This window comes from Pseudomonas sp. SZ57, from assembly GCF_009495975.1.
Lineage (GTDB): Bacteria > Pseudomonadota > Gammaproteobacteria > Pseudomonadales > Pseudomonadaceae > Aquipseudomonas > Aquipseudomonas syringae.
The window spans coordinates 57,672-288,357 of sequence record NZ_WIBD01000007.1; the positions used below are offsets into that span (position 1 = coordinate 57,672).

The following is a 230,686-nucleotide window of genomic DNA, read 5'->3' on the forward strand; positions in this document are numbered from 1 at the left end:
GGCCGAAGGTGTGCTGAATTGGCCGCTGTGGGTCATCATCCCGCTGGCGGCGGTGGTTGCCGCCATCTGTGGGGTGCTGATCGGCGCGCCGGTGCTCAAGCTGCGGGGCGACTACCTGGCCATTGTCACCCTGGGTTTTGGCGAGATCATCCGCATCTTCATGAACAACCTCGACCAGCCGGTCAATCTTACCAATGGCCCGCAGGGCATTGCCGGCATCGCGCCGCTGCACATCGATGGCGGGCCATGGTCATACGCAGCCGGGCAGGCACCCGAGGCCCTCGTCTCGCTGCAGAGCAAATGGAGCCTGTTCGGCCTGCAGGTATCCCCGGTGATCAGCTATTACCTGTTCTTTCTGGCTGTGGTGATTTTCTCGATAATTCTCTCCAAGCGTCTTGAAGTCTCACGCATCGGCCGCGCGTGGATGGCATTGCGCGAGGACGAGGTGGCTGCCGAGGCTATGGGGCTGAACAAGCGCAACCTGAAGCTGCTGGCCTTTGCCATGGGCGCGACTTTTGGTGGCGTATCCGGGGCACTGTTTTCTGCCTATCAAGGCTTTGTCAGTCCCGAGTCTTTCACGCTCATGGAGTCGATCATGGTGCTGGCGATGGTTGTGCTCGGCGGCATGGGTTCGATCCGCGGCGTGGTGCTGGGCGCGTTGATCCTGTCCATCATGCCCGAGGTGTTTCGCGACCTGGTCAATTGGGTCCAGCCGTTCGTGCTGGACAACGTCACCTTTGTCAGTCGTGAGGTCCTGCGCAATGTTCTCGACGCCTCGACGCTGCGCATGCTGGTGTTTGGCCTGGCGTTGATACTGGTCATGCGCTTTCGCCCCGAGGGCCTGTGGCCGTCGAGTCGCCGGCGCGCAGAGCTGCACGACGACGACAGCGCGCCAGATGCACCGGCCCCCACTCTGGACAGCACGCTCGGACACCCGAGCGGGGCAGGCGCGCAACCCGCCGTGCCGCGCAACACCGCTGGACACGAGTTCAACCTCCAGGAGGTCAACAAGGCATGAGCGACGTACTGCTGCAATTGCACTCGGTGAGCAAGTTCTTTGGTGGGCTTCAGGCGCTGCACGGCATCGACCTGACTATCCACCGTGGTGAGATTCGTGGTTTGCTGGGGCCGAACGGCGCGGGCAAGACCACGCTGTTCAACGTGCTCACCGGGCTCTATCGCGCCGAGGAAGGCAAGGTCGATTTCAATGGCAAGCCGTTGCGCATCCGCCAGCCGCACAAGGTGGTCGAGGCAGGTATCTCACGGACGTTCCAGAACATCCGCCTGTTCCACAACATGACCGCGCTGGAGAACGTCATGATCGGTCGCCACGTGCGTACGCGCTCGGGTGTATTCGCAGCGATCCTGCGCACCCCCCGCTGCGTTCAGGAGGAGCGCGAGATCCATGAGGCGGCGCAATACTGGCTCGACTACGTGGGTATTGGTCGTTTTGCTGGCGAGTTGGCGAAAAACCTTTCCTACGGTCACCAGCGTCGTCTCGAAATCGCTCGTGCCCTGGCCACTGAGCCCTTGCTGGTGGCGCTCGACGAGCCGGCAGCTGGCATGAACGCTGCAGAAACGGAAGGGCTGCGCCAATTGATGTGCAAGATGAAGAGCGACGGCAAGACCGTGCTGTTGATCGAGCACGACGTAAAGCTGGTCATGGGGTTGTGCGACCACGTCACGGTGCTGGAGTTCGGCCGCAAGATCGCCGACGGCCTGCCAGCCGATGTGCAAAGGGATCCGCGTGTGATCGAAGCTTATCTGGGTACGGAGACAGTGGCATGAGTGCGAGCAACATTCTTGAGGTTCGGGACCTGCAGGTTTCGTATGGCGCGATCCGTGCCATCAGGGGGCTGGACTTTCATGTCGCCGAGGGCGAAATGGTCGCACTGATCGGCGCCAACGGCGCCGGCAAGACCACGACCCTGAAAACCCTTGCTGGCATGCTCACCCCCACGGCGGGGCAGATCACCTTCGACGGCAAGGCGCACGCCTCGATCAAAAGCTACGACCTGATCCGTGAAGGCCTGGCGCTGGTGCCCGAGGGGCGCGGTATTTTCCCCAAGCTGACGGCCTACGAGAACCTGGAGATGGGAGCCTTCTCGCGTACCGACGGCAAGAGCGCCATCGAGGCCGATATCGAGCGCATGTTCGGGATTTTTCCGCGGCTCAAAGAGCGCGCTTCTCAATTGGCGGGGACCATGTCGGGTGGTGAACAACAGATGCTGGCAATCTCCCGTGCCCTGATGGGCAAACCCAAGTTGCTGCTACTGGATGAGCCGTCCATGGGCCTGGCGCCGATCATCGTACAGAAGATTTTCGAAACCATTCGCGAGGTGGTGAAGGGCGGGGTGACGCTGCTGCTGGTCGAGCAAAATGCCCGGTTGGCGCTGCAAACCTGCCAGCGTGCCTATGTCATCGACGGGGGGCGTATTGCCCTGGAGGGGCAGGCGGACGAGTTGCTGCACAACGAGCAGGTACAACGTGCCTACCTAGGGGAGTAACCCGCAGCCTGGGCTCTATCGATGCAAATACAACAATAACCACACGGTCCGTATGACGGGCCGCTTCGGGGCGCACTCTACCACGCAGCTCCCTTTGCCGAACACTGCCTTCCGATCAGGGATTATCCGAGGGGTCCTCATGAGCAACGCAGTCGAGCAAGTCCGTACTACCCATAATGACAACCTTCACGTCGTCGCAGCGCAACACTCCGAGGATGCGATGAAACGCATTGTCTGGGCCGCCATGGTCGGCAGTGTCATCGAATGGTTCGATTTTTCCGTCTACGGCTATCTGGCGGCGGTCATGGGCAAGGTTTTCTTCGCCTCCAGCACGCCCACGGTACAGATCATTGCGTCATTGGCCACCTTTGCCATCGCGTTCCTGGCGCGGCCTTTTGGCGGGGTCATCTGTGGCGCTCTGGGAGATCGCCATGGCCGCAAGCAGGTGCTGAACATGACCCTGTTCGTCATGGCCGGCGCAACGTTCTGCATTGGCCTGATTCCCAGTCAGGCGTCCATAGGCATCGCCGCGCCGCTGCTGCTGATTCTCATGCGTCTGCTGCAGGGGCTTTCGGCGGGGGGCGAGATCAGCGCGGCGGCTATCTATGTAGCGGAGCACTGCGAAGATCGCCACCGCACCATCAAGACTGCCTGGGTCGAGGTGGGGTGTATCTCGGGTTTCGTCCTGGGAGCGTCTACCAGCTTTGCTCTGCATGAGATATTCACCGACACGCAGTTGGTCGAATGGGCGTGGCGCATACCGTTCTTTTTCGCGGCGCCCATGGCGCTCGTCGGCCTGTACATCCGCGCCAAACTCGAAGAATCACCGCTGTTCGTTGGAGCGAGGCGCAGCGGCGAGTTAGGTAGGGTTTCGGTAGGCATGCAGTTCAAGCAATTGCGTGACCATGGCTCGGTGATGTTGCAGTCCGCCGGAATGATCATTGTCACCAACATCACCTTGTTCACCGTGTTGAGCTACATCCCTACCTATTTGAATCAGACGTTGCACCTGCCCGGTCACTTGAGCCTGGCGCTGAATCTTGCGCCCATGATGGGGCTGGTCGTGCTGATTCCGGTATTTGCCAGGGTGGCTGAGCGGCTTGGGCGAAAACCAATGATGATCACCGCCAGTGTGGGGATTTTGCTGCTGGCACAGCCTTGCTTCAAGATGCTGGGCAGCGGTGAAATGTGGCAGCAGTTGCTGGCCCTGATGATCCTCAATACGGCCTTGGCAATGTTGATCTCGTCGATCCTGGCGCAGATCCCTTCGCTCTTTCCCCTAAAGGTGCGATTCATGGCAATGGCGCTGAGCTACAACGTCAGCGTGGCGCTGTTTGCCGGCACCGCGCCACTGATCAACGCCTGGCTGATCGATGTGACCGGCAACCCGCTGATGCCGGCGTATTACCTTATGTTTGGAAGTCTCCTGGGGCTCGCGGCGCTGATCGCATCAACGGATAGAACCGGGCGCCCGATGAGTGGCTGAGTGCAGAGAAGCCTGGATCCATCCATTAGAAGATCCGAAGTCAGAGTGGGCCAGGCGATGTCTATCGAACGCTGGGCACGACTACCGCTGTAGTGGGATAACGACACTAGACGCCTATTTAGGCGATCGTGTCCCTGGAAGTGGTGTAACTGACCCAACCGAAGCCGCCCTGCGGGCGAAAGAGGATGGTCATCGTGGTTCTTGGCTAACGTTGAGTTTGCGAAGACCTAACGAGCACCAGGAGACCCACGATGACCAAGCCCACTATCGCATTGACCGAGTTGGTTGAGAAAGGGGCAGACGTTGATCTGCTCAAGCAAATGATCCAGTTCGTTGCCCAGCGCATGATGGATTTCGACGTTGAAAGCCTGTGCGGCGCCGGCTTCGACGTCAAAAGTCCTGATCGCACCAACAGCCGCAACGGTTACCGCGACCGCCTGTGGCAGACCCGTGCCGGTGACGTTGATCTAAAGATCCCAAAGCTGCGTCAAGGCAGCTACTTTCCGGGCTTCCTTGAACCTCGCAGAACCGCTGAGAAAGCGATGGCGGCAGTCATTCAGGAAGCCTACATCCAAGGCGTTTCCACGCGCTCAGTCGACGAGCTGGTCAAGGCCATGGGCATGACCGGCATCTCGAAAAGCCAGGTATCCAGGCTCGCGGGCGAGATCGATGAACGCGTCAATGCGTTCCTGGATAGACCCCTTGAGGGCGACTGGCCGTACCTCTGGATCGACGCCACCTACGTCAAAGTGCGGGAGGCAGGCCGTATCGTTTCGGTCGCGGTAATAATCGCCGTGGCCGTGAGCACCAATGGCGGACGGGAAATTCTGGGAATGCGGGTGGGCCCTTCCGAGGCTGAGCCGTTCTGGACGGACTTCCTGCGCAGTCTGATGCGTCGTGGTTTGCGCGGGGTAAAGCTGGTGATCTCCGACGCTCACGAAGGTCTCAAGGCGGCGGTCGCCAAAATCTTCCATGCGACTTGGCAGCGCTGCCGCGTGCACTTTATGCGTAACGCCATGGCTCATGTCGGCAAGGGGCAGCGCAGCATGGTGGCGGCGTTGCTGCGCACGGTCTTTGCTCAGGACAGCCGCGCTGAATGCCATCAACAATGGCGTCTGGTGGCCGACCAACTGCGAGAGAAGTATCCAAAGATCGCCGTATTGATGGACGGCTGCGAGGATGAAGTACTGGCCCACATGGCCTTCCCCAAAGCCCATCGTCAGCAGCTACACAGCACCAACCCGCTTGAGCGGCTGAACGCGGAAATCAAACGACGAACCGATGTCGTGGGTATCTTTCCTAACGATCCGGCGATCACCAGGCTGGTCGGAGCGATGTTGCTGGAACAGAACGACGAATGGTGCCTGCAAAGGCGCTACATGCAGTTGGAGGCCTTCGAGGCGGTCAGCGATAATCCGCAGGCCAAGCTGTCGGCCGTGATCAACTAAACGGCAAACTCAGTGGCCAGAGCCGTGATGAGTTACACCACTTCCTGGGACACGATCATTTAGGCGAGAATGCTCGCCACGGAAAGGTGTTTGATGACTAAGCAACGTCGTACCTTTACCTCTGAGTTCAAGTGCGAGGCTGCGTGCCTGGTGCTAGACGAATGCTACAGCCACACTGATGCTGCCAAGTCGCTCGGTCTGGTTGAATCGGTACCCGCCGGTGGGTCAACCAGCTCCGCAGGAACGAGGCGGTGTCAGGCCGACCAGCAAAGCGCTGACACCCGAGCAGCAGAAAATCCGGGAACTGGAAGCCCGAATCAACCGCCTGGAACGAGAGAAATCGATTTCAAAAAGGCTCGCGCTCTTGATGGCCGAGGAACATGAGCGTTTGCTTTAGTCGATCAATTCCCCACACAGGAGCCGGTTGATTTGTTGTGCTCATGCTACTACGCGTACTGTCGCAGACGTTGAACTACAGACGCTGGACGGGTGCTTTTGCGCAGCCGTGTGAATGAGTTATTCACGCAAAGCCGAAGTGCTTCAGGTAGCCGCAGCATCATGCTGATGATGAAAGAGGACGGCCTGCAAATCTAGCGGTTTAAGGTACGCATGTTGATGCGACAGATGAACTTGATTAGCAAGCAACCGGGCTCCCATGCATACAAAAAGGCCACAGTAGAGCGACCTGATATCCCGAACGTGCTGAATCGTGAGTTTGCCGTCGCATCCCCCAATCAGGTTTGGTGCGGTGATACTAAGTACATCTGGGCCGGGGGCCGCTGGCACTATCTGGCAGCCGTTATCGACCTATGTGCGCGCCGAGTGGTGGGCTGGGCGTTCTCACCCAACCCTGACGTTGACTTGCTAATCAGGCGTTGGACATGGCTTACAGACAACGGGGCCGGCCGCAGAGCGTGTTATTTAACAGTGATCAGCGCAGCCAATACGGGAGCAGAGCTTGCAGCCTGAGGCTGTGGCGATATCGCCTTAGACAACGCATGAGCAGGCGTGGTAACTGCCAAGACAATGCACCGGTGGAGCGGCTATTTGTAGCTTGAAAACTGAATGGATACCGTCGGTGGACTATGGTTGGTCATCGCAGTTCTTGCCGGCCGCATCGTGTAGGTCGCCCTCATGATCGCCGTGGCCGTGAAGTACCGGGCATGAGGGTTGGGCCTTCGGAAGTCGGGCCGTTCTGGACTGACTTCCTGCGGATCCCGATGCGGCGCGGGTTTCCTGATTCGCCAGGGCCATACCGAGAAAGCCCGGCACTTGCTGCGCCGCCTGGCACCGGATACAGGTATTGGTGCGCACGATGTGGTCGAGGTCAACGAGACTAAGGCTTGTGGTGGCTCGGTCGCCGAGTTGTTCCGCCACGGGCTGGCGGTGCGCACCCTGGCCATCTGGGTTGTCTTTTTCTGCTGCCTGCTGATGGTCTATGCGCTGGGCTCCTGGCTGCCCAAGCTCATGGGGGGCGCCGGATACAGCCTGGGCTCGAGCCTGTCTTTCCTGCTTGCGCTGAACTTGGACGGCGTCGTCGGTGCGATACAGTGAGGCGACGGCTGGCCGCACTTGAGGCTCAACTCAATGTCCGCCTGGTTGATCGACTACCGCGGGAGTCGCGTCTGACCGCTATTGGCCAGCAGATCATGCAGGACGTTTTGGACATTGAAGAAAAGACTTTCGCCGTAGGGCGCAAATGCTTATCGTCCAGGGCGGCCACGAGGGCGAAGGTACCCATCACTGCGCCTCCAGTTCTTGCAAGGCATTTTCTGGCCCCAAACCTGGCTGATCTGGCCAGAGTGTCTCCGATGGTGCAGCTTTCAATTCCGAGTGAACCTCACTTCTTGTCTTTGTCACGTCTGGAAGCAGACTTTGCATTGCGTCTTTCGCCGCCGATTGAAGATACGGATATCGTCAGAAAGGTGGGCAAGATGCAGTCCGCTCTATACGCGCAACGAGACTATGCGAATGCACAGGATGAACAAAAATGGGAGTTCGTTGGCTACCCCGATCGACAAGGCGACTTCGCGCACAAACGTTGGCTTTACGAAGTCATTGGCTCATGCCGGGTTGCTTGCGAGGTCACTGATTTGAGTCACCAATACGAGGCAGCCTCTACCGGAATTGGTGTCGCAGGGCTGCCTTGTTTCATCGGTGATCGTGACAGTCGCCTGATCAAGCTCGACAACAATCTTTCTATGCTCAGCCCCGAAATTTGGGTCGCCATGCACCCTGATCGTCGTAACGACAAAGTGGTGCGCAAAACTGCCGATGAAATATTGCAGTTACTCGAGCCACTTGGCTTGAGGCTGCCCTCAACTGCCAGGTGGGCCTCGGTTGGCGCGAGCGCTAAAGTGCCTAAGTGCGGACATGTCGCAATATCCGATTGCCTACCCGACATGATGCTCCCCAAGCGGTGACGGGAACATCAGTGCGGCCTTACTTTTTCCAACGGGTTTGCGCAGATCAGTTCAATCAGCGGCTGAAACCATCGAATGGCGTCATGCACCAGCACCGAACGGATCAAGACGCTTACGGATCTTGGCATCAGGCGTGCCGTATACGACCAGGCTGGTGATGGTGCACAACTCGAGGAAGCGCTTGCCGAACGGTTTCGTCTACGTGGCTGACCACGGATTCAACGTTATAGCGCTCAGAATATGCGAAACGGTTTGGTCTTCGTTGACGCTGTACTCGTAAACAATAGTGCCGGACTCAAGCTTGGTCGCCGGAACGATCTGGGCAATCAGCGCTTTGAACTCTGGAAAGTCACCAGATTTGATCGCAAGGGAGGACAGGCAGAAAATATGGGGATGCATGGGATTTCTTCCATCGTTGGCATCATAGGACGTCAAGAAGGATGCATCGCTGACAAAGCCGATGCATTCTATGCGGGATTTAAGGCTCAGGATTGTATCCGTCTGGGCATTCCACCTTGCGCGACCTCAGAGGATCAGGGGCAGCCGATACCTCACCTCTACCAGTGCTGCGCCTCCCCTTTCGAGATTGCGCTCACTCCCCGTTTCCTCAATACATCCTAAGCTGCGATAAAATCGGATAGCTCGCTCATTTCCGGCCAAGACCCAAAGGGTTAAACGCTGATAACCTTGCTCTATCAAGTGCTGCAACCCGGCCTGCCACAAAGCAAAGCCGACTCCAGTTTTCCATTGTTCAGCAAGAACGTAGAGAGCCATGACCTTAGCTAAATTTTCTGAGGCTAGCGGTGATGCTGCGACCATGTTCGAGATAGTACCCGACAGCCTTTTCCCTTTGGGCCAGTGAGTACTTCGACCTCGAGGTCTTGTAGCCACGCGCCAGGTCGAGGCATCGCTCATACTCTGCATGCCAGCTCTTCAAAGAGTTCTTCGTCGGGTAGCCCAGCTGACGAATCGTTACCCCTATGCGTTTCCCCACTTTTATGTAGAGCTCGACCGCTCGGGTATGGTCTTCGTATGAATACATGAACTACCTCCAGGTAGCCCAAGATTTCCGCCGCATCCCCAACAGCCTCTACTGGGTCAGTTTTCGGTCAGCGGCAACACGCTCGCAACAGCAAAAAACATGAAGTAGTCGGCAGATTTCCCCGATTTTTAGCGGCTGCCGTTTTTGAAACCGCCGATGGCTCAGCAGTCGAAAAATACCGGCCTACTTCAGACCATCCTAAGAGATCTTACACTTTAAAATTATTTGTCATTTCTTGCAGCTGAGCACTGACCCGGGCTAGCTCAATACTTGAGGTAGCAGTTTCTTCGCTAGCGGCTGCAGTTTGATCCGAGATTTCTCGGACGTTAATAATGCCCCTGCTTATTTCTTCACCTACACTGCTCTGTTCCTCGGTGGCAACGGCAATCTGCTCGTTCATTGCTTCAATTTCTTGAACAGATGCATTTACGGTAAGGAGCATCTGGCTTGCATTTCTTGAAAGTTCTGCACTTTTATGGCTTTGGTGTAAATTATGCTCAAGTACTTGAGTCATTTTATCGGTACTTTCCTGTAGTTGACTGATGAGAAGCGCTATGTCATCGGTCGAGGTACGAGTACGCACCGCAAGTCCTCTCACTTCATCAGCAACTACCGCAAAACCGCGTCCAGCTTCACCTGCTCGTGCAGCCTCAATCGCAGCATTCAGTGCTAATAGATTGGTCTGGTCTGCGACTGTCTTAATAACATCCAGAACGCTACCAATACTCTGAGTATTGGCCCTCAGCTCCTCCATGCTTTTTTTAGTAGTATCCATATCGTAGGCAAGCGACTCTATCTGAGATCGCGTTTCATCGACAATTTGTCCTCCTTGGATAGCCAAGCGACTAGCATTCTGCGCGTTGCTAACGGCACGAGCTGCATTTTGAGCTACATCCTGGGTGGTAGCGGTCATTTCCTGCATTGCAGTCGCAATATGGTCTGTTTCTAACTTTTGAGAATGTACGCCCACGCTCGTTTGCTCCGTTACCGCCGAAAGCTCCTCAGCAGCGCTTGCTACTTGAACCACGCCGTCTTTGATCGCTCCAATCAGAGTCCGGAGACTAGAGGCCATCTGAACCATGCCGCCCTGCAAAATACCCAGTTCATCCCTGCGCACAACCGTTGTTTGATAGGTGAAATCGCCCGCAGCTATCTGCTCCACAATCAGTACTGTTTGTTTTAGAGGCTGGACAATTAAATGAGTGATAAACCATGCCGATAGTATGCCTGCTAGAATAGAAATAAAAAGCCATAGCGCGATTTTTTTCTGAGCATCTCGCGCATCTAAAGTTCGTAGGTTATTTTGGATTGTGTCCATTTGATCCGTTATATTTAGAAGTGCTGCTATACTTGCAGTAATACCCGCCTGTGCTTCATCCACACGCGTTTGAGCGCCAACGATTGATTCTAACCGCTGCTTGTAATCTGAAAATGTAGCAATTAAATTTCGAGTATCATTTTCCGGAACATTTGTGGTTTTAAATGAATTAGCTTGTTCAATAACCACCCCCACAGCTTGTCGAACAGCTTCTTCTGTGTCCTTCCCTGGGGATGCGAAATATACCCGGAAGCTGACACGCATTTTCTGCACTCCAAGGAAAAGAGACGTGACTTTTTTGCGCACTTCTAAACTTCCGCCGTCGGAATTAGCGGCATCCGCAACTTTCGATATTGTTTCATTCGCGGCCTCTGCTAAGGATGCAGCATTCCGAATCTGCGCTTCGCGGTCTTTTGTAGCGGCTACCGTTTGATCGTAATAAGCTCGATATCGCCCCATGACGGCTTCAGCATCATTGAGAAATGCAAGGTTGGGTGGGCTATCAAAATTGGACTTGATAGATTTCAATTGTAACTCAGTATGCTCAAGGGCGGTTAGCCACTTCCTAGCTTGAACCTCGTCTGGCTTGATAGCATAATTCAAACGCTCAATGCGCATATTACGGGCATCTGTGCTAAGTTTTGATACATCTCGATTCCTCTCGCTTCGCTCTTCGAGAATCTGAGTGGACTGCCATCCTGTGTAAGCCATTAATATGATCATGCCTATAAGTGATGAGAACCCTAATAGCAGTTTGTTTTTGACCTTGAGATTGCTCAGGAAAGCCGATACAATATTTGACATAATTTAGCCTATCCGATTTTAGTGAAAAGTGGGTTGCCTGAAGTTAAGCTGCAGACTTCTATGCAACGCAAACGAATTCCACTATTCTGCTTGATCTACTAGCAGAATAGTAGTTGATTTCAATGTTTAAAAAAATACTCAAATATAGCTATTTTGCCACTTGCTCCTGCGACATCCCACAGCCCCACAGCCCCACAGCCCCACAGCCCCACAGCGCGTATACTGTATGCCTATTAAGGCATTCCAATACGCACGTAAAAAAACCTATTGCACAGTCACGCATAGTACGCGCTAGGTTTGGATAGTCCTTGCCAAATGTATTTGTGGTGACTTTTATTTTGATGCTTTTGTCAAGAGTTGCCAAATGCTCCATAGACTCTTCGAAGCATAATCATTTCAGCTTAGTTATAGCGTTTATTTTCTGGTAGCTGGTATCGAATTGTATATCCCAATGTCATTTTTCGTTACTATGAAAACTAATCATTGGTAATGGCTTTTATGTCAAGAGTCGACGTAATTCCACCCGTTACCATTTTTACATAGTTCTCCACTATTTGATGTCTAGTTTTATCGGGATTTCTCAACCACCATTGCCCTATTTGTTCACCAACACCTGAAATTGCATATGCAACCATCGTGATTGAGCTTCTGTCATGGCGTCCGGAAAGATGTGCAGACATCATTCTAGCTATTATTTCAATTGTACTTGCTCGGAGTTCATTTAGCCCCGCTGATAAATAGGTGTTGGTGATAAGGCTGGACCCGAAAAGCATCATCCACCGTTTGGGGTTTGTTTCAAGCATTCGAAAAAAAACGTCCGCTGCAGCATATATAATTTCCTCAAAAGCAGCATTTTTTGCATTGGATATAGCTTCAGATAGCTCTCTGTCGAAATGATTTCTAGCACGCTTGGCGCACTCCAGAAAAAGCTCTTCTTTTCGCTGAAAATGCTCATAAACAACTGGTCTTGTTACTTCACAAGCCTCAGCTATTTTTTTAAATGTTGTCTCAGCATAGCCCTGTTGCAAGAAAAGCTTTTCGCCAGCATCAAGTATATTGTTAAAGCGTTCGTCCCTCTGCATTCTAGATTTCATCTGTATTTCCATGGAATTTATCATTGATTTCAGCTTCAGAACGAATAAAACTAAAGCGAATCAGCGTATTAAGTTTTGCAAATAACACATTTAGCGTCGTCATGTATTTATTGCATCAACTAACTCCAATAACGTATTCTAGCGATTTTCTAAATAAGAACATTCAATTTATTAATTTAAAGTCTATTTTCTTAAAGTGCGGATGCGAATATTCCTATTTCCGTTCATTATGAATTTACCGCATTAAGGTATGCTGATTTCGTAAGTATACACAATGTATAGCAGCGACTGTCCAGAGATTTTTTTTGAATCCGACGAGAGGCTATTCATGCAGTTTTGTCAATTGAAGAGCTAGAGAATCTGCTGTTGGCTTACCCGTCACCAATCACTCAGTTACGTGTGGCGCATGCCATTGGAGTCTGGTTTGGGGCAGAACCGGGCGTAAAAACGAGAGCCTCTCGATCAGTAATTTTCAGTGGAGTGACGAAGCGCGGGAATATCGTTGCCCCACGGGGCACGCCCTGCGCAGCGAGTGGCGGGCTTTTAAGAAGCAGCGCTCACATGTCACGAAAGCCGACACCATCATCTTTCGATCCCGGCAAACAGACTGCTCTAAATGCTCAATGAAAGAGCGCTGCTGCCCAAACACCTCGCTCCGAGAAATCCCCCGTAGCGTCCATGGGGGGCACGCAGTGTTGCTCGGCGAATTGCCGCAACACCGCAATACGTGTGCCCTCGCCATGAGCGCAAAAAGGTCGAAATGTTGTTCCGTCTAGCTGTTATAAGCATTTAGTGCGAATTTGCGTGGACCTGACCACCCATTTGCATTGCCACTGACCAGTGAATTACATCGGTGCTGACCAACGCAATCACGTCGTACTGGCGATCGGCAGAGAACAGTCGATTCTGTTGAAAACAGTCGATTTTCAGTCACCTGAACCTAATAAACCTATGGCTACAATGAAACCCACCGACGCCAACTGCCGGAGCAGCTGTATCCGAGCTGCTTCACAGATACCGAGTGGGCACTGGTCGCCGACCTATTTGAAAGCCAGGGCGGACGAGGAGCGGAGCCGCGTCCCTCTCGGCGCACATTGCTGGAAGCCTGTTGCTATGTCGTAGGCACGGGTTGCTCATGGCGAATGCTACCTGTGACCCTAGAAGGGCCTGACGTTACGTCTCTTTACTGTCTTGTCCATGTAATCGGTTCGGGTGGATTGGTTTGTGATTCCAAAGTTGGAGCACCCAGCCATGAGTGATATTGAGACCGAAGGCGTTCGGAAGTGTGTTGTAGGCGGTGTGGATACCCACAAAGACCTACATGTAGCTGCAGTTGTAGACGACCTTGATCGTGTTCTAGCCAGCGCTTGCTTTGCGACGACACGGCATGGCTACAAACAAATGCTGGCGTGGATGCGCTCATTCGGCGAGCTCACACGGGTGGGCATTGAATGCACTGGAACATATGGGGCTGGGCTGCTGCGTTACCTGGAGCACGCCAAGATATCTGTTCTTGAAGTGACAGCCCCCGATAGAAGCGATAGGCGCAAACGCGGCAAGGACGACACACTGGATGCCTGTAATGCAGCCCATGCGGCCTTCGCAGGTATTCGACAGTCACACCCAAGAAGCGAGACGGGATGGTCGAGTCGCTGCGCGTCCTCAAAGTTTGCCGCAAAACAGCGATCCAGGCTCGTCGCGTCACATTGCAACTTATCCAGAACACCATCGTCAGCGCACCAGATGAGCTTCGTGAGCATTTGCGCAGTCTGACGCCAATGCAGTTGATTCGGATGCTGGCCGCGTGGCGTCCAGATCTGTCTGATTACCGTCAGTTGGCTTCTGCTTACCGCATAGCTCTAAAAACACTGGGCAAGCGTTGTCTGGAGCTGCACGATGAGATAGCAGATCTGGATGTGATGATCGCAGGCTTGGTTGACGAGCTTGCGCCAGAACTGGTTTCACGCAATGCGAGCGGCTACGAGACAGCCGCCCAGCTTCTACTGACAGCTGGAGACAACAGTGATCGCTTTCGCTCGGAATCTAGCTTCGCCGCCCTTTGTGGCGTCAGCCCCGTCCAGGCATCCTCACGAAAGGTCAGCCGCCATCGCCTAAATCGAGGTGGTGATCGTGCTGCCAATAGCGCATTGCACATCATCGCAATCGGACGCCTGAGGACAGACGTTCGAACCCAGACTTATGTTGCCAAGCGTATCGCTGAGGGCCATTCAAAGCTTGAGGCGATTCGCTGTCTTAAGCGTTATATCGCGCGCGAGGTTTACGGCATCATCCGAAGTCGAAACCTGACCATCAATCAAAGCACGATCTCCACTTGACGCTTAGAAGGGCGTCCAGGGCAGCCAGTACAGCAGCTCCGATCGGCGCTGTTTTTTGAAGGCAAACAATTTGGTTGCCAGCATGAGCCGCCGAGGCAATTGTCATGACAACGCCGTGGCTGAGAGCTTTTTCCAGCTTCTGAAACGGGAACGAATCAAGCGGAAAATCTACACCTCACGGCAAGATGCTCGTAGTGATGTGTTCGATTACATCGAGATGTTCTACAACCCAAAACGCCGCCATGGTTTCAACAATCAGCTGTCACCGGTAGAATTTGAAAAACGTTACGCAATGAGCTTGCAAGGTGTCTAGAGAATCCGGGGCGATTCAGATATTACCATTAATATCAAACTCGATGACCGCCATGGCGCGATCCAGCGCAGAAAGCTTGCTGCTAGCTTCGGCCTCCTTGATGACGTTCTCAGTTACATTCAAAGCATATTTGACGACCTTGCTGATCTTCCCCTCCTGATCCCTTATCGGGTTGTAGCTGGCCTCAAGCCATACCGTCTTCCCCTTTGCGTCGACACGTTGAAACGTTCCCGATACAAATTCACCTGAGCACAGCTGGCTCCAGAGCTCCCCATATTTCGAGCTACGGACGAGCACCGGTGTGCAGAAATCTCGGTGTGACTTCTCTTTTATCTGATCCGCACTGTAACTCATGACTGAAAGGAAATTATCGTTCGCGCGAATCACCTTTCCATCGAGACCGAGCTCGACAATAGCCATCGAACGATCCAGCGCGGCAATTAGCCCTTTGTATTCAGTTACTTCTAGCGACTTTGATGCTAGCTCTTTTTTGAACTTGGAATTAAACATGGCGTATTCTCTTTTTGGTATTCCCGTTACCTGATATCGGCAGGGAACAGTAACCCTTGATGGTTGGCTATAGCTGGTAAAGCATAAGTGCCCAGTGAGCGCACCTTGTACAGACAGACACTTGAACAGGCATCCGCTGTTGGCAACGACGTGCGCACCGTGCGGCTTCTCCGCACCCGATACAACGACCACTAGTTCTAGTGCCGTTGCGGTGCCGGCGCGCATGTTCATGGGGCCGGTGGCGAGCCAAATAGCATCGGCGCGAATCATTGGGCTACGAGCGAAACGCGCACAGCCATGTCCGCGACATTGGCCGCAGTGACCACCACGCTGTGCACCAGCCCCGATTCATCGTCGACCCCAATGTGCGCTTTGGCACCAAAGTAATACTGTTGCCCTTCTTTGTCTGGTGCATTTCCGGGTCGCGCTTGCCTTCCTTGTTCTTGGTCGAACTGGGCGCATGAATCAGCGTTGCATCGACGATGGTGCCTTGTCGCAGCGACAAGCCACGGTCGCCTAGATAGCCATAGATCACGCCGAGAATACCAGCGGCCAACTCGTGTTTTTCCAGCAGACGACGGAAGTTGAGGAGGGTGGTTTCATCCGGAATCCGCTCCAGACTCAGGCCGGAAAACTGGCGCAAGATCGTACGTCTCGTACAGCGCCTCTTCCATCGCCGGATCGCTGTAAACAAATCAGTTCTGCATGAGGTGAACCCGCAGCATCGCCATCAACGGATAGGCCGGACGGCCGCCTTCGCCCTTCGGATAATGGGGTTGGATCAGGGTAATCAAACCCTTCCAGGGTAAGAGCCGATCCATCTCTATCAGGAACAGTTCTTTGCGGGTCTGCTTGCGCTTACCGGCGTACTCGGCATCGGCGAAGGTCATTTGCTTCATCATCGAAAAGCTCGGCGATTGGGGTCCGGGGATTTTGCCAAATGAGCAAGTCTTTTTCAGGATTCCCAAGTGTGATGAAATACGCCTGACCACCTGATCCGAGCCGCCCATGAGCCAGATGAGCTTTTCCGATTTCGAATATGCCGGCAAGCGCAAGCATACACGCCGCGAACGCTTCCTCGCCGAGATGGATCAGGTCGTGCCCTGGGCAGGTCTGCTGGGCCTGATCGAACCGTTCTACCCCAAGGCCGGCGGTGGCAGAAAGCCCTATCCTCTGGAAACCGTGCTGTGCATTCACCTGCTGCAGAACTGGTTCTCCCTGAGCGACCCGGCCGTAGAAGAAGCGCTCTACGAAATCACGCCCATGCGCCAGTTTGCACGCCTGACCTTGAGTGCCCCGATACCTGAAGACACCACGATCATGAACTTCCGGCACCTGCTGAAAAAGCGTCAACTGGCCCCTGCGATTCTCGCGATCATCAACGGTTATCTGCAAGAAAAAGGCCTGTCCCTGCGCCAGGGCACCATCGTCGATGCCACCATCATTCATGCCCCCAGCTCCACCAAGAACGAGGAAGGAAAGCGCGATCCCGAGATGCATCAGACGAAGAAAGGTAACCAATACTTCTTCGGGATGAAGGCGCATATCGGCGCCGATGCCGAGTCGGGACTGGTTCATCATGTTCATGGCACTGCGGCCAATGTGGTTGATGTCACGCAGGTCGCCGAGCTGTTGCACGGCGAAGAAAACGCGGTTTATGCAGACGCTGGGTACACAAGTGTCGAGAAGCGTGAAGAGCATGAAAATCGTAACGTCATCTGGCAAATCGCGGCGCGGCGCAGCACGTATTCCAGGCTGAATAAACGCAGCGTGCTCTACAAGGCCAAGCGCAAGATCGAGTACTGCAAAGCTCAGACACGGGTAAAGGTCGACCCTCCGTTTCGGGTAATCAAGCGTCAGTTTGGCTACGTAAAAGTGCGCTTTCGTGGGCTGATGATAAATACAGCTCAGTTGACCACGCTGTTCGCCCTGTCAAATCTGTGGATGGCTCGAAAACAGCTGATGGGTATGGGTGAGTTGCGCTCTTAACACTGGAGGGCTGGCGAAAACGCCCTCCCTGTATGAGGTATCGTTCGATTTTCAGCGGATAACGCCGTTTGCCGGGTGAATTTTCGACTTGCCGCTGACGTGAGGCAAGTTGATCGGAGCATCGTTAGCAATTGCTGCTAATGGATCTTTGGGACAAGACTTCCAATATAATTGCCAAAATGAGCCGGGTAATGTCAAAATTCCGGAAGGCCGCCTGGGAGATGCCCTTAAGAAGCTACCTCTAACTACTCGCTGCCCTATCTCCGGTAGCAATCAAGATCGCGGCAAGCGTTCGAAGCTCTTTGTCGGCATGATGATGCCCGAGCAAGCATTCCAAGCCATGCTTGATGGTACTGGGCTGGAAGGCAACCCGATCAGGGGGGATTGGAAATTACCCTCCCTTCCGCAATGAGCTCAATATAATTTCGGTAGGAGATGAACAGTCAAATGTTACACATTCCATCATTTCAACGTGAAATGTATCGAAAAGCCAACTCAGCATCTTTTATGCAGAAGCAAGCTCAGGGCAATTTTTCAAGAAATTGGGCGGTGCTCTTCAATGCGGTGGTGAAGGTAGTCAGTCCTTGTGAACCGATCTCTCGAAGAGGCATCAAAAAATATGGGATTGCTCTTGGACTTGCCGCCCCGCTGTTTTCAGGCTGCGTTTCGACGCATACACCACACAATCTGAAGAGCGCGGAGGCTCTTTATGCTGACTCGGCGCGTTGGCTTTGTTTGCCTGGGCGGGAAGATGCTTGTACATCTCAACGTATCATTTTTGAACGTGTCGTCGGTGAGCAGCCCCGCTCTATCGCGGACGCCGCATCTATTAGCGATCCGGGTATAGACTGCTTTTATGTCTATCCAACCGTGAGTATGTCGCCAATTCCGCGCAACGCTGACAATTTCAACGATAATCGCGAGAATATCGAGACGGTTGCAAAGGTTCAGGCGGCATCATTCCGCAGCGCATGTCGGATGTTCGCACCCTATTATCGGCAAGCGAGCATTGCTACGTACATCCTGCCCGAGCGCATCCGTCAGAGCTATGTCAGGGTGGCGCTGAATGACGTGGAGGCGGCATTCGACCACTACATGACTCACAACAACGGTGGTCGCAAGATTGTTTTAATTGGTCATTCGCAAGGCGCTGAAATTGTTAAGAGGCTGCTACAGGAGCGTTTTGACACCTCCCCGACAATGCGTGGCAAGTTAGCGCTGGCAATTATCGCCGGTGCGCCAGTTTACGTGCCGACTGGTGGTACCAAAGGGGGCACATTTGCAAATATACCGACTTGTAGCAGTCCAGGAGAGATGGGCTGTTATGTTACTTACAAGAGCTACATCGAGGGGACCCATCCCGAGCCTGAGAGGAGAATGGTCGGTAGGCCTGGTGAGGAAGAAGCTTGCGTCAACCCCGCAACCCTGGACATTCCCGGTCTCTCGCCGGAAGGGCGGAGCAATGGGCGTAGGAACCTTGGCGGTACTCTGCTTCCCCCGCCGGCGTGGTCTTTAGGCGGTGTCAAGGGCGACAAAAAGATGCGAAGCTTTGAGCGCGTGCACGACGGCTATAGCGCGGCCTGCTACTCGGAGCCGGGTACCACGCTGCGGTACTTATCAATTCGGGAAGAGTTGGCGGATGGCGATCAACGTCGTGCGCGCGTGCCTTTCGATTCTAGGGAGCTACGAAATGGTCTCGGGCTTCATGTGCTTGATATGCAGTTCCCAAGCGAGGAGCTTGTCTCTCTGGTAAGAGCGCGGCAGCCTTGGTAAAGAGATATAGACCTACGCGAGGTCTATATCACTTGCGAATGGAGAAGGCTGCTATTTTTCCACAGTCAGAGATGCGTTCAGCTCATTGCAGTATACAGCCAGTGCAGCGTGGCTTGCTCTAGGCGAGGTCAAGAAACAAATCCTGAGCGCGCGGGATCTCGTAGAGTTCCGAACGGTCGCATTCGGATTTTAGGATCTTGCGCTGCTTCTGGCGATTTTCAGGAGGAAGTCTGTGGATCATAGACGCACTATCCCTGACCCATTGCAGGCGCGTCAGGCTTGTATCAAATGCAGTTTTTAAAGCGCCGAGGCCAACGTTGACCTGACATCGATTTGGACGACAAAGAAGCCTAGGGGAACGCTGAAAAAGACTTCCAAATTTATCAGAATACCTTATCTCAACCGCCTAAACGCCTGATGAAGCAGATGACCTTCGCTAACGCCGAGTACGCTGGCAAACGCAAGCAAACCCGTAAAGAGCGCTTCCTAATCGAGATGGATCAGCTCGTGCCTTGGAAGGGATGTAACCGTGCGGCCAAGTCACCTACCGAACTCCGGCATTAAGGGCGATGGTGTCCGCGTATTTTGATCTGACCCCGAAATGTTGGACGCCTTCTATGCCCGCCGTGCTTGAGTCCTGTATTCCACAGGGCTTAGGCCACTCAGCTTCAGCCTGATTCGCGAATGATTGTAGTAGTGTATGTACCCCTCTATCCCTGCTTCAAGCTCATCAAGACTGCTGAATTTGTTCAGGTAAAAGAACTCCGACTTCAAGGTGCCGAAAAAGCTTTCCATAGCCGCATTATCATAGCAATTTCCTTTGCGAGACATGCTCGGCTTCACTGCTCGCTCGCTCAGGACGCGACGGTAAATAGGCATTCGATATTGCCATCCTTGGTCAGAATGCAAGATTGGTTCATCGCGTGGCCGTAGCCGTTCAAAGGCTTGTAGTAGCATTCCGCCGACCATATCGAACAGCGGGCGCCTGGCTGTCTTGAAAGCGATGATTTCGCCTTTGTAGAGGTCAAGTATCGGTGAGAGGTAAAGCTTCTGCCCGCCGACCCGAAACTCCGTCACATCCGTAACCCATTTCTGATTTGGTCTTTTGGCATTGAACTTCCGCTTCAGCAGGTTCGGCGCAACCTGACCTTCTTCGCCTCTGTAGGCCCGGTATTTCTTTGTGCGCACACGGCTTTTCAACTGAAGCTCGCCCATGAGGCGCTGAACAGTCTTGTGGTTCACGAGGTGTCCAGCTCGCCGAACGGCAGCAGTGATGCGGCGATAGCCATATCGGCCTTTGTGCTCGTCGAAGATCGAGCAAATTCTGGTCTTCAATACCGCGTATTTATCAACGGCTTGCTGCACCTTTTGTTGATAGTAAAACGTGCTACGGGCCAAGCCCGCCACTCTCAGAAGGCCTTCCAGAGGGTACTCTTGCCTCAGTTCAATCACGATTTGCGCTTTTTCCGCTGCGCTGCTCGTTCCTTCGCTTGAACCAAGGCATCGAGCTTTTTTAAATAAGCGATCTCCATCCGCAACTGGCTCAATTCGGCCAGCAAATCATCATGCGTACGAGCTTCGTCGTCCGAAGATTCAAGCTGAATGGGCGGGATAGGGTTTGTCATTTTCTGGTGACGTCCGCTTCCTGGCTGCCGGGACAAGGCCTCCAAACCGCCTTCATCATACCTGCGCTCCCATTCGCCAATGATGTCGGATTTCCGGATATCAAACAGCGCAGCGACTTGGCGATAGGACAGCTCTTCCTTTCGCATGCGCTGCAATACAGCCAGCTTGAACTCAGGGCTGTAGTTCTTCTTTCTCTTACTTTTGAGGCCTGCGGCACCAAGCGCCTGATAGGCCGCAATCCATTTTCGAAGCGAAGAAGAATTGACTCCGTGGCGATGCGCTACCTCTCGGTGACCTGCGCTCCCCGAACAGTAATCTTCAACAACCGACAATTTCGCCTGCTCTGTGTACTTTTTCATGAGCCCCCTGGATGTTGATGTCCAACATTTCGGGGTCAGATCATTTTAAGCGGACGCGACCGCCCTTATCGCAAGGATTTCCATGCGCCAACGAAGCTCTTATCCCAAACCATTCAAAGCCCAGGTCGTCAAGGAATGCCTGCAACCCGGAGCGACGATTTCCAGCGTAGCCATCCATCACGGCATCAATGCCAACGTGATCCGCAAGTGGCTACCTGCTTACCGGGATCAATCGCCTGCAACCTTGGCGGCTTTCGTTCCGGTAAAAACGGTACCAAGGCGAGCATCAGAAGAGATGGTGATCATCTCGCTGCCTCTGGGCGATAAATCCATCACCGTAAAGTGGCCAGCCTCGGATCCGGACGGCTGCGCGCGTTTCATTCGTGGCCTGGCCCAATGATTCGCGTCGATGCCATCTGGCTCGCCACCGAGCCTATGGACATGCGCGCCTGCACTGAGACTGCGTTGGCCCGAGTGGTCGCGGTGTTCGGTGCGGCGAAGCCGCACTGCGCTTACCTCTTTGCCAACCGCCGGGCGAACCGCATGAAAGTCCTGGTGCACGACGGCGTCGGTATCTGGCTGGCGGCACGGCGCTTGAACCAAGGTAAGTTTCATTGGCCAGGCCTCCATCGTGGGACGGAGGTCGAACTCGACCCCGAACAACTTGAGGCGCTGGTACTTGGATTGCCCTGGCAACGTGTCGGTGCGGGCGGCGCAATTACATTGCTTTAAATGTTGCTTTTTAGCTGAAGCAGCAAGGCTGCTTTGGTAAAATCCACCCCATGACTTCCTTGCGCGATCTCGACCAAATGAACCCCGAACAACTGCGCACACTGGCTGCGCAGTTGTTGTCCAAGGTCGACACCCAAAGCAGAAAGATCCATCGTGACGAAGCTATCATCGAGCAGCTCACTCACGAGATCGCACTCCTTAAACGCCACAAGTTCGCCAAGCGCAGCGAGCAGATCAGCCCGGCGCAAGGCAGCTTGCTCGACGACCTGCTCAATACCGACCTCGAAGCTATCGAGGCGGAGTTAAAAGCCCTTCATCCAGCACCCGCACAGACAGAACCACGCCAGCAACCCAAGCGTGCGCCGCTGCCGCCAGAGTTTCCACGGACTGTGATCCATCACGAACCGGACGACACTCAGTGTGCTTGCGGCTGTCAGCTTCAGCGCATTGGTGAAGACGTCAGCGAAAAGCTGGACTACACACCGGGCGTGTTCACTGTAGAGCAGCACGTTCGTGGGAAATGGGCATGCCGGCAGTGCGAAACGCTGATCCAGGCGCCGGTGCCGCCGCAAGTGATCGACAAGGGCATCCCCACTGCCGGCCTGCTGGCCCACGTGATGGTGGCCAAGTTCGCCGACCACTTGCCGCTCTATCGACAAGAAAAGATCTTCGGCCGTGCCGGCCTGGTCATCCCGCGCTCGACACTGGCGCAGTGGGTGGGCCAAACCGGCGTGCAGCTCCAGCCCCTGGTCGATGCGCTGCGCGAAGTGGTGCTGGCCCAGCGCGTGGTTCACGCCGATGAAACGCCGGTACAAATGCTGGCGCCCGGCGAGAAGAAAACCCACCGCGCTTATGTCTGGGCCTACAGCACTACGCCGTACTCGGCCTTAAAGGCCGTGGTCTACGACTTCAGCCCCAGCCGTGCTGGCGAACATGCGCGTAACTTCTTGGGCACCTGGAACGGCAAGCTCGTCTGTGATGACTTTGCCGGCTACAAAGCCAGCTTTGAACTGGGTATCACCGAGATCGGCTGCATGGCCCATGCACGCCGTAAGTTCTTTGACTTACATGTAGCCAATAAAAGCCAATTGGCGGAGCAGGCGCTTCACTCGATTGGCGGGCTTTACGAAGTCGAGCGACACGCCAAGGAAATGAGCGACGAAGACCGTTGGCGATTACGCCAGGAAACAGCCGTGCCCATCGCTGAAAAGCTGCATGAGTGGATGCTGGCCCAGCGTGAACTTGTGCCCGAGGGCTCGGCCACGGCCAAAGCTCTGGATTACAGCCTTAAACGCTGGGTAGCGCTGACGCGCTACCTGCAAGATGGTGCTGTGCCCATCGACAACAACCAGATCGAGAACTTGATCCGGCCGTGGGCGCTCGGGCGCTCGAACTGGTTATTTGCCGGGTCGCTGCGCAGCGGTAAACGCGCGGCGGCAATCATGAGCCTGATCCAGTCGGCGCGCATCAACGGGCATGATCCGTATGCTTACCTCAAGGATGTGCTGATGCGGTTGCCGACGCAGCGGGCCAGCGAGATCGGGCAACTGCTCCCGCACAAGTGGACGCCCGTTTAATTACGCAAGGCGTGTTTGCCGTAGCTTGAGTTTTCTCGACCGTTGGATGGAGTTGGAGCGACAGAGCCATCCAAGCTCGCTTTCGCTCTTGTCGGAAAGGGCAAAAAACTTATCCCGAAAGAATAACTAAATGCATAGTTCCCGAGCCCAAAGCTTAAGGTACTTTCGGACTCGGGATAGGCGATATCCAGTCGGTCAGCCAAGAGGGTACTCAGCACCTATCACTTCGGGATCAAACGGCTTGCGAGAAAATATTTTCCTGACCATTGGTGCGAAGTGCTCCAGATCTGGGGTTGGGAACGCTGGGTCAAAAGAGGCCTGATCCCAACGCTCGCAAAAATCTGCGCATAGCTGGAAGCATGGATGCTCTCTGTAGCGATCTCTCTCGTTACGATCCCCGCCAAAGTAATGGGCATAGTAGAAGTTCTGGAACAGTCCATGATGATGCAGCACCCAGGCAACCTCGCCACGTACATAAGGTCGTATAATCGATGCCGCGTACTGAGAGTGGTTATACGGCGCGAGATCGTCACCGATGTCATGGATCAAGGCGCCTACGATCATCTCTTCATCTGCACCGTCTGCCTCAGCGCGAGCAGCCGTTTGTAAGGAATGCTCAAGACGGTTGATTTTGTAACCGCTTAGCGTAGTGGCCAACCCTTGCAGTGCATTCAGAATTCGATCAGCCAACCCTTTGTTGAACTCACTCTCCAGATGCTCAAGGAAATGGTATTCCTCGGACGTTCCATCTTTCATGCGGATGAACTCGACCTGCTCCATATCACGCGGCCTCTTCGGTTTGTTTGGATCCTTTGATAATTTCGCTCAAACGCTCACGCGGCCCGTCTAAGTCTATGTAGCATCCTTGCAGATGCCTTGCCCCTTCGGACGGGTTGAAGCTTGTGCGGCCATGAAGGACTCGGCTGTTGTCGAAAAACATCAGCTCTCCGGCGGCTAACCGGAACCTCACCTCATAGTCTGGATGATTGAACAATTCGGCCAAGCGCTTACGTGCTTTATGGAATGCCCGTATTTCGTCGGCCCTCAGCAGCGGCAAGCTGTCCAGCCGTGGACTGTAGTGCACGCCAAGGGTATGCCCAGTCTCATCGGTCTTGATCATCGGACGCCGGGTGGTCAGCTCTACACCTTTATCTGCGAACCGAAAGCGAACCGGAGTGTTTTTGAGGAGCATGTAGCCTGCAAGGTCTTCCTGCATAAGCGCATCCACCACCTTGACGCTATCCACCATCGTGGAGAGCCCACCGGAGGTTTCGTTGACCAAGCAGTGCAAGAGCTGGATGCCCGGCACTGGGTCTCGGTAGGGATTATCGGTATGTGGGCCCAAGGCCACGGTGCTATAAGCTAAGTCGTTCGCCTTCGGTTTTGAACGAACTTCGAAATAAGTGCCAAAATTGGTTTCCTTGACGTACCCGAATTTTCGACCTACTTCGAGCACCTGCTCTGGAGTATTTGGGACGTTCGCAAGGACGATGTAGCCATATTGCAGGTAGGCCATAAGAGCCGCTTCAAATGCTTTGCTATCGCTCAGCGCTCGCCAGTCATGACGAATCAACCGCTGATCTAAACTGCTGTCCCACGCAATGGCTGCTGGGGTGTGATCGGCGTCAACAATCTCGGCCAGCAGATACTCTGTTGTGTAGTGGGCACTATGGCCGTCACTGAAAGCAATGCGCACCCGCCCTTGTGGAAGGGGCTCTACCTCTGTTAATTGAACGTCCGGATCGATGAGATGGGAATCGAACAGGCGCTGCTGGGTATTCGTGTCCGTTGACTCCGGATCCTGGGTCTTCTCCCGGAGCCACAACGCAGGAATGTCGTACTCATCCTGACCGGTGGAAAATTTGAGCGCAGGAGGATTCTGTTGAATTTTCAGTTCGGTGACTCGCATTTTTTGCAGATCCTGAGAGTGGAGGTAAACCCATTCTTTAGAGAAGTGTGCTTTATGAAAACGGGGAAAATCAGCATCTTTGCCATGCATTTTTCTAATACTTAACGTTAGATGCCGAAGTAGGCGCGGGAAGCGCTCATGGCATCTTTCCCATCAAACGTTGTAACGCCTCCGAGCCATTTTTCCAGCCAGGCGGGATTCTTCTTGATCCATTCTTTCGCGAGCATGACGGGGTCTTTTTTGTTCAGGACACCTACCATGATTTCGCTTTCCATGTCGGTGTCGAAGCGCATATTGCTGATCAGCTTCGCAGCATTCGGGCAACGCGTGGCGTAATCGGGCGCCGTAACGGTGTAGACAGTGGCGGCACCATAATCGGGGCCAAATACCTCGTCTCCACCTGAAAGGTAGGTCATTTTGAATTCTAGGTTCATCGGATGAGGCGCCCAGCCAAGGAATACGATTGGCTTCCTGCGTGCGATGGCGCGCGAAACCTCCATCCGCATTGCGGCTTCGCTCGACTCAACCAGAGTGAAGCTACCCAAACCATAGAGATTCTTTTCGATCATCTTCTTCAGGGATGAGTTACCACCGCTTCCAGGCTCAATCCCATAGATTTTCCCTCCCAGCTGGTCTTTGAATTTTGCAAGATCCTGGAAAGAATGCAGACCCTGATCCGCAAGATATGTGGGCACCGCCAAGGTGTACTTGGCGCCAGTCATGTTCGGGGGCTGTTGCTTGAGCAGCTTGCCTGCGTTGACCAATGGCATGACGGTGGGATCGAGAGAAGGCGACCAATAGTCGAGAAACGCGTCCAGTTTGCCCGCTTGGATCGACCCGAGAGCAATAGGCACTGCGACCAGCGTTTTGCTTGCGGCGTAGCCTAAGGACTCAGCCACGGCCATCGTTACTCCATTGTTGGCAGCATTGTCCGCCCAGCCAAGATCGGCCAATCGGATGGACTTACACTGTTCAGTATCGCCTGCTGCGAACGTGCTTAAAGAGGTGAACGCCAGTCCAGAAAAAGCTAAATACAACAAGGCCTTGCGCATGAGTCGTCTCCGCGTACCAGTTAGGTCAACTAGGGTTAGTAGGTCTTGGCAGAGAGCAAATTTGTGTGTGAGGATGACCGAGCTTTTTTGTTTTAGATTTCGGTTCAAGCCCAAGACTACTCAGTCCCCAGCGGCCGAGATACACGCTTAAACCTTATACGGGGCATGCATAAATCTTATGGGCGGTCAGAGAAAAACTTTCCCTGCCATGAAGGCGCTGGTGGCGTTTGAGGCCGCAGTCAGACTCGGGTCAATGACCGCAGCAGCCAGGGAAATAGGCACTACTCAGCCTGCTATCTCACAGCAAATCAGAAGCCTTGAGGAAACGGTGGGAGGAGCCTTGCTTGATCGCTCGGGCAATCACTTGCGGCCAACGGCCAGTGGAAAGCGCTTCTACGAAGACCTATCGCCCCTGCTTTCCAACTTAGACTCTGCGTTGGAAAGAGTCCAAGCAGGCCTTTCTAACCATGTCCCATTGATTACCATTTCTGCGAATTTTGGTTTTTCCCATCTTTGGCTATTACCTAGGCTGCATCTTCTACAGCTCGAATTTCCTGGTTTACGATTTCAAATTCTTCCTATGGACTCGCACAACACATCCAATTTGCATGACGTAGATTTGGCCATCAGCTTCGATCAACGCGATGTCAAAATGGAAAGCGAAATCATGCTCGCGCCGGAGAAGGTTTTTCCAGTATGCAGCCCGGGTTTTGCACAGCAGCAGGGTTTGTTGACTGACGTAACACTGAGCGACTTGAAGTCGCTGGCGTTGCTTCACATGGATGAACGCAATCCAAAGTGGCTGGATTGGGCGAGATGGTCTGCCCTTGCTGGGTTTGGTTCAATTGATGAAAAAACCAGTTTCACTTTTAACAATTATCCATTGCTCTTGAACGCTGCCATTCAGGGAAAAGGCCTCACGCTCGCTTGGGGGGCACTTGTGGATCAGGCGATCCAGGATGGTCTATTGGTGCGGTTAGGGCCTACAGTAATTCGCGATGACCACGGTTACCTACTGCGCACTCGGCATCGTAACAACTCACTGATTACCCCCGTAATTGAGTGGTTTAGGTCGTCTATGGCTCATGCGAACTCCTGATTTTTATGGGTTTCGTGCTTACAGATACCTAAACGCGCGCAGTGCTATACGTACGCAAGGTGCGTTAGCCGGACGCTTAGTGCGCCAGTTAAAGCTGGCCGAGGATAGTCGATGAAAGTTCGATACTGGTAAGAAATGGCGAATCAACCAGGCCCCGAGTCATGCATGTTGCACCGTGAGGTGCAGGGTGAAGCGTTGGCAGGGGAAACCGATGGGCCAGCCATTGAGCCGCGTAATCAGGAATTCGGGATGCCGATGCTGTTAAGCGAAGCAGAAGGCAATACGGAGCATGGCGTTATACGCCAGTCATGCTCTGATCCCGCGCGGTCGGAGACCCTGTGCACGTCGGGAAGTCCTTCGCACGGAAACTGGGAGATCTCAGCGGCGCCCGGTGCGCAAGCACCGGGCGGAGTAGGAAAGGCCAAAAGCCGTAACCCTGCTGCCTACGTCGCTGAGAAGTCGGATACGTCCGTAGTACCTGAGAAGCCATCGAACAAGGGGCCAAGCCCTGCGGAGATGGTGGAGGAAAGGGACGTAGCCAAGGGAAACACCGACACGCCCCCCGCGCCCCGGACACAGAGCCGGATCAGTTGCGCGTCGATGGGGCTTGAAGGTGTACGTGAAGCAGCCCGAAGGAACAAGGGCATGCAGTTCACGGCTTTGCTGCACCACATCACACCGCAGTTATTGGCGCAGAGTTTCTATGCCCTGCGCCGCGATGCAGCGGTAGGCGTGGACGGCATGTCGTGGTGGGAATACGAGGAAGGTCTTCTCCAGCGGGTAACCGATTTGCACGCAAGGCTCCACGGTGGAGCCTATCGAGCAACGCCATCGCGGCGGGTCTACATTCCCAAAGCCGATGGCAGGCAACGCCCGTTGGGCATTGCCTCTCTGGAGGACAAGATCGTACAGCAGGCAGTCGTTACTGTTCTGAATGCGATCTATGAAGAGGACTTTCTGGGATTCTCGTATGGGTTTCGGCCGGGACGTAGCCAGCACGATGCGCTGGATGCGTTGACGGTCGCTCTGAAGGGCCAGAAGGTGAACTGGATATTGGATGCGGATATCACGTCGTTCTTTGATGAGATCGACCATGAATGGATGCTGATGTTTCTGGGACACCGAATTGCAGACCGGCGCCTGCTCGGGCTTATCTGCAAATGGCTTCAGGCGGGTGTTATGGAAGATGGCCGTAGGGTGGCTGCGACCAAGGGGACTCCCCAAGGTGCAGTGATATCGCCGTTGCTGGCAAATATCTATCTTCACTACGTGCTGGATCTGTGGGCAGGGCAGTGGCGTGAGCGCCACGCCCGTGGTGATGTGATTGTTGTGCGTTACGCGGACGACAGTGTGGTGGGTTTCAGGTTGAAGTCGCAGGCCCAGAGATTCTTGGAGCAATTACGAGAACGACTGGCCCGGTTCGGTCTATCGCTCAATGCTTCTAAGACACGGCTGATTGAGTTTGGTCGTTTCGCTGCGAGAAATCGTAGAGATCGAGGCTTGGGTAGGCCGGAGACGTTTGATTTCCTGGGCTTCACACACTGTTGTAGTTCCAACAGAAACGGTGGGTTTCAAATACTGCGTCTGACGGTCAAGAAGCGAATGCGTGCAACGCTGCTGGCTATTCGGGATGAGCTGAAGCGCCGACGTCATGAACCCATCCGGGTTCAAGGGCAATGGCTGACTCGGGTGGTGAGTGGTTACTTCAATTACCACGCGGTGCCAGGAAATCTGATACGTCTGGGTGGTTTTCGTTCGGCGGTATGTCGTCTATGGCGGCAAGCCCTCAAACGTCGCAGCCAGCGTAACCGGCTTCAGTGGTCACGCTACGGACGTCTTGCCGACCTCTACATACCTAGACCCAGAAATGCACATCCGTACCCTGAGGATCGCTTCGCGTCACCTACCCGAGGCAGGAGCCGTATGCGGTAGTTCCGCACGTACGGATCTGTGCGGGGGGTGGCAGGTAACTGCCATCCCTACCGCGACCCAATTACATTGCTTTAAATGCGGCCTTTTAGCTGAAGCAGTCGGGCTGCTTTGGTAAAATCCACTTCCATGACTTCCTTGCCCGATCTCGACCAAATGACCCCCGAACAACTGCGCACACTGGCTGCGCAGTTGATGTCCAAGGTCGACACCCAGAGCCGAAAGATCGTAACCGTCCGGCGAAGTCACCTACCCGATCCCTGCAATAGATGACTTGGGCGGACGCGTACGAGCGCTCGCTGCCCTGCATAAGTGCATGTGTCGGGCGCGGGCTTCACCAAATGGCTCTAAGTTACACACTTGGCCATCGTAGCGACCAAGGTCGGCATATCGAAGGGTTTTACCAGCACCAATGTATCGGGCGGTAGACGTTTCTCTAGGTCGTCTCCGGCATAGCCTGTGATAAGCAACACGGGTAAATCGCCGTACAGTCCCCGGCACTGATAGGCCAACTCGCAGCCATCCGTTGGACCGGTTAAGCCGATATCACTGATCATCAAATCGAACGGTTTAACAGCTTCGCGCAAATGCTCTAGCGCACCGGAAGCATCGCTGGTGACAGTGACCTCATGTCCTAACTGCTGCAGCCGGGTCGCTAGCGTTTCACGCACCTCGAACTCATCATCTACCAACAGTATGCGGCGCGTTGGCTTATCGATTACTAATGATTGCTCATGGCTAGAGGACGGCGTTTCGACGACGGCGTTTGTTGATGAGTCAGAAGTTTCCAAGGGTAACCACATACGAACCCGGGTACCGACTCTAAGCACGCTATCCAAGTCCACTTTGCCCCCCGACTGATTAGCGAAACCGTAAACCTGGGACAGGCCTAGTCCCGTTCCGGACCCAATCGGTTTGGTGGTGAAGAATGGTTCAAATACTTGATCAAGCTGCTCTGGCGGGATGCCACCACCTTGATCCGTGACCTCGATGACTGCATAGCGCTGGTACGTTTTATCGTCATCCAGAGCAAGCGACATGTCCTGCGCATGTTGCGCCGTCACTTCGATGTTCCCACCTCGTGGGCTTGCATCTCGCGCATTGACCAGCAGATTCAGAATCGCTGCCTCGAATTGAGCACTGTCAACGTGAATAGCTGGAAGATTGGGAGACACTCGTACCGTCACATTGACTTGGTGGTTAGCAGTAGGACGCAGCAGGCTTATGATATCAGGCAGACGGCTCGCAAGATCGAGTGCGCATGGGGTAAGGGGCGATCTCCGAGAAAAAGCCAGCAGTCGGTGTGTGATCATTGCAGCCCGCTGAACCAGCTGTTGTCCGCGCTTAGCTCGCTCAGGCACTGCCGAGAAGCGTCCAGATATGGCGAGGTTAGCAATGAGCTCGAAAGAGACGCCGAGACCTTGAAGGATATTATTGAAGTCGTGGGCAATGCCTGCGGTGAGTTCGCCGATCGCAGCCATTTTGTTTCGTTGCAACGATTCGGCTTCCATTTGCTTACGGACTGTAATATCTGCGACCACGCCAGATACACGTAGTGGGGTGCCGTCTTCAGAAAACTCGGTCCGCCCGAGCGGTGAAACCCAATGAATAGAACCGTCCGGCCAGCGCACGCGAAATTCGCAACTCAGTGAGCCGACCGTTCTTGCACGCTCGAAGGCATCCGTGAGGATATGGCGATCCGCCTCAAGGATATGTGTCAGAGCAATCTCCAGTCCCCAATGGGGCTGGAGGGTTTCGTAGCCAAAAATCTGATCGTGGCGAAGAGATCTCAGGACTTCTTGGTCGAGCTCCAGATCGAGCATCCAGACCCCCAGGTCGGCACTCTGTAGCGCGAGCTGAAGTAGTTGGGTAGGTAACGCATCCATGAAGATATCTCATCGCAAAGTAATAACTGAAAATTCCTGGCCAGAATGAAAAAAATCACAATGGAAAACGAGTGGAGGCTGATAGCTTCCTCTTAACAAATGACGCATTCACGAGGCGAGTCGTGTTTATCTGGTTGTGAGTCAATATGGACCAGCTAAAATTGCTTAGTTTCCCCCGGTTGCAGGTGGCACTCAACATTGATTAGACCTGGTAACGGACGCGGGTATTCATACCGGTCGTTGTTGAACCCGACCTACCGCGTCGCTTCCCAGCCCTGCAGCTAGCTGCTCGTGCACTCGCTTGCGCAGCTCTAGATCCGTAGGCCGGCCCTTGTAAACACCAGTCGACGTCGCCCTGGCGATGACTTGAGCTTGGCGCAACCTCTTGCCCCGCTCATCGGACTGATTGCTTTAATATGAGCTTGGCGTGTCCAGTCAGTTACATGCACGTAAACTCAGACATCGCTCGAGTAGGTCTTATCGTCACGACGGGAATTATCTCATGAGGACCATCATTCTTGTCGAGGATGAGCTAGACATAATGACCATCATGGTCGAAATTCTGGAAATGGTAGGCCATAGAGTCAGAGCATTCTGCGAGGCAGATTAAGCTTGGAGTCACATTCAGCACAACTGGGTCGATGCAGATCTGCTGATCACTGACCTAAGAATGCCTGGCAGCATCGACGGCCTTGAGCTGGTCCAAAGGCTGCACGATTTGCTAGCGCAGGTGCCGATAGTCGTCGCCTCAGGTTTCCATGCAGCGGCAAACACGTTGGACTATGATCATGTGCATTGGTTGAGCAAGCCATTCACCTTGACTCAGTTGCAAGCCATCTGACAAAGACTGACCGCGCACTGATCAACCGGATTTGCTCTGAACTTGGGGAATTTCCTTCATATACCGCGGCAAGTAAATGCACACTGTCGTTCCTTCACCCACGCTCGATCAGACATGCACCTGACCGTCCGATTGCTAGACAAAGCCATCAAGCTCGAGATATCCCTGCGGGCAGGGATTACCAAAGGGGGGGCGCTATCTATTCTTGCAGACGCTTGTGCATGCCAATTTCATTTGCATCCTCGCAACTCCAATCGTCGCTTTGTAGTGGTCTAATGAAACCGGACACATATTTAGGCGAGAATGCTCGCCAGATCGAGGTGTCAGATGACCAAACAACGCCGTTCTGTTGGCGCTGATTGAAAACTGACCCAGGACGGATTGCTGATTTCTGTCCCAGCAATTGTGGATAAGCTTAGCAGCAGTGTTCCGATTCAAGACGCATTAAGCCCCACCGCATGTATGCATGCAGCAGGGTATTTATGGTGCGGATCAAAATGGCTCATCGTCCTCGATATCATCTCCGTCCTTGCGCTTTCGTTCCCGTGACTTGATCTTTGTCTGGGCGGCCAAGGTGCTGTGTTGCAGGCGATAAGACTCGTTGCCCGTTTCGACGATGTGGCAGTGATGTGTCAGCCGATCCAACAACGCTGCGGTCACCGCCGGGATCGGCCAGCTGCCACTTCACGATGAGGTTTTGATGGCCGAACGGAACGTCGATACTGACGGACATTTGCAGATTGGCCTGGGGTGGAGATGGTAGTTTTATCGGAACAAAAGCGGGCAACGCTGTCGCCTCACAATCACGATAAAGAGGTATCCATTTGCGAACCAAATTCGCGTTGATGCGGTGGCGCAGGGCTACGCTGGCCATCGACATGCCAGGTTGCAGGCATTCCTGGACGATCTGCGCTTTAAAGGGCTTGGGGTAAGAAGTTCTCTGGCGCATGGCAATCCTGATGATAAGGGCGATGGTGCGCTACATCCAGTTGCTTTACGAAATCGAGAGCGAAGTCCGCGACCTGGATCGGGTTTTACGCCGTCGAATACGGCGAGAAAAAGCCGTACCGGTGGTGGAGATGCTGCATGCCTGGATGATCGCCCAGCGCGATCTCGTGCCCGAAGGTTCGGCTATCAGCAGAGCACTGGATTACAGCCTAAAACGCTGGGCAGCGCTGTCGCGCTACCTCGACGACGGGGCCGTACCTATTGATAACAACTTGTGTGAGGTGCGACACGAAGTCGCTTACAGAAGTTGTTCCCCTTTGAGGGAACCACCCGTGTCACCGGGTGAATCTAGAAGGCTGAATCAAGAGCGCTTTCGACAATGTGACGAGGCACCACAAGGTGCGGGTACTAATCGTGAGAGGCGTACCCTTCTGGCAGCCATGGCCAGACAAGGGCTAGATAGTCGGTATGGTGAACACATGTGAACCTGCGTAAAGGTCGTTAAGTTGAACGAGCGGAAATGGCTTGTACGCTCGAACCAAAAGGTAGCGGAGGTGGGAACAGCGCTTTTCTGCACGCGCGTTCGTGACCCACATGCCTCCCGGTCGATAGCAGGCACCTAACCCGACGTACTTCAGTAAGCGGAACGTGGATATCCCGTATCGCCCCCGTGAGGGAAAGCCGTTTGTAAGAACTGCCCATGGCGGTGCGGGCGAAGGAACGAGGAAAAAGCGAACGCCATCCTGTAACGGGGTGGATAGAAGTTGAAACATCACTTCACGCGAAAGCGGGCAGACGTCCTCATGGTCTCTCTTCACAAGAGAGTAGGTAGAACCCTTTCAACGGAAGGAGAGCAAATGAACGCAGTAGCATTGGCGTGTGCACCTTCCGGCACGTCGTGGGACGGCATCAACTGGGCCGACGCTCAACGTCGAGTAAGAGGGCTGCAAGCGCGTATTGTGAAGGCTGTACAAGACGGCAGGCATAACAAGGCGAAAGCTCTGCAATGGCTGCTGACTCACTCGTTTAGCGGCAAGGCATTGGCCGTGAAACGCGTGTCTGAAAACAAAGGCAAGAACACCCCCGGTGTGGATAAGGTCACTTGGAATACACCAGGAGCCAAGATCGGTGCGATAGCGTCATTGAGGCGGCGAGGCTACTCGCCGCTTCCGCTTCGGAGAGTGCTTATTCCGAAGAAAAACGGCAAGACGAGACCTCTCGGAATTCCCGCGATGAAATGCCGGGGCATGCAGGCGCTCCATTTGCTGGCTCTGGAACCGATAGCAGAAACCACTGCCGATCCGAACTCTTATGGGTTCAGGCCGGAACGCTCAACTGCGGATGCCGCCGCACAGTGCTTTGGTGTGCTGTCACGAAAAGCAAACGCGGAGTGGGTGTTAGAGGGCGACGTTCAAGGCTGTTTCGACAATATCAGCCATGACTGGTTGATCGCCAACATCCCCATGGATAAAGCGATTTTGCAGAAATGGCTCAAAGCCGGTTACGTCTACCAGAATGAGCTATTCCCTAGTCACACCGGAACCCCGCAGGGAGGCATCATTTCTCCGGTGTTGGCCAACATGACGCTGGATGGTTTGGAAGCGATGCTGGCAAAGAAATTTCCCAATGCAAAGTGGACAGGCCGAAAGATGCGTGTGGTGCGTTATGCAGATGACTTCATCATCACTGGCTGTTCGAAAGATTGGCTTGAGAATGAAGTCAGGCCCGCCGTGGTTGAATTTCTGGCAGAACGTGGACTTGTCCTCTCTCCGGAAAAAACCAAAATAACGCACATAGGGGACGGGTTCGACTTCCTCGGGTGGAACTTGCGCAAGTACAACGGCAAGCTCCTGATCAAGCCATCGAAAGCGAACATCAGGGCTCACCTTGCCAAGCTCCGGGAAGTGATCAAGACCAACAAGGCGATCAAGCAGGTCAATTTGATCGGGCTGCTTAACCCAATTTTACGGGGATGGGCGAACTATCATAGCCACGTGGTCGCCAAGAAAGTCTTCAATCAGGTAGACAGCGAAGTTTGGACAATGCTTTGGCGCTGGGCGGTGAGACGACATCCGCGCAAAGGAACCCGGTGGGTCAAGGACAGGTATTTCAAAGTCCGAGGATCGCGCCGGTGGGTGTTCACCACCGCTGAAAAGTACGCAGACGGGAAGGTAAGGGAATACACCTTACTGAAGGAATCGGACACGCCGATAGTGCGGCACATCAAGATCAAGGCTGCTGCCAACCCGCATGACCCAAATTGGGATGAGTATTTCGAGTTCCGATGGGGCAAGAAAATGCTCAAATCAACGGAGGGACGAGCGAAGCTGTATCGCGTTTGGCGACAGCAAGGGGGCCTATGTTCTGTTTGTCATAAGCCCGTCACCAAAGATACGCCGTGGCATAGTCGCCACATCGTAAAGCTGGGCGACGGCGGGACGGACGCCGCAGTCAATCTTGAGATCTACCATCTGCGTTGCCCCAGAGATCAGCAGTACGCCAATGTCAAAGAGGTATAGCCGGGTACTTAAAAGTGCCTTTGTAGCGGCTTGAGCCGTGTGCTGGGAAACTCGCATGCAAGGTTCTTAGGGGGTTGGACGCGGGTAACCGCGTCTGACTACCCGACAACCAGATCCGCCCCTGGGCTCTTGGACGTAAAAATTGGCTCTTCGCAGGATCGCTACGCAGCGGAAAACGGGCAGCTGCGATCATGAGTTTGATCCAGTCGGCGCGGCTGAATGGGCATGATCCGTATGGCTATTTGAAGGACATACTCACGCGTCTGCCGACGCAGCGGGCGAGTGAAATAGACCAGTTGCTGCCGCATAACTGGCAGCCCGCCTGAGTTAAACAAGACACGATATCCGTAAACTTACACTACCCCATCTGCCAAAAGCACTCACTCTAGGATCTTGGCTTGTCAGCTCGCTGTGATATTGCTAGTGTCGATTCATGACTATCTATTGCCTCACCTCGACTACCACCAACACGACCGCTGAAAGCGGAGCGTGCGAGGTTTCGTGAGCCGATAGCAGACGAACTTCAAAGGCCCGCCAGCGATGGACAGGGCCTTTTTTATGCCCTTGTGTCGCTGGCACAAACGCAAGGAGATGCACCCATGTACGCCCTGTTGATACTCGATATCCAAGTCGGGCTTGTTCACGGCCCGGAAAAACTATGGCGCTGCGAAGAGTTGTTGAATACCCTGATGGACAAGGCACGCAGCGCAGGCGCTCCGATTTTTCTCGCGCGCCACATCGGGCCCGCTGGATCTCCAATCGAACCAGGCAGCCCGCGTACGATGGTTGCACAGGAACTGAAGTTGCTGGGTGGAGAAGTGGTGTTCGAAAAACGGCGGCCCAACGCCTTTGAAATGACCGACCTAGCTGACAATTTACGCTCTTGCGGCGCTACAGGTGTGGTAGTCACTGGGATGAAAACTCAATACTGCGTCGACAGCACCTGCCGTGCTGCTCGTGATCTAGGCTTCGATGCGGTACTCATCGCCGAAAGCCATACCTGTTCGGACACGCCAGTGATGAAAGCTGAGAACATCGTCGCTCATCACAATGCAACTCTTGATGGGCAGTTCTGCCAGCTAGTTCGGGCTGAGGAGTGGAGCTTCTAGCAGAGCCCGAAAGTGCGGGAGTGCGCATGCTTGCCGTAGGCACGGGCATAAGCTACCAGCATGCTAATGCTGAGTACAGTTGTCTCTGATGACAGTGCTCAGTACTGCTCCTAGATTTTTGGAAGGTGTGTTCTCGGAACGCTTACTGAATAAAGCCCGCCGGAGCGGCATAGTCTATGGGGCCGACTGAATTTGAAACTAATTATTCGGGGTCGCAGATCACTCGTTATGACCGGTTGGGGCCAATGCCCAAAACGCGCAGGTATGGCATGAGAGCGATGGGAGGTAGGTACTGGCTTTTGCGGCCAAAACTCTTAACTCTAGATCCATTGTTGGCCAGTAGCCGTTTCCGATGTCGCACCGTATTCGGTCAGATCATCACACGTCTTGATCAAAAAAAAGCAACCTAGGGCCCGGAGGCCCCAGATCGGTTTTCACCTAGTACCGCAGGCGTATTGAGCCCAATCATCCATCATTGCTCGTCGCTTCTCGAACAAATCACCTCGAAAGTACGCAGCCTCGGCCTTGTCCTGCCGTATGTGAGCCAACGCCTGCTCACACACCTCCCGAGGATAATGCGTCGATTCCGCCGCCCAATCTCGAAACGTTGAGCGAAAGCCATGCACAGTCAGATCAGTACGATTCATCCGACGCAGTGCCATCAACATCGATGTATTCGAAAGGTGGCTACCACTCTTAGCCCCGGGAAAGAGGTAGGCGCTTCCTGCGAGTTGTTTCAAGTCGCGAATAAGCTCACATGCCACCTCGCTTAAAGGGACCCGATGGTCCTTGCCTGCCTTCATCCGCGCGGCCGGAATTTTCCAGACTTTGTTCTTAAGGTCTACCTCGGCCCAGGTAGCGCCAAGCACCTCACTAGTCCTGCAAGCCGTTAATATCGTCAAAACGATCGCGCGGCTCGACAGTTCCTCCCTGAGCATGAGCATTTTCATGAACTCTGGCATTTGAGCCCATGGTAGGGCAGGGTGATGAACCACGGTCTGGACCTTGCCTCTGGGTGGAAGCAGCTTGTCGAGGTGTCCTCGCCACCGGGCGGGATTTTCGCCGTCTCTTAAACCGCGGGCCTTTGCCGCGTCGAGTACCATCTCGATACGGTTCCGGACGCGAGATGCGGTCTCCGCCTTGGCCTCCCAGATTGGCCTCAGCACCTGCAGCATATGCTCAGTGGTGATTTCCTCGGCCGGAAGGTCTCCAATGAACGGGTATGCATAGGTGATCAGCGTGTTTTCCCATTGTTGGCCATGCTTGGCATTTTTCCATCCTGCGCGATGCGTTTCGATGTACTCCAGTGCGAGCGCCTTGAAGGTCACCGAGCGCGCGAGTTTTTGTTGTGTCTCGCGTTTCTTAGCTAAGGCTTCTTCATCTCGACGGGCAAGCGGATCTATTCCTTTGGTGAGCAGCTGGCGTTTCTCATAGGCAGCGTCTCGCGCCTCCTTCAGTGATACGAGGGGAAACGCACCAAGCCCCATCTCACGTCGTTTACCTTCTAGCTGGTAACGTAGAACCCAGTACTTCTTACCGCTGGCCTTGACCACAAAGCGGAGCCCTTGACCATCTTCGTACGTACCGGATTCGGCAAGGTTTTTGACCTGTGCAGGATTTAGCTTACCCATGATCACTACTCTCTACGGACGACCCATGTTCCCCCATTCGTTACCACATTTCCACTCGGACGCAGTGAGATCTGATGGGACTACGTTGGACGATTTAGATCGTAAGGCCCTTTTATTACAGCGGGTTACGGTATGGGGTTGGATGCCGTTGAATGGCACTCAGTAGGACTATCTCTCCGCCATACAAATAAAAACCCGTAGCTGATTCAGCTACGGGTTTTTTTGTGGCCAAAATAACCATCATTCCAGGGCTTCTGGAAATTGGTCCCACATCCCTGCCTCATTCGGTCGGATTAGGCTGGCGAGGGTTATCAAGTCGTTCATGCGGCCTTTGGCGCGGTGGTACGGGCATAAACGCAGCTGATGGGGGATGTAAATGGCAGGGCTATAGGCTCGGGGCCTAGCGGAATTGATCCGGGATGTTTGCAGTGTTCAGGCGCTCGTTCCGCTCGTGCAGTACGCGAACAATGAATACGACCCGGGTGCGAACCACATAGCTCACTACGAAGGGATAGCGGGTAAGCACCAGCTCGCGCACGTCCGGGGTTTGGGAAGGGCGTCCCATCCCCGTAAACGTCGCGAGCTGCTCAATGGATTCCAGAATGGTATTTATGACTTCGTCAGCTCTCTGGTGGCCCATCAGCCCCGCGTAATGCTCATGAATCGCTTCCAGATCGCTATCGGCTTTTTCACTTAACTCGATTTGCGGCACGTGCCACCCACTTGGCTTTAACGGTTTCCAGATCGATCGTCTTCCCTGCATCGATGTCGGCCAAGCCTTCATCAATGGCTTTCAAATGCCACGCTTCTGCTTCAACGTAGCGAGACAGAGCACGTTTCAGGTGGTACTGACGATCACGGTCCGTGGCAAGGGCAAGCTGGTCGAGCATTTCGACCAAGCCTTCTTCTACTCGGAATGACAGAACAGGCGATGCCATATTGGCCTCCACGGCTGCTAGCTGTAAACAATGTATACAATAAATGAATCGGTATACTCAGTGTACTTGCTAGCGCACCGGGTGTGTCAACGTTCAGTCAAAACAGATTTTACCGAGAGTTTACGTTTATCGGCTTCTCATCCGTCTAGCGGTTCAGTCAGATGCCGTACAAGCCTATCCCTGAGGACTTCCAGCTCGTCGTCATTCAGACCCAACTGCTTACGGCAAGGATATGGCTGCGCTGACACAGTTGCCGGTGCCCTGCTGAAAGGCAGCTTTCACCGTGAACCCAGCCGAGACACCGCTCGAACGCAGCGCCCCGGCCGTTAGATCAAGCGCGGTAAGGCGCGTAGTCGATGTAGCCGTGCGCATCGCCACCGTAGTAGGTGTCACGGTCCGGGGTCGTCAGGGGCCAGCCGTTTTTCAGCCGGGCGACCAGGTCGGGGTTGCCGATGAAGGGCTGGCCAAACGCAGCCAGGTCGATCAGGTTTTCTTCCAGCAGCGCATCAGCGCGTTCGCGTGTCATGTCGCCGGCGAGGATCAGCGCGGTGTTGCCCAGTTCGGCCTTGCAGTGCTTGAGCAGTTTGCGTAATGCCTGCTCCTGCGCGGCGGAGCTTTCGCCGGCCATGAAGAAGTGGGTCTGGTCCATGACGTGTACATAGGCGATGCCGCGTTCGCGCATGCCTGCACACAGCGCCGAGTAGGTTTCGTCGATCTCCGGGTAGAGCGGCATCTCGAACAACTGGCCATAGGGCGAGATGCGAATACCAACGCGGTCGGCACCGATTCTGGCGCAGGCGGCATCGACCACTTCGAAGACGAAGCGCAGGCGATCTTGCAGGTTGCTCGCGCCGTACTGATCGGTGCGGTCGTTGACCAGTGGGTTGAGGAACTGCTCCAGCAGGTAACCATTGGCGCCGTGAATTTCCACGCCGTCGAAACCGGCATCGATCGCGTTCTGCGCGGCTTGGGCGAAATCCTCGACGACTCGCGCCACTTCTTCGGTGGTGAGCGGGCGCGGCACGGAGGTGGGCACGAAGCCGGGTTCGCCGTCTTCGCCATAGGCGAATGCGACTGCGCCCTGTGCTTGTTTGGTGGTGGCGCTGACCGGTGCTTGGCCGTCGATCTGGATCGAGGTGTGGGACACGCGGCCAACATGCCAGAGCTGCGCGAACATGTGACCACCGACGCTGTGGACCGAGTCGGTCACCAGCTTCCAACCCTCTATCTGCTCCGGTGTATAGATGCCTGGATTGAACAGGTAGCCCTGGCCTTCGCGAGAGATCGGCGTACCTTCCGAAACGATCAGGCCGGCGGTGGCGCGCTGGGTGTAGTGCAGCGCGATCTGTTCGGTGGCGATATCCTCGGGGGCGCGCGAGCGGGTCATTGGCGCCATGACGACGCGGTTGCTGAGGGTCGTGTTGCCGAGTTTGAATTCGTTGAACAGAGTCAAGGCAGTCTCTCCTGTGGAGGGGGAATCAAAAGGACAATGACGGCAGCAGCCTTGGGGGAGGCGGCTGTCAGGGGATGACTGACGACGCGTCAGCAGCAGCGCAACGATCACTCCGAAGCCCATTAGCTACCCGCCAATTTGCCCAGCAGGGATGTTGCGAACGCCATCATCAGGGCTGATAGTCCGAGCGCGAGGTGTTGTCCGGGGCCAGTTCAGCGCTGTATGAGGCTTCAATCCGAACAGGTTTTGACATAGTCTATTGGAGAAATGGCGTTTGATTTTTGCTGGTTTCTATCAAGTGAGTGGAATGGAATTCAATAATCGGAGCGTCTATGTTTTCGTCTGAGCGACTCAAGGGTATCGATGTGTTCGTCATCGTCGCCGACATGGGCAGCTTCACGGCCGCAGCTGAACGGTTGAACCTGACCAACTCGGCGATCAGCAAGAGCATTGCGCGATTGGAAGGGCGTCTGCGCACCCGGTTGTTTCAGCGCACTACGCGTCGGCTGTCGCTCACCGAGGCAGGGGAAACCTTCTACCGTACCTGCACAACGGTCCTTTCGGATCTGGAGGAAGTCGAGATTGCGCTGACTTCGACCCAGACCGAGCCACAGGGCAAGGTGCGTATTGATTTGCCAGCTTCGTATGGGCGTTTACATGTCCTGCCGTTGATTCTTGATTTCATGAAGCAGCACCCCAGGTTGCAGCCTCATGTGTCTTTTTCCGATCGGTACGTCGACCCGGTGCATGAGGGCATCGATATCGTCGTCAGGATTGGTGGTTCAGATGCCTGGCCAGCCGCCATGGCTCACCAGTTTTTTGGGACGCAGAAACTGATTTTTTGCGCTTCGCCCGAGTATGTAAATCAATATGGGCAGCCCAAAACGGTGTCGGACCTCGATGACCACCAGTGCATCGGCTACGGGCAAAATGACGGTATGGCGATCCCCTGGTACTTCAAGGGTCGTCAGCCGGGGGATATGGAGCGCAGGATCATGCATCCTCACATTGCCGTGGGAGACGGAGAGGGTGAGGTGATGGCGGTGTTGGCGGGGCTTGGCATCGCTCAGCTACCGACCTGGCTGGTCCAGGTGCATCTGAACAGCGGCAGACTGGTGGAGGTGCTGCCGGATCTTGCTACCGAAGGCCTTCCAATGAATCTTGTCTGGCTTCGAAGTCGCGAGGCGCTGCCAAAAGTCAGCGCTTTGGTCGCCTACCTGGGAGCCAATCTCACGCCTGCCGGGCGTGTTGAGCGGGCTTGAACAATCATTGAATCGGGGATGATCGCAAAGCCGCTGACAACACAGAAGCGCGAAGCCGTCCCTGTCTCCTCAGCCTGACGTGATGGAAAACTCGGGGAGGATGTGCTCCTGAAGTTCATCGATCACCTCCACAGAGGGGCGCCGCGTGGGCTTGAGGTTCAATGCGACATGATTGATCCCGGCTTCGCGTTGCCGCGAGAAGAAGTCTTTCAGCGCCTTTCGACCGCCCCGCAGCATCCGCCCCGTTTGTAGCGGCGCGTCAGGATTGGTGTCGAGGTCGAACATCGCGCCGTAGCCGAAAGGGACGAATCCCCTGGAAGCGGTTGCCTCACGCCAATGCGGCACAGCCTCCGGCATGCGCAGCGCGTCGCCATGCCAGATCCAGGCATCTACATTGGCCGCAAGCCATTCCAGGCTCTGTCCAGCACGACCGATAGCAATGATAGGGACCCGTTGGGCTGCGGGTTTGGGTATCAGATCGATATCGCCCCGCAACTGGCCGAAATGCTGTGTCTTCAGGCGCGGAAACGACTCTGAAATCAGCGTTTTGATCAGCGTTAGCGCTTCCCGATAGCGTTCCGCTCGGCTGGCAAAGTCGACCCCGAAAGCCGGGTACTCTGTTGCCCGGTCACCCGAAGCCATGCCAGCGAGAAAGCGGCCTCCCAGGAGTTGGTCCGCCGTAGCGATCTGCTTGGCGGTGATGACCGGCTCTCGCAACGGGCTGACGATGCCGGCAGTGCCGATGGCGATTCTATGAGTGAGCGCTGCCAGCCAGCCCGCGTACACCAGCGGATCGAGGACCTGGCCGGTATCGCCAAATGACGGATCGTAAAACGGCACATCGCGCAGCCACAGTGCCGCAGCATCGCTCTGATCGAGGCGCTGGACGATCTCGGCCTGGTCCTCCAGGCTGGGAAAAGGGCCGTCAGGATAGCCCCGCGCGGGCGAGATGAATCCGATGGTCAACTGATCGGGCTGGAATGTACCGCTGAACACCGTATGGTTCTCCAGGCTGAGCGATTGATTGTTCTGAGTCATCGTTTTACTCCGTTTCGGAAATCGATCATTCGATTCTATAGATGACCTGTAGGCGGATCTCCGATCTTTTGGATCAGTCATTGTGAAAAAAAATCACCAATATTCGGTCTGCAACACTTAACCGAACCACTGGCAACCTGTGCAGAGTAGAAACACTGTCATCATCTTCCTGCGAAATCGCCTAGTCTCACTCGTCCCCTTCTGCCATTCGCAAACTAATCCTGCCTCCCGGTTTCGCTTTCGCTCGATCTGATCTATACCTTGGGTTCAACGTTTTGTGAGGCGAGGAGCTTTCAGATGTCAGACGTAGATCAGGTACAAAAGTCGCAACCTTCTCCCAGCCAGAGCCACGATGACGTGATTGCTCAGTTCAAGTGGCAGGGCAAGCAGATCGACTGGTTGCTGCAATGGCTGGTCAAGTTTGTTGCCAACACCAAGGTTGAGATGGGCGTGACGTTGTCGGTGGGCGGGAATCTGGTTTCCGGGCATCTGATTTCTCACGATGCGTATTTCGAGCAGTTGGCCGACGATATCTCGGCACCGTTCAGTTCGTTCGCCAACGGTACTGACGCGACCATGAAAGAGATGATCCTGTCCTTCAAGCCCGGTGAGTCGTCTGAAGACACCCCGGCCTTCCATTTCATTCACTTGAAGGACTGCCGCACCTATTCCACTGACGGCAACCCGATTTGTGATGCCGGTGTGCTGTGGCGGGGCCGAATCTCGGCAGTCGATGGGTTCACCATCGGGCTTATCGCCGAAAAGCCTGACGTAGCCTGACCCCATGGAGCCCCGACGTCCGTCGGGGCTTTTTCAACCCGAGACCATGATGGCCTCCAGCGTGCTGAATGCACTGGCTGGTCATGGGAAGCTGTGTCTGCAATAGCGTCACTTAGCCACTCTTTGCGCGACAAAATGTCGCAAGCCGCTGTCAGGCGAGTAATATGTTCGCCCTGACCTTATCTGCCGAATGGTTTTCGGCATGACCTGATAGAGAGCTGGCGACAAGAAAAAACAACAAGAACTGAGCCAGGCTGCCCGCCCCGGTCGACGTAAAGAATTAATGAGTAGACGAAAAAGGCGATTAGAGAAAATGACCAAAACTTCCCGACCTTTGTACATTTCCTACGCAGGACCCTCACTGCTGGAAATGCCCCTGCTGAACAAAGGCAGTGCCTTCACCCCGCAAGAGCGGGTCGAATTCAATCTGATCGGGCTCCTGCCGCAGAACGTAGAGACGATCGAAGAGCAAGTCACCCGGGTCTACAGCCAGTACAAACAGTGTGCCAGCGACCTGGACAAGCATATCTACCTGCGCTCGATCCAGGACAACAACGAAACCCTGTTTTTCCGTCTGCTCGACTCCCACCTGGACGAGATGCTGCCGATCATCTACACGCCGACGGTGGGGCAGGCTTGTCAGGAATTCTCCAAGATCTACCGCACGCATCGCGGCCTGTTCATTTCCTACCCTGAGCGCGACCGCATCGATGACATTTTGCGCAGCGCGACCAAGGACCGGATCAAGATCATTGTCGTGACCGACAGCGAACGAATTCTCGGTCTGGGCGACCAGGGCATCGGCGGCATGGGCATTCCGATTGGCAAATTGTCGTTGTACACCGCGTGTGGCGGGATCAGCCCGGCGTACACGCTGCCGATCGTGCTGGATGTCGGCACCAACAACCGTGAGCTGCTGGACGACCCGATGTATATGGGCTGGCGTCACGAGCGGGTATCGGGCAAGGCATACGAAGACTTCATCGCGCTGTTCATCGACGCGGTGCAGCGTCGCTGGCCTGACGTGTTGCTGCAGTTCGAAGATTTCGCCCAGTCCAACGCCATGCCGTTGCTCGAAAAGTATCGGGACGAGCTGTGCTGCTTCAACGATGACATCCAGGGCACAGCTTCGGTCGCCGTGGGTACGTTGCTGGCGGCCTGCAAGGCCAAGAATGAAACCCTCGGTCAGCAGAAAGTGGTGTTTGTCGGTGCCGGTTCGGCAGGCTGCGGGATCGCCGAGCACATCATCGCAGCGATGCGCATCGAAGGCCTGAGCGAAAGCGAAGCGCGCAAACGCATCTTCATGGTTGATCGTTTCGGCCTGTTGACCGAAAGCATGGACAATCTGCTCGACTTCCAGAAACGACTGGCGCAAAAGACTGCCGACGTGTCTGGCTGGACTGCCGGCTCGGAAGCCTTTCCGCAGTTGCTCGATGTAGTCACTCACGCCGGGGCCACCGTAATGATCGGTGTGTCCGGGCAGCGCGGTCTGTTCACCGAACAAGTGATTCGCGAGCTGCACAAGCATTGCGCCAAACCCCTGGTAATGCCGCTGTCCAATCCGACGTCCAAAGTGGAAGCCACTCCGGAAGAAATCCTGCGCTGGACCGACGGCAATGCACTGGTAGCCACCGGTAGTCCGTTTGCGCCAGTGGAGATCAACGGTCGCACGGTGCACATTGCGCAGTGCAACAACTCCTACATCTTTCCGGGCATCGGCCTCGGCGTGGTGGCCTGCAAGGCATCGCGTATCACCGACCGGATGCTCATGGCGGCGTCCAATGCACTGGCGGAATGCTCGCCGATGGTGACAGGGAAGGGTGATGCGGTGTTGCCGCCGCTCAAGGAAATCCAGCAGGTCAGCCGAAAGATCGCCCTGGCTGTGGCCAGGGAAGCGCAAGCCGAAGGGCTGGCACTGGAAACCACCGAAGAGGCGCTGCTTGAGGCCATCGAGCGCAATTTCTGGTTGCCGGGCTACCGGGCCTACCGCCGTCGCTCGGTCTGATCAGGCGCGTTTGAACGGCTGATGTCTCCGCAAGCTTGCTTGCGGAGACACGCTGCTCGCAAATGCGTTAATGCTGCAACGCATTTCTTTACAGTGAAATAAGCTTCATTCAACCCAATACTCTCATCGTTTTCACATAAAATTGATGATGCGCTGCCTACAGTGCGCGCCATCGGAGCATTAACTGGCTCCCGAACGCCTGATGCATATTAATTCGATAAGCAGACCACGATGCCGACACCCAGAACTGTTCGTCCAGAGGTTGTAACCCTACTTGCCAGTGCGTTTCTGTTACTGGGTTTCAATCTCAATCTCTGGCAGCATCTTTTCTCGATTACCAGCGCCGATAGCAAAGGGTTGGCCATGCGCTTTGCGTTTGGCTTGATGATTTTCTGCGTGTTCAATATTGTGTTGACGCTGTTGGCATTCCGTCGTGTGTTTAAACCGGTGTTGATCAGTCTGTTTATGATCAGCGCGGGGGTGGTTTATTTCATGACCGAATACGGGGTCATGATCGACGCCGGCATGTTTCGAAACTTCGCCGAAACCAACGTGACGGAAGTGCAGGGGCTGCTGTCTTTAAAACTGGCCTTGTATATCCTTCTGCTGGGCGTAGTGCCCTCGTTGATACTCTGGAAACTGCCGATCAGCTACCGTCGCTGGCACCTTGAACTGTTCAGCAAACTGCTGGTGACGGTGGCGTGCTGTGTGGCAATCGGCGGCGTTGCACTGGCCAATTACCAGGGCTTGTCGTCATTGTTTCGCAATCACCATGAATTGCGCCTGATGGTGGTGCCGAGCAATTACATTGGTGCGTCGCTGGGCTACCTGAGTGAACAGGTGATCTCCGCAAGACGGCCGTTCGTCAAGATCGGCGAGGACGCCAAACGTTCTGCGGACTGGGCCACGCATGCCCGCAAATCCTTGACCGTGCTGGTGGTCGGCGAAAGTGCCCGGGCCGAGAACTTCGGAATCCTTGGCTACGGTCGTAACACCACGCCCAACCTGAACAAGGAAAGCGGGCTGGTGGCGTTTACCGATGTGTATTCCTGCGGCACCGAAACCGCCGTGTCGGTGCCTTGCATGTTCTCCAACATGGGACGCAAGAATTACAACGCTACCCAGGCGCGCAATCAGGAAGGCTTGCTGGATGTACTGAAGCGCGCGGGTATAGACGTGATATGGCGTGACAATCAGGCTGGCTGCAAAGGCACCTGTGATCGAGTGACCTTTCAGGACGTGAGCAATCTCAAGGATCCGCTGTTGTGCAACAACCACGAATGCCGGGACGAGATACTCTTGCAAAACCTGCAGACCTTTATCGACAGCCTCGACAAGGACACGGTGCTTGTTCTGCATCAGATGGGCAGCCACGGGCCTGAATACTACAAACGTTACCCAAAAGAGTTTGAAAAGTTTACCCCGGTGTGTGAAAGCAATGCGCTGAACAATTGCAGCCGGGACAGCATCGTCAATGCGTACGACAATACGTTGTTGTACACCGACCATGTACTGTCCACGCTGATTGATCTTTTACGCGCCAATCAAAACAAGGTCGATACCGCCATGGTGTATCTGTCGGACCATGGCGAGTCGCTGGGCGAATACAACCTGTTCCTGCACGGCACGCCTTATGTGCTGGCGCCTGATCAGCAAAAGCATGTGCCGATGATGGTCTGGTTGTCCGATAACTATCAGAAGTCATTCGCCGTCACGCCGGAGTGCCTGGCCAAACAGCGTAACGCACCGTTGAGTCAGGACAATCTTTTCCATTCCATGCTCGGCCTGTTGAAAGTCGACACCAAGGTTTATGACCCCAGTCTCGATATGTTTGCCGGATGCCGCAGCGAGTTGGCAGCCACCGACAAGTAACCACGTGCGCGGCGTGTCGGGTATTGATCGTCCTCTCACGTTATGGGGACGATCATCGGCAGCGCGTCCGCCCGGCAATAGCTCCTCCTGTCCGTCATTTGCATGAAGATGCGCCAGACCCGGACGACAGACGCGCGATAATCTCCCATGACGATATATACTGCGCGCCATTGTTGAAGGGAGAGCCGTGTGGCCATCGATATTCACTGGATTCGCGACGACGACAGCCTCGCCCGGCATTGCGCACAATGGCAGTCACTGCCTTTCGTGGCGCTCGACACCGAGTTCATGCGGGTCGACACTTTTTATCCGATCGCTGCGTTGCTGCAGATCGGCGACGGGCAGAGCGCCTGGCTGATTGATCCGTTGCTGATCAACGACTGGCGGCCGCTGTCTGCGTTGCTCGAAAACCCCGACGTCATCAAAGTGGTGCACGCGTGCAGCGAAGACCTCGAGGTGTTGCTGCGCCTGACCGGCAGCCTGCCGGTCCCGCTGTTCGATACCCAGTTGGCGGCTGCCTACCTGAACCTCGGTTTTTCCATGGGCTACTCGCGTCTGGTGCAGGAGGTCCTCGACATCGACCTGCCCAAGGGCGAAACCCGCTCCGATTGGCTGCAGCGTCCGCTGTCGGAAACGCAGATCAGCTACGCGGCCGAAGATGCCGTGCATCTGGCCGAGCTGTTCACCATCCTGCGCCCGCGCTTGTCCGACGACAAATACGCCTGGCTGCTGGATGACGGCGCGGAACTGGTCGCCAATCTGCGCCGTGAGGTGGACCCGTACGAGGTATATCGCGACGCCAAGCTGGCCTGGAAGTTGTCCCGCGCCCAGCTGGCGGTGCTGCGCGAGCTGTGTGCCTGGCGTGAGCGCGAGGCGCGTGCCCGCAACCTGCCGCGCAACCGCATCGTGCGTGAGCATTCGCTCTGGCCATTGGCCAAGACCCAGCCGGACAACCTCGGCGCGCTGGCGCGGATCGAAGACATGCACCCGCGTACGGTCCGCCATGACGGCGAGTTTCTGCTCGAACTGATCAAGACCGCGAGCGTGTTGCCTCCGGAAGAATGGCCACCTGCGTTGCCCGAGCCGTTGCCCATCGATGCGGCCGGGTCGATCAAGCGTCTGCGGGCCATCGGTCAGCAGTACGCCGAGCGACTGGACATGGCCCCAGAGCTGATGCTGCGCAAGAAGACCCTCGAAGCCCTGCTCAAGAGCGGCTACCCCGACGGTCCTTACCAATTACCCGACTCGCTGCGTGGCTGGCGTCGCGAGTTGATGGGTCAGGCGCTGCTGGACAGCCTGGCCACCTCCGGAGAACCGTCTTGAAGCGCATCTGCTCGATTTATCGCAGCCCGAAAAGAAACGAGATGTACCTTTACGTTCTGAAAAGTGACGTCCTCAAGCGTGTGCCGCCCGAGCTGATGGTGGCCTTCGGCAAGCCGGTTCATGCGTTCGATCTGGTACTGAGCCCCGAACGGGCGCTGTCGCGCGAAGATATCAATGTGGTGCTGGAGAACCTCGACAGCCAGGGCTATCACTTGCAGATGCCGCCGGCTGAAGACGATTACATCGAGCACTTGCCCGAAGAGCTGCTGCGCCGCAACGATCCCATGTAATCGTTGCTCACGTTGTAAAGCGGCCCACATCGACGTGGGTTGCCTGTCCTGTTTTTAAGGTTTTTGAAACATGCGCGTTCTGATTGCCGAGCACGATTACCACGTTTACACCCAATTGTTGCGCAAGGCTGCGCCTGATCTGGAAGTTTTCAGCACTGGCGATTCTGCCGAGTTGTCGCGCATGGCCAGCGACTGCCCGGTCTGGCTGGGACAGCCCGACCTGATGGCCAATCTGCTGCGGCAGGGGCACGCGCCGCAATGGCTGCAATCCACCTGGGCGGGCATCACACCGCTGCTGGCTGACAGCCTGTCGCGGGACTATCGCCTGACCCGTGCAGTCGGGATTTTCGGTCAGGTCATGGCTGAATTCGTTTTGACCTACATGCTCGGCCATGAGCGTGAGGTGCTGGCGCGCCTGATGAGTCAGGTCGAGCGCAAGTGGGACAACCGCACCGGGCAGAGCCTGGCGGGCCGCAAGGCATTGATCGTCGGTGCCGGTGATATCGGTCAGCGCGTTGCCGAGTTCCTCCTGCCGTTCGGCGTGCAGGTGTACGGTGTGGCCTCCAGTGCGCGCACTCAGGAGCCGTTCATTGAAGTGACGGCGTTGTCAGACATGACGCGTCTGCTCGGCGAGATGGATTACGTCATCAACCTGCTGCCCAACACGCCCGAGACGCACGACCTGTACGACGCCAGGTTGTTCGCCAGCTTCAAGCCCACGGCGCTGTTCATGAATGTCGGACGCGGGGTCGCGGTCGTCGATGCGGATCTGGTCGAGGCGTTGAAGGAAGGGCATCTGGCTGGCGCGGTGATTGACGTCTGCCGTCAGGAGCCTTTGCCGCAGCGGCATCCGTTCTGGACTGCCTACGGTCTGCTGTTGACCGGTCACAGCTCGGCGCCTACCTCGCCAGTGGCCATGACCGAGCTTTTCGTGCATAACCTGAACGCTTTTCAGGCGGGAGAAGCGCTGCGCGGAGAGGTCGATTTTTCGCGAGGTTACTGACGCCCTTGCCAACGAGCCGACGTGTCAGGCGTCGGCTCGCAGGCATCGATTACTGCAACCAGTCGGTTTACAGCGAAAAATCACCTTCGGCGGCCAGTTCTGCCAGCGGCTTGCGCGGGCTTGGCACTTCGCGGCCTTGCAGGTAGTCCGGCAAGGTCGATTTGTCCCCCAGCTTGCCAATCGCGATGGCCGCATGCACTGCGTAGCCTTCAGGAATATTCAGTTCCTTGCGGGTCAGATCCTGATCGAAACCGGCCATGCCGTGGGTGTGCCAGCCGCTCAGGCTGGCCTGCAGTGCCAGGTAACCCCATGCCGAACCCGTGTCGAAGGTGTGCCATAGAGCCGGGCTCTCTTCGCTTGCGCCTGGGGCGACGAAGGTGGTCTTGGAAATGACGATCACCAAGGCTGCCGCGTGTTGCGCCCAACTGCGGTTGAACTCGTTCAGCAAGCCCAGATAACGCTCCCAGTTCGGCGTATCGCGACGTGCATAGAGAAAGCGCCAGGGCTGCGAGTTATACGCCGAGGGCGCCCAGCGTGCGGCTTCGAAAAAGCTCAGCAGGGTTTCCTGGTCGATGCTTTCGCCGCTGAAGGCACGTGGCGACCAGCGCTCGGTGAATTGCGGGTCGATAGGGTGATCGGCGATGCGAGGGTTCGTGCTCATGAGAGTCCTTGATAGCGAAGGTTGAAAACGAGCGTGGCTTGATGGGCCGTGGTCGGCAGGCATCGCTTGAACGCACTGAAAACCCGTTAACGCTACTGTTTTGCCCCGTCGCTGACAAGTCCCGGCTACCGGCAGTCGCAAGTGCTTGGCCCGCACCCCGTGTACCTCTAGACTGGCGGCCTTTTCATTATCGATACCGTTATCCGAACCATGGCCGCTAAAGTTGAACCCTTCTGGATTCGCAAGACCCTTGACCAGCTCGACACCCAAGAGTGGGAGTCGTTGTGCGATGGCTGTGGCCTGTGCTGCCTGCAGAAGCTTGAGGATGAGGAAGACAACGCGGTTTATTACACGCGAATTGCCTGCAAGCTGCTGGATCTGAAAAACTGCCAGTGTTCCGACTACGCAAACCGTCGTGCTTCGGTGCCCGATTGCATTCAGCTGACGCCCGGTCAGGCAGATGAATTCAAATGGCTGCCGCCAACCTGCGGCTATCGTCTGGTCAGCGAGGGCAAGGATTTGCCGCTCTGGCACCATCTGGTGTGCGGTGATCGCACGGCCGTGCATCACGAACGCATCTCCCAGTCAGGCCGCATGCTCAGCGAGAACAATGTGGCCGAGGACGACTGGGAGGATTACCTGATTTTTCGCGCGGGTTGAACGCTTAAATGACCGGCTTTGGCTCGGTCAGCGCTTCCACGCCTTTGGCAGCCGCCGTCTTCACGGCATCTTCAGCGTCGTCCTTGAGGTTATTCAGTTGCGCACCGGCACGTTCGATGGTCGAGCGTGCGCTTTGCAGATCGCTGCGGCCTTTTTCCATCAGGCTCTTGGCCGAGCAGTGGCCACTGATGCCGCGCGCCAGGGCCGCGCCGCCGATTGCCAATTGGATCAGGCCCAGAAAGCCGCCACGACGGACGCCTTTACCCATCAGCAGTACGCCGCCAGCCAGCGAGCCGATACGCTCCCAGCCGTTTACGTTCTGCTCGGGGGTGCGTTGAAGCAGTTCAGGTGTGTCGATGCGTTCGATGATTGGTGTGTCGCGCATGATGGCTCTCCATGAGGTAGTAGGTCGGAGTTGGCAGATTGGAAGCAGTTGCTCGATTCAGAGAAACTGACTGCCCGTCCGCGACACTGGTTCAATGCTTTTCCGTCAGCGGTCGCTGGCCGGATCAATTTTCTCGCGACCGAACTGCGGGCCCGAACGGGTATTGATACCTTTGGCCATGCGGTCATAGAGGACCACATTGACGGTCGCCGCCAGATTCATGCAGCCCTCGGTCGGGATATAGACCACGTCTTCACACCAGTCGCGAATCTGCTGATCCAGCGAGCCATCTTCCGGGCCGAAGATATACAGTGCGCGATCAGGGTGCGTGTATTCGGGCAGCGCACGGGCGCCGTCGACCAGTTCGACAGCCACCGGAATGCAACCCAGCGGCAGAATGCTTTTGAGGTCTTCGATGCCGATCAGCGGGATGTCCTGATGGATTTTCTTGGTGTCGGTGATGAAGTCCCGCGCGCGCTCATAGCGTTTACCGGTATAGAACACCGACGCCACGCCGTAACAGCCGGCGGCACGCATGACGGAGCCGACGTTTTCCGGGGACTTGGGGTTGTAAAGACCGATGCAGGCGTACCGTTTGTTGGCCACGGGGAGGGTGCTCTGAAGAAAACCGGGGATTATACGGCAGCCTCAGAGCAATGCCATTGACTGTGTTCAGAACCACATGCGCACGCCGACCACCAGTCGCGCGTCCTGGGTGTCCTCGTCGTCCTCGCGCGCGTAATCGGCGGTCTTGCCGTAGGAGCGGTCCCAGCTCACGCCGATGTAAGGTGCGAATTGCGGGATGATTTCGTAGCGCAGCCTGAGGCCGAACTCGCTGGTCGACAGGCCCGAACCATTGCCGCGTTGCGGGTCGTTCTTGCCGTAGAAGTTCAGCTCAGCGGTGGGTTGCAGCACCACATTGCTGGTCAGCTGGAGGTCGTAGTCGGCTTCCAGGCGAGCGGCGGTCTGCCCGGCTTCGCCGATGAACGCGGTGGCCTCGATATCCAGATCCGAAATGGCTTGGCCCTGCAGGCCGAAGGCGGCCCAGGTTTGCGGTGCGCCCGGCTTGAAATCCTGACGTGCTCCGGCGACCACGTCCCACCAAGGGCTGATCGAGTGGCCCCACAACGCCTGGATTTCCGCTTCTTCGGTCTTGCCGTTGGTTCGCTCACCTTCGGAGCGCAGCAGCAGGCGGTCGATATCACCGCCAATCCAGCCGGACAGGTCCCAGGCCAGCGCGCTGCCGTCGTTGGCGTCCTGCCATTCCAGCTTGTCAGCCAGGAAGTAACTGTTGATGGCGCTGTCATGGACCTGATGGCCGGCGTGGCTGGTGTACACCGCAGCCCGGTCCGCATCAGTGATCGGCGGGATCGGGGTTCGGCTCTGGGCGGGCGCAACCTGTGTCGAGGGCGCGTCCTCGCTGTCGCTGGCGTCCATGTGCATTTCGTGGCTGCCGTGGTCCATGCCTTCCATTCCGGCGGCCATGCTCGAGGTCCACGGTGCAGCGGTCAGCCCGGCGGCCAGCAGCAGCATCGGCAGGCGGGGCGAATTCAGCGTTCTGCTCAACATCAAGGTCCTCATTCTTCCACCCGCACTTCGCGGAACATGCCCATTTCCATGTGGTACAGCATGTGGCAGTGATAAGCCCAACGGCCCAGCGCATCGGCGGTCACGCGGTAGCTGCGGCGTGACCCCGGTGGCATGTCGATGGTGTGTTTGCGCACCATGAACCGGCCGTTTTCATCTTCGAGGTCGCTCCACATGCCATGCAGATGGATGGGGTGGGTCATCATCGTGTCGTTGACCAGCACGACACGCACCCGCTCGCCGTATTTGAGCATCAACGGTTTGGCGTCCGAGAACTTCACACCGTCGAATGACCAGGCGTATTTTTCCATGTGCCCGGTCAGGTGCAGTTCGATCGTGCGGCTCGGCTCACGGCCGTCCGGGTCTTCGAAGGTGCTGCGCAGGTCAGCGTAGGTCAGGACTCTGCGGCCATTGCCCCGGAGGCCGATGCCCGGATCGTCGAGCTTGGGCGAGGTGCTCATGGCTTGCATGTCGACCAGTGGGTTGTTGTTTTCGCTTTCTGGGTGCGATTGCGGGGTCGGCGTTTTGTTGGCCGGCATCTGCGCGTGGTCCATTGCGGGCATCGCGTCGTGGCCCATCTTGCTGTGGTCCATGCCTGACATGTCGTGCGTTGCCGGGGCTGCGGGGTGGTTCATGCTGCCATGCTCCATGCCCGCCATACCCATATCGTCCATGCTCAACAGCGGGCGTGGATCGAGGGGCGGAACGGCAGCCTGCAGGCCGGGCCTGCTGGCCAGGGTGCCGCGGGCGTAACCGGTGCGGTCCATCGACTGGGCGAACAGGGTATAGGCACCTTCCGCCGGTTCGACAATCACGTCGAAGGTTTCCGCCACTGCGATGCGCAACTCGTCGACGGTCACCGGCTTGACGTGCTGGCCGTCGCTGGCCACCACGGTCATCTTCAGGCCCGGAATGCGCACGTCGAAGTACGTCATTGCCGAGCCGTTGATCAGCCGCAGTCGGATCCGCTCGCCAGGCTTGAACAGCCCGGTCCAGTTCATGTTCGGCGCCTGACCGTTCATCAGGTAGGTGTAGGTCGCACCGCTGACATCCGCCAGATCGGTCGGGTCCATTCTCATCTTCGCCCACATCCAGCGATCCCTGGTGGTCTCGCTCCAGCCTTTTTCACCCACGTCGTTGATGAAGTCGCCGACGGTGCGCTGGTTATTGTTGTAGTAATCGGACTGTTTCTTGAGCGTTTTCATCAGTTGGACCGGCTCTTCGTCGGTCCAGTCGCTGAGCATGATCACGTGTTCGCGGTCGTATTCGAACGGCTCCGGCTCTTTCGCGTCGATCACCAGCGGCCCGTAGACCCCCGACTGTTCCTGGAAGCCGGAGTGGCTGTGATACCAGTAGGTGCCGTGCTGCCTGACCTTGAAGCGGTAGACATACAGGCCATCCGGCGCAATGCCGTCAAAACTCAACCCCGGCACGCCGTCCATGTTGGCCGGCAGGATGATGCCGTGCCAATGGATGGATGTGGCTTCGTCTAGCCGGTTCTTGACCCTCAGGGTCACTGTGTCGCCTTCGCGCCAGCGCAGCAGCGGGCCAGGGATGCCGCCGTTGATGGTCTGCGCGGTCCTGGCACTGCCGGTGATGTTGACCTGAGTTTCGCCGATATACAGATCGAACTCGGTGCCGGACAACCCGTTGGGCTGCCCCGGATTGGCCACTGCCCACGCCGGGCTGCGCCACAGCCCAAGGCCGCCGAGCAGGCCACTGGCGGCCAGCCCTTTTACAAAGGTTCGTCTTGAGGTTCGGGTGGGCATGACAAAGTATCCGGTCGGTCGGGTGGTCGCAGGCCAGGGGAAGTGCGGGTCGGGCGGGGGAGCGTGGCTGGTCGGTGGTGCCGAGGTCACTCGTCCTTTTTCATCAGCCCGGCCAGTGCGGCGAACGGGTTGTGAGTGGCCTTGGCGGTTTTCGGACTGCCCAGAGAGCCATCGGCGAAGTACTGCTGGTCGGTGTAGCGCGAGTGCTCGTTATCGTGGCAATACAGGCACAGCAGCTCCCAGTTGGAGCCGTCCTGCGGGTTGTTGTCATGGTTGTGGTCGCGGTGGTGTACGGTCAGTTCGCTGAGGCGTTTGCCTGCGAACTCGCGCGCGCAGCGGCCGCAAACATGCGGGTACATGCGCAGCGCCTTGTCGCGGTAGCCCATCTCGCGATCGCGCTGGGCGTCGGCCAGGATGCGGTCCAGCTTGGCAGTATGGGAAGGGGGATTGGCCGTGCTCATGGTGTCACCTGTGCGTGTGCGCATTGAAAGCGGAATATCGGCAAGTTTAGCGCCAGATGGGCAAACTCACACCTGCTGGGAGAGTAATTGACCATCGACCATGCGCAGGCGCTTGGACAACGAGATGGCCAGGGCGCGAATGATCTTGGCGGCGATTTTTGGCGCGTCCTCGAGCATCTTGTCCAGTGAATCACGGCCCAGGTTCAATAGCTGGCAACTGGTGGCTGCAACACAACTGGCCGAGCGGCGCTCGCCATCCAGCACCGCCATTTCCCCAAAGGCGCGTCCGCGCCGCAGAACGGCGATTTCCACCTGTTGGCCGTCTGCAGCAAGCTTCTGCACAGACACGGTGCCCTGATGGATGATGCACATGAAGGTTCCGGCATCGCCCTCGGCGAAAATAGTCTCGCCCTTATCGATATCGGTAATGCTGAAATAGCCGGCTACGGTAAAGAAATCGCCCGGCAGCAGCGTGTCGAACAGGCCGCAATCCAGCAGCATGTCGCGTATGGCGTTGTTCAGGTTGGACAGTGGTTCTGACATGTGAGGTCTGGTAATCCTGACAAAGGGGCAACTCCGCTGCCCCCGATCCTAGTAAGACAGGTGTTTCACACCAAGTTCATTCAGCGATCTGCAATACCTTGAAGATAAACGCGTACTCCAGCGCCACGTCACGCAAGCCCTGATAGCGACCGCTCATGCCACCGTGCCCGGCACCCAGTTCGGTCTTGAGCAGCAGCGGATTGTCGTCGGTCTTGGTGGCGCGCAATTTCGCGACCCATTTGGCGGCTTCCCAATACTGCACGCGGCTGTCGTTGTAACCGGCGATGACCAGCATGGCCGGGTAGGCCTGAGCCGTGACGTTTTCGTAGGGCGCGTAGGCCTTGATGCGCGCGTAGACCTCGGGCTCCTGCGGGTTGCCCCATTCGTCGTATTCGGTGACGGTCAGCGGCAGGTCCGGGTCGAGCATGGTGTTCAGCACATCGACGAACGGCACTTCTGCTATCGCTGCCTTGAACAGCTCGGGCCGCTGGTTGAGCACCGCACCGATCAGCAGGCCGCCGGCGCTGCCACCGCTGATCACCAGTTGTTCAGCGCTGGTCAGACCCTGAGCGACAAGGTGTTCGGCGCAGGCAATGAAATCGCCGAAGGTGTTCTGTTTGTGTTCCTGCTTGCCGTTGCGATACCAGGCCTCGCCCAGCTCGCCGCCGCCGCGCACATGGGCAATGGCGAACGCCACGCCACGGTCGAGCAGGCTCAGACGGGCGTGGGAAAACCACGGGTCGAGGCTCTCGCCATAGGCGCCGTAGCCGTACAGATACAGCGGGGTGGCCTGTCCGGCCAGTTCGCGCTTGACCACCAGGCTGATCGGCACCTGGGCGCCATCGCTGGCCGTGGCCCACAAACGCTGGCTGACGTAGGCATCGGCGTCGAAGGTGCCCAGTACCGGGGTTTCCTTGAGTACCACTTGCTCGCCGCTGGCCAGGGTCAGTTGACGGACCTGGGCCGGACGGTTCAGCGACTGGTAGCGCAAGCGAATTTTGTCGCTGTCGAATTCCAGCGTGTCCTGCACATACAGGCTGTACGCGGCGTCAGGCAGCTGCACGCGATAGGTCGGCAGCGCCTGCGGACGTACTTCGATGATCGGCAGGCCGCCCTCGCGCAGGCTCAGGCTGATGCCTTTGGCGTTGAGGCTGACGCCTTCGAGCATGACCTTGTCGTCGTGCGCGACCAGCGTCTGCCAGTCCTCGCGCACCGGTACGCCACTGGCTTGTTGCGCTGCGTGATACAGCGCGAAGTTGATGCCGCTCTGATTGCTGCGGATGAACCAGGTCCAGACGCCATCGAGCAACCCGTGGTCTGGATAGTATTCGTGACCTTCGCTGCGCGGTGCGAGACAGGTGAAAGCCTGCTGCGGATGATCGGCGTCGAGCACCCAGGCTTCGCTGGTGGTTTTGCTGTTGAGCAGAATGATCAGTTGGCGCTCGGAGCTGCTGCGGAAACAGTGCAGGAAGAAGCGGCCGTCCGGCTCGTCGAACACCAGCTCGGCTGATGCCGTGCCCAGGGTATGGCGATGCAGCTTGCCCGGGCGATGGGTTTCGTCCAGCTCGCCGAAAAACAGGGTCTGGCTGTCGTTGGCCCAGGTCATGCTGCCGTCGCAGTTTTCGAAGGGCAGGCTGCTGATCTGACCGGTGCTCAGTTCCTTGACGTAAAGCTCGTACACCTCGTCGCCACTGGTGTCCAGGCTGTAGGCCAGACGCTGGTGGTCAGGGCTGATGCTGAACGCGCCCAGCGAGAAAAAGCCGCCATCGGCCATCTCGTTAGGGTCGAGCAACAATTCCTCGGCGCTTTCATCCACCGTGTTGCTGTCGTCGGCCGGGCGCGGGCAGCGGTAGTGCCGGGCGTATTCGTCGCCTTGTGTGGTGCGGGTGTAATAAAGGTACGCGCCCCAGGGGGAGGGCAGCGACAGGTCGGTTTCGAGGATGCGGCCCTTGATTTCCTCGAACAGGCTTTCGCGCAACCCGGTCTGCTCTGCCAGTTGCTGCTCCTGCCAGGCGTTTTCGGCCTTGAGGTAGTCGAGCACTTCGTCGGTGTCGCGGTTCTGCAGCCAGGCATAAGGGTCGGGACCGTCGGCCTTGCGAGCGATCGGGGCGCTGGAGGTTGCATTCGAGAAGGACATGCTGGGCTCTCTGTTAAGGCATCAATCAGGAAAATATCGGTACACGCTGAACCGAATACTGAAGCGAGGCAAGCCGCGTCAGGCAAAAGCCGTTATCATAAGCGCCTCTTTACCTGGCTTACCACGGACGTCATGACCGAAAACGACTATCTGATCGCCTGGAGCGTCTACGCCTTCGCCGCGTTGGGTTGCCTGCTGGTATGGTTTCTGATGACCCGCTGGATGTGGCGGTATCTCAAGGAGCCGTTGCTGGTGGCGGTCGCGGTGCTGCTGTTTACGCCGACCATGGTTGACCCTGCCAAGGACGCGATGGCGCCAGCCGTGGCGATCACAGCGCTCGACCTGATGTTCAAGGTCGGCAGCAATATCTGGACCGCCGTGTCGGACCTGGCCATGTACGGCATGTTCGCCTTCGCCGCGTACCTGCTGTTCGTGCTGATCCGCTGGCCGATCGAACGCAGCCGCAAGGCCCGCCAGCCCAAGCCTGCCGCTCAGCCTGTCGAAACAGACCCTGCTGACGAACCTTTCGCCGAAGACGATCACTACGCTCGCAAGAACGCTGCGCCTCTTGCGCCGACCAGGGCTGCGCGGGTCGAGCCGCGGCTGTAGCTCCCGCTTCGTTGGCAAGCGCCGCTACTTGCGGCGCATGACCTGCTGCAAAACGTCTTGAAGCGAGAACCTGAGCATGTGTGAACTACTGGGCATGAGCGCCAATGTCCCGACCGACATAGTCTTCAGCTTTACCGGGCTGATGCAGCGGGGCGGCCGCACCGGTCCGCATCGCGATGGCTGGGGCATTGCCTTCTACGAGGGCCGTGGCCTGCGTCTGTTTCAGGACCCGGCAGCCAGCAGTGAATCGGAAGTCGCACAGCTGGTGCAGCGTTATCCCATCAAGAGCGAAGTCGTGATTGGCCATATTCGTCAGGCCAACGTCGGCAAGGTCTGCCTGTCCAATACCCATCCTTTCGTGCGCGAACTCTGGGGCCGTAACTGGTGCTTTGCGCATAACGGTCAGCTGGCGGATTTCACCCCGGGCGTTACCTTTTATCGGCCGGTGGGCGATACCGACAGCGAAGCGGCATTCTGCGACCTGCTCAATCGCGTCCGCGAAGCCTTTCCCGAGCCCGTCGACGTCGAGGAATTGCTGCCTACGCTGATCCAGGCGTGTGCCGAATATCGCAGCAAAGGCGTGTTCAACTGCCTGTTGAGCGACGGTGACTGGCTGTTTTGCTTTTGCAGTACCAAACTGGTTCAGATCACCCGCCGAGCTCCGTTTGGTCCGGCAAGGTTGAAAGATGTCGACGTGATTGTCGATTTTCAGGCTGAAACCACACCGCATGACGTGGTCACGGTCATCGCGACCGAACCCTTGACCGAGAACGAAAACTGGAACCGCTATGAACCGGGCCAGTGGAGCCTGTGGCGCAAGGGCGAGAGCGTGGCGCAAGGTTCGGTCGACACCGCGACCGAGACGGCCAGGCCGTAAGACACCATCACATCGGCTTAATGGATAAAAAAGAAGAGGGATATTGATGCTGCGAAGTTATCTGCGATTGGTCCTGTTCACCATGGGCCTGCTGTTCGGGGTACAGATTCCCGGTTTCATCAGTGATTACAGCAAGCGTGTCGAAGCGCATCTGATCGAGGCGCAACAAGCCGTCAAGGGCTATACCGCCACTGCGCAGCAGTTCTTCAAGGGCGATATCCAGGCGCTGATCCAGCACTATCGCAGCAGTGAAGACCCGGTCTTCCGCAGCGATGCGGACACCATCGACACCCTGATGAACCGCACGCACATTCTTGAGCGTCAGTGGCTCGGGCTTCAGGGGCCTTGGTATTCCAAAGCCATCTTCGTGGCTACCTCTTCCGATCCGGATATCCGTCGCGAAACCTTCAATGGTTATACGTGGCAAGTTCTGCTGGCCCCCGAAGTCATTGCCTGGGGCATCATCAGTGCATTGCTGCTGGCGCTGGTGATCGAAAGCTTCGTGCTGTTGCTTGGCTGGGTCGTCCACGGCGGACGACGTAAGCCTCAGCTCGAACGCGACTGGAATTGACTGTGGGGCGGGGCGTAGCGAAACATCGGCGGGCAGTTCATATGACTGCCCGTGTTTCATTACGTAGATAGGCGAGTACTGTTTCAGGTGCGTTCCACATCAGCACGTCGATGATTGAAAGGTTTTCGACGAAATTCAGAGGTCCCGTGGAATAACTGAATGAAGCGGGCTCGAGAAACCTCAGTTCTATGCCTCGTTCCTGCCATTCGCCGGGTATGAAAATTTCGCGTCCACCTGTTGCGTTGATGTACTGACGCGCACCCAGCACCGTGCTTATTTCCAGCGCCCATTGGCCTGCATGTTCAATGGGCGGCAGATCAAGGTTCATCGCTGCACAGCTTTCCCAGTCAAAGCTCATGCCTAAATACTCGCAGACCACTTTCAGCGCGCGTGTATTGAGTTCACACAGGTGGGTGGCAGGCGTGCCGAATGTCTGCTCGACCACCTGCAAGGTTTCCCGGAAGTAGGGTGCCTTGCTTCGATAGTGTTCAAGCTGATTCGTGATTCGTCGGTGGGCACAGGCAAGGTCGATGATGGTCGCGTCCTTGATCAGTGCGCCCTCGCTGACACAGACCGGAACATTGATGTATTGCCAGTCGCCTTTGCTACCCAGTACCCGATTGCGGTTCATCCAGCTTTTGCGTTTGTATTTGACGATGTCAAAGACCAGCCCGCGCTGGACCGCCGCAATGAGCTGGAAGTAACCGATGTAGGGGAAAAAGTAAGGCTGCATGATCCCGAGCGTTTCGTTCATAAGTAACCCGCGACGTCGCGACGGCTGCTCAGGCAAAACGATGGAGTAACTGCAAAACGACCTACTCAATCAGCGCTTTTCCGTCTGATTGGTTGTGTGGAACTGTCAGCGTAGTTCGGGTGTTCAAAATGATCATGCTGCTGGTCGGGTGGTACCGGCCGGTTGATGACCGGCTTGTACAGCATTGGCAGCAGCCTTATTTCATTTCGCCAGGTAACGCATGCCTTCTTCCAGACCGCTAAGGGTTAGCGGATACATCTGCCCCTCGATCAAATCACGCACGATATGCGTCGAGGTGGTGTAGTCCCAGGCATCTTTCGGGTAGGGATTGATCCAGATGATCTTCTTGAATTTGCCCATGAAGCGCTGCATCCATACATAGCCCGCCTCTTCATTCCAGTGTTCGACGCTGCCGCCGGGCTGGGTGATTTCATAGCGCGCCATCGAGGCGTCGCCGATGAAAATCACTTTGTAGTCCTCGCCATACTTGTGCAGCAGGTCCTGGGTGGCGGTCCGCTCCGAGCTTCTGCGCTGGTTGTTCTTCCACACCGATTCATAGATGAAGTTATGGAAGTAGAAATACTCCATATGCTTGAACTCGGTCTTGCACGCGGAGAACAGCTCTTCACAGACCTTGACGTGCGAATCCATCGAGCCACCGATGTCGAACAACAGCAATAACTTGATGGTGTTGCGCCGCTCCGGACGCATCTGAATGTTCAGCAGGCCCGCATCGCGTGCGGTGTGATCGATGGTGCTGTCGATGTCCAGTTCATCCGCGGCACCCTGACGAGCGAACTTGCGCAGGCGACGCAGGGCCACCTTGATATTGCGCGTCCCCAGCTCAACCTGATCATCCAGATTCTTGTACTCGCGCTGGTCCCAGACTTTGACGGCCTTGCCTTTGCGCTCGCCTGCATCGCCGACTCGGATGCCCTCCGGGTTATAGCCACCCGAACCGAACGGGCTGGTGCCACCGGTGCCGATCCATTTGTTACCACCGGCATGGCGTTCCTTCTGTTCTTCCAGGCGTTTCTTGAACTCCTCGATCAGTTTGTCGAGGCCGCCCAGCGACTGGATCTGCGCGCGTTCCTCGTCCGTCAGCGAACGCTCGAACTCTTTGCGCAGCCAGTCTTCCGGGATCAGCGCCTGCAAATGCTCGTCGAGATTTTCCAGGCCATTGAAATATGCGCCGAAGGCCCGGTCGAACTTGTCGAAATGGCGCTCGTCCTTGACCAGAATCGTGCGCGCCAGGAAGTAGAACTCATCGATGTCGGCGAACACGACCCGCTGTTTCAGCGCATTGATCAGGTCCAGCAGTTCACGCAGAGACACCGGCACTTTGGCTGCGCGCATTTCGTTGAACAGGTTGAGCAGCATGGCTGTCGCCCTTTTACATGGCAGGTTGGATAGACACGATCAGCGGTTGCCGCGACGGCTCATGAACGCCAGACGTTCCAGTAAGTGCACGTCCTGCTCGTTCTTGACCAGCGCGCCGGCCAGTGGCGGAATCGCCTTGGTCGGGTCGCGTTCGCGCAGCACGGCTTCACCGATGTTGTCGGCCATCAGCAGCTTCAGCCAGTCGACCAGCTCGGAAGTGGAGGGCTTCTTCTTCAGCCCAGGTACTTTGCGCACGTCGAAGAATACGTCCAGCGCTTCGCTCACCAGGTCTTTCTTGATGTCCGGGTAATGCACATCGACGATGCGTTGCAGCGTGGCCCGATCCGGAAAGGCGATGTAGTGAAAGAAGCAGCGACGCAGAAAGGCATCCGGCAGCTCTTTCTCGTTGTTGGAGGTAATGATGATGATCGGTCGCTTTTTGGCCTTGATGGTTTCATCGATCTCGTAAACGTAGAACTCCATCTTGTCGAGTTCCTGCAACAGGTCGTTGGGGAACTCGATATCGGCCTTGTCGATTTCGTCGATCAGCAGAATCACACGCTCCTCGGACTCGAAGGCTTCCCAGAGCTTGCCCTTTTTCAGGTAGTTGCGTACGTCGTTGACCTTGTCGACGCCCAGTTGCGAGTCGCGCAGACGACTCACCGCATCGTACTCGTACAGACCCTGATGGGCCTTGGTCGTGGACTTGATATGCCAGGTAATCAGTTTCGCGCCGAAGGACTCGGCCAGTTGCTCGGCGAGCATGGTCTTGCCGGTGCCGGGCTCGCCCTTGACCAGCAATGGACGCTCCAGCGTGATGGCCGCGTTGACCGCCAGCTTGAGATCGTCAGTGGCAACGTAGGCCGGCGTACCTTCGAACTTCATTGATCCATCCTTTTCGCGTGGGCGCGCGTAACCGGTCGGCACGCACGCCGTAAGAGGGGCAAGCAATGCCCTGACTATAACGTGGCGGCCCGATGGCTGTGAACGAAGACGCCTCATTCAGTTCTTGAATGGCGCGTCACGCTGTGACCGGGTCTAAATTGTAACGCTGCTTCTGGTATGGCTAATTTGGCGATACTGTGCGTGCCATGCCGACCAAATACAGATTCGGGGATAAATACAGGATTCAGCGGAGAGAAAAAGACCACCTGCCGCCGAATGTTCACCTGACCGGTGGAGGGCTGGACGTGCTGATTTGCCTTGAGCTTGTAGAGCCCACGCGCGGAACCGCACCGGCTGTTGTGTTAAGGGAAGCTCTTGAATGGATACGAACTCACCGCAACGAACTGATGGAGGAATGGAAACGATGGCATCCATGAAACGCCCACGGCTCAAGGAGGTTCAGGCCCAGTCTGGTTATCGACTGGCCTTGACGTTCATCGACGATCAGCAATTCGTGCTCGACATGAGCGCGGATGTGCAGACTTTTCCTGGGTTACGGCCTTTGATCGCTGCCGATGCCTTTGCCCAGGCCCAGGTGGGCGATGATGGCTGGACGGTTGAATGGCCGGAGCCGGATATCCAGATCGGTGCCGATACCTTGTACCTTGACGCTCAGGCTCAAGCGGCCACCGATGAAAACACGCGTATTTTCATCGGGTGGCGTGCCCGCACGGGTTTGCCCCTGGCTCAAGCCGCACAAGCATTGGGTGTCAGCCCGCGCAGCATCACCCGCTACAGCAACTCCCGCGAGCCGACACCACGCACCCTGGCGCTGGCTTGCCTTGGCTGGGATGCATTGCAGCAACAGGCACAGGCCGCCGAAGAGCGGGGTGTATACGGCACAGACAAAAAAACACGCTAGGAACCCTTGCTGCTCTCATAGCGCGCATTGAATGCCTGCACGAACGCATTGCGCAGGATCTGCAGAAACGCCTGGAAGCCGCTGATGTCCTGCTGATGGACACTGCCGCTGAGGTCGACGCGTGTGGCGAACTGGTTTTCCCGCTGGTTTTTCAATACGGTTTCGCTGGTGCCGACCAGCGCTTCCCAGATCGATCGGAAAACACCCTTGTCCTTGTTTTCCACATCCTGCTGCCAGTTGAACACGTCCACGTTGCGCAGCAGCGGCTTTATATAGCCCTTGAGCTGGCCCTTATCGGCCTGCGCTTCAATCACCACGTCGCCATCGCCAGCGTTGAAATCGAACTTACCGTAGGCCGACGAGAAGTCGTTGAGTTTCTTGAGCTGGATGCCGGTGGCGCGCAGTTTGAAGTCAAAGTTTTCAAAGTTGCTGAACGGGTCGAATCTGGCTGAGCTTTCCAGATCGGCGTGGCCCAGCAGACGCGCCTTGCCCTTGAACTCGGCGTCGCGATTGCCTTCCACGTCGACCACATTGGTCAGGTTGTAGATGCTGGCATTGACCTGATCCGCCTCGATTTTTACCTTGGGCGTGGAGTTGAAGTTATTGAACGTGATGCGCCCGTCGTCGATGCGCAACTCGTTGAGGGTGATAGGCAGCAGCTTGTTCATCTGGGTACGCCAGTCGGTGCCCTGACCGGTCTGCGAGTCCTGCTTGCTGCCGCCGTCCACGAAGTTGATCTGCGGGCCGGTGAACAGGGCTTTTGCGACCACTGCATGGTCATACCAGAGTGAATGCCAGCTGACTGCCAGTTCGATCATCGGCGCGTCGAAGAAGGGCACCGGAACCTTGCCATCGGTCTTGACGATCTTCAGCCCCTTGATCCGGTACGCCCCTCGCCACAGTGCCAGGTCCACGTCGGTGATCTCGCCTCGGTAGTCACCCATGTCGGCCAGTTTGTCGTTCAGATAGTCACGCACCAAGTATGGCAGGGCGATATTGACAGCGACCAGCAGGACTATCAGAGCGGCCAGGGTCCATAGCGGCCAGCTGTAGCGACGTTTCATGACATGAGTCTCCTGTTTCAATGATGGATTGACTGCTCGCGCCGTCATCCGTTCGGTCAGACTGGACGCCCCACAGTTGGCGGCATAGGCTTTGGGTCTTTAACCGATGTGCACAAGGACACCCTCATGAGCCGTATCTACGCTGATAACGCCCATTCCATCGGTAATACGCCGCTGGTGCAGATCAATCGTATCGCGCCACGCGGTGTCACCATTCTGGCCAAGATCGAAGGGCGTAATCCGGGTTATTCCGTCAAATGCCGTATCGGCGCCAACATGATCTGGGACGCCGAAAGCAGCGGCAAGCTCAAGCCGGGGATGACCATCGTCGAGCCAACCTCGGGCAACACCGGCATCGGTCTGGCCTTCGTTGCCGCTGCCCGTGGCTACAAACTGATGCTCACCATGCCTGCTTCCATGAGCATAGAACGTCGCAAGGTACTCAAGGCACTGGGCGCAGAACTGGTGCTGACCGAAGCGGCCAAGGGGATGAAAGGCGCGATTGCCAAGGCCAAAGAACTGCTGGCAGGCGACCCCGAGCACTATTTCATGCCGGCGCAATTCGAGAACCCGGCCAACCCGGCCATCCATGAAAAAACCACTGGCCCGGAGATCTGGGCAGACACCGACGGTGCCATCGACGTCCTGGTGGCAGGCGTAGGAACTGGCGGGACTATCACCGGTATCTCCCGGTATATCAAGCACACCGAAGGCAAACCGATCCTGTCGGTCGCGGTCGAGCCGGACGGTTCGCCGATCATCACCCAGGCGATGGCCGGTGAAACGATCACCCCCAGCCCACACAAGATTCAGGGCATCGGCGCCGGCTTCATCCCGAAAAACCTCGACCTGTCGATTGTCGACCGGGTAGAGCGTGTCACCGATGAAGAGTCCAAGGCCATGGCGCGGCGTCTGATGCAGGAGGAGGGCATTCTGTGCGGTATTTCCTGCGGCGCGGCAATGGCGGCGGCCGTCCGTCTGGCTGAAAAGCCGGAGATGCAAGGCAAGACGATCGTGGTGGTGCTGCCGGACTCCGGCGAACGTTACCTGTCGAGCATGCTGTTCAGCGATCTGTTTACCGATCAGGAGCTTTCCCAGTAACACATCTTCGCAAGTGCGCACTTCATGCGGGCAACGCAAGGGTTTATGATGGCCAGCTTACGACTCGCCGGACGATCAGCGCTGTCCGCCCGGCGCTCCAGTCATTATTCAGAATCATGCATCAGCACTGCCCGCGTGACGTTTGGCGTTATCTGCCCGCTTCAAGGAGAGCTTCATGACCCTTTCATTTGTTGCCAAGGCATCGATCCTGATGCTGTTTCTGGGCAGCACGCTGTACGTTCATTTGCGCGGTCGTGCCCGATTGCCTCTGTTGCGGCAGTTCGTCAACCATTCGGCATTGTTCGCACCGTACAACGCACTGATGTATCTGTTTTCCCGCGTGCCGTCCGAGCCGTATCTGGACCGCAGCAAATTCCCTGAACTGGACGTCCTCAAGGACAACTGGGAAACCATTCGCGACGAAGCCATGCACCTGTTCGACGAAGGCTATATTCGTGCGGCGGAGAAGAACAACGACGCCGGTTTTGGCTCGTTCTTCAAGAAGGGCTGGAAGCGCTTTTACCTGAAGTGGTACGACAAGGCCTTGCCGTCTGCCGAGGCGCTGTGCCCGAAAACCGTCGAACTGGTCAACAGCATTCCCAACGTCAAGGGCGCGATGTTCGCGCTGTTGCCGGGTGGCAGTCACCTCAATCCGCACCGCGATCCGTTTGCCGGCTCGCTGCGTTATCACCTGGGCCTGTCCACGCCCAACTCCGATGACTGCCGGATCTTCGTCGATGGCAAGGAGTACGCCTGGCGTGACGGTCAGGACGTCATGTTCGATGAGACCTACGTTCACTGGGTCAAGAACGAGACCGACCAGACCCGTGTGATTTTATTCTGTGACATCGAGCGTCCACTGACCAACCGCTTCATGACCCGTATCAACCGCAGCGTCAGCGCGTTTTTGGGCCGCGCCACCGCCCCGCAGAATCTCGACGACGAGCGCGTCGGCGGAATCAACCAGGCGTATGCGTTCAGCAAGCGTTTCAGTGATGGCTTCAGTGGCAAGGTCAAGCAGTTCAAGCGCGCCAACCCCAAGGCTTATCGCATATTGCGCCCTGTTCTGGCAGTGGCGGTACTGACGCTGCTGGGCTACTGGTTGTTTGGTTAAGCGACAGTGTTTCCGGTTTTCCCCTGATCCGGTTGATCGTGGCCTCTGCGAACAACCGGCATTCCGTTACCCGTCCAGACTCACATGCCGGCTCAACAGTGCGCGAAGCGCTGCAGGCTTGACCGGCTTGGGCAGGTAATCGAGCCCTGCCGCGTGCACCTGAGCGATCAACTCCGCACGCCCATCGGCACTGATAAGCACGCCCGGCACCGGTTGACCCAGTCGGGTACGCAGCCAGGCCATGAGTTCAGTACCGGTTTCGCCTTCATCAAGATGGTAATCCACCAGGGCAATCTGCGGCCGGACGCCATTGTTCAGCAGCGCTTCGCATTCCTGGCGATTGCGCGCGGTCCAGACCTGACAGCCCCAGCGTGACAGCAGACTGTGCATACCGATCAGGATGCTGTCTTCGTTGTCGACACACAGCACCTGCGTACCGTTCAGTGCGGGGCGGCTGACCTCAGGCAGTGTCGCGGGGACTGTCGCCTGGGGCGCGGCCAGCGGAACCCGTACGCTGAACACGCTGCCTTTGCCGGTCCAGGAGCGCACCTGCAAAGGATGCTCGAGAATGCGGCACAAACCATCGGCAATCGCCAGCCCCAGACCCAGCCCCTTGGCCGCGTGAGTCTTGTGGCTGTCGAGGCGTTTGAATTCTTCGAAGATCACCTTGCGCTTGTCTTCGGGAATGCCCGGACCGCGGTCCCAGACTTCCAGGCTCAGGCTGTCACCGTAGCGCCTGACACCCAGCAGAATAGGGCCTTTGGCATAGCGGAAAGCGTTGGTCAAAAAGTTCTGCAGCACCCGGCGCAACAGCTTGATATCGCTGTCGACGCGCAGTGAACTGCCCCTCACACGAAAACTCAGACCCTGCTCCTGGGCCAGCGCCTTGAATTCGGCACCCAGGGTGTCAAACAGCGCGCTGAGCGGGAACGGCTGACGGTCCGGGGTGATCTTGCCGTTTTCGATGCGGGAAATGTCCAGCAGATCGCTGATCAGGTCTTCGGCAGAGCGCAGCGAGCTGTCCAGGTGCCGAACCAGTTGCTGGGCGTCGCTGGAAATCCCTTCCTGCTGATGTGACAGCGCAGCGGAGAACAGCCGTGCAGCGTTCAAAGGCTGCATCAGGTCATGACTCACCGCGGCCAGGAAACGGGTTTTCGATTCGTTGGCGGCTTCAGCGGTGCCCTTGGCTTCGGTCAGCGCCTGGTTGAGCTGGGACAATTCGTGGGTACGTGCGGCTACCCGCTGCTCAAGGCTTTCATTGACGCCTTTGAGGGCGTGTTCGGCAGCGCGGAACTCGGTGATGTCGGTGAAACTCATGACGAACCCGCCGCCCGGCATCGGGTTGCCAATCAGCTCGATCACCTGCCCATTGGGAAACAACCGCTCCGAGGTGTGAGCGCGGCCCTGGCGCATCCAGTGCAGACGCCGCGCAACGTGAACCTCTGCCTCGCCCGGCCCGCAGAGTCCGCGCTCGGCGTTGTAACGGATAATGTCGGCAATCGGCCGGCCAACGCCGATCAGGCCTTCAGGGTAATTGAACAGCTCAAGGTAGCGACGATTCCAGGCCACCAGCCGCAAGGACTGGTCGACCACGCTGATGCCCTGGGTAATGTTTTCGATGGCCCCCTGCAGCAGCGCACGGTTGAACTGCAGGACTTCGGAGGCTTCGTCGGCGATGCGTACGACGTCTTCCAGCTGCATGTCGCGACCTTCGATAGCAGCCTTGACCACCGCGCGGGTCGAAGAGGTGCCGAGCACGCCGGCCAGCAGTCGCTCGGTATGCGCGATCCATTCACCGTCGGCATTCAGGCTGGGGTTGAAACCCTTGCCCTGCCGTTGGGCGAAGCGGATGAAACTCTGCCGCGCGCGGTCCTCACCGACGAAGCGTGCCGACAGGCTGAGCAGGTCCTCGATCTGTACCGCAAGCAGCGGGCGGCTGAAGTCGCGTCCCTGGGTTTCCTGGCCGATGAAACGACCCGCCTGCCAGTGCTCGGCCACTCGCGTGCGCGACAGCATCGACACCCAGGCGAACAACGTGCAGTTGCCGGCCATCGACAGCACCACGCCCTGGGTCATCGGCGAGATAGGCAGGTCGAACGGGTTGCTGTGCAGCCAGGAGAGCAGTGGGAAAGTGCTCAAAGACCAGCCCATGCCATGCGCCGCCACCGGCAGCACGAGGGTGTAGAACCAAATGAAGATACCGGCCGCCAGGCCTGCAAATACACCACGCCGATTGGCCTGCTTCCAGTACAGCGCACCGAACATCGCGGGAGCCAGCTGGGTGATCGCGGCAAAGGCGATCTGGCCGATGGTCGCCAGACTGGCCGTCGACCCGAGCATCCGGTAGCTGACGTAGGCCAGCAGGAGAATCATCACAATGCTGATGCGCCTGACAGAAAGCATCCAGTGGCGGAACGCTTCGAACGGCCGCTCGGTGTTTTTGCGTCTTAACAGCCATGGCAGCAGCATATCGTTGGAAATCATCGTCGACAGCGCCACGCAGGCGACGATCACCATGCCGGTTGCCGCCGATGCTCCGCCGATGAAGGCCAGCAGCGCGAGTGACGGGTGAGCGTGCGCCAGCGGCAGGCTGATCACGAACGAGTCGGGCAGCATGGAGCCGGGCAGGAGCATTTGTCCGGCCAGTGCAATCGGCACCACGAACAGCGCAGCCAGCGCCAGATAGGCCGGGAACACCCATTTGGCGAGATTCAGGTCCTGAGGCTCGATGTTCTCGACCACCGTCACGTGGAACTGGCGGGGCAGGCAGACAATCGCCATCATCGCCACGCCGGTCTGCACGAACATCGACGGCCAGTTGATCGTGTCTTTCCAGTATTCCTCGAGGCGTGGCGCGAGTTTGGCCTGATTGAACAGGTCGTCGAATCCGTCATACAGGCCGAACGTGACGAATACGCCTACCGCCATGAACGCAAACAGCTTGACCAGCGCCTCGAAAGCAATGGCCAGCACCATGCCGCGATGGTGTTCGGTGACATCCAGATTGCGTGCGCCGAAGACGATGGTGAACAGCGCGAGAATCAGCGACACCACCAGCGCGGTGTCCTGCGCGCGGGTGCCGGTGGAGTCAGCCACGGCACCGATCAGGATATTCACCCCCAGCACGATGCCTTTGAGCTGCAACGCGATGTACGGCAGCATGCCGATCAGGCAGATCAGCGCCACCATCACCGCCAGGGACTGGGACTTGCCATATCGAGCCGCGATGAAGTCGGCAATTGAAGTGATATTTTCCTGCTTGCTGATCAGCACCATTTTTTGCAGTACCCAGGGCGCCAGTACCATCAGCACGATGGGCCCCAGATAAATCGGCAGAAACGACCATAACTGCTCGGCGGCCTGACCCACTGCGCCGAAAAACGTCCAGCTGGTGCAGTACACCGCCAGCGACAGGCTGTAGACCCAGGCGCGCATGGTCGGGCGCAGCGACGCACTGTATCGGTCGCCGTAGAAGGCGATGGCGAACATGATGGCCATATAGGTAAGAGCAACGGCCGCAATCAGCCCGCTGGACAGCGACATATCAAATTCCACACCGTATCGATAACGCGCAGTCTCGCACGATGGCCGCGCTTCGTCTTTGTCGACCAAGGTCGAGCGTGGCGCGGTGTCGCAGCTGCCCCGACAAAGCCCGAAGTGATAAAAATAGCGACACAGGTTTTGTAAAAGAAAATGTCCTATCGACATTCGGCGGCGTTACGTCTTCAATGTGCCTCGGATTGGCCGCTGCGTCAGTTCTCCCCAGCCTCTCAGGACCACGGACGATGAGCCAACAGTCACAATTCAGCCTGCTCGGGAAACGCCGTTTCCTGCCGTTTTTCATCACGCAGTCCCTCGGGGTATTCAATGACAACATCTTCAAGCAGTCATTGATCCTTGCCATCCTTTACAAGCTGAGCATCGACGGGGATCGCTCGATCTACGTCAACCTGTGCGCCTTGCTGTTCATCCTGCCGTTCTTTCTGTTCTCGGCGCTGGCCGGGCAGTTCGGTGAGAAGTACCCCAAGGACAAGTTGATCCGGATCATCAAGTTCGGCGAGATCGTCATCATGGTGGTCGGCGCCGCAGGCTTTCTGTTCAATCATCTGGAGTTGATGCTGGCCGCGCTGTTCGCCATGGGTACGCACTCGGCGCTGTTCGGGCCGGTCAAATATTCGATCCTGCCCCAGCACCTGCGCGAGAGCGAATTGGTCGGCGGCAACGCGCTGGTCGAGATGGGCACCTTTCTGGCGATTCTGGCCGGCACCATCAGCGCGGGTGTGATGATGTCTTCTTCGCACTATGCCTGGGTGGTGGCGGCTGCCATCGTGCTGGTCGCCTGCCTGGGGTTCCTGGCCAGCTTCGGTATCCCGCGCGCCGATGCTGCCTCGCCGGAGATGAAGCTCAACTGGAACATCTTTACCCAGTCATGGGCCACCTTGCGCATGGGGCTTGGGCAGACGCCCGCGGTTTCGCGCTCGATTGTCGGTAACTCGTGGTTCTGGTTCGTGGGCGCTATCTACCTGACGCAGATCCCGGCCTATGCCAAGGAATGGATGTACGGCGATGAAACGGTCGTTACGCTGATTCTGGCCGTATTCTCGATTGGCATCGCGCTGGGCTCGTTACTCTGCGAGCGCTTGTCCGGGCATAAGGTCGAGATCGGGCTGGTGCCGTTCGGCTCGATGGGCCTGACGATTTTTGGCCTGCTGCTGTGGTGGCATTCGGGCGGTTTCCCGCAGAACGTGCAGGCCAACGACTGGCTGGCGGTGCTGTCCTCAGGGCAGGGCTGGCTGGTGCTGTTCGATATTCTGGGTATCGGCGTATTCGGTGGCTTTTACATCGTGCCGCTGTACGCCTTGATCCAGTCGCGCACGCCGCTGAAAGAGCGCTCGCGCGTCATCGCCGCCAACAACATTCTCAACGCGCTGTTCATGGTGGTCTCGGCGATTGTTTCGATCCTGCTGCTGAGCGTTGCCAAACTGTCGATTCCGCAGCTGTTTCTGGCCGTGTCGGTGATGAACATCGCGGTCAACATCTACATCTTCAAGATCGTCCCCGAGTTCACCATGCGCTTCATGATCTGGCTGCTTGGCCATTCCATGTACCGCGTCGAACACCGCAATCTGGATCGGATCCCGGACGAAGGCGCGGCGCTGCTGGTCTGCAACCATGTGTCCTTTGTCGATGCATTGCTGATTGCCGGTGCTGTGAGGCGCCCGATCCGCTTTGTCATGTACTACAAGATCTACCAGCTGCCCGTGCTCAACTTCATCTTTCGCACAGCCGGGACCATCCCCATTGCCGGGCGTAACGAAGACATGGACATCTACGAAAAGTCGTTCAAGCGCATCGCCCAGTACCTCGCGGAAGGCGAACTGGTGTGCATCTTCCCGGAAGGCAAACTGACCACCGACGGCGAAATCAACGGCTTCAAGAACGGCATGAGCCGCATCATCCAGGAAACCCCGGTACCGGTCATTCCACTGGCACTGCAAGGCCTGTGGGGCAGCTTCTTCAGCCGCGACCCGAGCAAGACCCTGTTTCGCCGCCTCTGGTCTCGCGTCGTACTGGTGGCCGGTTCACCCATTGCCGCTGACGTGGCAACCCCCGTGGACGTGCGCGAAGAAGTCAAAGCGCTGAGAGGGAAAGTGCAGTAGCGTCTGCGCTCCGTACGACTGACGTGCCAATCACTTCGGATTGGCACGATAGCCAAAGGTGACCTGAGCTGGAACCCACATCCACCTGACATCGCAGAACCGCCGTGTGACGCGGAGCGTCACGAACTGCATTCCCACGCGGAGCATGGGAACGATAGTCAACCGTCCAACTTTTTGGGGTCAGTTCACTGGGGCGTGGGAACGACAGTCAACTGGCATCAACGGACGGACGTATTCTCTTCCTCCGGCATCTTCCTGAAATACGTCGACAGCAACGCCCCGGAAATATTGTGCCAGACACTGAACAGCGCGCTCGGCACCGCCGCCAGCGGCGAGAAATGCGCACTGGCCAGCGCAGCGCCCAGCCCCGAGTTCTGCATACCGACCTCCAGCGCCAGCGACTTGCGTTGCGCCAATGGCAGCTTGAAAACCTTGCCAGTGAAATACCCCAACAGAAAACCGAACGTGTTGTGCAGAATCACCACCGCCATGATCAGCAGGCCGGATTCAGCGATTTTCGCCTGACTGGCGGCGACCACCGCACAGACGATCATCACAATACTGACCACCGACACCAGCGGCAGCACGTCTACCGCATAGCTGACCCGCGCGCCTAACAGACGCTGGGCAACCACACCCAACACAATCGGCAGCATGACCAGTTGCAGGATCGACCAGAACATATCGAGGAAAGACACCGGCAGCCACGCCGAAGCGAGGAACCAGATCAGGGTCGGGGTCAGCAGCGGGGCGAGCAGGGTAGTGACCGCAGCGATCGCCACCGCCAGCGCCAGATCACCCTTTGCCAGCCAGGCCATGACGTTGGATGAAGTGCCGCTCGGACAGCAGCCGACCAGAATCACGCCCACGGCGATCTCCGGCGGCAGTTGAAACACCTGGCACAGCAACCAGGCCACACCGGGCATGATCACGAAGTGCGCAATCACACCCAGCGCCACTCGCCACGGGTTACGCGCCACTTCGGAAAAGTCGTCGAGTTTCAGGGTCAGGCCCATGCCGAACATGACCAGCCCGAGTAGCGGCACGATCCAGCTCTTAAGGCCAATGAATGCCTGCGGAAAAAGGAACGCCAGAATGGCGAACAACAACACCCAGTAGGCAAACGTGTTGCCGACAAAACGACTCAAGGCTGCCAACGCACGCATGGCCTGTTCCTTCTTGTTGAATAACCAGGATGAAATGAATGCGCCGTCTGACGAGACGGCGCGGTGTTTCGAGCGGCAGTGCTGCAAAAGCGCGTATCAGATGCCCTGCGGAATCTCTTCGCCGCCCAATGCCTCGAACAGCTCCGGCAGGAACTCGCCGAAGGTCAGCATCATCAGCGTGAAGCTGGCGTCCAGTTGCCCCAACGCTTCGTCACCACCGTCCTGTTCGGCCTGATCCTGCAGCAGATCCTCGAACTTCAGACGCTTGACCACCAGTTTATCGTCCAGCACGAACGACAATTTGTCCTGCCAGGCCAGCGACAGCTGGGTCACGACCTTGCCTGTGCTCAGGTGCAGCTGGATTTCGTCGCCGGTCAGGTCCTGACGCTTGCAGCGCACGATGCCGCCGTCTTCATGGGTGTCGCGCAGCTCGCACTCGTCCAGCACGAAGAAGTTGTCGGCTGCTTTCTGGGTCTTGACCCAGTCGGTCATGGTCGCACTCGGTGAAACCTTGACCGTCAGCGGACGTACCGGCAGCGAGCCGATGACCTCGCGCAGGGTGGACAACAGGTCCTCGGCGCGTTTCGGAGTGGAGGCATTGACCAGGATCAGGCCCTGTTTCGGCGCGATGGCGGCGAAGGTGGCGGAGCGGCGGATAAAGGCGCGCGGCAGGAACGCCTGGATGATTTCATCCTTGAGCTGATCGCGTTCCTTCTTGTAGACCTTGCGCATCTGCTCGGCTTCGATCTCGTCGACCTTTTCCTTGAGCGCGTCACGCACGACGCTGCCCGGCAGAATGCGTTCTTCCTTGCGTGCGGCGATCAGCATGAAGTCCTGACTGATGTGTACCAATGGAGCGTCTTCGCCCTTGCCGAAAGGAGCGACGAAACCATAGGTGGCTACCTCCTGGCTGGCGCAGGCGCGCGCCGGCTTGGTCGCCAGTGCTGTCTCCAGCGCTTCGGCATCAAAAGGCACGTCCTGGGTCAGGCGATAGACAAGCAGGTTTTTGAACCACATGAGGTGAATCTCTCTTTCTATACAAAGGCGGGCATTATTCGCTCCTCAGCCGCTGGGGCCAACCCTGTACAGAGCGTTTGTAAGCCTTTGGAAGGATTATAAAAATTATTTAAAAAAGTGCTTGCCAGAGTACAGGTCGCTCCGTAGAATGCGCGCCACACCGAGAGTGAAGGGTGATTAGCTCAGCTGGGAGAGCAGCTGCCTTACAAGCAGCGGGTCGGCGGTTCGATCCCGTCATCACCCACCAAACTCGCTTTTAGTGTTACGCGCAGCGGTAGTTCAGTCGGTTAGAATACCGGCCTGTCACGCCGGGGGTCGCGGGTTCGAGTCCCGTCCGCTGCGCCATATTCCGCTTCAAGGCCCTTGAACTCCTTGAAGCAAACAGAAAGCCCGCCCAGTGCGGGCTTTTTGCTTTCTGTCGTTTGGAAATTCCAACCCCCTCGTGCAATGCCCCCGCGGCAGTTCTATTGAAGTTCTGTAAGAATTATTCTTCGCGAATGTAAGTAATTTCCTTAAATATTGAAGTTAAAACCAGGCTTGTTAGTTAGCCTCGGTGAACGCTTGATTTATCCTCTTTGCTGGTATTAGCTGAATGGGTTGATCGGGTATCCAGACATCAGCAATGCTCTTGATTACCCAGAATAATTAATCCAAGCCGACCGCCGAATCGAGGCGGTCTGATACTGTAGTGAGTTAAGGGATAACTATGAAAAATCGTTTTAAACTGCTTGCAGGCACCACTGCGCTGGTCTTGTCGATGGGCGTGATGGCCTCGCCAGCACTGCACACGGCGACCATTGACCGGCACGGCAATATTGTCGAGCAGTCTTCGCCCTGGATAGCGTCGGTGGACTACTCCACCCAGAAAGACTACTTCGCCAACTATAAAGTGATCTTCAATGAAGGCCATTTTAAAAAGGCGCCTGGCTTCTGTTCGGTCTCTTCCATTGATACCAGCGATCATGAACGGCTGTTCTACGGGCACGCCAAGTTGGGCGGCGCTGCAACTACAGAGCAGGTCAATGTATTGGGGCTTATGGTCGGTAAACGAGGTGCCTCGGGTGATTCCTCGATGAGTTTTCAGTTGGCGTGCAGTAATTGATTCAATGAACCCCGCCTGGCGCGGGGTTTTTTACGGCGGTCCGATCTGGCAGCGCACCGTCCGGCTTTCCATCCAGCGCATTTGCGCAGATCATTCCTCCACCTCCCAACAAGAAAGGACGTGTCATGAGCCTGCCTCTTCAGGGCATCAAGGTGGTGGAGCTGGGTCAGCTCATTGCCGGGCCTTTCGCGGCGAAGATCCTTGCCGAGTTCGGTGCCGAGGTCATCAAGGTCGAGCCGCCGCTGACCGGGGATCCCCTGCGCAAATGGCGTTTGCTACATAACGGCACGTCCGTCTGGTGGGCGGTGCAGTCCCGCAACAAACGGTCGGTGACCCTTGATCTGCGCCAGCCTCAAGCGCAGGAAATGGCACGACGGTTGATCCGGGATGCCGATGTACTGGTCGAGAACTTTCGCCCCGGCACGCTTGAAGGCTGGGGGTTGAGCTGGGAAGCGCTGCACGCCCTCAATCCGAAACTGATCATGCTGCGTGTCTCTGGCTACGGGCAGACCGGGCCGTATCGCGACCGGCCGGGGTTTGGCGTGATCGGCGAGGCCATGGGCGGTTTGCGTCATCTGTCCGGTGAGGCAGGGCGCACGCCAGTGCGTGTCGGCGTATCGATTGGTGATTCGCTGTCTGCGCTACACGGTGTGATCGGCGTTCTGCTGGCGCTTCGTCACCGCGAGCAGAATGGCGGCGAGGGGCAGCAGATAGATGTCGCGTTGTACGAGTCAGTGTTCAACATGATGGAAAGCCTGATTCCCGAGTACTCGGTATTCGATACTGTCCGCGAGCCGGCTGGCAGCAGCCTGCCAGGCATCGCTCCGAGCAATGCCTATCGTTGCAATGACGGCAAGTACGCGTTGATCGCGGGCAATGGCGACAGTATCTTCCGGCGCCTGATGGAAAAGATCGGCCGTATGGACCTGGCCAGCGACCCCGAGCTTGAGCATAACGACGGGCGGGTCAGGCACGTGGCGCGTATCGATGCGGCCATTTCGACCTGGACTGCCGAACGCTCGATGGACGAAGTCCTTGCAGCGCTCAACGAAGCACGTATCCCGGCTGGCAAGATCTACGACGCTGCCGACATCGCCAGTGACCCGCATTATCAGGCGCGGGACATGCTGTTGCAGGGCACGCTGGACGACGGAACACCCGTCACCCTTCCGGGGATTGTGCCTAAACTTCAAGACACGCCGGGTCAGGTAAGATCGTCTGCGCCGACACTCGGTCAACACACCGATGCCGTGCTTGAAGCACATGGCATCGACGCTGCCACACGTGCCGAGTGGCGTCGGCTTGGCATTATCTGATCCGAAACGTAGCCGTTGTCGTAAAACAGAACTCTATTCCAAACGGAGCTGATCCCGTGATTGATCATCTGGACCACCTGGTACTGACCACTGCCGATATCGACGCTTGCAAGGACTTTTACGTACGTGTCCTGGGTATGACCCCTGAACGCTTTCGTCAGGGGCGTCTGGCATTCCGCTTCGGCAATCAGAAAGTCAATGTCCATGAACGCGGCAAGGAGTTCGAGCCCAAGGCCCATTTGCCAGTACCGGGTGCGCTGGATCTGTGTTTCATCGCCACCATCCCGCTGGAGCAGGTGATTGTGCACCTGCAGGAGCAGGACTGGCCGATCGTTGAAGGCCCAGTCGAGCGCACCGGTGCTACCGGGCCGATCTGGTCGGTGTATGTGCGTGATCCGGATCTGAACCTGATCGAAATTTCCGAGCCAGCGGCTGATGTGTCGATTTAATCGCGCTCGATGAGGGCGGCTGCATCACAGCATCAGCAGCCCTTCGCAGGCGCTCCGTCCTTCGGCACGAACGCGCCCTTGTCGCCTGGCTTGGTGATGATGTACGCACGTCGCCAGGGCTGATCATCGATCAGCTTCCAGCGATGGCCGGGGCCTGTGGTGTCCTGCGCCAGCAACACTTCCCCAGGGTGCAGGACAAAGTTTTCGCCGCCGGTGGTGGAAAATTCCAGCGTGCCGGACAGGGTGATCACGTACTGCTCTTCGGGTGCCGGATGCCAGTCAAAGGACGAGTGCGCCGGGGTTTCCTTGAAGTGCAGGGCGCTGACATCGGTCATGGCTTTTTGATCGATCGAACCCTCGATGACGTGTGACAGATTGTCGGGGCCTGTGCACAGGCGGTAGGCCTTGATGCCCTCAGTGACAACCAGAGGCGGCTTCTTGGTGGCATAGGCTGCGCTGACCGGCAACAGGGCTGCTGCGGCGATCACGGCCAGGCTTGCCAACTGGCGGGCTGTCGAGCGCGTTGAGCGAAAACGAGTGGTCGGTTGCATAAAAACGTTCCTGAGCACGACAAACTGCGTAAGCCCTGGTCGCCAGTCGCGATGGTCGACGCAGGGGCTGGGCAGACTCGCCCACGCCGCGGATCGAAGCACATCCCGGAATGCTTAAAAATTATCTTTAATTTCATGTTGTTCGGCGCTGGCCAACCTACGTAACGTCATATTCATCTATGTCACTCGCCGTGCCGGGTTTCCTTACGCTCATGACTCAATCAGTCAGGCTTTCAAGGAGCCCCGGATGCACCCCAGAAAAAGACTCTACAAACGATCCATCGATCAGCACCCCGACATGCCGACGCTCAGCGCGCCGTTCGATCATCCTGACGATGCGGCGCGTTATGCCCATGAGCGGATCGGCGACCGGCGTGATCGCGAATACGGCGGGTTCATTCTGGTTCGCAGGGACGGCAAGTACGTTGCGACCGAGCCCATGAACGGCAGCCAGTTCAGCTTCGATCCCAACGAGGTTTTCCCGCGCAACGAGCAGGAAGGTTATGTGCTCTACCCGCAAGGGCATGACGACTATGCGGTCTACCATTCTCACCCGTCACTGCAGGCCGGGCTGGACGAGTGGCCGGACAGTGAAAAGGTCACTTACCCGAACAGTTTTTCAGTCGGCGACATTTATGCGGTGATCGACGATCAGGAGGTGTGTGCGGCGACCTATCTTTCCGGGCCTGACGGTTCCCTGATCAAATACACGCTGTCTCGCTCTGCCGCCGAAGACACCCTGTTTGCGCGTGTCTCCGGTCCGCAGAGCATGCCGCACCTGTGTGAACTCAGTCAGATCCACAAGGCGTTGCAGAACCTCAGCATGATGCCCAGTGATGTGGTGCGCCTGCTGGCCGGTGCCGGGGATCTGCACGTGATAGTGCCCAGCCGACTGTGGGGGCGGGCAGGCAAAGTGCCGGCCGACTGGCAGCCTTACCCGGACGACGCTGCCGCTCGTACACCTCCCGCCAAATCGCCCGCAAGCTGCGACGCGCAATGGCCACCCCGACCCCTGAGCCTCAGCGCGCCGTTCGATAGCGCCGATGAGGCTGCACGTTATGCACATGGCCGTATCGGCAGTCGTATTCATTCGCAGATCATCGGTTGTCTTCTGTTCAATCCGGTCGAGCGAGCCTATCGGATTGCCGAGCCGATTCTCGATGACGGCATGCCGGTGTATGCGCCGTGTTCGGCGTTCCATCCCGATGCGTATTACCGGCCTGCATTGCCGGACGGCTACCGTGTAGACGGCATGTATTTCTGCTCTGCCAATCTGGCCGTCGAGAGCGGGCGTGAAGTCATCAACGATTTCTTCGCGCCGGATGACCTGCACCGGATGTTCAGTTACCGGCACAAACCGGCACAGCGCCGCAAAGGCTTGCCGATTCGCTATGGTTTCGAGATGTCCGCCGTTTATTTCTCGGCAGCCGACGGCGCGCTGCTCTGTTACACCCCCAGTCAGTCCGCCGAGGAGTTTCAACTGTTGCAAAGCGTATCGCGCGTGTACTCAGGGGCCGAGTCCGTTCAGGCGCAACTCGCGGCCGGTACCCTCAGCGTGCAGGATTTCGTCCTTCGAGTGGCGCGGGCCGGGCTTCTGCGCGTGCTGCAGACCAGTGAGCGCTGGCCTGATGCCGGGGTGATCAGGCCCGTGGCCTGAGCCCTGCGCAGCGAGCCAGCGCCTTGCCTTCGCGAATCACAAACTGAACTGCAACTGAACAATGCGGTACAGATACGGGAAAACCTTTGGATACCTGAACTTATCGGCGTTTTCTGCCTCTCATGCCGGTAGCCATTGATCGCGGCGGCCTGATAAGCTCGCGGCTTTACTCGTTTGCCCTTTTGGCGCATGAACAAGGAATTAGCATGAAACAGCATCGGTTGGCAGCGGCGATTGCCCTGGTCGGTCTGGTACTCGCAGGTTGTGATAAGCAAGCCAGCACCGTAGAGCTGAAAACCCCAGCACAAAAAGCGTCTTATGGCATCGGTCTGAACATGGGCAAAAGCCTGGCTCAGGAAGGTATGGATGATCTGGATTCCAAGGCTGTAGCCCTGGGTATCGAAGATGCTGTCGGCAAGAAAGATCAGAAACTCAAGGATGAAGAGCTGGTTGAAGCCTTCTCCGCGCTGCAAAAGCGTTCCGAAGAGCGTCTGGCGAAGATGAGCGAAGAAGCTTCTGCCGCTGGCAAGAAATTCCTCGAAGAGAACGGTAAAAAGGACGGCGTGGTCACCACCGCTTCCGGCCTGCAGTATCAGATCATCAAGAAAGCCGATGGCGCTCAGCCCAAGCCTACCGATGTTGTGACTGTTCACTACGAAGGCAAGCTGATCGACGGCAAGGTCTTCGACAGTTCCGTTGAGCGCGGCAGCCCGATCGATCTGCCGGTTGGCGGTGTGATTCCGGGTTGGGTCGAAGGTCTGCAGCTGATGCACGTCGGCGAGAAGATCAAACTCTTCATCCCGAGTGATCTGGCTTACGGCGCACAGAGCCCGAGCCCGGCGATCCCTGCCAACTCGGTACTGGTGTTCGATCTCGAACTGCTGGGTATCAAGGACCCTGCAGCGGCACCGACGCCTGGTGCTGATGCCGACGAAGAAGAGGCAGCTCCTGCCGCTTCGGCTCCGGCCAAGAAGTAACGCACCACCTGGCTACAGAAAACGCCCTGTCTCGACAGGGCGTTTTTGTGTCCGGCTTATTTGCCGAACGCTTGGCCATTCGGGTAGTCCCACTACCATGGATGCATGCAAAAGCATTGTCCGACAGTCTGGCAATATCAAGGCACTCGTTTCATAGAGGGTGTCGGGTTCACACGTTTGTAGTTTTTTTGTGAGTAAAAAACGCCCGATTTGACTATGGCCCCCCGAAAACGGGGTGTTGAGGCTGGAAAAAAGCCGCTGTTCACAAGGTTATCCACAATTATTGTGGATAACCTTGTGGCACTGGCCAGGCAGGTTCAGCGGATCTGCTTTATCGAACGACATTTTGCTGAACGGGAGTGGGTATGAAAGCACCGTGGAATTTTATCCGTTATCTGCCCGGAGCCCGGCGTCTGCTGGCGGCTGGACGCTTGCCAGGATTGCTGTTCGCTGTCGCGCGCAAGGGCAACAGTGAAGGCAGTCGTCTGGGCAAACTCAAGGAAGACCTGCGTTTGCTGCAGGCCTTGTGCCTGGCTTACTGGCGGGGCGAATACCGCGCCATCAGCCCTAAAGCGATCCTGTCCATTGTCGCCGGTCTGATGTACTTCCTCAGCCCGCTGGATGCGATCCCCGACTGGATACCCGGCCTCGGCATGCTCGATGACATCGCCGTGCTGGCGTGGGTTACCAAGCACCTGAGCAATGAGCTGGACGCCTTTCGTGCGTGGCGCGCGCAGCAATCGCCCGAGAAACTCATCGTGGTCGAGCAGTTGCCGAAGACTCAGGCACTGCTGGAGCAAGAGCGAGGCAAGGTGTAAGTCTCACGGATTGAACACAAGCCCTGGCGTTCCGCTGTTAAGATGCCTGCCTATGGATCAAGCCTGATCAGTGTGCAGTCGTGTAGTACAAGGTGACTCTATGGATCTTCAAGTGATATCCCGTGACGGGGAGCCTGAATACGCAGTGCTGCCCTGGGCGCAGTATCAAGCGCTGCTCAAGGCTGCCGGACTGGCCGGCAAACCTTCCAGCGAGCCCGCTGCATCGACTTCCGGCACCGCTGCCAGTGAGCTTCCCGGGTTCGATCAGTTGCGTGCATTGCGCGAGGCCAAGGGCCTTGAAGCGGCGAGCCTGGCGCGTACCGTCGGGATCAGCCCGTCCTATCTGGAATTGATCGAGAACGGTACTCGTGAGCCGGACGGCGCCATCAAGCGCAGCCTGGCGTGGGAGCTCGGGGTGCCGGGCTGGCGAGGTGAGTCGTGAGCGTGCGCATCAGTCGTCAGCATTGGGATGGGCTGCTCAATGAGCTCGATCTGGCCCGTCGCCAACGGCATCTGCTGACCTATCGCGCGCTGGTGGAGCGCCTGCAACTGCCCAGCCCGGCCATGCAGACCCTGACCGCCGCCCTTGAGCACCTGGCCGCCATGGATGCCCGCGCTGAACAGCCCTTGCGCAGTTCGCTGGTCATCAGCCAGGGCGCAAGCCGCCTGCCGCGTCCCGGTTTTTTCGAGTGCGCTGAACGACTGGGCCGCTTCACCGGACCTTCGGACGGCGTCGCGGCAGCCTCATGGCACGCCTCGGAAGTGGTTCGGGTGTTCGAATACAGTTATCCGGAAGTTGAAGCGCAGTAGGGGTATGACACCGGCCCTCACGCCTGCATCAACAAATCCAGCCGCGTCGAATCGATGACGTGAATGCTGGCGCCGGCGACATCCTTGGCGAAGTGCTTGGCCTGTGAAGCGAGGTCGGCCAACTGGCTGGCATCGACCAGCGTGCAGCTTTCTTCATGCAGGTGCACAACGCCAATCGACAGCGACAGCAGGGGAAATTCCTGGCGTTGGCCCTGGCGATTGAGGGCGATGAAGCAACCGGCTTCCAGGTGTTCTGCGCGGTAGAAACGGCGGCATTGATTCTGAAAATCATCCAGCAGGGTTTTCAGGCGTCGTTCCCAGTCATCAAAGCCCAGCACCATCAGAAAATCATCCCCGCCGATGTGCCCGACAAAGTCTCTGGCCGGATCGATGCGGTCGTTCAGGCATTGCGCCAGACACAACAGCACCTCGTCGCCACGCGCATAACCGTAGATGTCGTTGAAGGGCTTGAAGCTGTCGATATCCACGTAGCAGATCATCGACGCACGGCCTTGCTGCAGCAGTCGAGTCAGGCATTGCTGAATCGGAACGTTGCCGGGCAGCAGGGTCAGCGGGTTGGCGTAACGTGCCTGCTGGATCTTCATTTCGGTAATCAGCTTGAGCACGTCGATCACCCGGCCCAGCCCCAGATAGGCACCGTTCGAGGTGATGATGAAATCCTCCTCGATGCGCTGCCGGGCGCGGCTGGTCAACAGCCGGCTGACCTGTTGCAGCGAGTGGCTGACTTCCACGGCCAGAAAGTCACTGCTCATCAGGCGGCTGATCGGTTTGCGGGCAAACAGCTCGGTGCCGAAGGGCTTGAGCAGGGCCTCGGACAACGAGTGCCGGTGGACGATGCCACACGGTCGGGCGTCGTCATCCAGCACCGCCAGCGAGTTGAGGTTGGCCTGCCTGCGAAACGCTTCCAGCACTTCAGCCGTGGGGGTGGACTGGCTGACCGATGGCTGCGGATTGAGCAGCGCAGACAGGTCGGCCGCTTCTTCGTTGAGCGGCACCACGGTGATCTCTGTTTTTGGCAACATGGCGCGGGTGTCGCGCGGCGGGCGCTCCTGAGGACGCGCCAGCAGATAGCCTTGAACCAGGTTCACGCCCATGTCTTTCAGCGTCGCCAGCTCTTCCGGCAATTCGATGCCTTCGGCAATCACCGTCGCCCTGGAGGCCTTGGCCATCTGCAGCATGGAGCCGACGAACTCGCGCTTCACCGCATCCTGGTGAATGCCGTCGATGAAGTGCCGATCGATTTTCACGTAGTCCGGACGCAGCTCCGACCAGAGTCGCAAGCTCGAATAACCGGCACCCAGATCGTCCAGCGCGATGGAAAAACCCATGTCGCGGTAGTGGTGCAAGGCGTTGTACAGCAGGTCGAAATCATCGGTGGGCATCTGCTCGGTCAGTTCGATGACCACGTCCTTGGGCGCGATCTGGTAGCGACGCAGCATTTCCAGGGTCCGGCCCGGAGGGTGAGAGGTTTCGAGCAGCGATTCGGGAGAGACGTTGAGAAACAGCTTGCCTGGCAACTTCTGCTGACTGAAACGTCGGCAGGCGCTGTCCCGGCAACTCAACTCCAGCTCGCTCAGGCGACCGGCCTGGCGGGCGATGGCGAACAGGTTCAAGGGCGAGTGCAGGGCGCTGTTGGAAGGGCCGCGGGTCAGGGCTTCATAGCCCAGAATCCGGTGCTCCGACAGCGAGACGATGGGCTGGAACAAACTGTGCAAATCACCACGAGCCAGAATGGAACTCAGTGCGCTCAGCTGCTCTGTTATGGTCATGGTCGTCTCGGAGAGAATGAAAAAGGGCTGAACGATTTCGCGTTCAGCCCCGTATTTCACGACAGCTTCATGACTGTTTGATGACGTTGAAGCTAAATGGCCATCAATGAGCCTGTGTTACTTTTTCGCGACCGCTGCACTCAGACCCAGGTAGTCGATGAGAATGCGCCCGGTCTCTGCCAGGTAGGCATCGTCCTCGGGTTTGGTCTTCTCGTCTTCCACCGGCAGCGCGTCTTCGTCTTCCTTCTTCAGCTCTTTGAGCGGCTCTTCACCCTTGGCCTTGCGGCGGGTGTTTTCCAGCGCAAGTTGCTTGCTTTCGATAGAGGCATGCTCGGCACGACGGTCGGCTTCATTGAGGCTGACGGTCTTCTCGTTCATCAGCTTCTTGGCCAGCGCCAGGCGATCCTCGATGAACACGAACTCGGCGTCTTTGGCCGAACGTGCTTCGTGACGCGCCTGCAGCTGGGCAAGGAACGGCTTGAACGGATCAATGGCCGGCTTGATCGCCGGTTTGATGCTGTCCCACGGCATGGCCTCGGGCAGGGCGCTCTCGCCGATTTCCTTGGTGTCGATCAGCGACGGGTAAGTGATGTCCGGTACTACGCCCTGATGCTGGGTGCTCTGACCGGAAACCCGGTAGAACTTGGCCAGCGTCAGCTTCAGTTCGCCGTGATTGAGCGGCTGAATGGTCTGCACGGTGCCTTTACCGAAGGTCTGACCACCGATCACCAGCGCACGGTGATAATCCTGCATCGCCCCGGCGAAAATCTCCGACGCCGACGCAGACAAGCGGTTGACCAGCAGTGCCATCGGGCCTTTGTAGAACGCGCCCTTGGCTTCGTCTTCCAGCACGTCGACCTTGCCGTCGGCATTGCGCACCAGCACGGTCGGGCCCTTGTCGATGAACAGGCTGGTCAGCTCGGTGGCTTCCTGCAACGAACCGCCACCGTTGTTGCGCAGATCCAGTACCACACCGTCGACCTTCTCGGCCTGCAATTCGGTGAGCAGTTTCTTCACGTCACGGGTGGTGCTCTTGTATTCCGGATCGCCGGCACGGTAGGCCTTGAAGTCCAGATAGAAGGCCGGAATGTCGATGACCCCGAGCTTGTAGTCCTTGCCATCCTGCTTGAGGTGCAGGATCGACTTCTTGGCCGCCTGCTCTTCAAGTTTCACCGCTTCACGGGTGATGGCGACGATCTTGGTGGTCTGGTCATTCGGCGCATTGCTGGCCGGGATGATCTCCAGGCGAACCACGGAGCCTTTCGGACCGCGGATCAGCTTGACCACTTCATCCAGACGCCAGCCGATCACGTCGACCATTTCCTTGTCGCCCTGGGCAACGGCCACGATCTTGTCGGCCGGTGCGACCTGCTTGGTCTTGGCCGCAGGACCTGCCGGGACCAGACGCACGATCTTGACGTTGTCGTTATCGCTCTGCAACACGGCGCCGATGCCTTCCAGCGACAGGCTCATGTTGATGTCGAAGTTCTCCGCGCTGTCAGGTGACAGGTAGTTGGTGTGCGGATCGTAGGACATGGCGAACGTGTTGATGTAGGCCTGGAAGATATCTTCGGCACGGGTCTGATTCAGACGCGCCTGCTGATTCTTGTAGCGCTTGGTCAGGGTTTCCTGAATCTTCGCCGGGTCCTTGCCTGCAATCTTCAAACGCAGGACTTCATCCTTGATGCGCTTGCGCCACAGTTCGTCGAGCTCGGCTGTATCCTTGGGCCATGCGGCGTCCTTGCGGTCGACCAGCAGGGTTTCCTTGGTATTGAAGTCGAGCTTGTCGACGCCCTTGGCCAACTCGCCCAGCGCAAAGTTCAGACGTGCGTTGACGCGGTCCAGATAGCGCTTGTAGATGATGAAGCCGGCGTTCAGGTCGCCGCTTTTCAGGAAGTCGTCGAACTGGAACTGCCATTTGTCGAAATCGGCAATGTCGCTGGCCATGAAATAGCTGCGCGAGGGGTCCAGTTGCTTGATGTAGCTCTGGTAAATAATCGCCGAACGCTTGTCGTCCAGGGGCGGCTTGCTGTAGTGATGTCGTTTGAGCAGCTCAACCACGTTGAGGCTGGCAATCACTTCGTCGCGGTCCGGCTGAAGATTATCCCAGCTGTTGGCGGCAAAGGTACTGGCTGACATCGGCAAAACGCTAAGGCCGACAAACAGTGCGAGGGCAGTGCTGGGGAATAATTGCTTCATGCTGATTCGACGCGAGGACAATTGATAACGCATATTAGGCCGTCTTTGAGGTCGCCGGTTCCTTTGGACCCGGCCGCATAATGCAAAAGCCCGGGCAAAACAGCCACGGGCTCAGTCTGGACTCACTATGGAGGCACCGTGAAGGCATTGCAAGGCGTTGAAGGACATGTGGAATGGGTCGAGGAGCCGAGTCCGGCCCTCGATGTGGGGCAGGTACGTATCAAAGTGGCTGCGGCAGGTTTGAATCGTGCCGATCTGTTACAGCGCGAAGGCAAGTATCCGCCGCCGCCTGGAGTCACCCAGACACTGGGTCTGGAGTGCTCCGGCGTGATCGCCGAAGTCGGTCCGGGTTCGTCCTGGGTGGTCGGAGACCGCGTCTGTGCGCTGTTGGCGGGCGGGGCGATGGCCGAAGAAGTGGTGGTCGATGGGCGACACGTGCTGCCGGTTCCGGAAGGTCTGTCGCTGCACGAGGCGGCGGCCATTCCCGAGGTCTATGCCACGGCGTGGCTGAACCTGTTCGAACTCGCCGGGCTCAAGCCTGGCGAGAGGGTTTTGCTGCACGCTGGCGCAAGTGGGGTTGGTTCAGCCGGGATTCAGCTTTGCAAGGCATTTGGCAACCCGGTGTGGGTCAGCGTCGGCTCGGCCGAACGGCTGGCCTATTGCGTCGAACTGGGGGCGCAGGGCGGTGTGGTGCGCAGCGAAAGTCTTGAAGGCCTGAGCGACTTTGCACCGTTCAACGTCATTCTCGACCCGGTGGGGGCGAGCTACGCCGAGCTCAACGTCAAACTGCTGGCTCTGGACGGTCGCTGGGTGCTGATCGGCATCATGAGCGGCCGCGAAGCACAGGTGGACCTGGCTCACGTACTGGGCAAGCGTATCCAGTTGATGGGTTCGACCTTGCGCAGCCGCGACGACACGTTCAAGGCCGACCTGCTCAGCGATCTGGGTCAGCACGTCTGGCCGCTGTTCACCGAAGGTCGCCTCAAGCCGCAACTGGCGAAATCCTTTGCGATCAAGGATGCCGAAGCGGCGTTCGAAGAGCTGGCGACCAACACGGTGTCCGGCAAGATCGTGCTGGTCATCGACGAAAGTCTGGTCTGATCGGGCGGTGCCTCTGGACTCAGCTCCAGTCGTGCACCGGCCAGCCGGCTTTCTGCGCGTGTTCCAGTAACACGGCATCGGGGTTGACCACGTTAGGGTGGTCAACCTTGAGCAGCAGCGGCAGGTCATTGCGCGAATCCGAATAGAAACTCGCACCCTCAAGATTTTCCCCCTCGGCATCCAGCCACTCCATCAGGCGCGTGATCTTGCCTTCCCGATAAGTCAGCACGCCGACGGTGGCCCCGCTGTAGACGCCATGCTGCACGTCCAGCTCGATACCCAGCACTTCGTCGATGCCGAGGCGTTCGGCGATCGGCTTGACCAGATGCACACCCGACGCCGAGATCACCAGAATGCGGTCACCCTTGGCGCGGTGCTTTGCAATGCACGTGCAGGCGTCGCTGTAGATGATCGGCTCGATGACGTCCTCGACCCAAGGGCCGACCAGATGATCGATTTCTTCGGGGGTACGGCCAGCCATGGGTTCCAGGCTGAAGGCCATGTAGTCTTCCATCGCGAGTTCGCCCGCGCTGTAGGCGGCCATCAGTTCGTCGTTGCGTTGCATGAACGACGTCGAGTCAACCCAGCCCAGGCGACCCATCTGCTCGCTCCAGAGCGTGGCGCAATCACCACCGATCAGGGTCTCGTCCAGGTCGAAAATTGCCAGGGGCATGTGCGGTTCCTCCTAAAAGTCTGTTGAATCAGCTGTCAGCTTCACGCTTAAAGTCTCGATCGGCAAGCGTGTGGCGTTATCCGTGCAGAACAACGTCAGTTCACGGCGCGTTCAGTTCAAGGCGCATTCAGTTCAAGGCACCGTTCAGTTCAAGGCACAGAGCGCCGACGGTTCGATGTTCAGTGTTACACGCCTTCCGTCCGGGTGCAGGTCGTCGGCGCTGCGGTTCAGTACGTCGACCACAAGGTCTACGCCACGCGCCTGCACCCGGTAGCGGATGACGTTGCCGAGCAGACTGTGACTGCGTACTTCGCCTTCCAGTTCGCCCGTCAGGCTCAATTGGATCGACTCAGGGCGGATCGCTACGCGGCTGTTGATCGGGCGTTGCATCAGGCGAGTGGCGTCGTCGGCTTCCAGCAGGTTGTAGTTGCCGATGAAGCCTGCGGCGAACACGTCCACGGGCGCGGTGTACAGTGTTTCGGCGTCGCCGCTCTGCACGATCCGGCCCTGGTTCATCAGGAAGATACGGTCTGACATGGTCAGCGCTTCCTCCTGGTCGTGGGTCACGAAAATAGTGGTCAGGCTCAGCTCGCGCTGAATGGCGCGGATCTGTTCGCGCAGGTTCTTGCGAATCCGTGCATCCAGCGCCGACAGCGGCTCATCGAGCAACAGCAGACGCGGGCGAGTGACCAGCGAGCGTGCCAGCGCCACACGCTGGCATTGCCCGCCGGACAACTGATGCGGGTAGCGCGTGGCAAAATCGTGCAGCTCGACCATGCGCAGAATCTCGGCAACGCGCCTTGCGCTCTCGTCGGCACTGACTTTCTGAATGCGCAGCCCGAAGGCGACGTTTTGCTCGACGGTCATGTTGGGAAACAGCGCATAGCTCTGGAACACCATGCCGATGTTGCGTTTTTGCGGCGTGAGCGGCACCAGGTCGTTGCCATCAAGCAGAATGCGCCCGCTGTTGACCGGGGTCAGCCCGGCGATGCAGCGCAATAAGGTGGATTTGCCACAGCCCGACGGGCCCAGCAAGGTAACGAATTCGCCCTTCGCGATGCTGCAGTTGATGTCGCTGAACACTGATGTGCTGGCGTAGCTTTTCTGCAGGTTTTCAATGCTGACAAAACTCATCTCAGTCTTTGTCCTTGTTCAGTCGATTGGCGGCCCAGGTCAGCACCAGCACGAAGAGGAAATAGGAAATCACCAGCGCACTGTTGAAGTGACCGCTGCTGTTGCGCATGTTGTTGAGGTAGACCTGCAGGGTTTCATAACGCGTACCGACCAGCAGGTTGGCGAACACGAATTCGCCGAACAGGAACGAGAACGACAGCAGCAGGGCAATCATCAGGCCCTTGCGCAGGTTGGGCAGCACGACCATGAACGCCGCCTGCCAGGTGCTGGCGCCGAGCAACTGGGCGGCGTCCATCAGGTCTGTCAGGTTGATGGCCTGCAGGTTGTTGGTGATGGCGCGGTACATGAAGGGCAGGGCGACCGTGAAGTAACAGCCGATCAGAATCCACGGTGTGCCGACCATCGCCATCGGGCCTGAGCCATACAGCTGCAGCAGGCCGACCGAGGACACCACGGGCGGCACGGCAAACGGCAGCAGGATGAGGATGTTCATCAGTCCGTCGAGGCGCGGAAAGTAGTAATGCACGACGAACAGCAGGGGCAGAATCAGCACCACCGAAAGAACCAGTGCGCCGATGCAGACCAGCAATGACTGGCCGAATGCCGTCAGAAAGCGTGGGTCGCTCCACAGCGCCACGTACCATTTGAAGGTCAGGCCGCTGGGCAGAATGGTCGCCGACCAACTGGTCGCGATCGAGTACAGGAAAGTGCCGGCCAGCGGCAGCAACAGGATCAGGAACAGCAGGTAGACTACCGTCTTGTGATAAATGCTCGCAGGTCCTCGTTCAACGCGTGACATGGTAGCTCCTTCTCAACAACCACTGATGGACCACGGTCACCAGGGTCATGAGCCCGACCAGAATCATCGCCAGCGCGCTGGCCATGTTCGGGTCCAGCGTGATATCGCCCGCGACCATCGCCGCGATGCGGATGGGCAATACGTTGAAATTGCCGGTGGTCAGCGCGTAAACCGTGGCATACGCGCCGAGCGCATTGGCCAGCAAAATGACGAAAGTGCCGAGCAGCGCCGGGGTCAGGACCGGGAGGCCGATGTAGCGCCAGAACTGATAGCTGCTGGCCCCCAGCAGCGCTGCCGACTCGTTCCAGTCTTCGCGGACGGCATCGAATGCGGGGTAGAGCAGCAGCACGCCGAGGGGGATCTGGAAGTAGGTATAAAGGATGATCAGTCCGGTCTTGGAATACAGGTTGAAGTCATCAATGATCCCGGTCTGCTTGAGGATCAGGGTCAGCGCGCCGTTGAACCCCAGCAGGATAATGAACGCGAACGCCAGTGGAACGCCGGCAAAATTGCTGGTCATGTTGGCGAACGAGTTGACGAAATCGCGCAGCCGCGAATCCACCTTGCGCAGCGAATAGGCACCCAGAACGGAGATGATGATGCCGAACAGGCTCGACCAGAAGCTGATCTCCAGGCTGTACTGAATGGCTTGCCGATAGAACTTCGAGCTGAACGCCCGGGTGAAGTTTTCCCAGCCCCAGCCGGCATCGCTTTGCAGGCTGTGGATCGCGACCCACAACAGCGGTGCGATCTGAAACACGATGAAAAATACGGCGAACGGCAGCAGGCACAACAGCCCCAGCCACTTGCCTCGGGAAAAGGTCGTCAATTGAAGATCTCCCGGCAGACCGGTTTGTCGTGAGGGATACCCAGCAGCTCGCAAACGGTGCCGCACAGATCGGTCTGGCGCGGCGCGGCGTCGACATTCAGGCTGAAGGCATCACCGATGACGAACAGCGGTACTTCACGCTCTTCCGGCAACAGCCCGTTGTGCGAGCGGTCATTGTTCATGCCGTGGTCGGCCGTCACCAGCACTTGATAACCCGCGTCCAGCCAGCGTTGCAGGTAGTCAGCCAGAATGATGTCGGCGCTGCGGGCGCTGTTGCGGTACTGCGCAGTGTCGAGGCCGTGCTTGTGTCCGGCGTCGTCGATGTTCATGGGGTGGATCAGCAGAAAGTTCGGGGCGTGGCTGAGGCGCAGACTTTCGGCGTCGGCGAACAGGTGCGAATCAGGGTAGTGATCGGCCCAGTAGAACAGCCCGTGCTGAATCGGCAGGTCCGCTGCCTCGGTGTGGCGATCGCGTGCCGGGTCGAACGGCGTGCGGTTGTACAGCTCGCTGACCCAGTGATAGGCCGCTGCTGCCGTGCTCAGCCCGGCGTCGCGAGCATAGTGAAAGATGCTGCGCTGATTCGACAGGCGCGAGACGTTGTTATGCACGATGCCGCTGTCGATGGGCGCGACACCGGTCAGTATGCATTCGTAAAGGGGGCGGGAGAGGGCGGGCAGTTCGCATTCCATCTTGTAGAGCGCGGCCCGGCCTGCAGCGTGCCAGGCTTGCAGGTGGCCCATCGCATGGCGGGCGACTTCGTAATTGAGGCCGTCTAGCACGATCAGGATGACGTTGTGTTTCATGGACGACTCGCTCGGGCGAAAGAGTGCGGGCGAGAGTGACTCGCCCGCTTCATACGACTCCATCCCTGAGTCGCAGTGGCGATCAGTTCATCTCGATGATGACTTGTTCTTGCCACTTCTGCGGCAGCGCTTTGGAGGTTGCCTCCCACTTATCCGCTTCTTTGATCGGCTTGGCATTCTTGTACTGGTCTTGCGGCAGCAGTTTGGCTTGAACGTTTTCAGGCAATTTGATGTGCTCTACGCGAATCGGGCGTGCATTGCCTTCTGCCAGCCTGATCTGACCCGCATCGCTGAAGGTGTATTCACGCGCCAGCTTGGCGGCGTTCGGGTGTTTGGCGTATTTGTTGATGATGGTGGTATAGCCGGAAATCACCGAGCCGTCCGACGGGATCAGCACCACGTAATCATCGGGCTTGGTCATCTTGGCCTTGTAGCTCAGGCCGTTGAAGTCCCAGACCACACCGACTTCGATTTCGCCTTTCTCGATGGTCTGAATGGTCGGGTTAGCCATCGTCAGACGCTTCTGTTTGGCCAGATCGGTGAACAGTGTCAGGCCCGGTGCGATGTTGGTTTCGTCACCTCCCATGGCGATGGCGGCCGCCAGTACACCGTTGGCAGCCTGCGCCGCAGTGCTCACGTCGCCGATGGAAACCTTGTATTTGCCGGTTTTCAGGTCAGCCCAGCTTTTCGGGATTTCAGAGCCGTGCAGCAGGTTTTTGTTGACGATGAAGGCGATGGTGCCGGTGTAGGCCAGCGCCCAGTGGCCGTCCTTGTCCTTGGCCCAGTCCGGGATTTGCTCCCAGGTGGTTGGCTTGTAAGGCTGGGTAACGCCTTTTGCTTTGGCGATAGGGCCGAACGCTGCGCCTACGTCGCCAATGTCACCGCTGGCGTTGTCTTTCTCCGCCTCGAACTTGGCGATCTCCTGGGCCGAACTCATGTCGGTGTCCATGTGCTTGAGGCCATATTTGGCTTCCAGGTCTTTCCAGATGCCGCCCCAGTTTGCCCAGTCATCCGGCATGCCGAGGCTGTTGACCGCGCCTTCAGCCTTGGCCGCGGCCTCCAGCGTTTTAAGATCTGTGTCCGCAGCCATGACCAGGGAACTCATTGCCATGGCTGAACCGAGGAGTGATGCCAACAAAAGATGTTTCATTCGGAGCTCCTAGTGCACTTCTTGAGAGAAGTGTTCGTTGCGGATTGTTTGGTCTAGATCAGCAATACCTGAGCCAAGTTAGGCGTTTTGCATGACATTTTCGTGTCGTGTTGCGCGTACAAAACCGTTTTTCACCGGCTCCGGCAGTGCCTGGCGCTAAGCGTAGACCAACGCAACGTGCTTGCTGAGCAGGGGTTTCAGGGCTGTTTTCGACGCAGTTGGCATGGAACATGATTTGTCCTGTAACAGGACAGTCATCTACCCGGCCTAGGCTCGGTGCAAGGGAGTCAACGGTGTTGGCTGCACTGATGTATGCCTCGTAACAGGGCTGGTCTAGTCCAGACGGATAGCGGAATGCGCGAAGATGTGCCACGGGCGGTAACAACGATTTGCCATGCGCTGCAGGAGCAAATCGAACACGGCTTGTTGCCGCATGGCAGCAAGTTGCCTGCCGAGCGCAAGCTCAGCGAGGTATTCGCCACCACCCGCATCACCTTGCGTGAAGCGCTGCTGCAACTCGAAGCGCAGGGACTGATCTATCGGGAAGAGCGGCGTGGCTGGTTCATCTCCCCGCCGCGACTGGCCTATGACCTGATCAGGCGCAGCCATTTCCACGCGATGGTCTGTGCCCAGGGAAGGGTGCCGCACACCCAGCTTCTGTCTGCACGCCTGCAACCTGCTTCAGCGCTGATCTGCGAAATGCTGGAACTGCCGGCGCTGTCGAGCGTGATCCAGATCTGCCGTGCGCGTCGTATCGATCAGCGGCTGGTCCTCTACGTCGAGCACTACCTGAGGCCGGAGTTGTTTCCCGGCATTCTCGAGCATGATCTGAACGAATCACTCACCGAGCTTTATGCTCGCAGTTATGACGTGCATTACGGGCAGGTGCGTTTCGACATGGTGCCGACCGCGCTGCATGCCGACGCGGCTGCCGCCCTGAAGGTTTCGCTTGGCAGCCCGGGCCTGCGCATCGCACGTGTCAATTATGATCGCAAAGATCGGTTGATCGACTGTGACCTCGAATACTGGCGTCATGATGCTATTCATGTGCGCGCCGAGGTGCATGGCGACTGAATGCCGGTGTGGCAAACCGGCTTTGTGGGCACTGACCTGCAACTCGTTAGTTGACTGTTTTCTATAAGTAAATACTCATTTCGTTGATGAAAACTTATGCAGTGCACGGCCTGTTTAATAGGTTTTGTATAATATATGCGTTTGATTAACAAAAAAAATCAATGGGCGTTATTCTATTGCTGCTGGCGGGGCGGGGTTAAATTAGTTGGTTTTGCCATGAGATTTTTCAGAGTAATTATTCTAATTTTTAGCGGGTTGTAAGAAAAATCTCAATCTTAATTAATGATTACTAATAGGTTGTGGTAGGTTTTTAGTGTGGAAGGTGGTGCGCTGCTTAGTTGGTGTTATGTGCACCATCGTTCCACGTTGGGATTAAGGCTGACATGGCGGTTGTCCTATAAAGCAATGCTTGATAAGTGCAGCTGCTTTTATTTAAAGGATCTATGAGGATGCTGTAATGAATCTCGACAAGGCGTTGGTGCTGCGTACCTGTGCAAATAACATGGCCGATCATTGCGGCCTTATATGGCCCGCTTCCGGGACGGTGGAATCCAAATACTGGCAGTCAACCAGGCGGCATGAGAATGGTCTGGTCGGTTTACTGTGGGGCGCTGGAACCAGCGCTTTTCTAAGCGTGCATGCCGATGCGCGATGGATTGTCTGTGAAGTCGCCGTTGCCGACATCATCAGTCTGGAAGAGCCCGGAATGGTCAAGTTTCCGCGGGCCGAGGTGGTTCATGTTGGCGACAGGATCAGCGCGTCACACTTCATTTCGGCACGTCAGGCCGACCCTGCATCAACGCCAACGCCGACGCCAATGGCCACGCCCACACCCACGCCCGCGACAGCAAATGTCGCGTTACCGGTGGCCGAGCAGCCCAGCCATGAAGTGTTCGATGTGGCGTTGGTCAGCGCGGCGGCCCCCCCGGTAAACACTCTACCGGTGACGACGCCGCAGAATTTGCAGACCGCCACTTACGGCAGCACGTTGAGTGGCGACAACCACAGTCGGCTCATTGCCGGTTATGGCAGTAACGAGACCGCTGGCAACCACAGTGATCTGATTGCCGGTTATGGAAGTACGGGCACCGCCGGCTCCGACAGCTCGCTGGTAGCAGGCTATGGAAGCACCCAGACCGCCGGTGGGGACAGCGCGCTGACGGCGGGTTACGGCAGCACCCAGACCGCCCGCGAAGGCAGCAACCTGACGGCCGGGTATGGCAGTACGGGAACAGCTGGCTCGGATAGTTCGTTGATCGCCGGTTACGGCAGTACTCAGACTTCCGGAGAAGACAGCTCGCTCACGGCGGGTTACGGCAGCACTGGCACGGCAGGTGCCGACAGTTCGCTGATTGCCGGATATGGCAGCACGCAGACATCAGGAAGCGAAAGTTCGCTCACCGCAGGCTATGGCAGTACCCAGACTGCGCGTGAAGGCAGCACCCTGACGGCCGGATATGGCAGTACGGGAACAGCTGGCGCTGACAGTTCGTTGATCGCCGGTTACGGCAGCACACAAACCTCGGGCAGTGAAAGCTCGCTCACGGCAGGTTATGGCAGTACCCAGACTGCACAGCAGGGCAGCGTACTCACCTCAGGCTATGGCAGTACGCAAACGGCCGGGGCTGCCAGTAACCTCACCACCGGCTACGGAAGTACAGGCACCGCAGGGCATGAAAGCTTCATCATCGCGGGTTACGGGAGTACACAGACAGCGGGCCACAAAAGTATCCTGACCGCTGGTTATGGCAGTACCCAGACGGCCAGGGACGGTAGCGACCTGATTGCGGGCTATGGCAGTACGGGGACAGCAGGCTCAGGCAGTTCGCTGATCGCAGGTTATGGCAGCACCCAGACCGCGAGCTACAGAAGCATGCTGACCGCCGGTTATGGCAGTACCCAGACCGCCAGAGAACACAGTGACCTTGTCACAGGCTATGGCAGCACTTCGACGGCAGGGTCAAACAGTTCGCTGATCGCCGGCTACGGCAGCACTCAGACGGCGGGTTTCAAAAGCATACTGACCGCAGGTTATGGCAGTACCCAGACCGCACAGGAGCGCAGCGACCTGGTCGCAGGCTACGGCAGCACGTCGACTGCGGGCTATTCCAGTTCCTTGATCGCCGGCTATGGCAGCACGCAGACGGCAGGCTATGGGAGCACCCTGACGACCGGTTATGGCAGTACGCAAACCGCTCAGGAAAACAGCTCGCTCACCACAGGTTACGGAAGTACCTCCACTGCTGGCTATTCCAGCTCGCTGATCGCGGGTTACGGCAGTACTCAGACGGCAGGCTACGAGAGCACGTTGACCGCCGGTTACGGCAGTACGCAAACCGCGCAGGAGCGCAGTGACCTGGTGACAGGTTATGGAAGTACCTCCACTGCGGGATATGCGAGTTCGCTGATTGCGGGTTATGGCAGCACGCAGACAGCAGGTTACGAGAGCACGTTGACCGCCGGTTACGGCAGCACGCAAACCGCACAGGAAAACAGCTCGCTCACCACCGGCTACGGAAGTACTTCCACTGCCGGCTTTGCCAGCTCGCTGATCGCCGGTTATGGCAGTACGCAGACAGCCGGCTATAAAAGTACCCTTACGGCCGGTTATGGCAGTACTCAGACCGCAGAGTACGGAAGCTCGCTCACTGCGGGCTACGGCAGCACTGCAACGGCCGGGCAGGACAGTTCATTGATAGCCGGTTATGGCAGCTCCCTGACCAGCGGAATCAGGAGTTTTCTGACCGCAGGCTATGGCAGCACGCTGATCGCCGGACTTCGCAGCGTTTTGATCGCCGGTTATGGCAGTAGTCTTACATCGGGCATTCGCAGCACATTGACTGCGGGTTATGGCAGCAACCAGATTGCAAGTTACGGCAGCTCGTTGATTGCAGGCCATGAAAGCATTCAGGTCGCCGGAAATAAAAGCATGCTGATCGCCGGCAAGGGCAGTTCGCAGACAGCGGGTTTTCGCAGCACGCTGATTGCCGGTGCGGGCAGCGTACAACTGGCGGGTGATCGCAGCAGGTTGATTGCCGGTGCAGACAGTAATCAGACCGCAGGTGACCGCAGCAAACTACTGGCCGGTAATAACAGTTATCTGACTGCCGGCGATAGAAGCAAACTGACCGGCGGACATGACTGCACCCTGATGGCGGGAGACCAAAGCAGATTGACCGCTGGTAAGAACAGTGTCTTGACGGCAGGCGCGCGTAGCAAACTTATTGGCAGTGAAGGCTCGACGCTCTCGGCGGGAGAAGACTCCACACTTATTTTCAGGCTCTGGGACGGGAAGAGGTACAGGCAACTGGTTGCCAGAACGGGTGAGAACGGTGTTGAAGCCGATATACCGTATTACGTGAACGAAGATGACGATATTGTCGATAAACCCGACGAGGACGATGACTGGATAGAGGTCGAGTAGCCCGCGTTATTCCAGCACTCCACGACTGAATCATCGACAGGGTGCGTCGATGGAATTCGGGACATGAAGTCCCTTTATAAACTAACGACTTGTTGTTGCGTACCTGGGGGTTATGAGTGACGCAGGCAAACGCATCTTTTTTATCGTCGTGATTAGAGAAAGTTTTATTTCTTTCCATGGGCATTTTAGCGGGCGTCAACACCAATATGCGGGAGCAGCAGGCCGCTCCCACGTTATCGGTGATCGCCTCAGCCGTTATGGCAACTCGTGGCTGGCATAGAACGCGCTCAATACCTTGACCAGATGCGCCAGGTCATGGCTGCCGGCCAGTTCGCGAATCGAGTGCATGGCGAACGTCGGCAAGCCGATGTCTACCGTGCGGATACCCAGGTGGCTGGCAGTGATCGGTCCGATGGTCGAACCGCAACCCATGTCGCTGCGCACCACGAAGCTCTGCACCGGCACTTCTTCGGCCATGCACAGATGGCGGAAGAAACCGGCGGTTTCGCTGTTGGTGGCGTAACGCTGGTTGCTGTTGACCTTGATCACCGGCCCGGCGTTGAGCTTGGGACCGTGATTGGCGTCGTGCTTGTCAGCGTAGTTGGGATGAATGCCGTGGGCGTTATCGGCCGATATCAGCAGCGACTTCTGAATCGTGCGCACGTAGTCTTCGCTGCTCGGCAACAGGCGCTGGACGATCTGCTCGAGCATCGCACCGTCTGCGCCACAAGCGGAAGACGAGCCGACTTCTTCGTGATCGGTGCACACCAGCAGGGCGGTTTCGTCGCTCTCGGTGTTGAGCAGTGCCTGCATCCCGGCGAAACACGACAACAGGTTGTCCAGGCGTGCGCCTGCCAGGAAGTCCCCGTTGAGGCCGACCACGGCGGCGCCCTGGGTGTCGTAGAAACTCAGCTCGTAATCGAGCACCACATCGGCATTGAGTCCGTGTTCGCGGGCCAGTTGGTCGGTCAGCAGCGCCCGGAAGTCCGCTCGCTCGTCACCGGCGACTTGCGCCAGGATGGGCGGCAGTTCGTTTTGCGCGTTGATCGCCCAGCCTTCGTTGGCCGTGCGGTTCAAGTGAATCGCCAGATTGGGAATCACGGCGATCGGCAGTTTGAAGTCGATCAGCTGGCTTTCGACCTTGCCATCACGGCGGAAAGTGACGCGACCGGCCAGCGACAGATCACGATCAAACCAGGGAGCCAGCAAGGCGCCGCCATAGACTTCGACGCCCAGCTGCCAAAAACCCTGACGTTGCAGTTCCGGTTGCGGCTTGACCCGCAGGCACGGGCTGTCGGTGTGCGCACCGACCATGCGGATGCCGCCAGTGAGTGGCGACTGACGACCCATCCGGAAAGCGACGATAGAAGAGTCATTACGGGTGACGAAATAACGGCCCCCGGTTTCTACTGCCCACGTGTCACGTTCGTCCAGCCGCTGAAAGCCTGCGGCTTCGAAGTGTTGCACGAGTGTGGCAGTGGCATGGAACGGGGTAGGAGAAGCCTTCAGGAAATCAATAAGGCCTTTGTTCAACTCTGCGCGCATAAATAGCTCCAGACAACAATGGCGCGAGTTTACCGTATTGGATGATTTGCTGCCTTGGGTTGCGCTCATCGCACAGCTCTCGTGCCGATATGCTGCGTTACACAACTGCTCAACGGTGCCAGTGGTGTTGAGGTTCGACTCAAGTCACCTTTTCGCCCCTCGGCGAGTTACTTTGATGGGGCCAAAGTGAGGCGTAGCAAGGGCGCAAAGGTGACCTGAGCCGGAACCCTAATCCACCTGATATCGCAAACCGCCGTGTGACGCGGAGCGTCACGAACTGCATTCCCACGCGGAGTGGGAACGATAGTCAACGGCATGCCGGCGCGGAGCATCTGCAAGATAGTCAGCGCATCATTCAGATCAAAACGGCGCAGCACACTCGAAGGTCATTCGCTCGCCGGTCCCAGGATGCGTGAAGCTCAGCATGCTGGCATGCAGACACAGACGCGGATAGGCCGCCAGCGCTTCCGGATGCGCGTACAGACCATCACCCAACAGCGGATGCCCGATCGACAGCATGTGCACCCGCAACTGATGCGAGCGGCCAGTGATCGGCGTGAGCTCGACGCGACAGTAAGTATCCTGCCGCTCGACAACCTTCCAGAACGTCAGCGCGTGTTTGCCACCCTCGTGATCCACCACATGCCGGGGCTTGGTGGGCGGGTCATAGCGCAATGGCAGATCGATACTGCCGCTGTCCAGGGACGGTTGGCCCCAACACAGCGCGGTGTAGGCTTTCTCGGTTTCGCGGTCATGAAACTGACGCGACAGCTCGCGATGCGTATCGGCATCACGGGCCAGCAGAATGATGCCCGAGGTTTCCCAGTCCAGGCGATGGACGATACGCGCTTCTGGGTAACCGTTTTCCTGCAGGCGGGTAATCAGGCAATCCTTGTTATCGTCGGCACGGCCGGGAACGGAAAGCAGCAGGGTAGGCTTATCGATCACCAGAACGGCGGCGTCCTGATGAATGATGCGGATGTTCGACAACGGCATGCAACGGCCTCGAAACGCTAGAAACGCCAACGGCGGCAAGGGCGCAGCTTCCGTAGAAGTACGCCGATACCGCCGCGAGCGACTGCCTGATCAGCGATCAGGCAGGGTGATATTGAGTTCCAGAATCGAACAGCTGCCCTGGCTTTCCAGAGCGACCTGTACCTGGTCAGACTCGATATTGACGTATTTACGGATCACTTCCACCAGCTCTTTCTGCAGCGCAGGAAGGTAGTCCGGGGTACTGCGTTGGCCGCGTTCGTGAGCAACGATGATCTGTAGACGCTCTTTCGCTACCGAGGCCGTGCTTCCTTTTTTGCGGTCACGAAAGAAGTCAAAAATATTCATTAATTACCCCCGAACAGGCGTTCAAAGAATCCTTTCTTATGCACATCCAGAAACCGGTGCTCAAGTGTTTTGCCCAACAGGCGGTCAACCGCATCGCTGTAGGCCTGACCCGCGTCGCTCTGGTCATCGAGAATGACCGGCACGCCCTGGTTGGAAGCTTTCAGTACAGCCTGGGATTCTGGGATCACGCCGAGCAGGGTAACGGCAAGGATTTCCTTGACGTCTTCCACTCCGAGCATTTCGCCCTTGCTGACGCGCTCAGGGTTGTAGCGGGTCAGCAGCAAGTGTTCCTTGATCGGGTCTTCGCCACGTTCGGCGCGACGCGATTTGCTGGCCAGCAGGCCCAGCATGCGGTCGGAATCGCGCACCGACGAGACTTCAGGGTTGGTCACGACGATGGCTTCGTCGGCGAAGTACATGGCCAGGTGAGCACCGGTTTCGATACCGGCCGGCGAATCGCAGACGATGTATTCGAAGGATTCCTTCAGTTCCATGAGGACTTTTTCAACGCCCTCCTTGGTCAGCGCTTCCTTGTCGCGGGTCTGGCTGGCGGCCAGCACGAACAGGCCTTCGATCTTCTTGTCCTTGATCAGCGCCTGTTGCAGGTTGGCTTCGCCATTGACCACGTTGACGAAGTCATACACGACACGACGTTCGCAACCCATGATCAGGTCGAGGTTACGCAGGCCGACGTCGAAGTCGACGATGACTGTCTTGTGGCCGCGCAGTGCGAGACCGGTACCGATGGCGGCGCTGGTGGTGGTCTTGCCCACACCACCCTTGCCGGATGTAACAACGAGAATCTTGGCCAAGGTGTATCACCCCTAGAGGAAAAGGACATTGAGTCCCTGAAGGGCATCTCTTGGCGCCGCGTCCGCCGAAGCATTCTGGAAGTCCTGGGGTCTGATTCCGGAAAGCTAGCACTAAGCTATTACTTTCGACTCATATACCCGCTGAAAAGCAGTGCTTTTCAGAACTTCCTGCCGCCTTCACGACAACTTCGCGACGAATCAGAGATGCTTTGAAAATTGCGGCAGTATCCGTTAAAGACGAATGATGTTCAACACATCACCTGACAAGCTGATCTGGACCGTCGAGCCCCATAACGGGTCCCTGCGCAGGTCCTCGGACACCTTGTATTGTCCGGCAATCGAAATCAGCTCGGCACTCAACTGCTGACAGAAGATCCGTGCCTTGGTATCGCCCTTTATTCCCGCCAGTGCCCTGCCACGCATCGGGCCGTAGACATGGATGTTTCCATCGGCGAGAAGTTCCGCACCGGGACTGACCGGCGCGACCACCACCAGGTCGCCGCCCTGGGCGTAGATCTGCTGACCGCCGCGTACTGGAGCGGTTATCACGCGGGTCGGTTTGATCAGGGGCTCGGGCGGTTTTTCCGGCATTTTTTTCGGTGCTTCGGCTTCAACCGGGTCGATCACGCGTTCACGTGCGCCGGACGGCGGCAGGACCGGGAGGTCGACGGCAATCGCTGCAGCAATGTCTTCGATACGGTTGGCGCGGATCGCCAGGGTGCGCAGGCCGTGCTGGCGACAGATGCGCACCAGACCCGGGAGATCCACCGGGCCTTCGTTCGGCGCGAGTTTGTCCAGAGCCAGGATCAATGGCGTATTGCTGAAGAAGTTGGGGGCTTGTGCCACCTTGGCCGCCAACTGCCTGTCGAGCACTTCAAGGTTGGTTCGGGCCAGCTCCATCACGGTGATGGCGAGCATGCTGCCCTTGAGCTGAAATACAGGTTCCGGGTTTTGCGATTCAATCTGGCTCATGGTTGATATACACAACAGCTTGTCGCTAAAAGTGCCGAGACTTATAGCGAGAACGCCCGCGAGCCGCAAGCGGCTAGAACCGTTGTAGAATGCGCGGCCTTTGTTCTGACGGAAGCCCAAATGGATCGCCCGCGCTTTAAAGCCAGTTTCCTTCACCCCCGTTTCTGGCTGCTATGGCTGGGGCTGGGGCTCTTGTGGCTGATTATCCAATTGCCATTTCGCGTTCTGCTGGTCGTCGGTCGGGCACTGGGCGCCATCATGTACCGTGTGGCCACTGATCGAAAAAAAATCGCGTCACGCAATCTGGAGCTGTGCTTCCCGCATTTGTCCGCGGCCGAGCGCAAGCGTCTGCTCAAGGCAAACTTCGCCTCCACCGGGATTGCCTTCTTCGAGATGGCCATGAGCTGGTGGTGGTCGAAAAAACGTCTGGCCAGGCTTGCCCACGTCGAAGGGCTCGAGCATTTGCAGAATGCCCAGGAAAAAGGCGAGGGCGTGATTCTGATGGCGCTGCATTTCACCACGCTGGAAATCGGCGCGGCGCTGCTGGGCCAGCAGCACACCATCGACGGCATGTATCGCGAACACAAGAGCCCGCTGTTCGACTTCGTCCAGCGTCGCGGGCGCGAGCGCCATAACCTTGATTCACTGGCTGTCGAGCGAGACGACGTGCGCGGCATGCTCAAGTTGCTGCGCGCCGGCCGGGCGATCTGGTACGCGCCGGATCAGGACTATGGCGCCAAGCAGAGTATTTTTGTGCCGCTGTTCGGCATCCAGGCCGCGACCGTGACCGCCACCAGCAAGTTCGCCCGCCTGGGCCGTGCGCAGGTCGTGCCCTTCACTCAGCGGCGTCTGGCAGATGGCAGCGGTTACCGGCTGGTGATTCATCCGCCGCTGGACAACTTTCCGGGTGAGAGCGATGAAGCGGATTGCCTGCGCATCAACCAATGGGTAGAAAAGGCCGTCACTGAATGCCCCGAACAGTATCTTTGGGCCCATCGACGCTTTAAAAGTCGACCAGCCGGTGAACAGAAGCTATATGAGAAGCGTAGATAAAAAGCGTCGTTGATCACCGAGGTCAGTCGTAGATGCAGGATCGCGCAGTAACGAGCAGTGCAGTAAGTGATGTCGAGCCTGTAACCGGGTTGATATTGTCGGGTGGCGGGGCGCGTGCTGCCTATCAGGTCGGCGTGCTGGCAGGCATTGCCGACCTGCTGCCGCCCGGTTCGCCCAATCCCTTTCCGGTTATCGTCGGTACGTCCGCTGGCGCGATCAATGCGGTCAAGCTGGCCAGCGGCGCGCTGCATTTTCGAATCGCCATCCATCAATTGACCGAATTCTGGCAGTCGTTTCGCAGCCATCAGGTGCTGCGCAGCGACTGGTCCGGAGTGATTCATCAGGCCAGCCGTTTTTTCGGTCGCAGCCTGCTGGGTTTCGGACGCAATATCCCGGTCGCCTTGCTCAACAGTTCGCCCCTGCGTGATCTGCTCAATGAGCGGCTGGACCTGTCCGGAATCGAAGCGGCCATCGACGCCCATCATTTGCGTGCAGTGGCGGTGACGGCCTTCGGTTACGAATCGGGTCAGGCGGTCACGTTCTATCAGGGCCGCGGTACGATCGAACCCTGGCTGCGCCATCGCCGTATCGGCCGTCCGACACAACTGACCGTGGATCACTTGCTCGCCAGCTCAGCCATTCCCTTGCTGTTCGCCCCCGTGATGCTGGACGAGGAATACTTTGGCGACGGGGCCGTGCGTCAGTCGGCACCGATCAGCCCGGCGCTGCACCTGGGCGCCAATCGTGTTCTGGTGGTCGGCGTCAGCGGCAACCCGCGCGGCCTCAAAATAGAAAGACCTGCCCCCCGCGCGCCACGCGGCGCTCAGCCCAGCCTGGCGCAGATCAGCGGCCACATGCTCAACAGCACCTTCATCGACAATCTGGAAAGCGATATCGAGCTGCTGGAACGCTTGAACACCGCCAGTGCGTTGCTGCCCGAGGATCAGGTCCGGCAGCCGGGTATGGAACCGGTGGAAGTGCTGGTGATTTCGCCGAGCCGTCCGCTGGATGAAATCGCGGCCCGTCACCGCCGCGAACTGCCCCCCGCACTGCGCACGTTTCTGCGCGGGCCGGGTGCGACCAAGAGCAGCGGCGCCAGTGTGCTGAGCTATCTGCTGTTCGAGTCAGGTTATTGCAGCGAATTGATCGAACTGGGTCGTCACGATGCGATTGCTCAGGGTGCCGAGCTGAAGCGCTTTTTGCGTCTGACCTGACGTCGCTACGGCAGGGGCGATCCCTGCCGTAGCACGTGCTGTCATCTCACTCTGCGTACTTGCAACTGACCGCACGGCGGACCGCTTAGTTGCTCCCCGGTTTCGAGACTGAACACCGAAAAGTGCAGGGGACAGGTGATCGACCGGCGTTTCTCGTTGACCACTCCATGCTCCAGCCATCCTTCACGATGCGGGCAACTGCTTGGTATCAGGTATTGTTCCTGACCGATGTTTACGGTGAACGTGTCGGGACGACGAAACTCAGCAGGCTCGTTCAAGGCTGACCTCCTTGTTGAAGTGTTTGAGCCGACGGGCTTTATCTACCGCCAGGTCGAACGCCAGGTTGGTGATCTCGCGTCCCATGCAGATGCCCCGCCAGGCTTTTACCGGATCCAGATCCCCATTGACGTCCATGGCTTTGAGCAGGCGCTGTCCCTCGATGGCGTGGAAAACGTCGATATGAACGTGCTCTGAATAGTAGGTATGAGCCTTGATGTGCAAGCGCTCGCAAAGCTGCGTGTAGCACTCGAAAAAGAACGGCACCACGGTCTCGAAGTAAGTGATGACTCCGGCGAACCATGACGCATCGTCCGCCCGCATCGCCAGCCAGCAGAACATATTGGGAAAGTTGAAACCGGCGCTGGAGTTGGCATCTACGTAAAACTGCAGGTCCAGCGGCATTTCCAGTTCGCGCAACAGGTCCTGATAGAGCGTGGTATGCGAGCGCTTGAGGTTTCCCGAACCGAACTCGTCGATCATCATGCGCAGCATGGGCATCTGTGCGGGAAGGCTGAGCCTGGGCATCAGGTGATAGAACACCTGTGCCTCGGTCAGACCATCCAGCGCAAACTCCTGAACCAGAATCCTGAATTCGTCGAGCGTCATGTCGTTGGCGACATACTGTGCGCTGGGCGGTACTTCGCTGCTCTCCCGTTCGACCAGCTCGGTCAGCATCCTGCGCAGGCCGGCAAGATCATCAGGCGCATCTGCCGTCATGCTGTGTTCGATGGCATCGTCGATCCAGCGTTGCTCGAACGCCAGAATCTCCGGTGGAATAGGCACCAGCTTTTCGATAAGCGCACGGTTGGCCAGAAACAGTTGCTTGTGCAGGTCTTTCATCAGGCAGCCTCCTCGGTCACGACTCGTTCGCTGTTGATCACGCCCCTGGCTTTGAGCTCGCGCTTGATATGCGCGTACCAGTCCGGGGCATTGAGCAGATAACGCTGGTTAAGCATTGCGACTTCGTCGCTGAGTGCGGGCTGTTGCCGGGTAGCCGCTGTCCGGCACAGCAGCGGTTCCAGATTGGCCAGCGAAACCACATTGCCGTCGGACTCCAGGTCTTTGGCCAGTTGCATTTCCCAGCCGATGAAGTAGTCGACGCCCTCCTGCCGGATGGCATCTACCTGAGCCTGCGGGCGAGACATCGAGGGCGAGTCCTTCAAACCAATGACTCTGGGTAACTGCGCGATGGCCTTGAGGGTGTCGAAGGACTTTTCGTTGCCCGACAGGGCGGCCTCGTTGTACATGAAGATATCCAGGTGCGTCGCGTCATGGATGGTCTGGTAATGCTCGATGATCGCCTGCTGGCTGATACCGGGCGTCAAGGGTGAGGTGAACATCACTGCTCGAGCACCGGCAACCTCAGCCAGGCGGGCAAAGTCCAGCACCTCTTGCGTAGAGTGGCGTTCAATCCCGGCGATGACGCTGCGGTCGCCCGCGTGCCTGAGGGTCAGCCTCAGCATCTGCAGCCATTGCTGACGTGACAGCCGCCAGCCCTCGCCGGAGGTCAGGCACGGAATGTAGCCGTCGACATGTGGCGCGAGGCTGCCCAAAAGACGTTCGAGACTGGCTTCGCAGACCTGATCCTGCTCGTTCAGAGGCGTTATCAGGGGCACCAGAATGCTCTTACCAGACATGTTGAAAGTCCTCGTTGCGGATCACCATGGCGCAGGACTGGTCATAGAGACGCTGCAGCGTCTCCGGAAACGTCTGTCGTCGAATGGCGCTTTCGAATGGCTGGAGGAAAGGCTGCAGGACTTGCAGGCGCAGCAACTCCAGATCGTGGGTATAAAACGGGATTTCCTGCTCCAGTACCTGAGCCGCCAGCAGTTTCTTGTCGGCTGGCAGGCCCTTGAACTGCGTCTCACCCGCTGCGCGCTGGAGCACTTGTTCGCTATAGCCCTGACGCTGGATCGCCATGTCGGTATGCAAAACATCCATGAACGGGTAATAGGCGTCCTGCAAGGCACGGCCTTTTTTCCAGATGATTGCGTCGCAAATACCTATCTGGGCGAAATTCATCTGCACGCTGCTCTCGTAGAACCGGGAAAAGAACCCCAGGGATTTGTCACGCACGCCCGGATCGGCATGGTGCATGCCCATGAAAACGGTCGCATCGATCATCGGCAGGTCGAAGTCAGACATGAACGTTCTCCAGTGCCTGCGCAATTGCCTGAACGGCGGCCTCGAATTCGTCCGGTTTGCGTGCCAGTGCCAGGCGTATGTAGCGCTGGCCTTTTTCCGGCTGGCTCCAGTAGAAATACTTGCCGGGCAGCACGTAGACGTCTGATTGCAGCAGGTAAGCCTGCAAGTCATCGGCGTTTACGCTGGCGGGAAGGATCTCGAACCACGCCACGCTGGTATCGATCATCGGTTGCACATACTTCAAGACCTTGCCCTCAAGACAGGCCCGCGCTTTGCTGCGGTTGATGTCCAGCACCGAGCGCACGGAGTCGAAGTCATCGTCGTTGCTGTCCTCGATGTAACGGGTCACGACGTTGAGGATGAACGGCGAGACATTCAGCAGGACGCTGGTGACGATGCTGTAGATATCGGCGTTGATGTCGCGGCTGGCCATGAGTGTTGCGCATTTGGTGTCCTGCAGGGGCCAGGTCTTGCCAGTGTCTTCCATGACCAGGTACTGAGTGCCGATGTCGTCGAGAATCGCGTAGGCATCCACGCGATGCTTGCCGGCGGCCTTGAAGAACGAGGCGAAACAGAAATCGAGGATCAGCAGCTTGTTGTAGTCCCGGCAGTAGCGGGCCACTTCGACAAACGTGTCCGGCCCCTCGGCAAACAGGCTGGAACCTGTCGGGTTGTTGGGATCGACCAGAAAGATCGCATCCAGTCCGATGGCGGCCTTCTGCAACTTTGCGTACACCTCGGTCGATGACGTGAACAGGCTTTCATCCAGGGCCGACATGGGCACTTCCATGTGTTTCAACAGGTCATGCAGGTTGTCGAAGCAGGGCTCGATCAGCCCGACACTCATGTTCTTTTTGCGCAAATAGGTTGCGGTGATATGCATGGCGATGGACGCTGCGTAGACGAGATAGATTTCGTCGTGGCGCTTCAACGCATGGTGCTGGCCGTGGAAGGTGAAGAAGGCCTGAATGAATGCCTGTTCACTCTGATATTGGGTCTGGTTCTGTGCCCGATACCACAGCTCGGGCAGGCTGGCGACGATCATGCGCTGGGTCTCGCTCTGATCTTGATGCGTGTGGGCATCGGCCAGATTGAAGCGGGTCTTGAGGGCAGAAATTTCGTGTTGAGTAATATCGTCCAGAACAGGAACTGCGCTCAACGTGTCGATACCGGCATATAGACTATTCATACCATTATCCCTGTGGCGTCATTATTGTTTGGGAGTCGCCGTCCTGGATAGCCAGAACGCTGGAACAGATTTCCTTATTTTTGGCAAAAATAACACTGTACCTAAGTGCACACTGTTGAGCGTTAGTGTTTCAAAGTGTTGACCTGTTCTTAAGTACAGTAGATTTACTTATTTAAATACGTGATGCTTTACGCTGGTTGCGTCGGGTGGGGTTTATTATGTCGAGCGGGTTTGAATTTCAGGTAGCCAGTTATAGTCAGGTGCCCGTCACGTTGCTGGAAACGCTGTACGCGCTGCGCAAGAAGATCTTTTCGGATCGCCTTGAATGGAAGGTTCGCGTCAGTCATGCGTTCGAGTGCGATGAGTACGACAGTGCCGCTGCGACTTACCTGATAGGCCGCTGGAATGGGGTCCCGCTGGCCGGGCTCCGGCTGATCAATACCTGCGACCCGTACATGCTGGATGGGCCATTTCGCAGCTTTTTCGACTATGCGGCGCCCAGAAATGCTGCCATGGCAGAGTCGAGCCGGTTCTTTGTCGACACGGAGCGTGCCCGGTCGCTGGGTATTCTGCACGCGCCACTGACTGAAATGCTGCTGTTCTCGATGCACAATCACGCAACCTCGGCGGGTCTGCAATCCATCATTACGGTGGTCAGCAAGGCGATGGCGCGGATCGTGCGCAAGTGCGGCTGGGAGTACCATGTTCTGGCAACGGGGGAGGCTTCGCCAGGCGAGACGGTATTGTTGCTGGACATGCCTGTAAACGCCGACAACCATCAACGGCTGCTCGGCAGCATCGCCCTCAGGCACTCTGTCACGGACGGCTTGCTGCGCTGGCCGACGCCGCTCGATGCGTCGGTATCGTTGCAGCAAGCACGCATGGACAGCGCAGCCTGAGTCAGACCATTCCCATATTGATGGCTTTGTACACGGCCTGTTTGGCGGTGCGCACTTCGAGTTTGCTGGAAACGTTGGACATGTGAAATTTCACCGTGCGTTCCGAAATGGAAAATATCTCGGCGATTTCGCTGTATGCCTTGCCCATGGCCACCCATTTCAGCACGCCTATCTCGCGGCTGGACAACTTGCACTGCGCGGGTTGCGGAAAGAGTTCGTGGGGCGCCTGGGTCTTGGTCAAACGATCATGGAAGCGGATGAGGCTCATCTGGATATCAGCGGCCTTGTCGCGGATTCGCTGATCGAAGTCAGTCTGTTGCCTGGCATTGCAAAGACTCAGCGCGGCGAAAAGCCCACTGGCATCGTGCAGGGTGAAAGTGGCCCCGGAGGACAGCTGGTATTTGGCCGAGCGCTTCAGGAAATCATCGGTTTCGACGCCCTGAATGGCATGTCGGGCTTCTCTCCAGAAAAATGGCGTAATGCTATGCCAGGCATGTTTGATGATGGGATCAATAAGGTGATAGTTGGAGGCAATATATGATTTCAACCACGAATCAGGATAATTGGACAGGATGACCGGTTTGACAGTGCGTGTCTTTGGGCTGGAAAAGTAGGCATAGGTGAAATCGCCAATACGATGCAGGTCGTTTTCAAAGTCTTCAATCAGTTGACGCAGAGGAGCAGGGGCTCCGTTGATCTTTAAGGGCGGGCGGTCAAGTTGGTTGTGCACGGTACGAACCTCCATGTAATACCTTGTTTATTGTTTGTTTGCGGCCTGGCCGTATTCATTATCCTCATTTGTACTTTCAGCCGTACATGAAAACATGGACGGCGTGTGTCTTTTGTTTTTGAACAAGGGCTTGGCCGTTGAAAATAATACGCTCATCGACCTGCCGAGCTGCGAACGCATGTGTGTTCGGGTACTGGCCATCGCCCTACGGTAAGGCGGGCCAGTGATTTTTATTGCGATTGCAATCATATTCTTGGTTCCATCAAGGTGCAAGGATGCTTGTCCGACAGCAAGGAGTAGTGATGAACAGCGCAAATAGCCACTCGTTGGCACCTCAGACCCGATCCGCGGCGTTGGCCTGCATGGAAAAGATTCAGGCGGTTGCGGGGCTTGCACTGCGTGGGTGCTGTTCGCCCCTGTTTGCGATGGCCGATATCGTCGAACGCCTGACCAGAGATCCGTCCACCTCGCGGCGGATATCGGTGGTGCGGGCCAGCAAGCATATGTCATGCGGGCAGGAAGGCTTGCTTGCCAGCGCCTGGCCCATGAGATTTGCTGCGCAGGCCGGGGCGGCAGAGTTGCCGCTGATTTACATGACCAGCAGCGAAACGTCCGCCGAGTTGAGCGCGCTGGCGTCGGAGTCGTTCCAGCGGGGCATCTTCTGCAATGACATCGAGACGCTGCCGTCACGCTGGCCCAAGGGTGCTCATCCCTGGTTGCCGCTGTGGCTGCTGTCGAACCGCAAGTGCCAGCCGTTCGATCCTGCGGATGCCGCCGAAGCGCGGGCGATCACACTGCACGCCCTGCACAGTCTGTATGTCGAAGGCCGTAGCGGTTTCTATTACATGGCGTTGCACGACGAATCCAATGAGGAAGTCAGTGAACTGAGTGAGGCTCAGGCGGTGGCGGCTGTACAAGGCATGTACCGGATTAGCGACGCCGTTTGCAGTCATGAAGGTCGTCGCGTACGCCTTCTGGGGGCGGGCCTGGCGCTGCGCTCGGTACGCCAGGCTGCCTGCCTGCTCCGGCAACACTGGGACGTCGATTGCGAAATCTGGAGCTGCCCCAGCTATACCCGAGTCGCGCGTGATGCCGAAGCCGCGCGACGCTGGAACCGTTTCCACCCCACGCAACCCGCACGATCCTGGCATCTGCGTGATTGCCTTGGCGAAGAGCAGGATGCTGTGGTGGCCGTCACCGGCTACCCGCAGGCCGTGGTTGAACAGCTGCGTGAGCATGTTCCGGGGCGGTTCGTCGGGCTGGGTGCCGATTCCGCGGCCCCGCAGGGTACGTCTGCAACCAGTGCGAAGTGGATCGTCATACAGGCCCTGACGGCGCTTGCGGAAGGCGGGCAATTGGGCTACGAGCCGCTGAAACTCGCCTTGCAACGCTATCAACTCGTCTGATGTCAGCCTTTTCCAGCGCTTTGCCGGGCGGCCAGCGCGGCACGCTCCAGCGCGTCGGCGAACACGCGGCGCTGCTGGTCGTCGAATTGCGCCAGAAACAGCTCGTCGACTGCCGTTTCGTAAACCTGCCACATCTGTTTGCGCAGGGTCCGGCCCTTGTCGGTGATCGCTGCCACGGCGCCTCGGCCATCGCTGTCGGACCTGTGGCGTGCCACCAGCCCTTCACTTTCGAGTCGGTCGACCAGACGAGTCAGGTTGTAGCGTTCAATGGCCATGACATCGGCCAGTTCATGCATGCGGCGCATGCCTTGCGGGCCGCTTTCAATGCCCCAGAGCGCGTCATACCACGCATAGGGCGGCAGCTGGGCCGCCGCCAGACGTCGTTCGATTTCGCGAATCAGACAGCGGTGTGCCCTGACGAATCTGAACCACGTATCCGGTTCGGCTGACGACATGATTCACCTTTGTCTGAAATTCTTGAGGGTTGCAATAGTAACCGAGCGCGGGATAAATTCCGCTATGTGATTGCAATTGCAATCAGATTTTTCAAGGCAGACGCCTGTCCGGCGTCCACTGCCGCATCACAGTAGGAGGCGACGATGGCACAGCAACCCCGGTTTCTTGACGAGGATCCGCAAGAAACCCGCGAATGGCTCGAATCGATTGAGTCGGTACTCAACACTGAAGGGCGCCCGCGCGCGCACTATCTGATCGATCAGCTGCTGGACTTCGACGTCGCCCAACATGGCGATTTCTACGGTCGGGTCACCACGCCTTACGTCAACACCATTCCCAGTGACCGCCAGCAGCCTTATCCGGGCGACCTTCAGGTTGAAAAACGTATCAACGCGTTCATCCGCTGGAACGCCCTGGTGATGGTGCTGCGTGCCGGCAAGCATTCCGGCGTGGGCGGCCATATCGCGTCCTACGCATCAGCTGCCGTGCTTTACGACGTCGGGTTCGACCACTTCTTCCGGGGACGTACCGAGCAGTTCGCCGGTGACCTTGTTTATATTCAGGGCCATTCTTCGCCAGGCATTTACGGCCGGGCGTATCTGGAAGGTCGTCTGAGCGAGGAGCAACTGGACAACTTCCGTCGCGAAACCGATCGTGACGGCATTTCTTCCTATCCGCACCCGCGCCTGATGCCGGACTTCTGGCAGTTCCCCACCGTCTCCATGGGGCTGGGGCCCATCACTGCGGCGTATCAGGCACGCTTCATGCGCTACCTGGAGAATCGCGGCCTCAAGGAGCATCAAGGACGCAAGGTCTGGGCGTTCCTGGGCGATGGCGAGATGGATCAGCCTGAGTCACAGGCAGCCATTGCTCTGGCCGGGCGCGAGAAACTCGACAACATCATTTTCGTCGTCAACTGCAACCTGCAACGCCTTGACGGGCCGGTACGCGGCAACAGCAAGGTCATCCAGGAGTTCGAAAGTCTGTATCGCGCCGCTGGCTGGAACGTGATCAAGGTCATTTGGGGCGGCGGCTGGGATGCGCTGCTCGATAAGGACAAGAGCGGGCTGCTGCGTCAGCGCATGATGGAATGCGTGGACGGCGAGTACCAGAACTACAAATCCCAGAATGGCGCCTACGTTCGCGAGCATTTCTTCGGCAAATACCCGGAGCTGCTGGAACTGGTCAGCGACATGAGCGATGACGACATCTGGAAGCTCTCGCGTGGCGGCCACGATCCGGAAAAAGTCTACAACGCCTACGCTGCCGCGATGCGCCACAAGGGTGGGCCGACCGTGATCCTGGCCAAGACCGTCAAAGGTTTCGGCATGGGCGAGGCGGGTGAGGGGCAGAACATCAACCACCAGTTGAAGAAGCTCGGGGCAGAGGCGATCAAGGCCTTCCGCGACCGCTTCTCGCTGGACATCACCGATGACCAGCTGGGCGACATGCCGTACCTGAAACCGGCCGAGGGCAGTACCGAAGCGCTGTACCTCAAGGCTCGCCGGGCTCAACTGGGCGGTTACATTCCGGCCCGTTTCAGTGACGCCGCCACCCTGCAGATTCCGCCGCTCTCGGTGCTGGATACCCAGCTCAAGAACACCGGCGATCGCGGCATATCCACGACCATGGCCTTTGTGCGCATCCTCTCGACGCTGCTCAAGGATCCGAACATCGGCAAACTGATCGTGCCGATCGTGCCGGATGAGTCACGAACCTTCGGTATGGAAAATCTGTTCCGTCAGATCGGTATTCATTCCCACGTCGGTCAGTTGTACACGCCGCAGGATGCAGGGCAGCTGAGCTACTACAAGGAAAGCACCGACGGGCAGATCATGCAGGAAGGGCTGAATGAGTCAGGTGCGATTTCTTCCTGGATCGCGGCCAGTACTTCCTACGCCAACCACGGTGTGATGACCGTGCCGTTCTATATCTTCTACTCGATGTTCGGCTTCCAGCGGGTGGGCGATCTTGCCTGGGCTGCGGGCGACGCCAGGGCGCGAGGCTTCCTGCTGGGCGCCACGTCAGGTCGAACCACACTGATGGGCGAGGGGCTGCAGCATGACGACGGGCACAGCCATGTCATGTCGTCGACGATACCTTGCTGCGTGTCTTACGACCCGACATTTGCCTTCGAGCTGGCGGTGATCATTCAGGACGGCATGCGTCGTATGTTTGCCGAAAATGAGGACATCTATTACTACATCACCTTGCTCAACGAGAACTACCCGCACCCGGATCTGCCCGAAGGCGCCGAGGCCGGCATTCTCAAGGGCATGTACCCGTTGCAGGCCAGTGCATCGATCAATACCGGCAAGCACGTGCAGTTGATGGGCTGCGGGTCGATCCTTCTGGAAGTCATCGCGGCCGCCAGATTGCTCGAAGACGACTTTGGCGTGAGCAGCGAAATCTGGAGCGTCACCAGCCTGACCGAACTGCGTCGTGAAGGCCAGGATGCCGAGCGCTGGAACCTGCTGAATCCCGAGCAGGAGCCGCGTCTGAGTTACGTGGAAAGCTGTCTGGCAGACAGGGAAGGGCCGGTGATCGTGGCGACCGATTACATGAAAATCTTCGCCGACCAGATCCGTCCGTTTGTACCCATGCGCCGTTTCGTGGCACTGGGTACTGACGGCTTTGGCCAGTCCGATACGCGTGAATCACTGCGTCATTTTTTCGAGGTGGACCGTTACTTCGTGGCGGTGGCTGCGCTCAAGGCGCTGGCCGATGACGGCAAAGTCGAGCGCAAGGTAGTAGCGCAGGCCATCGAACGTTACAAGATCGACCCAGGCAAGCAGAACCCTGTGCTGGTCTGAGTCGCGCTGGTATCTGCTCTGAAACCGGCAAGGCGATTTGCCTTGCCGGTGAAGGGGCCAGTACAGACGAAGGGGAGTCTGACGGCTTGAACCGGTTTCACGCGGTCAGACGATCTTCCCGGAAGTCACGAATCGCCTGCTCGATCTCTTCCTTGGTGTTCATCACGAAGGGGCCGTATTGCACGATCGGCTCACGCAACGGCTTGCCTGCAATCAGTAACAGCCGCGCACCAGCGGCGCTGCTGATCTGCACCTCACCACTGTCGGACAGGCGTGCCATTTGGCGTTTACCGATCGGCTGGGTGCTGCCTTCCAGCTCGACACTGCCTTCATAGACGTACAGCAGCACAAGGTGCCCTTCGGGTACGTGCGGGCTGATACGGCTGCCGGCAGGCATATCAAAGTCAAAGTACAACGGCTCGGTGTCCGGGCGCTGTACCGCCCCGGCCTGGCGAACCTGGCCATCGTCGAAATGCCCGGCCAATACCACCACCTGCACACCGGCCTGAGTGGTCACACTCGGAACGTTTTCCGGCTGGATGTCCTGGTAGCTGGCATCGCTCAGCTTGTTCTTGCCCGGCAGGTTCAGCCAGAGCTGAAAGCCGCGCATGGTGCCTTCTTCCTGTTCAGGCATTTCGCTGTGAATGATCCCGCGTGCCGCAGTCATCCACTGCACACCGCCGCCCTGCAGAAGGCCGACATTGCCCATATGGTCTTCATGACGCATACGGCCCTCAAGCATGTAGGTCACCGTTTCGAAGCCCCGGTGCGGGTGAGGTGGAAAGCCGGCGATGTAGTCATCCGGCTTGTCCGACCCGAACTCGTCCAGCATCAGAAAAGGGTCGAACTGCTCCACGCCACGCCCGCCAAAAACACGCGTGAGTTTGACGCCCGCGCCATCGGACGCTGGCTGACCCGTTTGAATGGACAGGACTTTACGAAATTGAGTCATGGGAGAGAGAGCACTCCTTATCAGGTGATACGAAGTGTCATGGTATACCTGTTTATTCGATAAATTTATTCGAATGGCAGGACAGAATTATCGTATTAATCGATGGTTGGCACAGTGTGGCGTATTGGCGCGGGTTGACTGGCCTCCTGCCCGGATGACCTCCGGAGCAGGCTTGAAGTGGGGAATGCTCAGTGCTTGCTGCCCTGTGTCGACATGCTCAGCAGCTGTTTCTCCTGATTCCAGTCGAACGGTTCTTCGTTCTGCTCGGCTTCGTAGCGGCGTTCTTCCAGCGCCTGATACAGCTCGATTTCATCATCCGGCATGAAATGCAGGCAGTCTCCGGCGAAGAACCACAGCAAGTCGCGCGGTACCAGGTGCGCGATTTGCGGGTAGCGCTGGATGACCTGGCAGAGGATGTCCTGACCCAGGTACTGGCTTTCGATGGGATCCTGCGGCAGCAGCTCGACCAGTTCGTCGAAACGCTCCATGAACAGCGCGTGGCTTTCTTCCGGAACCTGCTCGGCCTCGCCCAGCGCGACCAGAATGCTGCGCAGGTGTGCCAGCAGGCCAAGTTGGTGATCGAGAGTGGCGTCGGCCATTGGGTAATCCTCAAATGCAAAAACAGGCGCGAGAGTATAAAGCTCTACGCGCCTGCTGTGTGGTGCGACCTGACTATCAGCGAATCTTGCCGGCTGCCAGGGTCAGCTCTTCCTTGTCGAAATCATCCACATCGATCACCTTGCGGCGGGCTGCCTCGGCGGTACGCAGGGTCTGCGCTTCGTCGGCCTGCAACACACCGATGCGCAGCGCGGCGTCGATGACAGGCTCGCCAGCGTCCGGCTTGACCTGACCACTCTTGATTGCCACTTGCAGCTTCTTGTGCAGCGGATACGCAGCGCTGAGCAGATCGATGGCCTGTTGCAGTGCGCCGACCGGATCGTCTGCCGATTGCGGGCGATAGCAGCCTGCCAGCAACTCTTCCAACGTCGGATCGCCCTTGGCGCGGCCCAGTACCTGGGCAACTTCGGCATCCAGTCTGTCCGACGGTCCCTTGTGCCGGCGACCGAACGGGAACACTACGGCACGCAGCACCCCGCCCAGTATGCGGTTGGGGAAGTTGCTGAGGATTTCGTCCATCGCACGTTCCGAATGCCCCAGGCTTTCTTCCATGGCCCAGCGGAACAAGGGGCTCATGTGGTCCGGCGATCCGAGGTCGTGATAACGCTTGAGCGCCGCCGAGGCCAGGTACATATGGCTGAGCACGTCGCCCAGGCGGGCCGACAGGCGTTCGCGGCGTTTCAATTCGCCACCCAGCAGCATCATGCTCAAGTCGGCGAGCATCGCGAACGCGGCTGCCTGGCGGTTAAGCGCGCGGAAGTAGCCCTGGCTGAGACCGTTGCCCGGCGCTCTTTCAAAATGACCGAATCCCAGATTGAGGATGAAGGTGCTGGCGGCATTGCTCACCGCAAAACCGATGTGTTTGAGCAGCAGGCTGTCAAACTCGGTCAGCGCCTGCTGTTTGTCCTCACGCCCGGCCAAGGCCATTTCCTTGAGCACGAACGGATGGCAGCGAATCGCGCCCTGGCCGAAGATCATCAGGTTGCGCGAGAGGATGTTGGCGCCCTCGACGGTGATGAAGATCGGCGCGCCTTGCCAGTTGCGACCCAGGTAATTGTTCGGGCCCATGATGATGCCCTTGCCGCCATGCACGTCCATGGCGTGACCGATACACTCGCGGCCACGCTCTGTCAGGTGGTACTTGAGGATCGCCGAGAGCACCGATGGCTTCTCGCCCAGATCGACCGCATTGGCCGTCAGCATGCGCGCACTGTCCATCAGCCAGGCGTTGCCGCCGATGCGCGCCAGTGCCTCCTGGATGCCTTCGAATGCGGAGATAGGCACGTTGAACTGCTCACGCACCTTCGCGTACTGGCCAGTGACCAGGCTGGTGTACTTGGCAGCGCCGGTGCCGACGGCCGGCAGCGAGATCGAACGACCCACCGACAGGCAGTTCATCAGCATCATCCAGCCCTTGCCCAGCATCGGCTGACCACCGATCAGGTAGCTCAGCGGGATGAACACGTCCTTGCCCGAGTTGGGGCCGTTCATGAACGCCGCGCCCAGAGGCAGGTGACGGCGGCCGATTTCCACGCCGGGCGTCTCGGTCGGAATCAGCGCCAGGCTGATGCCCAGATCTTCTTTTTCGCCGAGCAGGTGCTCAGGGTCGTGAGCCTTGAAGGCCAGGCCGAGCAGAGTGGCGACCGGGCCGAGGGTGATGTAGCGTTTTTCCCAGGTCAGGCGCAGGCCGATGACTTCTTCACCCTGCCACTGACCTTTGCAGATGATCCCGGTGTCGGTCATTGCGCCTGCATCGGAACCGGCCAGCGGACCGGTCAGCGCGAAGCAGGGAATGTCTTCGCCACGTGCCAGACGCGGCAGGTAATGATTGCGTTGCTCGTCGGTGCCGTAATGCAGCAGCAATTCGGCCGGGCCGAGGGAGTTGGGCACCATCACTGTGGACGCCAGGTCGCCGCTGCGGGTGGCCAGCTTCATGGCCACCTGGGAGTGGGCGTAGGCGGAGAAGCCCTTGCCACCGAATTCCTTGGGGATGATCAGCGCGAAGAAACCGTGCGCTTTCATGTGCGCCCAGGCTTCAGGCGGCAGGTCCATGGCCTGGCCGATTTCCCAGTCGCTGACCATCGCGCAGAGTTCTTCGGTCGGCCCGTCGATAAAGGCCTGTTCCTCTTCGGTCAGTTGGACTTTCGGGTAGGCCAGCAGCTTATCCCAGTCCGGGCGACCGCTGAACAGCTCGCCATCCCACCAGACCGTGCCGGCATCGATCGCATCGCGCTCGGTTTGCGACATCGGCGGCAGGACTTTTTGAAACCAGCTGAACATCGGCGCAGTGAAATGCTTGCGGCGCAGATCTGGCAGCATTACCGGTATGAACACTGCCAGCCAGAGCAACCAGAACACTGTCAGCAGCCATCCTGGCGCGTGACTGAAAATGCCCATGGCCAGCAGGTAGACAGCTACCACGCCAAGCGCCGGGAGCGGGGCGGTTCGCCGATGAGCCAGCCAGGCAATGCCGACGACCAGCACAACAATCCACAACAACAGCATAAGTATTCCTCCGTGATGACCGCCGCCGTGGCAGCGATCAAACTGGTCGCCAGGCAGTGATGAGGCGACATCGATAGTGACCCCTGGTTGACGAGTAAGTTGCCGCCGCTTCGGGGTAGACTGTGAGCCTTATTTATCAGCGACTGCGAGGGGAACGCAATGCTCAAGATCTGGGGGCGGAAGAATTCCAGCAATGTGCGCAAGGCACTCTGGATTGCCGAGGAAGTGGGCGTGCCCTACGAGACGCAGGACGCCGGTGGTGCATTCGGCCTGGTCAACGAAGCGGCCTATCGCGCGAAAAACCCCAACGGCCGGATTCCGATGATCGAAGACGGCGACTTCGTGATGTGGGAGTCCAACGCCATCGTGCGCTATCTGGCCGCCCGCCATGCCCCCGATTCTGATTTATACCCCGCAGACCTGCAGGCCCGCGCCAACGCAGACAAATGGATGGACTGGACCACCTCGACCATCGCCGCACCGTTCAGCCCGGTGTTCTGGGGCGTAGTGCGCACGCCGGCCGACAAGCAGGACTGGCCGGCCATCGAGCAAGGCATCAAGACGCTGCACAGCCTGCTGCTGGTGGCCGACGAGGCGCTGTCGCGACAGCCCTATCTGTCTGGCAATGCGTTCGGTATGGGCGATATTCCCTTGGGATGCTTCGCCTACGGCTGGTTTGAAATGCCGATTGAACGTCCGCCGCTGCCTCACCTCCAAGCCTGGTATGAGCGTCTCAAGACGCGCCCGGCTTATCGCAAGGCGGTCATGACCTCCCTGACCTGAGCATGTGATGTGAGCAGGAGAAAGGGCTGATCGGGTGCATGTCCGGTGCTCGATATTTACTATTAACAGATGTGTCTGTACTTGAACGGCGCAGCCGAGCACCATTGCGCGGCTGGGTCGTCACGGCAGGCGGCTGGTGACAGTCATCTTCAATTCCTTTTTCTGATGAGTACCTTTCCCGATATGTCTTCCGCTCTGTCCATTCGGCAGTTAACCAAAACCTACGGCAACGGTTTCCAGGCCTTGAATGGCATCGATCTGGACGTCGCCGAAGGTGATTTCTTCGCTTTGCTGGGCCCCAACGGCGCTGGCAAATCCACCACCATCGGCATCATCTCGACACTGGTCAACAAGACCAGCGGTACGGTGAACATCTTTGGCCACGACCTGGATCGCGAGCCCGCTGCGCTCAAGCGTTGCATCGGTGTCGTGCCGCAGGAGTTCAACTTCAACCAGTTCGAGAAGACCCTGGACATCGTCGTCACTCAGGCGGGCTACTACGGCATCCCGGCGAAAATCGCCAAGGAGCGCGCCGAGCAGTACCTGACGCAACTGGGGCTGTGGGAAAAGCGCGATGTGCCTTCACGTTCGCTGTCCGGCGGCATGAAGCGGCGTCTGATGATCGCCCGTGCGCTGATTCACGAGCCGCGCCTGCTGATCCTCGACGAACCCACCGCAGGCGTGGACATCGAGTTGCGCCGGTCGATGTGGACCTTTCTGACCGAGCTGAACAGCAAAGGCATCACCATCATCCTCACCACGCACTACCTGGAAGAGGCTGAACAGCTGTGCCGCAACATCGGCATCATCGACCATGGGGTGATCGTGCAGAACACCGGCATGAAGCAGCTGCTCAGCACGTTGACCGTCGAGACGTTCGTGCTCGATCTCAAGGCGTCCTGGCAGACCGCGCCACAATTGCCCGGTTTCCCTTGCCGCCTGCTCGACAGCCACACCCTGGAAGTGCAGGTCGACAAGAACGTCGGCATCACTGCGCTGTTCAGCCAGTTGGCCTTCCAGAACATCGAAGTCTTGAGCCTGCGTAACAAATCCAATCGCCTTGAGGAGTTGTTTGTGTCCCTGGTGGAAAAAAACCTCGCGAAGGTGGCGGTATGACCGTACCCAACGGCGAGTTGCGCCCCAACCTGATTGCCCTGAAAACCATCGTCTACCGTGAAGTGCACCGCTTCATGCGGATCTGGCCGCAGACCCTGCTGCCGCCAGCCATCACCATGGTTCTGTACTTCGTCATCTTCGGTAACCTCATCGGTCGCCAGATCGGTGACATGGGCGGCTTTACCTACATGCAGTACATCGTGCCGGGGCTGATCATGATGTCGGTGATCACCAACTCCTACGGCAACGTGGTGTCGAGCTTCTTCGGTGCCAAGTTTCAGCACTCCATCGAAGAGCTGATGGTGTCGCCGGTCTCGCCGCACACCATTCTGGTCGGTTACACCCTGGGCGGTGTGTTGCGTGGTCTGATGGTCGGTTTCATCGTCACCATGCTGTCGATGTTTTTCACCGACCTGCAAGTGCACCACTTGGGCGTGACCATCCTGGTGGTGGTGCTGACCGCGACGATTTTCTCGCTGCTGGGCTTCATCAACGCAGTGTTTGCGCGCAACTTCGATGACATCTCGATCATCCCGACCTTCGTCCTGACCCCGCTGACCTACCTGGGCGGCGTGTTCTACTCGATCAACCTGTTGCCGCCGTTCTGGCAGACCGTGTCGCTGGCCAACCCGGTCCTGCACATGGTCAATGCCTTCCGTTACGGCATTCTGGGCGTCTCCGACATCAAGATCAGCATCGCCCTGGCGTTCATGATCGTGGCGACCATCGTGCTATATATCGGCTGCGCCAGGTTGCTGGTGAGCGGTCGCGGTATGCGTCAGTAACACATTGGCTTCGACCCGCCAGGCTGGCGGGTCGGGCGTTGGCCGGGACCGGCCGTTCAGATTCTGCAACACACCACCTCTTCCGACATTTCCCCAGTGCACTGATTCTTGAGGCTTTCCGCTGCAAGGAACCGTCATGCGCACAGGGATGATCGCGCTCGCGCTCGGGCTGCTTGCCCTGCGTTTTCTACCGGCGCTGCCGCCGACCTGGCTATTGCTGCTGATGCCGATACTGGCGTTGATGCTGCTGCCGTTCCGTACCTATCCACTGACGTTGTTCCTGCTCGGTTTCACCTGGGCCTGCGTGTCGGCGCAGTGGGCGCTGAGTGACCGGTTGGCGCCGCGTCTGGACGGTCAGACGCTGTGGGTGCAAGGCAAAGTGGTCGGTTTGCCGAGTGTCGCCGAAGGTGTGGTGCGTTTCGAGCTGGAAGGCGCCTGGTCACGACGCGCCAAGTTGCCCGCACGAATCCGGGTGGCCTGGTACGGCGGCCAGCCGGTGAACAGCGGCGAGCGCTGGCGCATGGCGGTCAAACTCAAGCGACCGTCCGGGCTGGTCAATCCGGATGCTTTCGACTATGAGGCCTGGCTGCTGGCGCAGCGCATCGGTGCGACTGGCACGGTGGTGGATGGTCAGCTATTGGCACCCGCGCGTGCCGCCTGGCGCGATGCGATTCGTCAGCGCCTGCTGGCGGTCAATGCGCAGGGCCGGGAGGGCGGTCTGGCAGCGCTGGTGCTGGGCGATGGCTCAGGATTGTCGAGTACCGACTGGCAGGTGTTGCAGGATACCGGCACTGTGCACCTGCTGGTCATTTCCGGCCAGCACATCGGTTTGCTGGCCGGGGTGATTTACGCTTTGGTCGCAGGACTGGCGCGCTGGGGGCTGTGGCCACGCTCTTTACCCTGGCTGCCGTGGGCGTGTGCACTGGCGTTCAGCGCTGCACTGGGCTATGGACTGCTGGCTGGTTTCGAGGTGCCAGTCCGGCGCGCCTGTGTGATGGTCGCGATGGTGCTGCTGTGGCGCTTGCGTTTTCGGCACCTGGGCGTGGTCTGGCCCTTGTTGCTGTCCTTCAACGCGGTGCTGATCTTCGAGCCGCTAGTGACGCTGCAGCCGGGTTTCTGGCTGTCCTTCGCGGCGGTCGGCATTCTGATCCTGATTTTCAGCGGGCGTCTCGGCGCCTTGCGCTGGTGGCAGAGCTGGACACGGGCGCAATGGCTGATCGCCGTCGGCTTGTTGCCGATTCTGCTGGCGCTCAACCTGCCGATCAGCCTCAGCGGGCCGTTTGCCAACTTGCTTGCCGTGCCTTGGGTCAGCGTGATCGTCCTGCCTCCGGCATTGCTCGGAACGCTGTTGCTGCCGGTCCCTGTGGTCGGCGAAGGTTTGCTGTGGCTGGCGGGCGGGGCGCTGCAGTGGCTGTTCGTGTTCCTCGGCGCGGTGGCTGCAGCATTGCCGGCCTGGCTGCCCACTGCGGTGCCGGTCTGGGCATGGTGGTTGAGTCTGCTCGGGGCCTTGCTCTTGTTGCTGCCCAAGGGTCTGCCCATGCGTCCGCTGGGCTGGCCGTTGCTGTTGCTGTGCGTTTTTCCGCCGCTCGAATCAGTGCCTGAAGGTCAGGTAGACGTGTTGCAACTGGATGTGGGGCAGGGCCTGGCGATTCTCCTGCGCACCCGCAATCACACCCTCCTGTATGACGCAGGTCCACGTTTCGGTGAGTTCGATATCGGTCAGCGCGTGGTCGTGCCCGCCATGCGCAAGGCGGGTGTTCGCCATCTTGACCTGATGTTGATCAGCCATTCCGACGCAGACCATGCCGGAGGTGCGGCTGCGGTTCATCAGGCCTTTCCGGTGAGCCGGGTGCTGGGCGGCGAGCTGGCCAGACTCGCGCCGCAACTCGACGCCCGATTGTGCGAGAGCGGTGCACGCTGGGAGTGGGATGGCGTGGTGTTTTCCACGTGGCGCTGGGAGCAAGGGCCTGATGGCAATCCAGCCTCCTGCATCCTCAGCGTCGACGCCAGGGGCGAGCGTCTGCTGCTGGCGGGCGATATCGACGTGAGCGCCGAGCGCGCGGCAATCGACAGCGGGTTCGACCTGCGTGCTCACTGGTTGCAGTCGCCGCATCACGGCAGCCGGACCTCGTCGTCCAAAGCGTTTCTTCGCGCCGTGGCACCGGTTGGCGTGCTGATTTCCCGTGGTCGCAACAATGCGTTCGGTCACCCGCACCCGTTGGTCATGGCGCGCTATCGAGGCCTGGGCATCGCCAGTTACGACAGCGCCGAGCTGGGCGCTGTGCGTCTGCAACTGGGTACGTTCGGGTTGCCAAAGGCCGAGCGCGCGCAACGGCGCTTCTGGCGTGATTGAGTGAATGGATATCGATCTCGGCGTTCGGCACTTGGCGACCCTATGGTAGAGTGGCGCCAATTTTTCGAGGGAGTGATCACTGTGTGGGAACTGGTCAAATCTGGCGGCTGGATGATGCTGCCGATTATTCTGAGCTCCATCGCCGCCGCCGGCATCATCATCGAGCGCCTGTGGACGTTGCGTGCCAGCCGTATCACGCCACCGCACCTGCTCGGGCAGGTCTGGCAGTGGATTCAGGAAAAGAAGCTGGACGGCGAAAAACTCAAGCAGCTGCGCGCTGACTCGCCGCTGGGTGAAATCCTTGCCGCAGGTCTGGCCAATTCCAGGCATGGTCGCGAGATCATGAAGGAATGCATCGAAGAAGCCGCTGCGCGGGTCATTCATGAGCTGGAGCGCTACCTCAGCGCACTGGGTTCGATCGCTGCCATGGCGCCGCTGCTTGGTTTGCTGGGCACCGTGCTGGGCATGATCGATATCTTCGGCTCGTTCAACAGCTCCGGGGCCACCGCCAACGCCGGCGTGCTGGCAGGTGGTATTTCCAAGGCGCTGATCTGTACGGCGTCGGGTCTTATCGTCGCGATCCCGGCGATCTTCTTTCATCGCTTTCTGCAGAGCCGCGTCGATGAGCTGGTGGTGGGCATGGAACAACAGGCCATTCGTCTGGTTGAAGTGGTGCAGGGTGACCGCGATGTCGATCTGATCGACGCCAAGATCGATCTCAAGTCGCTGGCCAGAGCGGGCGGGGGCAAGAAGAAGTGAAATTTCGCCGTCGCAGACCCCGGGAAAACATCGACATCAATCTGGTCTCTCTGATTGATGTGGTGTTCATCCTGCTGCTGTTCTTCATTGTGACGACCACCTTCACTCGCGAAACCCAGTTGCGGGTCGATCTGCCACAGGCCGTTACCGGAACGCCGGACGTGGACGCCAGCGCCAAACAGCTGGACATTGCCATCAACGCCGACGGGATTTTCTCGCTGAACAATCAGTTGTTGCCGAAAAACGATCTGGCGACGCTGATTGAGGCGCTGCAGCGCGAGTCGGCGGGCGATACCAGCCTGCCGCTGTCGATCAGCGCCGACGGTAAGACCCCGCACCAGTCGGTCATCACGGCCATGGATGCGGCGGGCAAGCTGGGCTTCAGTCATTTGCGCATGACCACCGTCGAGGCCACACCGGCTAACTGATGGCATTCACTGACCGTTTGCTCGATGCCTGGTACAAGGGCCACCCTGCGCTGACGCTGTTGCGCCCGCTCGAAGGCCTTTACCGGCGTGTCGTAGAGCGCAAACGGGCACGGTTTCTGGCGGGCGAGGGCGATATCTATCGCGCGCCGGTGCCGGTCATCGTGGTGGGTAATATCACTGTCGGTGGCACTGGCAAGACGCCGTTGATTCTCTGGATGATCGAGCACTGCCGACGTCGCGGCCTGCGTGTCGGTGTGGTCAGCCGTGGTTATGGCGCCAAGCCGCCAAGCCTGCCGTGGCGCGTCCTGCCTGAACAAAGTGCCAGCGAGGCGGGGGACGAGCCCCTGCTCATCGTGCAGCGCTGCGGCGTGCCGCTGATGATCGATCCGGATCGCAGTCGCGCCGTACAGGCCTTGCTCGCTGCCGAACCGCTGGATGTGATTCTTTCCGACGACGGCTTGCAGCATTACCGGCTGGCCCGCGACCTGGAGCTGGTGCTGATCGATGCCGCCCGTGGTCTGGGCAATCGCCGTTGTCTGCCTGCCGGGCCGTTACGCGAACCGGTCGAGCGGCTGAGCAGTGTCGACGCCTTGCTTTATAACGGCGCGACGGCTGACAGGGACGATGGCTACGCCTTCAGGCTCAAGCCTTCAGCGCTGATCAATCTGCGCAGTGGCGAACGTCAGCCGGTGGATTATTTTCCGGCCGGGCAGGCGCTGCATGCTGTCGCCGGAATCGGCAATCCCCAACGTTTCTTCAATACCCTCGAAGGATTACACTGGCGGCCGGTGACTCACGCATTCGCCGACCATGCTGTCTACAGTGCCGAGGCGCTGACATTTACCCCCGCGCTGCCCTTGGTCATGACCGAGAAGGATGCGGTTAAATGTCGTGCCTTTGCCGCTGATGACTGGTGGTATCTGGCAGTGGATGCAGTACCTTCCGATGCCTTTGTCGGTTGGTTCGACCAGCAACTGCTACGTCTCTCTCCATGATTGCTTCAGGATCTCCTATGGACACCAAACTACTCGATATCCTCGCTTGCCCCGTCTGCAAGGGACCATTGAAGCTCAGCGCCGACAAGACCGAGCTGATCAGCAAGGGCGCAGGTCTTGCCTATCCGGTGCGCGACGGCATCCCGGTGATGCTCGAAAGCGAAGCTCGCACCCTGAGCACCGACGAGCGGCTGGAAAAATGACCGCAGCGTTTACCGTTGTCATTCCCGCGCGCTATGGCTCCAGCCGCTTTCCGGGCAAGCCGCTGAAAACCATTGCCGGCAAACCCATGGTTCAACTGGTCTGGGAGCAGGCGTGCAAGAGCAGCGCCGAACGCGTGGTGATTGCCACTGACGATGCACGCATTGTCGAAGCCTGTCAGGCTTTTGGTGCCGAAGTGCTGCTGACGCGCGACGATCACAACTCCGGTACCGATCGTCTGGCCGAGGTGGCTGCGCAATTGGGCCTGGCGGCTGACGCGATTGTGGTCAATGTGCAGGGCGACGAGCCGATGATCCCGCCTGCGGTGATCGATCAGGTGGCGTCCAATCTGGCCGCCCATCCCGAGGCTGGCATGTCTACGCTGGCCGAGCCTATCGACGACGTGGCCGCGTTGTTCAACCCCAACATCGTCAAGGTGGCTACGGACATCAACGGCCTGGCGCTGACGTTCAGCCGGGCTCCCTTGCCGTGGGCGCGCGATGCGCTCGCAGCAAACCGCGACCAGTTGCCTGCCGGCGTGCCTTATCGTCGGCACATCGGTATCTACGCCTACCGTGCGGGCTTCCTGCATGACTTCGTCAGCTGGGGCCCGTGCTGGCTGGAAAACACCGAAAGCCTGGAACAATTGCGTGCGCTGTGGAATGGCGTGCGGATTCACGTTGCCGACGCGCTCGAAGCGCCACCCGGTGGCGTCGATACGCCTGAAGACCTGGAGCGCGTCAGGCGCTTGCTGGAGGGTTGATGCGCTTCGTCCAGTGGTTCGGGAAGGCGAGGGTATGACCTTGCAGGTGCAGTCCGCGATTTCCCTCAAGCCGTTCAATACGTTCGGTGTTGATGTGCAAGCCCGGTTATTTGCCGAAGCGCATAGCGATGATGACGTTCGCGAGGCGCTGGCCTATTCGGCCGAGCACGATGTGCCACTGCTGGTGATTGGCGGTGGCAGCAACCTGCTGCTCAGCGCTGACGTGCAGTCACTGGTGGTGCGCATGGCCAGCCGCGGCATTCGCATCGTGCACGAGGACTGTCTCGAGTCGATTGTCGAGGCAGAGGCCGGCGAGCCCTGGCATCCGTTCGTGCAGTCCTGTCTGGAGCTGGGGCTGGCGGGGCTGGAAAACCTCAGTCTGATCCCAGGCACCGTTGGCGCGGCGCCCATGCAGAACATCGGCGCTTATGGCGTCGAGATCAAGGATGTCTTCCATAGCCTGACTGCGCTGGATCGTGAAACCGGCGAATTGCGCGAGTTTTCTCTGCCGGACTGTGCGTTCGGCTACCGCGACAGCGTGTTCAAGCATCAGGTCGCGCGCTGGTTGATCCTGCGTGTGCGTTTCAAGCTCAGTCGCGTAGCTCGCCTGCACCTCGAATATGGCCCGGTTCGTCAGCGTCTCGACGAGCAGGGTATCGATCGGCCGACGCCGTTCGATGTCAGCCGTGCGATCTGCGCCATTCGCAGTGAAAAGCTGCCTGACCCCGCGGTGCTGGGCAATGCCGGCAGTTTCTTTAAAAACCCGATTATCGCTGCCGAACTGTACGCGACGATCAAACAGCAGCACCCAGGCGTGGTCGGCTACCCGCAGGACGATGGCCGGGTGAAGCTGGCGGCCGGGTGGCTTATCGAGCAAGCGGGCTGGAAGGGGTATCGCGATGGTGATGCTGGCGTGCACAAGCTGCAGTCGCTGGTGCTGGTCAACTATGGGCAGGCAAGTGGCTTGCAGTTGCTAAGTCTGGCGCGCCGTATCCAGACCGACATCGCTGAACGTTTTGGTGTCGAGCTGGAGATGGAGCCGAACCTCTACTGATAGCCGAGGGGCTCTTGTGGGGGGCTCGCTCGCGAAGAGATCAGATCAAGCGCCGCGTATTGAAGATGAGCACGGTGCAATCCTCAACCAACGGACATGAAAAAGCCCCGCCTGTTTGCACAGGCGGGGCTTTTTCATGGGCCGGGATTAGACGAGGGGTTTAGGCTCGTTTTCTTTCTCGGCTTCATGTTGCGGTTTAACTGCTGGTTGCTCAGTTGCCGCTTCTTCGGTCTTTTCCTCGGCTGCCGGTGAAGGCTGTGCCGATTCTGCTTCAGCGGCAGCAGGCGCTGCCTCGACGACTGGAGCGCTGGCAGCAGCGGCTTCCTGTTGACGACGTGCTTCTTCTTCACGCTTGCGGCGACGAACTTCACGAGGATCGTTCGGTGCGCGGCCTGTGCTGCTGACCACTGGTGCAGGCGCTGCTTCTTCAGCCGCAGGTGCCTGCTCTTGTGGGGCAGGTGCCTGTTCTTCAACGACCGGCTGAGGCGCGACGTAAGGAGCAGGCTCTTCTTTCAGCGCTACCGGCTCGACGACAGCGGCAGGTGCAGGCGTTGGCAGTTCGGATGATTCAGTGGCTGGCACTTCCTCATGAGCTGCTGCTTCGACCGGCGCCTGTGGTGCTGGCTCTGGCGTCGGCTTGAACGGCACTACGCGTTCTGCGTGAGGTGCTTCGAACAGTTCGGACTGTGCAGCAATCGCAGGTGCTTCGACCGTTGCTGGCTGAACTTCAACCTCTGGAGCAGGCTGTGCTACAGGAGCATCGTTTGCCACAGGGGCTTCAACGGCAGGTGCTTCGACAGTCGTCTCGGCAACGGTCGGTGCTTTTTCGGCAACCGTTGCTTCGGTGGCTGGCGTTTCAGCTACTGGCGTTTCAGTCACGGGCGCTTCAGTCGCAGATGCTTCGGCAGCAGGTGCCTGATGCACCGGCTCGGCGTCTGCAGCGGCTGCGTTGCTGTTGGCACGTTCGGCCTGCTGATGCGCGTCGGCTTCTGCAGGCGCGCTGATCACGCTGCTGGCAGCGGACGCTGCGGCGGTGAAGCCCAGACCCGCCGACAGGTCGGTGGCGCTGCCTTCTTCTTCGTTGCCGTTCTCTTCGGAGCCTTCGATCACGTTGCCATTGGCATCGCGCTGACGCTCACGACGATTGCTGCGACGACGCTGGCCACGCGAGCGGCGGCGAGGGCGGTCGCCTTCGCTACCGTCGTTGCCTTCCTGGTTCTCGTCATTGGTCTGCTCTTCGTTGAGCAGCACTTCCTCTTCTTCGCTCACAGCAGCCGCGGCTTGTTCGGCGCGTGGTTGACGTTCTTCACGAGCTGCGCGCGGCTGGCGCTCTTCGCGTGGTGCGCGTTCAGGGCGCTCCTCACGAGCGAGGCTCACCGCCGGGGCGGCATCCAGAGGCTCGCGCAGTTCGCGAACCGGACGATCTTCGCGCGCTTCACGCGGCTTGCGTTCGCGGGTGGTACGGGCTGGACGCTCTTCGCGCGGTGCCGACTCTTCGCGGGCTTCACGCGGTTCGCGAACGGTGCGCTCTTCACGAGGTGCACGTTCCTCACGCGGAGCACGCTCTTCGCGAGGTGCGCGCTCTGCACGTTCTTCGCGGGGGGCGCGTTCTTCACGAGGCTTGCGCTCTTCGTCGCGGCGATTGTTGCGGCCACGGCTCTGCTGGCGGCCGTTGCGGCGTTCTTCGTTGCGGGCTGGACGCTGTTCTGCAACAGGCTTTTCAACCACGACCGGAGCGACAGGCTCTTCCTTGGTCGCGAACAGGCTGACCAGGGATTTCACCAGACCCTTGAACAGGCTTGGCTCGTGAGCGACAGGTGCCGGTGCAGGCGTTGGTGCAGGGGCCGCGGCTTCTACCGGGACCGGCGCATTGGCGCGAGCCGGGGCAGTCTTGACGGCTGCTTCCTGACGAACCAGGGTGCGGGTTGCGGCGGCCAGTGGTGCAATTTCTTCCACTTCGGCAGCGGCAGCAGCGATTTCGTAGCTGGTCTGGCTGCTGTGCGCTTCAGGGCTGTCATCACGCAGACGCTGAACTTCGAAGTGCGGCGTTTCCAGCTGATCGTTCGGCAGAATGATGATGCGGGCGCGGGTGCGCAGTTCGATCTTGGTGATCGAGTTGCGTTTTTCGTTGAGCAGGAAGGCCGCGACCGGGATCGGCACCTGAGCGCGAACTTCGGCAGTGCGGTCTTTCAGGGCTTCTTCTTCGATCAGGCGCAGGATGGCCAGCGACAGCGATTCAACATCACGGATGATGCCGGTGCCGTTGCAGCGAGGGCAGACGATGCCGCTGCTTTCGCCCAGCGATGGACGCAGGCGCTGACGGGACATTTCCAGCAGACCGAAGCGCGAAATACGACCGATCTGCACGCGGGCACGGTCGGCTTCCAGGCTTTCACGGACTTTTTCTTCCACGGCGCGCTGGTTCTTGGCCGGCGTCATGTCGATGAAGTCGATGACGATCAGGCCGCCGATGTCACGCAGACGCAGTTGACGGGCGATTTCCTCAGCCGCTTCAAGGTTGGTCTGCAGGGCGGTTTCTTCGATGTCGCTGCCTTTGGTGGCGCGCGCCGAGTTGATGTCGATGGACACCAGGGCTTCGGTCGGATCGATGACGATGGAGCCACCGGAAGGCAGTTCGACTACGCGCTGGAAGGCGGTTTCGATCTGGCTTTCGATCTGGAAGCGGTTGAACAGCGGAACGCTGTCTTCGTACAGCTTGATCTTGCTGGCGTACTGCGGCATCACCTGACGGATGAAGGTCAGTGCTTCTTCCTGGGCTTCGATGCTGTCGATCAGGACTTCACCGATATCCTGGCGCAGGTAGTCACGGATGGCGCGGATGATGACGTTGCTTTCCTGGTAGATCAGGAAGGGGGCGGAGCGATCGAGGGACGCTTCCTTGATGGCGGTCCACAGTTGCAGCAGGTAATCGAGGTCCCACTGCATTTCTTCGCTGCTGCGGCCCAGGCCGGCAGTACGAACGATCAGACCCATGTCGGCTGGCGCGATCAGGCCGTTGAGGGCTTCACGCAGTTCGTTGCGCTCTTCGCCTTCGATACGACGCGAGATGCCGCCGGCACGAGGGTTGTTCGGCATCAGAACCAGATAGCGGCCTGCGAGGCTGATGAAGGTGGTCAGGGCTGCGCCCTTGTTGCCACGTTCTTCTTTCTCGACCTGAACGATGACTTCCTGGCCTTCGCTCAGGACGTCCTTGATGTTGACGCGGCCTTCAGGGGCTTTCTTGAAGTACTCGCGGGAGATTTCCTTGAGGGGCAGGAAGCCATGGCGCTCAGAGCCGAAATCGACAAAGGCAGCCTCGAGGCTGGGTTCGATGCGAGTGATTCGGCCTTTATAGATGTTGGCCTTCTTCTGCTCGCGTGCACCTGACTCGATGTCCAGGTCGTAGAGGCGCTGGCCGTCTACCAGTGCAACACGCAACTCTTCGGGTTGAGTTGCGTTAATCAGCATTCTTTTCATGTAGTACCGTCGGTTTCCGGGCTGCCGGAAACGGCGTTCGGCACACACGACTTCTCACGGTCGGTGTCAGGGCACGTCAGGAGTGGTTGGACACTCCAGTGTCTAGCGAGGTCCTCGCCCAGAGGGGGCGGAGGGTCGCGACGACGTTTCCTGCTTGCTGTGGTGGCATAAGACACCCCTTTCAGCAAAAGCTTTGTCAGGAGGAGGAATCGACCATCGGTAGCGGACGAGATGAAGCGTCTAGAACAAGCCTTGTGCTACACAGTCCGATGGTTGTGCGTCTCCACCCTACACGTATCCCTGATAATTCGGGTGCTGCCGCGCGCAGAATCCGCAGCGGGTTGGCATTTACCGCGACCTTCGATAGGGAAGGTCGCGCATCATGGCTTGAGGCGTTGTTCCCGAAGCATTCGCTCGTAGCGTCTGAAAGCGACTGCACTTTGTGAACTGGCCATGAACTGTCCGCACTGGCCGCGAGCTGTCTGCTCTGCTGTCAGGCGTGTTTCCGGCCTCATGTCACCTGCGCTTGTTACGTTTTCAGCGTGCTCCGTTGTCACCGAACACTGCGTAGGACGGCCTCCCGTCCTTGTGAATTGCGTTGGTCAGGGCCGGTTGTCAACCGTTGGTCCGCTGTCCGGCCGCTTTTGGCGGCGTTCGCGACTATAGCAGCAATCATTAAGTGCTTCAAATCCATAAAAAATTGTTATCATTTGCGGCATGACGAATATTGCCCCTCCAACCCCCGGCGTCCAGCTGGTTGAGGTTGCCCCGGAACTTGCCGGTCAACGCATCGATAACTTTCTGATCACTTATCTCAAGGGTGTGCCCAAAACCTTGATTTACCGCATTTTGCGCAAAGGCGAAGTGCGTGTGAACAAGGGGCGGATCAAGCCGGAGTACAAGTTGCAGGCAGGCGATATCGTGCGCATTCCTCCTGTGCGCGTGCCTGAGCGCGACGAGCCTGTGCCGGTCGCGCAGGCACTTTTGCAGCGTCTCGAAGCTGCGATCGTCTATGAAGACAAGGCGCTTATCGTGCTCAACAAGCCGGCAGGTATCGCCGTGCATGGCGGCAGCGGCCTGAGCTTTGGCGTGATCGAAGCGTTCCGCCAGCTGCGCCCGGATGCCAAGGAGCTCGAGCTGGTGCACCGTCTCGATCGCGACACGTCCGGTCTGCTGATGATCGCCAAGAAACGCAGCATGCTGCGTCATCTGCACGAAGCCCTGCGCGGCGACGGCGTCGACAAGCGCTACATGGCGCTGGTCCGCGGTAACTGGGCAGCGGCGTTGAAGCAGGTGCGTGCACCGCTGATGAAAAGCAACCTGCGCTCCGGCGAGCGCATGGTCGAAGTGAATGAAGAGGGCAAGGAAGCCCTGACGATTTTCAAGGTGCTGCGTCGTTTCGGCGACTTTGCCACCATGGTCGAAGCCAAGCCGGTCACCGGGCGTACTCACCAGATTCGTGTGCACACCTTGCATGCGGGTCATGCCATTGCAGGTGACACCAAGTACGGTGACGAGAATTTCAGTCGCGAAATTCGCGATCTGGGCGGCAAGCGTCTGTTTCTGCACGCCTACATGCTGACGGTGCCGATGCCCGATGGCAGCAAACTTAATGTGCAGGCGCCTGTCGATGACATGTGGGCCAAAACAGTGGAGCGTCTGTGTGCGCCGTGATTACGATCTGTTGATTTTCGACTGGGACGGCACATTGGCCGACTCGGTCGGGCGCATCGTCCTGTCCATGCGCACAGCGGCCATCGAGACCGACCTCGAAGTTCGCGACGATACGGCGATCAAGGGGATTATCGGCCTGGGGTTGCCCGAGGCGATTCGAACCCTGTATCCGCAGATCAGCGGCAATCAACTGATCGATTTTCGGCAGCACTACGCGGACAGTTACATGGCGATGGATAACGTGCCGTCGCCGCTGTTCGACGGTGTGGTGGAATCGATACAGGCGTTTCGCGAGGACGGCTATCGTCTGGCGGTCGCTACCGGCAAGGCGCGTCGCGGGCTTGATCGTGTGCTGAAGGCCAATGGCTGGCAGGATTACTTCGATGCTACCCGGGCGGCCGACGAGACCGCCAGCAAGCCTGATCCGCTGATGTTGTACGAGATCATGGCGCACTGTGGTGTTGCGCCGCAGCGTTCGCTGATGATTGGCGATGCTTCGTTCGATCTGCTGATGGCTCGCAATGCGGGTATGGATTCGGTTGCGGTGGGCTATGGCGCTCAGCCACTGGAGTCGCTGCGTCAGTTCGAACCGCGGCTGGCTATCGAGCATTTTTCCGAGCTGCGCACCTGGTTGAACGGGCGCAGCGTCTAGTTTTCGGGTTGGAGTGATTGGAACATGTCTGACGAATGGAAGGCACCCGTTTCGCAAAGCGCGGACGAGGGCAGCAATGGCAGGGAAGAGGCAAAAAGCTGGAAGCTTCTTGAAAAGACGCTACTGGCCAGTGTTCAGGAGCAGCGCCGGGCGCGTCGCTGGGGGATCTTTTTCAAGCTGCTGACGTTCGCGTTCCTGTTTGTTGCAGTGATCGTCCCGATGCTGGATTTCGAGGGCGGTACTTCGCGCCGTTCCAGCCACACTGCGCTGATCGATGTGCAGGGTGTGATTGCCGACAAGGAAGCGGCCAGTGCCGAGAACATTGTCACTGCGCTGCAGAAGGCCTTCGAGGATGAAAAGACCAAGGGTGTCATTCTGCGTATCAACAGCCCGGGCGGCAGTCCGGTGCAGTCGGGCTATGTCTACGACGAAATCCGGCGTTTGCGCGCGGCGAAGCCTGACATCAAGGTGTATGCGGTTATTACTGATCTTGGTGCTTCGGGGGCTTATTACATCGCCAGTGCCGCTGATCAGATCTATGCCGACAAGGCCAGTCTGGTGGGGTCGATCGGTGTGACGGCAGCAGGTTTCGGTTTTGTCGGTGCCATGGACAAGCTCGGTGTTGACCGTCGTACCTATACCTCCGGCGAGCACAAGGCCTTCCTTGACCCGTTCCAGCCGCAGAAGGCTGATGAAACGCAGTTCTGGCAGGGTGTGCTGGACACGACTCATCGCCAGTTCATTGCCAGTGTCAAACAGGGTCGTGGCGACCGGCTGAAGGACAAGGATCACCCGGAACTGTTCTCCGGGCTGATCTGGACCGGCGAGCAGGCTGTTGCGCTGGGTCTGGTGGATGGTCTGGGCAGTGCAAGTTATGTTGCGCGGGATGTGATCAAGGAGAAGGACATCGTCGAGTACACCGTCGAAGAGTCGCCTTTCGATCGCTTTTCGAAAAAGCTGGGCACCAGTATCGCCGAGCGAATTGCCATGCTGGTCGGTTTCAACGGCCCAAGCCTGCGTTGATGGTTTGATGCAGGCATAAAGAACCCGGCCAATGGCCGGGTTCTTTATATGTAAGGGTCAGGGTACGCTGACGCCTTCCTTTATTAGCATGTCCACCAGGCGTATCAGCGGCAGGCCGATCAGGCTGGTCGCGTCACTGCCTTCGGTGCTGCGAAACAGGCTGACGCCAAGGCCTTCTGCCTTGAAGCTGCCAGCGCAGTCATAGGGCAGTTCGGCATGCAGATAGCGTTCGATGCTGGCCCGGTCGAGTTCGCGCATGTGCACTGTGAAAGGCACGCAGTCGACCTGGCACTCGCCGGTCGAGCTATTGAGCAGGGCCAGGCCGGTCAGGAAGGTCACGCTTTTGCCGCTCGCTGCCGTCAGCTGTTCCAGTGCGCGCTCGAAGCTGTGTGGCTTGCCCAGGACCTGTTCGTCAAGGACGGCGACCTGGTCGGAGCCGATGATCAGGTGGTGTGGATGCTCGGCGGCGAGCGCTTGGGCTTTCTCTCGGGCAAGGCGCTGTACGAGGTCGAATGCGGCCTCGTTCGGTCGCCGGCTTTCATCGATATCCGGAGACCTGCAGGTGAATGGCAGGCGCAGGCGGGCGAGCAGTTCGCGGCGGTATGAGGAGCTGGAAGCGAGGAGCAGGGATGGCATGCGGTTCTCCGTAGGCTGAGCGTTGATTCTAAAGAGTGGCCGGAGTGACGAACAGGCCTGAATTTCCTTTGACATGCCCGGGGGGCATCCCTAGAATGCTGCGCCTATGTTGAATGACCCGATTCCATCTCACGTTGACCCGCGCAAATTGTCCGATCGCGGCACTACCCTTCAGGGTGAAGTGCTGCTGGGCGATCTGAAGAGACTCTGCGACCCGCTTGCCGACACTGTCGGTACGGTGCAGGCGAAATTCGTTTTTGAGCGTGACGAACGCCGTTCTGTGGTTATCCACAGTTCGATAGACGTCCCGGTCAAGATGGTTTGCCAGCGTTGTCTTGAGCTGGTGACCCTGCCGATCCACAGCGAATGCAGTTACGTTGTGGTGAAGGAGGGTGCGAATACCCAGTCGTTACCGAAAGGTTATGACGTGCTGGAACTGGGCGAAGATCCTTTGGATCTGCTGGCATTGATCGAGGAGGAGCTATTGCTCGCCTTGCCCATTGTGCCTGCTCATCATCCTGAAGAATGCCAGCAACCGGCGGGTCTCGATGAGCCCGAACCGAGCGTGGACGAGGTAACGCGGTCCAACCCGTTCAGTGTATTGGCGCAGTTAAAGCGTGACCCAAACGTTTAGGAGTTAATCAATTATGGCTGTTCAGCAGAACAAAAAATCCCGCTCTGCCCGTGACATGCGTCGTTCGCACGACGCTCTTGAGGCAAGCACTCTGTCGGTAGAAAAGACCACTGGTGAAATTCACCTGCGTCACCACGTATCGCCAGAAGGCGTATACCGTGGTCGCAAAGTGATCGACAAGGGCGCTGACGAGTAATTTCTTGTCCGCTCCGATCATCGCGATCGACGCAATGGGCGGGGACTTCGGTCCCCGCAACATTGTTCAGGCAAGCCTCGCGTGCCTGACAGCTACTCCCTCGCTTCACCTGGTCCTTGTCGGCCAAGCCTCCCTTATTGAAGAACTCGTCTCTGCTCATGAAGCCGTGGATCGTTCGCGCCTGCGTGTCATTCATGCCAGTGAAGCGATTGCGATGGACGAGCGTCCGTCTCAGGCGTTGCGTGGCAAGCCTGACTCTTCCATGCGCGTTGCTCTCGAGCTGGTGGCCAGCGGTCAGGCCCAGGCATGTGTCAGTGCCGGCAATACCGGTGCGCTGATGGCGCTTTCCCGGTTTGTGCTCAAGACCTTGCCAGGGATTGATCGCCCGGCAATGATCGCAGCCATTCCCACTCGCTCCGGTCATTGCCAGCTGCTGGACCTGGGGGCGAACGTCGATTGCAGCGCCGAGGCGCTCTATCAGTTTGCAGTGATGGGCTCGGTGCTTGCCGAGATCCTCGGTGTCGCAACGCCCAGAGTGGCCTTGCTCAATGTGGGCACTGAAGACATCAAGGGCAATCAGCAGGTCAAGCGTGCTGCCGGTCTTTTGCAGTCTGCCTCGGGGCTTAACTACATTGGCTATGTCGAAGGCGACGGGTTGTACAGGGGAGAGGCTGACGTGGTGGTGTGTGATGGTTTCGTCGGCAATGTATTGCTCAAGTCGAGTGAGGGGCTGGCGACCATGATTGCGGCCAGAATCGAGACGCTGTTCCAGCGCAATCTGCTCAGCAGGGCGGTCGGCGCGCTGGCGTTGCCCTTGCTGAAGCGCTTGCAGACCGACCTGGCGCCCGCCCGTCATAATGGCGCGAGCCTGCTCGGGTTGCAGGGGGTCGTGGTGAAAAGCCATGGCTCTGCAAGTGTTTCAGGCTTTCAGAGTGCGATTCATCGAGCGCTCGTCGAGTCCCGTGAAAACCTGCCACAGCGTTTGAAGGGGCGGCTTGAAACGATGTTCCAGGACGACCGAAGCTGAAAATGTGACGCATCAGACTGGTCAGTCATCCAACCGATCAGTCATATACATTAGAATTCCCGCGTTCGGCCTGTCCGGACGCCCATTTTGGCGACAATAATTCAGAGGCTTGTCAAATGTCTGCATCCCTCGCATTCGTCTTTCCGGGTCAAGGATCGCAATCGCTCGGTATGCTCGCCGAACAAGGCGCGCAACATCCGCTGATCCTCGACACTTTCGAGCAGGCTTCCGAAGCCCTCGGCTATGACCTGTGGACATTGACTCAGAACGGTCCTGCCGAGCTGCTCAACCAGACCGACAAGACCCAGCCGGCCATTTTGACCGCTTCGGTTGCCTTGTGGCATGTGTGGCTGGCCGAGGGCGGTGCGGTTCCTGCGTTCGTCGCCGGTCACAGTCTGGGTGAATACAGTGCACTGGTAGCCGCGCAAAGCCTGAGCCTGGCTGACGCCGTGAAGCTTGTCGAGCGTCGCGGCCAGTTGATGCAGGAAGCGGTACCAGCGGGTCAGGGTGGCATGGCCGCCATTCTGGGGCTCGATGATGCCGACGTTATCGCAGCCTGCGCCGAAGCGGCACAGGGTGAGGTCGTCAGTGCCGTGAATTTCAACTCGCCGGGCCAGGTGGTGATTGCCGGTTCCGCCGAGGCCGTCAAGCGTGCCATGGAGCTGTGCAAGGCCCGTGGCGCCAAGCGCGCCTTGCCGTTGCCGGTCAGCGTGCCATCGCACTGCGAACTGATGCGCCCGGCCGCCGAGCGTTTCGCCGAGGCCGTTGAAGCCATCGAATGGCAGGCGCCGGAAATTGCGCTGGTACAGAACGTCAGTGCCAGCGTGGCCAGTGATCTGGCAACGCTCAAGCGTGATTTGCTGGAGCAGTTGTACAAGCCGGTACGCTGGGTCGAATCCATTCAATGCCTGGCCAGTCGCGGTGCGACCCAGCTTGTGGAGTGCGGTCCGGGCAAAGTGCTGGCCGGTCTGAACAAGCGTTGCGCCGACGGCGTGATGACCTACAACCTTGATACCCCGGACGCCTTTGCCGCCGCGCGCGCGGCATTGGCCTGATTAGGAGAAGCCTGCATGAGCCTTCAAGGTAAAGTGGCACTGGTAACCGGTGCAAGTCGCGGCATTGGTCAAGCCATTGCTCTGGAATTGGGACGCAACGGTGCTGTTGTCGTGGGTACCGCGACGTCAGAGTCCGGTGCCGAGCGCATCAGCGCGACGTTCAAGGAAAACGGCATCGAAGGCTTTGGCCTGATGCTGGATGTCTGCGATGCCGAGTCTGTGAATTCGGTTCTGTCCACCATTCAGGAGCGCGTCGGCGCACCGTTGATTCTGGTCAATAACGCCGGTATCACCCGTGATAACCTGATGATGCGCATGAAAGATGACGAATGGTATGACGTCGTCAACACCAATCTGAACAGCCTTTTCCGTCTTTCCAAGGGCGTTCTGCGTGGCATGACCAAAGCGCGTTGGGGGCGTATTATCAGCATTGGTTCGGTTGTGGGTGCCATGGGCAACGCCGGTCAAGTAAACTATGCTTCCGCGAAGGCCGGTCTGGAAGGCTTCAGTCGGGCTCTGGCCCGTGAAGTGGGCTCGCGGGCGGTCACCGTGAATTCGGTGGCACCGGGTTTTATCGATACCGACATGACGCGTGAGCTGCCTGAGGCTCAGCGTGAGTCACTGATTACCCAGATACCCCTGGGCCGTTTGGGGCAAGCCGAAGAGATTGCGCACGTAGTCGCTTTTCTTGCGTCCGAAGGCGCAGGCTACGTTACCGGGGCCACAATCCCTGTTAACGGCGGCATGTACATGAGCTAATGTGACGACCTGTTTCAAAAAAATGTCATACGAGCTGTCTAAAATCCGTTATAAAGCTGCAATCTATGAATGGGCAAAGGTACGGTTGGGCATAAGGGGAGAGCGTTAAGCTTGAAATTCGCAAAACCTCTTCTATACACTTACCCACTGGCCAGATGCCTGAACATTTCCACTAGGAGTTAAAACTAGGTATGAGCACCATCGAAGAGCGCGTCAAGAAAATCGTTGCAGAGCAACTTGGCGTCAAACAAGAAGAGGTTGTCAACACTGCTTCTTTCGTTGAGGACCTGGGCGCTGACTCCCTGGACACCGTCGAGCTGGTAATGGCTCTGGAAGAGGAATTCGAGACCGAAATCCCTGACGAAGAAGCGGAAAAGATCACTACCGTTCAAGCAGCAATCGACTACGTCACTAGCCATCAGGCTTAAGATTTGTAATCGCTGACTGCTGTCACGGGAAAACCGCACTGCTTTAACCGGCGTGCGGTTTTTTCTTTAAAAAACGCTGTGATTGTTCCGTAAACAAGAGAGAAGGAGAGTCCTGTGTCGCGTAGACGCGTCGTGGTCACCGGGATGGGCATGCTTTCGCCACTGGGCAATGACGTGCCCAGCAGTTGGCAAGGCATTCTGGCGGGCCGCAGTGGCATTGGCCTTATCGAGCACACGGACTTGTCAGCCTTCACCACCCGCTTCGGCGGCTCGGTCAAGGGTTTCAACGTCGAAGAATACCTCGCGCCCAAAGAAGCGCGCCGCCTCGATCTCTTTATTCAGTATGGCCTCGCGGCCAGCTTTCAGGCCGTGCGTAATGCAGGTCTTGAAGTCACTGATGCAAACCGTGAGCGCATCGGCGTTGCCATGGGTTCGGGCATCGGTGGTCTGACCAATATCGAAAACAGCAGTCGCCTGCTGCACGAGCAGGGCCCTGGACGGATATCACCGTTCTTCGTTCCTGGCTCGATCATCAATATGATTTCCGGTTTCCTGTCGATCCATCTGGGCGCACAGGGACCCAATTACTCCATCGCGACGGCTTGCACGACTGCAACCCACTGCATCGGCATGGCGGCTCGCAACATCGCCTATGACGAAGCGGACGTGATGATCGCCGGCGGCGCTGAAATGGCCGCCTGTGGACTGGGTCTGGGCGGCTTCGGTGCAGCGCGTGCACTGTCGACCCGCAACGATGACCCGACCCGCGCCAGTCGCCCTTGGGACAAGGGCCGTGATGGCTTCGTCCTGTCCGACGGTGCCGGTGCCATGGTGCTCGAAGAGCTCGAGCACGCCAAGGCGCGTGGCGCGACCATTTATGCAGAACTGGTCGGGTTCGGCATGAGCGGCGACGCCTATCACATGACTTCGCCACCTGATGACGGCGCCGGTGCTGCACGCTGCATCGCCAATGCGTTGCGTGATGCCAAGGTCAATCCCGATCAGGTGCAGTACATCAACGCACACGGTACGTCGACGCCTGCAGGCGATCTGGCCGAGGCTTCTGCGATCAAGTCGGTATTCGGTGATCACGCCTACAAGCTGGCAGTCAGTTCGACCAAGTCGATGACCGGCCACCTGCTGGGCGCCGCCGGTGCTGTCGAAGCGATCTTCAGCGTCCTGGCAATGGTTGATCAGGTGGCTCCGCCGACCATCAACCTGGATGAGCCAAGCGAAGGCTGCGATCTGGACTTCGTGCCTCACGAAGCGCGCCGCATGCCGATCGACGTCGTTCTGTCGAACTCCTTCGGCTTCGGTGGCACCAACGGCTCGCTGGTATTCCGTCGGTTCGCCGAGTAATGCCCGACTGGGTCGATGGCTGCCCCGCAGACGCCTTGTCCCTCAAGGACCGAGGGCTGGCCTACGGCGATGGACTGTTTGAAACCATCGTCGTCAAGGCCGGGCAGCCATTGCTCCTGGAGCGCCATCTGCAGCGTCTCGAGAGCGGCTGCGCACGCTTGTCGATCGCAACCGATCACGCGCTGATTCGCGCAGAAATGTCCCGCTTCGCTGCAGCACTTGGCGATGGGGTCATGAAGCTCATCCTGACCCGTGGCGACAGCCAGCGCGGCTACGCTCCGGCCCCCAATGCCCAATCGCGCCGAATCCTGCAGGGCGGCCCTGCGCCAGCCTATCCCGGTGCGCATGCCGAGCAGGGCGTGCGCCTGTTTGCCTGCCAGACGCGTCTGGCGGAACAGCCGCTTCTGGCCGGACTCAAGCACCTCAATCGTCTGGAGCAGGTACTGGCCCGATCCGAGTGGAGTGATAGCGAGCACGCCGAGGGCTTGATGCGTGACACGTCCGGGCGACTGATAGAGGGTGTTTACAGCAACCTGTTTCTGGTCAGTCAGGGCCGTCTGCTGACTGCTGATCTCAGCCGCTGCGGGGTTGCAGGTGCGATGCGTGCAGAGCTGCTGGATCAGGCACCAAAGCTGGGAGTGGCTGTCGATATCCGTGACCTGCACATGTCTGACCTGGAAACGGCAGACGAAGTGTTTCTATGCAATAGCGTGTACGGCGTCTGGCCGGTTTGCAGCTTTGCAGCGTTGAACTGGCCGGTCGGGCCGCTGACCCGTAAACTGCAAGGTATTGCTCGCACCCTTCTGGATATCTGATTTTGATCCGAAAAATATTGGTGTTGCTGGAAACAGCGGTTGTCCTGGCAGGTTTGCTGCTCGGTTTTGCGTTCTGGCAGCAGTATCAGGCGCTGAACCAGCCACTTGAGGTGGCTCAGGAGCAACTGCTGGACGTACCTGCCGGTTCGACGCCGACCGGCGTACTGAACCGATTGCAGGCCGATGGCGTGATCAAGGACGCTTTCTGGCTGCGTCTTTACTGGCGTTTCAACCTGTCCGGACAGGCGCTGCACAGCGGTGAATACCGTATGGTGCCGGGCATGAACGTCAAGGGCCTGTTCGACGTCTGGAAGCGCAAGGAAGTCGTGCAATACAGCCTGACGCTGGTCGAAGGCTGGAATTTCCGCCAGGTACGTGCTGCGCTGGCCAAACAGGCCAAGCTCGATCAAACGCTGTCAGGTCTGTCCGACAGCGAGCTGATGGCGAAAATCGGCCACCCCGACGTGTTTCCTGAGGGCCGTTTCTTTCCGGACACTTACCGCTATGTGCGCGGCATGACCGATGCCGAATTGCTCAAGCAGGCCTACAGCCGCATGGAAGAAGTACTCGACGAGGAATGGAATGCGCGTTCGTCAGAGGCTCCCTACTCAAATCCTTATCAGGCGCTGATCATGGCGTCGCTGGTCGAGAAAGAGACCGGCGTGCCTCAGGAGCGCGGCCAGATAGCCGGTGTGTTCGTGCGTCGCCTGAAGCTGGGCATGCAGTTGCAGACCGACCCGACCGTGATCTACGGCATGGGCGAGCGCTACAACGGCAAACTGACCCGTGCCAACCTCAAGGAAGCCACACCCTACAACACCTACATGATCGCCGGCCTGCCGCCGACGCCCATTTCGCTGGTGGGGCGCGAAGCGATTCACGCTGCGCTCAATCCGGTGGACGGCAGCAGCCTGTATTTCGTGGCCAAGGGTGACGGCAGCCATGTGTTCTCGGACGATCTGGATGCCCATAACGCGGCCGTGCGTGATTATCAGCTCAAGCGCCGCGCGGATTATCGTTCCAGCCCGGCACCTGCTGCACCTGCCACACCGGCACCGGCAGCTGACTCTCCCTCTTCGGAAGCCGTGCCTGCGGATGCTCCGGATGCCCCGCAGTCAGAGCCAAATGCGCAATGATGACGATTAAGGATGACCTGTGACTGGCTTGTTTATCACTCTTGAAGGCCCGGAAGGTGCAGGCAAAAGCACCAACCGCGACTACCTGGCGGCGCAATTGCGTGCGCAGGGTGTTCAGGTACTGCTGACCCGCGAACCGGGTGGTACTCCGCTGGCCGAGCGTATTCGCGAGCTGTTGCTGGCGCCCAGCGGCGAGGCCATGAGCGCCGACACCGAACTGCTGCTGGTGTTTGCCGCGCGTGCACAGCATCTGGCCGAAGTCATTCGTCCCGCGCTGGCGCGTGGCGAGGTGGTGCTCTGTGATCGGTTTACCGATGCCACCTACGCCTATCAGGGCGGCGGTCGCGGCTTGTCCCATGAGCGTATTGCAGCGCTGGAGCAGTTCGTTCAAGGCGACCTGCGCCCTGACCTGACGCTGGTGTTCGACTTGCCGGTAGAGATCGGCCTGTCACGCGCCGCTGCACGCGGTCGGCTGGATCGGTTCGAGCAGGAAGGCCGTGCGTTTTTCGACGCCGTGCGTAGCACCTATCTGGAGCGCGCCAAGGCTGAGCCTGCGCGCTATCGCCTGGTAGACGCCGGACAGACCCTGGCCGATGTGCAGGCTTCCCTCGACACCTTGCTGCCTCAATTGCTGGAGCTGCAACGTGGCTGAAGCCTATCCCTGGCAGGCTTCGCTCTGGCAGCAGATGGCCGGTCGCGCTCAGCATGCTCACGCCTATCTGCTGCACGGGCCGGCAGGCATCGGCAAGCGCGCCCTCGCTGAACGGCTGATGGCCAGCCTGTTGTGCAAGACCCCCGAAGGGCTTGATGCCTGCGGGCACTGCAAGTCCTGTCTGCTGCTGGCGGCTGGCAGCCATCCCGACAATTACGTGCTCGAGCCGGAAGAGGCGGACAAGCCGATCAAGGTCGATCAGGTGCGTGATCTGGTCAGTTTCGTGGTGCAGACCGCTCAGATGGGCGGGCGCAAGGTGGTGCTCGTCGAGCCGGTGGAAGCGATGAATACCAACGCGGCCAACGCCTTGCTGAAAAGTCTGGAAGAGCCTTCAGGCAATACCGTTCTGTTGCTGGTCAGTCATCAGCCGAGCCGCTTGCTGCCAACGGTCAAGAGCCGCTGTGTGCAGCAGGCCTGCCCGTTACCCGGCGAACAGATGAGCCTTGACTGGCTGAGCGGCGCATTGCCCGATTGCACGCAGGACGAGCGCTTCGAGTTGCTGACGCTGGCCGCCGGGTCGCCGCTGGCTGCGGTGGCGCTGCACGCGCAGGGTGTTCGCGAACAGCGCGCTCTGGTGGTCGACGGCGTCAAGAAGTTGCTCAAGCAACAACAGTCGGCTACCCAACTGGCCGAGGGCTGGAAGGATATTCCGCTGTTACTGTTGTTCGACTGGTTCTGTGACTGGTCGCACCTGATCCTGCGCTATCAGATGACGCAGGACGAGGAGGGCCTTGGCCTGGGTGACATGCGCAAGGTGATTCAATACCTGGCGCAGAAGTCTTCTCGCGCCAAAGTGCTGGATATTCAGGACTGGATTCTGGCGCAGCGCCAGAAAGTCATGTCCAAGGCCAACCTCAATCGGGTTTTGCTGCTTGAAGCGTTGTTGGTGCAGTGGGCAGGCCTGCCGGGACAGGCGTAGACTCTGCGTTATCCGGAACCGTTGAGGTGTTGTCATGAGTCTGCCGCCGAGCACAGGTCCACGTAATGGCATTCTGTCCCTGACCATCAAGGACAAATCCGTTCTCTACGCTGCTTATATGCCGTTCATCAGAAACGGCGGGCTGTTCATTCCGACCAGCAAGAGCTACAAGCTGGGCGATGAAGTGTTCATGCTGCTCAATCTGATGGACGAACCGGAGAAGGTTCCGGTGGCCGGTCGTGTTGCCTGGATCACGCCAAAAGGCGCGCAGGGCAATCGCACTGCCGGCGTTGGCGTGCAGTTCAATGACGGCGACAACACCGCCCGCAATCTGATCGAAACTCACCTGGTCGGCGCTCTCAAGTCCGATCGTCCAACCCATACGATGTAGTTGTGTTTTAACCCATGCTTGTAGATTCCCATTGTCACCTCGATCGCCTTGACCTTGCCCAGCACGACGGCTCTCTGGATGCCGCACTCGACGCCGCCCGCGGCAGAGGGGTCGGGCATTTTCTCTGCATCGGTGTCAGCGCCGACAATGCGGGTGCGGTCAAGGCACTCGCCGAACGCTACGCGGATGTCGATTGCTCGGTGGGCATTCATCCGCTGGACGTGAAGCCCGGCGAAATGCCGCCCCTGGACTGGTTGCTCAAGGAGCTGGATCACCCGCGGGTGGTTGCGATTGGCGAGACCGGTCTGGACTACCACTACGAACCTGAAGCAGCCGAGCTGCAACAGGCGTCTTTCCGGGTTCACCTCGAGGCGGCCAGAATCACTGAAAAACCAGTGGTCATCCACACTCGAGGCGCACGTGCCGATACCCTCAGCCTGCTGCGTGAAGCGGCCTTGCCCCACGCCGGTGTCCTGCACTGTTTCACCGAGGACTGGGAGATGGCCAAGGCCGCGCTGGACCTGGGTTACTACATTTCGCTGTCCGGTATCGTGACATTTCGCAACGCCGATGCCCTGCGCGACGTTGCCAGGCAGGTGCCCGCCGATCGTCTGCTGGTCGAGACCGACTCCCCGTACCTCGCGCCCATCCCGTACCGGGGCAAGCCGAATCTGCCCCAGTACGTACGTGAGGTGGCCGAGTTTCTGGCAATGTTGCGAGGCGAGTCCTACGAGCGCTTTGCCGAGCAGACTACGGCCAATTTCGCTCGCCTGTTTCCGCTGGCGCACGTTCAGCGCTGACGGATGCGCACGTTCACGGGTAGACAAATCGCGGGCAAAAAAAAACCCGGATTCTGGGGGGTGAAGCCGGGTTAAGACCATTAGGAGTAAAACAAAGGCGCGCGAGTCCTTTGGCGCCTCTACTGCCGAGTCATTTGGGGAATGATGACGCGGCAGCAGCTTAAGTATTGTTCAGGACAGCGTAGCGTCCAGTGTCTTTTGATCGTTTTTTAAACAGTTTTGGAATACTAAAGCGCTCCTTGAGTGCTCGATGAACACTTTGTATCGGGCGAAATGCGGGTGCGCTGCAGTAGTGGAGTGGTGGGGTGGAGTTTTCCAACGGTTTTCTGCTGAGTCTGTCCTTGTGTCTGGACATTGGTCTGGCAAACATCGCCATGATCACGCTGTCCATGCAGCGCGGTTTTTCCAGAGGGCTGTGGCTAGGGTTGGGAACCTGCGTCGGTGATCTGGCCTACGCAATCCTGGCGATGCTCGGCATGGCCGTGCTGCTGCAATATGAAGCCGTGCGCTACGTGCTCTGGATTGGCGGCACGGCGGTGCTGGCCTGGTTCTGCTTCAGGATGATCATGAGTGCCACCACCGTCAGCGCCGGTCTCGACAGTCAGAACGTTGAATCTGAAAAATCCAGCCTGGCGCTGTTCCTGCGCGGGATCTTTCTGGCGATGTCCTCACCCAGCGCCATCCTCTGGTTTGCCGCAGTCGGCGGAGCGCTGATTGCCCGGCAAGGCTCTGATCTTGTCAGCGCTTCGACCTTTCTCGCCGGTTTCGTCGCTGCGGGCGTGGTCTGGTCGGTCTCGCTGTGTGCGCTGGCTCATCAGGGTGGGCGTTTCATGGGCGAACGAGTGTTGCGCTGGTCATACATTGCCTCGGCGCTGATCTTTGCCTACTTCACGTTGTATGTGGTGATCACGGGTTATCTGGAGTTTGTCGTCGCTGCTCCCGCGTTGCCAGCGCACTAGGTTGCCACTGCGCTGGAACGGTATCGGGCGTCCGGTATGACCGGTGCGGATTTCCCGCCCGAATCATTCTTGCAGGTCGACAAATATGGATGAACCGTGCAATTTAGCGCCGATTGGGCATAATACCCGGCTTCGATTTCGATCCTGACAGACCTCTCTATGCAGAAAGAACCTCGTAAGGTCCGTGAATTTCGCCGCCGTGAGCAGGAAATTCTCGACACCGCGCTAAAGCTGTTTCTCGAGCAAGGCGAAGACAGCGTCACTGTCGAGATGATCGCGGACGCCGTCGGCATTGGCAAAGGCACCATCTACAAGCACTTCAAGTCCAAGGCGGAAATCTACCTGCGCCTGATGCTCGACTACGAGCGGGACCTGAACGAGCTGCTGCACTCGGCCGATGTCGACAAGGACAAGGAATCGCTCTCGCGCGCCTACTTCGAATTCCGCATGCGTGACCCGCAGCGCTATCGCCTGTTCGACCGCCTGGAAGAGAAGGTGGTCAAGGGCAATCAGGTGCCTGAGCTGGTCGAAGAGCTGCACAAGATTCGCGCTTCCAACTTCGAACACCTGACGCTGCTGATCAAAGGCCGCATCAGCGAAGGCAAGCTCGAAGATGTCCCTCCTTACTACCATTACTGCGCCGCCTGGGCGCTGGTGCATGGCGCTGTTGCGCTGTATCACTCGCCGTTCTGGAGCAACGTGCTGGAAGACCAGGAAGGCTTCTTCCACTTCCTTATGGACATCGGCGTACGCATGGGCAACAAGCGCAAGCGCGACGGCGACGTCAGCGCCGAACCCACGCCAGATCCTGCCGCCGAATAACCCGCCGGCCCGGCCCTGAGCATCAGCTTCAAGGCTTTGGCACCCACTGCGCCAGAGATGGCGCGGAAGCTGCATCCGACGACCATTCGCCGGTTTTCCGTCACCGGTATTTGGGAGGGGATAATGCGTAGCCTGGTTATGCTGCTCGCGCTTCTGGCGTTGAGTGGCTGCATGAAAGTCAGTGACATGGGCGAGGGTGTTCGCGAGCAATTCAGCGACGCAGGTCTGCTCGACCATAGCGAAACCCGTCGTACTGCCAACTGGCGCGTGCAGCCTGACTCGTTCATTTACATCGCTCAGGGCGCCTTCGTGCCGCCAGGCAACGCCTATCCGCGGCCCAACGTGGTGGCTGAAGAGGCCTTCAAGGGCTTCATCGAGTACTTCCCGATGGTCCGTCGTGCCCGAGGCCCATTGGGGCTGGATGAAGCCATGGTCGAGGCGCGTGCTGCGGGCGCACATTATTTGCTCTATGCGCGTTTCGCCAAGGCTGACGACCGCATCGGCAATGGCGATCAATGGGCCGATCAGGAAGCGGTGGATCGTCTGGGCGTCGACAGCGGCGTCATTCAGCTGATGCTGATCGAGACCGGCACCCGCTACCTCATAGACAGCGCACGCATTCGCAGCCGTGGCGGATTGCTGACGCTTTACGACAAAAGCCCCGAGGATTTGCTGGGTCCGCCTCTTGAGGACTACGCTCGTACCTTATTGGGTGTCGAACGCTAGAAGCCGCGTCAGGAGAGTTGAGTGACCGATTCAAACAAGGCGGGTGATCTGTTCGCGCAGATCCCCAAAACCAAAGGGTTGCCGCCTGTTCATTTGTGGAATCCGGATTTCTGCGGCGATATCGACATGCGTATCGCTCGCGACGGTACCTGGTATTACCTGGGCACGCCGATAGGGCGCAAACCGATGGTTCGGTTGTTCTCGACCATCATGCGCCGCGATGGCGATGACTATTTTCTGATCACGCCCGTCGAGAAGGTCGGCATCACAGTCGATGACGCGCCTTTTGTCGCTGTCAGCCTCGAGGTGCTGGGGGAGGGGGAGGACCAGGTGTTGCGCTTTCTGACCAATGTAGAGGATCAGACTGAAGCTGGACCGGAACACCCTTTGCGGGTTGTCACCGACCCGGATACCCAGGAACCGGCGCCGTACATTCACGTGCGAAGCAATCTGGAGGCGCTGATTCACCGCAATGTTTTCTATCAGTTGGTCGAGCTGGCCGGTTCCCGCGATATAGACGGACAGCGCTGGCTGGGCGTCTGGAGCCATGGCGTGTTTTTCCCGATAGGGCTCGAGCCTTGAAATACACACCTGATTGCCGGCTTGAATTGCCTGTCGGCAATGCGGCGGTTAAAGTGCCGCTCCCTGATTTTCCTGAGGTTTTTGCATGAGCCAGTCCTTTGATATCGCCGTAGTCGGCGCAACCGGTACTGTCGGCGAAACCGTTGTGCAGGTTCTGGAGGAGCGCAATTTTCCGGTGGGCAATCTGTACCTGCTGGCCAGCATCGAGTCCGCAGGCCACTCGGTGCCGTTTCGAGGCAAGAATGTGCGCGTACGTGAAGTCGACGAGTTCGATTTCAGCACGGTGAGCATGGCGTTTTTCGCTGCGGGGCCTGCGGTCAGTCGCAGTCACGCCGAAAAGGCGGTAGCAGCGGGGTGCACGGTCATCGACCTGTCGGGCGCATTTACCTCAGCCCAGGCGCCGAATGTCGTGCCGGAAATAAATGCTACGCTTTTGCACAGCCGTGGTATCGCGCCTTGTCTGGTTGCCAGCCCCAGCGCTTCTGCCACTGCGGTTGCCCTGGCTCTGGCGCCGTTGCGCGGCCTCATCGATATTCAGTCGGTGACGGTAACGGCGTGTCTGGCGGTATCGGCACTGGGGCGTGAAGGCGTCAGCGAGCTGGCACGTCAGACCACCGAACTGTTGAATGTCCGCCCGCTGGAAGCGCGGTTTTTTGATCGCCAGATGGCCTTCAACCTGCTGGCTCAAGTGGGTACACCGGACGCGTCGGGGCACCTGCCGCTGGAAAGGCGTCTGGTCGAAGAATTGCGCGAACTGCTGGCGCTGCCATCGCTCAAAGTGTCTGCGACCTGCATTCAGGTACCGGTGTTCTTTGGTGACAGCTTCACTGTCGCGCTGCGCACGGCCGGGGCGGTCGACGTGGCGGCGGTCAATGCTGCACTCGAGTCTGCAGAGGGGATCGAGTTGGTCGATGCGGGCGATTACCCTACGCCGGTGGGCGATGCGGTGGGCCAGGACGTGGTTTATGTGGGACGCGTCAGGGCGGGAACCGACGATTCCGAGCAGCTCAATCTGTGGCTGACCTCGGATAATGTGCGTAAAGGCGCGGCGCTCAACGCTGTGCAGGTTGGCGAATTGTTGATAAAAGACTATGTGTAAAAGATACTTGGCAACAATTTGAATAATTGTTTTAGCGGCGATACGCCTTACACCCAAATGCAGGACTACCTCCCCGGATCTCGGGGAATCTTTAAACAAGGGATGGGCTATGGTTCAGGTTCGTAAACTGGTATTAGCAATCGCTGCGGCATCAGCGCTGTCATCGGGTATGGCGCAGGCGCTGGGGCTCGGGGAATTGTCGGTCAAGTCGACCCTGAATCAGCCATTGGTAGCGGAAATCGAGTTGACCGAGGCGCAGGGACTCAACGCAACGCAAGTTGTGCCCAGCCTGGCCACCACGGCCGACTTCGCGCAGGCGGGTGTGACCCGTCAGGCATTTCTCAACGATCTCACCTTTACCCCGGTTATCAATGCCAGCGGTAAAAGTGTCCTGCGCATTACATCCAGCAAGCCGGTGCGCGAGCCTTATGTGAAGTTCCTGATTCAGGTGCTCTGGCCCAATGGCCGGTTGCTGCGTGAATACAGCCTTCTGCTCGATCCGCCGAAATTCTCTCCCGAGGCAGCCGCTGCGGCGGCTGCCCCGACCCCCGTTGCAGCGCCCGCGGCGCCTGCGCAACTGGCAACGGTAGCCCCGTCGGCTGAAGCGCCGGCAGCCGAGGCACCAGCACCGGCACCGGCTGCCAACCCAGCCGCAGTGCCGCCGCCAGCCGCCGACAAGCAGTCACAGTACGTCACCGCCAATAACGACACCTTGTGGGAAATCGCTGCCAAGGTGCGTACTGGCGGGACTGTCCAGCAAACCATGCTGGCGATTCAGGCGTTGAATCCGGATGCGTTCATTGGTGGCAACATCAACCGCCTGAAGAAAGGGCAGGTGCTGCGCCTTCCGACGCCGCAACAGACCACCGCGCTGCCGCAATCACAGGCAGTGGCAGAAGTTTCCCGGCAATACAGCGCCTGGCGTGAAGGTCGCCGTCTGCCAGCCGGTACACGTCAGGTCGATGCTACCCGTCGTGACCGTGCGGGCGCGGCGCCCTCCAAAGTCGATACCTCCGACAACCTCAGTCTGGTGTCGGCAAGCGGCAAGCCTGCGGCGAAAGGTGCGGCGGGCGACAGCGATGTTGGCAACAAGCTGGCCGTGGCTCAGGAAGCCCTGGATACAACGCGTCGTGACAATGCCGAGCTGAAAAGCCGCATGAACGACCTGCAAAGCCAGCTCGACAAGTTGCAGCGTCTGGTCGAGTTGAAAAACGGTCAGTTGGCCAAGATGCAGGCCGCTGGCGCAGCCGTGCCGCCTCCTGCCGCCACTCCGGAAGCGGCGACACCCGCCAACGCGGCAGTGCCTGCCTCGCTGGTTGACGCCAACGGTGCTCCGGTGAAACCGGCTGGCGAGATCGCGCCTGAAGATGCGCTGCCTGCCGGTGCTGCCGAAGTTGCGACCCCGGCGCCAGAGCAGCCGCTGGCGGTGGAGCCGGTTGCAGCAGCAGAAGAGGACGAGGACGCGCTGCAGAAAATCATCAACAACCCTGTGTTGCTTGGCTTGATCGGCGGTGCGGTATTGCTGATTCTGGCCTTGCTGCTGTTGTTCCTGGCGCGTCGTCGTGCGGCGAAGGCCGAGGCAGAGAAGCACAAGCGCATGGCACGTGCGCTGGCCGAGGAGTCGGATTTCGTCTCGGACATGGACATGAACGCACCCCCCGCCAGCTTCGACGGGCTTGATGTGCCGCCGCCCAATGTGCGCATGGGAGGCGCCGCAGCAGCAGGCGCTGCCGGTCGTGAACGTCCTGCCGATCCGCTGGTTCAGGCCGAGATCCATATCGCTTACGGTCGTATGAATCAGGCGATCGAGTTGCTGGAAGAGGCCGTTAACGAAGACCCGAAGCGCGACGATATCCGTCTGAAACTGATGGAAATCTACGCCGAGCAGGGTAACAACAAAGCCTATGCCGCCCACGAACGTAAACTGGTGGCAGCGGGAAAGCTTGAAGCTGAGGTCGAGCAGCGGGAAGAACTTAACTCGACCCTGAAGCCGGTGGCACCTGTTGCTGCGCCGCTGGCTTCTGAAACCTCCACTGCATCGGCTGCCCCAGTGGTAGCTGCAGCCGCCGCAGCGGCTACAACAGCCGCACTGGTTGCAGAGCTTGATGCCAAATATCTTGAAGAGCTGCTGGCCGATGATGCGGCAGAGCAGGAGGCCGAGCCAGAGCCCGAGCCCGAAATTGTTGCTACACCTGAACCTGAGCCGGAAGTAGTCGCGCCGCTGGCCGCAGAGCCTGTTGAAGAGGCAGACCCGTTCGATAACGATTTTGACTTGAGCCTGGACGAGTTCGAAGAACCGCCTGTGCCTGAAGTCTCTACTGTGAATGACATCGATGACCTGATGCTCGACGAGCCCAAGGTCTCGGCGGTAGCGGATGACGAAGAGCTGAGCTTCGAGTCGGTCATGCAGCAGCAGGAAGAGGCCCGTGCAGCGACAACGCCGCAGGACCTGGCCGACTTCGACCTCGATCTGTCCGAGGAAGACCCGGCCCTCAAGAGCGAAGATGATTTCCTGCTCGGCCTTGGCGAGGATCCGCTGGATTTGGGTGAAACCTCGCCAGCACCACCGGTCAGTGATGACCTGGAGCTTCCAGAGGATTTCGACCTGTCGCTGGCGGACGAGATTGAAACCGATCAGGCAAGTCAGGCGTTCGCGACTGAAATCGACGACGTCAATGCCGAGCTTGAGCGTCTTTCGCAGAATCTCGAACATCCGCCGCTCGATGAGCCGAGATTCACCGCGGAGGATGCGGCAGCGCTGGATGACGAGCCGGACTTCGACTTCATGTCCGGTACTGACGAAGCGGCGACCAAGCTTGATCTGGCGCGTGCCTACATCGACATGGGCGATGCGGACGGCGCTCGGGATATTCTTGATGAGGTCGTCACCGAGGGCGATGACGGTCAGAAAAGCGAAGCGCGGGAGATGCTTTCGCGGCTGGCATGATTCAACCCCGGCAACCTGCACACGGCCGCTTATGCGGCCGTTTGCATTTCAGATGTCCGGCTTGAGTAGCGTGTTTTTTTTGCGGCCGTATAATGGCCGACTTTTCGCGAACCGACAGGCTGTACCACTTTGGCGAACATAGATAACCCGGCCGCCGAGATGGCGGCCGAGGGCTTTTCCCGAATCGCGCTGGGCGTTGAATACAAGGGCTCGCGCTATTGCGGCTGGCAACGTCAGGCGTCCGGCGTGCTGACCGTGCAGGAGACCCTTGAAGACGCGTTGTCAAAAGTGGCCGCGTCACCGGTTTCACTGATGTGTGCCGGTCGCACGGACGCCGGCGTGCATGCCTGCGGTCAGGTGGTGCATTTCGACACCCAGGCCGAGCGTACCCTGAAGGCCTGGGTCATGGGCGCCAATATCAATCTGCCCCATGATGTCAGTGTCACCTGGGCCAGAGTCATGCCGGCCACCTTTCATGCGCGCTTCAAGGCCATTGCCCGGCGTTATCGTTACGTGATCTACAACGATCAGATCCGCCCGGCGCACCTGAACCAGGAGATTACCTGGAACCACCGCCCGCTGGATGTCGAGCGCATGGCGCATGCTGCCGAGTATCTGGTGGGTACTCACGATTTCAGCGCGTTTCGCGCTGGTCAATGTCAGGCCAAGTCGCCGGTCAAGCAGTTGCACCATCTGCGCGTGACCCGTCACGGCAAGATGATCGTGATCGATGTGCGCGCCAATGCCTTTCTTCATCATATGGTGCGCAATATCGCCGGTGTGCTGATGACCATCGGCACCGGCGAGCGTCCGGTCGAGTGGGCGCGCGAGGTGCTGGAAAGCCGGATTCGGCGCACCGGCGGTGTCACGGCCCATCCCTACGGGTTGTATCTGGTCGGGGTCGAGTACCGTGATGAATTCCCATTGCCCGAGCGCTACATCGGTCCTCATTTTCTTACGGGCTTTGCGGAATTGGACGGCTGACGATCCTGGCCGCATTTGCTAACATCCGGGACTTTCCGAAAGGCCTGAGGTTACTCACGACATGTCAGCCGTTCGCAGCAAGATCTGCGGGATTACCCGCATAGAGGATGCACTGGCTGCCGCCGAGGCAGGTGCCGACGCGATAGGTCTGGTGTTCTATCCGAAAAGCCCGCGTGCGGTGACGGTATTGCAGGCGCGTGCCATCATTGCTGCGCTGCCGCCGTTCATCACCACGGTGGGCCTGTTCGTCAACGCCAGTCGCTGCGAGCTCAACGAGACGCTGGATGCGGTCGCGCTGGACATGCTGCAGTTTCATGGCGATGAAACACCCGAGGAATGCGACGGGTATCATCGTCCTTACATCAAGGCGCTGAGGGTCAAGGCCGGTGATGACATTGCCGGGGTCTGCCGGACCTATCGCAATGCACGCGGCGTGCTGCTCGATACCTACGTCGAAGGTGTGCCCGGCGGTACCGGAGAAACCTTCGATTGGGCATTGATTCCGGACGACCTGGACAAGCCGGTCATCCTGGCGGGCGGGCTGACGTCGGCCAATGTGGCGCAGGCCATCGCTCAGGTCCGGCCCTATGCCGTGGATGTCAGCGGCGGCGTTGAAAAGAGCAAGGGCATCAAGGATCGGGAGAAGATCCTGGCGTTCATGAGTGCGGTGCACGGCACCTGATGTGACGGCTATTGATCGGCCGCCGTCCATAAGCCTGTCCGCGCCAAGAGGCACGCGGGTCGAATCGAGTAAGCGGTGGGGCCAATGTGCAACGCCGTCGTTGTGAAAAATCGGGGTGAGGGGTGTGCAGGTCCGGCCGTGAGTCGATCGCTATCCTTTCATCGTCGTCCATATACGAATTTATCTGAGGGCATGCGACTGGTGTTTGATTTGTCAGTCGTTCGAGCCGCACCGGTACTGGAGATATAAAGCATGAGCAACTGGTTGGTAGACAAACTGATCCCATCGATCATGCGTTCCGAGGTCAAGAAGAGCTCGGTTCCCGAAGGCCTCTGGCACAAATGCCCGTCCTGTGAGGCGGTGCTGTATCGCCCTGAGCTGGAAAAGACCCTGGACGTCTGCCCCAAGTGCAACCACCACATGCGTATCGGCGCACGTGCACGCCTGAACATTTTTCTGGACGTCGAAGGGCGCGAAGAGCTGGGTGCCGATCTTGAGCCGGTCGACCGTCTGAAATTCCGCGACGGCAAGAAGTACAAGGATCGCCTGACCGCTGCGCAGAAGCAGACCGGTGAGAAGGACGCGCTGATTTCCATGAGCGGCACCTTGCTGGGCATGCCGGTGGTGGCTTCGGCATTCGAATTCTCGTTTATGGGTGGTTCGATGGGGGCCATTGTCGGCGAGCGTTTCGTACGTGCCGCCAACTACGCGCTGGAAAATCGCTGCCCGTTCGTCTGCTTCGCCGCTTCCGGCGGTGCGCGCATGCAGGAAGCGCTGATCTCGCTGATGCAGATGGCCAAGACCTCGGCGGTTCTGGCGCGCCTTCGCGAAGAAGGGCTGCCGTTCATCTCGGTGCTGACCGACCCGGTCTACGGTGGCGTTTCCGCCAGCCTGGCCATGCTGGGTGACGTTATCGTCGCCGAGCCCAAGGCGCTGATCGGTTTCGCTGGTCCGCGGGTCATCGAGCAAACTGTTCGCGAGAAGCTGCCTGAAGGCTTCCAGCGCAGCGAATTCCTGCTGGATCACGGTGCTATCGACATGATCGTCTCGCGCAGTGAGCTTCGTCCGCGCCTGGGTAACCTGCTGGCACAGATGATGAACCTGCCAACCCCTCGCTTTGTCGCACCCGTCATCGAGCCAATCGTCGTTCCGCCGGCACCCGCGACGATATGACCTCTACATCCCTGAGCGTCTGGCTCGCCTACCTGGAGCAACTGCATCCGTCGGCCATCGACATGGGCCTGGACCGGTCTCGACAGGTGGCGCTGCAACTGGGGCTTACACGCCCGGCGCGTCAGGTGATCACGGTGACGGGCACCAACGGCAAGGGCTCGACCTGCGCCTTTGTCGCCGCCTTGTTGCAGGCTCAGGGCTTGAAGGTCGGTGTCTACAGCTCCCCGCATTTGATTCGCTATAACGAGCGGGTGAAAGTGCAGGGCGTCGAGGCAACCGATCTGGAACTGTGCGATGCCTTCGCTGCGGTCGAAGCGGCGCGCGGCGATGTCACCCTGACTTATTTCGAAATGGGCACGCTGGCGGCGTTCTGGCTGTTCGAGCAGGCCCGGCTCGATGCGGTGGTGCTGGAAGTCGGTCTGGGCGGTCGTCTGGACGCGGTCAATCTCGTGGATGCGGACCTGGCGCTGGTCACCAGTATCGGGGTCGATCATGCCGAGTACCTGGGCGACACCCGTGAGTCGGTCGCTTTCGAGAAAGCCGGGATCTTTCGCGCCGGCTGTCCTGCGCTGTGCGGTGACCCGACGCCACCCGAGCCGCTGCTGGCCAAAGCTCGCGAGCTGGGCTGTCCGTTGTTGTTGCGTGGCCGGGATTTCGATTTTTCCATAGGTGACGACAGCTGGGACTGGCGCGGTGTCGCTCAGGGCGAGCAGATCGAGCTGCGCGGTCTGCCGCTGCTCGACCTGCCGATGCAGAATGCAGCGCTGGCACTTCAGGCCTTCGCCCTGCTGGGGTATCCATTGCAACCGGATGCGACAGGCAAGGTACTTGCCGAGACCCGGCTCGCCGGTCGTCTCGATCGCAGGGTCGTCAAGTGGCACGGCAAGTCGCTCAACCTGCTGCTGGATGTAGGCCATAACCCCCACGCGGCACAGTTTCTGGGGCAGCGCCTGGCGCGTCAGCCGGTTGGCGGCAAGCGTCTTGCGGTATTTGGCCTGCTCAGCGACAAGGATCTCGACGGTGTGGTCGCGCACCTGGCGCCGGTCATTGAAGAGTGGGCTGTTGCGCCGCTTCCGACCTCGCGCAGCCGGCCGGCAGAAGAGTTGCAGGCGGCCTTGCAGAACCTTGGGGCCCGCGTGACGTCCTATCAGAGTATCGCGTTGGCGCTGGAAGCTCAGTGCGCGCATGCCACGCCCGATGACGAGATTCTGCTGTTCGGTTCATTTTACTGTGTTGCCGAGGCCCTTGAATGGTTGGCCCGGTACACCGATGAGGACGCTGCAAATGGCTTTGCTGGATAACGTATTCAAGCAGCGAATGGTTGGAGCATTGGTATTGATCGCCGTGGCGGTCATTTTCCTGCCCATGCTTTTCACGCGTGAAGATGAAACACGTCAAGTGCAGGTCGAGGCGCCAGCCGCGCCTCAGGCGCCTGCAGCTGCGCAGGTGCGGGTCGATCCGGTACCTGTTCCGGAGCCTCAGGTTCTGCCTCAGGAGCCTGTGCCAGGTGATGATGACATGAGCAGCAACCAGCCGCCTGCCATGCCGATAGCGCCTGCGCCGACCGCTCAGACCGCACCTGCCGCTCCGGCCTCCAAACCTGCTGCCAAGCCGGCACCTGCTCCGGCGCCAGCGACAGCTGCTGCACCAGCAGCGACACCGGCGCCTGCCAAACCTGCGGCACCTGCTGGCGTCGACGCCAACGGCCTGTCGATCAGTTGGTCGGTGCAGTTGGCGAGCATGTCCAATCGTGCCAATGCCGACAATCTGCAAAAGACGCTGCGCACCCAGGGCTACAACGCCTACATTCGCACCGCTGATGGCGTGAACCGGGTGTTTGTCGGCCCGCTCATCGAGCGCGCCGAGGCTGATCGCCTGCGCGATCAGCTCGACAAACAGCAAAAGCTCAAGGGCATTGTGGTGCGCTTTCAGCCCGAGCGCGGCTGACCGTTCGGCACCTGGTGCCCCTGGCACAAAGGAAAATGCCTCGCGCCGGTAATCGCTGCTTACCGGCAGGCGGGCGCTCTGCTAAAATGCGCCGCCTTATCCGTCTGCAGGCTGCAACGTGCCATTTACTCCGGTTGACTGGGCAATTCTCGGAATTGTCGCCATCTCCGCCCTGATCAGTCTGAAGCGCGGCTTCGTAAAAGAAGCACTGTCGTTGACGACGTGGATCATTGCAGGTGTTGTGGCCTGGATGTTTGGTGCAGGGCTGTCGCAGTATCTGGTCAATTACATAGAAACACCTTCGGCCCGCGTGATCGCGAGCTGTACCATTCTTTTTGTCGCCACCCTGCTGGTAGGCGCCATGGTCAATTTTCTGATAGGCGAGCTGATTCGCGTCACCGGGCTTTCCGGGACCGATCGTTTTCTCGGCATGGTCTTCGGCGCAGCGCGCGGAGGCCTGCTTGTCGTTGTGGCGGTAGGGCTGTTGAGCCTGGGGCCGGTGCAACAGGATCAATGGTGGCAGCAGTCCAGGCTGGTGCCGCAATTTCTCATGGTCGCTGACTGGTCGAAAAACCTGATTCTCGGGATGTCCAGCAAGTGGCTCGCCAGCGGCATCAGCGTACCCGCTGACATGCCGTTCAAGGAACAGATCCTGCCGTCTACAATGCCGCAGGATGTGCTCGGTAAATCCAGTTCCACTAAGTAGGGGTTGTGTCGCATGTGTGGCATCGTCGGTATCGTCGGCAAGTCGAACGTCAATCAGGCGCTGTATGACGCGCTTACCGTCCTCCAGCACCGCGGCCAGGACGCTGCCGGTATCGTAACCAGCCACGATGGCCGGTTATTCCTGCGCAAGGACAACGGATTGGTGCGCGATGTGTTTCATCAACGTCATATGCAGCGTCTGGTCGGGCATATGGGCATCGGTCATGTGCGCTACCCCACCGCGGGCAGCTCGACGTCGGCCGAGGCTCAGCCGTTCTACGTCAACTCGCCTTACGGCATCACGCTGGCGCACAACGGCAACCTCACCAACGTCGAGCAGTTGGCCAAGGAAATTTACGAATCCGACCTGCGCCATGTGAACACCAATTCCGATTCGGAAGTGCTGCTCAACGTGTTCGCCCATGAGCTGGCCGTGCGTGGCAAGTTGCAGCCGACCGAAGAGGATATCTTCGCGGCAGTGACCGACGTGCACAATCGCTGCCGTGGTGGTTACGCGGTCGTGGCCATGATCACTGGCTACGGTATCGTCGGCTTCCGTGACCCGGACGCCATTCGTCCTATCGTGTTCGGCCAGCGTCACACCGACGAAGGCGTCGAGTACATGATCGCCTCGGAAAGCGTATCGCTGGACGTGCTGGGCTTTACCCTGATTCGCGACCTGGCGCCGGGCGAAGCGGTCTACATCACTGAAGACGGCAAGCTGCACACCCGTCAGTGCGCGGCCAACCCCAAGTACGCACCGTGCATCTTCGAGCACGTCTATCTGGCGCGCCCGGATTCGATCATCGACGGCATCTCGGTCTACAAGGCCCGCCTGCGCATGGGCGAGAAGCTGGCCGACAAGATCCTGCGCGAGCGTCCTGATCACGATATCGACGTGGTCATCCCGATTCCGGACACCAGCCGTACTGCGGCGCTGGAGCTGGCCAATCATCTGGGCGTCAAGTTCCGCGAAGGCTTCGTCAAGAACCGTTACATCGGCCGGACCTTCATCATGCCGGGCCAGGCTGCGCGCAAGAAATCCGTACGCCAGAAGCTTAACGCCATCGAGCTGGAGTTCCGCGGCAAGAACGTGATGCTGGTGGATGACTCCATCGTACGCGGCACGACCTGCAAGCAGATCATCCAGATGGCCCGCGAAGCCGGTGCCAAGAATGTCTACTTCTGTTCTGCAGCCCCGGCTGTGCGCTACCCCAATGTCTACGGCATCGACATGCCGAGTGCTCACGAACTGATTGCCCACAACCGCACCACTCAGGACGTGGCCGACCTCATCGGTGCCGACTGGCTGGTCTATCAGGATCTGAATGACCTGATCGAAGCGGTCAGCGGCAGCAAGAAAATCAAGATCGACAACTTCGATTGCTCGGTTTTCGACGGCAAGTACGTGACCGGCGACATCGACGAGCATTATTTGAACCGGATCGAGAGCGCGCGTAATGACGCCTCCAAGATCAAGACTCAGGCAGTGAGCGCGATCATCGATCTGTACAACAACTAATTGGGCAAGGAGTGGGCGGCATGACTCAGGAATGGGATGCAGGTCGGCTGGACAGCGACCTTGAAGGCGTAGGTTTCGATACCCTAGCCGTACGTGCCGGGCATCACCGCACACCGGAAGGAGAGCATGGCGAACCCATGTTCTTTACCTCCAGTTACGTATTTCGCACAGCCGCCGACGCGGCTGCGCGTTTCTCCGGTGAGGTGCCGGGCAACGTCTACTCGCGTTACACCAACCCGACGGTGCGTTCGTTCGAAGAGCGCATTGCCGCACTGGAAGGTGCCGAGCAGGCCGTCGCTACGGCGACCGGCATGGCGGCAACCCTGGCTGTGGTGATGAGCCTGTGCAGCGCCGGTGATCATGTGCTGGTGTCACGCAGCGTCTTCGGCTCGACCATCAGCCTGTTCGACAAGTACTTCAAGCGCTTTGGTGTCGAGGTGGATTACGTTCCTCTCGCCGATCTGAGCGGCTGGGACGCGGCTATCAAGCCCAACACCAAAATGCTCTTCGTCGAATCGCCGTCCAATCCCCTGGCTGAGCTGGTCGACATCGCGGCGCTGGCCGAGATCGCCCACGCCAAGGGCGCGATGCTGATCGTCGACAACTGTTTCTGTACGCCGGCCTTGCAGCAGCCGCTGTTGTTGGGCGCTGACATTGTTGTGCATTCGGCCACCAAGTTCATCGACGGCCAGGGCCGTTGCATGGGCGGCGTGGTTGCCGGGCGCAGCGAGCAGATGAAAGAAGTGGTCGGTTTCCTGCGTACTGCCGGGCCGACACTCAGCCCGTTCAACGCGTGGATCTTCCTCAAGGGCCTCGAAACCCTGAACCTGCGGATGCGCGCTCACTGTGCCAATGCTCAGGCACTGGCCGAGTGGCTCGAGCAGCAGGACGGGATTGAAAAGGTCCATTACGCCGGACTGAAGAGTCACCCGCAGCACGAGTTGGCCCAGCGTCAGCAAAAGGGGTTCGGCGCGGTGGTGAGCTTCGAGGTCAAGGGTGGCAAGGACGGCGCATGGCGCTTCATCGATGCCACACGACTGATTTCGATCACTGCCAACCTGGGTGACAGCAAAACCACGATCACTCACCCGAGCACCACCTCTCACGGTCGCCTGGCGCCTCAGGAGCGTGAAGCTGCAGGTATTCGCGACAGCCTGATTCGGGTTGCAGTGGGGCTGGAAGACGTGGCTGACCTGCAGGCTGACCTGGCTCGTGGTCTGGCGGCGTTGTGAGTAGCGAGGCCAGCAATCCGGCCAGTGGCAAGCCGGGCGAGGAGTGGGCGTTGAAATTTGCCAGCGTCCACAATGGTCGTGTCGCCCTGGTGACCGGTGCCGCTCGCGGTATCGGGCTCGGTATCGCAGCGTGGCTGATTGCCGAAGGCTGGCAAGTGGTGCTGACCGATCTGGACCGTGCGCGTGGTTCGAAAGTGGCCGGTGCGCTGGGTGAAAATGCCCTGTTCATTGCCATGGACGTTGCCAGTGAAGAGCAGGTCGCAGCGGGCGTGGCCGAGGTGCTTCGGCAGTTCGGTCGTCTCGATGCGCTGGTGTGCAACGCTGCGATCGCCGATCCGCACAACACTACGCTGGAAAGCCTTGAGCTTTCGCACTGGAACCGTGTGCTGGCAGTCAACCTCGGCGGTCCGATGCTGCTGGCCAAGCATTGCGCGCCTTACCTGCGTGCGCATTGCGGCAGCATCGTCAACCTGACCTCCACACGCTCCCGTCAGTCGGAGGCCGACACCGAGGCTTATGCAGCCAGCAAAGGCGGCCTGATGGCGCTGACACATGCGCTGGCGATCAGCCTGGGGCCGGAGATTCGTGTCAATGCTGTCAGCCCTGGCTGGATCGACGCGCGTGACCCCTCGTTGCGCAGAGCCGAGCCGTTGTCCGAGACCGATCATGCTCAGCATCCGGCCGGCAGGGTAGGGACGGTGGAGGATGTTGCGGCGATGGTTGCCTGGCTGTTGTCCAGAAACGCCGGTTTCGTCACCGGGCAGGAGTTCGTGGTCGACGGTGGCATGACGCGCAAGATGGTGTACGCCGAGTAGTTTGTGCGGGCGAGCTTCAATTGAGCTATTGCTTGTGCTTTTGGTGTGTGGTTAGGGTTTTGTGATTGAGGCGGTTTTTAAAAAAACTTCAATCAGGCTATTGACTTAGGTTCGTTAGGTGCGTAAATTTCGCGGCCTCAACGAAGCAAAGGGTGATTAGCTCAGCTGGGAGAGCAGCTGCCTTACAAGCAGCGGGTCGGCGGTTCGATCCCGTCATCACCCACCATCGTTGAGTTTGAAAGCTGAAGTACGAGGGCTTTCAAAAGTGATTTTACAAAGCTTATACGGACGCAAGTCCACAATGCGCAGCGGTAGTTCAGTCGGTTAGAATACCGGCCTGTCACGCCGGGGGTCGCGGGTTCGAGTCCCGTCCGCTGCGCCATATTTGTACAGATCGGGTTCGCCGGGTCTGCGATTGAAAAGCCCAAGGGCCTTTCAGTCACGTGTACAGGAAGCAGACTACCGAAAGTTTGTTTCAAACAGGTTTACAGCGATACGCAGCGGTAGTTCAGTCGGTTAGAATACCGGCCTGTCACGCCGGGGGTCGCGGGTTCGAGTCCCGTCCGCTGCGCCATACACCGCTTCAAGGCCCTTGAACTCCTTGAAGCAAACAAGAAAGCGGCCCTAGGGTCGCTTTTTTGTTGTCTGCGTTTTTGTGTGCCTGCGGGGAGATCTGGTTCGCTTGAGCATGGACTGTATCCAAATCCTTTTGAACTGTACGTTGATCCAGCGTCGGCCTTGTTGCAGACTTACCGCCATTTCCCAGTTCGCAGTCTTGCTGGCAGTCTTTTCCTTCCTCAGGATTTTCGATGTTTAAGCTACTGAACGTTCGTACCGCCTTCTGGATCTCCGCCGTGCTGATGGCGGCCGGCTGTTCATCGTCGCCCAAGCAGGCGGTGTATGACCATGAACACTTCGACGACGCCGGGACCTTCTCCCGAAGCTACCCTGCGACCGATATGGCTTACTGCGAGGCGGGGCGGCGTGCCTTGCTGAGTCAGGGCTATATCATCACCAGCAGCGACCCGAAGATGATTGCCGGCCGCAAGAGCTTCCAGCAGACCGGCGATACGCATATCGAGATCAGCTTCAATCTGGTGTGTGCCGCCGATGCGAAGGATGGCAATTCCACCATGTTTGCCAACGCCCTGCAGGACCGTTACGCGCTGAAGAAAACCAACAACTCGGCCAGCCTCGGCGTAGGCGTGCTGGGCTCCGTGTCGATGCCGATAGGCTCGACTGACGACTCGATGGTCAAGGTCGCCAGCGAGACCGTCTCGTCAGCGAAATTCTACGAGCGCTTTTTCGGTCTGGTGGAAAACTTCCTGCCGCCCGAAGTGAAAAAGGCTGCGCATATTGTCGAGAAGCCCAAGGCCGACCTCGGTGTGCCTGACACGGCTCCCGCAGCCCCTGCGATTCCCGCCAAGGCTGCCGAGCCTGCGAAGCTGGCGCCTGCGTCGTCAGAAAACACGCCGAAGGCCGAGCATGCCGCCGAACCGGTCACGCCTGCTGCAAGCGAACCTGTGCCTGCGCCGTCCGAACCTGCTTCATTCAAGGCAGAAACTGTCGAAACACCGGCCGCAGAACCTGCAGAAAGCACCGCGCCCACGCCAGCCGAGCCCGCCCCGGCGCAGTAAGGAGTGGCGCGGAGCGTCGTGAACTGCATTCCCACTGGAGCGTGAGGAACGATAGTCGTCAGTCAGATCACCATCGTGCCCATGCTCCGCGTGGGTATGCCGTTCTGGACGCTCTGCGTCCTCTTGTGACGGAGCGTAAGGAACGAGAAGTATCCACGGACTCAGCCCAGAAACAATCGGTACGCCGGGTTCTCGCTTTCATCCCAGTACCGGTAACCAATCTCATCCAGCGCTGCACCCACCAGATGCCGCTCATCCTCCGGCACTACCAGCCCGGCAACCACCCGGCCGTCAGCAGCGCCGTGATTGCGGTAGTGGAACATGGAGATGGTCCAGCGACCGCCCAGGCGGTTGAGGAAGTTGAACAGTGCGCCCGGTCGTTCCGGGAACTCGAAGCGCAGCACCACTTCATCGTCGACGCGCTCGGCATGCCCGCCAACCATGTGGCGAATGTGCAGTTTGGCCAGTTCGTTGTCGGTCAGGTCCAGCACCGGGAAGCCTTGCCCGGTCAGGCTGGCGATCAGGGCGCTGCGCGGGTCGTTCTCGGGATGGGTCTGCACGCCGACGAAGATGTGCGCCTCGCGATCGGTGTGATAGCGGTAGTTGAATTCGGTGATCTGCCGCTTGCCGATGGCCTCGCAGAATGCCTTGAAGCTGCCCGGTTGTTCGGGAATGGTCACGGCAATGATCGCCTCGCGACCCTCACCCAGTTCGGCGCGCTCGGCCACGTGCCGTAAGCGGTCGAAGTTGACGTTGGCCCCTGAATCGATCGCCACCAGCGTCTGGCCGCTGACGCCGCGCTGCTCGACATATTTCTTGATCCCGGCCACGCCCAGCGCGCCGGACGGCTCGGTGATCGAACGGGTGTCGTCGTAAATATCCTTGATCGCTGCGCAGATCTCGTCGGTGCTGACGGTGATCACTTCATCGACATAATGGCGGCACACTTCAAAGGTGTGATGGCCGATCTGCGCCACCGCCACGCCATCGGCAAACAGCCCGACCTGGCTCAGCACCACGCGCTCCCCGGCGGCCATCGCCGCCTGCAGGCAGTTGGAGTCGTCCGGCTCGACGCCGATGATCTTGATCTCCGGGCGCAGGTATTTCACATACGCCGCGATGCCTGCAATCAGACCGCCACCCCCGACCGGAACAAAGATCGCATCTAGCTGGCCCGGTTGCTGACGAAGAATCTCCATCGCCACCGTGCCTTGCCCGGCGATGGTGTCAGGGTCGTCATATGGATGGATGTAGACGAAGCCTTGTTCGTCGACCAGCTTCAGCGAGTAGGCCAGCGCTTCCGGGAACGAATCGCCGTGCAGCACCACGGTGGCACCCCGCGAGCGCACGCCCTCGACCTTGATCTCCGGCGTGGTGCGCGGCATGACGATGGTCGCCTTGATCCCCAGCTCACGTGCCGCCAGCGCCAGGCCCTGAGCATGATTACCCGCCGATGCCGTCACCACGCCGCGTGCAGTCTGCTCTGCGGGCAATTGCGCGAGCTTGTTGTACGCGCCACGAATCTTGAACGAGAACACCGGCTGCAGGTCTTCGCGCTTGAGCAGCACCTGATTGCCCAGCCGTTCGGACAGCTGACGAGCGCCTTGCAGCGGCGTTTCGATGGCAACGTCGTAGACGCGGGAGGTGAGGATTTTGCGCGCGTAATAGTTGAGCAGAGCGTGCGGGTCCTGGCTCATCGCATCGCCTCTTCATACGTCGTGCCTGGGTACTCGGCGAGCGCGCGCGGCAGATCGATAATCAGGTCCAGAGCGGCGAGAAGGGCGATAGAGCGAGGGATGGCGATCATGTCTGACTCCTGATTCGGCAATTGTTGCCCGGGAGACAGAAGAAACCCGCCTCCAGGGCGGGTTTTTTGCAAACGTCGGCTAACCCGCCATGACTGGAATGACGGTAATAATAATCTGGCCGAGGTTGTGCTTGATGAGGTTCATGAGCAGGAGGTTAGGTCGACACTGGCATGCAAGTCAATAGCGCCCGTCCGCTACCGGGGTGAGGGAGTACTGAATCGGCCACGGTCTTTTTCGTCTGTTTGACAGGAATCAACATTTTTATTTCACATTGGCACTTTAATGTTGATCTTGCGGTCAGTTATTTCAGCTTTGATTATCACCCCCACTCACTCAGCCAAGAGGGCGAAGAAATGGACGAATACCAGGAAGAACTACTTGAATACCGTGCATCGGAACTGGACCCGGTAGAGCCTGCCGACGACGCTACCGAGCTGTGAACGGCTTCAAGCGCTTTGACGCTGGCTGCGGCGGAACTCTCCCGGAGTCTGCCCGTTCCAGCGTTTGAAGGCGCGTTGAAAGGCTTCGGCAGAAGCGAATCCCAGCAGGTAGGCGATCTCCCCGAACGCCAGTTCAGTGTCGCGAATATAAGTCATCGCCAGGTCACGCCGCGTGTCATTGAGCACTGCGCGAAAGCAGGTACCTTCCTCGGCCAGCTTGCGACGCAGCGTCCAGGTCGGCAGTTTGAGCCTTGCCGCCACTTCCTCCAGATCCGGTTCACTTCCGCCGTTCAATAGAGGCCCCAGCAATTGAATGATGCGTTCACGCAGGCTGCGGGTGCGGGTTTGTTGCTCCAGTTCACCTTCGCATAACTGCAACAGGTGCCGCCAGGTACTTGGGCAATGGTCCGGGTTGCGCAATGCCAAGCTGGTCTGGTCCAGACGCAGTTGATTGGTCGACGCGCCAAACAGCACCGGGTTATCACTCAATACGGCGTATTGCGCGGCATAGTCAGGCGCCTCGAATTCGATATCGACGCGTTGTGCGCGCAGTTCTGTTCCTGCCAGCGTCGAAAGCTGAGCCAGCCAGCCAGCTAAAATCGAGTCCACCACAAACCTGTTGTAAGCGTTATAGGGGCTGATTGAATAGAAGCGCATCCAGGCGCCGTCGGCATCCTCGTGGAAACTCGACTGGCCGCGATAATTGGAACCGTACAAGGGTTCAAAGCGAATCAGGGTACGTGCCGCCTCGCGCACGTTGGGTGCCTGGGCCGCGGTGATACCGGCCAGACCTGCCTGCGCAAAACGACTGAGCTGGCCCATGCGCAACCCCAGCCCGGGCTGGCCGGTCAGCTGGATGGCAGCATGCCCCAGGCGCATGTAGCGCGGGATCGACAGCCGCGCTCGCGCCTGGCTCAGGCGAATCGGGTCAAGACCGTACTGCTCCAGCAGCGCGTCAGGGTTCCTGTCGAAACTGTTGACCGCATCGGTCAGGCTCTGGATGAAACCCACCGACAGATCACCTAGGCGCAGCGTCAGGGTCGGCATCGTCAAAGCCAGAGGTTGATCAGGCGCGCACCGCCAGCGGCAGCATTTTCCGGCTGCGGCTCGGCGATCGTTTGTCCTGCGTGGCTGGCAAAACTTTGCCCGGCCACGCCCTGATTCCAGAACTGCCCGCGCATGAACACGCTGATCCCCGCCTGCGCAGTGCTTTGCGGAGCACGCCCGGTCAACGTCAGGTGATGCCAGGCTTCGCCCTCGCTAGGCGTGTCGGTCGGTACGTCGATGTCTGAATGCCGGGGCTTGCGCCACGCTTCGGACCAGGCTGTCTTGCCGATCACAAAGGCCGGCACCGCAATCAGTTGCGCACCGCTCTGGTTCAGGCGCGCGTAATTCTCCGGGTACCAGCTGTCGCTACCGATCAGCACTCCCAGACGCCCGGCCGGGGTGTCGATCACATTCAACGGCGCGTCGCTTGCCGTGCGCACATAACGCTTCTGATAGCGCTCGGGGTACAACTGACGTTGCGGCTGACCCAGTGGCAGGCCATCGCTGCCAAATGTCAGACTGCTGTTATACAGGGCGCCGCTACCGACTTTCAGCTGACCGCCTTCAACACTGGGATCGGGCAGCACAATTGAACCGGCCACCAGTGTGACGCCGAACTCTCTGGCCAGACCGCCAAACAGTGTCTGATAGTCCCGCGCCATTGATCGGGCCTTGATCCGCAGGTGGGCGTCATCCAGACGGTCCCGGCCTTCGGCCCCCAGAACCGCTTTGATGAATTGCAGCGGATTGCTCCACGACAGCCACTCCATGGCTTCATCCAGCGTGGCAGCCTGATAGAGCTGATCCTTCTCGCCACTGGCGAACAGCCAGGTGCCGATATGTTCCGGCAGTACCACCACCGTGCGTGGGTTGATAAGGCCATTTTCGCGGGCCTGTTGCAGATAAGCGGCGAGCTTGCGGTGCAGTCGCTCGGTGTTCTGGTAATCAGTCGGAAACAGTTCGGGCTCGATCCCCAGCAGGTTGCCGCGTTCACCGGGCTGGCCTTCATTGATGGCCAGACGAATGCGCAGATCGGACAGGTAGTGACCCGCCGGACGTTGATCGGTCCAGATTGCGTAGCTGACGAGGCTGGCAACGCTCAGCAGAACCAGGCAGATGGCGAAGAATTTGCGCATAAAAAGATCGAATGACGGCCATCGAGAAATTGTCGACTAGGGTAGGGCGGCGTCGGGCGCTTGCCAAGTGCCACTGCGCGTTTGGATCAATAACTTGTCACTTTCGGTCATTGAGTGTGTGGCGGGATGCGTCTTTACTGTTGCCCATGAACCAGAGGACCCGCAGAGGTCCTTGCTATTCCGTGATTGACTCGATGGAGCTTCGCCATGACTGCTGCTCATTATCCGCACCTGCTGGCCCCGCTGGACCTGGGCTTCACGACCTTGCGCAACCGCACCCTGATGGGCTCGATGCACACCGGTCTTGAAGAGCGGCCGGGTGGCTTCGAGCGCATGGCGACCTATTTTGCCGAGCGCGCCCATGGCGGGGTCGGGCTGATGGTCACCGGCGGCATCGCGCCCAACGAAGAGGGCGGTGTCTATGATGGCGCGGCAAAACTCACCAACGCCGAAGAAGCAGATCGCCATCGCATCGTGACGCGCGCGGTGCACGAGGCTGGTGGCAAGATTTGCCTGCAGATTCTCCACGCCGGTCGTTACGCCTACAGCCGCAAGCAGGTCGCGCCGAGCGCCATTCAGGCGCCCATCAACCCGTTCACGCCGCGAGAGCTGGACGAAGAAGGCATCGAAAAGCAGATCACTGACTTCGTGACCTGTTCAACGCTGGCCCGCAGCGCCGGTTATGACGGTGTCGAAATCATGGGCTCGGAAGGCTACTTCATCAATCAGTTCCTGGCCGCGCATACCAACCACCGGACCGACCGTTGGGGCGGCAGCTATGAAAACCGCATGCGTCTGGCGATCGAGATCGTCAGGCGCGTGCGTGAGGCAGTCGGTGCGCAGTTCATCATCATCTTTCGCCTGTCGATGCTCGACCTTGTGGAAGGCGGCAGCAGTTGGGAAGAAATCGTCGAGCTGGCCAAGGCGGTCGAACAGGCCGGTGCGACGCTGATCAACACCGGCATCGGCTGGCATGAAGCGCGCATTCCGACCATCGCCACCAAGGTGCCGCGCGCCGCGTTCAGCAAGGTCACTGCCAAACTGCGCGGCTCGGTGAACATCCCGCTGATTACCACCAACCGCATCAATACCCCGGAAGTCGCCGAGCGCATTCTCAGCGAAGGTGATGCAGACATGGTCTCGATGGCTCGTCCGTTTCTGGCCGATCCCGAGTTCGTCAATAAGGCTGCTGCCGGCCATGCCGAACGCATCAACACCTGCATCGGCTGCAACCAGGCCTGCCTCGACCATACCTTCGGCGGCAAGCTGACCAGCTGTCTGGTCAATCCGCGTGCCTGTCACGAGACCGAGCTCAATTACCTGCCCACCCTGCAGGTCAGGAAAATTGCCGTAGTGGGTGCCGGTCCTGCTGGTCTGGCCGCGGCAACCGTTGCCGCACAGCGCGGGCATGAGGTGACGCTGTTCGATTCGGCCAGCGAAATCGGCGGCCAATTCAATATCGCCAAGCGCGTGCCGGGCAAGGAGGAGTTTGCCGAAACCCTGCGTTACTTCCGCAACAAAGTGCAGGAGACCGGTGTTCAGTTGCGCCTTGGCAATCGGGTAAAGGTCGCAGACTTGCTGGGCGCAGGCTTTGACGAGGTGATTCTGGCGACCGGCATCGCGCCGCGCACGCCGGCCATCCCCGGCATCGATAACCCCATGGTGTTGAGCTATCTGGACGTCATATTGCAGCGCAAGCCGGTCGGGCGCCGCGTGGCAGTGATAGGTGCAGGTGGCATCGGTTTCGATGTGTCGGAATTTCTCGTGCACCAGGGCGTGGCCACCAGTCTGGATCGCGAGGCTTTCTGGAAAGAGTGGGGCATCGACACGACCTTGCAGGCTCGCGGCGGTGTCGCCGGGGTAAAGCCCGAAGTCCACGCGCCGGCACGCCAGGTGTTTCTCTTGCAGCGCAAGAGTTCCAAGGTCGGCGACGGCCTGGGCAAGACCACCGGCTGGATTCACCGCACGGGGCTCAAGAACAAACAGGTGCAGATGCTCAATGCCGTGCAGTACCTGAAAATCGACGATGCAGGGCTGCATATTCGCATCGGCGAAGACGGCGAGGAAAAGCTGCTGGCGGTGGATAACGTGGTGATCTGTGCCGGGCAGGACCCGTTGCGCGAACTGTATGACGATCTGCTCAATGCCGGGCAAAGCGTGCACCTGATCGGCGGCGCGGATGTTGCCGCAGAGCTGGACGCCAAACGGGCCATCGACCAGGGCTCACGTCTGGCCGCCACCCTGTGACAGACAACGCCTGATCAAGGGTTTCGCAACGCAGCCTGCTGACCGGCAAAGACCCGGAAACGGCTTGGCTGTAAACTGCGGCGCATGATGCTCGATGCCCTTGGCTGGCAACCCACTGCTCCTCTGGAACGCTTGAACCTGCCCTGGCTGCAAGACGCCGGGGTCGAGGTTGCGATCCTGCGCCTGGACCTCATCGACGCGCTGATCAGCGGCAACAAATGGTTCAAGCTCAGCGAGCACCTGAGCCTGGCTGTCGATTCGGGTGCCGAGGGATTGATCAGCCTCGGTGGTGCGCACTCCAATCATCTGCATGCTCTGGCCGCAGCAGGCAAACGTTTCGGTTTTCCGACGGTCGGCCTGTTGCGCGGTCATGCTCAGCAGACGCCGACGGTGCTCGATCTGCAGGCTTTCGGCATGCAACTGCACTGGCTGGGTTACGCCGGTTATCGCGAGCGGCATGCTACGGGCTTCTGGTTGCCGTGGCAGGCCCGCTATCCAGGTCTTTATCCGATTGCCGAAGGCGGTGGCGGGCTTGCGGGTGCGTTGGGGTGCGGTCGGCTGCGGGCAATGCTCGACGCGCAGCTCGCGCATCTGGGCTGGGACGATTACCACGGATGGTGGCTGGCGGCAGGCACCGGCACCACGCTGGCCGGCTTGCTGTTGGCAGAGGCGGGCGCTCGTCCGGTGTATGGGGCGATGGCTGTGCCCGAGGATCATGGGGTCGCGCAAAACATTATCGCGGTGGTGAATGAGGCTGCTGGCGCTCAGGCCGATGTCCATCCGTGCCTGCCCCCCGGCTGTGTTCTGCTCGATGCCAGCCGCGGCGCTTTCGCCAGAACCGACGCGGCGCTGCTTGATTTCATTGCCGCCAGCGAGGCACAGAGCGGCATACCGTTGGAACCCCTGTACACCGGCAAGGCGTTGCTGGCCCTGCATGATGAAGTGCTGGCCGGTCGTTTCGCGCCCGGCACGCGCCTGGTCTTCGTTCACACCGGAGGCCTTCAGGGACGACGCGCCATGTGCCTGTAAGCCACGTGGCAGAGCCTTTGGGATGAATTCTGCGCAGTTCGATGGCGAGACGTCGGCCCTGACTACGTGGATGACACTTCTGGAGAGGGGCATCCGGGTCGCTGTCTCGATAATCGATCCATTCCCGATCAAGACGCCGAGGCCCGCCATGACAACTACTACCGTAGAGCAAGTCGATCCTGCCACGCTGAAAAAAGTCATCGTTGCTGCGGCCATCGGCAACTTCGTCGAGTGGTTCGATTTTGCCGTGTATGGCTTTCTGGCGACGACGATCGCGCTGCAGTTTTTCCCCAGCGGCGACAGCAGTGCGGCGTTGCTGAAGACCTTTGCCGTGTTCGCCGTGGCCTTTGCCTTCCGACCGCTGGGCGGGATTTTCTTCGGCATGCTGGGTGACCGGATCGGGCGCAAGAAAACCCTGGCGATGACCATTCTGCTGATGGCCGGCGCCACCACGCTGATCGGCCTGTTACCGACCTATGCCGCGATCGGTGTGATGGCGCCGGTGCTGCTGACCATCATTCGCTGTGCGCAGGGTTTTTCGGCCGGCGGGGAGTATGCCGGCGCCTGCGCCTACCTCATGGAGCACGCACCGCGCACGCAACGCGCCTGGTACGGCAGTTTCGTTCCGGTCTCGACGTTCTCCGCATTCGCTGCCGCGGCAGTGGTGGCTTACGCACTGGAGTCGTTTCTGTCGACCGAGGCCATGGGTAACTGGGGCTGGCGTCTGCCGTTTCTGATTGCTGCACCGCTGGGGCTGGTCGGGCTGTACCTGCGCTGGAAGCTCGACGAGACCCCGGCGTTTCAGGCGGTCGCTCAAGAGCACGCCGTTGCTCACTCGCCACTCAAGGACACCTTGCGCCATCACGCGGCGGCGATGTGCTGTCTGGGCGCATTCGTGTCGTTGACGGCGTTGTCGTTCTATATGTTCACCACCTATTTCGCGACCTACCTGCAAGTGGCCGGTGGATTGAGCAGGGCAACGGCGCTGCTGGTCTCGTTGATCGCGCTGGCCTTCGCCGCCGCCCTCTGCCCACTGGCCGGTGCCTATTCGGATCGGGTAGGGCGCCGGGTCACCATGGCGACGGCCTGCATTCTGTTGATGGTCGTGGTGTTTCCGTCATTCCTGATGGCCAGCTCCGGCTCGTTCATCGCCTCTATCATCGGCGTCATGCTGCTCGCCGTGGGCGCAGTGCTATGCGGCGTGGTAACAGCTGCACTGCTGTCCGAAACCTTTCCCACCCGTACCCGCTACACCGCCTCGGCGATCACCTACAACATGGCCTACACCCTGTTCGGCGGCACCGCGCCGCTGGTGGCAACCTGGCTGATCAGCATGACCGGCAGCAACCTTTCGCCCGCGTTCTACCTCATCGCCGTGGCAGCACTGGCAATGGCCGGCGGCATGGCCCTGCCGGAAACCTCGAAAATCTCGCTGCATGATGTACCTGTTGCAGGCGAGGAGCCAGTGGTGGGGTCAATTGCCTGAGGGCAAGCGCCGCAACATCGCTCACATCGCAGAACCGCTGTGTGACGCGGAGCGTCACGAACTGCATTACCACGCGCAGCGCTCATCTTTATACACAGGTGCTGAAGAGCCGGGAGGACGGCGCTTTCAGGCTCCTGCCCGCAGGGCATGGGAGCAGACCGGGCGAGGCTTCGCTTGTTCGTGAAGGCGTCATTTCAGACGATGTATTTTCGGTGAATGTACCGGCGCTTTCGCGAACAAGTTCGCTCCCACGGCCTTCGGCCAGAATCAAAAACAGATGTGTGTATAACGCTGAGCGCGGAGCATCGGCACGATAGTCAGACACAGGAAAGCGCCATGCCCGGCAGAGCACTTTCCGACCCGTCAGCAAAAACGCAACAAAACGTGGCACAGTCGCCCCGAAAAATGGCACATTGGCGCGCCCCGGTACGCGTGACACATCTTGTAATCATCCGTACCGGGCGAACCGCGAACCCTTTTACGGATAAATACCATGGCGACCAGTGCTCCGCCCGCGACGGCGAAGGCCTCGACCACCCCTCAAGCCAGCCCGCTGGTGATGCGCATCATCGGTGCCGTTGCCCTCGCGCACCTGGTCAATGACCTGATTCAAGCCATCCTCCCGTCGATCTACCCCATGCTCAAGGCCAGCTACGACCTGAGCTTCACCCAGATCGGCCTGATTACCCTGACATTTCAGATCACAGCCTCGCTGCTGCAGCCCTGGGTCGGTTATTACACTGATCGCCATCCCAACCCGCTGGTACTGCCCGTCGGATCGATCTGCACGCTGATCGGCATCGTAATGATGTCGATGGTCGGCAGCTTCCCCTTGATCCTGCTGGCCGCCGCGTTGATCGGCATCGGCTCTTCGACGTTCCACCCGGAAGCCTCGCGTATCGCGCGACTGGCCTCCGGTGGTCGCTACGGGCTCGCGCAATCGACCTTTCAGGTCGGTGGCAACACAGGCACGGCGTTCGGGCCGTTGCTGGCGGCGGCGATCATCATCCCGTTCGGCCAGGGCAATGTCGCCTGGATCGGCCTGTTTGCATTGTTCTCGCTGGGGCTGCTGTACGCAATCAGCCGCTGGTATCGCGCGCACCTCAACCTGTTCAAGCTCAAGGCCGGTCAGGCCGCCACTCATGGTCTATCCCGAAAACGCGTGATCGCCTCGTTGGCAGTGCTGGCGTTTCTGGTGTTTTCCAAATTCTTCTACATGACCAGCCTGACCAGCTATTTCACTTTCTACCTGATCGAGAAATTTGACCTGTCGGTTGCCAGCTCGCAATTGCACCTGTTCCTGTTTCTCGGCGCCGTGGCGGCGGGGACCTTTTTCGGCGGGCCGATCGGTGACCGCATTGGCCGCAAGGCGGTGATCTGGTTCTCGATTCTTGGCGCTGCGCCGTTCACCCTGGCGCTGCCCTATGCCGATCTGTTCTGGACCAGCGTACTCAGCGTGATCATCGGCTTTGTTTTGGCCTCGGCGTTTTCCGCCATCGTGGTCTACGCCCAGGAGCTGGTGCCTGGCAACGTGGGCATGATCGCCGGGCTGTTCTTCGGCCTGATGTTCGGCTTCGGCGGCATCGGCGCTGCCTTGCTCGGCTATCTAGCTGACAGCCACGGCATCCTGTTCGTCTACACGCTGTGCTCGTACCTGCCGCTGCTCGGCATCCTCGCGATTCTTCTGCCTCGGACCAAATAATGCTGATAGCAACGCTGATTTTCCTGTTCACCATCACGCTGGTCATCTGGCAACCCAAGGGCCTGGGCGTAGGCTGGAGTGCCGTACTCGGGGCAATCCTGGCGTTGCTGACAGGCGTCGTGCACGTCAGTGACATCGCTGTGGTGTGGGGCATCATCTGGAATGCCACGGCAACGTTCATTTCGCTGATCATCATCACGCTGCTGCTCGATGAGGCCGGTTTCTTCGCCTGGGCAGCGCTGCATGTGGCGCGCTGGGGCAAGGGCAACGGGCGACGTCTGTTTGCCCTGTTCGTGCTGTTCGGCGCGCTGGTATCCGCCTTGTTCGCCAACGATGGTGCCGTGCTGATCCTCACCCCGATCGTCATTGCCATGATGCTGGCGTTGCGCTTCTCGCCTGCCTCGACGCTGGCGTTCGTCATGGCGGCCGGTTTCATCGCCGATACGGCCAGCCTGCCGCTGGTGGTCTCGAACCTGGTGAACATCGTGTCGGCGGATTACTTCAAGATTGGTTTCAACCGTTACGCAGCGGTCATGGTGCCGGTGAATCTGGCCAGTGTTGCCGCCACTCTGGCCGTGCTGATGTGGTACTTCCGTCGGGATATTCCCGCCGAGTTCGAGCCCGAGCAGCTGGACAAGCCGGAAACGGTCATCCATGACCGGGCCACGTTTCTGGCCGGTTGGGCAGTGCTGGTGATTCTGCTGGTGGGCTGTTTTGCCCTTGAGCCGCTGGGCATCCCGATCAGTGCGATCTCGTCGGTGTGCGCAGTGTTGCTGCTGGGCATCGCAGCCAAAGGGCATACGATCAAGACGCGCAAGGTGATGAAAGAAGCACCGTGGCACATCGTGGTCTTTTCGCTGGGCATGTACCTGGTGGTCTATGGCCTGCGTAACGCCGGGCTGACCGATTACCTGGCCAATCTGCTGGACTGGTTCGCGGGCTATGGCATCTGGGGCGCGGCGATGGGCACCGGTGTGATGACGGCGTTCCTGTCTTCGATCATGAACAACATGCCCACGGTACTCATCGGGCTGCTGTCCATCGACGCAAGTCATGCCAGCGGCGCCATCCAGGAAGCGATGATCTACGCCAACGTGATCGGCAGCGACCTCGGCCCGAAAATCACTCCCATCGGCAGCCTGGCCACGCTGCTTTGGCTGCATGTGCTGCAGCGCAAGGGCATCACTATCAGCTGGGGCTACTACTTCAAGGTCGGTATCGTGCTGACCGTGCCTGTCCTGCTGGTCACACTGGCTGCGCTGGCATTGCGGTTAAGTTGAGCGGATGACTGGTGTCGGCCAGGTTCGGCCACATGTCCGACACCAGAAACAGCCGCTCGGCTTCCTCCCAGTGGCCCTCTGCATTTTCCCTGAGGCGCACTAATAGCTGCGCCGGGGCCAGCGGGTCGAGTTCACTCAGCCATTCGTGCAACTGATGATCGCTCCAGGCCTGATTGTAGAGTGCCGGCGCCAGCCAGGCATGGCGCGGCAGGGGCTGCCAGCATCCCGGTTGGCTCTGCGCCAGGAATGACTTCCAGTCACGCTGATGCAGCCAGCGACCCTTGAGATGCTGCGGATGAACGCCGACGGGGGACTGGCATGAGCCTGGCCACGGATACAGCAGGTAGCCGCCCAGCCACAACCGCGCACTGAACGTTTCGACCCCCAGCGCTGCAAGCGTCGCACGGCTTTCCGGACGTGCCGACATCGGCAACTGATGCTGACTAAGATGGGCCAGCTTGCGGTCCAGCCGGTCCTGACAGCCAGGCCCCAGCCAGTGCGCCGGATCGCTGCCATCACCGTCCTGCGGCCCCAGGTAGAGCTTGATCGCAAGTTCGACGTGGTGCACGCCTTCATCATCACGCAGCAGCATGTCCAGCTCGCCCAGCGTCTGGCTGCCAAGCTTGATCTGCAGGTTGGCGGCGATTATTTCCACCCCCGGCGCATGCTGTATGGCGAATTGCCAGAGCCGCTCGTAATAGCGCCCCAGTCTTCGTGTGCTGGCCTGCGCCAGCCAGTTTTCGAGCGGGCGGCTGTCGCGGTCCAGTTGCCAGAGAAAATCCGCCAGTTGCTGTGGGGCTTTTACCCAGTCGCTGCCCGCCAGTGGATGGCGCTGCGGCCAGGGTGCAGTTTCAAGCATGGGCGGCGCAAGGATCACCCAGGCAAGGTCGCGCACTTCGGGATGCCGCAATTGGCGGGGGAGATCGATCAGGCCGGGAAATAGAGTCATGCGCTGAGGATAGCGTGAGTCGCCGCTGACAGACAGGGTGTTTGGCAAGCGGCATATTCGCGCTGGTGTTTCTGCTTCGAAGACAACGTATGACGTATGACGTGCGACAGGATGTTCATCGAATAACGAAAGGTTATCGAAAACTATCAGTGGCCTTCTCTTTGTGCAAACTGTCATTCATATCCAGTATATTGTTTGCGTCAAACAATTCAGGCACTGTTCAATCATGTTCATTGGCCGGTCTGTCTCAATTGTGGTCACCTTGTGGTGAACGTCATTCAATCAGTCGGTCGACGCTTGGGCTGCTTAATTATAGGTGGTCTTCATGCGGCGGATAGTCGACTCGGCAAATCGGATGCCTGGAGTTTTCTATGAACGGTGACATGCAGACCCGGATAAAACAACTGCTCTCACCCGCCATTGCGCGCGTGCAATGTATTGCCATCGTTTGCTGGCTGGTTGTTCTGTCGTTCACGCCGTATCTGCAATTCGGTCTGCCGGAAATACTGCTGACCCTTGGCCTGCTGGGGGCGTGCGCCTGGCAATACCGTGCAGCCGACTTCCGGGTCTGGCGCTGTGTGGGCATGGCATTCGTGATCATTGTGGCACTGTGCTTTTCAAGGGCGGGCCATTTGCGCACCGGCACGGACATCAACTGGTCACTCTCGGTCGCCGTGATGATTATCCTGTGTTCGACATTGTTAGTGGTGTATACCCGGGATTATCTGCTGGTGGCGGTACTCGCCTGGTGTATTCTCTCTCCCGCGCAGGGGGTCGATACCGACAGTGTCGCGACTCTGTTCATGACGCTGTTCTTTATCACGTCGGTCAGTCTGGGCAGTGTGATGAATCATACTTACACGCGCACACTTCGTACGGTATTGAGTCTGGAACATCAGTTTCGCGAACTGTCGCTGACCGATGACCTGACCGCTATATTGAATCGCCGGGCACTGATGCAGGCACTGGATAATCATGTGCTGAATAACTCGGCCGGTTATTTTCTGATGCTCGACATTGATGACTTCAAAACAATCAATGATCAATTCGGCCACGACGCCGGTGATCAGGCACTTCGCGTGATGGCTGGTTGCTTGCAAAAGACCGTGGGCAGTCTCGCCTTCGGACGAATGGGCGGAGAGGAGTTCGGCGTGATCCTGCCAATGTGCAGCGAAGATGATGCTCGGGATTATGTGTTGAACCTGCTGGAGTGCATCAGAAAAGCCCTCGCTGTCAGCCCGCTGACCTGCAGTGCCGGGCTGGCAGACATCCCTGCGGCAGCGGACAGCTCGGAAGTGCTCAAGATTGCCGACATCAATTTGTATCAGGCCAAGCGGGGCGGCAAGGACCGGGCATTCTGGCGAGGTGCGCAGATAGGCGGCCATCAGGCGGGCGGCATCAGTATGGAATGCGATAAAACCCGCGCCCTGACACGGTAGGCGGGCATCGGACTTTATCGCGCTGCCCGTACCCTGTTGCAAGGTCCGCGAAATCCTTTTTAAACCCCGGTTTGCTGCGATCAGGCCCTTTCGCCCATAATCACGTTTTTAAAGTCGTCTCGAACCCGCAGCAGGAGCCTCATGGAGCAATTTCGCAATATCGGCATCATCGGTCGCCTGGGCAGTGTTCAGGTGCTCGAGACCGTTCGCCGACTCAAGAGATTCCTGCTGGACCGCCACCTGCACGTCATTCTCGAAGAGACGATCGCCGAGGTCCTGCCCGGTCATGGCCTGCAGACCTCATCGCGCAAGATGCTCGGCGAGGTCTGCGACATGGTCATTGTGGTCGGCGGCGACGGCAGCCTGCTGGGCGCGGCGCGGGCACTGGCCCGGCATAACGTTCCGGTGCTGGGCATCAACCGTGGCAGCCTGGGCTTTCTGACCGACATCCGCCCCGACGAGCTGGAAGTCAAATGCGCCGAAGTGCTCGACGGGCATTACCTGGTTGAAAACCGCTTCCTGCTACAGGCCGAAGTGCGTCGCCACGGCGAGGCCATCGGTCAGGGCGATGCGCTCAACGACGTGGTGCTGCACCCCGGCAAGTCCACGCGCATGATCGAGTTCGAGATCTACATCGACGGTCAGTTCGTGTGCAGTCAGAAGGCCGACGGCCTGATCGTCGCCACGCCGACCGGCTCGACGGCCTACGCGCTGTCGGCAGGCGGGCCGATCATGCACCCCAAGCTCGACGCCATCGTCATCGTGCCGATGTACCCGCATACCTTGTCCGGGCGGCCCATCGTGGTCGACGGCAACAGCGAGCTGAAAATCGTGGTGTCCAAGGACATGACCATTTACCCGCAAGTGTCGTGCGACGGTCAGAATCACTTCACCTGTGCGCCGGGTGACACCATTACGGTCAGCAAGAAGCCGCAGAAACTGCGTCTGATCCATCCGTTGGATCACAACTATTACGAGGTTTGCCGCACCAAACTCGGCTGGGGCAGCAAGCTCGGCGGCGGGGGCGATTAATGCTCGATCCGGCGCGTGGCTATGATCTGATCGGTGACGTGCACGGGTGTGCCCATACCCTCGAGCACTTGCTGGAGCTTCTCGGTTACCGTCTGCAGGCTGGCGTGTGGCGCCATCCCGAGCGCATCGTCATTTTCCTCGGCGACATCATCGACCGCGGCCCGCGTATTCGCGAATCGCTGCACATCGTCCGCGACATGGTTCAGGCCGGTCAGGCGTTGTGCATCATGGGCAACCACGAGTTCAACGCGCTGGGCTGGGTGACACCGGCCCTGTCCGAAAGCGGTCACCAGTTCGTGCGCGAGCACACTCCGCGGCATGCGCGGCTGATCGGCGAGACCCTGGCACAGTTCGAGCAGTATGCAGATGAGTGGAGCGAGTTCGTCAACTGGTTCTACGAGCTACCGCTGTACCTCGATGCCGGTCGCTTCAGGGTCGTGCATGCCTGCTGGGATGCGACCCTGATCGATCCGCTGCGTGGCCTGCATGGTACGGGGTGTATCGACAAGCATTTCGTTCAGGCGTCGGCAGTGCCCGGCAGTTTCGCCAGTAATGTCTTCAACCGTCTGCTGCGTGGCACCGACATGCGCCTGCCGCATGGCCTGACCCTGACTGGCGGTGATGGCCTGACCCGCGAATTCTTCCGCACCAAGTTCTGGGAGGATGATCCGCAGACCTACGGCGACGTGGTCTTTCAGCCGGACGCCTTGCCTGAAGGGGTCGCCAAGACGCCGCTGTCCACGTCGGAGAAAAACGCCTTGCTGCGGTATGGCATCAATGAGCCGCTGCTGTTTGTCGGTCATTACTGGCGTAGCGGCATCCCTGCGCCTATCCGGCCGAACCTGGCCTGCCTGGATTACAGCGCCGTGCTCTACGGCAAACTGGTCGCCTATCGGCTGGACCAGGAAACACAGATCGATCCGGACAAATTCGTCTGGGTCGACGTGCAGCGTCCCGAGGTTTGAGAATGAGTCCTGTAGCTGTCCTGCGTTTGCCGCTGACCACCGACCTGAGCGGTTTTGTCAGGCTGTTGCTGCGCTTGCAGATCCCTCACCGGGTCAGTGAAGAGGCTGGCGAGCAAGTCCTGTGGGTGCCGGACTCGCCGCGACTGGTCGAAGAAGTACGCGAGTTGTACACGCGCTTTCCCGAAGGTGACGAGCACGTGCAACTGACGCAAGACAGCGGAAGCGTCACCTACAAGCCGCCCGGCCTGATCGAGCAGTTACGCAGCAGTCCGGTGACGGCCCTGGTGTTGCTGGTCACCTTGCTGGTGGCCGGTCTGACGCTGCTGGGCGATAACCTCGAAGCCGTCCGCTGGCTGACTTTCCAGGATTTCCGCATCAATGGCGAGTACGCAACGTTTTTGCCGTTGTCCGAAAGCCTCGCGTCCGGACAGTGGTGGCGGATCATCTCGCCCATGCTGATCCACTTCGGCATCCTGCACCTGGCCATGAACGGCATGTGGTTCTGGGAGCTGGGGCGGCGGATCGAAATTCGTCAGGGCAGCCTGTCGCTGCTGTTGCTGACCTTGCTGTTTTCGGCGGTTTCAAATTATGTGCAATACCTGTTCAGCGGCCCAAGCCTGTTTGGCGGACTGTCCGGGGTGCTGTATGGCCTGCTCGGGCATTGCTGGATTTTCCAGATGCTGGCGCCCAACCCGGTCTACCGCCTGCCGCGCGGCGTGTTGATCATGATGCTGGTCTGGCTGGCGCTGTGCCTGTCCGGGCTGGTGAGCATGCTCGGCTTCGGCGAAATCGCCAACGGTGCGCATGTCGGCGGGCTGATCATCGGTTGTGTCACCGGGCTGCTGGGTGGTGCGATTGCGCGCCGCAAGGCCTAGAATTACCCGCTATTTTCTGGAGTGCGCCATGTCGTCTTTTATAGAAATGATCGAAAACATCACCCCGGATATCTACGAGAGCCTGAAACTGGCGGTGGAAATCGGCAAATGGTCCGACGGTCGCAAGCTCACTCAGGAACAACGTGAGCTGTCCCTGCAGGCGCTGATCGCCTGGGAAGCGCAGAACCTGCCGGAAGACCAGCGCACCGGCTACATGGGGCCGCAGGAATGCGCCTCCAAATCGGCCCCGGTGCCCAATATCCTGTTCAAATCGGATGCTATTCATTGATCGAAATTGGTCGCGGAGCAGTCAACAAAATGTCGGCGCGTCAGGACGACACGTCGTGTGTGCAATACGCTTTTCGCCTCGGTGAGACCGAGATCGCGGTCAACCCGCTGATCGGCAAGACGCTGCGTCTGGAGTTTCTCGGCGCCATTCATTGCAGTCATTGCGGGCGCAAGACCAAGTCCAGCTACAGCCAGGGTTACTGCTACCCGTGCATGCTCAAGCTGGCGCAGTGCGACCTGTGCATCATGAGCCCGGAGAAATGCCATCACGATCAAGGCACTTGCCGTGATCCGGCGTGGGGCGAGCAGTTCTGCATGACCGATCACATCGTTTACCTGGCCAATTCGTCAGGCGTCAAGGTCGGTATTACCCGCTCAACGCAGTTGCCGACCCGCTGGCTGGATCAGGGCGCAAGCCAGGCACTGCCGATCCTGCGCGTGGCAACCCGTCAACAGTCCGGCTTCGTCGAAGACCTGCTGCGCAGCCAGGTGGCCGATCGCACCAACTGGCGTGCCTTGCTCAAGGGCGACGCTCAACCTGTCGACCTCAAGGCCATTCGCCAGGCGCTGTTCGACAGTTGCGGCGCAGGGCTGCTGGGATTGCAAGAACGATTCGGGCTGCAGGCCATCCAATTGCTACATGACGCCGAGCCTGTCGAGTTTCGTTACCCGGTCGAGGCGTATCCGACCAAGATTGTCAGCTTCAATCTGGACAAGAACCCGATTGCCGAAGGCACGCTGCTGGGGATCAAGGGCCAATACCTGATTTTCGACACGGGCGTGATCAATATTCGCAAGTACACGGCCTATCAGCTGGCCGTGCATCAGTAGAAGGATTCCAGCATGCGCACCGAACAACCGAAAATGATCTACCTGAAGGATTACCAGGCTCCCGAGTACCTCATTGATGAGACGAACCTGACCTTCGAACTGTTCGACGACCACTCGCTGGTCCACGCGCAGCTGGTCATGCGCCGCAACCCCGAGCGTGGCGCAGGCCTGCCACCGCTGGTGCTCGACGGTCAGCATCTGGAACTGGTTTCGGTCAAGCTGAGCGATGTCGAGCTGAGCGCTGCGGATTATCAGCTGACCGACGACCATCTGACCCTGCACCCACAGGCTGACAGTTTTACAGTCGACAGCACCGTGCGCATCCATCCGGAGTCCAACACCGCACTGGAAGGGCTGTACAAGTCCAGCGGCATGTTCTGCACCCAGTGCGAGGCCGAAGGCTTCCGCAAAATCACCTATTACCTCGACCGTCCTGACGTGATGAGCAAGTTCACCACCACCGTCAGCGCCGACAAGCAGGATTTCCCGATCCTGCTGTCCAACGGCAACCCGGTGGCCAGCGGCGAAGAAGAGGGTGGCCGGCACTGGGCGACGTGGGAAGATCCGTTCATGAAACCGGCCTACCTGTTTGCGCTGGTGGCCGGTGATCTGTGGTGTATCGAAGACACATTCACCACCATGAATGAGCGGAACGTGACCCTGCGTATCTACGTCGAGCCGGAAAACGTCGACAAGTGCCAGCACGCCATGACCAGCCTGAAAAAGTCCATGCGCTGGGACGAAGAGACCTACGGTCGCGAGTACGACCTGGACATCTTCATGATTGTCGCGGTCAACGACTTCAACATGGGCGCGATGGAAAACAAGGGCCTCAACATCTTCAACTCCAGCGCCGTGCTGGCGCGCGCCGAGACGGCGACCGATGCCGCACACCAGCGTGTCGAAGCGATCGTCGCCCACGAATACTTCCACAACTGGTCGGGCAACCGCGTGACCTGCCGTGACTGGTTCCAGCTGTCGCTCAAGGAAGGCTTCACGGTGTACCGCGACGCCGGTTTCTCGGCCGACATGAACTCGGCCACGGTCAAGCGAATTCAGGACGTTGCCTACCTGCGTACCCACCAGTTCGCCGAAGACGCAGGCCCGATGGCGCACGCTGTGCGCCCGGACAGCTTTATCGAAATCTCCAACTTCTACACCCTGACCGTGTACGAAAAGGGCTCGGAAGTGGTCGGCATGCTTCACACCCTGCTGGGGGCTGAAGGCTTCCGCAAGGGCAGCGATCTGTATTTCGAGCGCCACGACGGCCAGGCCGTGACCTGCGACGACTTCATCAAGGCCATGGAAGACGCCAATGGCGTCGATCTGACCCAGTTCAAGCGCTGGTACAGCCAGGCGGGCACGCCGCGTCTGGCGGTCAGCGAGTCGTACGACGCTGCAGCTAAAACCTACGGCCTGACTTTCCGCCAGAGCTGCCCGACCACGCCAGGCCAGCCTGGCGACCAGAAGCAACCCTTCGTGATCCCGGTCGAACTGGGGCTGCTGGACAGCAAGGGTGGCGAGATTGCCCTGCGTCTGGCGAACGAAACGGCGGCGACCGGCACCACGCGGGTATTGTCGGTTACCGAAACCGAGCAGACCTTCACCTTCGTCGATGTAGCCGAAAAGCCGCTGCCTTCGCTGCTGCGCGGCTTCTCTGCACCGGTCAAGCTGAGCTTCCCGTATGACCGCGACCAACTGATGTTCCTGATGCAGCACGACAGCGACGGTTTCAATCGCTGGGATGCCGGTCAGCAGTTGTCGGTTCAGGTGTTGCAGGAACTGATCGGCCAGCATCAGCAAGGCCAGCCACTGGTCATGGATCAGCGTCTGATTACCGCACTGGGCGCCGTGCTGGCGGATGATCATCTGGATCAGGCGATGGTCGCGGAAATGCTTTCGTTGCCGGGCGAGGCTTATCTGGCAGAAATCAGCGAAGTGGCCGATGTCGATGCCATTCACGCCGCTCGCGATTTTGCCCGTCAGCAGTTGGCAGAGGGGCTGTTCGATGGGCTGCTGGCGCGCTATCAGGCCAACCGTGAAGTGTCGAAGGTCACGCCTTATGTAGCCGAAGCCGCACACTTTGCCCGTCGTGCCCTGCAAAACATCGCGCTGTCTTACCTGATGCTCAGCGGCAAGCCGGAGGTGCTGGCAGCCACCATTGATCAGTTCGATACCAGCGACAACATGACCGAGCGCCTGACTGCGCTGGCCGTGCTGGTCAATTCGCCGTTCACTGCCGAGCGCGACAAGGCGCTCGCGGTGTTTGCCGAGAACTTCAAGAGCAATGCACTGGTCATGGATCAGTGGTTCAGTGTCCAGGCGGCAAGCACTCTGCCGGGCGGCCTGCAGCGCGTGCAGGAACTGATGAAGCACCCGGCCTTCAGCATCAAGAACCCGAACAAGGTGCGTGCCTTGATCGGTGCCTTCGCCGGGCAGAACCTGGTCAACTTCCACGCGGCCGATGGCTCCGGCTATCGCTTCCTGGCGGACCTGGTCATCGAGCTGAACGCGCTGAATCCGCAGATCGCTTCGCGTCAGTTGGCACCACTGACCCGCTGGCGCAAATACGACAGCGCCCGTCAGGCACTGATGAAAGCCGAGCTGGAGCGCATCCTCGCCTCCGGCAAACTGTCTGCGGACGTGTATGAAGTGGTGAGCAAAAGCCTGGCGGAATGAGGGTTGATGCCATGCTGAGTGCGTGATGGGCGCTCAGAAGGAAGGCGCTATCTGCTGACGTGGATAGCGCCTTTTTTGATTCGCGTGCCAATGCTCGAAGCGTTCATCGCAATACGCCAATCTCGTGGGAGCTTGCTCGCGAAGGTGCCGGTACAGTCCACGAAAAAAGGCGTTGCAACCATCGCCTTCGCGAGCAAGCTCGCTCCCACAGAGACTGGTGTTTATCCAGTTACCAAGGTTTCAGCCTTGCGGTTTTCAGAGTTCATCTCGTTTTGTTTAGCGACGATAGGAATTCGATCCTTAAAATCTCACATGTGATACATATCTATCTTCAGAAACATCTGCTACGTTGCTCACCTGATCCACGGCCAGCAACAGAGGGAAGCGCCAATGCCTCGTAAGACCCAGGGCGATAACGCAGCGGTCCCGGCCAAGGTTTCCAAGAGTTCCACCGATTACATGCGTGAAATGCGTCAGCGGCTCAAGGAGGCGGGGCTGGTGAAGCGCGAGTTCTGGATCCGGCCCGAAAATGTCGATGCCCTGCGGGGGATCGAAAAAGCCTTAAGACAGCCCTTTTTGGGCGACAGAATAAAACTGGAGGACTTCATGACCGAGAATACCCACTGGACCATCAGCTCACTGCACAAGGCTTTTTCCGAACTGGACCTGGTAAGTCATGGGCAGGTCGAAATGAGCGCTATTGAAGGCAGCGCGGCGGGCATGAAACTGAAAATGGCCAGTCACGGCGACCTGCCAATCTATATCGCGGTGGAAGGCGAGCAGATTCTGGCTGACGCGACCTTGATTGAAGTCAACAAGGTCAAGAACGTGCAAGCCTTCAACGACGTTGTGCTGCGCAGTCGCGACCTGTTTCCACTGTCCTCGATCGGCATCGAAAAGCTGGGCGGCGATCAGGAAGTCTACTGCCTGTTCGGCGCACTGAGCGCTGCCTCGTCGCTCACCGTAATCGTGCAGGAAATCCTCACCCTCGCGGATAACGTGATGCGTGCGGCCGACGCTTTTGAAGATCATTTCATCTACTGAACAGCGCTGTCAGGCGGAGTACATTCATGACTACGAGTATCTGGAAAAAACTGGTCACCGCCGTTCGTGGTGGTGCTTCCGAAGTGGGCGAGTCGATTGCCGACGCCAATGCCATCCGCATCCTGGACCAGGAAATCCGCGACGCCGAGAACGCGCTGGTCAAGGCTCGCGATGGGCTGATCACTATCAAGGCCAAGCACAAACTGTCAGCACAGCGCCTTGAAGAACATGCCACCAGCATCGCCAACTGGGAAGGTCGCGCCATGCAGGCCCTGAACAAGGGTGAAGAAGCCCTGGCCGTAGAATGCGCGAACAAGATCGCCGAAATCGAAGCCCTGCGTGATCAGGAGCAGGAGCTGGCCGAGCAGTTCAACAAGCAGGTCGGTCTGTTGCAGGAGCAGGTCATCAAGGCCGAGTCACGAATCAAGAGCCTCAAGCAGCAGGTCGAAATGGCCAAGGCCCGTGAAACCGTGCAAAAGGCCCGCGTGGCAACGGCCACTGCAACCGGTGGCGCCAGCGGCGCCGTGGAAACCGCAGTCGGCTCGCTGGCACGCCTCAAGCAGCGCCAGGATGAACAGGACGCCAAGCTTGAAGCCGCTGAAGAACTGGCCAGCCAGTCCAGCGGCAGCGATCTGGAGCGTCGTCTGCAGGATGCCGGGATCGGTGCCAAAAGCGGTGGTGCGCAGGATGTACTGGCGCGCCTGAAAGCCAAAAATCAGACGCCGGCTCAGTAAGCGCTGCAACGAGGCAGGCGAGGGTGGTGCATGGCGTTTTCCCGACGACTCAAGGTCATCCTCGTCCTGTCGGCCGTGTTGATTGCGGTACAGGCAATCAACTCGGTCACCGGCAACAGTCTGGTCCAGTTCGGTATCATGCCGCGCAGCCTCATCGGGTTGCGCGGCATTGTGTTTGCCCCCTTCCTGCACGGGTCGATTCAGCACTTGCTCAGCAATCTGTTGCCGTTCATTGTGCTGAGCTGGCTGGTCGCGACCGAGGGTGTCAGGCGTTACGCATGGGTCGCCGGGCTGATCTGCCTGCTGGGCGGGCTGCTGGTCTGGAGCTTGGGTCGCAGCAATATCCATGTCGGCGCAAGCGGTCTGATTTTTGGTTTGTGGGCTTATCTGCTGGCGCGTGCGTGGTATCAGCGCAGTATCGCCAGCGTGCTGATCGCGCTGCTGGTGCTGGCTGCTTACAGCGGGCTGGTATTGGGTTTCGTTCCGGTGGCCGGCGTGTCGTTCGAATCACATATCGCCGGTGCACTTGCGGGCGTTTGTGTGGCCTGGCTGATGCACTCCAGGGCATTGCTGGCGCAGAAGTGAGTCAGTCTCACGCGCGGAGGCAGTGCGCCTGTTGCGCTTGAAGAGCGTTTATATCGTCACCCGTCACTGCAAGGAAACGGATTATGAGTTGGTTCAAACGGGCCATGGGCCTGGAAGCCCCCAAGGTATCAGGCCGCGATGGCGCACAACCGGTCAGCACGGTGAGTCCGCTGGGGCTGGCGTCCGGACGCATGCTATGCCTGGACAGTTCACTGAAGCTGTTGCTCGACGGTCACTCGGAAGTGGTCGTCCCGGGCGATGAAAAGGTCTGGTCCGTAGGGCATATCGATCTCGGCCAATCCATGGCGCTGCATCGTTTCTACCTCGATAACGAGGACTACTTTCTGCAAGTGGTCAGCGACGGCCCCAACCCGGAAGACGTACAGGACATCATCCTGTTCGGCTATTACAGTGCCGAGCCGATCACCAGCAAGGATGAATTGCTGCGCCTGACCGGCCCGTCGTCGAAGATCGGCCTGCCGACCTACGAGCACGATGGCGAGGTCTTCGAGCGGCAATGGGGGACTTCACCCGGCCAGACCGAACTGACGCCACTCGATGAAGACATCGTCAGTCCTGACGCGACTTATCGCGTCAAGCACCTGAGCATGCTGTACGCCCGCGAGACGGGACTGATCAACCGCCGTGAGTTTCTGCTGTTTTCCGTAGAGGAAGACGAGGAGGGCAGCATCACGCTCACCACGGCGGTCGGCATCACGCTGCAATCCACTGATATCAACGTTCTTTGACAAGGAAATCCTCATGATCGACGCGCTGCGTATGTCGCTCAATGCCACCGCTGTGTTCGGCTTCGTCATGTACATCCTGGTGGCGGCGATTCTGTTCGCGCTGTTCCAGTTCATCTACAGCCGGATCACGCCACACAAGGAATTTGCGCTGATTCGCGAGAACAACAGTGCCGCTGCGCTGGCCTTGGGTGGTTCGCTGATCGGTTTCGCGCTGCCGGCCAGTAACATCATCAGCTACAGCATCAGCATCCTGGATGTGGTCGTCTGGGCAGTGATTGCCGCCGTTGTGCAACTGCTGGCGTTCGGCGTTACCAGCCTGGTGCTCAAGGGCCTGTCGACGCGTATCGCCAATGGCGAAATGGCGGCGGCCATCTATTCGGCCAGCGTCGCGATCAGCGTCGGTCTTCTCAACGCCGCCTGCATGACCCCGTCGGTCTGACGGCAGCCTTGAACAAGGAGACTCACGATGAGACGTAGTTCAGTAAAACTGGTACTCGCCGGTGCGCTTCCGCTGGCCCTTGCCGGGTGCGGTCCGTCCGAGCAGAAGGACACCGTCAACGCCAAGGCCAACTTCAGTTCGGTGCAGGAATGCGCCGATGCCAAGGTGCCGGTTAATATCTGTTCGGATGCCTACATGCAGGCGCTGTCCGATCATCGCCGCATTGCGCCGACCTACGATGACAAGGCCTCCTGCGACGCGGACTTCGTACCGGATTATTGCCAGGTCACCTCTGACGGCAAGTACATGCCCAAGCTCGGCGGCTTCGAACTGGGCTTTTCCGGGCAAGTGCCGAAAGAGGCGCTGGACCGGGCCAATCAGGAAGTCAACCAGTCTGCTTCGGCAGGCATGAGTGGCACCACCGGGCTGATGGCCGGCTTGCTGATCGGCAATCTGCTCAGCAACGGCTTCGGCAATAACCGCTATTACTCGCAGCCCATCTATCAGACGCGCGATGACCGGGGCGGTTATTACAGCTCGTCCCTGCCCAGTCAGATCGATCGCGGCAAGACCTTCGGGCGCTCGACCCAGGCGCAATCCAGCCCGGATCGCAGCTACGGCAGGAGCACTCTGGGGCGCAACCTGGGCAGCTCGGGTTCCGGCTCGTCCTCTGTGTCATCGACCATCTCGCGCGGCGGCTTCGGCAGTCAGGCTTCGGCACGCAGTGGCTGGGGCGGCAAGAGCAGCAGTGGCAGCAGTTTCGGAGGCTGACGGTTCGCGGCATGAAAAAGATCAGCATCGAGGAACGTCCGGACTGGCGCACGACCGCCGAACGTGAAGGCTTCAACTTTCACACCATCGACGGCGAGCGTTACTGGGACGAGCGCGGGTATTACCTGTTCAGCGAACAGCAGATTACCCGCGATCTTGAAGCGCCCACCCAGGAGCTTCACCAGATGTGCATGGACGCCGTGGCGCGAGTGGTGGACAGCGAAGCGCTGCTCCATCAACTGGCGATTCCGGAAGCGTTCTTCGACCTGATCCAGACTTCGTGGAAGGAGGGACATCCGCATTTGTACGGGCGCTTCGATTTTGCCTACGACGGTACGGGCCCGGCAAAGATGTACGAAATCAATGCCGATACGCCGACCAGTCTGATGGAAGCCGGGGCCGTGCAACTGCTCTGGCTGGAAGAGCAGATGGCGCGCGGCGGTTTGCCTGCGCATGCCACCCAGTTCAACTCGATTGCCGAGGACCTGGTTCGGGCCTTTGCCGAGTTTCCCGGTACGAGTCCGTTCTACTTTTCGGCGATGTCCGGTTCCATCGAAGACCGGGGCACCACCGATTTTCTGCGGCGCATGGCGGCACACGTCGGCATCGATGCGAGGCATATTGATATCGAAGACATCGGGCTCGGCGCTGACGGACGTTTTGTCGATCTGGACGGGCGCTGGATCGAGCGCTTGTTCAAGCTGCATGCGTGGGAGCACATCTTTCACGAGGAATTCGGCCAGCACGTGTCGGCCAGTGGTACCCAATTCGTCGAACCCGCATGGAAGGCGATTCTCAGCAACAAGGGGATTCTGCCGTTGTTGTGGCAGTTCAACGAAGGCCATCCGAACCTGCTGCCTGCGCACGTCGACCAGGAGCCGAACAAAGCGGTCCCCAAAGGCTGGGTACGCAAACCCTACTTTTCCCGTGAGGGCGCCAACATTGAAATGCGCACGCCCGGCGATCAGGTGATCTCGGTCGATGGGCCCTACACGGATGCGCCCTACATTCTGCAGGCTTACTCGCCGCTTCCGCGATTCGGCGACAGCTACACGCTGATCGGCTCCTGGGTCATCGGCGATCTTGCGTCCGGGATCGGTATTCGTGAAGACGACAGCCTGATCACCAAGGACACCAGCCGCTTCCTGCCACACGTCGTCATCGACTGAACCCTGCCTGTCGTCACCCGGTGTTACTGGCTTCGAGCACGTAACACTCTTGTTGTTACCACGCGTTCATATACCCGCCCTCAAGCAGCGATAATAAGTGGTTTTGTTAGCGTGCTGTCTGACAATCAAACAGGCGGTGTCGCTGTTTTTAATTCTGGTAATAACGCGGGGGCACGACGTTTCAGATCTGTACCTTATATAAGTTGTGATCTGCTCTTTATCGCCTGTTGGCATTCACGTTGCATTACTGTGGGCTATTCCGGGTGCCTGCTTCATTGGTGTTTAACAGCGCGTTGTCGACTCTTCTTGTTCTGTGAAGTTTCCTACAGACCTATACCCGATAGATAACCTGTTCGCGGTAGGAATACGTGGGCAATTTGGTTTGCCTGTTAAACAAACGGTTATTGGCCGAACGTCAATAACCGTGTCGCCCTTACAACCTGCCGTTTACACGGAACTATTCCCGGCCTGGACGCCAGACACGCGTCCCGACGTGGCCATGCAAGGAGAGCCCACATGCTCATGAAACTTCGGCTGGGCGGCGCGCTGATGCTGCTGTTCGCGATCGACACCTGCCAGGCAGTCGATGCCACGTTGCTCGGGAGTCGTTTGACCCCGCTGGGAGGCGAGATGGCAGGTAATGCCACGGGGACCATTCCGCCCTGGACGGGCGGAATCACCCGACCGCCGTCCGGATACAAGGGGGCGGGCACTCGGCATGTCGACCCGTATACCGCTGACAAACCCCTGTTCACCATCACCCACGCCAATATGCAGCACTATCGCACGCGTCTGACGCCAGGGCAGGTGGCGATGTTCGAAGCCTACCCTGACAGCTACCGGATGCCGGTATACCCCACGCGACGTTCCGGATCGGCGCCGCAATGGGTCTACGACAACACCCGCCGCAATGCGCAGAAAGCCCGATTGATCGGCGGCGGCAACGGTTTTGTCGATGCCTACGGCGGCATTCCATTTCCGCTTCCGGAAAAGGGCATTCAGGCCGTGTGGAACCATATTGCCCGGTATCGCGGCCATTATGCGGTGCGACGTACTTCGGAAGTTGCCATACAGCGCGACGGCAGTTTCAAGCTGAACACGTCGCGTCAGGAAGTGCTGTTTCGCTTCTATGACCCTGCGGGCAGCTTTGCCAGTCTGGATAACGTGCTGTTTTATTACCTGTCGTTTACCCAGTGCCCGACGCGCATGGCCGGTTCTGCCGTGCTGGTCCATGAAACACTGGACCAGATCCAGGAGCCGCGGCAAGCGTGGACCTACAGTGCTCGGCAACGCCGGGTACGCCGCGCGCCGAGTCTGGCTTACGACATGCCGATCCCGGCCTCTGAAGGCTTGCGCACGGCCGACGACACCGACATGTTCAATGGCTCGCCGGATCGTTACGACTGGACGTTACTGGGCAAACGCGAGATTTATATTCCCTACAACAACTACCGGATTTCCAGCCCCGACATTACCTATCGGCAATTATTGCAGGTGGGTCATCTCAACCCGGCCTATACGCGCCATGAACTACATCGTGTATGGGTGGTGGAGGGCACGCTCAAACCGACCGCGCGTCATGTCTATTCAAGACGCACGCTGTACCTGGACGAGGACAGTTGGCAGGCTGCAATCGTCGATCAGTACGATGCCCGGGGGCAGTTGTGGCGCGTCTCCATGGCGTACCTGAAAAACTATTACGAACTGCCGACGACCTGGTCCGCACTGGACGTTTTCCATGACTTGCAGGCGCGGCGTTATCACGTACAGAACCTCGACAATCAAGAGCCTGGCACCAGTGACTTCTCTCAGCCGGTACCCCGCGTGAACGCCTTCAAACCAGCGGCCTTGCGGCGCAGGAGCATTCGCTGACCGGCGTCTGGTCAATCTGTCCGATCAACCGTCGTTATGTTTCATCAATCACATTCAGCACGCTTAACAAAAGATAACGACATGTCGATTGTCAGGCATTTGCAAAGCTGCCTAGGATGGCTGAGCTTCCAGACAGGTAACGCCATAGCGCTGTGGGCGTCGGCATCGATATGAGTTGTCCGGCACCCGCACCCGATAACAGCCACCTGATAATAATAAGAGCGGAAAAGTCCATGCGTGAGTCTTTCCATCGTCGCACCCGGTTATGCGCGGGCATGTCCCTGGCTGTCGTTGCGTCATCCCTGTTTGCGCTGCCAGCCATGGCCGGTTCCGAGGCGCTAGCCGCTGCCGCCGCTGCCGACACGTCTGTTTATGCCATCGAGTCGGCCAAAGCCTCTCGCACGTTATTACTGGACGTCGCCCATGCGGGGGCGCGGCTGGTCGTGGTGGGTGACCATGGGCATATTCTGCTTTCCGATGATCAGGGCAACACCTGGAGTCAGGCCCGCGTGCCTACCCGGCAGTTGTTGACGGCCGTGTTTTTTGTGGATGAACAGCACGGTTGGGCGGTCGGTCACGACGCGCAGGTACTGGCCAGCAGCGATGGCGGCAAGACCTGGAACAAGCAGTTCGAGGACTTGAAGCGCGAGGCTCCGCTGCTGGATGTCTGGTTCAAGGACCTCGACAACGGCTTGGCCATCGGCGCCTACGGCCTGCTGCTGAGCACTGCCGATGGCGGGCAGCACTGGGAAGATGTCAGCGACAGGCTGGACAACGAAGACCAATACCACCTGAACGGCATCGCTCAGGTCAAGGACGCCGGCCTGTTCATTGTCGGCGAAGCGGGCAGCATGTTTCGCTCCCGCGACGAGGGGCAGACCTGGGAGAAAGTCGACGGCCCGTATCAAGGCTCGTTATTCGGCGTGATCGGCACGGCTCAGCCGTCCACGTTGCTGGCCTATGGTCTGCGCGGCAATCTGTTTCGCTCCAGCGATTTTGGTGACAGCTGGCAGCCGATCGAACTGAAGGGCGCGCGCGGGCCGCTCGAGTTCGGTCTGGCCAGCGCCACGCTGCTGGCCGATGGCTCGCTGGTGCTGGTCGGCAATGGCGGCAGTGTCATGCGCAGCACCGATGACGGGGAAACATTCGCGGTCTTCAATCGACCTGATCGCATCTCGCTGGCCGGGGTTACCGGCAACCCTCAGGGCAATCTGATTCTGGTCGGGCAGGGCGGTGTTCGCCTCACCTCGCCGACGGGCGCCGATACGACCCAACAATAAGACCTTTCAGGGCGGGGATATTCAGGCATGAGCACGCACCAGCACGCGCAAGATCCGGATGAAAAGGCAACCTTCCTCGAACGCCTGATTTTCAACCATCGCCCGGCAGTCATCATCCTCTGCCTGCTGGCCAGCCTCTTTCTGTTCTGGCAGGCCACGCATGTGAGGCCTTCCACCAGTTTCGAGAAGATGATCCCGCTGTCTCATCCGTTCATTCAGAACATGATGGAACACCGCAACGATCTGGCTAATCTGGGTAACACCGTTCGTATCTCGGTGGAGGCCAAGGACGGCGACATCTTCTCCAGACAGTACATGGAGACGCTGCGTCAGATCAGCGACGAGGTGTTCTATATTCCCGGCGTCGACCGGTCTGGCCTGAAATCGCTGTGGAGCCCGAGCGTACGCTGGACCGAAGTGACGGAGGAGGGCTTTGCCGGAGGCGAAGTGATTCCGCAGAGTTACAACGGTTCGGAGGAGAGTCTGGATCTGTTGCGCAACAACGTGCTCAAGTCCGGACAGGTAGGGCGGTTGGTGGCCAACGATTTCAAATCCAGCATCATTGATGTGCCGTTGCAGGAGTCCTACCCGGACCCGGCAGATCAGGGCAAGTTGCTGGCGCTGGACTATCAGCAGTTCTCGCACCAGCTTGAAGAGAAGGTCCGCGACAAGTACGAAGCACAGAACCCCAACATCAAGATTCATATCGTCGGTTTCGCCAAGAAGGTCGGTGATCTGATCGACGGTCTGTTCATGGTGGTGATGTTCTTCGGCATCGCCTTTCTGATCACGCTGGTGCTGCTGATCTGGTTCACCCGGTGTATCCGTAGCACGGTGGCGGTACTGAGCACCACGCTGATTGCTGTGATCTGGCAATTGGGGCTGATGCACGTTGTAGGGTTCGGTATTGACCCGTACTCAATGCTGGTGCCGTTTCTGATCTTCGCCATCGGTATCTCTCACGGCGTACAGAAGATCAACGGTATTGCCCTGCAATCCAGCGAGGCCGACAACGCCCTGACCGCTGCAAGGCGGACGTTTCGTCAGCTGTTTCTGCCCGGCATGATCGCTATTCTCGCCGATGCGGTGGGCTTTATCACGCTGCTGATTATCGACATCGGGGTGATCCGCGAGCTGGCCATCGGCGCGTCCATTGGTGTGGCAGTGATCGTGTTCACCAACCTTATCCTGCTGCCGGTGGCGATTTCCTACGTGGGCATCAGCAAGCGGGCGATCAATCGCAGCAAGCAGGATGCGGTCTCCGAGCATCCGTTCTGGCGCTTGCTGTCCAACTTTGCCAGCCCAAAGGTTGCACCTGTCTCGATTGTGCTGGCGCTTCTGGCCTTCGGTGGCGGCCTCTGGTACAGCCAGAACCTCAAGATCGGCGACCTGGACCAGGGCGCGCCGGAGCTGCGTCCCGATTCACGCTACAACAAGGACAACGCGTTCATTATCAGTCATTACTCCACCAGTTCGGACGTGCTGGTGGTCATGGTCAAGACGCCACCAGAAGGTTGCTCGGCCTATCCGACAATGTCAGCGATCAACGAGCTGGCCTGGAAGATGGAGAACACCCAGGGCGTGCAGTCGGCCATTTCGCTGGTGACGGTGTCCAGACAGATGATCAAGGGCATGAACGAGGGCAACCTGAAATGGGAGAGTCTGTCGCGTAACAAAGACGTGCTGAACAACTCCATCGCCCGCGCCGACGGCCTGTACAACAACACCTGTTCGCTGGCGCCCCTGCTGGTGTTCCTCAACGACCATAAGGCCGAGACCCTGGACCGTGCGGTGCATGCAGTGCAGGACTTCGCTAAACAGAACAACACGCCGGACCTGCAATTTCTACTGGCCGCCGGCAATGCCGGTATCGAGGCCGCGACCAACGAAGTGATCAAGCAGTCCGAGCTGGTGATTCTGGTGCTGGTCTACCTCTGCGTGGCCGCGATGTGCATGATCACCTTCCGCTCATGGGCCGCTACGCTGTGCATCGTCCTGCCACTGGTGCTGACCTCGGTACTGGGCAACGCCCTGATGGCCTTCATGGGCATCGGCGTCAAGGTCGCGACCTTGCCGGTGGTGGCGCTGGGCGTTGGCATCGGCGTCGATTACGGCATCTACATTTACAGCCGTCTCGAGAGTTTCCTGCGCGCCGGACTGCCATTGCAGGAAGCCTATTACGAAACCCTCAAATCCACCGGCAAGGCCGTGCTGTTCACCGGCCTGTGTCTGGCCATCGGTGTGTGCACCTGGATCTTCTCGGCGATCAAGTTCCAGGCCGACATGGGCCTGATGCTGACCTTCATGCTGCTGTGGAACATGTTCGGCGCACTGTGGCTGCTGCCCGCGCTGGCGCGGTTTTTGATCAAGCCGGAGAAGATGGCGGGGAAGGTGGGGAACTCGTTGTTTTCGCATTGAGGGTGTGGCGACCTGTAACTCGGTGTCCTTTTAACTACTGTGCCAATGTGGCGCTGGAACGATCATTAAAAAACATCCAGCATCGTAATGCTCTCGTTATCGAGGGTTCACGCGAGTAGGGCGATCACCCATGCAGTCAGGGAGATTGGGGCCGATAGGGATCAGCCCTGAATAAACGAAACCCGAGCCTTCTCCCCAGTCCATTCCCCATGCCCCGGCTTCACGATCGTAAATCTTGGTCTCTGAAATAAGTTTTCCATTTCGATGATCGTACAGCTTGTAAAAACCGGGGCTACCCCACCCAGGAAACCATTTTGGCGATCCAACTCCGTTAAGGTCCGGTTGTGGGTGGAATATGTTTGGCAGCACCCAAAAGGGCTTGAAAGCTTCCAATCGATAGCACCCGCCAGGACTGATTAGTGGAGCTCCTGATCTTTTGGCTAGCGCTCTTTCCCACCATTCCGATGCGGTCCAGAGACCGCCTGCGATAATAATATAAGCTAGGAAAAAAATTGCGCGCAGCCTCGTCGGTGTCATGGCTGCTGCTCCGAAATGCCTGGCTGATCACCAATACAATCAGGTGCGTTGGGGCCAACGGGGATCATCCCTACAAAAACGGTTTTGGACCCGGCTCCCCATGTTATTTCTCCGCCAGCTATCTCCAGATCATAAATATCAGTTTCGGAAATTAATTGGCCGCTGCGATGGTCATAAAGTTGAAAAAAAGCAGGATATCCCCACCACGGAAACCATTTTGGCGCACTGATGCCGTTAGGGTCCGGTTCGGGGTGAAATATATCCGGCAAAATCCAAAAAGGTTTAAGCGCTTCCACTCTATAACACCCGTTCGGGCTAATGACGGGGTCTCCCAGATTTTCAGCCAAGCCTTTTTCCCATCTGCTAGAGGCAGTCCAGAGGCTGCCAATACCAATGCATGTTAATAATAAGAAATGCCTTTTGGAATGTTTCATGTTTTCGGCTCTACAGCTACTGGCTGGTCGCCTATGCATTCAGGAAAGTTTGGGCCGATATAAATTATTCCTGCTGTCACTTTCGGTATTGATGGATAGCCCCAATTTAATGACCCGCTTGTGTACTGAAGGTCATAGATTTTGCTTTCGCCGATCAATGCGCCGGTATGATTATTATATAAGCGATAAAAACCAGGGTACCCCCACAACGGAAACCACTTGGGCTCGATATCCTCATTAGGATCGGACTCTCGATGAAATATACCGGGCAGTACCCAGTATGGTTTAAATCGTTCAACACGATAGCAACCATTTGGACTGACCGTGTCTGCGCCCAGTTTTGTAGCCAGCGCTTTTTCCCACCATTCCGATGCGGTCCAGAGACTGCCCGCTAGGGTGGCGTACGTTAGAAAAAAGGCTATTCGGCGCGATGAGGTTTTCAAGCCAACCCCTTAAGTTCGATAGTCTGGTTGACTGGCTTCCATAATATATCTGAATAGATTAGAAAGTCGCCTCCGTTACCTGTTTTTTCTCTATATCCACGGAAGTGCATGTTTGTAATTGCGGAAAAAGGCCCGTCCTTCAAGCGTATTACGAGATGCCCTTGTGGTGTTAGAGTAATAATGGATTCTGCCTTAGTCAGTACTCGGTCTTCTGTCCAAGTGCCTAAGTATTGCAGTCCATTAAAGTCATAGTGGTCTCGAATGTAAAAACCAATGTGTTCTATATTGAAATATATTTTTTGCTGTTGCGTGATAATGTTTTCTTTGGTTTTTGTTTTTCCTACTAATCCGACTTTTAATGTTGCTTTTCCTAAGGCACCATACATGTCATCCAATGCGTCCCATGTGTCTCCAAGTAATGAAAAATTAATTTGGGACATAGAATCCATTTCTCTTGCTGACATACCATAAAATCCCAGATTTATCTGATTATTTTGCTGCCAGCCAGCTTTTCTTAATCGTGTTTCCAACTGCTCCAAGGCGTTAGGTGTACTTAGCCTCGACTCAGCCACCTCAACAGCCTGCCTGCATCGATCAAACTGCATTGCCCATTCCATCTTCACGATGCTTTCATCGCACTGCGCGGGAGACAGGCTCATTGGGTCAGGCTGTGTTTCCTGCTCCTTCCACTCCTCCGGCATCTCCCACGCTGGACTGTCAAACCATCTTTGCATCAGCGCCGCTGCCGTATTCCACCCCATGTTGCGCATGGCTCCGGGGATGCGGGAGAGGGCCAGGCTTTGGATGATGACTTCTTTGGCCGGGGTGTCTGTCGGGGCGTAGGTGTGTGAGGCGCCTTGGGGCAAGGCGAAGTAGGTGTCGGGGCCCAAGGCGTTGGTACGCTGGAAATCGTTCAGAGACATCGGGGTTACTCCATGACCGGCCAGGGTGCGGTGGTTGCGAGTTGTACAGCGGTGACCGCATGACTTGTATGGCTGCGGCTGTAGCCCTGCAGGTCAAGCGCGCCAACGGCAGTGCAGCGTTGGTCTTGCATGACCACATAGCCCAGATGGCCAAGGCTGGAACGCTGTTGGTTGAACAGACGAAATCGTTCGTCGCATGCCATTGAGTTCCGCTGGCTCGGCAACGAATCAACGGCCTGCACACCGCCATCCAACGCACCTTCGCTGGCCAGCTCCTGATGATGACCGGCCGAAGTATCAGGCGCAGACTCCACTGCATCGGAGCGCCTCCCGACCCGAAAGAAACTTTGTTGCCTGGATATCAACCGGGCCCCGCAACTGGTCAGGTCGCCTTCCAGGGCGATGATGTTCCCGTCGATATGGAAGTTGTTTTCTTCGCCGAGAATTTTGCTGGCGCCATGCAGCGGACAGATGACGTCACAGCCCCTGTGCGCTATGGCGAAACCATTGATGCGCGTTGTTTGATTGCCGTTGATGACAGACCCTCCGTGGTCTGTGGTATCGCCTTGAACGATGGCCAGAAGTTTCATGCAATGCTCCCTGCACACTTTTTATCAGCTGCACTAATTCCTGACGTCCGACAGATTTAATCGACGTATATGAACAAGCGCAGTGTTTTGATTAATGTGCAGGGAGAGATATCATTACTTTATATGTTCGCAAATAGCAGACTTGCTATCTGGAGTGATTAAGGACTGAGCTTACGCTGGGCTAGTAAAGATCTTACGAATGAACTGGATATTTCCCACGGAAATAGAACGTTCAGCGGCGGGTACCAGTAATCGTCAGGGTTCGCCATGCCTGATTAATAAACACGACGAATAGACAGGCGCAGGAAGTTATCGATTCGGTCGAGCCTGTCGATCAACCGCCCCCGAGTACCACACTCAGCGCATTACGCGCATCGTCCAGTTGCACCAGCGAAGCGTGGCGTGCGCCCAGTGCGTCGCGGTTCTGGATGGCGGTGAGGATCGCCTTGTGGCGTGGCATGGCCAGTTCGTGCAGGTTAGGGCGTTTGTTGGAGTATTTGAGCGCTTCGCGCAACGCCAGTGACAGCATGTTGCACAAGTGCGCCAGCAGATCGTTGTGGGTGGCGTCGGCGATGCGGCTGTGGAAGTCGAGGTCCGGTTGCAGCAGGTCTTCCGGCGTCGGTGCGGCTTCCATGCGCAGGTAGGCTTCATGGATCGACTCGATCTCTGCGTCGGTGGCATGCTGCGCGGCCAGTGCTGCAACTGCCGGTTCGATGACCGCGCGTACGCTGGTCAGCAGATTGAAGAAATCATTCTGCGGCGAGCTTTGCATGACCCAGTGCAGCACGTCCGGGTCCAGCAGATGCCATTCGCGGCGTGCCTTGACCACCGTGCCGACACGCGGACGCGAATAAACCAGACCCTTGGCCACCAGAACCCGCGTGGCTTCACGCAGGACCGGGCGGCTGACAGCGTACTCTTCGCAGAGCAGCGCTTCGGCAGGCAGCTTTTCGTCAGGCTTGAAACGGCCGGACACGATTTGCATGCCCAGTTCCTGGACGATACGGGCGTGCATGCTTTTTCGGTCGGAAGGCTTTCGATAATCCATGGGAACGCTGGTCGGTCCTGGCGGTAATTGCTGGGCATCATACCATTGCGTAACACTTGCGGCGGCTGCCTGCGTCAGGCAAACCGCCGCTTTTGTCAGTGCGAGTGGCGGGGCACTTCGGAACCTCTGCAGCCGACCAGGAAGTCGAAATCACAGCCCTGATCCGCCTGCATCACCCGGTCTACGTACAGCTGGCGATAGCCTCCCAGCAGCAATTGAGGCGGAGCCTGCCAGTCGGCGAGGCGTGCCGCCAGTTCGGCTTCCGGGATGTCCAGATGCAGGCGCCCGCCAGCGCAGTCGAGTTCGATCCAGTCGCCTTCCTTGACCACCGCCAGCGGGCCGCCGGCTGCGGCTTCCGGCGCCACATGCAGAACCACTGTGCCGTACGCCGTGCCGCTCATGCGCGCATCGGAAATGCGCACCATGTCAGTCACGCCCTGCGCCAGCAGCTTGGCTGGCAAGCCCATGTTGCCGACCTCGGCCATGCCCGGATAGCCCTTGGGGCCGCAGTTCTTCAGCACCATGACCGAGTTGGCATCGATGTCCAGATCCGGATCGTTGATTCTCGATTTGTACATCTCGAAATTCTCGAACACTACTGCGCGGCCACGGTGCTGCATCAGTGCCGGTGTCGCGGCCGAAGGCTTGAGCACGGCACCCAGCGGCGCGAGGTTGCCGCGCAGCACGCAAATCCCGCCGTCGGCGCGGATCGGGTTATCCAGCGCACGGATCACCTGATCTTCGCCATAGATCGGCGAGTTGCAGGTGTTTTCGCCAATGCTCTTGCCATTGACGGTCAAGGCATCCGGGTTGGGCAGCAGCCTGGCTTCGTTCATGCGGCGCAGCACGGCGGGCAGGCCGCCGGCGTAATAGAACTCTTCCATCAGGAAGCGCCCCGACGGTTGCAGGTCGACAATCGTCGGCATGCCACGGCCCATGCGTGACCAGTCATCCAGGTCCAGATCGACGCCGATGCGTCCGGCGATGGCTTTCAAGTGGATGACGGCGTTGGTCGAGCCACCGATGGCCGCGTTGACCCGGATGGCGTTTTCGAATGCAGCCTTGGTGAGAATCTTCGACAGGCGCAGGTCTTCGCGGACCATGTCGACGGCACGCATGCCGGACATGTGCGCCAGCACGTAACGCCGCGAATCCACCGCCGGAATGGCCGCGTTGTGCGGCAGCGAAGTGCCCAGCGCTTCGGCCATGCAGGCCATGGTCGACGCCGTGCCCATGGTGTTGCAGGTGCCTGCCGAGCGCGACATGCCGGCTTCGGCGGAGAGGAATTCATCGAGGCTGATGGTCCCGGCTTTGTAGGACTCGTGCATCTGCCAGACGATGGTTCCGGCGCCGATGTCCTTGCCTTCATGCTTGCCGTTGAGCATCGGTCCGCCGGTGACGACGATGGCGGGGATGTCGCAACTGGCAGCCCCCATCAACAGGGCAGGGGTGGTCTTGTCACAGCCGGTCAACAGCACGACCCCGTCGATGGGGTTGCCGCGAATCGCTTCTTCAACGTCCATGCTCGCCAGGTTACGGGTGAACATTGCGGTAGGGCGCAGGTTGGATTCGCCGTTGGAAAACACCGGAAACTCCACCGGCCAGCCGCCTGCTTCGATCACGCCACGTTTGACATGCTCGGCGATCTGCCGGAAATGCGCGTTGCAGGGGGTCAACTCCGACCAGGTATTGCAGATGCCGATGATCGGCTTGCCCTGAAACTGGTGGTCGGCAATGCCCTGATTCTTCATCCAGCTGCGGTACATGAAGCCATTCTTGTCGGCGGTGCCAAACCACTGGGCAGAACGGAGGGTCGGTTTTTTATCGGAGTCAGACATGATCGGCTCTCTTATTGTAAGACTTAATGGCGATACTGCTGGCTAAGGTAAGCCTAAAAAACGCGTATTGGAAGAGTTGTCAGTTTAAATAGTATTACTATATAGTCAGTCGCAGACGAGGGATCATCCTGGCGCATGTGCAGTGTTATTCAGCCCCCAGGCACAGAGGCGATCCCCGCAGGTTCCATAACAAAAACAATGGGAGACCGCCTACATGAGCCAGGAACTGCGGCTTATACGCCGCATCACGCTGAAACTGATTCCTTTCCTTATCCTGCTGTACCTGATCGCTTATGTAGACCGCTCTGCCGTGGGCTTTGCCAAGCTGCATATGGGCGCGGACATCGGTATTGGCGACGCCGCCTACGGGCTGGGTGCCGGACTGTTCTTCATCGGTTACTTCCTGCTGGAGATACCCAGCAACCTGATGCTTGAGCGTTTCGGCGCACGCCGCTGGTTCGCGCGGATCATGATCACCTGGGGCGCGATCACCATCGGCATGGCCTTCGTCCAGGGGCCGCACAGCTTCTACGTGATGCGGTTTCTGCTGGGCGCTGCCGAGGCGGGCTTCTTCCCCGGTGTGCTGTACTACATCACCCAGTGGTTTCCGGTGCGCCATCGCGGCAAGATCCTTGGCCTTTTCATCCTCTCGCAACCCATCGCCATGATGATCACCGGGCCCGTTTCCGGCGGTTTGCTGGGCATGGACGGCATACTCGGCCTGCATGGCTGGCAGTGGCTGTTCATCGTCATCGGCACGCCGGCGATTCTGCTGACCTGGCCGGTGCTGCGCTGGTTGCCGGATGGTCCGCAGCAGGTCAACTGGATGGACCAGGCCGAGAAGGACTGGCTGACCGGTGAGCTGAAAAAGGATCTTGAAGAGTATGGCCAGACCCGCCACGGCAATCCGTTGCATGCCTTGAAAGACAAACGCGTGCTGTTGCTGGCGCTGTTCTACCTGCCGGTGACCTTGAGCATCTACGGTCTGGGCCTGTGGCTGCCGACGCTGATCAAACAGTTCGGTGGCAGTGACCTGACCACCGGCTTCGTGTCGTCGGTGCCGTACATTTTCGGCATCATCGGCCTGCTGATCGTGCCGCGCAGTTCCGATCGCCTCAACGACCGTTACGGACATCTGGCCGTGCTGTATGTGCTGGGCGCCATCGGCCTGTTCTGCAGCGCCTGGCTGACCATGCCGGTGGCGCAGCTGGCTGCATTGTGCGTCGTGGCGTTCGCGCTGTTTTCCTGCACGGCGGTGTTCTGGACCTTGCCGGGACGGTTCTTCGCCGGTGCCAGTGCCGCAGCCGGCATCGCGCTGATCAATTCGGTCGGCAACCTGGGCGGTTACATCGGTCCGTTCGTGATCGGTGCGTTGAAGGAAATCACCGGCAGCCTGGCATCGGGCCTGTATTTCCTGTCGGGCGTGATGGTCTTCGGGCTGCTGCTGACCGGCATCGTTTATCACGTGCTGGAGCGCAAGCATGTGCTGCCAGTGTCTGACTTCGCGGCGAGTGCCAAGGCGAGATAGGTTTTCAGCGGCCCATTATCTGGAAGGAGAATTTCATGCGGTTAGTACAGTTTGAATTGAGCGACGGTCAGCGCCGGGTCGGTCTGGTCGACGGTGATCAGGTGCGTGAGGTCCAGGGTGTCGAGAGTGTTCGCGAGCTGGCGCTGGCGGCGATCGAGGCGGGTTCTGCTCTGGCGCATCAGGTCGAGCAGCGTGGCGTTGGCGAGACGCATGACTATTCGCAGTTGCTTGAGGAATTGCGGATCCTGCCGCCGCTCGACCATCCCGATCCGGCGCACCTGCTGGTCAGTGGCACCGGGCTGACCCATCTGGGCAGTGCGTCGGCACGCGACAAGATGCACCAGCAGTCCGGCGACGAAGCCTCGATGACCGACACCATGCGTATCTTCAAATGGGGCGTCGAAGGCGGCAAGCCGGCGGCGGGGCAGGCCGGTGTTCAGCCCGAGTGGTTCTACAAGGGTGACGGCAGCATTGTCGTGCGCCCCGGACATTCGTTTTCGCTGCCGCCCTTTGCCGAAGATGGCGGGGAAGAGCCCGAGCTGAGCGGCCTGTACGTGATCGGTCATGACCGCAAGCCTTATCGCCTGGGCTTCGCCATCGGTAACGAATACTCCGATCACGTCATGGAGCGTCGCAACTACCTGTATCTGGCGCATTCGAAACTGCGCGCCTGTTCGTTCGGGCCGGAGTTGCGCGTGGGCGACTTGCCGCAAAGCCTGTCGGGCACCAGCCGGGTCTGGCGCGACGGCAAGGTGCTGTGGGAGAAAGAGTTCCTCAGTGGCGAAGCGAACATGTGCCACAGCCTGGAAAACCTCGAATACCACCACTTCAAGTACGCGCAATTCCTCAGGCCCGGTGACGTGCATGTGCATTTCTTCGGCACCGCGACCCTGTCGTTTGCCGATGGCGTGCGCACACAGCCGGGCGATCGTTTCGAGATCAGTCAGGCCGAGTTCGGTAAGCCGCTGGTCAACGGCCTGGCACCGAGCGAACCGGTGTTTCAGCCGGGCGGCATCGGCAAGCTGTAAGCGCAGTCACTGTTTGATTGCTCACCGTGCCAGCGCTCGGCGCTGGTACGGCTCCAGCTGCGCTCCGACTGTATCTGCGCCTGCGTTTTGCCCTATCATTCGCGCTTTTGCTGGCCGGATGAATTTCATGACTACCACACCCACCACTCTGCTCGCCGCGCTCGAAGCCACCACCATGCTGGAAATCGACGGTCTGCACGCCTGGGACTTCTCTCTGGGCGAGGAGCTGAACGTCGAATGCATGGACGGCCGCGAGCGCAAGGTATGGCGCTTCACCAAGGCGCAAGTCGAGGCTGCGACCTTCGATGAGTCCCTGCAAAGCTGGGTGATCAATGACGGCAACGCCGATCACCGGATCATCTGCCTGGATGCCTTTACCCCCACCGATGAAGATGATTCTGCGCAGGATTGAGTAAATGCGGGCTGGCGCTGTCATAGACCCCGACAGTGCCGTAACAGGCATCAATAACTTCGATAACAAGGGATGCCCCCATGCCCCATAAATTCCTGCCGTGGCTGGCGATTGCCAGTGCCATGAGCGCATTTACCCTGCAGGCCCAAGCCATGCCCGATACTGAATTGCTGATAGGTTCCTACACGCAAGGCAAGAGTGAAGGGATCTATCGTTTTGCCTTCGACAGCAAAACCGGGATGATCGACGCCAAGCCGCTGCAAGTGGTCAAAGCCGAAAACCCGTCGTGGCTGACCGTCTCCAGAGACCAGCGCTATCTGTTCGCGGTCAATGAAAACGGCCCTGGACAAAAAGACGCGGTCGGTAAGGTCAGCAGCTTCGCGATCGACCCGAAAACCCGTCAGATCACGCCGATCAATCAGGTTCAAAGCCGCGGTGAAGAACCGACGCATTCGAGCCTGAGCTATGACGGTCGCTACCTGTTCGTGGCCAACTACGCCGTAAACCCTGACCCGGGCGGTGCGCTGACCGTGGTGCCGGTGGGCAAGGACGGCACGTTGAGCGAAGCCGTTCAGGTGCTGCCGCTGGGTCCTGGAAGCAAGGTCAACAGTGAGCGGCAGATGTCGTCGCATGTGCACCTGGCCGTGCCGACCCCGGATGACAAGTACGTGGTGACTGCCGACCTGGGCGCTGACAAGCTGTTCGTGTATCACTACGACGCAAGCCAGGCCAAGCCGTTGCAGCCAGCCAAGGTACCGTTCGTGCAGTTGCCGGGCGGTTCCGGACCCCGTCATACCCTCTTCAGTGGCGATGGCAAACATGCCTGGCTGGTACTGGAGATGACGGCTCAGGTGGCGGTGTTCGACTACCATGACGGCGCCTTCAAGCAGACCCAGCTGGTCGACATGAAGAACAAGGGCGTGGACGAGAAAAACGGTGGTGGCGCCTTGCACACTTCACCGGATGGCAAGTTTCTGTACGTGACCAATCGGGGTGACGCGAATCAGGTTGTGGTGTTCCGCATCGATCAGGCCAGCGGCAAGCTTGAAGAAATTCAGCGTCGTTCCCTGGAAGGCAAGGAACCCCGCGAGTTCGCTTTCGATCCGACCGGCCAGTTCATGCTGTTCGCCAATCAGAAGAGCAACCAGATCGTGACCGTACGCCGTGATCCGCAGAGCGGGAAGATCGGTGAAACGGTACAGAAATTCGATGCAGACGCACCTTCTTACCTGCGTTTTCTGACTGACAAGTAAGCCGCCCCGGCTCCAGCCCTTACGATATAAGGGCTGGGGCCGTTATCATTCTTGATGATATGGGTTAGTGCTACAAAAGATTTCTGCTGAACCACCCTCGGGCGTAAGTTTGAGTCACGGCCATAACGGTCAGGACTTCAAACCAGCGTACAGACAGACAAGAGGGGTGACCGACATGAATTTCAATCTTTTCTCCATCATCGCTGCATCTGCTATCTCGGCAAGCGTCGCTCTCCCGGCCAGCGCCAGTGTCGAAATGAACGACAAGAAAGCCCACGCCGCTCAGACCTACACTGCGACCTACACAACCAAATACCTGCAACAGAGCGCTAATTTCTACGCAGCGCTGGACCACAAATCCGCCCAGTGATTGATCAGCCGTCACGCTTTCGCGAGCATGTTCGCCCACACAGGTCCCTGCGACTTACTGCCCAATGCGTGGCAGACCATGCACGGAATGTCAGGCGAGCCTGTTCGCGAAAGCGCTGGTGGCGGCACATCCACGCCTGTAAACAAGGCTTCTGCCCAGCGGGCGTAGGAGCGAACTTGTTCGCGAAGGCGGTACTTCGGGCGCTACATTTTCTCTGAATTTAACGTCCCTTTCGCGAACAAGCGAAGCGTCGCCCGGTCCACTCCTACGCCCTCCCGGGCAGAATCAAAAGCTGAAGACTGCCAGGCGAGCCTGTTCGCGAAAGCGCTGGTGGCACAACATTCAAGAGCGGACGCAGAGCGTCCAGAACGGCATTCCCGCGCGGAGCGTGAGGAACGACAACCAACTGCCGTGCCTCACGTTCCGCGTCACAGGTCTCTCAGTGCCCCACCTCGATGGTGCTCAATCCATTGCCCTGACGACGCACCTTGATCTGCACCGGGATTCGTTCGTGCATTTCCTGCACGTGGGAAATCACGCCGACCTTGCGACCCTGTGCCTGCAAGCCGTCGAGGGCGTCCATCGCCAGTTGCAGCGACTCCGGATCGAGGCTGCCGAAGCCTTCGTCGATGAACAGTGACTCGATGCGCAAGGTGCTGGATGCCATGGAGGCGAGGCCCAGCGCCAGTGCCAGCGAGACGAGGAAGGTTTCCCCGCCGGACAGCGAGTGAACCGAGCGCAGTTCGTCGCCCATTTCCGTGTCCATGACCAGCAGACCGAGCATGCTGCCGCCGCGTTTCAGGCGGTAACGGCGCACCAGTTGTCTGAGCTGCGCATTCGCGTGATGGACCAGCAGGTCGAGGTTGTAGGCCTGGGCGATTTTGCGAAACCTGTCGCCTTCTGCCGAGCCGATCAACGACGCCAGACGTGCCCAGCGCAGGTATTCGCTGTTGGCATCGGCGATGCGCGCCTGCAGTTCGCTGTTGGCGTTGCGGCGACGCTGATCTTCACTGAGCTCGGCACGCAAGTCGGCGCAGTGCTGCTCGCTGAGCGCCGACTGCTCATGGGCCTGTTGCAGCGCTGCTTCCAGTTGCGCACTGTCGGTCAGATCACTGTGTTGCGCCTGATGCTGTTGCAGGCGCTGATCGCGTTCCTGCAGCAATACTTTTGCCTGTTCCAGCGCCTTGTCGGTGCTACTCAATTGCACACGCAGTTGCTCGACATGCGCATCGTCGTAGGTCAGCAACGTATCCAGCGCGCTGTCGTCGAGCTGCGGATGCTGAGCGCGCCATTCGCTGATCTGCACGTCAAGTTCAGCCAGTTCCTGTTGCAGGGCCTGCTGCTGTTGCTGTCCGGACTTGAGTTCGGCAGCCAGTTGAATCAGCTGATTGTGGATGTCCTGCAGCGCCTGCGCCGCCAGACTTTCCGCCTGTCTGGCCTGCTCGATGGTCTGCTCCAGCGCCTGCTGCCACTGCTCTGCGCTGGCGTGGTCGCCCAGCAGACCGGCAAGCGTCTGCTGACTGTTCTGCCGTTGCTCGCCGAGCCGGGTGACTTCCTGCGCCAGTTCGGTCTGGCGGTGCACGCGAGTCTGCTGCTCGACCTGCTGCTTCTCGATCTTCTGCTGGCGCTCGGTTTGCTCCTGCTGCTCTTCGTGTTGCTGCTCCAGTTGATCGAGACGCTGGGTCACCTGCTGTTCGAGCTGCAGCACGGTCGCCGATGCATCACTGCGCAGCCCTTCAAGCACCTGCGGCGATACCAGCGGCGTGAATGCCGTCAGTTCCTCTTCCAGTCGCTGCCCATCGGCTTCCAGTTGCTTGAGCTGCTCGGCAACATGGCCCGCAGCGGTCTGGCTGGCTTCGGTCGCCGCTTGGAGCTGCTGCTGCAGGCGCGCAGCGTCTTTTTGCAGGGTCAGCAAGGCTTGCTGACGTTGCTCGTCACGGCTGATGACTTCGCTCAGTTGACTCAATTGCTGGCTCAACCAGCCGTCGCGCTTGTCGGCGTCGCGGTCGAGCAATTGGGCGGCGAGGGGATGTGACTCCAGGTCCGGTGCCAAAGCCTGATGGCGCGCGGTGAGCTGCTCATGCTGGCGCAGCAGCTCTTTCTGCCGGGCGATCACGCCGCCGACCTGTTCACGTAATTGATTGCGTTGCTCGGTCAGCAGGTCCACGGCTTTCTGCGCGCTGGCCTGCTCGTTGTCGTCGTGTTGCGTGAGGCTTTCGAGCAGCGCCTCCGGTTGATGCCAGGGGTGTTCGATGCTGCCGCAGACCGGGCAGGGCTGGTCGTCCTGCAACTGCACGCGCAACTCCTCGACACTGGCGCTGCGGGCCAGGCGTTGGCGCTCCAGCAGTTGCCGGGTGACGGTCAGGGTCTGTTCGGCGACGGTCAGTTCATCACGAACGCGAAGGCCTTCGCTGTTGAGCTGTTCGCGTTGCTGCTGGGCGCTCTGCTGTTGCTGGGTGAGGTCGGCAAACTGGCGGTCGACGTCCTGCTGACTGGCCCACAGACGGGCCAGTTCCTCGAAGGCACGCTGCTGTTTGCGGTTGTCCTGCAACAGGCTGCCGAGAATCTGCACCTGCTCGGTCACTGCCTCCACTTCGCAATCGGCTTCGCGGTACAGCAACTCCAGCGCGCTGCGTTGCTCGGTCAACTGCTGATCGGCATTGCTGGCACGTTGCTGCAGTGCAGGCAGCTCACTGTGGCCGTGCTTGAGACGATTGGCGATCAGCGTGAGGGATTTCAGGCGGTCACGCCACGCGTTCCAGGCCTGAGCCAGTGGCGCCAGTTCGCTGCTGTGCTGCAGTTGCCCGGCAATACGCTCAAGACGTTGCGCTACCTGCTGTTGCTGATCGAGCAGGGTTTGCAGGCTGGTCTGGCCCTGGATGCAGAGCTGCTCGCTTTGCTGGTGCAGGTCGGACGCCTTGGCCAGCTCCTGGGCCAAGTGATTCAGGGTGTTCTGTGCTTCGAAAGCCTGCAGCAACAGCGGTTTGGCGCTGCTGTGCGCTTGCTGGGCTTCCAGCAGACTGGTCTGCGCCTGAGTACGGCGGCTTTCCAGCTGTTGCTGCTGGTCGTGCAGCGAGGTCTGCTGTTTTTGATGCTGGCGAATCTGTTCAGCCAGCGGATCAAGCTGAGCATTCAACGTGACCCGACGCGCGAAGCGATGACGCTGCGGGCCCAGGCGTTCCAGCTGGCCGAGGGTCTGGCGTGCACCGCTGTGCTCGTCCCAGGCCTGTTGCGCACTGTTCAGGGCTTCCTGGGCAGCGAGCTGTTCGTCACGCAGACGGTTCAGCTCGGTCAGCCACTGCTGTTTGATTTCCAGTTGCCGTTGCTGTGTCTGATGAGCCTTGAGCTGCTGCTGCGCGTCGCTCAGGCGTTGTTCCAGTTCAGCCAGCAGATCCGGGGCCAGCGGGATGATGTTGCTGGCCTGCGCGGTCAGGGTTTTCAGGGCGTCTTCGGCTTCCTTGCTTTTGCTGTAGGCGCGCCGACCAAGCTGGCTGTAGATCGCGGTGTTGGTGAGCTTTTCCAGCAGTTCGCTGCGTTCCTTGTCATCCGCCTTGAGGAATGCGCTGAACTCACTCTGGGCGAGCATCACGGCACGGGTGAACTGTTCGAAGTTCAGGCCCAGGCGGTTTTCGATCAACTGCTCGAATTCGCGTTTGCTCTGGTTGCTGAGGATTTGCTCGCTGTCCAGATCGGTCAGGGTCTGGCGGCTGGCCTGCAGTTTTTTGCTGGCGTTGTCGCGCGCGCGATTGGTTTCCCAGCGCGCGCGATAACGCCGCTGATCGATGCCGATAAAGTCCACCTCGGCGTAACCGCTGCCCGTGCCACGGCGCAGCAGGGTACGCGGGTCGCTGGTGGTGATGTCGCCGTCGATGTCCGGGACCTTGGACTGGCCGATGTTGCTCAGCCGCGGAATCGCGCCGAACAGCGCCAGGCACAGAGCATCGAGCAGCGTGCTTTTGCCCGCGCCGGTAGGGCCGGTGATGGCAAACAGTCCGGCGCTGGCCAGCGGCTCGGCAGTGAAATCGATTTCAAAGGGGCCGGCCAGCGAGGCCAGGTTTTTCAGGCGAATGGCGAGGATTTTCATGGTTGCTCGCTCTCCTGCTGGACTTCACGCAGCAGCGTGGCGAAATCGGTCAGCGTCTGTTCGTCGACCTCGCTGCCGAAGTTGTCCTGCCAGGCACGGCTGAACAGTTCCTGAGGCGTGAGTTGGTCCAGTTCGATCAACGTGGCGTCACCCTCGCTGCCGTCCGCGCTGCCTTTGCCGGCGTATTCGGCACCGATGCGCACCAGCCGCACGGCCTTGCCCTGTAGGGCGTTTTCGATCTGGTTGCGCAGGTCCGGCTGGGGTTCGTCCAGACGCACACGCACTTCCAGCCACGGCTGGCGGTCCGGGTCGGCAAGCAGGTCGATGTCCGGCAGCGCCTTGAGCTGCACCAGCAGGTCGGCCAATGGCGCAGGCCCGAGGCGTTGCAGGTTGACGGCGCGAGGGATCAGCAACGGCTCGACACTGGTCAGCGTCTCGCCGTCGCAATTGATTTCCAGAATCTGGTGCTGATAGCTGATTTCCGAAAAGGACAGCGGGATCGGCGAGCCGCTGTAACGAATGCGATCTTCGCCGTTGACCCGCTGCGGTTTGTGCAGGTGGCCCAGCGCAACATAGGTGATGCTCGGCCCGAACAGGCTGGCCGGCAGGGCTTCGGCGTTGCCAATGATCAGGCTGCGCTCGGAGTCTTCCGAGACCGAGCCACCTGCCATGTGGGCGTGACTGATGGCGATCAATGCCTGACCGGGCTGGCGCTTGAGGTCAGCCGCCGCGATCAGTAGCTCATGCACCCGGCCGATGCCACGCAGGTAGTCATCGCCCAGGGTCGGGCCGGTGACTTCGGCGGGACGCAGAAAGGGCAGCGCCAGGCACCAGGCCTTGATGTCGCCATTGGCGTCTGGCAATGGCAACAGCAGGCGTTGGGCATCCAGCACACTGTCGTCCAGCCACATCACCCTGCCCAGCGCGTGGGTACGCAAGCGGCGCATCAGCGGGGCGGGAAGTTCGATACGCGAGCCGGAGTCGTGGTTGCCGGCGATCATCACGATGGTCAGCAAGGGTTGCTGTTCGTGGGCGTTGACGATGAAGTCGTACAGGCGCTCCTGCGCTTTGACCGGCGGGTTGACGGTGTCGAAGATGTCGCCCGCGATCAACAGTACATCCGGTTTACGGTCGGCCAGACGGGCCAGCAGCCAGGTCAGAAAGCAGGCGTGTTCGAAATCCCGCTCCTGGCCGTGCAGGTTCTGACCCAAGTGCCAGTCAGAGGTGTGAAACAGACGCATTGGTTTACCTTGTCGTATAGGGGTGTTGCCTGAGCTGCATCCTTATTTGGGATACAGCGGCGGCAACCCGGCATCACCTGCCGGGTCCTGAATATGTTCGGCGGCGGGCAGCTTGCGCACCGCGCGCCAGAGGTCCTCGCCCAGCCACAGCTTGCCGGTTTCGCTGTACAGCGCACCGTTGAGACCGTCCAGAGCATCAGACAGCGGCACGAAACGCGCGGCCATTTCGGCCAGGGTTTCCGGTTGCTGACGTGCCCAGGCGTCGAGCGCCTGACGGGTGCCCTGCGGGTCGTTGGCCAGGCAGGCGCGTTTGAGGTCATCGAGTACGGTACGCGGGCTGGGCCCGGTCTGCACGGCCCGGGCGATTGCCGGCTGTCCACGGGCGCGCCACCACAGGCCGAAACCGAGCAGGGTGGTGCAGACCAGCAGCAATGTGCTCATCTGCCACGGCCAGACTGGCGGGCCGATTACGGTCACGCCGTTTGTGTCGTTGTTCACCGGCGTGTCCACCGCCAGACCCGGGTTGACGCTGATCTGCAGGGTGCGCGCGGGCAGGCTGCTGTGCTCCAGATGATCTTCGCGGGTATTCCACCAGGTCACTTCAACCGCAGGCAGGTCGATTGCGCCGGCGCGGGTGGGCACCAGGGCTTCGCGTTCTTCGCGCGTGCCGATCAGGCCGCGTTCGCTGGGCAGGTTGCGCAGTTGTGGCTGATCCGGGTAACGCCGCAGGCCGGGTACTTCTGTGGGCGGCAAGGGTGGCAGCTGCGCGCCGGCCAGCCCTTCGGCCTTGAGCGTCAGGGTGCGGGTCAGCGAATCGCCGACCTGCGTAGTGCCGGGCTCCGGGCTCCAGTTTTCTTCCAGATTGATACTGCGTGCCGGCAACCAGGCGACATCGGCCGGGTAGTCGGCAGGCTTGGGTTTGACGGTCAACGGCACTTCGGCAGATTTGACCCGCACCGCTCGGCCCGGCTGCGGGCCGAACGGATTGGCGTCCTGGGCTTGCGAACCCTCGGCAGGTGTCTGCACCAGCGTGGCGCTGAACACTTGCGCCGGTATCTTCAGCACGCCGCTCTGCTGCGGATAGATCGCGTAGCGTGTCTCGATCACCCCGTGGCGCACGCCGTTGATCAGCTTTTCGTAGGTGCGCGAATCACCCAGTTTTTCGACCCGCGCGTCCGGCACTTGCAGCGGGCTCAGGCTGCTGTCGTCGAACAGTGACACCGAGTGGTAAACGCGCAGAGTCAACACGGCCTGGGCCTGAACATATACGCTGTCCTGATCCAGGCTCGCTTCGATGAAGATCGATGCCAGATGGTTGCCTTGCTCCTGGGGCTCGCTCTGCAGGACCTGCAGGGTCAGCGGCTGGCTTTTCAGCTCGCCCAGTTGCAGCGACGGAATCAGCACGCTTCCGGTCTCGCGGGGCAGCAGGGTCACGATCCAGCGCGTCGTGGCCTGGCTGCTACCATCCAGAGTTTTCAGGCTGTTGAGCTGACGCGTGTCACGCACCTCGAAACTGCTTTCCAGCGCGCTCATGTCCGGCTTGCCGAACTGCGTCACATCGTCGGTTTCCAGCGTCAGCTCGACGGTTTCCCCGGCGTTGAGGCGCGTGCGGTCAACGCTGGCGGTCAGTTGCGCAGCCTGCAGCGACAAGGTGATCAGGCTCAGCAGCAGGCCGATCAATAAGGTGTACACGCGACTCATCGGGTCTTTTCCTGATGTTGCTGTTCGTAGCGAAATTTGCGCCGCAACAGTTCGCCCGGGTCATCCGGAATCTGCCTCAGCCACTGCTCCAGTTCCTGACGCCGCTCGCCGGTCATGGGGCTGTCGGCGGACTGTAGCGCAGGGCGGGTGGTCTGTTCGTCGTCGGTCGACTCGCCCGAGGTGGCCTGGCCGCTGTTGTCCGGCGGCAGGCTTTCGCTGGTGCCGGGTTGATCCGATCGGGACGGGTTCTGCTCGGCGGGCGATGCGCTGCTATTGGGGTCTTGCGACGCCTGCTGACCTTCTTCGCCCTGATCGGCCTTGTTCTGTTCATCCTGGGCTGGCTTCTGCTCATTGGCCTGATCCAGCAGGCTTTGCACCAGCGCCCGATTGGTTTGCGCCGCAGGGAAGTCGGGCTGTCGGTCCAGGGCCTGTTCGTAGGCATCCAGTGCCGCTGCCAGCTCGCCGCTGCGGGCCAGGGCATTGCCACGATTGTAGTGGTCGGCGGCGCTGTTGCCTTCGGCAAACTGCCGGGCGGCGCTGGCGTAGTCTTGCGCCTGGTAAAGCGCCACGCCTTTCCAGCGCGAGTCTTCGAAGCGCTGCGCTGCCTCGGCTGGACGATGCTGTTCCAGCAGTCGCTGGCCCTGTTGATCGGGACGCAGCCACAGGTCCTGAAACTCGAACGCCTGGCTGTTCTGCGGAAACATGAACATCAGCGGCAGGCAGAACAGCCAGCCGCGCCGGCCGGCCAGTGCCGCGATCAGCAGCAGCGGCAGCAGCAACCAGTGGCCCTGGTCAGCCCAGGTGTCGAGTTGCACGACCTGGCCGTCGCGGGTCATGTGTCGGGGGCTGGCCAGCAGACCGAGGCTGCGCAAGTCTTCTTCATCGCCGCGTGCCTGACGATAGCTGCCACCGACCTGATCGGCGAAGTCGTTGAGGCTGGCGCTGTCCAGACGCGGCACCAGAATCGCACCCTGATCGTCCTTGAGCAGGCTGCCGTTTTCCTGCGTGACCGGCGCGCCTTCGGCCGTGCCGACCCCGAGAATCAATAGCGGCGGCGATTTTCCGCGCAATGCGGCGCGGATGCCCTGACGTTCCTGTTCGCTCAGCGACGAGGTGATCAACAGCATCCGCCCCTGACCCAATGCGCCCTGTTTGAGCAGGTGCAGCGCTTTCTGCACGGCCAGATCGGCGCGCTGGCCGGTCACCGGCATGATCGACGGTCTGATGGCTTCCAGCAGGTTGTGGCTGGTGACCAGATCATCGGACAGCGGCACCAGCGTGTGTGCGCTGCCTGCATAGACAACGATGGCGGTCTGCGCATCGCTGCGTTTTTGCAACAGGTCCAGCAGCTTGCGTCTGGCCTGTTCCAGACGGGTAGGGGGCGTGTCGGTGGCGAGCATCTGCGGAGTGAGTTCAAGAATCACCACCAGCGGATCGACCGGTTTCTGGCTGATCTGTTCGACGCGCTGCCAACTGGGGCCCAGCAAGGCGAAAAGGGCCAGTAACCAGGCGAGCCCCAGCGCGACCCATGGCAGTTTGCTGTTGCTGCCGCGCCCACCGTTGAGCAACACCTCGTGAAAGTGAGTGGGCAGCAGCATTTGCCAGCGTCCGGCGCGTTTCTGCCGGTGCCAGAGTCGCCAGATCAGCAGCGCCAGCAAGGGCGTGATCAGCAGCCATTCCGGGCGAAACCAGTGCGGCCAGAGCCCGCTGATCATCGCGACCTCCACAGGCTTTTGTAGCGCTCGCGCCAGTTGATGGAACGCAGCACCGCCAGCAGGCGTTGCAGTGCGTTGTTCGGCCATAACTCGCGCAGCACCAGCAACACACTCAACAGCAGCGCTGTCGCCAATGGCCATTGATAAAGCGCTTGCGCCGGGCGTGCCTGGGTGGGCTGCTGTGCAACCGGCTCCAGGGCATCGAGGGTGGCGCGGATTTTTTCCAGCTGGTCGCCATCGCGCGCGCGGAAATACTGGCCGCCGCTTAGGCTGGCGATTTCCTTGAGCGTCGGTTCGTCCAGATCAAGGCTGGGGTTGAGGCCCAGCACGCTTTGCAGCGCGTCCTTGTCCGGGTCCGAGCCGATGCCGATGGGGTAGATTTTCACGCCTTCTTCGGCAGCCAGCCGTGCGGCGGTAATCGGATCGATCTGACCGGCGTTGTTGGCGCCATCGGTGACCAGCACCAGCGCACGACTGGTGGCCGGACGCATACGCAGACGTTTCAGGGCCAGGCCGATCGCATCGCCCAGTGCGGTGTTCTTGCCGGCAATCCCTATCCTCGCCTCGTCGAGCCAGACCCGCACGGTGCGGCGGTCATAGGTCAGTGGCGCCTGGACAAACGCCTGGGTGCCGAACAGGATCAGGCCGACTCTGTCGCCCTTGCGGCCTTCGAGAAAGTCACCGAGCAGTTGTTGCACCAGCACCAGCCGGCTGACTTCATCGCTTTTCCATTGCATGTCCGGGTAGTCCATCGAACCGGACACGTCGACTGCCACCAGCAGGTCGCGGCCACTGGCAGCCACCGGCAGTGGCTCGCCCAGCCATTGCGGTCGCGCTGTGGCGATCAGCAGCAACAGCCAGATCAACAGAAACGGCGCACGCTGTCTCCAGACCGGCAAGTTGGCTTTGGCGCGGCGACCGCTCAGGCCTTCGAGTTCACTGAGAAAGCTGACCTTGAGCGCCGGCTCGCCGCTGTCGGCCATGGGCAGCAGGGCGCGCATCAGCCATGGCAATGGCAGCAGGGCGAAGACCCACGGCCAGGCGAACTCAAACATGTTTGCGGATCCAGGTATCGACCGCCTGAGTCAGGCCGGTGATGGCCTTGTCGTCCAGTTTGCACTCGGGCTTGTAAGCACCTTCGACCAGGATCATCCAGCGCGTCAGACCGGCAGCCGGGCAGCGGTTGTCGAGGAACGCCAGCCATTTGCGGCCGTTGAGGGTGTGGCTCTGGCTGTGCGGGTAATGGTTACGGCACAGGCGTTTGAGCAGGCCGTTGATCTGCTGCAGCCAGGCACCGGCCGGCGCGCCGTCGTAGGGTTTCGGCAGGCTGGCCAGTTCCGCCAGCGCGGCGAGGCGAACCGGGTCCAGCGGCTGTTCGCTGCGCACTTTGCGGGCCTTGACCGGCAGCAGTTTGCGCAAGCGCCACAGGCCCCAGCCTGCAACGGGGATTAGCAACAGCAGCAGCCACCAGCCCGGCGCAAGCGGCCAGAAGCCGACGGCTTCGGGCGCAATCAGCGGCTCCAGCTGATCGAGGGGATTCATTTACGCTTCACCGGACGTCGCGCATTGAGGTATTCGCGCAGTTGTTCGACGAGCTCCGCCTGGGTGCTCAAGGGCATGAGCAATACCCGCAGCTTCTGCGCCAGCAACTCCCAACGCGCCGTGCGCTCCTCGCCCTGTTGCCGGTAGGCGCGGCGCAGTTCGGGGTTGAGGGTGTCGATCTCCAGTTGCGCGCCGCGTTCGGCAAAGCGCAGCAAACCGGCAGCGGGCAGGGCGCGGTCCAGCGGGTCGGACAGCGGTAGCAACAGCAGATCGCTGTGGCGTGACAGCAGGCTCAGTTGTTGTTCGGCGGCATCGGACAGGGCACGCTCGTCGCACAGTACGATGACCAGACTGCCGGGGCGCAGCACTTCCCGTGCGCGACGCAGCGCAGTGCCGAACGCATCGCGGTCTGGCGGAATCTCGGTATGCAGCGACTGATTGACCCGCACCAGTCGGTTGAGCAACTGCAGCAGGCTTTGTTTGCTGCGTCGCGGCTTGATCTCGTAGTGTTCGTTATCGCCGAACACCAACCCGCCGACCCGGTCGTTGTGTTCCAGCGCCGCCCAGCCGATCAGCGCGGCCGCCTGAGCCGCGAGTACCGACTTGAACATCAGGCCGGAGCCGAAGAACAGCCGTCGGCTCTGTTCCACAAGAATGAAAATGGGCCGTTCGCGTTCCTCATGGAACAGTTTGGTGTGCGGCTCCTGCGTGCGTGCCGTCACGCGCCAGTCGATGCTGCGCACGTCGTCACCGGCCTGATAGACCCGCACCTGATCGAAATCCACACCACGACCGCGCAACTTGGAATGGTGCAGGCCGATCAGCGGGCTGCGTTGGCTCGGGGTGGAAAACAGCTGCACTTCCCGCACCCGATGACGCATCTCGATCAGCTCGCTGAGGCTGACGCGGATGCCCGGCTGGGGGATCAGGTAGGGTTGCATGGGGTCAGGCGACGGCCACGACGTCGAGGATGCGCTGAATCACGCGATCCTGATCGATACCGGCAGCTTCGGCCTCGAACGACAGGATGACCCGGTGGCGCAAGACATCGAACAGCACCGCCTGAATGTCTTCGGGGCTGACGAAGTCGCGTCCGGCCAGCCAGGCGTGCGCACGGGCGCAGCGGTCCAGCGAGATGGAGCCCCGCGGGCTGGCACCGTAGGCAATCCATTCGGCCAGTTCCGGGTCGAACTTGGCCGGGGTGCGGGTGGCCATGACCAGTTGCACCAGGTATTCCTCGACCGCATCGGCCATGTACAGGCCAAGGATTTCCTTGCGTGCGGCGAAGATCGCCTGCTGGCTGACGCGGCGCTCCGGCTTGGTTTCGCCATTCAAGGCTTCGCCACGCGCCTGTTGAAGGATCTTGCGTTCGACGGCGGCATCCGGGAAGCCGATCTTGACGTGCATCAGAAAACGGTCGAGCTGGGCTTCGGGCAGCGGGTAGGTGCCTTCCTGCTCGATAGGGTTCTGGGTCGCCATGACCAGAAACAGCGGCGACAGGTCGTAGGTGCTGCGCCCGACACTGACCTGCCGTTCGGCCATGGCTTCGAGCAGGGCCGACTGGACCTTGGCCGGCGCACGGTTGATTTCGTCGGCCAGCACCAGGTTGTGGAAGATCGGTCCTTGCTGGAACACGAAGCTGCCGGTTTCCGGGCGATAGATCTCCGTACCGGTGATGTCGGCAGGCAGCAGGTCGGGGGTGAATTGAATGCGGTGGAACTGGGCTTCGATGCCTTCTGCCAGCTCCTTGATGGCCTTGGTCTTGGCCAGGCCGGGAGCGCCTTCGACCAGCATGTGGCCGTCGGCAAGCAGGGCGATGAGCAGGCGTTCGATCAGCTTTTCCTGGCCAAGGATCTGCGTTGAAAGAAAAGTTCGCAGCGCAATCAGCGCTTCACGATGTTCCATCGGTGACGGTTCCTGGCAGGGTGAACAGCTGTGTCTGACGAATGCTGAGCTGGGGGCGATACTTTAATCCATCCAGGCAGCTATCGACTAACGACTCCCGCGTTTTTTATTGCATTTAGAGAAGTGCCTGTCATTTATGCAGGTATTGTCCTACATGATCCATGGGTGTCCATGTAGGACGGCTGGTTCTGGCTCCCGGAGCCACGGCGTCAGAGTCGATAGAAGCTCGCCGCGTTCTCCCACAGCGCCTGACGAGCGCCGCTTTCGCCCAGTGCGTCGATCAACAGTTCGATATCGTCGGGCCGGAAGGGGCGGGGGGCGCGGGTCGATGGCAGGTCGGTGCCGAACATCAGGGCATTCGGGTTGGCGGCGTGGATATCCCTCAGGGCCTCGCGCACCGGAAAGTCCACTCGCCCGAAACCACAGGCCTTGATCCGTACACCGCGCTCGGCAAGACGCAGGATCACGGGCAGCCCTTCGGTACTCAGCCCCAGGTGATCGATGCTGATGGCCGGGAGTTTGCACAGGCGTGTTTCGATGGGCGCCAGTTCCCGCGAGTCGATATACAGCTCGGAGTGCCAGCCTGCGCGTTCATGGACACGCACGGCCAGTGCCTCCAGCTGGTCGAGCTGCTCCGAGCCGCCGCGCTTGAGGTTGAAGCGCAAGGCGCGCACGCCTGCCGCGTTCAGGGTGTCCAGCTCTGCATCGGTGACGCTGGCGGGCAATTGCGTGACACCGACGAAACCCGGTCCCAGCAGGCGCAGCGCCTGAAGCAGATAGCCCTGATCAAAGCCCTGAAAGGAGCCGGACACCACCGCACCGCCCTGAACGCCCAGCGGCTGGACCGTCGTGAGGTAGTCAGCGACACCGAACGGCTCCGGCAGATAGCCGTTATTGGCGATCAGCGGGAAATGCGGGTCGATGATGTGGCAGTGGGCGTCGAAAATGCGGTTCATGACAGACTCCTGTTCGGCGAATTGTTCACTCTGGTGCTTTTTTGATCATCAGCTGAGTGTGCTGGTGTACTCACCGACGTTTTCGAGAATGATCTGTAACGTCTGGTGAACGTCCTGCAACTCGCCTGCATCGGTGGCGTGGAGGATTTCGTACTGATGGTGGCCATCGAGCTGCCTGGCGTCCTGCGCGTCGATTTCCACCAACAGGCGCTCGGCACTGAAGGTGACCTTCAGGCTGGACACGTTCAGTGACTTGTCGTCGCTGACGGTGATTTCCACTTCGTTCTCGTCCGGGAAACGGGTCAGGGAAAACAGCATGCCGTTTTCTGCGTGGCAGCAGAGCAGTGCCATGTCGTCGTATTCGTCGTCGCACGGGTTGGCGATAAGGCTGGCGGTCTTGATTTGCATGGGTGGCTCCGGGTCTGTCCAGGTAAGGCGTGAGTGAATTTTGCCAGTCCCGGGCAAATAATGTCGGGCGATATTGGCACCATCGTGCGCAGTGTATCGCGACCTGATGACCGAATATGTCGCAGCCTCGTAAGCAGTGTGCGCTCAGCTCTCGTTAAGCTGCATGACGGACAAGTGGTGTACGGTGTCGGGTGCGCGTAGCGTTTTTTCACTCCGATATACAAATGTGACTACCCTGACACGGCGCGCGTTACTACTTTAGCTTTACACTCGATCAGGTGATGCCCACGCGATTGACTGCAAGGGCATCCCGGTTTCAACACCTTCTTCAAGCCTCCCCAATAAAAGCCAAAGCGGAGTACCACAGATGGCGTTCTTCACCGCAGCCAGCAAGGCCGACTTCCAGCATCAACTGCAAGCGGCACTGGCTCAGCACATCAGCGAACAGGCACTGCCACAAGTGGCGCTGTTCGCCGAGCAATTCTTCGGCATCATTTCCCTCGACGAACTCACCCAGCGGCGGCTTTCCGACCTGGCAGGCTGCACCTTGTCCGCGTGGCGCCTGCTGGAGCGTTTCGAACATGCTCACCCGCAGGTCCGGGTCTACAACCCCGATTACGAGCGCCACGGCTGGCAATCGACTCACACTGCCGTTGAAGTGCTGCATCATGACCTGCCGTTTCTGGTCGACTCCGTACGTACCGAGCTGAACCGCCGCGGCTACAGCATCCACACCCTGCAGACCACCGTGCTGAGCGTGCGTCGCGGGGCTGCTGGCGAATTGCTTGAGCTGCTGCCCAAGGGCACCACTGGCGACGACGTGCTGCAGGAATCGCTGATGTACCTGGAGATCGACCGCTGCGCCAACGTCAGCGAGTTGAACGTGCTGGCGCGCGAGCTGGAACAGGTGCTTGGCGAAGTACGCGCCGCCGTTGAAGATTTCGGGCCGATGAAAGCGCGTCTGCACGAGCTGCTGGCCAGTATCGATGCCAATGAGTCCAACACCGATGTCGAGGAAAAGGCCGAGATCAAGGTCTTCCTGCAATGGCTGGTGGACAACCACTTCACCTTCCTCGGTTACGAAGAGTTCGAAGTGCGCAACGACGCCGAAGGCGGCCAGTTGGTGTACGACGAGTCGTCCTTCCTGGGGCTGACCCGACTGCTGCGCCCTGGTCTGACCCGCGAAGAACTGCACATCGAAGACTACGCGGTGAAATACCTGCAGGAACCGGTGCTGCTGTCGTTTGCCAAGGCGGCGCATCCAAGCCGCGTACACCGTCCGGCGTACCCGGATTACGTTTCGATCCGGCAGATCGACGCGTCGGGCAAGGTCATCAAGGAATGTCGCTTCATGGGCCTTTACACCTCGTCGGTGTATGGCGAGAGCGTGCGGCAGATTCCGTACATCCGTCGCAAGGTCGCCGAGGTCGAGCGCCGTTCCGGTTTCGACGCCAAGGCGCACCTGGGCAAGGAACTGGCGCAGGTGGTCGAAGTACTGCCGCGTGACGACCTGTTCCAGACCCCGGTGGACGAGTTGTTCACCACGGTCATGTCCATCGTGCAGATTCAGGAGCGCAACAAGATTCGCGTGTTCCTGCGCAAGGACCCGTATGGCCGTTTCTGCTACTGCCTGGCCTATGTGCCGCGCGACGTTTATTCCACCGAAGTGCGCCAGAAGATTCAGCAGGTCCTGATGGACCGCCTCAAGGCCAGCGATTGCGAGTTCTGGACGTTCTTCTCTGAATCGGTGCTGGCGCGGGTGCAACTGATTCTGCGCGTGGACCCGAAGATCAACCTGGAGATCGACGTCGCCCAGCTGGAAAACGAAGTCATTCAGGCGTGCCGTTCGTGGAAGGACGACTACGCCAGTCTGGTGGTCGAAAGCTTCGGTGAAGCCCACGGCACCAATGTGCTGGCCGACTTCCCGAAAGGCTTCCCGGCCGGCTACCGCGAGCGCTTTGCGGCGCATTCGGCAGTCGTCGACATGCAGCACGTACTGAGCCTCAGCGAAGCCAATCCGCTGGTGATGAGCTTCTACCAGCCACTGGCCGGTGGCCGCCAGCAATTGCATTGCAAGCTGTATCACGCCGATACACCGCTGGCCTTGTCCGACGTGTTGCCGATTCTGGAAAACCTCGGCCTGCGCGTGCTGGGCGAGTTCCCATACCGCCTGCATCATGCCAACGGTCGCGAGTTCTGGATTCATGATTTCGCCTTTACTTACGGCGAAGGTCTGAACCTCGATATCCAGCAGCTCAACGACACTCTGCAGGATGCGTTCGTGCACATCGTGCGCGGCGATGCCGAAAACGATGCGTTCAACCGTCTGGTGCTCACCGCCGGCCTGCCGTGGCGCGATGTGGCGCTGCTGCGTGCCTATGCGCGCTACCTGAAGCAGATTCGTCTGGGCTTTGACCTGGGTTACATCGCCACCACGCTGAACAACCACACCGACATCGCCCGCGAGCTGACGCGTCTGTTCAAGACCCGGTTCTATCTGGCGCGCAAGCTGGGTTCCGACGATCTCGACGACAAGCAGCTGCGTCTGGAACAGGCCATTCTGACTGCGCTGGACGACGTGCAGGTGCTCAACGAAGACCGCATCCTGCGTCGTTATCTGGACCTGATCAAAGCCACGCTGCGGACCAACTTCTATCAGGCCGATGCCAACGGGCAGAGCAAGAGCTATTTCAGCTTCAAGTTCAACCCGCGCCTGATTCCCGAGCTGCCCAAGCCGGTGCCCAAATTTGAAATCTTCGTTTATTCGCCGCGTGTCGAAGGCGTGCATCTGCGCTTCGGCAACGTGGCGCGTGGCGGCCTGCGCTGGTCGGACCGCGAGGAAGACTTCCGTACCGAAGTGCTGGGCCTGGTAAAAGCCCAGCAGGTTAAGAACTCGGTCATTGTGCCGGTAGGTGCCAAGGGCGGCTTCGTGCCGCGTCGCCTGCCGACCACCGGCAACCGCGACGAAGTGCAGGCCGAGGCAATCGCCTGCTACCGCATCTTCATCTCCGGGCTGCTGGACATAACCGACAACCTCAAGGAAGGCGCGCTGGTGCCGCCGGTCAACGTCGTGCGTCATGACGATGATGACCCGTATCTGGTGGTGGCCGCCGACAAGGGCACGGCGACGTTCTCCGACATCGCCAACGGCATTGCCATCGACTACGGCTTCTGGCTGGGTGACGCCTTCGCTTCCGGTGGTTCTGCCGGTTACGACCACAAGAAGATGGGCATCACCGCCAAGGGCGCATGGGTGGGCGTGCAGCGTCACTTCCGTGAACGCGACATCAATGTGCAGCAGGACAGCATCAGCGTGATCGGTATCGGCGACATGGCCGGTGACGTGTTCGGCAACGGCCTGCTGATGTCTGACAAGCTGCAGCTGGTCGCAGCGTTCAACCACCTGCACATCTTCATCGATCCGAATCCGGACCCGGCCACCAGCTTTGCAGAGCGTCAGCGCCTGTTCAATCTGCCGCGCTCGTCCTGGACCGACTACGACACCAGCATCATGTCCGCTGGTGGCGGGATCTTCCCGCGCAGCCTGAAAAGTATCGCCATCACCGAACAGATGAAGGCGCGCTTCGACATCAAGGCTGACAAGCTGACCCCGACCGAACTGCTGAACGCTTTGCTCAAGGCGCCGGTCGATCTGTTGTGGAACGGCGGTATCGGTACGTACGTGAAGTCCAGCGAAGAGTCGCACGCCGATGTCGGCGACAAGGCCAACGATGCGCTGCGCGTCGACGGCAACGAGCTGCGCTGCAAGGTAGTGGGTGAGGGCGGCAACCTTGGCATGACCCAGCTGGGCCGTGTCGAGTTCGGTCTCAATGGCGGCGCGACCAACACCGACTTCATCGACAACGCGGGCGGTGTGGACTGCTCCGACCACGAAGTGAACATCAAGATCCTGCTCAACGAAGTAGTGCAGGCCGGTGACATGACCGAGAAGCAGCGCAATCAGCTGCTCGAAAGCATGACCGACGAAGTCGGCCACCTGGTGCTGGGCAACAACTACAAGCAGACCCAGGCGTTGTCGCTGGCAGCCCGTCGTGCTTACGAGCGGATTGCCGAATACAAGCGCCTGATGAGTGACCTGGAGGCGCGTGGCAAGCTTGATCGTGCCATCGAGTTCCTGCCGGCTGAAGAGCAGATTGCCGAGCGGATTGCGGCCAAGCAGGGCTTGAGTCGTGCCGAGCTGTCGGTGTTGATCTCGTACAGCAAGATCGACCTCAAGGAAGCGTTGCTGGAATCCCGTGTGCCGGATGACGACTATCTGGCGCGTGATATGGAAACCGCGTTCCCGCCTTCGCTGGGCGCCAAGTTTTCCACGGCCATGCGCGGCCATCGCCTGAAGCGTGAGATCGTCAGCACGCAGATCGCCAACGATCTGGTCAACCACATGGGCATCACCTTCGTGCAGCGGCTCAAAGAGTCGACCGGCATGAGCGCTGCTGCGGTGGCCGGTGCCTACGTGATCGTGCGTGACATCTTCCACCTGCCGCACTGGTTCCGTCAGATCGAGGCACTGGACTACAAGGTTTCGGCCGAAATCCAGCTGGCGCTGATGGACGAGCTGATGCGTCTGGGGCGTCGTGCCACACGCTGGTTCCTGCGTAGCCGTCGCAATGAGCTGGACGCTGGCCGTGATGTGGCGCACTTCGGTCCGCACCTCGCAGCACTGGGGCTCAAGCTTGACGAGCTGCTGGAAGGGCCTACCCGCGAGATCTGGCAAACGCGTTATCAGGCCTATGTCGAAGCCGGTGTGCCGGAACTGCTGGCGCGCATGGTCGCCGGTACGACGCATCTGTACACACTGTTGCCGATCATCGAAGCCTCCGATGTGACCGGGCAGAACGCTGCCGATGTCGCCAAGGCGTACTTCGCCGTTGGCAGCGCGCTGGACATTACCTGGTACTTGCAGCAGATCAGCAGTCTGCCGGTGGAAAACAACTGGCAGGCGCTGGCGCGTGAAGCGTTTCGTGACGATGTCGACTGGCAACAGCGGGCGATCACCGTGTCGGTTCTGCAGATGGCCGATGGTCCTTCGGAAATCGATGCGCGTCTGGCCCTGTGGCTGGAGCAGCACACACTGATGGTCGAGCGCTGGCGCGCCATGCTGGTCGAGCTGCGTGCGGCAAGCGGCACGGATTACGCGATGTACGCCGTTGCCAACCGCGAACTGCTGGACCTGGCCATGAGTGGGCAGGGCATTACGGTCTGATCCGCTTGTAACAGGTTGACCCATAAAAAACCGCATCGAGAGATGCGGTTTTTTTGTGGTGCGCCAAGCATGGCGCGTTGCGCCTAAGCGCAACCAGCTTGGCTGTGGTGACCACGCTGGTGACTTTAAGGTGCAAGTTCTCTACACACCCGGCAAGGGGAAGTGTTAGTCGGAGGCAAGGGTGTCACGGGTGACTGCGGAAGGGGTCTGGTCGCCCCACACACTGTTTCAGACGAGCAATAACGTCAGGCGCTGTTTTGGCTGTGTCGATCCTGCCGATATCATCAAGATAGATGTCTATCGTACTTCCCCATTCAGGCGTGATGTCGATGCACCTCTGAAAACCCTTGTCGGTCCACCAATCGAACATCATGAAAAAGTCCTTGTCAGGGAATATGTAGCTGAACTCAACGGCTGAACCGCCCCCTTTGGGCATGTCACCCTTATAGATTCGATGCTGCGTGTTCCAGATGTACCGAAATTCTTCCTTTCCTTCATGTGAAAAATTGACAGCTACGACCGGAGATGCCAAGTACCAAAATGCAATTGGGCAGATTAATAAGGCGCCAAGCACCCATCGGCCATATCTGAACTTAGCGTTATTCGCCTTTTTTTTCACTGGTGCCTTCCCCCCCCCCATTCTTCTCGCGTTATAGCAAGAAACTCACTTGTTGCCGTCGTGCGGTAATGTTTCCGTAAGTAAGTCGTCTCGGTCTGCATGGTGGCCGTGCTGATTGTCTTTTTTGTGTTGCTGGCAGGGCGCTTTAGGACCGAAAGGGGTCAGATTCACCCACGCATTGCTTCAACCGGGCAATAACCTTAGGAGATGTTTTTTCGATATCGACCCTACCAGTCCTATCAAGGTAGATGTCTATCGTTGCCCAGCGCTTAGGTGTGATGTCGATGCATTTTCGTAAACCTCTGTCGGTCCACCAAAAGAACACCATGAAGAAGTTCTCATCAGGGAATACATGACCAAACTCCGATGTCGCTTCCCCCGGTAGCATTCGCTGCCTTGTAATCTGGTCGTGAGTGTTCCAAATTAAGCGCAGTTCGTCCGTGGCTTCTTTAGGGTAGTGGACAATTACGCCTGGAGCAGCAAAGTACCAAGCCACCAGCGGAGCTATCAATAGGAAAAGGAACAAGTAACGGGCCTTAATTTTCTTTGCATTTGTGCTCAATGACACCTGCTCCCCATTCCTGTGGTGTAACTGCAAGAACCTTATCCATAACCATCTTCGCTGTTATCCCACCCGTGGGGTGTCGGTTAAAGAGTTTAATTCCAATACTAATAGATATACGGTCTGGATCGTCGTCCCAGGCACGGAGGCCGTCAACGTTTTCAGCACGGCGAGGTCCCCTGTGTTTCCGTCTTTCTGATGGTTTCGTTATATCGCTGATCTTCCCCCAAGAGTCCGAAACTATCTGCTCGGCTCCTGCCCCGTCTGCAAGTACGCTCTCAGAAAAACCCGCAACGCGGCCCACATAGCCGTAGTGGACGTTTGACCAAATATCATAAAAATAGTCGTACTTTCCTTGTTTATGCCAAATGCCGCCAAATGCCGCCCGGATTTTTGGCTTATGGTCCCAAGGACGATCTTGGCCCACTCGCTCTGCCCAGATGGCAAAAGCCTTGGCTTGCATACCGGCCGCCATGCTGTAGAAATCCGGGCCGGGACCAAGGCGCAAATAAAATGGAAGCGCCTCATACTCCTTCATCTTTGCAGCCGCATCGAAGCTATTGAGGTCTCTCATCTGCCGAACTTCTGGGCTGTTGATGTTGGTGTTCATCTCGCCAGCAATGTAGGTCGCCAGCTCTTCCATTCTGTCGGGATCTTTGCAAACAACGGTTTCCGCTTTTGGCTCAGGCTTCGCCTCTGATTCTTTACCGTCAGCCCCAGGCTCAACCAAAGCGTTCGCCGCCAAGGCTTTCTCCGTGAGCTTAGGGTCAGCCAGCAAGGTCGCCATCTTCTCGTCGTCCACGGAACCGTCTGTCCGGAGGGCCCCCAGCGCCATGAAGTTAATAATGGTCGCGCCAACGGCGTCACCCATGACGAAGCCGCCACCAACATTATTGGAGCCCGTGATGATTGTCCCGCCGTGACTGGTTGGGCTTCCCAGGTGGGCCATAGGACGGCCATTCACTTGAATAGAGGGGAAACCTGAAGTGATGACTGCCCCGCACCCACAGGTATCACCCACGCGTGCCGCGCCCATGCCATTGATGTTGACGTCACCGGATGCAGAAGCGATCGGCGTTGTACCGTGACCCGGCAATGGGCAGGCGTGCTTGTCGCCCAATCGAGCTGAAGAAATAATTGCAGGCCGTCCTTATGTCTTTGATCCGTAAACAATAACCAGCGTTTAGTTGACGCATGGGAGGCTATCGGAAACGTGAAAGGCGGTCTGTAGGAGAAGTCTTAATTTTCGCGTAGTGCCCTGAGAGTCTGATCGGGATCTCATCTATATTTCTGGCTGTGGTGGGTGGCATCGTCGTAGTGGTAACAAATCTTAGTGCCTGAAAGAGTCTGGCTGGCCGTGGGGGGGGGGAAGGTGGTGTGAGAGGACGGCGGGTGTGAACCCGCCCCCTACTCGATTCTGCGTTTATAGGTCTCGGGCCGTCAATCAGGCCGCAGCAGACAGGTGCTCGTAAAGAATCGTCGCCCCCACCACGATCAACACGATACCGCCAATGATTTCAGCGCGTTTGCCGACCATGGCGCCCAGCACCCGGCCCAGCATCACGCCGATGGTGACCATGACCGTGGTCGCCAGGCCGATGGCCAGGGCGGCAACCACGATATTGACGTCGACAAACGCCAGGCCTACGCCGACTGCCAGTGCATCGATACTGGTGGCGAATGCGGTAACGGCGAGAATCCAGAAAGAATGCTGCCCCGGCTTTTCCTGCTCTTCGTCATCGTCGTGCTTGATGCCGTTGTAGATCATGTGCAGGCCGAGCACCAGCAACAGGGTGAAGGCGATCCAGTGGTCCCAGCTCTCGGCGAAGCGCGCAGCCACCTGGCCAATGCCCCAGCCGATGACCGGCGTGATGGTTTCGATGGCGCCGAATATGAGGCCCGTGCGCAACGCTTCGAGAAAGCGCGGTTTATGCAGGCTTGCTCCTTTACCAAGGGCCGCAGCAAAGGCGTCCGTGGACATGGCAAGCGCGAGAAAGAGGAGGGAAATCGGGTTCACGGTTATATCCAGTCGGGCTATGAGTCAACGACGCAACCACACGCCCGACTTTAGGCATGGATGCATCGTTGGTCTCGCCAACCAGAAGGTGTTCGCACCACGGCATGCTGCCGAGAATGTTGATACGAACGCTCTGTGACCGGAGTCAAGAGCAGGCTACTCCCCAACAAGGGCCGCCACTATAGCCATGTGAATGTGAAAAATATATGTACGAGGCCGAGTGAGGGCAAAAAAAACCCCATCACGAGGATGGGGTTCTTCTGATGCCTGCTTTCGTGCTTACACTTGAACAGCCGGGATGTTGGCGTTCGCAGCGGCTTCACGGAACTCGGCGATCTGATCGAAGCTCAGGTAGCGGTACACGTCCGCTGCCATAGTGTCGATCTGGTTGGCGTAGCCCATGTACTCTTCGACTGTCGGCAGACGACCCAGAATCGAGGCAACGGACGCCAGCTCGGCCGAGGCCAGGTAGACGTTCGCGCCGTCACCCAGACGGTTCGGGAAGTTACGGGTCGACGTCGACACCACGGTCGCGTTCGGTTCCACGCGTGCCTGGTTACCCATGCACAGCGAGCAGCCCGGCATTTCCATGCGTGCGCCAGCCTTGCCGTAGATGCCGTAGTAGCCTTCTTCGGTCAACTGGTGAGCATCCATCTTGGTCGGCGGCGACAGCCACAGACGCGTCGGCAGCTGGCCCTTGACCTGATCCAGCAGCTTGCCCGCAGCGCGGAAGTGGCCGATGTTGGTCATGCAGGAACCGATGAACACTTCGTCGATCTTCTCGCCCTGTACCGAAGACAGCAGGCGGGCATCGTCCGGATCGTTCGGCGCGCAGAGCACAGGCTCCTTGACGTCGGCCAGATCGATTTCGATGATTTCGGCGTACTCGGCGTCCTTGTCGGCTTCCAGCAGCTCCGGGTTGGCAACCCAGGCTTCCATCGCCTGAGCACGACGCTCCAGGGTGCGAGGATCACCGTACCCCTGTTCGATCATCCAGCGCAGCAGGGTGATGTTCGAATTCAGGTATTCGATGATTGGCTCTTTGGCCAGCTTGATGGTGCAACCGGCAGCCGAACGTTCGGCAGAGGCGTCGGACAGCTCGAAAGCCTGTTCGATGCTCAGGTTGTCGAGGCCTTCGATCTCCAGGATGCGACCGGAGAATGCGTTCTTCTTGCCTTTCTTCTCTACGGTCAGCAGGCCAGCCTGAATCGCGTAGTAAGGAATGGCGTGAACCAGGTCGCGCAGGGTAATGCCAGGTTGCATCTTGCCCTTGAAGCGAACCAGGATCGATTCAGGCATGTCCAGCGGCATGACGCCCGTTGCAGCAGCGAACGCCACCAGGCCGGAACCGGCCGGGAAGGAGATACCGATCGGGAAGCGGGTGTGCGAGTCGCCACCGGTGCCGACGGTGTCGGGCAGCAACATGCGGTTCAGCCAGCTGTGGATGATGCCGTCGCCCGGACGCAGGGAAACGCCGCCGCGGGTCATGATGAAGTCAGGCAGCGTGTGGTGCGTCTTGACGTCGATCGGCTTCGGATAGGCCGCGGTGTGGCAGAACGACTGCATGACCAGATCGGTCGAGAAGCCCAGGCATGCCAGGTCTTTCAGTTCGTCGCGGGTCATCGGGCCAGTGGTGTCCTGGGAGCCGACGGTGGTCATCTTCGGTTCGCAGTAGGTGCCCGGACGAACGCCCGCTACGCCGCACGCCTTGCCGACCATCTTCTGCGCCAGGGTGTAACCTTTGGTGCTTTCGGCTGGCTGGTCAGGGGTCTTGAACAGGTCGAACTCCGGCAGGCCCAGTTCGGCGCGCGCCTTGCTGGTCAGGCCACGGCCGATGATCAGCGGAATACGGCCGCCAGCGCGGACTTCGTCGAGCAGCACCTGGGTCTTCATTTCGAAGGTGGTGATGACTTCGTCGCTGTCGTGCTTGCAGACCTTGCCAGCGTAGGGATAGACGTCGATCACGTCACCCATGTTGATGTTCGAGACATCGAATTCGATTGGCAGAGCGCCGGCATCTTCCATGGTGTTGTAGAAGATCGGAGCAATTTTGCTGCCGAAGCAGAAACCGCCGGCACGCTTGTTCGGGACGTAAGGGACGTCGTCGCCGAAGAACCAGA

At 58.8% G+C, this 230,686-nt stretch carries 200 protein-coding genes, 5 tRNA genes and 15 pseudogenes (2 of these 220 only partly in view); 134 read left to right on the plus strand and 86 right to left on the minus strand.

Annotation, left to right across the window (positions count from 1 at the left end):
* The 8 genes and pseudogenes from GE543_RS09780 to GE543_RS09815 form a co-directional block, all read left to right on the plus strand.
* Window positions 1-1,018, plus strand: the 3' portion of a protein-coding gene (locus tag GE543_RS09780; protein ID WP_153221330.1) for an ABC transporter ATP-binding protein. 260 nt of this gene lie to the left of the window's left edge; only the last 1,018 of its 1,278 coding nucleotides appear in the window; the start codon falls outside the window, past its left edge; its stop codon occupies window positions 1,016-1,018.
* Window positions 1,015-1,788 carry an ABC transporter ATP-binding protein gene (locus GE543_RS09785; protein WP_153221331.1) on the plus strand — a complete coding sequence of 258 codons (774 nt, stop codon included), beginning with the start codon at window positions 1,015-1,017 and terminating at the stop codon, window positions 1,786-1,788. Before GE543_RS09780 ends, GE543_RS09785 begins: the two co-directional genes overlap by 4 nt.
* Window positions 1,785-2,507, plus strand: a complete 723-nt coding sequence (locus GE543_RS09790; RefSeq protein WP_153221332.1) for an ABC transporter ATP-binding protein — start codon at window positions 1,785-1,787, stop codon at window positions 2,505-2,507. The genes GE543_RS09785 and GE543_RS09790 overlap by 4 nt, the downstream gene beginning before the upstream one ends.
* A gap of 139 nt (window positions 2,508-2,646) precedes the next feature.
* Entirely contained in the window at window positions 2,647-3,993 is a 1,347-nt protein-coding gene (locus GE543_RS09795) for an MFS transporter (protein WP_178118580.1), read from the plus strand.
* Window positions 3,994-4,244: 251 nt separating this feature from the next.
* Complete coding sequence (locus GE543_RS09800; RefSeq protein WP_153221334.1) at window positions 4,245-5,441, plus strand: IS256 family transposase; 1,197 nt, start codon at window positions 4,245-4,247, stop codon at window positions 5,439-5,441.
* A 93-nt stretch (window positions 5,442-5,534) separates the two neighbouring features.
* Window positions 5,535-6,528: pseudogene (locus tag GE543_RS09805) on the plus strand (IS3 family transposase); the annotation flags it as partial.
* 143 nt (window positions 6,529-6,671) lie between these two features.
* Window positions 6,672-6,989 (plus strand): annotated as a pseudogene (locus GE543_RS09810) (aromatic acid/H+ symport family MFS transporter); the annotation flags it as partial.
* 101 nt (window positions 6,990-7,090) lie between these two features.
* Window positions 7,091-7,864, plus strand: coding sequence for a LysR family transcriptional regulator (locus GE543_RS09815; RefSeq protein ID WP_256664742.1), 774 nt, complete (start codon window positions 7,091-7,093; stop codon window positions 7,862-7,864).
* A gap of 55 nt (window positions 7,865-7,919) precedes the next feature.
* Here GE543_RS09815 and GE543_RS27630 read toward each other — a convergent pair.
* The 5 genes and pseudogenes from GE543_RS27630 to GE543_RS09835 form a co-directional block, all read right to left on the minus strand.
* A pseudogene (locus tag GE543_RS27630) lies at window positions 7,920-8,263 on the minus strand (putative quinol monooxygenase).
* Between the two features lie 126 nt (window positions 8,264-8,389).
* Window positions 8,390-8,737: pseudogene (locus GE543_RS09825) on the minus strand (GNAT family N-acetyltransferase); the annotation flags it as partial.
* Window positions 8,658-8,906: pseudogene (locus GE543_RS27100) on the minus strand (IS3 family transposase); the annotation flags it as partial. The pseudogenes GE543_RS27100 and GE543_RS09825, both read right to left, overlap by 80 nt.
* Window positions 8,907-9,114: 208 nt before the next feature.
* On the minus strand, window positions 9,115-11,028 hold the full coding sequence (locus GE543_RS09830) for a methyl-accepting chemotaxis protein (protein ID WP_153221335.1): 1,914 nt from the start codon (window positions 11,026-11,028) through the stop codon (window positions 9,115-9,117).
* A gap of 476 nt (window positions 11,029-11,504) precedes the next feature.
* The gene (locus GE543_RS09835; protein ID WP_178118581.1) at window positions 11,505-12,134 is read right to left on the minus strand and encodes a TetR/AcrR family transcriptional regulator; all 630 of its coding nucleotides are present in this window, start codon (window positions 12,132-12,134) and stop codon (window positions 11,505-11,507) included.
* 410 nt (window positions 12,135-12,544) lie between these two features.
* Here GE543_RS09835 and GE543_RS27385 point away from each other — a divergent pair.
* The 4 pseudogenes from GE543_RS27385 to GE543_RS09855 form a co-directional block, all read left to right on the plus strand.
* Window positions 12,545-12,891: pseudogene (locus tag GE543_RS27385) on the plus strand (IS5/IS1182 family transposase); the annotation flags it as partial.
* A 155-nt stretch (window positions 12,892-13,046) separates the two neighbouring features.
* Window positions 13,047-13,273, plus strand: a pseudogene (locus tag GE543_RS09845) (transposase); the annotation flags it as partial.
* Window positions 13,274-13,373: 100 nt separating this feature from the next.
* A pseudogene (locus GE543_RS09850) lies at window positions 13,374-14,458 on the plus strand (IS110 family transposase).
* 16 nt (window positions 14,459-14,474) lie between these two features.
* A pseudogene (locus tag GE543_RS09855) lies at window positions 14,475-14,771 on the plus strand (IS3 family transposase); the annotation flags it as partial.
* A 15-nt stretch (window positions 14,772-14,786) separates the two neighbouring features.
* Here GE543_RS09855 and GE543_RS27635 read toward each other — a convergent pair.
* Both GE543_RS27635 and GE543_RS09865 read right to left on the minus strand, forming a co-directional pair.
* The gene (locus tag GE543_RS27635) at window positions 14,787-15,551 is read right to left on the minus strand and encodes a PAS domain-containing protein (protein WP_306092873.1); all 765 of its coding nucleotides are present in this window, start codon (window positions 15,549-15,551) and stop codon (window positions 14,787-14,789) included.
* A gap of 26 nt (window positions 15,552-15,577) precedes the next feature.
* Window positions 15,578-16,180: pseudogene (locus GE543_RS09865) on the minus strand (IS5 family transposase); the annotation flags it as partial.
* Between the two features lie 109 nt (window positions 16,181-16,289).
* On the opposite strand from GE543_RS09865, the gene GE543_RS09870 reads away from it, so the two are divergent.
* The 4 genes and pseudogenes from GE543_RS09870 to GE543_RS09885 form a co-directional block, all read left to right on the plus strand.
* Window positions 16,290-17,270: an IS5 family transposase gene (locus GE543_RS09870; protein ID WP_153221337.1), complete on the plus strand. Its 981-nt coding sequence runs from the start codon at window positions 16,290-16,292 to the stop codon at window positions 17,268-17,270.
* Between the two features lie 109 nt (window positions 17,271-17,379).
* On the plus strand, window positions 17,380-17,682 hold the full coding sequence (locus tag GE543_RS09875; RefSeq protein ID WP_153221338.1) for an STN domain-containing protein: 303 nt from the start codon (window positions 17,380-17,382) through the stop codon (window positions 17,680-17,682).
* Between the two features lie 35 nt (window positions 17,683-17,717).
* Complete coding sequence (locus GE543_RS09880) at window positions 17,718-19,043, plus strand: DUF3089 domain-containing protein (RefSeq protein WP_178118582.1); 1,326 nt, start codon at window positions 17,718-17,720, stop codon at window positions 19,041-19,043.
* 417 nt (window positions 19,044-19,460) lie between these two features.
* Window positions 19,461-19,565, plus strand: a pseudogene (locus tag GE543_RS09885) (IS5/IS1182 family transposase); the annotation flags it as partial.
* A 93-nt stretch (window positions 19,566-19,658) separates the two neighbouring features.
* Here GE543_RS09885 and GE543_RS09890 read toward each other — a convergent pair.
* A protein-coding gene (locus tag GE543_RS09890; protein WP_153221340.1) for an IS3 family transposase occupies window positions 19,659-21,028 on the minus strand; the annotation gives its coding sequence in 2 pieces (ribosomal slippage) (window positions 19,659-20,560 and window positions 20,560-21,028; 1,371 coding nt in all).
* 82 nt (window positions 21,029-21,110) lie between these two features.
* Here GE543_RS09890 and GE543_RS09895 point away from each other — a divergent pair.
* From GE543_RS09895 to GE543_RS09905, 3 genes are read left to right on the plus strand one after another with little or no spacing between them, the layout of a single operon-like run.
* Window positions 21,111-21,428, plus strand: coding sequence for a transposase (locus tag GE543_RS09895; RefSeq protein WP_153221341.1), 318 nt, complete (start codon window positions 21,111-21,113; stop codon window positions 21,426-21,428).
* Window positions 21,425-21,760: an IS66 family insertion sequence element accessory protein TnpB gene (gene tnpB / locus GE543_RS27390; protein ID WP_153221342.1), complete on the plus strand. Its 336-nt coding sequence runs from the start codon at window positions 21,425-21,427 to the stop codon at window positions 21,758-21,760. Before GE543_RS09895 ends, tnpB begins: the two co-directional genes overlap by 4 nt.
* Before the next feature lie 50 nt (window positions 21,761-21,810).
* The gene (locus tag GE543_RS09905; protein ID WP_153221343.1) at window positions 21,811-23,337 is read left to right on the plus strand and encodes an IS66 family transposase; all 1,527 of its coding nucleotides are present in this window, start codon (window positions 21,811-21,813) and stop codon (window positions 23,335-23,337) included.
* A 195-nt stretch (window positions 23,338-23,532) separates the two neighbouring features.
* On the opposite strand, the gene GE543_RS09910 is transcribed toward GE543_RS09905, so the two are convergent.
* From GE543_RS09910 to choX, 3 genes are read right to left on the minus strand one after another with little or no spacing between them, the layout of a single operon-like run.
* On the minus strand, window positions 23,533-24,117 hold the full coding sequence (locus GE543_RS09910; protein WP_065950775.1) for an HD domain-containing protein: 585 nt from the start codon (window positions 24,115-24,117) through the stop codon (window positions 23,533-23,535).
* 1 nt (window position 24,118) lies between these two features.
* Complete coding sequence (locus tag GE543_RS09915) at window positions 24,119-25,336, minus strand: TauD/TfdA family dioxygenase (RefSeq protein ID WP_153221344.1); 1,218 nt, start codon at window positions 25,334-25,336, stop codon at window positions 24,119-24,121.
* A gap of 17 nt (window positions 25,337-25,353) precedes the next feature.
* Complete coding sequence (choX, locus tag GE543_RS09920) at window positions 25,354-26,298, minus strand: choline ABC transporter substrate-binding protein (RefSeq protein WP_153221345.1); 945 nt, start codon at window positions 26,296-26,298, stop codon at window positions 25,354-25,356.
* Window positions 26,299-26,506: 208 nt separating this feature from the next.
* On the opposite strand from choX, the gene GE543_RS09925 reads away from it, so the two are divergent.
* Both GE543_RS09925 and ltrA (GE543_RS09930) read left to right on the plus strand, forming a co-directional pair.
* The gene (locus tag GE543_RS09925) at window positions 26,507-27,397 is read left to right on the plus strand and encodes a LysR family transcriptional regulator (protein WP_178118583.1); all 891 of its coding nucleotides are present in this window, start codon (window positions 26,507-26,509) and stop codon (window positions 27,395-27,397) included.
* Between the two features lie 645 nt (window positions 27,398-28,042).
* The gene (gene ltrA / locus GE543_RS09930) at window positions 28,043-29,329 is read left to right on the plus strand and encodes a group II intron reverse transcriptase/maturase (protein ID WP_178118584.1); all 1,287 of its coding nucleotides are present in this window, start codon (window positions 28,043-28,045) and stop codon (window positions 29,327-29,329) included.
* Window positions 29,330-29,673: 344 nt separating this feature from the next.
* Here the strand turns inward: ltrA (GE543_RS09930) and GE543_RS09935 are convergent, their stop codons facing one another.
* Window positions 29,674-31,212, minus strand: coding sequence for a PAS domain-containing hybrid sensor histidine kinase/response regulator (locus tag GE543_RS09935; RefSeq protein WP_153221348.1), 1,539 nt, complete (start codon window positions 31,210-31,212; stop codon window positions 29,674-29,676).
* Window positions 31,213-31,834: 622 nt separating this feature from the next.
* Here GE543_RS09935 and GE543_RS27835 point away from each other — a divergent pair.
* A complete protein-coding gene (locus tag GE543_RS27835) occupies window positions 31,835-32,053 on the plus strand; it encodes a response regulator (protein WP_371927148.1) in 219 nt (72 codons plus the stop codon).
* A gap of 492 nt (window positions 32,054-32,545) precedes the next feature.
* Here the strand turns inward: GE543_RS27835 and GE543_RS27105 are convergent.
* Both GE543_RS27105 and GE543_RS27395 read right to left on the minus strand, forming a co-directional pair.
* Window positions 32,546-32,713: pseudogene (locus GE543_RS27105) on the minus strand (ATP-binding protein); the annotation flags it as partial.
* Window positions 32,714-32,897: 184 nt separating this feature from the next.
* Window positions 32,898-33,002 (minus strand): annotated as a pseudogene (locus tag GE543_RS27395) (transposase); the annotation flags it as partial.
* A 25-nt stretch (window positions 33,003-33,027) separates the two neighbouring features.
* Between GE543_RS27395 and GE543_RS09950 the strand changes: the two are divergent.
* The 4 genes and pseudogenes from GE543_RS09950 to GE543_RS09965 all read left to right on the plus strand — a co-directional run.
* Window positions 33,028-33,282: pseudogene (locus GE543_RS09950) on the plus strand (transposase); the annotation flags it as partial.
* Window positions 33,283-33,858: 576 nt separating this feature from the next.
* Window positions 33,859-35,520, plus strand: coding sequence for a group II intron reverse transcriptase/maturase (gene ltrA / locus GE543_RS09955; protein ID WP_153221351.1), 1,662 nt, complete (start codon window positions 33,859-33,861; stop codon window positions 35,518-35,520).
* 104 nt (window positions 35,521-35,624) lie between these two features.
* Window positions 35,625-35,846: pseudogene (locus GE543_RS09960) on the plus strand (transposase domain-containing protein); the annotation flags it as partial.
* A gap of 273 nt (window positions 35,847-36,119) precedes the next feature.
* On the plus strand, window positions 36,120-36,629 hold the full coding sequence (locus tag GE543_RS09965; RefSeq protein WP_153221352.1) for an isochorismatase family protein: 510 nt from the start codon (window positions 36,120-36,122) through the stop codon (window positions 36,627-36,629).
* A gap of 434 nt (window positions 36,630-37,063) precedes the next feature.
* Here GE543_RS09965 and GE543_RS09970 read toward each other — a convergent pair whose 3' ends face one another.
* The 4 genes from GE543_RS09970 to GE543_RS09985 form a co-directional block, all read right to left on the minus strand.
* Complete coding sequence (locus GE543_RS09970) at window positions 37,064-38,260, minus strand: integrase arm-type DNA-binding domain-containing protein (RefSeq protein WP_153221353.1); 1,197 nt, start codon at window positions 38,258-38,260, stop codon at window positions 37,064-37,066.
* 400 nt (window positions 38,261-38,660) lie between these two features.
* A complete protein-coding gene (locus GE543_RS09975) occupies window positions 38,661-38,972 on the minus strand; it encodes a type II toxin-antitoxin system RelE/ParE family toxin (RefSeq protein WP_103688317.1) in 312 nt (103 codons plus the stop codon).
* Window positions 38,950-39,198 (minus strand): CopG family ribbon-helix-helix protein, encoded by a 249-nt coding sequence (locus GE543_RS09980; RefSeq protein WP_003345556.1) that lies wholly within the window; start codon window positions 39,196-39,198, stop codon window positions 38,950-38,952. Before GE543_RS09980 ends, GE543_RS09975 begins: the two co-directional genes overlap by 23 nt.
* Window positions 39,199-39,529: 331 nt before the next feature.
* Complete coding sequence (locus GE543_RS09985) at window positions 39,530-40,651, minus strand: alkene reductase (protein WP_153221355.1); 1,122 nt, start codon at window positions 40,649-40,651, stop codon at window positions 39,530-39,532.
* Window positions 40,652-40,983: 332 nt separating this feature from the next.
* On the opposite strand from GE543_RS09985, the gene GE543_RS09990 reads away from it, so the two are divergent.
* On the plus strand, window positions 40,984-41,913 hold the full coding sequence (locus GE543_RS09990; RefSeq protein WP_003317395.1) for a LysR family transcriptional regulator: 930 nt from the start codon (window positions 40,984-40,986) through the stop codon (window positions 41,911-41,913).
* A gap of 69 nt (window positions 41,914-41,982) precedes the next feature.
* Here the strand turns inward: GE543_RS09990 and GE543_RS09995 are convergent, their stop codons facing one another.
* The gene (locus GE543_RS09995; RefSeq protein WP_153221356.1) at window positions 41,983-42,951 is read right to left on the minus strand and encodes an LLM class oxidoreductase; all 969 of its coding nucleotides are present in this window, start codon (window positions 42,949-42,951) and stop codon (window positions 41,983-41,985) included.
* Window positions 42,952-43,248: 297 nt separating this feature from the next.
* Between GE543_RS09995 and gvpU the strand changes: the two genes are divergently transcribed.
* The 6 genes from gvpU to GE543_RS10025 all read left to right on the plus strand — a co-directional run bounded on the left by gvpU (window position 43,249) and on the right by GE543_RS10025 (window position 50,224).
* Entirely contained in the window at window positions 43,249-43,731 is a 483-nt protein-coding gene (gene gvpU / locus GE543_RS10000; protein WP_153221357.1) for a gas vesicle accessory protein GvpU, read from the plus strand.
* A gap of 313 nt (window positions 43,732-44,044) precedes the next feature.
* Complete coding sequence (locus tag GE543_RS10005) at window positions 44,045-45,736, plus strand: NAD-dependent malic enzyme (RefSeq protein WP_153221358.1); 1,692 nt, start codon at window positions 44,045-44,047, stop codon at window positions 45,734-45,736.
* 231 nt (window positions 45,737-45,967) lie between these two features.
* A complete protein-coding gene (locus GE543_RS10010) occupies window positions 45,968-47,608 on the plus strand; it encodes a phosphoethanolamine transferase (protein WP_153221359.1) in 1,641 nt (546 codons plus the stop codon).
* 189 nt (window positions 47,609-47,797) lie between these two features.
* Window positions 47,798-48,931 (plus strand): ribonuclease D, encoded by a 1,134-nt coding sequence (gene rnd, locus GE543_RS10015; protein ID WP_003415608.1) that lies wholly within the window; start codon window positions 47,798-47,800, stop codon window positions 48,929-48,931.
* On the plus strand, window positions 48,928-49,221 hold the full coding sequence (locus GE543_RS10020) for a YcgL domain-containing protein (protein ID WP_003317401.1): 294 nt from the start codon (window positions 48,928-48,930) through the stop codon (window positions 49,219-49,221). The genes rnd and GE543_RS10020 overlap by 4 nt, the downstream gene beginning before the upstream one ends.
* A gap of 70 nt (window positions 49,222-49,291) precedes the next feature.
* Window positions 49,292-50,224 (plus strand): D-2-hydroxyacid dehydrogenase, encoded by a 933-nt coding sequence (locus GE543_RS10025; RefSeq protein ID WP_153221360.1) that lies wholly within the window; start codon window positions 49,292-49,294, stop codon window positions 50,222-50,224.
* A 67-nt stretch (window positions 50,225-50,291) separates the two neighbouring features.
* Here the strand turns inward: GE543_RS10025 and GE543_RS10030 are convergent, their stop codons facing one another.
* A complete protein-coding gene (locus tag GE543_RS10030) occupies window positions 50,292-50,885 on the minus strand; it encodes a nitroreductase family protein (protein WP_003317403.1) in 594 nt (197 codons plus the stop codon).
* Window positions 50,886-51,095: 210 nt separating this feature from the next.
* Here GE543_RS10030 and GE543_RS10035 point away from each other — a divergent pair, with 210 nt between their 5' ends.
* On the plus strand, window positions 51,096-51,545 hold the full coding sequence (locus tag GE543_RS10035) for a YcgN family cysteine cluster protein (protein WP_153221361.1): 450 nt from the start codon (window positions 51,096-51,098) through the stop codon (window positions 51,543-51,545).
* Window positions 51,546-51,549: 4 nt separating this feature from the next.
* Here GE543_RS10035 and GE543_RS10040 read toward each other — a convergent pair whose 3' ends face one another.
* From GE543_RS10040 to GE543_RS10070, 7 genes are all read right to left on the minus strand, one after another.
* Window positions 51,550-51,930, minus strand: coding sequence for a DUF2892 domain-containing protein (locus tag GE543_RS10040; RefSeq protein WP_057405507.1), 381 nt, complete (start codon window positions 51,928-51,930; stop codon window positions 51,550-51,552).
* Window positions 51,931-52,035: 105 nt separating this feature from the next.
* The gene (locus GE543_RS10045) at window positions 52,036-52,536 is read right to left on the minus strand and encodes an RNA methyltransferase (protein WP_057405505.1); all 501 of its coding nucleotides are present in this window, start codon (window positions 52,534-52,536) and stop codon (window positions 52,036-52,038) included.
* 66 nt (window positions 52,537-52,602) lie between these two features.
* Entirely contained in the window at window positions 52,603-53,499 is an 897-nt protein-coding gene (locus tag GE543_RS10050; protein ID WP_178118585.1) for a copper resistance protein B, read from the minus strand.
* 8 nt (window positions 53,500-53,507) lie between these two features.
* Complete coding sequence (locus GE543_RS10055) at window positions 53,508-55,286, minus strand: copper resistance system multicopper oxidase (RefSeq protein WP_153221363.1); 1,779 nt, start codon at window positions 55,284-55,286, stop codon at window positions 53,508-53,510.
* Between the two features lie 86 nt (window positions 55,287-55,372).
* The gene (locus GE543_RS10060; RefSeq protein WP_003317410.1) at window positions 55,373-55,747 is read right to left on the minus strand and encodes a YajD family HNH nuclease; all 375 of its coding nucleotides are present in this window, start codon (window positions 55,745-55,747) and stop codon (window positions 55,373-55,375) included.
* A 66-nt stretch (window positions 55,748-55,813) separates the two neighbouring features.
* On the minus strand, window positions 55,814-56,290 hold the full coding sequence (locus tag GE543_RS10065; protein WP_003317411.1) for a cyclic nucleotide-binding domain-containing protein: 477 nt from the start codon (window positions 56,288-56,290) through the stop codon (window positions 55,814-55,816).
* A gap of 76 nt (window positions 56,291-56,366) precedes the next feature.
* Complete coding sequence (locus tag GE543_RS10070; RefSeq protein ID WP_153221364.1) at window positions 56,367-58,427, minus strand: S9 family peptidase; 2,061 nt, start codon at window positions 58,425-58,427, stop codon at window positions 56,367-56,369.
* A 132-nt stretch (window positions 58,428-58,559) separates the two neighbouring features.
* On the opposite strand from GE543_RS10070, the gene GE543_RS10075 reads away from it, so the two are divergent.
* The 3 genes from GE543_RS10075 (at window position 58,560) to GE543_RS10085 (ending at window position 60,484) form a co-directional block, all read left to right on the plus strand.
* Window positions 58,560-59,036, plus strand: coding sequence for a hypothetical protein (locus GE543_RS10075; RefSeq protein WP_003390927.1), 477 nt, complete (start codon window positions 58,560-58,562; stop codon window positions 59,034-59,036).
* Window positions 59,037-59,112: 76 nt separating this feature from the next.
* On the plus strand, window positions 59,113-59,913 hold the full coding sequence (locus tag GE543_RS10080) for a class II glutamine amidotransferase (RefSeq protein ID WP_046236761.1): 801 nt from the start codon (window positions 59,113-59,115) through the stop codon (window positions 59,911-59,913).
* Window positions 59,914-59,959: 46 nt separating this feature from the next.
* On the plus strand, window positions 59,960-60,484 hold the full coding sequence (locus tag GE543_RS10085) for a DUF2937 family protein (protein WP_003390926.1): 525 nt from the start codon (window positions 59,960-59,962) through the stop codon (window positions 60,482-60,484).
* 37 nt (window positions 60,485-60,521) lie between these two features.
* On the opposite strand, the gene GE543_RS10090 is transcribed toward GE543_RS10085, so the two are convergent.
* From GE543_RS10090 to GE543_RS10100, 3 genes are all read right to left on the minus strand, one after another.
* A complete protein-coding gene (locus GE543_RS10090) occupies window positions 60,522-61,238 on the minus strand; it encodes a WbqC family protein (protein WP_046236762.1) in 717 nt (238 codons plus the stop codon).
* Between the two features lie 201 nt (window positions 61,239-61,439).
* Window positions 61,440-62,618 carry a VWA domain-containing protein gene (locus GE543_RS10095; protein ID WP_153221365.1) on the minus strand — a complete coding sequence of 393 codons (1,179 nt, stop codon included), beginning with the start codon at window positions 62,616-62,618 and terminating at the stop codon, window positions 61,440-61,442.
* 39 nt (window positions 62,619-62,657) lie between these two features.
* Complete coding sequence (locus GE543_RS10100; RefSeq protein WP_153221366.1) at window positions 62,658-63,503, minus strand: MoxR family ATPase; 846 nt, start codon at window positions 63,501-63,503, stop codon at window positions 62,658-62,660.
* Between the two features lie 206 nt (window positions 63,504-63,709).
* Here GE543_RS10100 and GE543_RS10105 point away from each other — a divergent pair, with 206 nt between their 5' ends.
* Together GE543_RS10105 and GE543_RS10110 are read left to right on the plus strand one after the other, a co-directional pair.
* Entirely contained in the window at window positions 63,710-63,940 is a 231-nt protein-coding gene (locus tag GE543_RS10105) for a DUF4160 domain-containing protein (protein WP_153221367.1), read from the plus strand.
* Entirely contained in the window at window positions 63,937-64,425 is a 489-nt protein-coding gene (locus GE543_RS10110; protein ID WP_024692255.1) for a DUF2442 domain-containing protein, read from the plus strand. The genes GE543_RS10105 and GE543_RS10110 overlap by 4 nt, the downstream gene beginning before the upstream one ends.
* Here GE543_RS10110 and GE543_RS10115 read toward each other — a convergent pair.
* The gene (locus tag GE543_RS10115; RefSeq protein WP_153221368.1) at window positions 64,422-65,489 is read right to left on the minus strand and encodes a DUF748 domain-containing protein; all 1,068 of its coding nucleotides are present in this window, start codon (window positions 65,487-65,489) and stop codon (window positions 64,422-64,424) included. The genes GE543_RS10110 and GE543_RS10115 overlap by 4 nt on opposite strands.
* Window positions 65,490-65,615: 126 nt before the next feature.
* On the opposite strand from GE543_RS10115, the gene cysK reads away from it, so the two are divergent.
* Window positions 65,616-66,590, plus strand: coding sequence for a cysteine synthase A (gene cysK, locus GE543_RS10120; protein ID WP_153221369.1), 975 nt, complete (start codon window positions 65,616-65,618; stop codon window positions 66,588-66,590).
* A 175-nt stretch (window positions 66,591-66,765) separates the two neighbouring features.
* Complete coding sequence (locus tag GE543_RS10125) at window positions 66,766-67,704, plus strand: aspartyl/asparaginyl beta-hydroxylase domain-containing protein (RefSeq protein WP_003415630.1); 939 nt, start codon at window positions 66,766-66,768, stop codon at window positions 67,702-67,704.
* A gap of 66 nt (window positions 67,705-67,770) precedes the next feature.
* On the opposite strand, the gene GE543_RS10130 is transcribed toward GE543_RS10125, so the two are convergent.
* Window positions 67,771-71,247 (minus strand): PAS domain-containing hybrid sensor histidine kinase/response regulator, encoded by a 3,477-nt coding sequence (locus tag GE543_RS10130; RefSeq protein ID WP_153221370.1) that lies wholly within the window; start codon window positions 71,245-71,247, stop codon window positions 67,771-67,773.
* A gap of 242 nt (window positions 71,248-71,489) precedes the next feature.
* Between GE543_RS10130 and GE543_RS10135 the strand changes: the two genes are divergently transcribed.
* Window positions 71,490-73,364 carry an MFS transporter gene (locus tag GE543_RS10135; protein ID WP_153221371.1) on the plus strand — a complete coding sequence of 625 codons (1,875 nt, stop codon included), beginning with the start codon at window positions 71,490-71,492 and terminating at the stop codon, window positions 73,362-73,364.
* A 218-nt stretch (window positions 73,365-73,582) separates the two neighbouring features.
* On the opposite strand, the gene GE543_RS10140 is transcribed toward GE543_RS10135, so the two are convergent.
* Both GE543_RS10140 and rdgC read right to left on the minus strand, forming a co-directional pair.
* Window positions 73,583-74,530 carry a bile acid:sodium symporter family protein gene (locus GE543_RS10140; protein ID WP_003317426.1) on the minus strand — a complete coding sequence of 316 codons (948 nt, stop codon included), beginning with the start codon at window positions 74,528-74,530 and terminating at the stop codon, window positions 73,583-73,585.
* A 96-nt stretch (window positions 74,531-74,626) separates the two neighbouring features.
* A complete protein-coding gene (gene rdgC / locus GE543_RS10145) occupies window positions 74,627-75,547 on the minus strand; it encodes a recombination-associated protein RdgC (RefSeq protein WP_153221372.1) in 921 nt (306 codons plus the stop codon).
* Window positions 75,548-75,718: 171 nt separating this feature from the next.
* Between rdgC and GE543_RS10150 the strand changes: the two genes are divergently transcribed.
* The 5 genes from GE543_RS10150 (at window position 75,719) to GE543_RS10170 (ending at window position 78,414) form a co-directional block, all read left to right on the plus strand.
* Window positions 75,719-75,794: transfer RNA gene (locus GE543_RS10150), tRNA-Val, on the plus strand.
* 21 nt (window positions 75,795-75,815) lie between these two features.
* Window positions 75,816-75,892: transfer RNA gene (locus GE543_RS10155), tRNA-Asp, on the plus strand.
* Between the two features lie 361 nt (window positions 75,893-76,253).
* Complete coding sequence (locus tag GE543_RS10160; protein WP_153221373.1) at window positions 76,254-76,649, plus strand: hypothetical protein; 396 nt, start codon at window positions 76,254-76,256, stop codon at window positions 76,647-76,649.
* Window positions 76,650-76,774: 125 nt separating this feature from the next.
* Window positions 76,775-77,965 carry a CaiB/BaiF CoA-transferase family protein gene (locus GE543_RS10165; protein WP_153221374.1) on the plus strand — a complete coding sequence of 397 codons (1,191 nt, stop codon included), beginning with the start codon at window positions 76,775-76,777 and terminating at the stop codon, window positions 77,963-77,965.
* A 56-nt stretch (window positions 77,966-78,021) separates the two neighbouring features.
* The gene (locus GE543_RS10170) at window positions 78,022-78,414 is read left to right on the plus strand and encodes a VOC family protein (RefSeq protein ID WP_371927139.1); all 393 of its coding nucleotides are present in this window, start codon (window positions 78,022-78,024) and stop codon (window positions 78,412-78,414) included.
* Between the two features lie 32 nt (window positions 78,415-78,446).
* Here GE543_RS10170 and GE543_RS10175 read toward each other — a convergent pair whose 3' ends face one another.
* A complete protein-coding gene (locus tag GE543_RS10175; RefSeq protein ID WP_153221375.1) occupies window positions 78,447-78,965 on the minus strand; it encodes a hypothetical protein in 519 nt (172 codons plus the stop codon).
* A gap of 247 nt (window positions 78,966-79,212) precedes the next feature.
* Between GE543_RS10175 and GE543_RS10180 the strand changes: the two genes are divergently transcribed.
* The 5 genes from GE543_RS10180 (at window position 79,213) to GE543_RS10200 (ending at window position 83,227) form a co-directional block, all read left to right on the plus strand.
* The gene (locus tag GE543_RS10180; protein WP_153221376.1) at window positions 79,213-80,622 is read left to right on the plus strand and encodes a DUF4329 domain-containing protein; all 1,410 of its coding nucleotides are present in this window, start codon (window positions 79,213-79,215) and stop codon (window positions 80,620-80,622) included.
* Window positions 80,623-80,828: 206 nt separating this feature from the next.
* Window positions 80,829-81,599, plus strand: a complete 771-nt coding sequence (locus tag GE543_RS10185; protein ID WP_003346532.1) for an FKBP-type peptidyl-prolyl cis-trans isomerase — start codon at window positions 80,829-80,831, stop codon at window positions 81,597-81,599.
* A gap of 365 nt (window positions 81,600-81,964) precedes the next feature.
* Window positions 81,965-82,417, plus strand: a complete 453-nt coding sequence (locus GE543_RS10190) for a YkvA family protein (RefSeq protein WP_003317434.1) — start codon at window positions 81,965-81,967, stop codon at window positions 82,415-82,417.
* A 100-nt stretch (window positions 82,418-82,517) separates the two neighbouring features.
* Window positions 82,518-82,859 (plus strand): helix-turn-helix transcriptional regulator, encoded by a 342-nt coding sequence (locus GE543_RS10195; RefSeq protein WP_032660205.1) that lies wholly within the window; start codon window positions 82,518-82,520, stop codon window positions 82,857-82,859.
* Window positions 82,856-83,227 carry a hypothetical protein gene (locus GE543_RS10200; RefSeq protein WP_003390904.1) on the plus strand — a complete coding sequence of 124 codons (372 nt, stop codon included), beginning with the start codon at window positions 82,856-82,858 and terminating at the stop codon, window positions 83,225-83,227. Before GE543_RS10195 ends, GE543_RS10200 begins: the two co-directional genes overlap by 4 nt.
* A 17-nt stretch (window positions 83,228-83,244) precedes the next feature.
* Here the strand turns inward: GE543_RS10200 and GE543_RS10205 are convergent, their stop codons facing one another.
* Window positions 83,245-85,017, minus strand: a complete 1,773-nt coding sequence (locus GE543_RS10205; protein WP_032607454.1) for a bifunctional diguanylate cyclase/phosphodiesterase — start codon at window positions 85,015-85,017, stop codon at window positions 83,245-83,247.
* 117 nt (window positions 85,018-85,134) lie between these two features.
* A complete protein-coding gene (locus tag GE543_RS10210; protein ID WP_178118586.1) occupies window positions 85,135-87,216 on the minus strand; it encodes a carboxy terminal-processing peptidase in 2,082 nt (693 codons plus the stop codon).
* Window positions 87,217-87,354: 138 nt separating this feature from the next.
* Between GE543_RS10210 and GE543_RS10215 the strand changes: the two genes are divergently transcribed.
* On the plus strand, window positions 87,355-88,317 hold the full coding sequence (locus GE543_RS10215; protein WP_371927140.1) for an NAD(P)H-quinone oxidoreductase: 963 nt from the start codon (window positions 87,355-87,357) through the stop codon (window positions 88,315-88,317).
* A gap of 19 nt (window positions 88,318-88,336) precedes the next feature.
* Here GE543_RS10215 and GE543_RS10220 read toward each other — a convergent pair whose 3' ends face one another.
* From GE543_RS10220 to GE543_RS10245, 6 genes are all read right to left on the minus strand, one after another.
* The gene (locus tag GE543_RS10220) at window positions 88,337-88,990 is read right to left on the minus strand and encodes an HAD family phosphatase (RefSeq protein ID WP_003409519.1); all 654 of its coding nucleotides are present in this window, start codon (window positions 88,988-88,990) and stop codon (window positions 88,337-88,339) included.
* A 144-nt stretch (window positions 88,991-89,134) separates the two neighbouring features.
* Window positions 89,135-90,124, minus strand: coding sequence for an ABC transporter ATP-binding protein (locus tag GE543_RS10225; RefSeq protein ID WP_153221377.1), 990 nt, complete (start codon window positions 90,122-90,124; stop codon window positions 89,135-89,137).
* Window position 90,125: 1 nt separating this feature from the next.
* Window positions 90,126-90,923, minus strand: a complete 798-nt coding sequence (locus tag GE543_RS10230; protein WP_003346546.1) for an ABC transporter permease — start codon at window positions 90,921-90,923, stop codon at window positions 90,126-90,128.
* Window positions 90,910-91,752, minus strand: coding sequence for an ABC transporter permease subunit (locus GE543_RS10235; protein WP_003421288.1), 843 nt, complete (start codon window positions 91,750-91,752; stop codon window positions 90,910-90,912). Before GE543_RS10235 ends, GE543_RS10230 begins: the two co-directional genes overlap by 14 nt.
* A complete protein-coding gene (locus GE543_RS10240) occupies window positions 91,749-92,555 on the minus strand; it encodes an alkaline phosphatase family protein (RefSeq protein WP_099314893.1) in 807 nt (268 codons plus the stop codon). The genes GE543_RS10235 and GE543_RS10240 overlap by 4 nt, the downstream gene beginning before the upstream one ends.
* A gap of 82 nt (window positions 92,556-92,637) precedes the next feature.
* The gene (locus GE543_RS10245; RefSeq protein ID WP_153221378.1) at window positions 92,638-93,705 is read right to left on the minus strand and encodes an ABC transporter substrate-binding protein; all 1,068 of its coding nucleotides are present in this window, start codon (window positions 93,703-93,705) and stop codon (window positions 92,638-92,640) included.
* 354 nt (window positions 93,706-94,059) lie between these two features.
* Between GE543_RS10245 and GE543_RS10250 the strand changes: the two genes are divergently transcribed.
* A complete protein-coding gene (locus GE543_RS10250; protein WP_003390893.1) occupies window positions 94,060-94,779 on the plus strand; it encodes a UTRA domain-containing protein in 720 nt (239 codons plus the stop codon).
* Between the two features lie 457 nt (window positions 94,780-95,236).
* Window positions 95,237-98,203: an Ice nucleation protein gene (locus GE543_RS10255; RefSeq protein WP_153221379.1), complete on the plus strand. Its 2,967-nt coding sequence runs from the start codon at window positions 95,237-95,239 to the stop codon at window positions 98,201-98,203.
* Between the two features lie 255 nt (window positions 98,204-98,458).
* On the opposite strand, the gene GE543_RS10260 is transcribed toward GE543_RS10255, so the two are convergent.
* The 5 genes from GE543_RS10260 to minC form a co-directional block, all read right to left on the minus strand.
* Window positions 98,459-99,748: a M18 family aminopeptidase gene (locus tag GE543_RS10260; protein WP_003368366.1), complete on the minus strand. Its 1,290-nt coding sequence runs from the start codon at window positions 99,746-99,748 to the stop codon at window positions 98,459-98,461.
* Window positions 99,749-100,108: 360 nt separating this feature from the next.
* The gene (locus GE543_RS10265) at window positions 100,109-100,744 is read right to left on the minus strand and encodes an RluA family pseudouridine synthase (protein ID WP_003415651.1); all 636 of its coding nucleotides are present in this window, start codon (window positions 100,742-100,744) and stop codon (window positions 100,109-100,111) included.
* Window positions 100,745-100,834: 90 nt separating this feature from the next.
* Window positions 100,835-101,089: a cell division topological specificity factor MinE gene (gene minE, locus GE543_RS10270; RefSeq protein ID WP_003317453.1), complete on the minus strand. Its 255-nt coding sequence runs from the start codon at window positions 101,087-101,089 to the stop codon at window positions 100,835-100,837.
* The gene (gene minD / locus GE543_RS10275) at window positions 101,089-101,901 is read right to left on the minus strand and encodes a septum site-determining protein MinD (protein ID WP_003317454.1); all 813 of its coding nucleotides are present in this window, start codon (window positions 101,899-101,901) and stop codon (window positions 101,089-101,091) included. The genes minE and minD overlap by 1 nt, the downstream gene beginning before the upstream one ends.
* A 231-nt stretch (window positions 101,902-102,132) precedes the next feature.
* Window positions 102,133-102,873, minus strand: coding sequence for a septum site-determining protein MinC (gene minC / locus GE543_RS10280; RefSeq protein WP_153221380.1), 741 nt, complete (start codon window positions 102,871-102,873; stop codon window positions 102,133-102,135).
* 120 nt (window positions 102,874-102,993) lie between these two features.
* Here minC and GE543_RS10285 point away from each other — a divergent pair, with 120 nt between their 5' ends.
* Together GE543_RS10285 and GE543_RS10290 are read left to right on the plus strand one after the other, a co-directional pair.
* Window positions 102,994-103,926, plus strand: coding sequence for a lipid A biosynthesis lauroyl acyltransferase (locus GE543_RS10285; protein WP_153221381.1), 933 nt, complete (start codon window positions 102,994-102,996; stop codon window positions 103,924-103,926).
* A gap of 32 nt (window positions 103,927-103,958) precedes the next feature.
* Complete coding sequence (locus GE543_RS10290; RefSeq protein WP_153221382.1) at window positions 103,959-105,140, plus strand: patatin-like phospholipase family protein; 1,182 nt, start codon at window positions 103,959-103,961, stop codon at window positions 105,138-105,140.
* Window positions 105,141-105,181: 41 nt separating this feature from the next.
* Here GE543_RS10290 and GE543_RS10295 read toward each other — a convergent pair whose 3' ends face one another.
* The 5 genes from GE543_RS10295 to GE543_RS10315 are packed head-to-tail and all read right to left on the minus strand — an operon-like array spanning window position 105,182 to window position 108,753.
* Entirely contained in the window at window positions 105,182-105,418 is a 237-nt protein-coding gene (locus tag GE543_RS10295) for a Rieske 2Fe-2S domain-containing protein (RefSeq protein ID WP_080115709.1), read from the minus strand.
* Window positions 105,402-106,259: an iron-containing redox enzyme family protein gene (locus tag GE543_RS10300; protein WP_153221383.1), complete on the minus strand. Its 858-nt coding sequence runs from the start codon at window positions 106,257-106,259 to the stop codon at window positions 105,402-105,404. Before GE543_RS10300 ends, GE543_RS10295 begins: the two co-directional genes overlap by 17 nt.
* Window positions 106,259-107,056 carry a dihydrodipicolinate synthase family protein gene (locus tag GE543_RS10305; RefSeq protein WP_046237672.1) on the minus strand — a complete coding sequence of 266 codons (798 nt, stop codon included), beginning with the start codon at window positions 107,054-107,056 and terminating at the stop codon, window positions 106,259-106,261. The genes GE543_RS10300 and GE543_RS10305 overlap by 1 nt, the downstream gene beginning before the upstream one ends.
* Window positions 107,046-107,564, minus strand: a complete 519-nt coding sequence (locus GE543_RS10310) for a DUF6190 family protein (protein ID WP_003415657.1) — start codon at window positions 107,562-107,564, stop codon at window positions 107,046-107,048. Before GE543_RS10310 ends, GE543_RS10305 begins: the two co-directional genes overlap by 11 nt.
* Window positions 107,557-108,753 carry an aminotransferase class I/II-fold pyridoxal phosphate-dependent enzyme gene (locus tag GE543_RS10315; RefSeq protein WP_103696858.1) on the minus strand — a complete coding sequence of 399 codons (1,197 nt, stop codon included), beginning with the start codon at window positions 108,751-108,753 and terminating at the stop codon, window positions 107,557-107,559. Before GE543_RS10315 ends, GE543_RS10310 begins: the two co-directional genes overlap by 8 nt.
* Window positions 108,754-108,971: 218 nt before the next feature.
* Between GE543_RS10315 and GE543_RS10320 the strand changes: the two genes are divergently transcribed.
* Entirely contained in the window at window positions 108,972-109,652 is a 681-nt protein-coding gene (locus GE543_RS10320; RefSeq protein WP_153221384.1) for an acyl-homoserine-lactone synthase, read from the plus strand.
* Between the two features lies 1 nt (window position 109,653).
* Here GE543_RS10320 and GE543_RS10325 read toward each other — a convergent pair whose 3' ends face one another.
* A complete protein-coding gene (locus GE543_RS10325) occupies window positions 109,654-110,397 on the minus strand; it encodes a LuxR family transcriptional regulator (RefSeq protein ID WP_153221385.1) in 744 nt (247 codons plus the stop codon).
* Between the two features lie 287 nt (window positions 110,398-110,684).
* Here GE543_RS10325 and GE543_RS10330 point away from each other — a divergent pair, with 287 nt between their 5' ends.
* Complete coding sequence (locus GE543_RS10330) at window positions 110,685-111,788, plus strand: pyruvate dehydrogenase (protein WP_153221386.1); 1,104 nt, start codon at window positions 110,685-110,687, stop codon at window positions 111,786-111,788.
* Window positions 111,789-111,790: 2 nt separating this feature from the next.
* Here the strand turns inward: GE543_RS10330 and GE543_RS10335 are convergent, their stop codons facing one another.
* A complete protein-coding gene (locus GE543_RS10335; RefSeq protein ID WP_153221387.1) occupies window positions 111,791-112,243 on the minus strand; it encodes a MarR family winged helix-turn-helix transcriptional regulator in 453 nt (150 codons plus the stop codon).
* Between the two features lie 144 nt (window positions 112,244-112,387).
* Between GE543_RS10335 and aceE the strand changes: the two genes are divergently transcribed.
* Window positions 112,388-115,057 (plus strand): pyruvate dehydrogenase (acetyl-transferring), homodimeric type, encoded by a 2,670-nt coding sequence (gene aceE / locus GE543_RS10340; protein ID WP_153221388.1) that lies wholly within the window; start codon window positions 112,388-112,390, stop codon window positions 115,055-115,057.
* Window positions 115,058-115,154: 97 nt separating this feature from the next.
* Here the strand turns inward: aceE and GE543_RS10345 are convergent, their stop codons facing one another.
* The 3 genes from GE543_RS10345 to GE543_RS10355 form a co-directional block, all read right to left on the minus strand.
* Window positions 115,155-116,009, minus strand: coding sequence for a pirin family protein (locus GE543_RS10345; RefSeq protein WP_003415663.1), 855 nt, complete (start codon window positions 116,007-116,009; stop codon window positions 115,155-115,157).
* Window positions 116,010-116,197: 188 nt separating this feature from the next.
* A complete protein-coding gene (locus GE543_RS10350) occupies window positions 116,198-116,608 on the minus strand; it encodes a PA2817 family protein (RefSeq protein ID WP_003317460.1) in 411 nt (136 codons plus the stop codon).
* Window positions 116,609-116,684: 76 nt separating this feature from the next.
* Window positions 116,685-119,132, minus strand: coding sequence for an acyl-CoA dehydrogenase (locus tag GE543_RS10355; RefSeq protein WP_153221389.1), 2,448 nt, complete (start codon window positions 119,130-119,132; stop codon window positions 116,685-116,687).
* 159 nt (window positions 119,133-119,291) lie between these two features.
* On the opposite strand from GE543_RS10355, the gene GE543_RS10360 reads away from it, so the two are divergent.
* The 10 genes from GE543_RS10360 to murB all read left to right on the plus strand — a co-directional run bounded on the left by GE543_RS10360 (window position 119,292) and on the right by murB (window position 128,369).
* Complete coding sequence (locus GE543_RS10360; protein ID WP_153221390.1) at window positions 119,292-119,915, plus strand: glutathione S-transferase; 624 nt, start codon at window positions 119,292-119,294, stop codon at window positions 119,913-119,915.
* Window positions 119,916-120,098: 183 nt separating this feature from the next.
* The gene (locus GE543_RS10365) at window positions 120,099-121,031 is read left to right on the plus strand and encodes an ABC transporter ATP-binding protein (protein ID WP_003317464.1); all 933 of its coding nucleotides are present in this window, start codon (window positions 120,099-120,101) and stop codon (window positions 121,029-121,031) included.
* Window positions 121,028-121,816 carry an ABC transporter permease gene (locus tag GE543_RS10370; protein WP_153221391.1) on the plus strand — a complete coding sequence of 263 codons (789 nt, stop codon included), beginning with the start codon at window positions 121,028-121,030 and terminating at the stop codon, window positions 121,814-121,816. The genes GE543_RS10365 and GE543_RS10370 overlap by 4 nt, the downstream gene beginning before the upstream one ends.
* Before the next feature lie 136 nt (window positions 121,817-121,952).
* Entirely contained in the window at window positions 121,953-124,169 is a 2,217-nt protein-coding gene (locus GE543_RS10375; protein ID WP_153221392.1) for a DNA internalization-related competence protein ComEC/Rec2, read from the plus strand.
* Window positions 124,170-124,250: 81 nt separating this feature from the next.
* Entirely contained in the window at window positions 124,251-124,928 is a 678-nt protein-coding gene (locus tag GE543_RS10380) for a MotA/TolQ/ExbB proton channel family protein (protein WP_002552676.1), read from the plus strand.
* Entirely contained in the window at window positions 124,925-125,356 is a 432-nt protein-coding gene (locus GE543_RS10385; RefSeq protein ID WP_003409582.1) for a biopolymer transporter ExbD, read from the plus strand. Before GE543_RS10380 ends, GE543_RS10385 begins: the two co-directional genes overlap by 4 nt.
* The gene (gene lpxK, locus GE543_RS10390; protein ID WP_046270562.1) at window positions 125,356-126,351 is read left to right on the plus strand and encodes a tetraacyldisaccharide 4'-kinase; all 996 of its coding nucleotides are present in this window, start codon (window positions 125,356-125,358) and stop codon (window positions 126,349-126,351) included. The genes GE543_RS10385 and lpxK overlap by 1 nt, the downstream gene beginning before the upstream one ends.
* A 17-nt stretch (window positions 126,352-126,368) precedes the next feature.
* Entirely contained in the window at window positions 126,369-126,554 is a 186-nt protein-coding gene (locus GE543_RS10395) for a Trm112 family protein (protein ID WP_002552679.1), read from the plus strand.
* On the plus strand, window positions 126,551-127,315 hold the full coding sequence (gene kdsB / locus GE543_RS10400) for a 3-deoxy-manno-octulosonate cytidylyltransferase (RefSeq protein WP_003317470.1): 765 nt from the start codon (window positions 126,551-126,553) through the stop codon (window positions 127,313-127,315). The genes GE543_RS10395 and kdsB overlap by 4 nt, the downstream gene beginning before the upstream one ends.
* Window positions 127,316-127,349: 34 nt before the next feature.
* On the plus strand, window positions 127,350-128,369 hold the full coding sequence (murB, locus tag GE543_RS10405) for a UDP-N-acetylmuramate dehydrogenase (protein ID WP_003409590.1): 1,020 nt from the start codon (window positions 127,350-127,352) through the stop codon (window positions 128,367-128,369).
* Window positions 128,370-128,516: 147 nt separating this feature from the next.
* Here the strand turns inward: murB and rne are convergent, their stop codons facing one another.
* Window positions 128,517-131,837, minus strand: a complete 3,321-nt coding sequence (gene rne / locus GE543_RS10410) for a ribonuclease E (RefSeq protein ID WP_178118587.1) — start codon at window positions 131,835-131,837, stop codon at window positions 128,517-128,519.
* 726 nt (window positions 131,838-132,563) lie between these two features.
* Between rne and rluC the strand changes: the two genes are divergently transcribed.
* From rluC to sppA, 3 genes are read left to right on the plus strand one after another with little or no spacing between them, the layout of a single operon-like run.
* Entirely contained in the window at window positions 132,564-133,520 is a 957-nt protein-coding gene (rluC, locus tag GE543_RS10415) for a 23S rRNA pseudouridine(955/2504/2580) synthase RluC (protein WP_003415672.1), read from the plus strand.
* Window positions 133,510-134,172, plus strand: coding sequence for an HAD-IA family hydrolase (locus tag GE543_RS10420; RefSeq protein ID WP_003415673.1), 663 nt, complete (start codon window positions 133,510-133,512; stop codon window positions 134,170-134,172). Before rluC ends, GE543_RS10420 begins: the two co-directional genes overlap by 11 nt.
* A gap of 24 nt (window positions 134,173-134,196) precedes the next feature.
* Window positions 134,197-135,195 carry a signal peptide peptidase SppA gene (sppA, locus tag GE543_RS10425; RefSeq protein WP_003409602.1) on the plus strand — a complete coding sequence of 333 codons (999 nt, stop codon included), beginning with the start codon at window positions 134,197-134,199 and terminating at the stop codon, window positions 135,193-135,195.
* 57 nt (window positions 135,196-135,252) lie between these two features.
* On the opposite strand, the gene GE543_RS10430 is transcribed toward sppA, so the two are convergent.
* Window positions 135,253-135,831: a nucleoside triphosphate pyrophosphatase gene (locus GE543_RS10430; protein ID WP_178118588.1), complete on the minus strand. Its 579-nt coding sequence runs from the start codon at window positions 135,829-135,831 to the stop codon at window positions 135,253-135,255.
* Between the two features lie 106 nt (window positions 135,832-135,937).
* On the opposite strand from GE543_RS10430, the gene GE543_RS10435 reads away from it, so the two are divergent.
* The 32 genes from GE543_RS10435 to GE543_RS10590 all read left to right on the plus strand — a co-directional run bounded on the left by GE543_RS10435 (window position 135,938) and on the right by GE543_RS10590 (window position 163,894).
* Complete coding sequence (locus GE543_RS10435; RefSeq protein ID WP_003390869.1) at window positions 135,938-136,465, plus strand: YceD family protein; 528 nt, start codon at window positions 135,938-135,940, stop codon at window positions 136,463-136,465.
* A 13-nt stretch (window positions 136,466-136,478) separates the two neighbouring features.
* Window positions 136,479-136,661, plus strand: coding sequence for a 50S ribosomal protein L32 (rpmF, locus tag GE543_RS10440; RefSeq protein WP_002552688.1), 183 nt, complete (start codon window positions 136,479-136,481; stop codon window positions 136,659-136,661).
* 4 nt (window positions 136,662-136,665) lie between these two features.
* On the plus strand, window positions 136,666-137,688 hold the full coding sequence (plsX, locus tag GE543_RS10445) for a phosphate acyltransferase PlsX (protein WP_032702702.1): 1,023 nt from the start codon (window positions 136,666-136,668) through the stop codon (window positions 137,686-137,688).
* A 116-nt stretch (window positions 137,689-137,804) separates the two neighbouring features.
* Window positions 137,805-138,743: an ACP S-malonyltransferase gene (fabD, locus tag GE543_RS10450; protein ID WP_153221396.1), complete on the plus strand. Its 939-nt coding sequence runs from the start codon at window positions 137,805-137,807 to the stop codon at window positions 138,741-138,743.
* Window positions 138,744-138,758: 15 nt separating this feature from the next.
* Entirely contained in the window at window positions 138,759-139,502 is a 744-nt protein-coding gene (gene fabG, locus GE543_RS10455; RefSeq protein WP_003318510.1) for a 3-oxoacyl-ACP reductase FabG, read from the plus strand.
* A gap of 191 nt (window positions 139,503-139,693) precedes the next feature.
* Complete coding sequence (gene acpP / locus GE543_RS10460; RefSeq protein ID WP_003227051.1) at window positions 139,694-139,930, plus strand: acyl carrier protein; 237 nt, start codon at window positions 139,694-139,696, stop codon at window positions 139,928-139,930.
* Window positions 139,931-140,044: 114 nt separating this feature from the next.
* Window positions 140,045-141,289, plus strand: coding sequence for a beta-ketoacyl-ACP synthase II (gene fabF / locus GE543_RS10465; protein WP_371927141.1), 1,245 nt, complete (start codon window positions 140,045-140,047; stop codon window positions 141,287-141,289).
* The gene (pabC, locus tag GE543_RS10470) at window positions 141,289-142,104 is read left to right on the plus strand and encodes an aminodeoxychorismate lyase (protein WP_153221397.1); all 816 of its coding nucleotides are present in this window, start codon (window positions 141,289-141,291) and stop codon (window positions 142,102-142,104) included. Before fabF ends, pabC begins: the two co-directional genes overlap by 1 nt.
* A gap of 2 nt (window positions 142,105-142,106) precedes the next feature.
* A complete protein-coding gene (mltG, locus tag GE543_RS10475) occupies window positions 142,107-143,240 on the plus strand; it encodes an endolytic transglycosylase MltG (RefSeq protein ID WP_153221398.1) in 1,134 nt (377 codons plus the stop codon).
* A 19-nt stretch (window positions 143,241-143,259) separates the two neighbouring features.
* Window positions 143,260-143,892, plus strand: a complete 633-nt coding sequence (tmk, locus tag GE543_RS10480) for a dTMP kinase (RefSeq protein WP_371927142.1) — start codon at window positions 143,260-143,262, stop codon at window positions 143,890-143,892.
* On the plus strand, window positions 143,885-144,871 hold the full coding sequence (locus tag GE543_RS10485; RefSeq protein WP_003409616.1) for a DNA polymerase III subunit delta': 987 nt from the start codon (window positions 143,885-143,887) through the stop codon (window positions 144,869-144,871). Before tmk ends, GE543_RS10485 begins: the two co-directional genes overlap by 8 nt.
* Before the next feature lie 34 nt (window positions 144,872-144,905).
* Complete coding sequence (locus GE543_RS10490) at window positions 144,906-145,262, plus strand: PilZ domain-containing protein (RefSeq protein ID WP_003409617.1); 357 nt, start codon at window positions 144,906-144,908, stop codon at window positions 145,260-145,262.
* A gap of 14 nt (window positions 145,263-145,276) precedes the next feature.
* Window positions 145,277-146,062, plus strand: a complete 786-nt coding sequence (locus tag GE543_RS10495) for a TatD family hydrolase (RefSeq protein ID WP_003318499.1) — start codon at window positions 145,277-145,279, stop codon at window positions 146,060-146,062.
* Between the two features lie 305 nt (window positions 146,063-146,367).
* Window positions 146,368-147,021, plus strand: a complete 654-nt coding sequence (locus GE543_RS10500; RefSeq protein WP_249722098.1) for a LysE family transporter — start codon at window positions 146,368-146,370, stop codon at window positions 147,019-147,021.
* 159 nt (window positions 147,022-147,180) lie between these two features.
* Window positions 147,181-147,843 carry a TetR/AcrR family transcriptional regulator gene (locus tag GE543_RS10505; protein WP_003368424.1) on the plus strand — a complete coding sequence of 221 codons (663 nt, stop codon included), beginning with the start codon at window positions 147,181-147,183 and terminating at the stop codon, window positions 147,841-147,843.
* Window positions 147,844-147,966: 123 nt separating this feature from the next.
* Window positions 147,967-148,569, plus strand: a complete 603-nt coding sequence (locus GE543_RS10510) for a DUF4823 domain-containing protein (protein ID WP_003318496.1) — start codon at window positions 147,967-147,969, stop codon at window positions 148,567-148,569.
* A 21-nt stretch (window positions 148,570-148,590) separates the two neighbouring features.
* Window positions 148,591-149,151: a DUF1285 domain-containing protein gene (locus tag GE543_RS10515; RefSeq protein ID WP_371927143.1), complete on the plus strand. Its 561-nt coding sequence runs from the start codon at window positions 148,591-148,593 to the stop codon at window positions 149,149-149,151.
* A gap of 85 nt (window positions 149,152-149,236) precedes the next feature.
* Window positions 149,237-150,250, plus strand: coding sequence for an aspartate-semialdehyde dehydrogenase (locus GE543_RS10520; RefSeq protein WP_153221400.1), 1,014 nt, complete (start codon window positions 149,237-149,239; stop codon window positions 150,248-150,250).
* 109 nt (window positions 150,251-150,359) lie between these two features.
* Window positions 150,360-153,197: a FimV/HubP family polar landmark protein gene (locus GE543_RS10525; RefSeq protein ID WP_153221401.1), complete on the plus strand. Its 2,838-nt coding sequence runs from the start codon at window positions 150,360-150,362 to the stop codon at window positions 153,195-153,197.
* A gap of 159 nt (window positions 153,198-153,356) precedes the next feature.
* Complete coding sequence (gene truA / locus GE543_RS10530) at window positions 153,357-154,181, plus strand: tRNA pseudouridine(38-40) synthase TruA (protein ID WP_153221453.1); 825 nt, start codon at window positions 153,357-153,359, stop codon at window positions 154,179-154,181.
* Window positions 154,182-154,242: 61 nt separating this feature from the next.
* Complete coding sequence (locus tag GE543_RS10535; protein WP_003390839.1) at window positions 154,243-154,863, plus strand: phosphoribosylanthranilate isomerase; 621 nt, start codon at window positions 154,243-154,245, stop codon at window positions 154,861-154,863.
* Between the two features lie 252 nt (window positions 154,864-155,115).
* On the plus strand, window positions 155,116-156,036 hold the full coding sequence (accD, locus tag GE543_RS10540; RefSeq protein ID WP_003318491.1) for an acetyl-CoA carboxylase, carboxyltransferase subunit beta: 921 nt from the start codon (window positions 155,116-155,118) through the stop codon (window positions 156,034-156,036).
* Window positions 156,033-157,337: a bifunctional tetrahydrofolate synthase/dihydrofolate synthase gene (gene folC / locus GE543_RS10545; RefSeq protein WP_153221403.1), complete on the plus strand. Its 1,305-nt coding sequence runs from the start codon at window positions 156,033-156,035 to the stop codon at window positions 157,335-157,337. The genes accD and folC overlap by 4 nt, the downstream gene beginning before the upstream one ends.
* A complete protein-coding gene (locus tag GE543_RS10550; protein WP_046269291.1) occupies window positions 157,321-157,983 on the plus strand; it encodes an SPOR domain-containing protein in 663 nt (220 codons plus the stop codon). Before folC ends, GE543_RS10550 begins: the two co-directional genes overlap by 17 nt.
* 118 nt (window positions 157,984-158,101) lie before the next feature.
* Window positions 158,102-158,689 (plus strand): CvpA family protein, encoded by a 588-nt coding sequence (locus GE543_RS10555; protein WP_003318487.1) that lies wholly within the window; start codon window positions 158,102-158,104, stop codon window positions 158,687-158,689.
* Between the two features lie 12 nt (window positions 158,690-158,701).
* The gene (purF, locus tag GE543_RS10560) at window positions 158,702-160,210 is read left to right on the plus strand and encodes an amidophosphoribosyltransferase (protein WP_003347797.1); all 1,509 of its coding nucleotides are present in this window, start codon (window positions 158,702-158,704) and stop codon (window positions 160,208-160,210) included.
* 20 nt (window positions 160,211-160,230) lie between these two features.
* Window positions 160,231-161,442: an O-succinylhomoserine sulfhydrylase gene (locus GE543_RS10565; RefSeq protein ID WP_003318486.1), complete on the plus strand. Its 1,212-nt coding sequence runs from the start codon at window positions 160,231-160,233 to the stop codon at window positions 161,440-161,442.
* Window positions 161,443-161,492: 50 nt separating this feature from the next.
* The gene (locus tag GE543_RS10570) at window positions 161,493-162,257 is read left to right on the plus strand and encodes an SDR family oxidoreductase (protein ID WP_153221455.1); all 765 of its coding nucleotides are present in this window, start codon (window positions 161,493-161,495) and stop codon (window positions 162,255-162,257) included.
* 150 nt (window positions 162,258-162,407) lie between these two features.
* Window positions 162,408-162,483, plus strand: a tRNA-Val gene (locus GE543_RS10575).
* A gap of 79 nt (window positions 162,484-162,562) precedes the next feature.
* A tRNA-Asp gene (locus GE543_RS10580) sits at window positions 162,563-162,639 on the plus strand.
* A gap of 115 nt (window positions 162,640-162,754) precedes the next feature.
* Window positions 162,755-162,831: transfer RNA gene (locus tag GE543_RS10585), tRNA-Asp, on the plus strand.
* 235 nt (window positions 162,832-163,066) lie between these two features.
* A complete protein-coding gene (locus GE543_RS10590) occupies window positions 163,067-163,894 on the plus strand; it encodes a DUF2242 domain-containing protein (RefSeq protein WP_046237295.1) in 828 nt (275 codons plus the stop codon).
* Between the two features lie 161 nt (window positions 163,895-164,055).
* Here the strand turns inward: GE543_RS10590 and ilvA are convergent, their stop codons facing one another.
* Complete coding sequence (gene ilvA / locus GE543_RS10595; protein WP_004418578.1) at window positions 164,056-165,591, minus strand: threonine ammonia-lyase, biosynthetic; 1,536 nt, start codon at window positions 165,589-165,591, stop codon at window positions 164,056-164,058.
* Between the two features lie 353 nt (window positions 165,592-165,944).
* Between ilvA and GE543_RS10600 the strand changes: the two genes are divergently transcribed.
* Window positions 165,945-166,142 (plus strand): hypothetical protein, encoded by a 198-nt coding sequence (locus GE543_RS10600; RefSeq protein WP_074807874.1) that lies wholly within the window; start codon window positions 165,945-165,947, stop codon window positions 166,140-166,142.
* A 6-nt stretch (window positions 166,143-166,148) separates the two neighbouring features.
* On the opposite strand, the gene GE543_RS10605 is transcribed toward GE543_RS10600, so the two are convergent.
* Complete coding sequence (locus GE543_RS10605; RefSeq protein WP_003415694.1) at window positions 166,149-167,189, minus strand: AraC family transcriptional regulator; 1,041 nt, start codon at window positions 167,187-167,189, stop codon at window positions 166,149-166,151.
* Window positions 167,190-167,191: 2 nt separating this feature from the next.
* Entirely contained in the window at window positions 167,192-168,325 is a 1,134-nt protein-coding gene (locus GE543_RS10610) for a carbon-nitrogen hydrolase family protein (protein WP_153221404.1), read from the minus strand.
* Window positions 168,326-168,532: 207 nt separating this feature from the next.
* On the opposite strand from GE543_RS10610, the gene GE543_RS10615 reads away from it, so the two are divergent.
* From GE543_RS10615 to GE543_RS10640, 5 genes are all read left to right on the plus strand, one after another.
* Complete coding sequence (locus GE543_RS10615; RefSeq protein ID WP_153221405.1) at window positions 168,533-170,572, plus strand: NADPH-dependent 2,4-dienoyl-CoA reductase; 2,040 nt, start codon at window positions 168,533-168,535, stop codon at window positions 170,570-170,572.
* A gap of 84 nt (window positions 170,573-170,656) precedes the next feature.
* Window positions 170,657-171,601, plus strand: a complete 945-nt coding sequence (locus tag GE543_RS10620) for a 1-aminocyclopropane-1-carboxylate deaminase/D-cysteine desulfhydrase (protein ID WP_153221406.1) — start codon at window positions 170,657-170,659, stop codon at window positions 171,599-171,601.
* Between the two features lie 148 nt (window positions 171,602-171,749).
* On the plus strand, window positions 171,750-173,087 hold the full coding sequence (locus GE543_RS10625; protein ID WP_153221407.1) for an MFS transporter: 1,338 nt from the start codon (window positions 171,750-171,752) through the stop codon (window positions 173,085-173,087).
* Between the two features lie 493 nt (window positions 173,088-173,580).
* Entirely contained in the window at window positions 173,581-174,789 is a 1,209-nt protein-coding gene (locus GE543_RS10635) for an MFS transporter (protein WP_003390808.1), read from the plus strand.
* On the plus strand, window positions 174,789-176,069 hold the full coding sequence (locus GE543_RS10640) for an arsenic transporter (RefSeq protein WP_003409646.1): 1,281 nt from the start codon (window positions 174,789-174,791) through the stop codon (window positions 176,067-176,069). Before GE543_RS10635 ends, GE543_RS10640 begins: the two co-directional genes overlap by 1 nt.
* On the opposite strand, the gene GE543_RS10645 is transcribed toward GE543_RS10640, so the two are convergent.
* On the minus strand, window positions 176,035-177,018 hold the full coding sequence (locus GE543_RS10645; RefSeq protein WP_003409648.1) for a DUF1853 family protein: 984 nt from the start codon (window positions 177,016-177,018) through the stop codon (window positions 176,035-176,037). The genes GE543_RS10640 and GE543_RS10645 overlap by 35 nt on opposite strands.
* A gap of 371 nt (window positions 177,019-177,389) precedes the next feature.
* On the opposite strand from GE543_RS10645, the gene GE543_RS10650 reads away from it, so the two are divergent.
* From GE543_RS10650 to GE543_RS10730, 17 genes are all read left to right on the plus strand, one after another.
* Window positions 177,390-178,457: a GGDEF domain-containing protein gene (locus GE543_RS10650; protein WP_153221409.1), complete on the plus strand. Its 1,068-nt coding sequence runs from the start codon at window positions 177,390-177,392 to the stop codon at window positions 178,455-178,457.
* A gap of 141 nt (window positions 178,458-178,598) precedes the next feature.
* Window positions 178,599-179,489: an NAD(+) kinase gene (locus tag GE543_RS10655; protein ID WP_003409651.1), complete on the plus strand. Its 891-nt coding sequence runs from the start codon at window positions 178,599-178,601 to the stop codon at window positions 179,487-179,489.
* Window positions 179,489-180,454: a metallophosphoesterase gene (locus GE543_RS10660; protein ID WP_046271454.1), complete on the plus strand. Its 966-nt coding sequence runs from the start codon at window positions 179,489-179,491 to the stop codon at window positions 180,452-180,454. Before GE543_RS10655 ends, GE543_RS10660 begins: the two co-directional genes overlap by 1 nt.
* 2 nt (window positions 180,455-180,456) lie before the next feature.
* Entirely contained in the window at window positions 180,457-181,329 is an 873-nt protein-coding gene (locus GE543_RS10665; RefSeq protein ID WP_153221410.1) for a rhomboid family intramembrane serine protease, read from the plus strand.
* 28 nt (window positions 181,330-181,357) lie between these two features.
* Window positions 181,358-181,618, plus strand: a complete 261-nt coding sequence (locus GE543_RS10670) for a YeaC family protein (RefSeq protein WP_003368468.1) — start codon at window positions 181,358-181,360, stop codon at window positions 181,616-181,618.
* Entirely contained in the window at window positions 181,615-182,448 is an 834-nt protein-coding gene (locus GE543_RS10675; RefSeq protein WP_162885488.1) for a DUF2797 domain-containing protein, read from the plus strand. Before GE543_RS10670 ends, GE543_RS10675 begins: the two co-directional genes overlap by 4 nt.
* 12 nt (window positions 182,449-182,460) lie before the next feature.
* Window positions 182,461-185,127: an aminopeptidase N gene (pepN, locus tag GE543_RS10680; RefSeq protein WP_153221411.1), complete on the plus strand. Its 2,667-nt coding sequence runs from the start codon at window positions 182,461-182,463 to the stop codon at window positions 185,125-185,127.
* 390 nt (window positions 185,128-185,517) lie between these two features.
* Window positions 185,518-186,171, plus strand: a complete 654-nt coding sequence (locus GE543_RS10685) for a YjfI family protein (RefSeq protein WP_153221412.1) — start codon at window positions 185,518-185,520, stop codon at window positions 186,169-186,171.
* A 26-nt stretch (window positions 186,172-186,197) separates the two neighbouring features.
* A complete protein-coding gene (locus GE543_RS10690) occupies window positions 186,198-186,905 on the plus strand; it encodes a PspA/IM30 family protein (protein ID WP_046237286.1) in 708 nt (235 codons plus the stop codon).
* A gap of 30 nt (window positions 186,906-186,935) precedes the next feature.
* Window positions 186,936-187,490 (plus strand): rhomboid family intramembrane serine protease, encoded by a 555-nt coding sequence (locus GE543_RS10695; protein ID WP_153221413.1) that lies wholly within the window; start codon window positions 186,936-186,938, stop codon window positions 187,488-187,490.
* Between the two features lie 83 nt (window positions 187,491-187,573).
* Complete coding sequence (locus tag GE543_RS10700) at window positions 187,574-188,239, plus strand: DUF2491 family protein (protein WP_046237284.1); 666 nt, start codon at window positions 187,574-187,576, stop codon at window positions 188,237-188,239.
* 13 nt (window positions 188,240-188,252) lie between these two features.
* Window positions 188,253-188,678, plus strand: a complete 426-nt coding sequence (locus GE543_RS10705) for a DUF350 domain-containing protein (protein WP_153221414.1) — start codon at window positions 188,253-188,255, stop codon at window positions 188,676-188,678.
* 27 nt (window positions 188,679-188,705) lie between these two features.
* Window positions 188,706-189,449 (plus strand): DUF1190 domain-containing protein, encoded by a 744-nt coding sequence (locus GE543_RS10710; RefSeq protein WP_003409665.1) that lies wholly within the window; start codon window positions 188,706-188,708, stop codon window positions 189,447-189,449.
* Between the two features lie 11 nt (window positions 189,450-189,460).
* A complete protein-coding gene (locus GE543_RS10715) occupies window positions 189,461-190,618 on the plus strand; it encodes a glutathionylspermidine synthase family protein (RefSeq protein WP_153221415.1) in 1,158 nt (385 codons plus the stop codon).
* 516 nt (window positions 190,619-191,134) lie between these two features.
* The gene (locus tag GE543_RS10720) at window positions 191,135-192,490 is read left to right on the plus strand and encodes a DUF1329 domain-containing protein (RefSeq protein ID WP_153221416.1); all 1,356 of its coding nucleotides are present in this window, start codon (window positions 191,135-191,137) and stop codon (window positions 192,488-192,490) included.
* A gap of 233 nt (window positions 192,491-192,723) precedes the next feature.
* The gene (locus GE543_RS10725; protein WP_178118589.1) at window positions 192,724-193,770 is read left to right on the plus strand and encodes a YCF48-related protein; all 1,047 of its coding nucleotides are present in this window, start codon (window positions 192,724-192,726) and stop codon (window positions 193,768-193,770) included.
* Window positions 193,771-193,797: 27 nt separating this feature from the next.
* Window positions 193,798-196,188 carry an RND family transporter gene (locus GE543_RS10730; protein ID WP_153221418.1) on the plus strand — a complete coding sequence of 797 codons (2,391 nt, stop codon included), beginning with the start codon at window positions 193,798-193,800 and terminating at the stop codon, window positions 196,186-196,188.
* Window positions 196,189-196,284: 96 nt separating this feature from the next.
* Here the strand turns inward: GE543_RS10730 and GE543_RS27400 are convergent, their stop codons facing one another.
* The 7 genes from GE543_RS27400 to GE543_RS10760 all read right to left on the minus strand — a co-directional run bounded on the left by GE543_RS27400 (window position 196,285) and on the right by GE543_RS10760 (window position 202,001).
* Window positions 196,285-196,725, minus strand: a complete 441-nt coding sequence (locus tag GE543_RS27400; protein WP_256664744.1) for a hypothetical protein — start codon at window positions 196,723-196,725, stop codon at window positions 196,285-196,287.
* Window positions 196,722-197,159, minus strand: coding sequence for a hypothetical protein (locus GE543_RS10735; RefSeq protein ID WP_074997031.1), 438 nt, complete (start codon window positions 197,157-197,159; stop codon window positions 196,722-196,724). Before GE543_RS10735 ends, GE543_RS27400 begins: the two co-directional genes overlap by 4 nt.
* The gene (locus GE543_RS10740) at window positions 197,156-197,602 is read right to left on the minus strand and encodes a hypothetical protein (RefSeq protein WP_074997030.1); all 447 of its coding nucleotides are present in this window, start codon (window positions 197,600-197,602) and stop codon (window positions 197,156-197,158) included. Before GE543_RS10740 ends, GE543_RS10735 begins: the two co-directional genes overlap by 4 nt.
* On the minus strand, window positions 197,599-198,525 hold the full coding sequence (locus GE543_RS10745) for a DUF6402 family protein (protein ID WP_057406649.1): 927 nt from the start codon (window positions 198,523-198,525) through the stop codon (window positions 197,599-197,601). The genes GE543_RS10740 and GE543_RS10745 overlap by 4 nt, the downstream gene beginning before the upstream one ends.
* Before the next feature lie 5 nt (window positions 198,526-198,530).
* Window positions 198,531-199,115, minus strand: a complete 585-nt coding sequence (locus GE543_RS10750) for a PAAR domain-containing protein (protein ID WP_153221419.1) — start codon at window positions 199,113-199,115, stop codon at window positions 198,531-198,533.
* Between the two features lie 334 nt (window positions 199,116-199,449).
* A complete protein-coding gene (locus GE543_RS10755) occupies window positions 199,450-200,163 on the minus strand; it encodes a FadR/GntR family transcriptional regulator (protein ID WP_003368499.1) in 714 nt (237 codons plus the stop codon).
* Between the two features lie 95 nt (window positions 200,164-200,258).
* A complete protein-coding gene (locus GE543_RS10760) occupies window positions 200,259-202,001 on the minus strand; it encodes an IlvD/Edd family dehydratase (protein WP_003318618.1) in 1,743 nt (580 codons plus the stop codon).
* Between the two features lie 214 nt (window positions 202,002-202,215).
* Here GE543_RS10760 and GE543_RS10765 point away from each other — a divergent pair, with 214 nt between their 5' ends.
* The 5 genes from GE543_RS10765 to GE543_RS10785 all read left to right on the plus strand — a co-directional run bounded on the left by GE543_RS10765 (window position 202,216) and on the right by GE543_RS10785 (window position 206,592).
* Complete coding sequence (locus GE543_RS10765; RefSeq protein ID WP_003415722.1) at window positions 202,216-203,529, plus strand: MFS transporter; 1,314 nt, start codon at window positions 202,216-202,218, stop codon at window positions 203,527-203,529.
* 35 nt (window positions 203,530-203,564) lie between these two features.
* Window positions 203,565-204,557 (plus strand): AraD1 family protein, encoded by a 993-nt coding sequence (gene araD1, locus GE543_RS10770; protein WP_004418549.1) that lies wholly within the window; start codon window positions 203,565-203,567, stop codon window positions 204,555-204,557.
* Between the two features lie 127 nt (window positions 204,558-204,684).
* The gene (locus GE543_RS10775; protein WP_032698179.1) at window positions 204,685-204,969 is read left to right on the plus strand and encodes a DUF5629 family protein; all 285 of its coding nucleotides are present in this window, start codon (window positions 204,685-204,687) and stop codon (window positions 204,967-204,969) included.
* Window positions 204,970-205,049: 80 nt separating this feature from the next.
* Window positions 205,050-206,222: a lactonase family protein gene (locus tag GE543_RS10780; RefSeq protein ID WP_003423190.1), complete on the plus strand. Its 1,173-nt coding sequence runs from the start codon at window positions 205,050-205,052 to the stop codon at window positions 206,220-206,222.
* A gap of 175 nt (window positions 206,223-206,397) precedes the next feature.
* The gene (locus tag GE543_RS10785) at window positions 206,398-206,592 is read left to right on the plus strand and encodes a hypothetical protein (RefSeq protein ID WP_153221420.1); all 195 of its coding nucleotides are present in this window, start codon (window positions 206,398-206,400) and stop codon (window positions 206,590-206,592) included.
* Between the two features lie 439 nt (window positions 206,593-207,031).
* Here GE543_RS10785 and GE543_RS10795 read toward each other — a convergent pair whose 3' ends face one another.
* The 10 genes from GE543_RS10795 to GE543_RS10840 all read right to left on the minus strand — a co-directional run bounded on the left by GE543_RS10795 (window position 207,032) and on the right by GE543_RS10840 (window position 220,144).
* Complete coding sequence (locus tag GE543_RS10795) at window positions 207,032-210,676, minus strand: AAA family ATPase (RefSeq protein ID WP_153221421.1); 3,645 nt, start codon at window positions 210,674-210,676, stop codon at window positions 207,032-207,034.
* A complete protein-coding gene (locus GE543_RS10800; RefSeq protein WP_153221422.1) occupies window positions 210,673-211,917 on the minus strand; it encodes an exonuclease SbcCD subunit D C-terminal domain-containing protein in 1,245 nt (414 codons plus the stop codon). The genes GE543_RS10795 and GE543_RS10800 overlap by 4 nt, the downstream gene beginning before the upstream one ends.
* Before the next feature lie 42 nt (window positions 211,918-211,959).
* Entirely contained in the window at window positions 211,960-213,618 is a 1,659-nt protein-coding gene (locus GE543_RS10805) for a BatD family protein (RefSeq protein WP_153221423.1), read from the minus strand.
* Window positions 213,615-215,333 (minus strand): VWA domain-containing protein, encoded by a 1,719-nt coding sequence (locus tag GE543_RS10810; protein ID WP_153221424.1) that lies wholly within the window; start codon window positions 215,331-215,333, stop codon window positions 213,615-213,617. Before GE543_RS10810 ends, GE543_RS10805 begins: the two co-directional genes overlap by 4 nt.
* Window positions 215,330-216,388 (minus strand): VWA domain-containing protein, encoded by a 1,059-nt coding sequence (locus GE543_RS10815; protein WP_153221425.1) that lies wholly within the window; start codon window positions 216,386-216,388, stop codon window positions 215,330-215,332. The genes GE543_RS10810 and GE543_RS10815 overlap by 4 nt, the downstream gene beginning before the upstream one ends.
* Window positions 216,381-216,875 (minus strand): DUF4381 domain-containing protein, encoded by a 495-nt coding sequence (locus GE543_RS10820; RefSeq protein WP_003415732.1) that lies wholly within the window; start codon window positions 216,873-216,875, stop codon window positions 216,381-216,383. Before GE543_RS10820 ends, GE543_RS10815 begins: the two co-directional genes overlap by 8 nt.
* Window positions 216,872-217,816: a DUF58 domain-containing protein gene (locus GE543_RS10825; RefSeq protein ID WP_003318876.1), complete on the minus strand. Its 945-nt coding sequence runs from the start codon at window positions 217,814-217,816 to the stop codon at window positions 216,872-216,874. The genes GE543_RS10820 and GE543_RS10825 overlap by 4 nt, the downstream gene beginning before the upstream one ends.
* Before the next feature lie 4 nt (window positions 217,817-217,820).
* Window positions 217,821-218,780 (minus strand): MoxR family ATPase, encoded by a 960-nt coding sequence (locus GE543_RS10830; RefSeq protein ID WP_003342804.1) that lies wholly within the window; start codon window positions 218,778-218,780, stop codon window positions 217,821-217,823.
* A 209-nt stretch (window positions 218,781-218,989) separates the two neighbouring features.
* On the minus strand, window positions 218,990-219,736 hold the full coding sequence (locus GE543_RS10835) for an amidohydrolase (protein ID WP_153221426.1): 747 nt from the start codon (window positions 219,734-219,736) through the stop codon (window positions 218,990-218,992).
* A gap of 48 nt (window positions 219,737-219,784) precedes the next feature.
* Window positions 219,785-220,144, minus strand: a complete 360-nt coding sequence (locus tag GE543_RS10840) for a hypothetical protein (RefSeq protein ID WP_046271522.1) — start codon at window positions 220,142-220,144, stop codon at window positions 219,785-219,787.
* Window positions 220,145-220,511: 367 nt separating this feature from the next.
* Between GE543_RS10840 and GE543_RS10845 the strand changes: the two genes are divergently transcribed.
* On the plus strand, window positions 220,512-225,368 hold the full coding sequence (locus GE543_RS10845; protein ID WP_003415735.1) for an NAD-glutamate dehydrogenase: 4,857 nt from the start codon (window positions 220,512-220,514) through the stop codon (window positions 225,366-225,368).
* Window positions 225,369-225,552: 184 nt separating this feature from the next.
* Here the strand turns inward: GE543_RS10845 and GE543_RS10850 are convergent, their stop codons facing one another.
* The 5 genes from GE543_RS10850 to acnB form a co-directional block, all read right to left on the minus strand.
* Window positions 225,553-225,987 carry a hypothetical protein gene (locus GE543_RS10850; RefSeq protein WP_046271526.1) on the minus strand — a complete coding sequence of 145 codons (435 nt, stop codon included), beginning with the start codon at window positions 225,985-225,987 and terminating at the stop codon, window positions 225,553-225,555.
* Between the two features lie 145 nt (window positions 225,988-226,132).
* On the minus strand, window positions 226,133-226,549 hold the full coding sequence (locus GE543_RS10855; RefSeq protein WP_069710442.1) for a hypothetical protein: 417 nt from the start codon (window positions 226,547-226,549) through the stop codon (window positions 226,133-226,135).
* Window positions 226,524-227,687 (minus strand): polymorphic toxin type 44 domain-containing protein, encoded by a 1,164-nt coding sequence (locus tag GE543_RS10860; RefSeq protein WP_371927149.1) that lies wholly within the window; start codon window positions 227,685-227,687, stop codon window positions 226,524-226,526. Before GE543_RS10860 ends, GE543_RS10855 begins: the two co-directional genes overlap by 26 nt.
* 306 nt (window positions 227,688-227,993) lie before the next feature.
* The gene (gene mntP / locus GE543_RS10865) at window positions 227,994-228,566 is read right to left on the minus strand and encodes a manganese efflux pump MntP (RefSeq protein WP_371927145.1); all 573 of its coding nucleotides are present in this window, start codon (window positions 228,564-228,566) and stop codon (window positions 227,994-227,996) included.
* 279 nt (window positions 228,567-228,845) lie between these two features.
* Window positions 228,846-230,686, minus strand: the 3' portion of a protein-coding gene (gene acnB, locus GE543_RS10870) for a bifunctional aconitate hydratase 2/2-methylisocitrate dehydratase (RefSeq protein WP_371927150.1). Its footprint extends 760 nt past the window's final position; only the last 1,841 of its 2,601 coding nucleotides appear in the window; its start codon lies beyond the right edge, outside the window — the gene reads right to left on this strand; its stop codon occupies window positions 228,846-228,848.

Coding starts and splice junctions, on each gene's coding strand:
- GE543_RS10825 (WP_003318876.1), bottom strand. CDS start 217,816: ATGCAACCCTACCTGATCCCCCAGCCGGGCATCCGCGTCAGCCTCAGC.
- GE543_RS10365 (WP_003317464.1), top strand. CDS start 120,099: ATGTCTTCCGCTCTGTCCATTCGGCAGTTAACCAAAACCTACGGCAAC.
- GE543_RS10705 (WP_153221414.1), top strand. CDS start 188,253: ATGATCGACGCGCTGCGTATGTCGCTCAATGCCACCGCTGTGTTCGGC.
- GE543_RS10505 (WP_003368424.1), top strand. CDS start 147,181: ATGCAGAAAGAACCTCGTAAGGTCCGTGAATTTCGCCGCCGTGAGCAG.
- GE543_RS10350 (WP_003317460.1), bottom strand. CDS start 116,608: ATGGCCGACGCCACTCTCGATCACCAACTTGGCCTGCTGGCACACCTG.
- GE543_RS09785 (WP_153221331.1), top strand. CDS start 1,015: ATGAGCGACGTACTGCTGCAATTGCACTCGGTGAGCAAGTTCTTTGGT.
- GE543_RS10845 (WP_003415735.1), top strand. CDS start 220,512: ATGGCGTTCTTCACCGCAGCCAGCAAGGCCGACTTCCAGCATCAACTG.
- GE543_RS10265 (WP_003415651.1), bottom strand. CDS start 100,744: ATGCCGTTGTCGAACATCCGCATCATTCATCAGGACGCCGCCGTTCTG.
- GE543_RS10840 (WP_046271522.1), bottom strand. CDS start 220,144: ATGCAAATCAAGACCGCCAGCCTTATCGCCAACCCGTGCGACGACGAA.
- GE543_RS10430 (WP_178118588.1), bottom strand. CDS start 135,831: ATGCCATCCCTGCTCCTCGCTTCCAGCTCCTCATACCGCCGCGAACTG.
- GE543_RS10755 (WP_003368499.1), bottom strand. CDS start 200,163: ATGGATTATCGAAAGCCTTCCGACCGAAAAAGCATGCACGCCCGTATC.
- GE543_RS10230 (WP_003346546.1), bottom strand. CDS start 90,923: ATGTCACGCGTTGAACGAGGACCTGCGAGCATTTATCACAAGACGGTA.
- GE543_RS10255 (WP_153221379.1), top strand. CDS start 95,237: ATGAATCTCGACAAGGCGTTGGTGCTGCGTACCTGTGCAAATAACATG.
- GE543_RS10730 (WP_153221418.1), top strand. CDS start 193,798: ATGAGCACGCACCAGCACGCGCAAGATCCGGATGAAAAGGCAACCTTC.
- GE543_RS10105 (WP_153221367.1), top strand. CDS start 63,710: ATGCCGACCAAATACAGATTCGGGGATAAATACAGGATTCAGCGGAGA.
- choX (WP_153221345.1), bottom strand. CDS start 26,298: ATGCGCAAGGCCTTGTTGTATTTAGCTTTTTCTGGACTGGCGTTCACC.
- GE543_RS10780 (WP_003423190.1), top strand. CDS start 205,050: ATGCCCCATAAATTCCTGCCGTGGCTGGCGATTGCCAGTGCCATGAGC.
- GE543_RS10210 (WP_178118586.1), bottom strand. CDS start 87,216: ATGAAGCAATTATTCCCCAGCACTGCCCTCGCACTGTTTGTCGGCCTT.
- GE543_RS10720 (WP_153221416.1), top strand. CDS start 191,135: ATGCTCATGAAACTTCGGCTGGGCGGCGCGCTGATGCTGCTGTTCGCG.
- GE543_RS10725 (WP_178118589.1), top strand. CDS start 192,724: ATGCGTGAGTCTTTCCATCGTCGCACCCGGTTATGCGCGGGCATGTCC.
- GE543_RS10055 (WP_153221363.1), bottom strand. CDS start 55,286: ATGCCCACCCGAACCTCAAGACGAACCTTTGTAAAAGGGCTGGCCGCC.
- ltrA (WP_153221351.1), top strand. CDS start 33,859: ATGAACGCAGTAGCATTGGCGTGTGCACCTTCCGGCACGTCGTGGGAC.
- GE543_RS10185 (WP_003346532.1), top strand. CDS start 80,829: ATGAAACAGCATCGGTTGGCAGCGGCGATTGCCCTGGTCGGTCTGGTA.
- GE543_RS10610 (WP_153221404.1), bottom strand. CDS start 168,325: ATGCGCAAATTCTTCGCCATCTGCCTGGTTCTGCTGAGCGTTGCCAGC.
- GE543_RS10160 (WP_153221373.1), top strand. CDS start 76,254: ATGAAAAATCGTTTTAAACTGCTTGCAGGCACCACTGCGCTGGTCTTG.
- GE543_RS10800 (WP_153221422.1), bottom strand. CDS start 211,917: ATGCGTCTGTTTCACACCTCTGACTGGCACTTGGGTCAGAACCTGCAC.
- GE543_RS09925 (WP_178118583.1), top strand. CDS start 26,507: ATGAAGGCGCTGGTGGCGTTTGAGGCCGCAGTCAGACTCGGGTCAATG.
- GE543_RS09895 (WP_153221341.1), top strand. CDS start 21,111: ATGCGCCAACGAAGCTCTTATCCCAAACCATTCAAAGCCCAGGTCGTC.
- GE543_RS10395 (WP_002552679.1), top strand. CDS start 126,369: ATGGACACCAAACTACTCGATATCCTCGCTTGCCCCGTCTGCAAGGGA.
- GE543_RS10520 (WP_153221400.1), top strand. CDS start 149,237: ATGAGCCAGTCCTTTGATATCGCCGTAGTCGGCGCAACCGGTACTGTC.
- pabC (WP_153221397.1), top strand. CDS start 141,289: ATGCCCGACTGGGTCGATGGCTGCCCCGCAGACGCCTTGTCCCTCAAG.
- GE543_RS10220 (WP_003409519.1), bottom strand. CDS start 88,990: ATGCCCCTGGCAATTTTCGACCTGGACGAGACCCTGATCGGTGGTGAT.
- minC (WP_153221380.1), bottom strand. CDS start 102,873: ATGAGCCAGATTGAATCGCAAAACCCGGAACCTGTATTTCAGCTCAAG.
- GE543_RS10525 (WP_153221401.1), top strand. CDS start 150,360: ATGGTTCAGGTTCGTAAACTGGTATTAGCAATCGCTGCGGCATCAGCG.
- GE543_RS09870 (WP_153221337.1), top strand. CDS start 16,290: ATGAGCCAGATGAGCTTTTCCGATTTCGAATATGCCGGCAAGCGCAAG.
- GE543_RS10290 (WP_153221382.1), top strand. CDS start 103,959: ATGCAGGATCGCGCAGTAACGAGCAGTGCAGTAAGTGATGTCGAGCCT.
- GE543_RS09800 (WP_153221334.1), top strand. CDS start 4,245: ATGACCAAGCCCACTATCGCATTGACCGAGTTGGTTGAGAAAGGGGCA.
- araD1 (WP_004418549.1), top strand. CDS start 203,565: ATGCGGTTAGTACAGTTTGAATTGAGCGACGGTCAGCGCCGGGTCGGT.
- GE543_RS10615 (WP_153221405.1), top strand. CDS start 168,533: ATGACTGCTGCTCATTATCCGCACCTGCTGGCCCCGCTGGACCTGGGC.
- GE543_RS10165 (WP_153221374.1), top strand. CDS start 76,775: ATGAGCCTGCCTCTTCAGGGCATCAAGGTGGTGGAGCTGGGTCAGCTC.
- truA (WP_153221453.1), top strand. CDS start 153,357: ATGGCGGCCGAGGGCTTTTCCCGAATCGCGCTGGGCGTTGAATACAAG.
- GE543_RS10245 (WP_153221378.1), bottom strand. CDS start 93,705: ATGAAACATCTTTTGTTGGCATCACTCCTCGGTTCAGCCATGGCAATG.
- GE543_RS10180 (WP_153221376.1), top strand. CDS start 79,213: ATGCACCCCAGAAAAAGACTCTACAAACGATCCATCGATCAGCACCCC.
- GE543_RS10005 (WP_153221358.1), top strand. CDS start 44,045: ATGACCAAAACTTCCCGACCTTTGTACATTTCCTACGCAGGACCCTCA.
- GE543_RS10750 (WP_153221419.1), bottom strand. CDS start 199,115: ATGAAACTTCTGGCCATCGTTCAAGGCGATACCACAGACCACGGAGGG.
- kdsB (WP_003317470.1), top strand. CDS start 126,551: ATGACCGCAGCGTTTACCGTTGTCATTCCCGCGCGCTATGGCTCCAGC.
- GE543_RS10240 (WP_099314893.1), bottom strand. CDS start 92,555: ATGAAACACAACGTCATCCTGATCGTGCTAGACGGCCTCAATTACGAA.
- GE543_RS10285 (WP_153221381.1), top strand. CDS start 102,994: ATGGATCGCCCGCGCTTTAAAGCCAGTTTCCTTCACCCCCGTTTCTGG.
- GE543_RS09835 (WP_178118581.1), bottom strand. CDS start 12,134: ATGGAAATACAGATGAAATCTAGAATGCAGAGGGACGAACGCTTTAAC.
- sppA (WP_003409602.1), top strand. CDS start 134,197: ATGTCTGACGAATGGAAGGCACCCGTTTCGCAAAGCGCGGACGAGGGC.
- cysK (WP_153221369.1), top strand. CDS start 65,616: ATGAGCCGTATCTACGCTGATAACGCCCATTCCATCGGTAATACGCCG.
- GE543_RS10625 (WP_153221407.1), top strand. CDS start 171,750: ATGACAACTACTACCGTAGAGCAAGTCGATCCTGCCACGCTGAAAAAA.
- GE543_RS09880 (WP_178118582.1), top strand. CDS start 17,718: ATGTTACACATTCCATCATTTCAACGTGAAATGTATCGAAAAGCCAAC.
- minE (WP_003317453.1), bottom strand. CDS start 101,089: ATGAATATTTTTGACTTCTTTCGTGACCGCAAAAAAGGAAGCACGGCC.
- pepN (WP_153221411.1), top strand. CDS start 182,461: ATGCGCACCGAACAACCGAAAATGATCTACCTGAAGGATTACCAGGCT.
- GE543_RS10370 (WP_153221391.1), top strand. CDS start 121,028: ATGACCGTACCCAACGGCGAGTTGCGCCCCAACCTGATTGCCCTGAAA.
- GE543_RS09965 (WP_153221352.1), top strand. CDS start 36,120: ATGTACGCCCTGTTGATACTCGATATCCAAGTCGGGCTTGTTCACGGC.
- lpxK (WP_046270562.1), top strand. CDS start 125,356: ATGGCATTCACTGACCGTTTGCTCGATGCCTGGTACAAGGGCCACCCT.
- GE543_RS10100 (WP_153221366.1), bottom strand. CDS start 63,503: ATGAAGTTCGAAGGTACGCCGGCCTACGTTGCCACTGACGATCTCAAG.
- GE543_RS10510 (WP_003318496.1), top strand. CDS start 147,967: ATGCGTAGCCTGGTTATGCTGCTCGCGCTTCTGGCGTTGAGTGGCTGC.
- GE543_RS10125 (WP_003415630.1), top strand. CDS start 66,766: ATGACCCTTTCATTTGTTGCCAAGGCATCGATCCTGATGCTGTTTCTG.
- GE543_RS10010 (WP_153221359.1), top strand. CDS start 45,968: ATGCCGACACCCAGAACTGTTCGTCCAGAGGTTGTAACCCTACTTGCC.
- GE543_RS10080 (WP_046236761.1), top strand. CDS start 59,113: ATGTGTGAACTACTGGGCATGAGCGCCAATGTCCCGACCGACATAGTC.
- GE543_RS09995 (WP_153221356.1), bottom strand. CDS start 42,951: ATGACTCAGAACAATCAATCGCTCAGCCTGGAGAACCATACGGTGTTC.
- GE543_RS10250 (WP_003390893.1), top strand. CDS start 94,060: ATGCGCGAAGATGTGCCACGGGCGGTAACAACGATTTGCCATGCGCTG.
- GE543_RS27400 (WP_256664744.1), bottom strand. CDS start 196,725: ATGACACCGACGAGGCTGCGCGCAATTTTTTTCCTAGCTTATATTATT.
- GE543_RS10195 (WP_032660205.1), top strand. CDS start 82,518: ATGGATCTTCAAGTGATATCCCGTGACGGGGAGCCTGAATACGCAGTG.
- GE543_RS10640 (WP_003409646.1), top strand. CDS start 174,789: ATGCTGATAGCAACGCTGATTTTCCTGTTCACCATCACGCTGGTCATC.
- GE543_RS09795 (WP_178118580.1), top strand. CDS start 2,647: ATGAGCAACGCAGTCGAGCAAGTCCGTACTACCCATAATGACAACCTT.
- GE543_RS10690 (WP_046237286.1), top strand. CDS start 186,198: ATGACTACGAGTATCTGGAAAAAACTGGTCACCGCCGTTCGTGGTGGT.
- GE543_RS10550 (WP_046269291.1), top strand. CDS start 157,321: ATGGCTTTGCTGGATAACGTATTCAAGCAGCGAATGGTTGGAGCATTG.
- GE543_RS10375 (WP_153221392.1), top strand. CDS start 121,953: ATGCGCACAGGGATGATCGCGCTCGCGCTCGGGCTGCTTGCCCTGCGT.
- GE543_RS10095 (WP_153221365.1), bottom strand. CDS start 62,618: ATGCTGCTCAACCTGTTCAACGAAATGCGCGCAGCCAAAGTGCCGGTG.
- accD (WP_003318491.1), top strand. CDS start 155,116: ATGAGCAACTGGTTGGTAGACAAACTGATCCCATCGATCATGCGTTCC.
- GE543_RS10490 (WP_003409617.1), top strand. CDS start 144,906: ATGAGTCTGCCGCCGAGCACAGGTCCACGTAATGGCATTCTGTCCCTG.
- GE543_RS10205 (WP_032607454.1), bottom strand. CDS start 85,017: ATGACCATAACAGAGCAGCTGAGCGCACTGAGTTCCATTCTGGCTCGT.
- GE543_RS10115 (WP_153221368.1), bottom strand. CDS start 65,489: ATGAAACGTCGCTACAGCTGGCCGCTATGGACCCTGGCCGCTCTGATA.
- GE543_RS10300 (WP_153221383.1), bottom strand. CDS start 106,259: ATGAAAGACCTGCACAAGCAACTGTTTCTGGCCAACCGTGCGCTTATC.
- GE543_RS10035 (WP_153221361.1), top strand. CDS start 51,096: ATGGCCGCTAAAGTTGAACCCTTCTGGATTCGCAAGACCCTTGACCAG.
- GE543_RS10495 (WP_003318499.1), top strand. CDS start 145,277: ATGCTTGTAGATTCCCATTGTCACCTCGATCGCCTTGACCTTGCCCAG.
- GE543_RS10670 (WP_003368468.1), top strand. CDS start 181,358: ATGTCGTCTTTTATAGAAATGATCGAAAACATCACCCCGGATATCTAC.
- GE543_RS10715 (WP_153221415.1), top strand. CDS start 189,461: ATGAAAAAGATCAGCATCGAGGAACGTCCGGACTGGCGCACGACCGCC.
- GE543_RS10655 (WP_003409651.1), top strand. CDS start 178,599: ATGGAGCAATTTCGCAATATCGGCATCATCGGTCGCCTGGGCAGTGTT.
- GE543_RS10745 (WP_057406649.1), bottom strand. CDS start 198,525: ATGTCTCTGAACGATTTCCAGCGTACCAACGCCTTGGGCCCCGACACC.
- GE543_RS10565 (WP_003318486.1), top strand. CDS start 160,231: ATGACTCAGGAATGGGATGCAGGTCGGCTGGACAGCGACCTTGAAGGC.
- GE543_RS10665 (WP_153221410.1), top strand. CDS start 180,457: ATGAGTCCTGTAGCTGTCCTGCGTTTGCCGCTGACCACCGACCTGAGC.
- GE543_RS10315 (WP_103696858.1), bottom strand. CDS start 108,753: ATGAATAGTCTATATGCCGGTATCGACACGTTGAGCGCAGTTCCTGTT.
- GE543_RS10685 (WP_153221412.1), top strand. CDS start 185,518: ATGCCTCGTAAGACCCAGGGCGATAACGCAGCGGTCCCGGCCAAGGTT.
- GE543_RS10070 (WP_153221364.1), bottom strand. CDS start 58,427: ATGTCCTTCTCGAATGCAACCTCCAGCGCCCCGATCGCTCGCAAGGCC.
- GE543_RS10820 (WP_003415732.1), bottom strand. CDS start 216,875: ATGAATCCCCTCGATCAGCTGGAGCCGCTGATTGCGCCCGAAGCCGTC.
- GE543_RS10785 (WP_153221420.1), top strand. CDS start 206,398: ATGAATTTCAATCTTTTCTCCATCATCGCTGCATCTGCTATCTCGGCA.
- rne (WP_178118587.1), bottom strand. CDS start 131,837: ATGCTGATTAACGCAACTCAACCCGAAGAGTTGCGTGTTGCACTGGTA.
- GE543_RS09935 (WP_153221348.1), bottom strand. CDS start 31,212: ATGGATGCGTTACCTACCCAACTACTTCAGCTCGCGCTACAGAGTGCC.
- GE543_RS10795 (WP_153221421.1), bottom strand. CDS start 210,676: ATGAAAATCCTCGCCATTCGCCTGAAAAACCTGGCCTCGCTGGCCGGC.
- GE543_RS10320 (WP_153221384.1), top strand. CDS start 108,972: ATGTCGAGCGGGTTTGAATTTCAGGTAGCCAGTTATAGTCAGGTGCCC.
- GE543_RS09830 (WP_153221335.1), bottom strand. CDS start 11,028: ATGTCAAATATTGTATCGGCTTTCCTGAGCAATCTCAAGGTCAAAAAC.
- GE543_RS10325 (WP_153221385.1), bottom strand. CDS start 110,397: ATGGAGGTTCGTACCGTGCACAACCAACTTGACCGCCCGCCCTTAAAG.
- GE543_RS10620 (WP_153221406.1), top strand. CDS start 170,657: ATGATGCTCGATGCCCTTGGCTGGCAACCCACTGCTCCTCTGGAACGC.
- GE543_RS10135 (WP_153221371.1), top strand. CDS start 71,490: ATGAGCCAACAGTCACAATTCAGCCTGCTCGGGAAACGCCGTTTCCTG.
- GE543_RS10110 (WP_024692255.1), top strand. CDS start 63,937: ATGAAACGCCCACGGCTCAAGGAGGTTCAGGCCCAGTCTGGTTATCGA.
- GE543_RS10835 (WP_153221426.1), bottom strand. CDS start 219,736: ATGAACCGCATTTTCGACGCCCACTGCCACATCATCGACCCGCATTTC.
- gvpU (WP_153221357.1), top strand. CDS start 43,249: ATGTCAGACGTAGATCAGGTACAAAAGTCGCAACCTTCTCCCAGCCAG.
- GE543_RS10760 (WP_003318618.1), bottom strand. CDS start 202,001: ATGTCTGACTCCGATAAAAAACCGACCCTCCGTTCTGCCCAGTGGTTT.
- GE543_RS10345 (WP_003415663.1), bottom strand. CDS start 116,009: ATGACTCAATTTCGTAAAGTCCTGTCCATTCAAACGGGTCAGCCAGCG.
- GE543_RS10775 (WP_032698179.1), top strand. CDS start 204,685: ATGACTACCACACCCACCACTCTGCTCGCCGCGCTCGAAGCCACCACC.
- acpP (WP_003227051.1), top strand. CDS start 139,694: ATGAGCACCATCGAAGAGCGCGTCAAGAAAATCGTTGCAGAGCAACTT.
- GE543_RS10225 (WP_153221377.1), bottom strand. CDS start 90,124: ATGAGTTTTGTCAGCATTGAAAACCTGCAGAAAAGCTACGCCAGCACA.
- GE543_RS10190 (WP_003317434.1), top strand. CDS start 81,965: ATGAAAGCACCGTGGAATTTTATCCGTTATCTGCCCGGAGCCCGGCGT.
- GE543_RS10260 (WP_003368366.1), bottom strand. CDS start 99,748: ATGCGCGCAGAGTTGAACAAAGGCCTTATTGATTTCCTGAAGGCTTCT.
- GE543_RS10700 (WP_046237284.1), top strand. CDS start 187,574: ATGAGTTGGTTCAAACGGGCCATGGGCCTGGAAGCCCCCAAGGTATCA.
- GE543_RS09980 (WP_003345556.1), bottom strand. CDS start 39,198: ATGGCATCGCCTGTTCTGTCATTCCGAGTAGAAGAAGGCTTGGTCGAA.
- rpmF (WP_002552688.1), top strand. CDS start 136,479: ATGGCTGTTCAGCAGAACAAAAAATCCCGCTCTGCCCGTGACATGCGT.
- GE543_RS10175 (WP_153221375.1), bottom strand. CDS start 78,965: ATGCAACCGACCACTCGTTTTCGCTCAACGCGCTCGACAGCCCGCCAG.
- GE543_RS09970 (WP_153221353.1), bottom strand. CDS start 38,260: ATGGGTAAGCTAAATCCTGCACAGGTCAAAAACCTTGCCGAATCCGGT.
- GE543_RS09815 (WP_256664742.1), top strand. CDS start 7,091: ATGCAGGACGTTTTGGACATTGAAGAAAAGACTTTCGCCGTAGGGCGC.
- GE543_RS10660 (WP_046271454.1), top strand. CDS start 179,489: ATGCTCGATCCGGCGCGTGGCTATGATCTGATCGGTGACGTGCACGGG.
- GE543_RS10360 (WP_153221390.1), top strand. CDS start 119,292: ATGCTCAAGATCTGGGGGCGGAAGAATTCCAGCAATGTGCGCAAGGCA.
- GE543_RS10330 (WP_153221386.1), top strand. CDS start 110,685: ATGAACAGCGCAAATAGCCACTCGTTGGCACCTCAGACCCGATCCGCG.
- GE543_RS10085 (WP_003390926.1), top strand. CDS start 59,960: ATGCTGCGAAGTTATCTGCGATTGGTCCTGTTCACCATGGGCCTGCTG.
- GE543_RS10075 (WP_003390927.1), top strand. CDS start 58,560: ATGACCGAAAACGACTATCTGATCGCCTGGAGCGTCTACGCCTTCGCC.
- GE543_RS10310 (WP_003415657.1), bottom strand. CDS start 107,564: ATGTCTGACTTCGACCTGCCGATGATCGATGCGACCGTTTTCATGGGC.
- GE543_RS10040 (WP_057405507.1), bottom strand. CDS start 51,930: ATGCGCGACACACCAATCATCGAACGCATCGACACACCTGAACTGCTT.
- GE543_RS27635 (WP_306092873.1), bottom strand. CDS start 15,551: ATGATTCGCGCCGATGCTATTTGGCTCGCCACCGGCCCCATGAACATG.
- GE543_RS10355 (WP_153221389.1), bottom strand. CDS start 119,132: ATGCTGTTGTTGTGGATTGTTGTGCTGGTCGTCGGCATTGCCTGGCTG.
- GE543_RS10025 (WP_153221360.1), top strand. CDS start 49,292: ATGCGCGTTCTGATTGCCGAGCACGATTACCACGTTTACACCCAATTG.
- murB (WP_003409590.1), top strand. CDS start 127,350: ATGACCTTGCAGGTGCAGTCCGCGATTTCCCTCAAGCCGTTCAATACG.
- GE543_RS10590 (WP_046237295.1), top strand. CDS start 163,067: ATGTTTAAGCTACTGAACGTTCGTACCGCCTTCTGGATCTCCGCCGTG.
- GE543_RS10060 (WP_003317410.1), bottom strand. CDS start 55,747: ATGAGCACGGCCAATCCCCCTTCCCATACTGCCAAGCTGGACCGCATC.
- GE543_RS09790 (WP_153221332.1), top strand. CDS start 1,785: ATGAGTGCGAGCAACATTCTTGAGGTTCGGGACCTGCAGGTTTCGTAT.
- ltrA (WP_178118584.1), top strand. CDS start 28,043: ATGCAGTTCACGGCTTTGCTGCACCACATCACACCGCAGTTATTGGCG.
- fabD (WP_153221396.1), top strand. CDS start 137,805: ATGTCTGCATCCCTCGCATTCGTCTTTCCGGGTCAAGGATCGCAATCG.
- GE543_RS10650 (WP_153221409.1), top strand. CDS start 177,390: ATGAACGGTGACATGCAGACCCGGATAAAACAACTGCTCTCACCCGCC.
- GE543_RS10815 (WP_153221425.1), bottom strand. CDS start 216,388: ATGTTTGAGTTCGCCTGGCCGTGGGTCTTCGCCCTGCTGCCATTGCCA.
- GE543_RS10645 (WP_003409648.1), bottom strand. CDS start 177,018: ATGACTCTATTTCCCGGCCTGATCGATCTCCCCCGCCAATTGCGGCAT.
- rdgC (WP_153221372.1), bottom strand. CDS start 75,547: ATGTGGTTCAAAAACCTGCTTGTCTATCGCCTGACCCAGGACGTGCCT.
- aceE (WP_153221388.1), top strand. CDS start 112,388: ATGGCACAGCAACCCCGGTTTCTTGACGAGGATCCGCAAGAAACCCGC.
- GE543_RS10805 (WP_153221423.1), bottom strand. CDS start 213,618: ATGAGTCGCGTGTACACCTTATTGATCGGCCTGCTGCTGAGCCTGATC.
- rluC (WP_003415672.1), top strand. CDS start 132,564: ATGACGAATATTGCCCCTCCAACCCCCGGCGTCCAGCTGGTTGAGGTT.
- GE543_RS10065 (WP_003317411.1), bottom strand. CDS start 56,290: ATGTCAGAACCACTGTCCAACCTGAACAACGCCATACGCGACATGCTG.
- GE543_RS10030 (WP_003317403.1), bottom strand. CDS start 50,885: ATGAGCACGAACCCTCGCATCGCCGATCACCCTATCGACCCGCAATTC.
- GE543_RS10535 (WP_003390839.1), top strand. CDS start 154,243: ATGTCAGCCGTTCGCAGCAAGATCTGCGGGATTACCCGCATAGAGGAT.
- GE543_RS10335 (WP_153221387.1), bottom strand. CDS start 112,243: ATGTCGTCAGCCGAACCGGATACGTGGTTCAGATTCGTCAGGGCACAC.
- GE543_RS10605 (WP_003415694.1), bottom strand. CDS start 167,189: ATGCCGACCCTGACGCTGCGCCTAGGTGATCTGTCGGTGGGTTTCATC.
- GE543_RS10810 (WP_153221424.1), bottom strand. CDS start 215,333: ATGATCAGCGGGCTCTGGCCGCACTGGTTTCGCCCGGAATGGCTGCTG.
- GE543_RS10140 (WP_003317426.1), bottom strand. CDS start 74,530: ATGCGTGCGTTGGCAGCCTTGAGTCGTTTTGTCGGCAACACGTTTGCC.
- GE543_RS10130 (WP_153221370.1), bottom strand. CDS start 71,247: ATGTCGCTGTCCAGCGGGCTGATTGCGGCCGTTGCTCTTACCTATATG.
- GE543_RS10050 (WP_178118585.1), bottom strand. CDS start 53,499: ATGTTGAGCAGAACGCTGAATTCGCCCCGCCTGCCGATGCTGCTGCTG.
- GE543_RS10635 (WP_003390808.1), top strand. CDS start 173,581: ATGGCGACCAGTGCTCCGCCCGCGACGGCGAAGGCCTCGACCACCCCT.
- GE543_RS09905 (WP_153221343.1), top strand. CDS start 21,811: ATGACTTCCTTGCGCGATCTCGACCAAATGAACCCCGAACAACTGCGC.
- GE543_RS09910 (WP_065950775.1), bottom strand. CDS start 24,117: ATGGAGCAGGTCGAGTTCATCCGCATGAAAGATGGAACGTCCGAGGAA.
- GE543_RS10735 (WP_074997031.1), bottom strand. CDS start 197,159: ATGAAACATTCCAAAAGGCATTTCTTATTATTAACATGCATTGGTATT.
- GE543_RS10305 (WP_046237672.1), bottom strand. CDS start 107,056: ATGTCTGGTAAGAGCATTCTGGTGCCCCTGATAACGCCTCTGAACGAG.
- tnpB (WP_153221342.1), top strand. CDS start 21,425: ATGATTCGCGTCGATGCCATCTGGCTCGCCACCGAGCCTATGGACATG.
- GE543_RS10090 (WP_046236762.1), bottom strand. CDS start 61,238: ATGAACGAAACGCTCGGGATCATGCAGCCTTACTTTTTCCCCTACATC.
- folC (WP_153221403.1), top strand. CDS start 156,033: ATGACCTCTACATCCCTGAGCGTCTGGCTCGCCTACCTGGAGCAACTG.
- GE543_RS10710 (WP_003409665.1), top strand. CDS start 188,706: ATGAGACGTAGTTCAGTAAAACTGGTACTCGCCGGTGCGCTTCCGCTG.
- purF (WP_003347797.1), top strand. CDS start 158,702: ATGTGTGGCATCGTCGGTATCGTCGGCAAGTCGAACGTCAATCAGGCG.
- GE543_RS10765 (WP_003415722.1), top strand. CDS start 202,216: ATGAGCCAGGAACTGCGGCTTATACGCCGCATCACGCTGAAACTGATT.
- GE543_RS10695 (WP_153221413.1), top strand. CDS start 186,936: ATGGCGTTTTCCCGACGACTCAAGGTCATCCTCGTCCTGTCGGCCGTG.
- GE543_RS09915 (WP_153221344.1), bottom strand. CDS start 25,336: ATGCATGGCAAAGATGCTGATTTTCCCCGTTTTCATAAAGCACACTTC.
- fabG (WP_003318510.1), top strand. CDS start 138,759: ATGAGCCTTCAAGGTAAAGTGGCACTGGTAACCGGTGCAAGTCGCGGC.
- GE543_RS10830 (WP_003342804.1), bottom strand. CDS start 218,780: ATGGAACATCGTGAAGCGCTGATTGCGCTGCGAACTTTTCTTTCAACG.
- GE543_RS09990 (WP_003317395.1), top strand. CDS start 40,984: ATGTTTTCGTCTGAGCGACTCAAGGGTATCGATGTGTTCGTCATCGTC.
- ilvA (WP_004418578.1), bottom strand. CDS start 165,591: ATGAGCCAGGACCCGCACGCTCTGCTCAACTATTACGCGCGCAAAATC.
- GE543_RS10435 (WP_003390869.1), top strand. CDS start 135,938: ATGTTGAATGACCCGATTCCATCTCACGTTGACCCGCGCAAATTGTCC.